Genomic DNA, 230,686 nt, shown 5'->3' with positions numbered 1-230,686 from the left:
TGGAGTTGAAGGCTGATGCAGGCGGCTGTTGGTGTATTCAGAGAATGTTGGGGGGTCAAAAGACCACCCGTTAAAGCGGTGCAGGAGCGAGCCAAAAGCCTGGGGTATCGCTATGCACAGCTCTATTTTATTGCCGGTAACTGGTGGCTGTCATTGGCTATGGCCGCCTGTGCTGACGCGGTATTGGGTATTTCCGCAAAAGTGCGGCCGCAGGCGCAATGTTGGATCCTGGTAAAACACGGCAATGGGCCCTTGCTGATTATTTGGCAGCAGGGGCGGCTGCACCGAGTGTGCCAACAATCGCTGACCGATTGTGTTGCAGAATGTAATTCGGCTGGTGCCAGTGTCGAGGAGCAGCAATATTTACAACATGGCTGGGTAGAGCCGTTACCGGAACCATGGGCGGACGCAGTTGACGTTGATTACGATCGCAGCCAGCGGTTGGTCGCACTTGAGTCACTGCCTCAATTGGCGTTATACCGAAAGCCGCGTCGGCGATGGCAATGGCTGGTGGTTCTGGCATTGCTGCTAACGGCAGCTGCCGGCGGCTGGTGGATGTTGGCGCCAGTGGACACTGAACACAGCAAGGCTCAGCTTGAAGCGGTCAATGCCGGCGCTAAAGGTGGACGACAGCGGTTGCCGTTGGCGGCGGTTTTTGAACGGGTCGAACCCCTGGCAATGCGGCGCTGGCAGGGAGCCTGGCAATTACAGTCAGTGGAATTAAAGGGTACGCACTTAACCACGCGTTACCATGGCTATGCGCCGTTAGCGCTCTACTCAATGCAACAGACTGACGTTATTAATAGCGGGCCGAATCAGCAACAGCCGATCACGCGCAGCCAGGTGCAGGATATATCGACGGTGCAGCAACCGTCAGCAGACCAGCTTAGTCCCTGGCGGTCCGATGCGTTATTACGAGCGTTACTGACCGAAAACCGGCCCGGCCTAAAAATTCAAAGACTGGGTAGTCAGTGGCAATTTAACTGGCAACACTGGTCTTTGCCGCAGCTGCGTGAGTTGAGCCAGCGCTTAGCGGCGGTGCCACTACATTTACAAAAGCTTTCCCTGATACCGTCTGAACAAGGCTGGAATGGCAATTTAACGTTAACTAACCCACCTAAGGTGATGCCATGAAAAACTATCCTATTAAGCGACTACTTTTGCTGCTATCTATGGGGTTGCCGTTATTAAGTGCAGCGCAGCAAGTACAGCCGCAAACAACAGCATCGGTGGATACGTCCAGGCGCGATGATAATGCCGCCGTAGCCGCATTGAACCAGCACCACCAGCAGACACAGTTGCAAATTCAGCAACAACGCCTCGACAACGAACTGATGCGCTTGCGCCTGGCGTATGCCGATATGAACGCAGAATTACGTCAACTGGACAGCACTCCTGCTAACACTACTGCGACAACAGCATCGCAGCCGGAAGCTGGTACATCGTTGCAAATTATCAGTCAGGTTAATTTTTCGCATATGCGGTTGCAGTGGTTAGGCGGGGAACAGCCGCAATGGCGACTACAAAAAACCAATAAGGATTCGCCTAATGACTGAACCGTTGATGGATAGCCAGGCGTTGCAGGGCTGCGTGATCCCGTCACCGATTCTGCAATATTGTCTGGAAGTGACTGAACGTTGGCGTCAGCGCGGTGATTCGGATTTAGCCATTTTAGCGACCGAATCAGGTATGTTGGTTTGCTCTCCTGCGGTTGCTCACCGGGGTAACACCGAAATGAATAACGTGCGACAGCTGTTGCAGGAGCGTATCGAGAACGCAGTGGTTGTGGCTTACTCGAGCGCCGCCAATATCCGGCTGTTGCTAACCGAGGCCGACCGCGCCAATGGTGCTGGTAAGGGCGCCGACAATGCGCTGGTTAATGACGTTACGCGTGCTCAGCAAACCCTGACCGACCTGGTCAGCGAGGCACTGACTATGGGAGCCAGTGATATTCATCTGCGTTTTACCCACGTGCAGGCGTGGATAAAATTTCGCGTAAAAGGGCGTCTGGTAGGCACCCAGTGCCGCAGTCGCGAGGCCATGCTGGAGTCTATTGCCGCTGCGCTTAATACCTACAGTGACGACTACCGCGAAGTGTTTAACGAGCAACGCAGCGATAGTGCCAGTATCGAGTTACAGCTACCGGCGACTACCGAGCGCTCGGCGCAACAAGTCCGTTTACGATTGCAGAAGTCACCACTTAATCATGGTTTTTCGGTAACCTTGCGGTTACTTCCGGAGCTGCCGCAACAGGCCTTAAACCTGCAAGACTTATCGATGCCGGTTGATGTTCGGGCGGGCATTGACGAACTGTTAAAGCAACGGCATGGGCTGATTTTGATTGTTGGCGCTACCGGACAGGGTAAAACGACCACACTGGCAGCAATCAATCGACTGTTTGGCGAGGCGAAGAAGATTATATCGCTGGAGGATCCCATAGAGATTGTGCAGGACAATGTTGAGCAGCGTTGGGTCGATGGTCAGCATGACAGTTTTGCTGAGCATATAAAAATAGCGCTGCGTGAAGATCCCGATGTCATTTCGATTAGCGAAATTCGCGATACAGCAACCGCCAAAGCGGCGGTGATGGCGGCACTGACTGGTCATGTGGTTACGGCAACCCTGCATGCGCATGATTGCATCGGCGCGATCCAACGCCTGGCTAATCTTGGGGTTAGTGTGAATGAGCTAATAGCCGGCGGCGTATTGCAGGGCATTATCGCGCAACATTTGGTGCATCGACAGGATGACAGTGTACTGATCGCAGAATACGTGCTGATAGATTATCCGGCGCGACGCTATCTTCGACGCGAGGATTACAGTGGCTGGCGTGAACATTTACAGCAACAAGGCTGGCAGTCAATGGCTGACCGCTGGCGCGCTCAACATCCTGCACTAGCCAGCCTGCACGAACCGAATCAAGTTTACCAGTACAGTGCGCAGGGTCCTTGTGCCGGTTAATCAGTTGCGACGGCTCAGCTGGTCTAAAAATCGCCAGTGGCAATGGGTCGAAGATTATTGCCACTGGCTTGATGACGGCTGTAGCCCGTTACAGGCAGCGGAAGCCATGCGGTTAAGTGCAACACACTACAACTTGGTTCCGGAACAGCAGATGGCGCAACGTTTGGCCGACTGCCTGCGTGCCGGATTACCGATGACTGATGCCTTAAAAGGCTGGTTACATCCGGGGTTACTGGATGTATTCACGCTGGGGCAGCAACAAGATTGCTTAACTGAATTGCTGCAGCAGTTCAGAACCTTTGAGCGCAGACGCTACCGGCTGGTCATGAGTTTGTGGAAGCAGCGCGTTTACCCGCTGTTTGTGCTGTTACTGGTATTAATCGCTACGGCAGTGGCCGGGCAGGCTTACTTCCCGCGACTGCTGGCATACAGTCCCGCCGCGGTTGAGCATTGGAGTGTTAATGCGGTGAGCTTGCTGTCGTCGCTATTGGTTAACTGGGGCGCTTTATGGCTACTGTCAGGGGTTGCTCTCGGGCTTGTTTACCGTTGGCTGGGCCAGCACTGGACCGGGCGCTGGCGGTTACGGCTGGAACGACTGGGTATGTTTGGGTATACGCGGGCAATGGGAGCCGTCTGGGTAACGCAGATGCTGGCGCTGTTGTTACGTCATCGCTTGAGCTTACAGGATGGCCTGCGACAACTGGAGCCGCTGGCAAATACCTACGTCCGCCGTCATTTGCAGACCATGAGCCAGCATTTAGCGCGTGGCGAAAGGCAGCTGGCTGAGGTGATGGGCACGGGGCTATTGCCCAAACAACTGTTGTTTCGGTTACACAACAGCAGTCAGCTGGGGCAGGCCGTAGACGGTTTGTGGCGCACCGCGCTGCGCAGTGACAAAGCGATACGTGCTGAAATTATGAGCCGGCAACGGTTACTACTGGGCTTGGTGTACCTGGCTATTGTCGGATTATTGATGCTACTGATACAGGCTGCAGGGCAAATTATGCAGCAGTTACTGATGGCCTGACGGTGAGGCTAAATAAGGGTCGCAGGAAACGTTTTAATCGTTATTTTTATCAACATGGAGAGTTAACAATGACCGGACGTACAACACTACCGCGGGTAAGCGGATTCACCTTTATCGAAGTACTGGCAGTATTGAGTATTATTGCCATTGCTACGCTGGGCACATTGGTATTACGCGATTGGGCGGTATCCAACTCGCGGATATCGGAAGCCAAAAGCATGATTACGACGCTGCAGTCGGGGGCACAAATGTGGCGCCCGAATACCGGTGTTTTTACCGGGATTAGCATTAGTGAGTTAAGTGCTATTGGTGCAGTGCCGGAAACCTGGGGTGACGGAGTGGAGAAGAATCCCTGGGGGGGGGATGTCAGTGTAAGTGCCGATGTTGGAGATTTAACACGGTATACGGTGACTTTTTCTGGGGTCACATCTTCGACCGAGGGTGAGCGTATGGTAAAGGAATACACAGATCTTGCGGTGGTTGCGAGTTATATGACTGATACCCTAACAATCACCTTCCAGGGCTAACATGCCCCGCGGGATGACCTTAATAAGTAGTGTTGCGGCGCTAGCAGTTGCCGCAACGCTGAGCCTGGTGTGGATTAACTTATGGCAGCAGCAACAGCAATTGCAGCGGATGCAGCAATGGCAGCACGCGTTGTTGCAACTAAAACAGGCGCAGCGAGCATTTTTTAAACAGCAACAACGGTTTGCGCTGAATCAGGATGAACTACTCAGCGCCGGTTTGCTGCCGCATCGACTAAGTTTTCCGGAAACAGCAGAGTGGCGTTTTCAGCCCCAGCAACACGTGTTGCTCATGCAAACCGAGGTGGCTTTAGCGGCACCGCGGTTACTGCTGGGTGATGCGGGTAGTCCGCCGGCTTATAATTGGCAACCGCCGACGTTAACCGTCAAGGTGATAGGTTATGTTAACTAATAGACCGCAGAGCAGCCGCAAACGGCAACAGGCTCAGGCGGTGACCGAATTCATCATCGCCTGGCCGATTATTTTGCTGGCGATTTGCTTTGTGGTTCAACTTTTTTGGTTATGGTGGGCGCAGCAAACATTACACACGGCGACCCAATACGCCGCGCGCACCGGTGCCATTAATCACGGTAGTCAGCAAAAAATGCGTATGACCCTGATTGGTGCTATGGCCGGGATCAAGCCGCAGCTAAACCACGAGCAACCGTTAGTGGCGTCGCTGGCAGCGGTTGCCGAGCAAACATTACATTATAGTTTGTATGGCAGTATCAAAGTACGTCAGCCGACGGACGAGCAGTTTAAGCAATTCTCGCAACGGCGCTGGAACGTCGAACAACAGCAATGGGTGACCGAAATCCCGGTAGACCACTATGCAGCCCGTAAAGCAAAACAAAATAACGATGAGTGGGCTGCTGCCAGGCGCTTGGTTATCGAAACTCAGTGGTGCGAAAATTTAAAAATTCCGCTGGCGGCGGAGTTTCTCGGCCTAATCGCAAAACGGCGGGGAGAGTGCCTGTTGGGGAATAGTGCGGGTCAGCCGCAGTGGCCACTCAACAGTAGTGCAGAACACGAAATGTTAAGTGGCTACCGTAAGTAACTCGATTAATCGTGGTATTCGACGCAGGCTTGCAGGGTGTTTTCGATTAACGACGCGACGGTCATAGGGCCAACGCCACCGGGTACCGGTGTTATCCAGCCAGCGCGTTCGGCAGCGGCTGCATATTCAACATCGCCGGTCAGGCGGCCATCCGGCAGACGATTCATGCCCACATCGATGACAATTGCACTCGGCTTGATCCATTCCCCCGGAACAAATTCAGTTTTACCCACAGCAACCACGACAATATCAGCGCGGCGCACATGCTTCTCAAGATCGTTGGTAAAACGGTGGCAGACTGTGGTGGTAGCACCGGCCAGCAGTAACTCCAGACTCATCGGGCGGCCGACGATATTAGAAGCGCCAACAACCACCGCATTAAGGCCGTGTAAGTCGACTTTGGTGCTTTCCAATAAGGTGATCACACCTTTGGGCGTGCAGGGGCGCAAGGCCGGTATGCGTTGCGCCAGGCGGCCGATGTTATACGGATGAAAGCCATCGACGTCTTTATCCGGGCGGATGCGTTCCAGAATGGGCGTTGGATCAAGGCCGGCCGGCAGCGGTAATTGCAACAAGATACCGTCGACCGCATCATCTTCGTTAAGCTGGTCGATTAACGCTTCTAATTCAGCCTGTGACGTAGTCTCCGGCTTATTAAAGTCAAATGACTTTATCCCAACTTGCTGGCAGGCGCGGCGTTTGTTGCCGACGTAAACTTCCGAAGCCGGGTCGCTGCCGACCAACACTACAGCTAGTCCCGGCGCCCGCAGGCCACTGTTAACCCGTTCTGTTATTTGTGACTTAACTTGTTCTCTGACAGTTGCGGCAATGGCTTTACCATCGATGATTTGTGCGGGCATGTTGTTGTGATTCCCCAATCGCTGTGCGTGAATGTGTTTCTGTACGTTACTTATGGCGCTATAGTTTACGAGTTTTAGCCGAGCTTGTCACTGTAACACGGCGTACCCAAAACGGTTTATTATGATAGCAACCGCAGTGACTATTGTGGTAAAAATAGACAGCTTGTTGCAAAAGTAGGCAGTTAGCGATACATTCGCAAAAAGTGTTTGACGATAGTGACCTCAACAGGTAATATTCGCCCCCGTTGTCGGCCACCAAGGCCGTCACAGCTTTATCGTAAGTTCGGCGAGTAGCGCAGTTTGGTAGCGCACTTGGTTTGGGTCCAAGGGGTCGCTGGTTCGAATCCAGTCTCGCCGACCATTCGTTAAAGCAGGCGGTAGCAGGAATGTTCGATTGCGCCCGTAGCTCAGCTGGATAGAGCAACGGCCTTCTAAGCCGTCGGTCGCAGGTTCGAATCCTGCCGGGTGCGCCAGAACGCGCCAAGAAGAAATCACTCAGTGGTGGGTGTAGCTCAGTTGGTAGAGCCCCGGATTGTGATTCCGGTTGTCGTGGGTTCAAGTCCCATCATCCACCCCACTTCTTTTATCTCCAGCGTATAATAAGGTCATCGGCGAGTAGCGCAGTTTGGTAGCGCACTTGGTTTGGGTCCAAGGGGTCGCTGGTTCGAATCCAGTCTCGCCGACCATTTATTACAATTCTGATCAAATCTTCTATTGGTTGCGTAATTTCGCAGTAGGACTATCCTTTATAACAGGATCAGCGACAATACTACGCGTGAGCAAAACGGAGGTTTAGTCATGGCAGATTTTGAAACCTGTATGCGCAATCCCGCAGGCGCCTTTGGACAGCCCGAGGACGTCGTTAACCGCAGCGATTTCAGTAAAGAGCAAAAGCTGAAAATTCTACAGCAGTGGCGTTACGACGAATACGAAACGGAAGTGGCAGACCAGGAAAATATGGGTGCTGACAAGCCTGACCGATTAGGCGAAATCAATAACTTAATTCTGCAGTTAGAAGAGTAATCTGAACACCCACGTGCGCATCTGCGCACGTTCTCTACGTTTTTTCCTAATACCCTCTCGACTCCGACCGGTTAGCCCGCTATAATGCTGCGTCATTTTTAAAGGTCAACGCCGTTGTTGCGCCCGGCACCTAAATGATAAATAAAGGCTTTATGGGCAAACAACATTCATTGATTGAAACCGAGGTAATGAAGCAATGCAGGTTTCTGTAGAGACAACTCAAGGTTTAGAACGTCGCGTGACAATTTCGGTCCCGGCGGACACTATTGACAACGAAGTCAAACGTTTACTGAAAGAAGAATATCGTCACCGTCGCGTTAACGGGTTCCGTAAAGGTAAAATCCCGCCGCACGTGCTGCAGAAGCTATTTGGCCGTGAAGCACGCTCGCGCGCCGCTTCTGGCGTTATGCAAAGCAAGTTCTATGAAGCGGTAATGCAGGAAAAAATTAACCCTGCTGGCGCTCCGGCGATTGAACCTAAAGTGAATGAACCCGGCAAAGATCTTGAATTTACTGCAACTTTTGAAGTTTACCCAGAAGTTGAAGTTAAGAACTTAGATAAAGTTGCCATCGAAAAGCCTGCTGTCGAAGTGACAGAAGAAGACGTTGATAACATGCTGGAAACCCTGCGTAAGCAACATGCGGGCTGGAAAGAAGTTAAGCGTAAATCGAAAAAAGGCGACCGCGTTACCATGAACTTTGTCGGCTCAATTGACGGCGAAGAGTTCGAAGGCGGAAAAGCCGAAGACTTCCAGCTGGAGCTTGGCGAAGGCCGCATGATCCCTGGTTTTGAAGACCAAATCAAAGGCATTAAAGCGGGCGAAGAGAAGACTATCGAAGTCACCTTCCCGGAAGACTATCACGCTGAAAACCTTAAAGGTAAAGAAGCGCAGTTCGTGGTTACCGCGAGCAAAGTTGAAGAGCGTGAATTGCCTGAGCTGAACGATGAGTTTGTTGCTTTGTTCGGCGTTAAAGAAGGCGGTGTTGACGCACTTAAAGACGAAGTGCGTAAGAACATGGAACGCGAGTTAAACAATGCTCTGAAAGGCAAGATCAAAGATCAAGTCCTGAAAGGAATTGTTGAACAGAATGAAGTCGAATTGCCAAAAGCAATGATCGATCAGGAAATTGACGCGTTGCGTAAGCAAGCAGCTCAACGTTTTGGTGGTAATGCTGAACAAATGCCTGATTTACCGGCAGAGTTGTTCGAAGAACAAGCCAAAGAGCGCGTTAAAGTCGGTTTATTATTAGGTGAAGTTATTCGTCAAAACGAGATGAAGCCTGATGATGAAAAAGTCGACACCATCATTGCTAACGCAGCTTCAGCTTATGAAGATCCGGAAGAAGTTGTGGCTTACTACAAGTCAAACAACGATATGATGCAGCAAGTGCGCAATCTGGCTCTGGAAGAACAAGCCATTGATTACGTACTGGAGCAGGCTAAGGTCACTGAAAAGAAAGCCAGCTTCGACGACATCATGAACCCGAAGCAGTAATTAGCTGACGTCGTCCTTGACGGACGCCGTCTGTGCTTGGTTTAATGGCTCGTATGACCTCATACGAGCCATTTTTATTTCAGGAGCATTAAATTAATGTCGAGTGATATTCAGGATCCGATGGCACAGCTTGTCCCAATGGTGGTAGAACAAACTGCTAAGGGCGAGCGTTCATATGATATATATTCACGTTTGCTTAAAGAGCGCGTGATTTTTTGTTGTGGCCAGGTGGAAGACCACATGGCTAATCTTATCGTTGCTCAGTTATTATTTTTAGAGTCGGATAACCCGGATAAAGACATTTATCTGTACATTAACTCGCCGGGTGGCGTGGTAACTGCCGGCATGGCCATTTACGACACCATGCGCTTTATTAAACCGGACGTGAGTACCGTTTGTATGGGGCAAGCAGCCAGTATGGGTGCATTCTTGTTAGCCGGTGGTGCTCAGGGTAAGCGTTATTGTTTGCCTAATTCGCGGGTAATGATCCACCAGCCGCTGGGTGGTTTCCAGGGGCAAGCGTCTGATTTCGAGATTCACGCTAAACAGATTTTGGATCTTAAAGAGCGTTTAAACCGTATGCTAGCAGAGAACACCGGTCAGGATTATGACAAAGTCGCACAGGACACTGACCGCGATTACTTTATGGCAGCAGAAGAAGCGGTTAACTACGGGTTAGTCGACGGTATTCTGAATCAGCGTGGCGAAGAGCAGTAGGAGAACAGCATGACTGATAAAACCGAAGGTGAAGGCGAAAAGCCGTTGTACTGCACCTTTTGCGGTAAAAGTCAGCACGAGGTTAAAAAGCTGATTGCAGGTCCATCTGTATTTATTTGTGATGAGTGCGTGGATCTGTGTAATGACATCTTAAAAGAAGAAATTCAGGATATAGCACCGGCGGCGGCCGAAGAGAAACTGCCGGTTCCGAAAGAGATCCGTGGCAACCTGGATGATTATGTTATTGGTCAGGATCGCGCTAAGCGCGTGCTGTCGGTAGCGGTATACAACCACTACAAACGACTGCGCAATAGTGGTAAGGGTAAAGATCAGATTGAACTTGGCAAAAGTAATATTTTGCTGATTGGTCCAACAGGCTCGGGTAAGACGTTTCTGGCAGAGACTATGGCGCGCTACCTGGATGTGCCATTTACTATGGCCGACGCGACGACTCTGACTGAAGCCGGTTATGTTGGTGAAGACGTCGAAAACATTATTCAGAAGCTGCTGCAAAAATGTGACTACGACGTTGAAAAAGCCGAGCGCGGTATTGTTTATATCGACGAAATCGACAAGATTTCGCGCAAGTCAGATAACCCGTCCATTACCCGTGACGTCAGCGGTGAGGGCGTACAGCAGGCGCTGTTAAAACTGATTGAAGGTACGGTAGCGTCAGTGCCACCGCAGGGTGGTCGCAAGCATCCTCAACAGGAGTTTTTGCAGGTTGATACCTCGAAAATTCTGTTTATTTGTGGTGGTGCATTTGCGGGGCTTAGTAAAGTTATTGAGCAACGCCTGGCAACCGGTACCGGCATTGGCTTTGGTGCCGAAGTTAAAAGTAAAGACCGTGCTGAAGAAGGTAAAGTTATTGCACAGGTGGAGCCGGAAGATCTGGTCAAGTATGGCTTAATTCCTGAGTTTATCGGACGTCTGCCGGTTGTGGCGACACTGGATGAGCTGGATGAAGATGCCTTAGTGCAGATTTTGAAAGAGCCGAAAAATGCCTTAACTAAGCAATACTCTGCATTATTCGAAATGGAAGACGTAGAGCTTGAGTTCCGTGACGATGCCCTGCATGCGATAGCGAAAAAAGCGATGTCTCGTCGTACCGGCGCGCGCGGCCTGCGTTCTATCGTTGAAGACGTGTTACTTGGCACCATGTACGATTTACCGTCTATCGAGGGCGTTGCCAAAGTTGTTGTCGATGAATCGGTGATTGCCGGTGAGTCGGATCCTATTTTGATTTATGCAAATCAAAACAAGGAAAAACAAGCTTCTGGTGAATAAAAGGCGACTTTTAGCCCAAAAAGTGTGCAAAAAAGGGCCGTTTGGCCCTTTTTTTCTGTCAGACATTGAACTTTGCCGAGCAGACCGCATATAACAGTTATAACTAAGGTCGGGAGAAATTAATGAGCGAAGAACGTACAGAACAATTATCAATGCCTGTTCTGCCGTTACGAGACGTAGTGGTGTACCCGCATATGGTTATTCCACTCTTTGTTGGCCGCGAAAAATCTATCCGTTGCCTGGAAGCGGCAATGGATGCGGACAAAAAAGTGTTTTTGGCAGCACAGAAAGATGCGTCTGTCGACGAACCGACAGAAGACGATATTTATCGCGTGGGAACGGTAGCCACCTTGCTGCAATTGCTGAAACTGCCCGACGGTACAGTTAAAGTGCTGGTCGAGGGACAACAGCGTGCGCAACTGGATGAGTTGCAGGATGACGACGATTACTTTAAAGCCAGCATCCATTACCTGGCCTCGGAAGAATTGCCGGAAAAAGAACAGGAAGTGATGTTGCGCTCGGCGATGAATCAATTTGAAGGCTACGTAAAGCTGAATAAGAAGATTCCGCCTGAAGTACTGACCTCGTTGTCGGGCATCGATGACTGTGACCGCCTGGCTGACACTATGGCAGCGCATATGCCGTTAAAACTGGCGGATAAACAGCACGTGCTGGAAATTACCGATGTGCGCGAGCGTATCGAATACCTGATGGCGCTAATGGAAGGCGAAATCGATATTCTGCAGGTCGAAAAGCGCATTCGCAGCCGGGTTAAAAAGCAGATGGAAAAAAGCCAGCGCGAGTACTATCTGAACGAGCAGATGAAGGCTATTCAGAAAGAACTTGGTGAGGGCGAAGATGGCGTCGATGAGTTCGAGCAACTACAGAAAAAGATTGATGATGCGCAGATGCCGGCGGAAGCCCGCAAAAAAGTCGAAGCGGAGCTGTCTAAACTTAAGATGATGTCGCCGATGTCTGCAGAAGCGACCGTTGTGCGTGGTTACATCGATTGGATGGTATCCATTCCGTGGAAGAAAAAATCGCGTATTAAGAAAGATCTGGCCAATGCAGAACAAATTCTTGATGCCGACCATTATGGGCTGGAAAAAGTTAAAGAGCGCATTATTGAGTATCTTGCGGTGCAGCAACGTACCAGCAAGGTTAAAGGCGCTATTCTGTGCTTAGTTGGCCCGCCGGGCGTGGGTAAAACGTCGCTGGGTCAATCAATTGCCAAAGCAACCGGACGTAAGTACGTTCGCATGGCGTTAGGCGGCGTACGTGACGAAGCCGAAATACGTGGTCACCGCCGTACGTATATTGGTTCAATGCCGGGTAAACTGATTCAGAAGATGTCGAAAGTCGGGGTACGCAACCCGCTATTCCTGCTGGACGAAATCGATAAGATGTCTGCTGATATGCGTGGCGATCCGGCATCGGCGTTGCTCGAAGTGCTGGATCCGGAACAAAATATCAACTTTAACGATCATTACCTGGAAGTTGATTACGATTTGTCTGACGTGATGTTTGTGGCAACCTCGAATAGTATGAATATTCCGGCGCCATTGCTGGACCGGATGGAAGTGATTCGTTTATCAGGTTATACCGAAGACGAAAAACTGAATATCGCTAAACGCCACTTGCTACCGAAGCAAATCGAACGTAATGGTCTGAAAGCTAAAGAAATTACGGTTAATGACTCTGCCATTATTGGCATTATTCGTTATTACACCCGCGAAGCCGGTGTGCGTAATTTAGAGCGTGAATTATCGCGTCTGTGCCGTAAAGCGGTTAAAACCATCTTATTGGATAAGTCGATTAAACATGTCGAGATCTCAGATGACAACCTCAGTGACTTCCTGGGTGTGCAACGGTTTGACTACGGTAAAGCCGAGGAAGAAAACCAAATCGGCCAGGTTACTGGTTTAGCATGGACCGAGGTAGGCGGCGACCTGCTGACCATTGAGGCGACCAATGTTGCCGGTAAGGGTAAAATCACCTCGACCGGTTCACTGGGCGATGTTATGCAAGAGTCGATTCAAACCGCATTGACGGTGGTTCGTAGCCGTGCGGATAAGCTGGGTATTGCCGATGACTTCCACGAGAAACGTGATATTCACGTGCACGTGCCTGAGGGCGCAACACCCAAAGATGGGCCCAGCGCCGGTATTGCAATGGTCACTGCATTAGTTTCGTCATTGACCAAAATCCCGGTTCGTTCAGAAGTTGCGATGACCGGCGAGATTACGCTGCGTGGCGAGGTGTTAGCTATCGGCGGCCTGAAAGAGAAGCTGCTGGCAGCCCATCGCGGTGGTATCAAGCACGTGTTGATTCCCAAAGACAATGAGCGTGACTTAAAAGAGATTGCTGATAACGTTAAGCAAGATCTTAAAATTCAGCCTGTGCAGTGGATTGACGAGGTGCTGGCAGTAGCGCTGGAAAAAAATCCGATGGCTTAATAGTACAAAAGTCGTATAGCGTTTTGTATCGAAAACGGCAGAATGCGGTCTATGGCATAGAAATACGCCTACAGGCCGCATTTTTTCGTTAAAAATGTGGAAAAAAGGGTTTTCAAACGTAACGACTGTGGTAGCCTAAGTGTGAAAGCTTGCTATGGCACAAGTGGTAGCCGGGCAGCTGGACAGGAAAAGTTCGGTAACAATGGTGTTGAACATTCAAACTAAGCTTGATATAACAACTTCGGCCCATTTAAAAAATCCGAATGGAACCACGGAAATTTGATAATAACAATCGAAGGGGATGATACTGTGAATAAGTCTCAGCTAATTGACAAAATCGCGGCAGGTGCAGATATCTCTAAAGCTGCTGCTGGTCGTGCTCTGGACTCGATGACTGATGCAGTAACCGAAGCTCTGAAAAAAGGCGACCAAGTAGCATTGGTTGGTTTTGGTACATTCAGCGTACGTGAGCGTTCTGCGCGCACGGGTCGTAACCCACAAACGGGTGAAACTATTCAAATCGCTGCTGCAAAAGTACCTTCTTTCAAAGCCGGTAAAGCACTGAAAGACGCAGTAAATTAATTGAGGCGCTAACGCGCTTTTTTTATAAAAGATTTTGAGTAAATAATAACCCGGAGTTTAGAAGCTCCGGGTTATTTTTTTGTCGAAAGGGTGAGTTTTAGTGCGTTTTCGCTATAATGTGCCGTCGATAATTAAACCACGAAGGAAGTTCTGATTATGTTAGAGCGGATACGAGAAGGATCGCAGAGTTTTGCTGCGAAAGCCGTTCTGGTGCTGATTATTTTAACCTTTGCGTTAGCAGGGGTGGGTAGCTATGTAACCGGCGGTGCTGATACCACGGTGGCCGAAGTAAACGGCGCTGAAATAACACAAACGGAATATGACCGGGCATACGAGAATGAGCGTAGCCGATTGCAGCAACAATTTGGCGACATGTTCGATGCCATCAGTTCTGATCCTGGCTATATGCAGACTGTGCGCGCCAATGTCATGAATCAGTTAATTGAGCAGCAACTATTAGTTCAGTACGCTCAAAATAACGGCATGCGCATTTCTTCTGCCCAGGTAAAACAAGAAATTCGCGATATCCCGGCGTTTCGTACCGCCGGTCAATTCGACAATGACGTGTACCTGATGGCATTGCGTAATGCCGGCTACACACCGGAAAGCTTTGCCACTCTAATGCAAAGCGATCTATTACGTAGTCAGCTTTTACAGGCGCTGGCGGGTAGCGAATTTGCACTCGATTCTGAAGTGTTGGCGCTACTGCGTTTACAGCAACAAACGCGTTCAGGCGGTTATTTAGTTGCCCGTAATGCCGACTATGTCGATCAGGTTGAGTTGAGTGAACAGGAAATCACTCAATATTACGAAGATAACAGTCAGGCTTTTCAGGCGCCGGAGCGCATCCAGGTGGCTTATGTCGAACTATCTAAAGCTGATTTGATGGCTGATATCGATATTGCCGAGTCAGAAGTGCGCGAATTTTACGATAACCGCATTGACCAGTATCGTACCGAAGAAGAGCGCCGTATTTCACACATCCTGGTTGAACACTCAACCGATAATGCTGAGCAAAAAGCAGAACAGGCGCTGGCAGCACTGGAGCAGGGCGGTGACTTTGGCGATGTTGCGATGGAGTACTCTGATGACACCTTCTCAGCAGAAGTTGGTGGTGACCTGGAGTGGATTGAACGTGGCATGATGGACGAAGATTTCGATGCGGCGGCGTTTGCATTGGAAGAAGTCGGAGATATCACGGGTATCGTCGAGACCAGTTTTGGTTATCACATTATCAAGTTAACGGATTTGCGACCGGGCTCAGTGACTCCGTTTGAAGAGGTAAGGGGCGAGGTTCGTCAGCAACTGGTTGAGCAACAGTTAGAAGACCGTTACTTCCAGTTACAACAGGACTTAGCTGAAATCAGTTTTGAGCAACCTGACACACTGGAGCCGGCAGCGGAAGCTATTGGCGAGACCGTGCGTACCACCGACTTGTTTGCCCGAGAGCGCGCTCCAACGCCACTGAGTGATGATGTTATTCTGAATAATATCTTTTCTGAGCAATTGATCGATGAGCGCTTAAATAGCGATATCATCGAGACCTCGGACGATCGTTCGTTAGTCGTTCGTGTAGTTGACCACCAGCCGCAGCAGATTCGTCCGTTGGCAGATGTGCGGGCGCAAATTGAACGTCAGTTACGTACCGAAAAGGCGCAGCAGATGGCACTGGAACAAGCACAACAGTGGCAACAGCAGTGGTCTGAGGGTAGTAGCGAGTTAGACGATCAAGTGGTTTGGTTTGACAGCATCGGTATGAGTTCGCAAGAACACCCTCGTGGTGTGCTGCAGAACGTTTTCCGGATGGCACCTAAAGCCGGTGAAGAGCCTGCGATGCAGGCAGTCGAGTTGCCAAATGGTGATGCGGCAGTTATTGCACTGACCAATGTTACTGAAGGTAATGCAGAGTTGGGTGAGCAATCTCAGCAAGTACGTGAACAGCTGAGCAACCGCCAGGCACAAATCATGCTACAGGCGTTCATTGATACGCTGAAGCAGGACGCTGATATTATCCGTATAGATAATTAGGCGAAAACAGCCTCAATAGCTACAAACGCCCCGGCTTTCGCCGGGGTTTTTTTTGGGGCACAGCGCCCCGTCAGTGCGTTCATCCGCAGGTGATGGGGGGCTCAGGCCCGTCCGTGCGGTCATCCTTAGGCGATGGGTGGCTCAGCCCCGCCCGTGCGTTCATCCTCAGGCGACGGGTGGCTCAGCCCCGCCGTTACGCTCCCTGCGGTCGCTAAACCGGCGGGTACTTACGATCTTCCATGGCTTCGTTGCAACGACAGAGCCATTTCATTTTTATCGTTTAACGGTTGAATTCTTTTTAGGGATTTACGCAAAATAGCATTCAATGCGATGAGGCTCGCTCGGCTGTTTAATCATGGCAGATCGTGTGTAACCGCCGGTTTAGCGACCGAAGGGAGCGCACCGGCGGTGCAGAACCACCCGCCGCCTGAGGTGTGCGCACCGGCGGGGCAGAACCACCCGCCGCCTGCGGGTTTGCGCACCGGCGGGGCAGAACCATCCGCCGCCTGGGGGTTGCGCACCGGCGGGGCAGAACCACCCGCCGCCTGGGGGTTCCTTTCGAAACCACGGAGCTATTAATACAACGAGGGCAGCTCGTCGCGTCGATGTTTAGGTTCTTTTTCCAACGCTCTTCGCAAGCTTTGATACAAGGTCTTGCCGCCTGTCCATTTGGGCTTGCTGGCACTGAATAATGATTGCTGCAGTTGGTTCAGTTGTTGTTTTAGCTCGTCGTCAACTTGATTACCCTGTGCGATCCAGCGTGCCAAATCACCCAGTGCGACCAGGCGTTTATTAAAGCGCTGCTGTGCCCACTTGCGCAGGAATTCATCTGCTTTACGGGCGTGGTTGTCGGCACAGGCTTTCTGGAAGTTACGCCATTGCTGATTGTCGGTTAGCGGTTTCTCTGTACTACGGCGGTTTGGCACCTCCGTTGGTTGACGCTTTTTGCGGCGCCAGAACCACGCCAGGTTGCCCAGCAGTGATATAACCAATAATGCCGCCAGTACGCTAATAACACGCTGACCAGCGGACTCTGTGAGCGTGTCTTTTTGATTCTGCGCTGAGCCGGCCTGATCATCTTTAGCAGGAGTCTCAGTTTTCGGCTCTGGCTCTGCCTGCGAGTCTGTATCACTCAGCTTGTTAACAACCCCATTAACCGTCAGGTTGACAGCGTCGGTACGGGCAATATCACGTTGACCCCGCTTGGTATTAAACCATGGGATCTCAAGTGCAGGTAATTGCAGACTGCCCGGTTCATTGGGAACCACTGCATAACTCATGGTTTTTTGGGCAATGGTTACGCCGTTGCGGACAAATTGGTCTGTTTTTTCGTTGTCTGGATAAACCCTTACAGAATCGGGGAATTGCGGTTGAATTGCCGGCAATTGCTCGGGCTTCACACCAACAGCAGTTAATTGGTAACTCAGCGTAATGGGTTCACCTACATCGATGCTGGATTTTTCCGGCGTCAGTGATTGCGAAATAGTGACTAATTCACTAGGCAACCAATGGCCCTGCCAGTTTGCCGGTACCGGCTTGACCTGTACCGAAACCGTTTTACCGATAGTACTTACCGGCTGTGTATTGGAGAAGGATGAGAAAATAGAGCGCTGTCCTTCGGCATAGACCTCACCATCGAACCGTGCGCCCTCAATGTCAAACTCCCCCGACTTGTTGGGGGTTATCTGGTAGGTTCGTTGATAAACCTTATAACGCCGTCCATTGAGCATTTTCGTGGACTCTTCGTCAGAACCTATCTGACGAATGTCAGCATGCTCCATTTTCGGCGGCATCAAGTTACCTTTATTTAAATCTGCCGCCAGATAAAGCCGCACAATATAGGTAAATGGTTGTTGCAGGAATACCGACTGACTGTCTAGGGTGCTTTCGATAAAGGCGATTTTATCCGAGCGGGAACTGGTGTCACTCCCTGCAGGTAGCACCTCCACAGTGATTGGTTGCGATTGTGCGCCATCCATCATAATCGCCGGAATGGTGTAGTCACCTTGTTGTCTGGCAATTAGCACGGTGGTAAAGCGCGTTAATTTACTCAGGTCACCATTGACGATAGATGTTTGTCGGCTGACTGAGGTACGACCGACGATAAAATCACTGAGTAATTGCTGTGGCTGAAAGGCTGAACTGTCGACATCATCATTAAAGGTTACCGTCAGCACAAAAGATTCATCGACGATAACCGGATTTTTGTCGACCGAGGCTTCGATAGTAGTGACCTGAGCGTAGGCCGGTGTAGCACATAAAGTACCAAACAGGGTACTGACACTAAGCAGTATAAAGCCGGTTAGTTGCTTTATCGACCTTACCATTTTTGTTTTACTCCCTCGGGTTGTGATGCCCGCCGTTGATTCCGTCGTTGGCTTTCCAGTAACATTTTATTGCGCAGCAGAATACTCGGGTCGTCCGGAATACGGTTCATCCATTGCTCCAGTTGCTGCGCGCGTTCAGGGTCAATATCGTCAGCAAATTGAGTCTGGCTATTACGTTGTTGCTGTTGCGGGCTAGGATCTTGTTGACCGTCTTGTTGCGCCTGTTGCTCGCGATTTTGTGGCTGTTGTTGCTGCGGTTTTTGTTCGGCTTCGCCTTCTTGCTTGCCGTCGTCTGACTGATCTTGTTGTTGGCTTTGCTGCGATTCGCCTTGTTGACCCTGATTATTGCCGGCATCGTTATTTTGGTTTTGGTTATCCTGATTCTGGCCCTGTTGCTGGCGGCTGTCGTCTTGCTCCTGCTCGCCATCCTGCTGGTCGTTTTCGCCCTGTTGTTGCTGCTGTTGCTCCTGTAAAAGCTCGTCCATTAATGCTGAATTTTGTTCGGCTTCGGTCCAGTTTGGTTTTTTATCCAAAGCGGTTTGATAGGCTTCTTTAGCGGCTTCAAACTGTTGCTGTTGTGCCAGCGCATTACCGCGGTTATACCAACCCTCGGCGCTGTCGAGTTGGGCAAAACTGTCCGCGGCGGCGCTATAATCACCAGCGCGGTATTGCGCTACGCCGCGGCGTAGTGGGTCTCGACTAAGTTCAGCCGCTGCCTGATAATCCTCTTGCATTAACAGTTGCTGCGCCTGCTGCGATTGATTAAGCCACCAGGACGGCGCACTTTTTTGCTCTTGCGCTATAACCTGAGTTGACGTCATGGACAGCAACGGTAACAGAGCCAGCGCCAACCATGTGCCTAAACTGCCGCCGCGACGCCAGCTAAACAGCATAATGGGTATCAGTAGCAATGCCAAAAAAGGGCCGTTGTCGCGCCACTGGTCACCTTGTTGCTGTTGGTCTCCGTCCTTGCCTTCCCGAGTCAACGGCGGTTGCTGAACAAATTGGGCAATATCGCTATTGTCGGCACGCACGGTTTCATAAATCCCGCCCGTTAAACGTGCTAAATCGCTTAAACGTGACGGTACTAATTTGGCGATTACCGTTTGTCCAAAGCGGTCTTTAAGCAGGTTGCCGTCGCTGTCGCGGATTGGCGCGCCTTGCTCGGTGCCAACGCCAAGTATCGAGACCCGGTGTGACTGTTGACGCAGGTATTGAGTCAAGGCATTGAGTTCACTGGTTGCTATGCCGTCAGTTAGCCAGTAGATGTCACCTTCGGCATAGCCGGCATTGCGTAGCAATTCGTCGGCTAACTTAAGCGCACGTAACGGCTCGCTACCTGAGCGCGGCATAATCTCCGGCGACAATGACGGAATTAAGTTTAGTAGGTTGTTATTATCCGCAGTCAGCGGGCTGATAATATACGCGTCGTCGGCATAAGCAATGAGACCGGTATCGCCATCCAGTCCGGACTTGACCAAATCCATGGCTTTGAAACGCAGCTGGGTTAAGCGGCTGGGTTGAATATCGGAGGCAAGTACAGAGGGCGACATGTCCATAATGACGACTTGTCCGGTCTCCAGCTGGTAAACGGGTTGTGGTAAACGTTCCCAGGTTGGCCCAGCCAGCGCGACCGAGCTAATCAGCCAAAATAGGCCCAGACGGTGGGCCGACCAGGGTGTTTGTTTGCCTCCTGAAGCAACTAACACCTGTGCCAAATGATTAGGCAGCCATTGATGCCAACCCGATTGTGTTTTTTGTATCACCAATAACCGCCAATAGAAAGCGGCCAGTGGCAACAGTGCCAATAACCACCAGGGGCGTAAAAAATGAAAGTCAGCCACGGCGAAGCCTCCATGGACGGTGATGCAACAACGCAATAACAATCATAACCAGTAATGCTGCGGCCAGAGGCCAGAAAAATAATGCCTGCCGCGGTCGCAACTGCTGTGGTGAGCCGGCAATTGGCTCTAACTCATCAAGCAGCTGATAAATTTGCTCAAGTTCTTCGGTGCTGCGGGCGCGAAAATAGCGGCCGCCGGTGGTTTCGGCAATCCGCTGCATTAGCGGCACATCCAGATCGCGACTTGGGTTAACCCGACGTTGGCCAAAAAAGCTGTCGACCACGACTTCTTCGGCACCCACGGCTATGGGATAAATACGCACGTCAAAAGCGTCGGCTAATTCTAATGCTTGATCCGGGGTTAGATTACCGGCGGTGTTCTGGCCGTCAGTTAATAAAACCAGCACCCGGTTGGTCTCTTCTTTACTTCGAAAGCGCTTTACCGATAAAGCGATAGCATCACCGATAGCGGTGCGCTCGCCCACCAATCCCAGTACCGATTCCTGCAACATTTGCCGAACTGTCTCACGGTCGTAGGTCATGGGGGTTTGCAAAAACGCCGTATCGGCAAAAAAGATAAGTCCTAGTCGGTCCCCCTCGCGGCGGCTGATAAAGTCGCCCAACACCGATTTAACCATAGTCAGCCGGTCGACGTTATCGCCGTCTAACTGCATATCGGCAATTTCCATGCTGCCGGATAAATCGACAGCCAGCATGATCTCACGGCCTTCGGAGCGCACCGGTAAAGGCTCTCCCAGCCATTGCGGCCTGGCGGCGGCTGCCAGCACTAACAGCCAACATAACGACAGCAATATCCACATCCATGGTTTAGTGCGCATACTGTGTTGCGCATTAGCCAGGCCGTTCAGCGAGGGTATGCGAATAGCCGATAATGCCGGTGAACCCGCCGGTAATAAATAGCGGATCAACCAGGGCAGGGGTAACAAAATAAATAACCATGGCCAGGCAAACTCAAACATGTTCACCTCGGTGTTGTTTTTTTGTCTGCGAGCGCGCCTGGCTGCGAACCTGCTTAATCCATTGCATCGCCACGTTCTTGTAGGCGTTGATAAGTTCATGATTGGCTGGCTGGTAAAGCAATTGATCGTGTTGTGTGACTAACTCCGCCGGCGCATCAATAAAAGTCAGCCAATCTTTACCATTAAGTTTGGCGATAGTTTGGCGGGGGAAGTAGACCAGAGCTACCCGCTTGCATAACAACGTAATATCACTGGCTGACGGACGTTGTAGCTGTTGTAATTTAGCTAACGCGATGCGTTGTGGCTTTCGTGCCCGATGTTGACGCCACAACCACCACAATACAACAGCGACAACGACCAGTATAACCATGCCAATGGCAACAACAGGCCAGGCCGGCGGCCACCAACTGGCCGCGCCGGGCTCGACGATATCGTTGAGTTGTTGTAAAGATGCCTGTTGCATGAATCGACTACCTATATCCTGTAACTGTTAACGCAGAGATTGCCATTGTTGCTCAAGTGCCTCGGCACTACTGACATAGGTCAGCGCTAAACCATACTGTTCGAATTGCTGTTGTTGATGTTGCTGACGTTGTTTAGCGTTATCGTGATAACGTTGCCGCTGGCGTGAGTCGGCCAAATTGATTTGTGCTTGCTGAAGGCCGTCAAATACCGCTAATGGCTGACTGGAATAGCCCGCCGGCAATTCACACTCCATCGGATCATACAGGCAGAAACAACGCACCGAATTACGTCGGTTAAGACGCGCTAACAGCTCAAGTAGTTCCTCATCAATGTAGCGAAAATCGCTAATGATATTGATTAAACTGCCGGGCTTGACCAGCTGCTGTAAGCGCCGCAAGGAGTCCGCTAACGGTGCTTCATGCGGACGCTGTTGCTGTTGCCAACGGCGGTAACTGTCTTTATGAATGTCGACAGCACTGTGTAATAAGTGCAAAACACCCGCCTGGCGGGCTGCCGGTTTGTGTTCGCGGTGCATCCAGCCATTGCTGATGATACCGCCAACCCGGTCACCACGCTGTTGTGCCTGCCATGCCAGAGCAGCGAGTAAATGACAGCTCTGCACGGATTTAAACAGCAGCTGACTGCCAAATAATTGGGTAAGCGCCAGGTCGGCAACTAAAAATACGGGGCGTTCTTTTTCTTCCCGATAAAGCTTGGTGTGTGGTTTGCCCGTGCGTGCCGTTACCCGCCAGTCGATCGAGCGAATATCATCACCAGCCTGATAGTGACGGACTTCGTCAAACTCCATACCCCGGCCGCGAGTTTTACTCAGCAACGGGCCACTTTGGCTTACCGCCGGCAGGTGGCGACGATGCTTGGCGAAAGCCGGCAGCTTTGTACGGTAATACATAAGTTCCTGTATACCCGGCTGCAAACCATCACTGTGGAGTTTATCCAGCCAAAACCGAGACTGATCAAGCGACAACATAGTTAGGGTGCCGGCACCAATGTCACGATCTTATCGATCACTTGGTCCGGTGTTACGCCATCGGCTTCGGCCTGGTAACTAATAATAATACGATGCCGCAAACAGTTGTGCACGACACTATTGATATCGTCCGGCGTAACAAAGTCACGGCCATCCAGCCAGGCACTGGCGCGAGCACAACGTTCCAGCGCAATGGTGGCCCGTGGGCTTGCCCCATAGGCTATCCAACGTGCCAATTCGCTATCGTAATTGGCCGGCTGACGCGTCGCTATTACCAGTTGCACCAGGTAGTTTTCTACGGCGTCATCCAGGTAAATTTGCATCACCTGCTGACGGGCAGTGAACAGTTGTGCCTGGGTTAACGGCGTTGGCATCGCTTCTTCACCTTCAATCACCTCGCCACGCGTTAACCGGAGAATTTTTTGCTCGGTTTCCGCGTCAGGATAGTCGAGCTTCAGGTGCATTAAAAAGCGGTCTAACTGTGCTTCTGGTAAGGGATAGGTTCCCTCTTGCTCCAGCGGGTTTTGTGTCGCCAATACCATGAATAAGTCAGGTAACGGGTAACTGCGTTGGCCAACGGTGATTTGCCGCTCGGCCATAGCCTCGAGTAATGCTGACTGCACTTTTGCCGGCGCCCGGTTAATTTCATCCGCCAGGATCAAATTATGGAATAACGGCCCCTGCTGAAATTCAAAGGTCCCATTTTCGGGGCGATAGATATCGGTACCGGTTAAATCGGCGGGTAATAAGTCCGGCGTAAACTGTACGCGGTGGAAGTCGCCTTCGATACCTTTAGCCAGCGCTTGTACCGCGCGAGTCTTTGCCAAACCAGGCGGGCCCTCGACCAATAAGTGGCCATCCGCCAGCACGGCGAGCAGCAAATTACAGGTAAACTCGGGCTGACCCAATACCTGACGGTCGAGAAACTCATGTAATGCGTTAAATTGTGAGGCGGCCATGGGACTCCTGCTTACTGTTTGTACCCTCTACTTGTGCTATTTTTGGGGTAGTCATTAAATTTTTAAAGTCATAGATAGTAACACTTTAAACAAAACGATGGTTTTAATCTGCAGGATAAACCGCTAGAATTTGTAACAAAATCTATTGTGGTCAGACCAGTATTGGCTTGGCCTTAATCATATTGGAGAAAAGCTATGGCAGCAACACAAGCGTTGCGTACCCCAAATGGGGATAGAATCGCGATCGTCGCAGGGTTGCGAACCCCGTTTGCACGGCAGGCGACCGATTACCACGGCGTGCCGGCGGTCGATTTGGGCAAAATGGTGGTGCAGGAATTAATTAACCGCACAGGCATTGACGCGGCATTAGTAGAGCAGTTGGTATTTGGGCAGGTTGTACAAATGCCGGAAGCGCCAAATATTGCCCGCGAAATCGTTTTGGGAACCCAGTTGCCGGTTGATGTTGATGCCTACAGCGTGAGCCGCGCCTGTGCGACCAGCTTTCAAACCACGGTTAACGTATTAGAAACCATGCTGGCCGGTAACATTACCGTGGGTATTGCCGGTGGTGCCGATTCTTCCTCGGTGCTGCCCATTGGCGTCAGCAAAAAGCTGGGACGGGCGTTAGTGGATCTGAATAAAGCCAAAAGCCTGGGGCAACGACTGAGTATTTTACGCCGCTTAGGGTTAAAAGACTTGTTGCCGGTGCCGCCTGCGGTAGCCGAATACAGCACCGGCCTGAGTATGGGGCAAACGGCTGAGCAAATGGCTAAATCCCATCATATTTCGCGCGAAGCGCAGGACCAGCTGACCGTAGATTCGCATCAAAAGGCGCATCAGGCATGGGAAGCCGGCTGGTTAGATGCTGAAGTGATGACCGCTTATCCTGAGCCCTATAAAAAGCATATTAGCCGCGATAACAACGTGCGCGGCGATAGCCAAATCGACAAACTGGCGAAATTAAAGCCGGTTTTTGATCGCAAGCATGGCACGGTAACTGCGGCTAATAGTACGCCGCTGACTGACGGCGCATCAGCGGTTATGTTGATGACCGAAAGCCGCGCCAAAGAATTGGGCTATGAGCCGTTAGGTTACATCCGTAGTTATGCCTTTAGTGCGATTGGTGTCGAACAAGACATGCTGATGGGACCCTCCTACGCTACGCCGATTGCGCTTGACCGTGCCGGCATGAAGTTGGCGGATCTGGATTTGATCGATATGCACGAAGCCTTTGCTGCGCAAACCCTGACTAACATGAAAATGTTTGCCAGCAAGACGTTTGCACAACAGAACCTGAATCGTAGCGAAGCCATTGGCGAAATTGATCCGGCTAAATTTAACGTCTTGGGCGGCTCGATTGCTTATGGCCATCCGTTTGCCGCAACGGGTGCGCGAATGATTACACAGATGCTACACGAACTACGCCGTCGAGGCGGTGGTACCGCACTGACAACGGCTTGTGCTGCCGGTGGCCTGGGTGCTGCAATGATTTTGGAGAGTGAATAATGAGCGAACAGAATGCATTCTCATTAGAAATTAGAGATAACGGCGTTGCGGTCATCACCATTGATGTACCGGGTGAGTCCATGAACACCCTAAAAGACACCTTTGCTGATGAAGTAGGCCGGTTGATGAACCAGCTGGAAAGCAACAGTGATGTTAAGGGTGTGGTGTTTATCAGCGGTAAACCGGGCTCGTTTATTGCCGGCGCGGATATTAACATGATCAATGATTGTGACACGGCTGCCGATGCCGAGAGTTTGGCGCGCAAAGGGCAGGCCATGTTTGATCGTATTGAACAGCTGAAGGTTCCGGTGGTAGCCGCGATTAACGGTGCCTGCCTGGGCGGTGGACTCGAGTTAGCAATGGCTTGTCACGTGCGTGTGGCTACTGACAACAGTAAAACCCAACTGGGTTTGCCCGAGGTACAGCTGGGGCTGCTACCGGGCTCTGGTGGTACTCAGCGTTTGCCACAGTTAGTTGGTGTGCAGCAGGGTATTACGATGATGTTAACCGGCAAGCAATTGCGTGCGAAACAGGCGCAAAAAGCCGGTTTGGTTGACGAGGTCGTGCCTGAGTCGATTTTGCTGGACGCGGCGATTAAGCATGCGTTAAAAGCAAAACCGAAAGCGAAAAAAGCGCAGCTGAAGGGTATTAGTAAAGTATTGGAAGCTACCTCCTACGGCCGCAATATTATTTACAAAAAAGCGTCTGAACAGGCACAGAAAAAAGCCCAGGGTAATTATCCGGCCATCGATAAAATTATCGATTCGGTGCGTGCAGGCGTAGAAAAAGGCCGCGAAGCCGGTCTGGATAAAGAGGCCCGCAGCTTTGGTGAGCTGGCTATGACGCGTGAATCCTTCCAGTTGCGTCAGATCTTTTTTGCCACTACCGAAATGAAAAAAGAAACCGGCGCTGACGGTGTTAAGCCCGCAGATATTCATCGTGTCGGTGTACTCGGCGGCGGCTTAATGGGCGGTGGTATTGCCTATGTAACTGCTGCAAAAGCCGGCTTGCCGGCACGCATCAAAGATATCTCGCATGAGGGCATCACCCATGCGCTGCATTACAGCTATGAACGTTTAAACAAAAAGGTTAAACGCCGTCATATGCGTCGCGCCGAGATGGAACACACCATGTTGTCGCTTAGCGGAACACTGGACTACTCTGGCTTTGAGCGTGTTGATGTTGTTATTGAAGCGGTATTCGAAGATCTTGATCTTAAGCAGAAAATGGTTGCTGATATTGAGCAAAACGCAAAACCAGAGACCATTTTTGCCACCAACACCAGTTCGTTGCCGATTACGCAGATTGCTGCCAAGGCGCAACGACCAGAGAACGTGATTGGTCTGCATTACTTCTCGCCGGTCGACAAAATGCCGCTGGCGGAAATTATCACTCACGAAGGCACGTCAAACGAGACCATAGCGACAACCGTTGCCTTAGCCAAAAAGCAGGGTAAGACGCCGATTGTGGTAAAAGATGGCGCTGGCTTTTTCGTCAACCGAATTTTAGCGCCATATATGAACGAAGCGGCGCGGTTGGTGTTAGCGGGTGAGCCGATTGAGCATGTCGATAAAGCGCTGCTTAAATTTGGCTTCCCGGTTGGCCCGGTGACGCTGCTTGACGAGGTTGGTATCGATGTTGGTGCTAAAGTAGCCGCGATCTTACGTAAAGAGTTAGGCGAACGGTTCGAGCCGCCGGCAGCGTTTGATAAGTTAATTGACGACGACCGTAAAGGTAAGAAAAACCAGAAAGGCTTTTATCAATACGGTAAAGGCGTTAAAGGTAAGCCGGTCGATAAGTCGGTGTATAGTTTGCTGAATATTGAGCCGCAACAGAAGCTGGAACGCGAAGAAATTGCCGAGCTGTGTGTGTTGCCGATGCTTAACGAGGCAGCTTATTGCTTACAGGAAGGCATTATCCGCAGTCCACGCGATGGTGATATTGGTTCGGTGTTTGGCATTGGTTTTCCGCCATTCAGGGGCGGCCCATTCCGATACATGGACGAAATGGGCATTGGTGCACTAGTGGCTAAGTTAGAGAAGCTGGCTGAGCAACGGGGCGACCGCTATAAGCCCGCGCCATTGTTGGTCGAAATGGCTGAACAGCAACGCCGCTTTTATTAAAGCGTCGTTGCCGTTTGGTGTTGTTCGATGTAGCGGATGAAATCATCCGCTTGCATCGGCTCAGAAAAGTAAAATCCCTGAATAAACTCACACCGCAGCGTCTTAAGAATTTCGAGCTGTGTTTTACTCTCAACCCCTTCCGCAACGACTTTCAAACCAAGGTTATGCGCCATCGCTACGATAGACGCGACCATGTTTCGGTCTTTGTCATCGGTGCTAATGTCGTCAACGAATGCCTTATCAATTTTAAGCGTGTGTAACGGAAAACGTTTTAAATAAGCGAGCGATGAATAGCCGGTTCCAAAGTCGTCCAGCGCTAACTGAACGCCCATGTCGGCGAGATTTTCAAGCATGGTGATGGCGCGCTCAGGGTCGCTCATGACCATACCCTCGGTAATTTCAAACTCGATATGACGCGGATGCATCTGTTCATCAGCTAGAATAGACTCAACCTGAAATGCCAGGCTTGAGGTTAAAAACTGGCGTGCAGATAAATTGATGGCGACATGACGCGGTGAACCCGGAAGTTTTAAAAATTCTTTCATATCCCGGCAGGCACGGCGCAGTACTTGCTCACTTAACGGCACAATTAAGCCGGTTTCTTCTGCCAGCGGAATAAAGTCAGCAGGACTCATGATAGTTCCGTCCTCGCGGCGAATACGTGCCAGTGCTTCAATACCGGCTATGTGCTGACTCACCACTTCTATCTTGGGTTGATAAAACACTTCGACCCGGTTGTCACGAATGGCGCTGCGCAATTCATGCTCTATATGTAGCCGGCGAATCGCGTTTTCGTTCATTGACTGACTGAAAAACTGGTAGCAACTACCACCACGTTGTTTGGCATGGTACATGGCAGTGTCAGCCTTTTGCAGAAGCTCCTGAGAGGTACTGGCGTCATGCGGGTAGAACACAATACCGATAGAGCTGCCGATAACCACTTCGTGCTGCTGAATTTCGTATGGCTGCGCTATCTCGTTGTTTATTTGCGAGGCCAGCAGGCTGATGGTGTTGATATCCGTACTGTCCTCAACTAACAAGCCAAATTCATCGCCGCCGAGTCGGTATAATGTATCCTGGCGCCGGCCAATGTCGGTAAGTCGCTCCGCCACCCGACACAACAGCTCATCACCGACCTCATGCCCAATAGAGTCATTGATCTTTTTAAAGTCATCGAGATCAAATACCAGTAGGGCATGGGGGATCTTTTTGCGAACCAAATTGGAGTGGCTGACCTGGAAATAAGAGCGGTTAGGTAAACCGGTTAAACTGTCAGTATTGGATAACCGGCGCAGCTCGTTTTCGGTGTCACGACGCTCGGTGATGTCAGAAAAGCTGGCTACAATTAACTCGATTTCGCCGTTTTCGTTATTAACGGTATCCAGTGTCAGTTCCATTAAAAATTCACTGCCGTCAGCGCGAATATCTGATAATTCGCCACGCCAGCTGCCTTCTTTAAAAACACTGCGTTTTATTTGATCGGTGAATTCCTGGTCGTAAGCAGCAAGAACAAACGGCTGGTCGAGTGCTTGCTCGCGTTGATAGCCGGTTATGCTCTCGTAGGCTTTGTTGACCTCACGCTTACGGAAAAAGCGATCAAAGATACAGATACCATCGGATATATTGGTGAGTGACAGCGCTAACATATTTAAACGTTCTTCACTGTTAATCATGCCACTAATATCAGTCAGTGCGCCCTGAATACGGATTGGTATACCGGTCTCAGTGGTCTCAGAAACCTGTCCGCGATCCATAACCCAAAGCCATTTATCATTATTTTTAATACGATAACTGGTCTCAAAGTGCGTTTCCGCTCCGTTTACTAAGGGGTTGATACATTGTTGCACGCGCTCGAGGTCATTGGGATGGATATTGGTGTTGCTAATAAAACCGTTGCGGATGCCGTCCACCGGGAAGTCAGGGCAATCTGACCAAATGTTATAGCGGGTCAGTTCGTGATCCTGAATCTGCCAGTCCCAGAATTGATCGCCGGAACATTGAACAGCCTGGGAGAGCGACTGATTAAGCTGTTGTTGCTGACGCTGATGTTGATGCAGCCGCCGGAGCCAGGCGACGCCTAAAAATGCCAGAGCGATAGATAGCAGAATATAGCCGGCGATCGCCCAGGTCGACTGCCACCACGGGCCTTCAATTACAAATTGCTGTTGATACTTGGGTCCCCACTTAGCGCCGTTTGTTGACGCCTGGATGTGTAATTCGTAAGTATCAGCAGGTAGTCGCTCAAAAGTAATAGGCTGCAACGGACGAGTGGTATATTGCCATTCGTCCATGATGTCGAATAGTCGGTAGCGATACTGAACTTGTTTAGGGTCAGGGGCTAACGGACCGACAAAGTCGACGTGGAGTGTTTGTTGACGTTGCTCGCTGCTTACAAACAATGGCCGTAAATCAGTTAAGTTTGCGCTTTGCTCTAACGGCAGTTGCTTGACGAGATTAAAGAATTCGTCAATAGCCACGGCGTTGTGCTCGTCGGCAACCCAAATTAAGTCATCATTAAGTGCTAGCCTCAGGTTTTCCTGAGCAAAGAAGCTGCGGTTGCTTGGCGGAGATCGCCAGCGCTTTTCACCGATATCAAAAATTAACAGGCCTTGCTTTTGATCAACTAAAAATAACTGCTCGGCAAATAATTCGATTTGCACGACGTTATGTTGAGGCGATGCGGGTAGTGGATAAACTTCTACCATTCGTTGTAGTTGAGGGTCGTACTTTACCAGTCCGACTTCGCTAGTCAGCCAGAAAAAACCATCGTAGTCTTTAAGCACGGTAGTATAGTGTTTTAACGTTTCGGGTAGCGCCAGGCCCGCTAATTCATTGGTTAAACCGACATCCATTAAGATATCAAAATTTAGTGCTGAGCGCCGCATAGAGAATTGATACAAACCGCCATTTTCAGCACCGACCCATAACCGTTTGAGGTGATCTACCGTAAATGCATTAACCAGCAGTAAGGGAGGCAGCGATAGTTCGTGTTGATCACTTAAATAGGCCGGTTTACTGCTACTGGTTTCGAGAATTTTGATACCGCTAGCGGTACCGAGCAGTAAATGACCGCTGTCTACATAGGCGACTCTGTTAATTGCCGTGCTACTATTTAAGTCGGTTTGGTTATCCAGTGTCTGCTGTAGTCGATAGTCGCTGTCGAGTAAAAGCAGACCGTGATCATGAGCGAGCCAAATTTCATCACCGCGCTGCAATATGTGGTTGAAACCAACCGCGGGTAGCTTTTCGGTAATCGGGTTTTGCTGAGTGATTTTAAAGACATCAAAACTTTGGCCGTCCCAGACATAGATGCTGCCATCAGCCTCGGCTAGCCAAATCCAGCGCTCGCCCATGTGAATATTGACAATAGCGCTCAGCGGATCGCCGTTATACGACAGTGTCAGCGGCGTAGCATCTTGTTTAGTTGCGCGCCACAGGCGTTGTTCGGCCAACAACAGTAAGTCATTACTAGGGCTGGCGACAATACGCGAAACCTGTGGCGGCAGGATGCCGTCTTTAGGGGTAAAGTCAGGATGTCGATAAAAGCGATTCTGCTGGTAGTCAAAGTAAGCGACGCCTTTAGCCGTTGCCACCCAAAGCTGATGGTCATTAAACCAAAGGTCAATTATATGGTTGCTGGGCAGATGGAACGGTTGCCGACCCGCCTTGTAATGTTCGAATAAGACGCCGTCAAACCGTTGCAGGCCATTGCGTGTGGCAATCCATAAAAAACCATGATTATCCTGCAGCAGGTCGGTGACTGTGTGACTGGTCATGCCCTCGCTAATCGCCCAGTGCTGAGCCTGCGCCAAAGACGCAGGAGGCGAAGCAGCAGCCGTTGATTGGCTAAACAGTAATAACGACAAAAGAACGCCCAACGCAAAGGCGTATCTGTACATAAATGTCACGGTAATTCAGACGTCCTGATGGGGCTGTTGCTACAGCTCTTGTTATTTGTTAACTAAACGTTAAGCTAACCAAAACAAGCAGTGATGTAAAGTAATTCTACCTGCCAATGGCGCGGGTTTGAAGCTGTAAACTGGCGGGTTGCTCAAACAATAATCGGTTGACGTAGCTAAGCCATTCGTCGAGTTGCCAATTAGCTAACGCGGCGCGTAATTGTTTTGCTCGATCAAAGCGTGTGTCGCCCAACTGAATGGCCCCCCACAAACGTTGGCTTCGTACCCGCAAACTGCGGTCATCAACGGCGAGTTGTTGCTCAAGTACCGACTTCGTGTGTGACCACTCTTTTAAGCTAAGCGTATTGAGTTTATCAGCTGCTGCCCGGGTTACGTCCAGGATATGTGTTTGAAGGTCACTTGGCTGCGTGGAAGGGGATTGTACAAATATAATAATCCCCGGAATGCGTTGTAAACCAAAGTACTGGCTACCTGCCATATAACCGAGTTGCCGCTGGGTGCGCAGCTGATCGAAGACAAATTGATGAATTAATTGCTGTAGTAGCATCATCGCGACTTGGTCAGATGGGCTATCGGATGGCCCCTGAAAATAACACAATGCTGCATGGTCATCATGTTCGGTTGGCACCGTGATTATCTGTGAAGGTGCCGCCTCAATAAGCCGTTTAATCTGCTGGCGTTGTGGTTTAACAGAAACTGACTTAAGTGGCGTATTAGCATGAATTAAGGTGTGTAGTTGGTCAGCATGCTGTCGTTGCCAGTCACCATGAATAAACGCACTAATATGTAACGAGTCAAAGAGCGTGCTGACTGTGCGGGCAAAATGGGTATAGCTTAACGGGCTGCAAGCCGCAGCCATATCGCTTAAACGAAATAGTCCTTGCTGCAATGCCAGGTTAAGTTCGGAGAACAACATGTTTAACGGTTGATGCTGGTGTGCAGAGCGCCAGTTATTGATCAGCTGCTGGCTGACTGCTTGCCAGCGTTGACGTTCAAAACGAACACTCCAGGCCTGCCGCATCAGATAACTTAACAGCGGTAATTGGCCAGCAGATAAACCAGTGGTATGTATAGTAATGCCGGTTTGCGTTGGATAAATATTGAAATGTAACCCAGCCACTTCGGCATCGTATAAATCTTCGTTCAGTGCATCAATCATCAGCTCAGCCCAGATCCGTGAACAACCAAAATTTTCTGCTGATGCGGTGACTGCAGGCGCTTGCAAATTAAGGTAAATATGTCCTTTAGGTACTCTAAAGTCAGGATCCTGAAGGTGCCACAAGTCCAACGCTTCGTTGCTGACCAGCGCGGTCGGAAGCTTTTTGTCTGCGACCTCCAGCGGATAAGGTTGCGAATGGTCACTAATAAAACGGTTTCGTCCCGGTAACTGAGCCGAAAAATCGGCCGGCTGCTGATTAAGTTGTGTTAACTCATCGTTCTTGAGCGGCCTTATCGAGAACGGTGTTTGATAGAGGGCGGTTTCCTGATCGGTGTTAGCATCACTACTCACCAGCGTGATACGGGCGCGCTCAGGACGCATCAAGTTTAACAATTCGGTCGCGCGGATGTTATTAAGGCAGTCCATGCGGTAGTCGCCGTAAACGGTATCCGCTACCGGGTAATGATGAGCATTGATTGCTAACTGCGAGACCAGCTCGCCAACCGGCGTGGCCTCTTGATAGTTAAAGCTTAACTCGCTGTTAACGCGACGTTCAGCATAACGCCAGTCTTCGATGCCATGCTGTTGGATAAGATTCAGGTAGCTGAATACCCACTGCGCGACGCTTATCAGGTTCTGTTCGCCAGTTTCGGTTAGCTGAATATTGATATTGAAATCTTTAAAATTACTACCGCTAATACCGCCACCGGCAGACAGACTGTTGATATACCCCTTTTTGCGCAGGCAGGCATATAAGCTGTTGGGGCCTTCGTAACCGAGGAGGTGGGCGATAAAACTGGTTGTTTTATGCGCATAATCATCATCAATAGCCGGTAGCGGCAGCGTGATAATTAAGCGTCGTGCGGGTTTAACCGGTTTTACTTGTAACTTTACCCCCAGCTGCTCCGGCAGGTAAAGCGGCACTTCGACAACTTTGCGTTGTGATGGCCGGTTATCACCACAACCAGCGATATCGTTAAAGTGCTTATCTGCCAGCTCCGCTAATGCGTCCAGCGACTGTGGCCCGGCGATTACTAAACTGGCGTTGTCGGCCGTATAATATTGGTTAAAAAAGTGTCGCAGCTTATCGGCGAGGGTGCCGTTGTCGTCATCTTTCAGCGTCGTCAGGTTGCCGACTGAAAATTTACAGAATGGATGCTCCGGATTGGAAGTTGTTTTGTGTACCTGGTACAGCCGCCGTAACTCGTCTTGTTGTTTTAACCGAAACTCTGACTCGATCGACTGTAACTCTTTATCAATCCACTCTTGAGCGAACAGCGGTTGTTTGAACATTGCCGAAAAATAATCCAACGCGCGCTCGAGCGCGTGAGCCTGGCAGTCAAAGTAATAATTGGCATACTCGGTGCCGGTCCAGGCATTTTGCTGGCCGCCATAGGCATTTAAAAAGTCGCTAAATGCCGACGGCGAAGGATATTTTTCGTTGCCTAAAAACAGCAGATGTTCAAGGAAGTGGGCGAGACCCTGCGTATGCACGGGATCGTCAAAATGACCCGCATTAACGGCAAATGCAGCAGCGGCCTTGTGACTGTCCGGTGCGTGAACCAGCACAGCCCGCAGGCCATTGTTGAGCGTTATAGCGCGGTAGTCCCTTTTGTCCCTGGGACTGCGGACAATATGGACGACCTCGTCAACAGTTGATGAGCTCGCCATTGACGGTTTCCTTATGAATCGAGTGGCGTATCAAAATCGCTGGGCTTTTCAAAATCACCCGTCATATCCACTAGTAAACCTGCATTAAAATCAAGAATCAATTCCTTTCGGAAAACTTTACCACTATTCGGATTCATCTCGTATAAGTAAACCCAACGGTCATTATCGAAAGCGTTTTGAGCAACGGGACGACCTAATACGAACGCGACTTGCTCCTGCGTCATACCGACGCGGAGTTTTTCGACGTCACGTTGTTCAAGGTAGTTTCCCTGCGGCAGATCGATACGATAAACCATCTCGTTTAATGTTGAACAGCTTGCCACACCCAGTACGATGGCGGCGACGGCAGAGAGTTTTATCACGGTGTCTTTCATTAACAACCTTTAATTTGTTGAATTTATTTTATCGGGTTGCGTATGCAATACGCTCTGACAATGATGATAAACAATCGGTGCGCTGGTTACCAGCGCTCTGTGCTTTATCTTGTCAGGCACTATTAGCTCGCAAGCAACTCTTTAGCATTTGCCTTGGTCAAATCGGTGACCTTATCGCCGCCCAGTAACCGCGCAAGTTCAACAACTCGTTCGTCATTGTTTAATGCCCGCACGTCGGTTTGTGTTTCTTTACCGTCTGTGTGCTTGGCAACCTGCAACTGCTGATGGGCTTTGGCAGCGACTTGGGGCAGGTGAGTGACACAAATAATTTGGCACTGTCCGCCCAGTTCGCGCAACATTGAACCGACAACAGCAGCGGTCGGTCCGCTAACGCCAACATCGACTTCATCAAACATCATTGTCGGTACCGTTTGTTGAGTTGCGCTCATCACCTGTATGGCAAGACTGATACGGGAAAGTTCACCGCCCGACGCAACCTTACTGATAGGCTGCAATGGCTGTCCCGGGTTGGCAGAAACCAAAAACTGTACCTGGTCAGTACCTTTAGCCGTCGCGGGCGCCTGGTTATCGTGGTCCACGCTAATTTCGAAGCGGCCGTGAGGCATATTAAGTTGCTGCATGGCAGACGTAATTTTGTCACTCAGCTGGTTGGCGGCCCGCTGGCGGCTATCAAACAGCTTTTTAGCCTGCTCACGGTAGGCCTGCCGAAGCGTTTGACGTTGTTCGGCCAACTGTTCACTGGCCTCATCGGTGGCGATCAGTGTCTGCAACTCACTTTTAAGCTGTTGATGTAAGGGGTACAGTTCGGCGGCGCTGCATTGGTGCTTTTTAGCCAACTTAAGCGCTTGCGTCATGCGCTGTTCAATGGTTTCGAGCTCTGCGCTATCGATGTGCATCTGATCCTGATAGTGGCGCAATTCCAGCGCTGCTTCCTCGATGTGCACCATAGCCTGCTTTAGCAGCTCGTTGATAGAACCCAGCTGTGGATCCATATCAACAGCTTCCTGCAAACGTTGGGCAGCACTTTGCACCAGTCCGTTAGCATTGTTGTGCTCGCCTTCGTACAAGGCATTTAACGCAAACAGGCTGGCTTCATCCAGACTGCGGTGATTAGATAAGCGTTTATGATCCGCCTCAAGCTGCTCAAACTCGCCTTCGGCCAGGGCAAACTCGTCCAGTTCACCCACTTGATATTCAAGCAGTTGCCGCTGTGCTTCGCGATCAGCTTTGGCTTGTTGTTGTTGGCGGTATTGTTTTTCGGTATCTGCCCATTGCCGGTAGTGAGCTTTAGTTGCTTCCAGTAAATGGTTGTGGCGGGCAAACTGGTCAAGTAAATGCAGCTGGTGTTCGTCGCGAGTTAGTAATTGATGCTCGTGCTGCCCATGTATATTAACTAACAGGGGCGCCAACGATTTTTGTTGCGCCAATGGCACCGGCGAGCCATTAATCCATGCCTTGGAACGTCCATCTTTATTGATAATGCGCCGCAGCACGCACTCGTCTTCGGCATCGAGATCCTGCTCTGCTAACCAACGTGCCGCTGGACTATCCTTAGCGACTGCAAAACACGCAGTAATTTCCGCTTTATCGCAGCCCGGTCTGACCAGGCTGGCGTCAGCCCGGCTGCCTAAGCACAGGCTAAGCGCGTCGAGGGCGATTGATTTACCGGCACCGGTTTCGCCGGTAATTGCGGTCATTCCATTGCGAAACTCGATATCAAGTGATTTAACAATCGCAAAGTGACGAATATGTAGCTCGGTTAGCATGCCATTCCTCCACAAAACACTGTGTATCTGTACAGTTTATACAGTAGTTATACAGTAGTTGTGCAAAAATGCAACGTCAGCGCTAAAAAATCTTCGGGCGCAGATTAAAACAGGCGGCTACCCCAGCCCAGTTTATTACGCAATACGTGATAGTAGTTGTGGTCGACCGGATGAATCAGCGTCAGTGTTTTCCTGTGTTTGCTTATCACAATATCATCGCCCGGATGTACAGCCATACGCACATGACCATCACAGCTAATTTGTAGCAAGTCATTATCATAAGCTGCCCGCAAGCGAACTTCTGAGTTGGCGTCAATGACGATAGGACGGCTACTGAGTGTATGTGGAAACATCGGTACCAGCGTAATCGCGTCGAGGTTAGGGTGCAGGATTGGACCGCCGCCTGATAATGAATAAGCGGTGGAGCCGGTTGGTGTGGCTACAATCAATCCATCGGAGCGTTGGCTGAAAACGAAGTGGTCATCGACATAGACTTCAAACTCGATCATATGCGCGACTTTATCGGAATGCAGAACCACTTCGTTTATGGCTGAGCCTTGTCCCGCTACGGCGCCATTACTGACCACCTCGGTATTGAGCAAAAAGCGTTCCTCGATAGAGTAATCACCATCCAGAACCGCCAGCAGGGGAGTCATTACTTCATCCGGATCTAAGTCGGTTAAAAAGCCTAAATTACCACGGTTAACGCCGATTACGCCGACGTCATGTTCACACAATGCGCGCGCGGCCCCCAACATATTGCCGTCACCGCCAACAACCACAGCTAAATCGGCCCAGTCACCGATTTCACTTAGTGACAGTGTCTGCGGACCATAGCCGTCGCCTATTTGGTCTGCGCAACGTTGTTCTACCGCAACATCATAGCCGCGATGGGTCAGTGCATTAATGATGGTTTCCAGCGTTTGGCGTGCGCCGCGATCATCAATCTTGCCCAGTAGTCCGACCTTTTTGAATGGTGCTTTAGCCATTACCGATTTAATTCCGACTGTGTAGCTCTAATTATTAGCGTTACGCTACGTTGCTTTAAATTTTTAATCAAGCGTAAAAAGGCCTTGAATCCGTGATCATTAATCCCCATTTCTGTTGGCGTTGGTTAACCTATTTTGATGAGTTGAATTAAGAGAGAAGTCATTATGGCGGATAAAAAAGCACAAGCGAATGCAGAGCAGTATCAGCAGCAAGCCGAGCAAGCGGCTAAGCAACAGGCGGCGGACGAACAGGCGCATGCTGAAGCAGAGCAGACTGTGAGTGATGAAGGCCAGCCCGAAACTCAAAAACAAACCGCTGCAGCGGCCGATAGTGAGCTGGAGCGGATTGCCGAATTAGAATTGGCGTTGAGCAAAGCAGAAGCCAAAGCTAACGAACAAAAAGAATCGGTACTGCGCATTCAGGCAGAAATGGAAAACGTGCGCCGACGTGCCAGCCAGGACGTGGAAAAAGCGCATAAGTTTGCATTGGAGAAGTTTGCCAATGAACTGCTAACCAGCGTCGATAACTTAGAACGCGCAATGCAAGCAGCTGAGGGCAGTGAAACCGTTGACCAGAGCTTTTTAGAAGGTATTGAGCTGACTTATAAAAGCCTAACTAGCACCTTGGAGAAATTTGGTGTTAAACCCGTGGGTCAGGAAGGCGAAGTATTTAATCCGGATCAGCATCAGGCTATGTCGATGCAGGAATCGCCGGAACATGACAACAACACCATTATTGCGGTGATGCAAAAGGGCTACATGCTGAATGAGCGTTTACTGCGTCCGGCCATGGTTATGGTGGCCCGCAACGGTAATACGAATAAAGTCGATACCGATGCATAGCCGATTAAAAAAATTGTCACTGAGACATTGAAATTCTCGAAAGAGACCTTACTTAAAGAATAACGAAATACGTTTCCTGAATTTGAAGTTGGAGAAAGATTATGGGCAAGACTATTGGTATTGACTTAGGTACAACCAACTCTTGTGTGGCTGTACTGGATGGCGGTAAAGCGCGTGTTATTGAAAACGGCGAAGGCGACCGCACCACACCGTCAATTGTGGCATTTACCGATGACGGCGAAATTTTGGTAGGTTCACCGGCTAAACGCCAGGCAGTAACCAATCCGAACAAAACTCTGTTCGCGATTAAGCGCTTAATTGGTCGTCGTTTTCAGGACGAAGAAGTGCAGCGCGACATCGGCATCATGCCGTACAAAATTGTCAAAGCTGACAATGGCGATGCTTGGGTAGAAGTGGATGGCGACAAAAAAGCGCCACCGCAAATCTCTGCCGAAGTATTGAAGAAAATGAAGAAAACCGCGGAAGAATTCTTAGGTGAAAAAGTCACTGACGCGGTTATCACCGTACCAGCTTACTTTAATGATGCGCAGCGTCAGGCAACCAAAGACGCCGGTAAAATCGCGGGCTTAGAAGTTAAACGTATCATTAACGAGCCGACTGCAGCAGCATTGGCCTATGGTATGGATAAAAAGTCAGGCGACAACGTTATTGCCGTATATGACTTAGGTGGTGGTACTTTCGATATCTCTATCATCGAGATTGATGAAGTTGAAGGCGAGCACACCTTTGAAGTACTGGCAACCAACGGTGATACCCACTTAGGTGGTGAAGACTTTGACAACCGTCTGATTAATTACCTGGTAGAGCAGTTCGAGAAAGATCAAGGCATTGACCTGCGTAAAGATCCGCTGGCGATGCAACGTCTTAAAGAAGCGGCTGAGAAAGCGAAGATCGAGTTGTCTTCGGCGCAACAAACCGAAGTTAACCTGCCTTACATCACGGCAGATAACACCGGTCCAAAACACTTAGCCATCAAAGTAACACGCGCTAAGCTGGAATCGCTGGTAGAAGACTTGATCAAGAAGTCACTGGAGCCGGTAAAACAAGCATTAGCAGATGCTGATCTATCGGTTAGCGATATCAACGACATCATCATGGTCGGTGGTCAGACTCGCATGCCTAAGGTGAGTGCTGCGGTTACTGACTTCTTCGGTAAAGAGCCACGCCGTGACGTGAACCCGGACGAAGCTGTTGCAGTGGGCGCTGCGGTTCAAGGTGGTGTGCTCTCCGGCGATGTTAAAGACGTATTGCTACTGGACGTGTGTCCGCTGTCACTGGGTATCGAAACCATGGGCGGTGTAATGACTAAGTTGATTGAGAAAAACACCACGATTCCTACCAAAGAGTCGCAAACGTTCTCAACAGCTGAAGACAATCAGTCTGCGGTAACGATTCACGTGATTCAGGGTGAGCGTAAACGTTCAGCTGATAACAAATCATTGGGTCAATTTAATTTAGAAGGTATTCGTCCGGCAGCCCGCGGTGTGCCGCAAATCGAAGTGACCTTCGACATTGATGCGGATGGTATCCTGCACGTATCGGCGAAAGACAAAGACACCGGTAAAGAGCAGAAGATCACCATTAAAGCGTCTTCAGGCTTAGATGAGTCAGAAGTCGAGAAAATGGTTAAAGACGCTGAAGCGCACGCTGAAGAAGACAAGAAGTTCGAAGAGATGGTACAGGCGCGTAACCAGGCTGACGGCTTAGTTCACGCTACCCGTAACCAGCTTAAAGAAGTCGGCGATGCCTTAGCTCAAGACGACAAAGATGCGATTGAGAAAGCCTGTGAAGAGTTAGAACAGGCAGCTAAAGATGGTGATAAAGAAGCTATCGAAAGCAAAACTCAAGCGCTGATGGAAGTTTCGCAAAAACTGATGGAAGCGGCGCAGCAGCAACAAGCTCAGCAAGGTGCTGAAGACGCTGCAGGTGGCGAACAGTCTTCCTCGAAAGCCGATGATGATGTTGTCGATGCTGAATTTGAAGAAGTCAAAGACGACGATAAGAAGTAAGCACAAAGGCAACTTCGCTTAATTAACACGGGTGTTGCCGCAAGGTAATACCCGTGTATTCGTATCAGAGTAGGACAGAAGACGTAACACTATGGCGACACAAGATTTTTATCAGATTCTTGAGGTCTCGAAAGATGCCAGCGAGCGGGACATCAAAAAAGCGTACAAACGCATGGCGATGAAGTACCACCCGGATCGCACTAAAGGCGATAAAGAGCTCGAGCTAAAGTTTAAAGAGATCAAACAGGCCTACGAGGTCTTGTCTGACCCGCAAAAGCGCCAGATGTATGACCAATATGGGCACGAAGCGTTCGAACAAGCGCGTCAGGGCGGTGGCCACGGTGCTGGCGGATTCGGCGGCGGTGGTGCTGATTTTGCTGATATCTTTGGCGATGTATTCGGTGATATTTTTGGCGGCGGCGGACGTCGCGGTCAGGCGCGTGCGCAACGCGGCGCAGATTTGCGTTACAACCTGGAAATGTCGCTGGAAGACGCAGTTCGCGGCAAAAACGTTGAACTGCAGATTCCAACCCTGGTTGAATGTGAAGACTGTGACGGCAGCGGTGCCAAAAAAGGCAGCAAACCAGAAACCTGTAGCCATTGTCACGGTGCCGGTCAAATTCAAATGCGCCAAGGGTTTTTCGCGGTGCAGCAGGCGTGTCCGCATTGTCGTGGTAAAGGTAAGATTATCAAGGATCCGTGCCGTAGTTGTCACGGTCAGGGCCGCGTTGAAAAAACCAAAACCCTTAACGTTAAAATTCCTGCCGGGGTTGATACCGGTGACCGTATTCGCCTGGCTAACGAAGGCGAAGCCGGAGAGCATGGTGCACCAGCGGGTGATTTATACGTGCAAGTGCATGTTCGCGAGCATCCTATTTTTGCCCGTGATGGCAATAACCTGTTCTGCGAAGTGCCGGTGAGCTTTACTAAAGCCGCGCTGGGTGGCGACATCGAAGTGCCGACTCTGGAAGGCAAGGTTAAACTGAAAGTGCCGAAAGAAACACAAACCGGAAAGCACTTCCGCTTGCGTGGCAAGGGCGTGAAATCGGTGCGTACGGGCGCGACAGGCGACTTAATTTGTAAGGTCGTTATCGAAACACCGGTTAACCTCTCGGCAAAACAGCGTGAGATGCTGGAAGAGCTGGAAAATTCGATGGGCGAGGGCGATGAAGCCGCTAAATTTCGTCCCAAAGAAAAAGGCTTTTTTGACGGCGTAAAACAATTTTTTGATGACTTACGTAGCTAAATTAGCTTTACTGTAAGGACTATCAAAAAAGGAGAACCACGTATGCGTTTAGCTACCGTTGCTGCTTCGTTATTGGCTACACTGGCGTTGGTCAGTTGTTCTAAGTCGCCTACCGGGCGCTCACAACTGATGCTGATGCCGGCACAACAGCTTGAGCAAATGGGAGATCAATCCTACCAGCAAATGAAGCAGGAGCTTACCGTAAGTTCCGACGCAGCGACTAACGCGTACGTGCGGTGTGTTAGCGACGCGCTGATTGCGACCTTGCCTGAACCCTATCGAAGTGCAGACTGGCAGGTGACGGTGTTCGAAAATGAAGCCGCTAATGCGTTCGCATTGCCCGGCCACAATATTGGCGTTTATACCGGCTTGCTGGACGTTGCCGAAAATCAACACCAGCTGGCCGCTGTCATTGGTCACGAAATTGGCCATGTGATTGCCGAACACAGCAATGAACGCGTATCGAGCAATATGATGGTGGGCTTAGGCTTGCAGGTTGGCGCTATTATTGCTGATACGCAGTTTGACAAGGAAAACGCAGCGTTATTAATGGCAGCGTTAGGGATAGGAGCGCAAGTTGGTATTTTACTGCCTTACTCGCGTACGCATGAGTCGGAGTCTGACCGGCTGGGACTGGATTACATGGCCGATGCTGGTTTTAAATTAGCTGAGGCCGCGCAGCTGTGGCGTAACATGTCAGCTAACAGCGGCGCTAACCCGCCGGAGTTTTTGTCGACTCACCCGGCACCGTCATCACGTATTGATGCGATCAACAATTACATTCCGCAATTAACCGTTGCGAGCTCAACACCCAATTGCCAGCGCTAAGCTAAGGCTGAAATAGTAGTCTGGCATACCATATATCCAAATCGTCTTTCGTAACGTATAAAGCCCCGTAAACTATTCTCTTTTTTAGACTAGCGGGGTTTTATGCTAAGAGCGTGGTTCGCGATTCCTTTTTGGCAGCGCGTGTTAGGTGCCTTTGTATTGGGTATGCTGATTGGCGCCGTCGCACCCGAGGTTGGTGTGTCTTTAAAGCCGCTTGGCGATTTGTTTATCCGCGCGATAAAAATGCTGGTGGCACCCCTAATATTCTGTGCCATAGTCAGTGCGATCACCGATCTCAATGATGGCCAGAAGCTCGGCCGACTGGGTGCAAAAACCATTGGCATGTTCATGCTGACCGCTGTTATCGCCAGTGCTATAGGTCTAACGTTGGCCACCCTCATCGATATGAGCCCGGCCACCACACTTACTGCGACCGAACAGACAGAAAAGCAAATACCATCGGTTAGTCAGGTGCTGCTAAACTTTGTACCGGACAACCCGTTTGCTGCGTTAACCGAAGGCAATGTCTTACAGATTGTGGTGTTTGCTGCTGTCGTTGGTATTGCCATTCAGCGCCTTAACACTAAAGCTGAACCGTTGCGCAAGACCATTAAAGCGGGTGCTGAAGTGATGTATGAAATCACGCGCATGGTATTGCAACTGACACCCATTGGTGTGCTGGGATTGATGTCCTGGGTCATTGGTGAATATGGATTTTCCAGTCTGTTACCGTTGGCGAAGTTTGTCGGTGTGATTTATCTGGCTGCTGCTATTCAGATTATTTTTGTGTACGGCAGCTTTGTGCGCTTTTTCGGTAAACTGAGCCCACGCGACTTTTTCAAATCGGTATTTGATGCGCAGGTGGTTGCTTTTACCACCTGTAGCTCGTTTGGCTCGTTGCCGGCAGCGCACCGCGCGGTTACCGAACGCTTGAAAGTATCTAAAGATTACGCTTCGTTTGTGTTGCCTTTGGGTGCCACCATTAACATGGATGGTTGCGGTGGTATTTACCCTGCAGTGGCTGCTATTTTTATCGCCAATTTGTATGGAATACCGCTGGAAGCGTTTGATTATGTGCTGATTATGATGACGGCAACGCTTGCCTCTGTGGGAACTGCCGGGGTTCCCGGTACTGCATTAGTGATGCTTACTGTTACACTTAACGTCGTGGGATTGCCGCTGGAGGGGATAGCGTTTATTGCTGCCATCGACCGCATTATCGATATGGTCCGTACCCTAACCAATGTTACCGGTGATATGATGGTGGCCCGGGTAGTCGCAAAAAGTGAAAACTTGTTAGTGGAAGACGAGTTGGTAGAGGAAAAAGCATGAAGGTAGGAATTATTGGCGCATCAGGGCGAATGGGGCAGGCGGTGGTTGGTCTGCTGGAGTATACGGATGCGGTATTAGCAGCCGCTGTTGTCAGCAAGCAAAGCCCGTGCAAAGGCGAATCCGTAGCCGGCGTCCGCTATCAGTCGCTTGATGAAGTAGTAGCGGCTGTGGACGTGCTCATCGATTTTAGCCTGCCGCAGGCGCTAACTGAAAACCTGCAATTTGCGCAGCGTACGCAAACGCCTATCGTGGTATGTACAACCGGCTTAAGTGCCCAGCAGCAACGTTTATTAACAGATGCAGCAAACGAGATCCCCGTGCTTTATGCGCGCAACACCAGTGTTGGCATTGCGTTACTGGAACAATTAGTGGCCTTAAGTGCTGCGGCAATGGCGGATGCCGACATCGAAATTCTTGAGGCACACCATAAATATAAAAAAGATGGCCCCTCCGGTACTGCACTGGCATTAGGCGAAGCTGCCGCACAAGGGCGACAACAGTCGTTTGACCAGCTTAATGCCGGTGTACGCGGCGATGGGGAACGGCAGCCGGATAGTATCGGTTTTGCGGTTATGCGCGCAGCTGATATTGTTGGCGAACACCAGGTGATGCTGGCGCAGCCCGGCGAGCGTATCGAGCTGACTCACCGAGTGAGTGATCGCAACATATTTGCCCGCGGTGCACTGAGTGCAGCAACGTGGCTGGCAGGCCGGGAAGCAGGATTTTATACCATGCAGGATACGCTCAACTTAAAACAGACGCTGGCGCGGCTACTCGACAGTCAATGAGCAGAGATAATAGCGCTGGACGAAATCTAAAAAAATTCGTACAATAAGCGCAATTTGCCTAACAAAAGTTTTTCGGCAAAGACTGCGCGGTTCAAGACCTTAAACGGGGAAGTCAACATTGTATTGATTCACCCGTTTTTTTATGTACGGAGGTTGCCCTTGAGTATTTTAGCGAGTCAATCCGCTAACCGAGCAATACTGGTTCTAGCTGATGGTACTATTTTTCGTGGTACCGCTATTGGAGCCGAAGGCTCCGCGGTCGGGGAAGTTGTCTTTAACACTGCCATGACCGGCTACCAGGAAATTCTCACCGACCCATCTTATACAGAACAACTCGTTACACTCACTTATCCCCACATCGGAAATACCGGCACCAACGACGAAGACGAAGAATCTGACAACGTTTGGGCAAAAGGCTTAATCATTCGTGATAACGCATTAAAAGCCAGTAATTTTCGTAAGCAAGAAACATTAAATGAATATCTTCGCCGTCATAACGTGGTGGGGATTGCTGATATCGATACCCGCAAGTTAACGCGTATTTTGCGCGAAAAAGGCGCACAAAACGGCTGCATTATGGCCGGTGAACTGGACGATGAGAAAGCATTGCAACTTGCTCAGCAGTTCCCGGGTTTGAAGGGCATGGATTTGGCTAAAGAAGTCTGCTGTAAAGAAATTCAGCCTTGGGTTGGCGGCAGCTGGAAGCTTGGCGAGGGGCACACCAAACCGTCTCAGTCTAAATATCATGTTGTGGCATACGACTATGGCGTTAAACACAACATTCTTCGTTTACTTGCTGACCGCGATTGCAAGATTACTCTGGTTCCGGCACAGACACCGGCCAGTGAGGTCATGGCAATGAATCCTGATGGTGTGTTTTTGTCCAACGGACCCGGCGATCCCGAACCTTGTGATTACGCGATTAAGGCGATTCAGGAGCTGTTAGATAACGATATTCCTATTTTTGGGATTTGTCTGGGTCACCAGTTACTGGGCCTTGCCAGTGGCGCCAAGTCAGTAAAAATGAAGTTGGGTCACCACGGCGCCAACCACCCGGTTCAGGATACCGCCACCAAACGGGTTATGATAACCAGTCAAAACCATGGTTTTGCATTAGACATCGACAGTTTACCAAGCAACCTTGAAGTAACGCACGTGTCGTTGTTTGACGGCACTTTGCAGGGCATGAAGCGTACCGATAAAGCCGCTTTTAGTTTTCAGGGACACCCTGAAGCGAGTCCGGGTCCGCACGATGCCGCTGAGTTATTTGACCAGTTTATTGACAGCATGCAAAAGCGAGTTCAGGCAACAGCCTGATTGGGTACAGGAAGAGGATAGAGCGAATTTATGCCAAAACGTACAGACATTAACAGCATCCTGATCCTTGGCGCAGGACCGATTGTTATCGGCCAGGCGTGTGAGTTTGATTACTCCGGTGCCCAAGCATGTAAAGCCCTGCGCGAAGAAGGGTACCGCGTGATCCTGGTTAACTCCAACCCGGCTACCATCATGACCGACCCGGAAATGGCCGATGCGACCTACATCGAGCCGATTCACTGGGAAGTCGTCGAAAAAATTATCGACCGCGAAAAACCAGACGCTATTTTACCGACCATGGGTGGGCAAACCGCACTTAACTGTGCGTTAGATCTTGACCGCCACGGGGTATTGGATAAGCACAACGTCGAGATGATTGGTGCTAATGCCGATGCTATCGACAAGGCCGAGAACCGCGACCGTTTTGACAAAGCCATGAAGGCTATTGGTTTAGAAACACCCAACGCAGAAATGGCGCACAGCATGGAAGAAGCCTTTGACGTGCTGAGCCGATTGGGCTTTCCGTGCATTATTCGTCCGTCATTTACCATGGGCGGAAGTGGCGGTGGTATCGCCTATAACCGCGAAGAATTTGAAGAAATCTGCCGCCGCGGGCTGGATTTGTCACCCACCAATGAGCTGTTGATCGACGAGTCATTGCTGGGCTGGAAAGAATATGAAATGGAAGTGGTGCGCGATAAAAGCGATAACTGCATTATCGTTTGTACCATCGAAAACTTTGATCCCATGGGCATTCACACCGGTGACTCTATTACCGTTGCGCCGGCACAAACACTGACTGACAAAGAGTTCCAGATTATGCGTGACGCCGCGATGGCGGTATTACGCGAAATCGGCGTCGAAACCGGTGGCTCTAATGTACAGTTTGGTGTTAACCCCGATACTGGCCGCATGGTGATTATCGAGATGAATCCGCGGGTTTCGCGTTCATCTGCATTAGCTTCAAAAGCGACTGGCTTTCCGATTGCCAAAGTGGCTGCCAAATTGGCGGTTGGCTATACCCTGGATGAATTAGAAAACGAAATCACTGGTGGTGTAACACCGGCGTCGTTTGAACCGGCGTTGGACTACGTGGTGACCAAAATACCGCGCTTTAACTTTGAGAAATTTGCTAACTGTAACGATCGCCTGACCACCCAAATGAAGTCGGTGGGTGAGGTTATGGCCATTGGTCGTAACTTCCAGGAATCGATGCAAAAAGCCTTGCGTGGTCTTGAGTTGGGCGCTAACGGCTTTGACCCGCTGGTGGACCCAAAAGCTGACGATGCCCGCGGTAAAGTCATTCGTGAATTGAAAGAGCCGGGCGCCGAGCGTATTTGGTATATTGCCGACGCGTTCCGTTTAGGCATGACAGTGCGCGAAGTATTCGAACTGACCCACATCGATGAATGGTATTTGATTCAGTTAGAAGAGTTGGTGTTGCTGGAGCGCGAAGTCGACGAGCTGGGACTAGCCGGTCTTACTGCAGAGGTCATGACAGCATTAAAACGCCGTGGCTTTTCTGACAAACGCATTGCAGACGTGTTGCATGTGAGTGAGTCTGAAGTACGTAAAAAGCGCTATCAGTTTGATATCCACCCCGTGTACAAGCGGGTAGATACCTGTGCTGCGGAATTTTCTTCAAGTACTGCCTACATGTACTCAAGTTATGACGAAGAATGCGAAGCCGACGTTAGCGACCGCGATAAAATCATGGTGATTGGCGGCGGACCTAACCGTATTGGTCAGGGTATAGAGTTCGATTATTGCTGTGTGCACGCGGCGCTGGCGATGCGGGAAGATGGTTACGAGACTATTATGGTCAACTGTAACCCGGAAACCGTGTCGACTGATTACGATACCTCCGATCGCTTGTACTTTGAGCCAATTACGCTGGAAGACGTGCTGGAAATTGTGCGCATCGAACAGCCTAAGGGTGTGATCGTACAATACGGCGGGCAGACGCCATTGAAGCTGGCACGTGAATTAGAAGCTAACGGCGTACCCATTATTGGCACGTCACCGGATGCCATCGATCGCTCTGAAGACCGTGAACGGTTTCAGGCTGCGGTTCGTCGCTTGAACTTAAAGCAGCCGGAGAACTCAACGGTTACCGGTATTTCGCAGGCATTAACCGAAGCTGAACGAATTGGTTACCCGCTGGTAGTGCGTCCTTCATACGTGCTGGGCGGCCGGGCGATGGAAATCGTATACGACGAGCAGGACCTTAATCGTTACCTGACCGAAGCGGTTAAAGTGTCCAACGAAGCTCCGGTGCTACTGGATCGTTTTCTGGACAATGCTATTGAAGTGGACGTTGATGCTATTTGTGACGGTGAAGACGTTCTAATTGGCGGTATCATGCAGCACATCGAGGAAGCGGGCGTTCACTCAGGTGACTCGGCCTGCTCGTTACCTCCGTATTCGTTAAGCGACATCATTCAGGCCCAGCTGCGCGAACAAATGCGCAAGCTAGCATTTGAATTGAATGTAAAAGGACTGATGAATGCGCAGTTTGCGGTTAAAGACGACGAGATTTATCTAATTGAGGTGAATCCGCGTGCCGCCCGTACGGTGCCGTTTGTGTCTAAAGCCACAGGTGTGCCGTTAGCTAAAGTGGCAGCACGGGTGATGGTGGGACAGTCGCTGAAGCAACAGGGCTACGTTAAAGAAATTATCCCTCCTTATTATTCAGTTAAAGAAGTGGTAATCCCGTTTGCCAAGTTCCAGGGCGTTGATCCCATTCGTGGTCCGGAGATGCGTTCTACCGGCGAGGTTATGGGGGTTGGCGAGAGCTTTGAAGAAGCGTATGCAAAAGCCAACCTGGCAGCCGGTGAAGAGTTAGCGCGTAAAGGCAAAGCGCTGATATCGGTTAAAGACAGCGACAAACGTCGGTTGATGGATCTGGCGCGAGGCTTGTTAGCGTTAGGCTTTAAATTAGAAGCCACCCGCGGTACTGCCAAAATGCTGGCCGAGGAAGGCATCGACTGCTCGGTGGTTAATAAACTGCAGGAAGGCCGTCCAAATATAGTTGATGCCATTAAAAATGGTGAGTACAGTTATATTATTAATACGGTTGAAGGGCGCCAGGCGATAGAAGACTCAGTCTATATTCGTCGCGAAGCGCTGTTGAATAAAGTGATTTACACCACCACATTGAATGCTGCGTTTGCCACGGTTAAAGCTAATACGGCCGATGATCGTGCGCGAGTAAGCTCAGTGCAGGAGTTACATAAAAGGGTAGAATTATTATGAACCAGATTCCAATGACGGAACGTGGTGCGCAGCAATTACGAGATGAATTGAAGCGTTTAAAAACGATCGACAGACCACGCATTGTCGAAGCCATTGCTGACGCACGTGAACACGGCGATCTTAAAGAAAATGCCGAGTATCATGCAGCGCGCGAGCAACAAGGATTTTGCGAAGGTCGAATCCAGGAAATCGAGTCGAAACTGTCTAATGCGCAGATTATCGACGTAACCAAAGTGCCGAATAACGGTAAAGTCATTTTTGGTTCGACAGTGACAGTTTACAACACCAAAACTGACGAAGAAGTCAGCTATAAAATCGTCGGAGACGATGAGGCTGATATCAAATCTAATTTGATTAGCGTTAACTCACCGATCGCCCGGGCACTTATCGGTAAAGAGGTGGATGATGTTGCAACAGTGACGACACCTAACGGCGAAGTTGAGTATGAAATAGTAGAAGTTAAATACATTTAACGACATACTTTACTTATTTGCTCAAAAAACCAGCGTTTAACGCTGGTTTTTTTATTTTTACAGCAATTTAAGTTGTTCTCGCCTTGTTTAATAAAATCCTATTTTGTATAAATAATCACTGAAAGCGCTGGGGCTGTCCCAGGCTAATGACCATGGAAGGGAATCCATATATGAAGCCCGTACGTTATCCGTACAGTGCGTCATCAGTGCCGCTGGGGGTCACTGAGTGCATGCACCGATTAAAATCTGTTATTAATGCCAGCACCATAAAAGAGGTTGTGCACTGGCTTGGCGTCGATTACCAACATTACAAAAATTGGAAACATCGCGGCATTATTCCATACAGCTTAATCGTGCCGAAACTGTTACAGGTAGGTTATTCAGTCGACTGGTTATTTGCGCCCGGGGTAAAGCTATTTTATCCGCCACCGTTGGTTAGTACGCCGATGCAATCGCCGATGGTAGAGGAAGAACAACAGCAGTACCGCTACTATATGAAAGCGATTAAAAAAATCGAACCGTTACTGGAACAAAATAATCTCAGTAATATAGAGCACAATCGACGTGAATTAGTTGGCGCGTACTTTCACGCATTTGAGGGATGGATGAGTTTAGATAGTTCGTTGTCCTATATTGCCAGAGCCACGGCGATAGAGCCGGTCGCCCGTGACCTGGCGATGCAGGGCTAGTTCAGCCGCGCGGCAGATGGATAACCGGTTCGTCTGCCTGCTTGTATATAATCAGTGTTTTACCAATTACCTGAATCTTTTCCGCGCCAGTTTCGGCTACAATAGTTGCCATAATTTGCTGGCGCAATTCACGCTCTTCTTCAGGCACCTTGATTTTAATTAGTTCGTGATCGTGCAGGGCTTGTTCTACTTCAGCCAGCACGCCTTCGGTCAGGCCATTGGCACCTAATAGAACCACCGGCTTAAGGCTGTGTGCTTTGCCTTTCAGGAACTGCTTTTGCTTATTGCTTAATGACATTAGATAATACCGTTACGTTTGACTTGAATTTTGACCATTGTAACGCCATCTAGGGTTAGCAAGCCAGAAAAAACAACGCAAAGCCACCATTGATGTGGCGAAAAAGTATGGGAATAAAGTATGGGGAAAAAGCGGAGTTCCAGCAGCCGTCGCTGGCTTGATGAACACTTTAAAGACCATTTTGTGCAAAAAGCGCAGAAGCAGGGGCTGCGCTCGCGCGCTGTATTTAAACTGGAAGAGATCCAGCAACGCGATCGTTTAATTAAAAAAGGCCAGACGGTAGTCGATCTGGGCGCTGCACCCGGCGGATGGTCACAATACGTTGCCGATTACTTTAATGGCGACGGCCAGATCATTGCCTGTGACATTTTACCGATGGACCCAATCGCCGGTGTCGATTTTCTACAAGGTGACTTTCGGGAAGAAGCCGTGTTAAATGCACTATTGACCCGAATCGGCGGTAAAAACGTAGATGTTGTATTGTCGGATATGGCGCCGAATATGAGTGGTAACGGCACTGTAGATCAGGCGCGCTCCATGTATCTGGTGGAGTTGGCACTGGACATGTGTCATCAGGTATTGAAACCTGGTGGTGCTTTTGCGGTCAAAGTGTTTCATGGGCAAGGCTTCGAATCTTTTTTAAAAGATGTTCGAGCGGCATTTAAACAGGTTAAAACCAGAAAACCTGACTCATCACGGTCACGTTCTCGTGAGGTTTACTTGGTAGCGACAGACTACAAACTATAGTACCCTGTCCAAAGACATATATTTTTTTTATTTTATTAGAGGTAATAGGCTTTGAGCGATATGGCAAAAAATCTCATCTTGTGGCTGGTAATAGCCGTTGTGCTGATGAGCGTTTTTCAGAGCTTCAGTCCGGGTGAAACCAAAGGTTCACAGATGGCCTACAGTGAATTTGTAAGCCAGGTGAACAATGGCAATATTCGCCGCGCAGACTTTGGCGAAGATGGGCGCACGATTAACGGTATGACTAATAATGGACAAACCTTTAAAACGGTTGTGCCAACCCAGTATGATCCAAAAATTTTAGATGACCTGCTGGCAAATAATGTACAGACTCAAGGTACGCCGCCAGAAGAGCCTAGTATTCTAACCTCTATCTTTATTTCCTGGTTCCCGATGCTGCTGTTGATTGGCGTATGGATTTTCTTCATGCGACAAATGCAAGGCGGCGGTGGACGTGGCGCCATGTCGTTTGGTAAGAGCAAAGCACGGCTGATGAACGAAGAACAGATGAAAACGACGTTCAAAGATGTTGCTGGTTGTGACGAAGCCAAAGAAGAAGTGGTGGAATTGGTTGATTATTTGAAAGACCCCTCTAAATTCCAGCGCCTGGGCGGTAAAATTCCTAAAGGGGTATTAATGGTGGGCCCACCGGGTACCGGTAAAACCTTGTTGGCAAAAGCCATCTCGGGTGAGGCGAAAGTTCCGTTCTTTAGTATTTCAGGTTCTGACTTCGTCGAAATGTTCGTCGGTGTCGGCGCGTCTCGTGTACGCGATATGTTTGAACAGGCTAAAAAATCAGCACCCTGCATCATCTTTATTGACGAAATCGATGCCGTCGGTCGTCAACGCGGCGCCGGTCTTGGTGGTGGTCACGATGAACGTGAACAGACCTTGAACCAGATGCTGGTCGAAATGGATGGCTTTGAAGGTAACGAAGGTATTATCGTTATCGCTGCAACTAACCGTCCTGACGTACTAGACCCGGCGTTACTACGTCCGGGACGTTTCGACCGTCAGGTTGTTGTTGGCCTGCCTGATGTTCGCGGGCGTGAGCAAATTCTAAAAGTTCACATGCGCAAAGTACCGTTGGGCGACGATGTTAAGCCTGAGTTGATCGCACGTGGTACTCCAGGATTCTCTGGTGCCGATTTGGCTAACCTGGTTAACGAAGCAGCCCTGTTCGCTGCACGCGGTAACAAGCGTACCGTCAGCATGGAAGAATTCGATAAAGCCAAAGATAAGATCATGATGGGCGCAGAACGTCGCTCGATGGTGATGACCGATGACGAAAAAGCGATGACCGCTTATCACGAAGCCGGCCACGCAATCGTAGGACGGTTAGTACCAGAGCATGATCCGGTTTATAAAGTATCGATCATCCCACGCGGCCGTGCCTTAGGTGTGACCATGTACCTGCCGGAACAGGATCGGGTTAGTCACAGCAAGCAACAGTTGGAAAGCATGATATCCAGCTTGTTTGGTGGCCGTCTGGCAGAGCAAATTATCTATGGTTCTGACAAAGTCACGACCGGAGCGTCAAATGACATCGAGCGAGCAACCGAAATCGCCCGTAAGATGGTGACGCAATGGGGCTTGTCGGACAAAATGGGTCCATTGCTGTACGCCGAGGACGAGAACGAGGTGTTCTTAGGTCGCTCAGTAACACAGCATAAGCACATGTCCGACGACACGGCACGTGCAATTGACGAAGAAATTAAGTCAGTTATCGATTCGAACTATCAACGCGCGAAGAAGATCCTGGAAGAAAACGAGGATATCTTACATTCGATGAAAGACGCGTTGATGAAGTACGAAACCATCGATGCCGATCAAATCGACGATCTGATGAACCGTCGCGATGTGCGCAAGCCGAAAGGCTGGGACGACTCCCGCGACGACGGTGGTGACACCGGCGGTGGTTCAGCAAAAGCTGAAAACACCGAAGAGCGCCCCGAGCGCCCCATCAACGTCGAAAAGCCAGGTGACGCCACGTCATAACCTGGCCCATAATAAAAACCCGCCGCCGGCGGGTTTTTTGTGTTTAGTGAGTAGGCAACTTAACGGTTCATTTGAAACGCGGTTGCTGGTTGCGGAGGGAGTCAGCGGCAGGGGAATGGCAAAAGGTAATTGAGCCCCCCCTGAGGCAAGGGTGTCTGGCGCCATGGATGGCGCCAGACAAGCCCTACAGGGACGTACTTGCGGGCGTCCCTTGACTTAGGGGGGGCAATTGCCTGCCATTTCTCTGCCGCTGACTCCCTCCGCAACCAACAAAGCGCTTTGTTTCGATGAACCATTAAGTTGCTAAGTTATAATTTGTAAGAATTCTTGTGGCGGTGTGTGACAGCAACTGGCATGGGTGAGCGTCGTGGTCGGCTTCAGGGGGTGTTGGAGGCCATGGATGGCCGGAAACAAGCGTACACGGATGTACTTGCAGCGTCCCCCTGAAGCCGACCACGACGATCGCCCAAAAGCCAGTTGCTGTCACACACCGCCTTAAGACTGAATCTTATATGGGAGCTCCGATGAACAAACAAACACTGCCGTTGCGGGTGATGGGGATTTTGAATGTGACGCCGGATTCGTTCAGTGACGGGGGCCGGCATCAGTCGGTGGATAAAGCGGTGGATCATGCGGCGCGGATGCTGGACGAGGGGGCTGATATTCTTGATATTGGCGGGGAGTCTACGCGGCCGGGTTCGGAGGCTGTGGCGACGGAGGAGGAGCTGCAGCGGGTGGTGCCGGTGCTGGAGGCGATTAAACAGCGCTTTGATGTTTACGTATCGGTGGATACGACCAAGCCTGAGGTGATGCGCGCTGCTATTGGTGCAGGGGCAGATATGATCAATGATGTGCTGGCTTTGCAGGCGGATGGGGCGCTTGCGGCGGTGGCTGACAGCAATGTTGAGGTTTGTGTTATGCATATGCAGGGTGAACCCCGTACTATGCAGCATGAGCCGCGTTATGACGATGTCGTGTGTGACGTTAAAGCCTTTTTACAGCGTCGTGTAGCCGCGTGTGAGGCAGCCGGGATTGCTCGCGACCGCATTTGGCTGGATCCGGGTTTTGGCTTTGGCAAATCAATGCGTCACAACTATCAACTATTACAGCGGATGCAGGCGTTCCACGAACTGCAATTGCCGTTGCTGGTCGGCATGTCGCGTAAATCCATGATCGGTCATGTCACCGGAAGAGACGTTAGTGAGCGATTACCGGGCAGTTTGGCTGCGGCAACTATTGCAGCGCTCAAAGGAGCCCGTATAATTCGGGTCCATGATGTTAAGGAAACCGTTGATGCGATGCGTGTTGTCGCAGCAACGCTGGAAGGAGAATATTTGTGAGTGAAAGGAAATACTTCGGTACTGATGGTGTGCGCGGACGTGTCGGTGAGTATCCGATTACCCCTGAATTTGCGGTAAAGCTGGGCTGGGCTGCGGGCCGGGTATTGGCTGCTAAGGGCACGCGTAAGGTACTGGTGGGTAAGGACACCCGGGTTTCGGGTTACATGCTGGAATCGGCGCTGGAAGCTGGTTTGGCTGCAGCGGGTGTTAACGTCGACTTTTTAGGGCCGATGCCGACACCGGGTATTGCTTACCTGACGCGAACTTTTCGCGCTGCAGCTGGTATCGTCATCAGTGCATCGCATAATCCATATTATGACAACGGTATTAAATTCTTCGCCGACAATGGTCATAAATTACCTGATGCAACGGAACTCGAAATAGAACGTTTACTTGACCAGCCGATGGATTGTGTCGGCTCGGAACAATTGGGGCGTGCTAACCGTATCGCCGATGCGGCGGGTCGTTATATTGAGTTTTGTAAGGGCGTGTTCCCGTCAGAGCTATCGTTACAGGGGCTGCATATTGTGGTTGACTGTGCTCATGGCGCGACTTATCACATCGCCCCCAATGTGTTGCGCGAGTTGGGCGCTCAGGTCACCGAAATTGGCACCCAGCCAAATGGTTTAAACATCAACAAAGATTGCGGTGCAACGCATCTTGATGCGCTTAAAGAGACTGTCGTTAAGGTAAAAGCCGATTGCGGGCTGGCACTGGATGGCGACGGTGACCGGATCATGATGGTGACGGAAAAAGGCCGCGTTATCGATGGTGATGAGATCCTTTATATTCTGGCGGTTACTGCGCAGCATCAGGGGCAGTTGCAAGGCGGTCTGGTGGGCACGTTGATGACTAACTTTGCGTTAGAGAAAGAGTGCGAACGCCGCAATATTCCGTTCGTGCGGGCAAAAGTTGGCGACCGTTACGTGATTGAAGAATTGGTTAAGCGTGATTGGTATATTGGCGGTGAAAACTCGGGCCATGTTATTAATCGGCAATATCACACCACCGGCGATGGCATTATCGCCGGGCTGCAGGTGTTGGCGGCAATGCAGTTTGAAGGCAAGTCGTTGCATGAATTAAGCAAAGACTTTCATAAACTACCGCAGGTTTTGGTTAACGTGCGTTTTAGTCCGGGCGAAAAACCGTTGCAATCAGAGGCAGTAAAAGCGGTCGTGGCTGAGGTCGAAAATGCGTTGGCCGGCAAGGGGCGGGTATTGTTACGTAAGTCAGGCACTGAACCCTTGATTCGCGTTATGGTGGAAGGCGAGGACGAAAAAGTTGTCCGAACCTTTGCACAACAAATCGCCAACGAGGTCGAAGCGGCTACAAATTAAACACTTAGGCGGGAGAGCAGAAATTGGCGCTTGTAACTGCGTCGGCGTTCAGCTACTATTCCCGCCGCTTTAATGATGGGAGTTGACATGGCCAATGCATCCTTAGTCATCGGTAACTGGAAAATGAACGGTAGCCAGGCGCTAACGCGTTCAATGGCAGATGCGCTGCGTGCAGCGGTGCCTTCATGCGGTGATACCAAGGTTGTTGTTTGTCCTCCATATACATTGTTGGCAGAGCTCACGCGTCATTGTTACTACGATGGCATTGCTGTGGGTGCGCAAAACGTCAATGCGAACGAAAATGGTGCGCACACCGGTGAAGTCTCGCTAACGATGTTAAAAGAATTAGCCGTGGAATATGTCATTGTCGGTCACTCAGAGCGTCGTGCTATGTACGGTGACGACAACAGTGCTGTAGCCGCCAAGGTTACTGCTGTGACGCAGGCAAAGCTAAATGCTGTGTTATGTGTCGGTGAAGACAAACAGCAGTATGATGCCGGTAATACCTGGCAGGTCGTCGAGCAACAGTTGCAGGCGGCATGCGCTGAGCTTACGCCGGAGCAGGCCGCTAAGTTGGTGGTTGCCTATGAACCGATTTGGGCGATAGGTACGGGTGAGACTGCGACGCCGGCTCAGGCAGAAGAAGTTCACGCAAATATTCGTCAGTGGCTGGTAAAACGTTTTGCAGCCATTGGCGAAAAAATAGAAATACTTTACGGCGGCTCAGTAAAAGCGGATAATGCCGCCGAATTATTCGCGCAACAACACATTGATGGTGGTTTGATCGGTGGGGCGAGCTTAAAAGAAGAGCAGTTCGTGGCCATTGTTCAAGCAGCACAAGGGTAAGTTATTATGTATGAAGTGTTACTTGTCGCCTTTTTAGTGGTGGCTATTGTCCTAATTGGATTTATCATGATCCAACAAGGTAAAGGCGCTGATATGGGCGCTTCGTTTGGTGCGGGTGCATCTAATACCGTGTTCGGTTCCGGAGGTTCTGGTAACTTTTTGACTCGTACAACGGCAGCACTGGCTGTGGTGTTCTTTATTCTGAGTTTGGTGTTGGGTAATTTATCGACCGATAGCTCGGACAGTGGCGAAGATTTTTCTGACTTGTCAGTACCGGCAGAAGAACAGATGCAGACTCCGACTGAAGAAGACTCTGGTTCGGACGTACCGCCAACTAACTAAGTTAGTGGCAGAAATTAATGCGGATGTGGTGGAATTGGTAGACACGCTATCTTGAGGGGGTAGTGCTTTCGGGCGTGCGGGTTCAAGTCCCGCCATCCGCACCAAATTAAGTGCTTTAGCACTTGAAAATGCGAAGAAAATCCCTATAATATGTCACAAGTTTCGGACGCGGGGTGGAGCAGTCTGGTAGCTCGTCGGGCTCATAACCCGAAGGTCGTAGGTTCAAATCCTGCCCCCGCAACCAATTTTGGCAGCAGCGTTAGCAAATGGCGACGCTTTTGTTAAAATGACTGACAAAGGGTCCAGTGTTTTAAAAGCCCCGCAGCAGCTCGGGGCTTTTTGCTATGTGGCCTAAGCTATCTGCGGATAGCCACAACACTGGGCGCTTGCGCCCTTTTTTTGTTTCAGGAGGCAGTTTGGCAAGTTTACAAGAACGGTTAACCGACATGATCCGTCCGGCGGTAGAAGCGTTGGACTTTGAGTTATGGGGTGTTGAGTTCGTCCGTGCAGGCAAGTTTTCGACGTTGCGGGTTTATATTGATAGCCCTAATGGCATTAACGTAGATGACTGCGGTGATGTGAGTTATCAGGTGAGTTCACTGTTGGACGTTGAAGATCCAATTACCACCGAATATAACCTGGAAGTTTCGTCGCCGGGTATGGAAAGACCGTTTTTTTATGCTGAACAGTTACCGCCATACATTGGCGAGACCCTGGCTGTTGAATTGAATGTGGCGCAGCAGAATAAACGCAAATTTAAAGCGCAATTGGATGCCGTCGAAGGCGACCAGTTGACGTTGACAGTAGATAACGAAACGCTTCAGGTGAGCATGCGCGATGTAAAGAAAGCTCACTTGGTTCCAACATTTGATTAAAGGATTGCGGTGGCGAGGCAGCACTCATGAGTAAAGAAATACTGTTAGTCGCAGAGGCGGTATCAAACGAGAAAGCAGTACCGCGCGAGAAAATTTTTGAAGCGTTGGAGTCGGCTCTTGCGCATGCAACTAAGAAAAAATACGACGGCGACATTGACGTCCGTATTGATATTGACCGTCAAACCGGTGAATTCGACACCTATCGTCGTTGGTTAATTGTAGAAGATAGTGATGAAGGGTTGGAGCATCCATACCGCGAAATCAGTCTGTCAGCAGCGCAGTACGAAGACCCGTCGCTTAACGCGGGTGATTACGTTGAAGAGCAAATAGAATCGATACAGTTTGACCGTATTACTACACAAACGGCCAAGCAGGTCATCGTGCAGAAAGTTCGCGAAGCTGAACGTGCACAGGTTGTCGATGAATATCGCGACCAGGTTGGCGAAATGGTTAGTGGTATTGTTAAACGCGCTAATCGCGAGCATGTCATTTTGGACTTGGGTAATAACGCAGAAGCGATCATTTACCGTGACGAAATGTTGCCGCGTGAATCTGTGCGGCCCGGCGACCGTGTACGTGGATTATTGTATGATGTACGTCCGGAAGCTCGTGGGGCACAGTTATTCGTTAGCCGCACGCATCCAGAATTTCTGTTAGAGCTGTTCCGCATCGAAGTGCCGGAAATTGGCGAAGAAATGATTGAACTTAAGGGTGCAGCACGTGACCCCGGCTCACGCGCTAAAATCGCAGTTAAAAGTAACGACCGTCGGATTGACCCTGTTGGCGCTTGCGTTGGTATGCGTGGTGCACGGGTTCAGGCAGTATCGGGCGAATTAGGCGGCGAGCGCGTCGACATCGTGCTATGGGACGATAATCCGGCGCAATTCGTGATTAACGCCATGGCGCCGGCCGAAGTTGCATCGATTGTCGTGGACGAAGATGCACACACCATGGATATCGCCGTAGCGGCCGATAACCTGGCTCAGGCGATTGGTAAAAGTGGTCAAAACGTGCGTTTAGCCAGTCAGCTGAGTGGATGGACGCTTAACGTAATGACCGAAGACGAGTTCAATGAAAAGAACGAAGCCGAAGCGCAACGTTTATTGGACTTGTTCATGAATAACCTTGATATCGATGAAGACTTTGCCGCTGTATTAGTGGACGAAGGATTCTCGTCGATGGAAGAAGTTGCCTATGTTCCGGTAGCTGAGTTCCTCGAAATCGAAGGTATGGACGAAGATATTGTGGAAGAGTTGCGTGGCCGTGCGCGGGCGTACTTAACCACTAAAGCGCTGGCTAACGAGGAGTCACTCGAGTCAGCTGAACCGGATGAATCATTATTGAACTTAGAAGGTATGGATCGCCACTTAGCTTATGTATTAGCGAGTAAAGGCGTAGCCACGCTGGAAGACCTGGCCGAACAGGGTATTGATGATTTGGCCGATATAGAAGAGCTGGATGAACAGCAAGCTGGCGAATTGATCATGAAAGCCCGCAATATTTGCTGGTTCAGCGAAGAACAGTAACGATCAGCGGAGGTACAACAGACTATGGAAGAAGTAACGCTCGATAAGCTGGCCAAAGATGTCGGTACAACAGTTGATCGTCTGATTCAGCAATTTGCTGAAGCGGGCATGAAAAAGCAACCCGGTGACGGTGTCACTGAAGACGAAAAACAAAAACTGCTTGCACATTTGAATAAACAGCATGGCGGTGGCGGTAGTGCCGGCCCCAGCAAGATGACACTTAAACGCAAAACCAAAAGCACACTGAGTGTTGGCGGTGGCGGCAGTAAATCTGTGCAAGTCGAAGTACGCAAAAAGCGCACTTATGTCAAACGCTCAGCGGCTGAAGAGGCTCAGCGTCAGGAAGAAGAGCGTCTGCAGGCGGAGCGCGAAGCTGAAGAAGCGAAACGTCGCGAAGAGCAGCAGAAGCTTGAAGAAGAGCAGCGCAAAGTAGCAGAAGCTAAGGCGAAGGAAGAGCGCGAGAAGGCTGAAAAGGAAAAATCTGAGAAAGAAAAGGCGCGTAAAGAGAAAGAAAAAGCGCGCCAGAAAGCGGAAGCTGAAAAGCGTGCGGCGATGACGCCGGAAGAACGCGAAGCGGCTGACAAAGCCAAAGCTGAAGCCGAAAAACTTAAACGTCAGCAGGAAGAAGAAGCGCGTAAGAAAGCCGAGAAAGAAGCTGAAAAGCAGGCCGAAGAAGCGCGCAAACTGGCAGAAGAAAATGCCAAACGCTGGGAAGAAGAAGAGAAAAAACGTAAAGAGCAAGAGAAAGAAGACGTGCACTTTACAACCTCTTCAACGGCTCAGGAAGCTGAAGATGCGCAAGATTTTGACGAAGAGCGTAAAAGCCGTCGTCGCAGTAAGAAAAGCCGTCGCAAGGAAGAAGAAGCGGACGAGCGCACACCGCGTCGTGAGAAACGTCGCAAAGGCGGTCGCCGGCCTTCTACGCTGCAGCAAGGCTTTAATAAGCCAGCACAGCCGGTGGAACGTGAAGTTAAAATTGGCGAGACCATCACCGTAGGTGAATTAGCTAACCGCATGGCTGTTAAAGCCAGCGAGCTGATTAAAACCATGATGAAGATGGGTGAAATGGTCACCATCAACCAGATCCTTGACCAGGAAACTGCCTCGCTGGTGGTCGAAGAATTGGGTCACAAAGCGGTTGTGGTTAAAGATAACGCGCTGGAAGAAGAGGTGCTGTCTGATCGTCACGAAGGTGGCGAAGAAGAGCCTCGCGCACCGGTTGTTACTGTTATGGGTCACGTTGACCACGGTAAAACCTCATTGCTTGATTACATTCGTAAAGCGAAAGTGGCGTCAGGCGAAGCCGGTGGTATTACCCAGCATATCGGTGCTTACCACGTCGAAACCGATCAAGGTATGGTGACCTTCCTGGATACGCCGGGACACGCCGCCTTTACCTCGATGCGTGCACGTGGTGCAGGCGCCACCGACGTCGTTATTCTGGTTGTCGCTGCTGACGATGGTGTTATGCCGCAAACCAAAGAAGCGGTACAGCACGCAAAAGCTGCCGGGGTTCCGTTGATTGTTGCTATCAACAAGATGGATAAAGAAGAAGCGGATCCGGATCGGGTTAAAAATGAGTTGTCACAACTTGATGTTATCCCAGAAGACTGGGGTGGCGATGTGATGTTCATTCCTGTTTCTGCGCATTCCGGAATGGGTATTGATGAACTGCTGGAAGGCATCTTGTTGCAGTCAGAAGTACTTGATCTGAAAGCGGAAAAAACCGGCATGGCATCGGGTGTTGTGGTTGAATCCCGACTCGACCGTGGCCGCGGACCGGTAGCAACGGTATTGGTACAACGTGGCTTGCTGAAGCAAGGTGACGTTGTTCTTTGTGGCTTGGAATACGGTAAAATTCGCGCGATGCGTGACGAAATCGGTAAAGAAATTAAAGAAGCAGGGCCGTCTATTCCGGTCGAGATCCTTGGTCTGTCCGGTGTACCACAAGCCGGTGACGAAGCTACGGTTGTTAAAGACGAGCGTAAAGCGCGCGAAGTAGCTAACTACCGTCAGGGTAAATACCGCGAAGTGAAGCTGGCTAAACAGCAAAAAGCGAAGCTGGAAAACATGTTCGCAAACATGGCTGAAGGCGACGTTTCTGAGCTTAATATCGTGTTGAAGTCTGACGTACAGGGCTCTCTGGAAGCGATCTCAGATGCTTTGGTTAAGCTGTCGACCGACGAAGTCAAAGTTAACATTATTGGCTCCGGCGTTGGTGGTATCACCGAAACTGATGTGTCGCTGGCCAGCGCGTCAAACGCTATCGTCGTTGGTTTTAACGTTCGTGCCGAAGCTGCAGCTAAAAAACTGGTTGAACAGGAAAGCGTGGACTTACGCTACTACAGCGTTATCTATGACCTGATTGACGAAGTTAAAGCGGCAATGACCGGTATGTTGCAGCCTGAATTCAAGCAACAGATTATTGGTCTGGCAGAAGTTCGTGACGTCTTTAAGTCGCCAAAACTGGGTGCCATCGCAGGTTGTATGGTTACCGAGGGTATTGTTAAGCGTTCTGCACCGATTCGTGTATTGCGTGACAACGTGGTGATTTACGAAGGCGAGCTGGAATCATTGCGTCGCTTTAAAGATGACGTACAGGAAGTTCGCAACGGTATGGAATGTGGTATCGGTGTTAAGAACTACAATGACGTTAAAGAAGGCGACCAGATCGAAGTATTCGAAACCATTCAGGTTGAGCGTACGTTATAAGATCGGCGCCAGAGTATAAGAGACCATAGGAAATTTATGCCGCAAGATTTTAGTCGTACCGAACGCGTAAGACACCAGCTACAGCGCGAGATAGCGGTTATCCTGCAACGCGAGGTCAAAGATCCTCGCGTTAGTATGGTGACCGTATCGGATGTTGAGGTGTCGCGCGATCTTGCTTACGCCAAGGTCTTCGTCACGTTTTTTAACGATGACGATAGTGAAGTAAAGCAGGCTATTAAAATCCTTAACGACGCATCGGGCTTTATTCGTTCGCTGTTAGGTAAACGAATTAAAGCGCGGGTTGTTCCGGAGTTAAAGTTTCATCACGATACTTCGTTAAATGAGGGTATCCGTATGAGTCGATTAGTGGACGAAGCGCGTAAACGCGACCGTAACGATTCGTCAGAGGATTAGTTTAATGGCTAAGGCAAAACCCCGTAAAGGCCGTCCGGTCAGCGGTGTGGTGTTATTAGATAAAGCGAAGGGCATGAGTTCAAACCATGCCCTTCAACGTGTAAAACGCCTGTATAACGCACAAAAGGCGGGCCATACCGGCGCTCTGGATCCACTTGCTACCGGTTTACTACCGGTTTGTTTAGGCGAAGCAACCAAGTTTTCTCAATACCTGCTGGATGCGGACAAAGCTTACCGGGTTCAGGCTCAACTTGGTGTGCGCACGTCTACCAGTGATGCTGAAGGCGAGGTGGTAGAAACGCATCCGGTTGCAGTTACTGCTGACGATGTAAACGCCATACTGCCTGGTTTTATTGGTGAACAAGAGCAAACGCCGTCGATTTATTCGGCCTTAAAATACGAAGGGCGACCGCTTTATTATTACGCCCGCAAAGGCATTGATGTGCCGCGTAAAACGCGGTCAATTACCATCCATAAAATTGACTTTACTGGGCTGCAAGGCGATTTACTTGAGCTACAGGTTAGTTGCTCTAAAGGCACCTATATTCGTACGTTAATTGATGATTTGGGGCAGCGGCTAGGCTGTGGTGCTCACGTGACTTTGTTGCACCGAAATGGCGTAGCAGATTTAGATGCAAACGAGATGGTAACAGTCGAGCAGTTGGAATCACTGGATGGCGAAGCGCAGCTAGATGCCTTGTTTAAGCCGGTAGATTGTTTGCTATCAGCCTTGCCTCAACAAAGCATTACTCAGGCACAAGCACGTGACTTACTGCATGGCCAGCCGGTGGCTAACAACACCGAGTTGACTAGCGAGGGCGAAGAGTGTCGTATGGTGGCGAAACATAGCTCGGGTAAGGATGCCTTTATCGGCGTCGGTGCATTGCGTAAAGACAATCAGTTCTGGCCTAAACGGGTATTGGCATTGGATTTTTGTGATTTTACCCTGGCTGATTTGGTTTAATCATTGATTTTGTAGGTTAGCGCTATATAATACGCGCTCGGCTTGCCGCTGAATTAGTGATCGGAGGCAAGGTTATTTTTTAATTAGGAGTACACTATGTCACTAACTGTAGAACAGAAAGCAGAAATTCTGAAAGAATTTGGTCGCGGCGAAAACGACACCGGTTCACCGGAAGTGCAAATCGCGCTGCTGACTAAGAACCTGGCAGAATTGCAGAATCACTTTAAAGCGCACAAAAAAGACCATCACTCACGTCGTGGTTTGTTGCGTATGGTTAGCCAACGTCGTAAATTGTTGGACTACCTGAAAAAGAAAGATCAATCGCGTTACCTGGCGGTTGTAGAAAAGCTAGGCATCCGTCGCTAAGACATGCGTTGAGCAGATTTCGTAAAAAAGGGCCGTCAGGCCCTTTTTTATTGTCTTTTTTTCGCCCAATTTACGGCTTTTTTTAAGCAAAGGGTCTTAATTTTGTCATTGATGCCTTATACTATGGCGCGAGTAAAAAAAGAGAGAAGACGAGTACCAATCCGGGTGCTCACATTCAGTAAGGTAAAGGAAAGCAAATCGTGAATCCGATAACTAAACAATTTCAATACGGTCAGCACACTGTCACTTTAGAAACCGGCGTTATTGCACGTCAGGCGACAGCCGCTGTAATGGCAAGCATGGACGACACCACAGTGTTGGTGACCGTGGTAGCAAAAAAAGACGCGAAAGAGGGACAAAGCTTTTTCCCGCTAACCGTTAACTACCAGGAAAAAACTTACGCCGCAGGTAAAATTCCGGGTGGCTTCTTTAAACGCGAAGGCCGCCCCAGCGAGAACGAAACATTAACCTCGCGCTTGATCGACCGCCCAATCCGCCCACTGTTCCCTGAAGGCTTCATGAACGAAGTCCAGGTTGTAGCTACCGTGGTTTCGGTAAATCCTGAAGTAAACCCTGACATCGTTGCGTTGATTGGTACATCAGCTGCATTAGCTATTTCAGGCGTTCCTTTTGCCGGACCTATTGGTGCCGCACGCGTTGGTGTGGTTGATAACGAATATGTCTTAAACCCGACCATGACCGAACTGGCTAGCTCACAGCTTGACTTAGTAGTTGCAGGTACTGAGCAAGCCGTATTAATGGTTGAGTCAGAAGCGGAACTGCTGTCTGAAGACCAAATGTTGGGTGCTGTTGTATACGGTCACGAACAAATGCAAACCGTAGTCGGTGCCATTAATGAATTTGCGGCTGAAGCCGGCAAAGAGAAGTGGGATTGGCAGGCACCTGCCAAAGACGAGTCTTTACAAAATAAAGTCCGTGAACTGGCAGAGCAGGGCATTGGCGAAGCATACCGCATCACTGATAAAGCCGAGCGTAAGGGCAAGCTTGATGAAGTAAAACAAGCGATGACTGAAAAGCTGGTAGCGGAAGACGAAAACGTTGACCTGGAAGCTGCTGGCGAAATTTTCCATGATTTGGAAAGTGATGTTGTTCGTAGTCGTATCATTGCTGGTGAAAAGCGTATCGACGGGCGTGACCCGGACATGGTTCGTGCTATCAGTGTTGCTACCGGCGTATTGCCGCGCACTCACGGTTCTGCTTTGTTTACCCGTGGTGAAACTCAGGCGTTAGTCGCTGCAACATTAGGTACTGAACGTGATGCACAGATGATTGACGAGCTGACCGGTACTAACACCAGTCGCTTTATGCTGCATTATAACTTCCCTCCGTACTGTGTTGGTGAAACCGGTATGGTTGGCGCACCTAAGCGTCGTGAAATTGGTCACGGGCGTTTGGCAAAACGTGGTATCCAGGCAGTTATGCCAAGCCACGAAGAATTCCCGTATACCATTCGCGTGGTATCTGAAATTACCGAATCTAATGGTTCAAGCTCAATGGCATCTGTATGTGGATCGTCGTTAGCATTGATGGATGCGGGTGTACCGATTAAGTCATCGGTTGCCGGTATCGCTATGGGTCTGGTAAAAGAAGGCGACAAGCACGTTGTCTTGTCTGATATTCTGGGTGATGAAGATCACTTAGGTGATATGGACTTTAAAGTTGCGGGTAACACCGATGGTATTACTGCACTGCAGATGGATATCAAAATCGACGGCATTACCCGTGAAATCATGGAAAGTGCGCTGGCACAGGCAAAAGCGGCTCGCTTACATATCCTGAAAGTGATGGATGAAGCTATCGGTAGCCACCGTGAAGAGCTTTCAAGCTACGCGCCTCGCTTCAGCACCATCAAAATTGATCAGGACAAGATCAAAGACGTTATCGGTAAAGGCGGTGCGGTGATTCGCGAACTGACTGAATCAACCAACACCAATATCGAAATTGGTGACGACGGTACTATCAAGATTGCTGCCAGTGACCAGGCTGATGCTGATGCTGCGATTGAGAAAATCAAGCAGCTGACGGCAAACGTCGAAGTCGGCAAAATTTACCAGGGTAAAGTTGCTCGCATCGTCGATTTCGGTGCCTTTGTAACGGTATTACCGGGTAAAGATGGTTTGGTACATATTTCTCAGATCGCTGAAGAGCGTGTTAACGACGTAAATGAGTACTTGAAAGTCGGTGATATTGTGCCGGTTAAAGTACTGGAAATCGACCGTCAGGGTCGCGTGCGTCTTAGCATGAAAGAAGCAGCAGAGAAAAAAGAAGAACCTAAAGCGGAAGCTGAAAGCAACGAAGATGCTGACGGCAATAACGAATAATCGTTAATTTACGCTAACAAACCCCGCTGTGCGCTAGCTCAGCGGGGTTTTTTTATGTTGTAATAGAACCTCATTTAAATGAGGAATTAAATCACTATGCGCTTTCAGCATGCTTGGGTTGCCGGTATTCTGCTTTCGGGGTTACTTGGAGGCTGCGCCATGCAACCTGCAAATGATAATGTTGCGATGACCCATCTGGTTATTGCTGAACCTGAGCGTGCAGAGTTTCGCTACGAAATTGAACTGGCAAAATTGAATCAGGTGTTGCAGCAAGATCTAGACGCCGAACAATTGGGCATGGCGTATTATCGTCGCGGTGCGTTATACGATGCCTTAGGCCTGCGCACACTGGCGCGAATGGACTTTACCCGCGCTATTGATTACCAGCCCCGGTTAGCCGATGCGTACAACTTTTTGGGCATCCAGTACACCGAATTACAGGAATTCGATTATGCCTATGAAGCCCTGGACTCGGCAATTGAACTGGAGCCACAGCATCCCTACGCTTATCTTAATCGCGGCATTGCCGAATATTATGACCGCCGATTAAAATTTTCTGTCGACGATTTACAACAACATCTTGCACTTGATCCCAGCGATCCGTATCGCGTGCTATGGCTGTTTTTAGCTCAGCACAGAACGCAGCCGCAGCAGGCTAAGACGACATTACGCGAAAATGCCGAAGCTATTGCTGCCGACGACTGGGCTAACGATTTGGTCGCTTTGTACCTGGGAGACATGTCTGAGCGACACTTTCTGTCGCGTATGACTGACAATTTACGCGCCAACGAAACACTGACCGAACGCCTGTGCGAAGCCTATTTTTATCTGGGCAAACAGCAACAAATAAAAGGCAACTGGGCCAGAGCCATGAACTACTTTAAATTGGCGCTGACGACCAATGTATATGAATTTGTCGAACATCGGTATGCCCGTATCGAACTTGAGCGGAGCCGGGAGCAGCTCGCCAGCCAATGATAAGGTTACTGTTGGCGGCGCTTCTGGTGCTGACTTTAACTGGATCGGCGCGGCCGACAGAGTCGCAGCAACGCTGGTATGAAGCTTTCGCCGGGCAACCAGAAGCACAAAACCAGCTAGCCCGGAGCTTTTGGCTGCAACACCAAAAAAGTAATGCTTTGTACTGGTGGCAACGCGCAGCCAAAGCGGGTTCTGGAAGCGCTGTTAATAGGCTGCTTGAGTATTTCCCGGGCAATCGCCAACAATGGCTAAAACTTGGCGTAGAACAAGGCAGTACGTTAGCTATTAAGCAGTTGGCACGTTATCAACTGACTGATGCTCAGGTTAACTGGCAGGACTGGCAAAGGCGTTGGTGGCAAGCCGAATACAAAAGCGCACTGCAGCCGGAATTCGGTGACATTGCCGCACTGCAGGGGGAACCGACTGTTTGTACCGAGCAGGTCACTGTGACGGGAGCCAGCCATGCCGATAAAGCCCGCTACCTGGCTTTGTTACAACAGCTTAAGCAGCTGCCGTTGCCTACTTCACAATGGTGTTTTAACTGGCAAACGCAGCCGCAACTAAGCTGTCAGTCAGCGGACGGTATTGCCCGTGCCCAGTGTGACGTTGATACGACCGGGCGCACCATTATTCTTGCAGGGCAGGGTAAGGCGTCCTCGTCCACTAATCGCATAACATTAACGCAAAGTAGTCAGCGCAAGGTGCTGGCTCATGAGCTTGGCCATTGGCTGGGTCTGGCTGACGAGTATGCCATGTCACGCCCACTGGCTGAACGGTTTTGTCGCGGTGACTATAATTTTGACGCACGTAACCTGGTGATTACACGGCAGCAGATCATGTCTAAGGCTGAATTGAAATCGCTTTGGCAACGTCTGCCGTGGCGTGATGCGGTTAAGGATTGGCGTCAACTAGGGGTAAAGCGGGACAATGATAGCTGGCAGTTAGGTAGTCAGCAACAATCGGTGGGCTTGTATAAGGCAGCAACGTGTGACTATTTGCCCGGCTATTATGCCTGGAAACCGGTAGCCGAAATTACCGCGATGGAGCGTCACCAAAGCGATCATTGGCCGGCGCTTTATATCAAGCTAATAAATCAGAACTTGATGGCTAACTGAGCTAACATCAAGACCGGACACAACAACGCAAAAAACCACACTAACGAGCGTAATTTGTCGGCATTCAATAAGTAAAGCACGTGGTAAGCAACGCGCAATACGATAAAGGCTACCGCCAATTGCATACTGCGTTCAGTTACCGCGTCGGTAGCCAGCGTAGCTAAAACTGCCGCGGCAAATAACGGGAAAGCTTCGTAGGCGTTGTAATGACCGGCAACGGCGCGAGCGCCAATGCCGGTTAGTCGCTGTTGTTGTGCGCGAGGGTGCTTGTTGTCATAGCCGCGATCACGATTCTGAAAGTAAACCACAGGGGCTTTAGCCAGAATCGGCAACAGACCTGCTATCAACAAACACCACAGCAACACACTCATGGTTAGCTCACTTTTTCGCCAGCCGCCTGTAAATCGGCGTGATAAGACGAACGCACCAGCGGCCCGCTGGCGATATGGCTAAAGCCCATCTCAACACCGGCCTGGCGAAGCTCTTCAAACTCGTCCGGATGCACATAACGGTCAACCGGGATGTGATGACGGCTGGGTTGCAGATACTGGCCGATGGTCAGCATATCGCAGTCATGCGCGCGTAAATCACGCATTACCTCAAGAATTTCTTCTTTGGTTTCGCCCAGGCCAACCATTAAGCCTGACTTGGTTCGAACGTCAGGTCGTGCAGCTTTATAATTTTTCAGTAAGTCCAGTGACCACTGGTAATTAGCACCCGGGCGTGCAGCTTTATACAAACGGGGCACGGTTTCCAGGTTGTGATTGAATACATCGGGTGCTTCATCGCTAAGAATATCCAGTGCCACCTTCATCCGGCCGCGGAAGTCAGGTACCAATATCTCGACTTGAATACCATCACTGTAACGACGAATTTCGCGTACACAGTCGGCGAAGTGCTGTGCGCCGCCATCGCGTAAGTCATCACGGTCGACTGACGTGATAACAACATATTTTACTTTCATGTCGCGAATTGTCTTGCCGAGTTTTTCTGGTTCCTCGGGGTCCGGCGCCAGAGGGCGGCCGTGAGCAACATCACAGAAAGGGCAACGGCGTGTGCAGATATCGCCCAAAATCATAAAGCTGGCGGTACCATGGTTAAAACATTCCGGCAGGTTAGGGCACGAGGCTTCTTCGCAAACCGAATGCAGACCATGACTACGCATGGCTTGTTTGATTTCATCAATACGCTGGGTATTGGATGGTAATTTAACTTTTAACCAGGACGGTTTACGCAACATTTTGTCGCGCTCTGTCGGCACGATTTGTACCGGTATCAGTGCCATCTTGTCGGCGTCACGCATTTTAACGCCGGGTTCTACTCTAACTGGCTTTGACATAATCTTCTGCGAGTCCTGTTTGAGTTTGAGTATTTCGGTAACCAATCTGCTTTATAAAGTGATTGATTACCACCTCGGATGCCTCTGTAAAATTTGCTGGCCCACCAAGTTCTCGGGTTTGCACCATTTTGATGCCGGTTAATCCGCACGGGTTTATGCGCGAGAAAGGCTCCATATCCATATCGACATTCAATGCCAGACCATGGAATGAACAACCTTTACGGATGCGTAAGCCCAGTGAACAAACCTTATCGCCATTAACGTAAACGCCCGGCGCATCGCGTCGTGCATTAGCGTCAATGCCGTAATCAGCTAATACGTCAATAATGGTATTTTCGATGTTATTGACCAACTGACGAACACCCATGGTAAGACGCCGGATATCTAATAAAAAATAAATAACCAGCTGTCCCGGGCCGTGGTAGGTTACTTGTCCGCCGCGGTCTACCTGTACCACCGGGATATCACCCGGGGCTAACACGTGTTCAGCTTTACCAGCCTGGCCTTGGGTAAACACGGGCTCATGCTCAACAATCCATAACTCATCGACCGTTTGAGCATCGCGCTGATCGGTGAATTGTTGCATGGCATGCCAGATCGGCTCGTAGGCCTGGCGACCCAGCTGGCGAATAATTAATTGGTCAGACATGCGCGTAGTATATCGTATTTGCAGGGGGCAGGGCTAGCGCCACGTTAGGCGCTAGGGTTATAAGACATAACGGACATCATCGATGTCGGCAAGTGAACGATACAGCACTTCGATGTGCTGTTGGCTTTCGACTTTTACCGAGACCGAAACGGAATGATAGTTACCCTTACTGCTGGGCTTTACTGACGGACTATAATCGCCCGGCGCGTGCTCCTGCAACACTTCCACAACCTGATCCGGCAATGTGGCTGTAGCAACCCCCATCACCTTAAAGGTAAAGTGGCAGGGGAAGTCAACTAATTCGTCAAAGCGTGTTTTTTGCATCGATTAGGACCTTACTCTTCTGAAAACTTACGTTTAACGTAATCCATTGCTTGCTTAAATAAACCGCCTTCTTCAACTGACTGCAACGTAACCAGCGGGAACGATGCAATGTCTTCACCGCCAAGTTGTAGGAATACAGTACCTACTTCTTCGCCGGCAGCTAATGGCGCTTCCAATTCCTGATTCAATTCAAAGTTAGCGTCTAGTTGCTCACGTTGCCCTTTAGGTAACGTAATTACCACGTCCTCGCTAATACCCAGTTCTACCTGGTCGGCGTCGCCGCCCCAGATACGGTGCGAAACAAAACTTTCACCTGCCTCGTAGGCAGTGACTGTTTCAAAGTAACGAAAGCCATAGTTTAATAGCTTTTTGCTTTCCACTTTACGTGCTTGCTCACTGCTGGTGCCCATGACCACAGAAATCAAGCGAGTGCCGTCTTCAACAGCCGAGGTGACCAGGCTATAGCCGGCTTCGTTAGTATGGCCTGTCTTAATACCATCGACATTTAAACTCCGATCCCACAACAGGGAGTTACGGTTATATTGTTTGATATTGTTATAAGTAAAAGACTTTTCGGCGTAAATTTCATATTCATCCGGAGTCTCTGTGATCAAGGCACTAGCCAGAGTTCCCATGTCGCGGGCGGATACATACTGGTCAGGATCCGGTAAGCCATGGCTGTTAGCAAACTGGCTATTGCTCATGCCCAGTTCTTGCGCGTAGGTGTTCATCAACGATGCAAACGCATCTTCGCTACCGGCAATGTGTTCTGCCATTGCAACGCAGGCATCATTGCCCGACGAGATGATAATGCCTTTGTTTAAGTCTGCCACCGAGACTTGCTTACCGACTTCGATAAACATTTTTGACGACTCAGGAAAATTTTTCGCCCAGGCGTTCTCGCTGATAGTGACCTGGTCTGAGGGACTAATACGACCCTCCAGAATTTCTTTACCGATAATATAGCTGGTCATCATTTTGGTCAGGCTTGCCGGAGGTAATGACTCATCTGCATTACCTTGCGCTAAAACTTTGCCGGTCGTGTGATCGATCAGGATATAGGCCTTAGCATTGACCGCCGGCGGATCAGGCACAAAAGATTGCGCGTGTGTTACCGTAGATACAGCAAAAATGACGGTCGAAACAAGAGCAGTTACTAATTTATGCATGGGCTTTATCATCTTTTATTATCGGTTAATTGCGTTAACGTAAACACTAAAATTTAAGCGCGGATTATATCACTTCTACCCAGCAGCGTCAGGCTAGCGTGGACTATTTTGCAGATTTTTAGCAGATTCAACTTTTACCCGAAATGCACGCGGGAAACCCTGTTGCCTTAGCTGCTGCAAATGTCGGTTGGCCTTTGCCTGCGGGTAGGGGCCGAGCATCAGTTTATATAGACCACCATTTTGCTCGGTAGTTGCATCACTGCGCCAGACCGTGGGAAGTTGCTGTGCTATTGTCTGCAGTTTGTCGGGGTTAGAGGAAGCCACTAATTGGATGTAAAATTCGGTTGCCTGCAACGGGGCTTTAAAGTCAATGGCTTCAACCTGAACACGGGCGGTACCCTGGTCGAGCATGTCAAGTTTGTAAGCTGCAGCAAAGGACAGATCGATGACGCGATTGGGGTGGAACGGGCCACGATCATTAACGCGCACGACAACGCTTTTATCGTTATCCAGGTTGGTAACCCGAACATAGCTCGGTAGTGGTAAATGCTTATGTGCAGCAGTCATGCTGTACATGTCGTAATATTCGCCGTTAGAGGTTAAGTGACCATGGAACTTGTTGCCGTACCAGGAAGCAATACCCTGTTCGACAAAACCTGCTGCACTATCCAGTACCTGGTAGCGCTGGCCCAGCACCTGGTAATCGGCGTTGCCTTGCGGGCTGGGTGGCTCTTGCACCGGTATGGCATCTTGTAGTTCTGCAGCCGATGGCAGTCGGGTAGGAGCACTGTCATGGCGTTGGCTGTAACGGCTTTGTGTTTGGCTGCAGCCCGCCAATACTAATGCGAGCAGGGCTACAGCTATTGGTAATACGACACGCATCGGTTAGTTTTCCGTAGCTGCCGAATTAGCCTGGCGTAATTGCTGACTAAACTGATAAGCAACCATTGCATACAAGGGGCTATGGTTATAACGCGTTATGGCATAAAAATTATCAAAACCGAGCCAGTATTCGTAACCGTCTTCGGTTTCAAACTGCAGTACTTTTACTGCCAATGTATCGCTATAGTCAGAAGCAATGCTAAATCCACGTTCCCTTAGCGCGCCTACCGTGGTATCCGGTTTCATACCGTCACTACTAACACTGGCCCAGTCTTGTTGTTGGTCTGGTTTATGTGCTATCGGTTCGCCAGCCTGCCAGCGATGTTCGGCAAAGTAATTGGCAACACTGCCGATAGCGTCGACCGGATTACTAATAATGTTACGCTTGTCATCATCGTCGAAATCAACGGCATAATGACGGTAGCTGGACGATATGAACTGGCCCAGACCCATCGCGCCGGCATAGGAGCCAAGTTGTTCTTTTACCTGCCATTGTTCGGCGTTTGCCAGGCGTAAATACTCGCTCAATTCGGAACGAAAGAATTTAGCCCGGGGCGGATAATGGAAAGCCAGCGTATACAATGAATCAAGTACCGGGTACTTGCCCAGATAGCTGCCGTAGAACGTTTCTATACCGATAATAGCGACGATAATTTCGGCCGGAACACCAAACTCTTGTTGTGCTCGTTGCAAGGTGTCGCTGTGCTCAGCCCAGAAGCGTTTACCCGCGTCCAGTCGTTTGTCAGTTAAAAAGATTGGGTAATATTGATACCAGGGTTTGGCTTCCCACGGACGTTGAATCGCGGCCAGCACGTCCTCGTTTTTTTCCGCCTGATTGAGCCATTCGCGGACTTGCTGTTCGCTAAATTCGTACTTTTCTACCTGTTCGTCGACAAAGGCATCGACTTGCTCCGTCGTCGCCGGCTCGTTTTGCATCGCCGCTACGTTTAAACTAATCAGTGCTAACCCGGCCAAGAATCGCATAATAAGCCCTTTTTAATTGTTGTTATCTATTGGTTTATTATTAATCGATGGTGTGTAGCAATTGACATTAAAATGCCAAAACCCGCTAAAATTGTGACCATCGATGTACCACCATAACTAATCAGTGGTAAAGGTACCCCGACTACCGGCAGTAATCCAGAGACCATACCAATATTTACAAACACATAAACGAAAAAGGTGAGGGTAAGCGCACCGCCCAACAGCTTGCTGAAAATATCCTGGGCTCGCAGCGAGATAATTAAGCCGCGTAAAATGACAAAGCCATACAGTGCCAATAGCAGTGTGACGCCGATTAAGCCAAACTCCTCGCTAAACACAGAAAAAATGAAATCGGTATGTCGCTCGGGCAAAAACTCCAGTTGTGACTGGGTTCCCTGCAGCCAGCCTTTGCCGTCAATACCGCCGGAACCAATGGCTATTTTTGACTGAATAATGTGGTAGCCAGAACCTAGCGGATCTCGCTCCGGGTTTAGGAATGTTAGTACCCGCTGGCGTTGGTAGTCATGCATCAGGTACATCCACAGGATGGGCGTAAATGCAGCGACTAATGCTACGGCAACCGTGATCAGGCGCCAACTTAAGCCAGCCAGAAAAATAACGAAAATACCGGCGCTGGCAACTAATAACGAGGTGCCCAGGTCGGGTTGTTTTGCAATTAACAATACGGGAATAAGGACTAGCGTCAGCGCGATAACCAGCCGCCCCAGGCGGATGGGGATGGCGCGACGATTAACGTACCAGGCTATCATCATGGGTACAGCAAGCTTCATTATTTCGGACGGCTGAATGGTGACAGGCCCAATATCCAGCCAGCGCTGTGCGCCTTTGCCAACCTCGCCAAAAAGTAAAACGGCGACTAATAAAAGTAGCCCAAAGCCGAATAAAATGGGTGAGAACCGTTCAAAAAAGCGCGGCGGGAACTGGGCTATAATAAATAACCCTACGAATGCCGCACTCACACGAATGGCCTGACGCCAAACCAGGGCTTCACTCTCGCCACTGGCACTATAGACGACAAACAGGCTGGTAACGGCCAATGCCAACAATCCCAATAACAATGGGCCGTCCAGGTGTAACTTCTTTAATATTGGGTTGCGTTGCCGCTCTTCAGTCGTCAGCATTGGCTAACCCCTGTTCTGTAACTTGCATGTAGCGTTGATACCAGCTGTCGAGCATCTCCCGCGCTGCAGGTGCTGCCACGCTGCCACCACCGCCAATGACGTTTTCTAATGCGACCGAGATAACCACTTGCGGGTCATCGGCCGGCGCATAGCCAACATACATGGCGTTATCGCGATACTTCTCAGCAATTTCTTCGGCCACGTACTCGGCATCTTCTGCCAGATTGACCACCTGTGCGGTACCTGTTTTGCCTGCTGACGTGTAGGGGGCGTCGGCGAAAGCGCGTCGTGCCGAGCCTTTAGCGCCCATATTAACATCTTCCATGCCTTGTTTAACGACCTGCCAGTGGCTCTCGTCTTTTAATACGATGGGTCGTTTGTACGCCGGCTCAGCAAGCGTTAGTCTGCCAATCGTGCCAAATCCGCGTAACAGGCGTGGCACCAGGTGTTCGCCCTGATTGGCCAGTGCTGCGGTGGCACTTACTAATTGCATCGGCGTTGCCGTCCAATAGCTTTGGCCAATCCCGACTGAAAGGGTTTCGCCGGCATACCAGGGCTGATTATAGCGTGCTCGCTTCCAGCCACGAGACGGCATTAGCGCGGGAATTTCCTCGTTAATATCAATACCTGTGGTTTCACCAAAGCCAAACTGTGTCATAAATCCGGAAATTTTATCGACCCCGAGTTTAAGTGCTAAATCATAGTAAAACGTATCGCAACTTTCTGCGATCGCAGTATTAATATTAACCCAGCCATGCCCCCAGGACAGCCAATCACGATAACGGCGATCAACGCCCTTTATTTCGAACCAGCCCGGATCCCAGATTCGACTGGTCGGGGTAATAACGCCTTCTTCTAATCCGAGTAAGCCTATATGCGGTTTGATTGTCGAAGCCGGCGGGTAACCGCCCTGAGTTGCACGATTAAGCAGGGGGCTATCTTTGGAGTTAAGTAACGATTGATAACGTTTAACGCTGATACCATTAACAAACCAGTTGGCGTCATAACTTGGCGTGCTTGCCATCGCTAAGATACCGCCTGTTTTAGCATCCATCAGGATGATTGACCCTCGTCGTTCGCCCAGTATTTCGGTTGCTTTACGCTGTAATTCAATATCAAGTTCCAGCACGATGTCCTGGCCCGGCACCGGTGCCTCGGTACTGAGCGTGCGCACCGCGCGTCCGCGGTTATTAACCTCAACTCGCTGATAACCGACTTCACCATGCAATTCACTTTCATAATATTTTTCGATACCGAGTTTGCCTATAGTACGGCTGGCTGCATAGTTTGCGAGTTCATCATTTTGCTTCAGTCGTTCAACATCGCGACGATTAATCTTGGCGACATAGCCGACCACATGGGTCAGAAGTTCTTTGTACGGATAGTGGCGAACCAGGCGGGCTTCGATACTGACACCCGGGAATTTATGTTGATGAGCGGCAAAGGTAGCAACCTGTTGCTCGTTGATATCATCCAGCAGCGTCACATTACTAAACCGTCGCTGCCCCCGCAGGTTGCGTTCAAACTGCGCTATATCGTCGTCGCTAATGGTCAGAATCTGTCGCAGTTCGGCAATGGTTGTATCAAGATCTTTAATTTCTTCGGGGATAATATCTAAGCTAAAAATCGGCAGGTTTTCTGCCAGCAGTACGCCGTTGCGATCATAAATTAACCCGCGGTTTGGCGCCAACGGCAGCAGCTTAATGCGGTTGTCGTTAGAGCGGGTTTGCAGTTCGGTATGTTCTTTAACTTGCAGATTGTAGAGGTTACCGATAAGTAAAATAAAAACCGCGGCAATAATACCGATAGCAACGAACACCCGCCTGGCAAATAGACTGGACTCGCTCTCGGTGTCTCGAATCGGCGTTCGGGTTCGCATCAGCTAACGCGGTCTCTGCTGTTATTCTCGGTGATAGGGGTGGTTGTTATTTAAGCTCCACGCCCGATAAAGGCTTTCTGCAACGATAACCCTGACAAGCGGGTGTGGCAGGGTGAGCGGGGATAACGACCAACGTTGTTCAGCAGCGGCTAAACACGTCGATGATAACCCTTCCGGCCCACCAACTAACAACGATACATCGCGACCATCCATTTGCCAACCCTCTAACTGCTGCGCAAGCTGGTGAGTCGTCCATGGTTTGCCGTGTACTTCCAGTGTCACGATGCGGTTTCCCTTAGGTACCGCATTCAACAAGGCCTCGCCTTCGAGCTCGGTAAGCCTGCGGGTATCGGCCTTCTTGCCGCGTTTGTGTGGGCTGATTTCGTGTAGGCTGAGTTTACATTCGTTTGGGAATCGGCGTTCGTACTCTTGATAGCCCTCGCTAACCCAGCCCGGCATTTTATTGCCCACTGCAAGTAGCTGTATTTGCACTTACTGGCTCCAGAGCTTTTCCAACTGGTAAAAGTCGCGTATAGACTCTTGCATCACGTGTAAAACGACGTCACCTAAGTCAACCAAAACCCATTCTGACTGCTCGCCACCCTCAATACCTAATGGCGGAATACCGGCATGTTTGGCTTCGGTTGCAACGTGCTCAGCAATACTACGGACGTGAGTTTTTGAGTTACCTGAACAGATAACCATAAAATCGGCAACATCGGTTTTGCCTTTTACATCTAACACGTCAATATCTCGTGCTTTCATATCATCAGCTTTATCTATAACGAACTGGCGCAATTGTTCAGCTTGCAATCTGGTATTCTCCATAAAATTAAACGGCGTTAGTTTAGCAGAATTACGTTAACGATACAGCTGTTGCTGCTCAATATACTCAGCAACGGCGGCCGGTACGGTATCGTGATGATTTTTTGTGTGCAAGCCGTTACGGATAGCCGTGGCCGAAATGTCGCGAAGCGGCGTATTAGCCAGGTAGATATAACCCTCAGACTGCTGATGCAAATGACCTGGCTGCTGACATTGGTGTTGCTTAATATAGTGACCTAAGGCTTCCGAGGCTTGTGCTAACTCATAGCCCGGGCGTGGCATTACCACCAGGTGCGCAAGATCTGTGAGTTGTTGCCACTGATACCAGCTATCCAACGACACCAGTGAATCCATGCCCATGACAAAAAGTAAAGTGTCCTGTGGGTACTGCTGTTTGAAATTTTGCAACGTTTTAACGGTGTAGGAGGGTTGCTGTGAGCGTAACTCAAAATCTTCGGCGACCAGTCGCTTATCTGTGTTACAGGCCAGTTTAACCATTTCCAGACGCTGTGCCGCGGTCGCGGCGGGTTGCGGCCGGTGGGGCGGAACTGAATTGGGCATTAGGTGTAGTGCGTCGATATTCAACTCATCGAGCAGTGCCAACGCGGTATCGATGTGGCCTTGATGAATGGGATCGAAAGTCCCGCCGAATAATGCTCGAATACTCATGCCATTGCCTGCAGCTGCTGCGGCAAATAGCCTTGGTGAGGGCCCACACAGATTAATGCCACACAATGAGTAAACAGGATATCAGCGTTTTCGCCTGAATCATTTTTTAGTGCTAACTCCAGTCGCTGCAATAACTGTTGTGCCTGTCGCAATGACTCCGCAGTTAATTGTTGGGCACGAGATTGATAGGCCTGTTGCTGCGAGCTCCAAATCATATTTTGACGGTAAATTGAATTGGCATCCAGTTGCTGCGTCAATGCTGTTTTTAACTGGCTCAACACCTGTACTTCGCGCTGCACCACCCACAATAACTGATGGCGGTCGACATCCTCGGCAAATAGGCGATGAAGCCGGTGGGCTGTCTCGGACCAGTCATTGCGTAATAATGAGTCTTGCAGTGCAAAGGCGTCAAAATGACTCACGTCACGCATTGCTTGTTTTACCGCATCGGCGTTCAGCGCTTGGTCGCTATGCATCAGCGCCCATTTTTGCAGTTCCTGATCGAGGCTGGGTAAATTGCCCTCAAACCATAACGCCAGCAATTCGGTAGCGTCGGCAGTTAGTTGTAATCCATGCTGCTGTGCCCGCTGGTGAATAAAGCGGGGCAGGCGGCTTTTATCGGGTGTCGGGGTGCGAACTAACCAACCTTGTTGGCTAAGCGCTTTAAACCAGCGGCTGTTATGTTGTTCTTTTTTCAGTTTATCACCGATCACAACCAGTAATTGTTCGGCAGGTGGTGATTTGGCGTAAGCCGTTAGTGCATCAGAGCCGTCCCGACCGGGTTTATTTTCCGGCAGAGTTAGCTCCAGCAGCGTAAACTGACTGAATAAACTCATAGACTGGCCGCTGTCATGCAGCTGTTGCCAGTCAAAATCAGGTTGCTGTTGCAGGCTCTGGCGTTCTAATTCGTCGCCAAATTGTTGCTTAAGGTGTTTTCGTAATAACGCCAGGGCATCCTGGCGTAGCAATAATTCTTCGCCAAATAACAACAACACGGGCGGCAGGGGATGTTGCTGCAGATGTTGCGTTAGTTGTTCGGCGAAGAGTTGTTTCATTAGTCGTCAGCAAACTCACTAATCATTTGACGCACCAGATGCCGCGCTGCGTCATCACGCATTTCGGCTACCAGCATTTCGCGTTCACGCGTTTTCGCCAGTGCGAAGTTTGGATCGTCCTGATAGTCGCGGGCAACCTCAATCGTATCCTCGATGATCAGTTCGCCATTTCTGATAACCTGATAATTAACCCGGTATAACAGCTCATACTCGGCAACCTGACCACTCTCGAACAAACTTAGTGTACGGCGTTCAAGTTGGTCTGAAAGCACCCGTAATTGTGCGACATCGGCTGCTGCCTGGTCGCTTAACTGGATACCCGCGGTAAGTAAGCGCTGACGCAGGCTGGCTTCCAGTTGTAGTGAACTGACCGACTGCAGTTGCATCTGCTGCAAGGTTGCCGGTAGCTGATAGTTATCGCGTAACTGAAAGCCACAGGCACTGAGCGTGATCATAACAATCACGCTCAGTAAGCTTTGACGCATGAGACGGAAGCTGGACATGAGTATTTAGCTCACCACAATATTGAAGATTTTGCCCGGTACGTAGATTTTCTTCCGCACCGTCTTGCCGTCGGTATACTTCTTCACCGCAGCATCACTAAACGCTTGTTCTTCAACTTGTTCGGCAGTAGCGTCAGCAGCGACTGTTAATTTAGCCCGTACTTTGCCGTTAACCTGCACTACGATCAGCTTTTCCTCTTCGACCAGCGCACTGTCATCAACCGCTGGCCAGGGGGCAAAGATTAAATCGTCCTGATGGCCTAATTCACGCCAAAGCTGCTCACAAATATGCGGGGTAATTGGCGCTAACATTTTAATCATCGCATCCAGTGCTTCGCCCATAACCTGACGGTCAGCATCACTTTCCAGCGGTGCTTTTTGCAGGTGATTAAGCAACTCCATTATGGCTGCAATGGCGGTATTAAAATGTTGCCGGCGACCCATGTCGTCAGACACTTTAGCGATGGTTTTGTGTAATTCGCGACGCCGATCTTTTTGTGCTTTGTTTAGCTCAGCGGCTTGCGCGTAGCCACCTGCCTGAATGAAGTCGTAAGTTAGTTTCCAAACCCGACGCAGGAACCGTTGTGACCCCTCAACGCCTGAATCTGACCATTCCAGTGTCATTTCCGGTGGTGCTGCGAACATCATGAACAAACGCACGGTATCAGCGCCATAGCGCTCGACCATGGTTTGTGGGTCAATGCCGTTGTTTTTAGACTTTGACATCTTGCTCATGCCGGCGATCTTTACGGGCTGACCGTCGTCTTTATGCGTGGCACCAACAACAGCGCCTTTGTCGTCTCGCGCTAACTCGACATCCAAGGGTGAAATCCATTGCTTACCGCCTTTCTCGTCTTCGCGATAGTAGCTATCGGCCAGCACCATGCCCTGACACAGTAACCGTTTAAAGGGTTCATCAGATTCAACCAGGCCAGTGTCGCGCAATAGCTTATGGAAGAAGCGCGCATACAACAAATGCAGAATGGCGTGCTCGATACCACCAATGTATTGATCGACCGGTAACCAGTAGTTGGCTTTTTCCGGATCCAGCATCGCTTGATCGTCTTGCGCACTGCAGTAGCGCGCGTAATACCAGGATGACTCCATAAAGGTATCAAAGGTGTCGGTCTCGTGTTCTGCCAGCTGGCCGTTGTAGCTTGTCTGGCGCCACTGCGGATCGGACTTAATCGGTGAGTTAACGCCATCCATAACCACGTCTTCCGGCAGTTTAACCGGTAACTGTTCTTCAGGCACGGGCACTGACTCGCCGTTTTCGAGGTTCAGCATGGGGATAGGGGTACCCCAATAGCGTTGACGCGAAACGCCCCAGTCACGCAGCCGATAATTAACCGTACGCTCACCGATACCGCGTTGCTCGATAACTTCGGCAATAGCATCAAATGCCTGCTGCGAGCTCATACCGTTGTATTGGTCAGAATTAATGACCGTACCTTTTTCGGTAATCGCACCAGCAGCTAAATCACCCTCGCCGCTGAAAGGCTCGATGACAGCAGTAATGGGTAACTCGTACTTGGTTGCAAATTCCCAGTCGCGCTGGTCATGTGCAGGTACTGCCATGACAGCGCCCGAACCGTAATCCATCAACACAAAATTAGCGACCCAAATAGGAATCTCTTTACCGGTTAATGGATGCACAGCCTTAAGGCCGGTATCCATACCGAGTTTTTCCATGGTTGCCAAATCAGCTTCAGCGACCTTGCTGTTCTTACAGCTTTCGATAAACTCAGCCAGTTGTGGATTTGTTTTTGCAGCTTCCAGCGCCAATGGATGCTGTGCTGCCAAGCCCATGTAGGTGACACCATATAAGGTGTCAGGACGGGTGGTGTAAACACTCAGTTTGTCGCTATGGTCAGCGACATCAAATTCAATTTGCAGACCTTCTGAGCGACCAATCCAATTGCGTTGCATGGCTTTGACTTGCTCTGGCCAGCCATCAAGTTGCTCCAGATCCTGCAGCAGCTCGTCAGCGTAATCAGTGATTTTAATAAACCACTGTGGAATTTCTTTTTGCTCGACGATGGCGCCACTACGCCAGCCGCGGCCATCGATAACCTGTTCGTTAGCTAATACGGTTTGATCAACAGGGTCCCAGTTAACGGTGGCGTTTTTCTTATACACAAGGCCCTTTTCGTAGAGCTTAGTAAAGAACCACTGCTCCCAACGGTAATAATCAGGCGAACAGGTCGCAACCTCACGATTCCAGTCATAACCAAAACCGAGACTTTTAAGCTGATCACGCATGTAATCAATATTTTGATAGGTCCATTTAGCCGGCGCTGTTTTGTTTTGAATAGCTGCGTTTTCTGCCGGTAGGCCAAAGGCATCCCAACCCATCGGCTGCAGGACATTTTTACCCTGCATACGTTGATGGCGGGAAATCACATCACCCAGCGTATAGTTGCGTACGTGACCCATGTGTAGTTTGCCACTTGGGTAGGGGAACATCGATAAGCAATAGAACTTTTCTTTATCGGGCTGTTCGCTGGCTTCAAATACCTTGTCTTGTTGCCACCGCTGCTGAATGGCCTGTTCAATCGCCGAAGGACTGTATTGTTCTTGCATAGTGTTGATTACATCCGGTTTGCAAAAATGAAGCGTTAGGTCGTTTAGCTAATCGCGTACCACATCACTAACATGATGATAATACCGGCCAGACCGAAGAAAATATTCTCAAAACGCTGACGTTGCACTGCCTGGCGATCGTCCGTGTCTGCCGGAATGAAAAACATAAGCCAACTGCTTAATCCTAAACCGCCCGCGGCGACTAACACTGCAAATAAGAGAGCATCGAAGATGTTTTCCATGATGTAAATTCCTGTGAAGATAAAGATCGCTGTTATTGTACTGATTTTTGTGGTGGCTGACCACGTCTGTTACTTGCGGCCTTGAGCCAGGGCAAAAGTCCCAGTGCTGCCAGCAGCCAGGTAAAAGTATGCCCGAAGCGGGCAAACCAGGTTTGACCGCTGACTTGAGGCACTTCCGCTGATACCGTGGTGGCGGTAAATTGTGGCGCATCGGCAATGATGCGGCCATGCTCGTCAGTAATAGCAGAAACGCCGTTGTTGGTTGCTCTTAATAGCGGGCGGCCCAGCTCTTTAGCCCGCATTTGGGCTATTTGCATGTGTTGCCAGGGGCCATGTGAGTCACCAAACCAAGTGTCGTTACTGACAGTTAATAAATAGTCGGTGTCAGCCTGAGTGTTCAGGCGGACCTGGTTACTAAAAGCAATTTCATAACAGATGGCGGTATTTAATTTATGATCGTTAGCAACCAAATTAGGTTGCTGTTCGCTGCCACGGGCAAAAGACGACATGGGGAGATTAAACAAGGGGGCCAGTGGCCGCAGTACGTCCTCAAAAGGCACAAACTCGCCAATAGGTAATAACTGGTGTTTACGGTAACGGTTGTCGTGGCCGTACTGGTAGTCACTATCCAGTTGTTGTTGCTCCTGGCCTAATACGATAACACTGTTGTAAAACGCGTCATTGTTCGCATCGTAATCGATAATACCGGTGATTAAACCGGCGCCATTGATACTTGCTGCCTGGTCAATATTATAAAGAATATCGTCGGCATAGGGTTCCAGCGCCGTAATCGCTGATTCAGGCCATATTACAATGTCATGCTGGTATTGCGGCCGCGTTAGGTCCAGATAGCGCAAAATATTGGGCCATTGCTGATCGGCCTGCCACTTCAGGGACTGTTGAATATTACCCTGAACCAGCAACACGGATGTCGTTTCCGGCGAGCGCTTCAGTGGCTGTAACATCGGCGTTAACCAACCTAACACAATGAACACGACCACCAATAATGCGTTTTGCGGGCGCGCCTGCTGTATGCCCGTAACAATCGCCAGTGCGATAAACCAAAGGGCGACGGTAATACCGGGTTGACCCACTGCCGGCGCTAAACCGCCGAGTAGTGCGTCGGTTTGTGTATAACCCAGTCCCAGCCAGGGAAAGCCGGTAAACAGCCAACCGCGTAATGTTTCTGCGACCAACCACAGCAGCGGCAGGCTAAACAGCCAGTAACCAGAGCGTAAACAAAGCTTGCGCCACAGTGCAAAGGTTGCGGCAGGGTAGAGCGCCAGGTAAGCGACTAATAGCGCCAACACAATAACGTTGACGGCGTCAGGCATGCCACCGTATTGATCGATGCTGACATAAATCCAGCTAAGGCCGGCACCAAACCAGCCAAAACCGAATGCAAAGCCACTATTAAACGCTTGTCTGGGTGTTAATGAGCCGATCAAGTAGACGACTAACGGTAAGATCCAAAATGGCAGAATCGCGACAGAATAGGGTGCGTAGGCAAAGCATAACAGCCCGCCCAGCACCAGCAGAATAATTTGCCTAAGCCACGCAATCTGTTTAATGCGTGTCAGCACGGACGCAATCACTCAGCAGCATCCTCGTCCTGTTGGGTGGTTTCTGGAATGCTGACCTGCAATTGTTGAATACGGCGCTTATCGGCACTGGTAATACGGAATACAAAACCTTCCAGTGTGATTTCTTCGCCTGCTTGCGGTAAGTGACCAAAACCGTGGGCTACTAAACCGCCGACGGTATCGTTTTCGTCATCGCTAAAATCACTACCAAAGTAATCGTTGAAGTCTTCGATGGTGGTTAGTGCTTTTATCGAATAACGGCTGGCGCTTAGGCGCTTAATGTTAGCTTTTTCGTCTTCGTTGTGGTCGGTTTCATCTTCAATCTCGCCGACGATTTCTTCGAGGATGTCTTCGATGGTGACCAGACCCGATACGCCGCCGTATTCGTCCACCACAATTGCCATGTGATAACGGTTAGAACGAAAATCTTTGAGCAATACGTCGACCCGCTTACTTTCAGGTACGATCACAGCCGGACGCATCACGTTTGATAACGAGAATTCGTCATCGGTAAAGTTAAAGCCATAACTCAGCAGATCCTTTGCCAACAAAATACCCTCTACATGGTCTTTGTTATCGGTAACAACCGGGTAGCGGCTATGTTGTGATTCGATGACGATGGGCAGGAAATCCTCAACACCTTGATTTATGTCGATGGTCACCATTTGTGAGCGGGGGATCATGATGTCGCGAACTTTAAGCTCGGCTACGTCTAAGACACCCTCAATCATCTCCTTGGTATCGTTATCGATCAGGTCGCGTTCCTCTGCATCCTGAATTAAATCGACAAGTTCTTCTCTGCTTTTCGGCTCCCCGGTGAAGACTTGCAGCAATCGTGCTGCCCAGGACTTCTGTGAAGAGCCGTTGGCTGAGTGGGGGTTGTCGTCGCTCATTAAGCGTTGTGCTCCGTGTTAGTTGATACTTGGTATGGATCAGCGATGTTGAGCGCAGCTAAAATCTCGCGTTCCAGCTGTTCCATCTGCTCGGCTTCATCGTCTTCGATATGGTCATACCCCAGCAAGTGAAGCGTACCGTGTATCACCATATGCGTCCAGTGATCAATCAGGGCTTTATGCTGCTGTTCAGCTTCTTCTTTTACCACGTCCGCGCAAACCACCAGATCGCCCAATAGGGGGATCGGTAATTCTACCGGTGCAGAAAAAGGAAAGGATAAGACATTGGTCGCATAATCGCGGCCACGAAACTCGTTATTAAGCTGTTGACCTTCTGTCTTATCGACTACACGTATCGTCAGCTCGGCATCAGCGAATTTGTGTGGCGTGTCGGCGGCAGCATGCGTGAGTGCAGCGCCAACCCAGCTCTGTAGTTGTTGGTGGCTGGGTAAACCGATGTCGTTGTCGGTATTGATTTGGTAATCAATCGCGATCGGCATGGGACTTCTTACTGTCAAAATCGTCGTAGGCTTCGACAATACGCTGCACCACCGGGTGGCGAACCACATCACCAGCCTGGAAGAAGGTAAAGCTTATAGCTTCGACTTTGCTTAATACTTCGATGGCATGGCGCAGTCCGGAACGTTGTCCACGCGGTAAATCAATCTGGGTGATATCGCCAGTGATAACCGCACGCGAATTAAAGCCAATACGGGTCAGGAACATCTTCATTTGTTCCATGGTGGTATTTTGACTTTCGTCCAGAATAATAAACGCATCATTGAGCGTGCGCCCGCGCATGTAGGCCAGCGGTGCCACTTCAATAACGTTACGCTCAATCAGCTTTTCGACTTTTTCAAAACCCAGCATTTCGAACAATGCGTCATAGAGCGGGCGCAAGTAAGGGTCGACTTTTTGTGCCAGATCGCCCGGCAGGAAGCCGAGCTTCTCACCTGCTTCAACAGCCGGGCGCGTAAGCAAAATACGGCGGACTTCCTGACGTTCCAGCGCATCAACGGCGCAGGCGACTGCCAGATAGGTTTTACCGGTACCGGCAGGACCAATACCAAAGTTTACATCGTGCGCCAAAATAGCCCGTACATAGCCGGCCTGGCTATGATTGCGAGGTTTAATTAAACCGCGCTTGGTTTTGATGTGGGTCATTTTTTCGGCTGCAGGGTCAGAGCTATCCTGCTCCAGTACCTTCGCCTGCTGGATTGCTAAGTGCACCTGCTGTGGTTCAATGGTACCTGCCTGGCCCTTAACGGTGGCGGTTTCGACATATAGGTCGCGCAGAATATTTTGCACCGCGGCGACCGTGTCTCCGGGCCCGATAAGGCGAAAGTTATGGCCTCGGTGGGTAATTTCGACGCCCAGTCGGCGCTCAATGTGTTTGAGGTTTTCGTCAAACGGACCGCACAGATCCGAAAGCCGACGCAAATCGGTCGGCTCGATATCAAATTCTAAAGTTTCAGTTTGTGGACTCAATCCAATCCTCGTTATGTTGTTAAACAGGCGTAACCCGGCCAACACCCAGTTCGTCGGGTTCGTTAGCTCGGCCACGCTGTAAAATAGTTTCCGGCGCGGTATCAACACGCAGACCCATGTCTGCCTCTTCGCGCAGCAATTCGCCGCGTAGGGAATTAGGCAGCACCTCGGTGATGTTGACATCAACGAACTGACCGATCATATGGGGCTGACCAACAAAGTTTACAACCCGGTTGTTCTCAGTACGTCCAGACAACTCCATCGGGTTTTTCTTCGACGGGCCGGTAACCAGAATACGTTGCTCGGTATTCAACATACGACGCGCATGTGCCATCGATTGCTGGTTAAGGCGCTGCTGTAATAATTGCAGGCGTTGCTTTTTGGTTGCCTCGCTGACATCGTCAGGCAAGTCCGCGGCCGGTGTACCCGGACGCGCGCTGTAGATAAAGCTAAAGCTCATGTCAAAATCAATGGCCTGGATTAAATCCATAGTCGCTTCAAAATCGGCGTCGCTTTCACCCGGGAAGCCAATAATAAAGTCCGACGACATGGCAATGTCAGGACGGGCTTTTTTCAGCGCACGGATTTTTGATTTATATTCCAGCGCCGTATGGCCGCGTTTCATCATCGTTAATACACGGTCAGAACCACTCTGCACCGGCAGGTGCAAATGGCTGACTAATTCCGGGATAGTTTTATAAGCTTCAACGATATCGTCGGTAAACTCGACCGGGTGCGAGGTGGTGTAGCGAATACGGTCAATGCCATCAATGGCTGCGACCATATGCAGCAACTCGGCAAACCGACACACACTGCCGTCAAAGTTTTCGCCGCGGTAGGCGTTAACATTTTGACCCAGTAAGTTGACTTCGCGCACGCCTTGCTCGGCTAATTGTGCGATTTCATAAATGACGTCGTCGACCGGACGGCTGACTTCTTCGCCACGGGTATAGGGCACAACACAGAACGAGCAGTATTTTGAGCAACCTTCCATAATTGAAACGAAGGCGCTGGCACCATCTGCTTTGGGCTCGGGTAAGCGGTCAAATTTTTCGATTTCCGGGAACGAGATATCGATCATGGGCTGATGACTATCACCCACCTGTTTAATCATTTCCGGCAAACGATGCAGCGTTTGCGGGCCAAACACCACGTCGACAAAAGGAGCACGGGCGCGAATGGCATCGCCTTCCTGTGACGCAACACAGCCACCCACACCGATCAGCAGATCCGGATTATCTTTTTTCAGGTTCTTCCAACGCCCCAGCTGATGAAAGACCTTTTCCTGTGCCTTCTCACGAATGGAGCAGGTATTTAACAGGATGAGGTCAGCGTTCTCGGCTTCCTCGGTAAGTTCGTAGCCGTGAGTTGCGTTAAGCAGATCCGCCATTTTAGCTGAATCATACTCGTTCATTTGGCAACCCCAGGTTTTTACATACAGTTTCTTACTCATGGTCTCTCAATGCTTGCTGCGAACGTTTGTACTAAAAAGGGCGCGTATTTTACCGCGCTTAAGGGGGTAAAGCCAACAGCTTATGGTTAATTTTTACGCCGGCTGCGAATGGCAAAATAGCCGGCCGTCATAATGATTAATGTTCCCCACAACATATGCCAGTAAACCGCTTCGTCAAAGAACCAATAGCCTAAAATAGCGGCGAATATCACGGAACTATAGGTAAAAACACCAATTTTTGCCGCGGGTGCAATAGAAAAAGCCTTAGTCATGGCCAGCTGACCATAGACCGCCAGGCTGCCCATTAGCGCTAACCCCCACCAATTATCAGCCGGAATCGGTTGCCACAACCAAATAAGGGGAATCGCCGATGCCACGGTGGCAAAGCCGGAAAAATAAAACACAATTTTACTGGTTGATTCGGTGCTGGACATGCGTTTGATGACGGTTTTTGTGAACGCAGCCAGGGCGGCAGCAATAAATGCGACACCCACCACTGGCGAAATATCGCTACCCAGTGGATCAAGGAAAATAAACACGCCGACGAAACCCAGCGCAATCGCCAGCCAGGTTTGTCGGGCCACGTATTCGTTTAACCACAACCAACCAATGACAGGAATTAAAAACGGCGACAACAGCAGCACCAGCGTGGCTTGCGCCAACGGGATAGTGGCAATGGCGTAAAAAAACAAATACATCGCGCTGATACCGGCTACACCACGGATCAGATGTAGTTTAAGCCGCCGGGTTTTGAGGGCGCCGGCACCTCTGCGCCAAAGCCAGGGAGCAAGTACCAGAAAAGCTAGCACATTGCGGAAAAACACCAGTTGTTCAAAGTTCTGGCTTGCCGAAAGGTGTTTAACCAGCGCACTAACGCCGGCAAAACTGGCTTCTGCCGATAGCAGTAATAGTGATGCCCAAACGACGGCATGAGGAGATGTATCACTTAATCGGTTGCCCATTACTCGCTCTAACGCTGGTATGATATGACTATGATAACGGAAATTGCATGTAAATTGTGGTATTTGTAACGCGATAGCAGGCAAGAGCATGGCAAGTTATGGAGTCGGACATGAAGCAGTATGTGATTAACGGTGGTGGCATGGTTGGTGCGGCGGCGGCATTGGCGCTGGCAGAGCAGGGTCATCAGGTAACCCTGGTTGATCTGCAACCCCCGGGTGCTGCACGGCCCGCCTGGGATTTACGCATCTCCTCGGTTAATCAGCATCACTGGTTGTGGTTAAACAGCCTGGGTCTTGAGCAAACCATAGATACTCAAAAAGTGATGCCTTATACGGATTTGTCGGTTACCACCCAGTCCGGCGATACGCTACGCTTTGGTGCTACTGACGTTAACCTGCCGCAACTGGGCGTTATGGTCGAGAACAATACGCTGCAGCGGGCACTGTGGGAATTACTATCCGAACATCCGCGAGTTAGCCTAAAAGTCCCCGAACGTATTACAGAATTCGATCTTGCTCAGCAACGGTTGGTTTTAGCAAGTGGCGAAGCCTGTGATTATGATGTTTTGATTGGCGCCGACGGTGCCAACTCGCAGGTTGCTCAGGCGATTAATATCAGTTATCGCGGTTGGGATTACGGCCAACGCTGTTTGCTGGCAAATGTACGATTGTCGCAGCCGCAGGCGGCTGCAACCTGGGAAGTGTTCAGGCCGCAGGGACCGTTTGCGTTATTACCATTAACCGACCAACAAGCCTGTTTAATTGATTATCGCAGCAGCGCCGAGATTAACTGCATCAGCCGCGATGAAAACACCCTGGTTAAAGCCTTGCATCACACCTTTGCTGATCGTATTGGTGCGTTTGAGCTGTTGTCTCATGCGAGCTTTCCGTTGCAGCGCAAACACGCGCTTAATTATAGCGACGGTCAGTCGGTGATATTGATGGGAGATGCGGCACACACCATTCACCCGTTAGCGGGGCAGGGCGTGAATCTGGGTTTTGCAGATATTCGCAGTTGGCTTAACTGTAATGACGATATGGCGGCTTATGAACAGGCGCGTAAAACAGAGAATCAGCGCATGATGCGGGCTATGGATATGATTAACTGGGGCTTTCGATCACAGAACCCATTACTGAAATTGGGGTTACGGGCGGCTTTTAAAGGCTTTGATGTACTGGGATTAAAGCAACAGGTTATAGCGCGGGCGATGCAGACATAAATTACAGGCATAAAAAAACCACCATTGAGGTGGTTTATTTAATCTGCGTGGGCACCATGATTTAATCATCGAGCATTTAATCAATGGTGCGGAGGGAGGGACTTGAACCCTCACGTCCTTTCGGACACTAGCACCTGAAGCTAGCGCGTCTACCAATTCCGCCACCACCGCAGACTGGGAAAGTGTGGCTGGGGCACCAGGGATCGAACCTGGGAATCGCGGGATCAAAACCCGCTGCCTTACCGCTTGGCTATGCCCCATCCAACTTTGGACCGACTCACCACTGTAACAGCGAACAACTGATGGCTGGGGCACCAGGGATCGAACCTGGGAATCGCGGGATCAAAACCCGCTGCCTTACCGCTTGGCTATGCCCCAATTGTCAGTTGAAAAGAGAGATTGGTGCGGACGGAGAGACTTGAACTCTCACGCCGTGAGGCACTGGAACCTAAATCCAGCGTGTCTACCAATTCCACCACGTCCGCACAACAAGTGACTGTTAAGTTTGGTGGCTACGGCGAGATTCGAACTTGCGACCCCAGCATTATGAGTGCTGTGCTCTAACCAGCTGAGCTACGTAGCCACTACCTAACTTTTTATTGCGCATCTCTCTGTGAGTGCGGCGCGTATTATGCAAATCGCTTCGCTTACCGTCAACCTCTTTTTAAGAAAAAAACACGCTTTTGAGCTTAACTGGTCAAAAAACGGCAAAAACGCTGAATAATCACACGCTTTTGCTCGGCACCGAGGCTTACCAGGGTAATTCTTCACCATTGCTGTGGTAAAAATGTCCGGTTTTTTCCAGCGTCAATTCGGCAATACGTTTAATTAAACGTCCAGCTGCCTCTTCGGCAGTGATATCGCCTCGATTTCCAACCATGTCGGTTTGTACGTAGCCCGGATGCAACAATACCACCGCAATGCCCTGGTCTTTTAAGTCCAGCGCCAGTGACTTACCGGCAGCGTTGAGTGCGGCTTTAGACATACGGTAGCCATAACGACTGCCGGAGCCATTATCAGCAATTGACCCCATGCGGCTGGTAATCAAGCCGACTTTACTGCCGTCGGATAAATTATCCAGCAATGCATCAGTCACCCGTAGTGGCGCGATGGCGTTGACTTCGTACTGCGCGCGCAGACTGCCGCCATCAATATCGCCAAGCTGATCATTGTTAAGCAGTCCGGCATTGTTAATAAGGATATCAATTGGCTTGCTGCCTATGGATTCTTTCATGCGCAGCAGGTCTGACTCCTTGGTCACGTCAATGCCCTCAATAATATCAACGTCCAGTGCGGTGAGTTGTTTGGAGTTATTGCGACAGACCGCGGTGACTTTATAGCCGGCTTTGCTGTATTGCTTCGCAAATTGAAAGCCGATACCGCGATTAGCCCCTGTAATAACGACGTGTTTCATTTTATACCTCAGTTTGCTGCGGTGGCGGTTAATCGCTGATGCCACCTTCGGTTAATTTTTTAGGATCTAACAAGTGTTGCAACTTATCGCGCCCCAAATCAGTCATTTCATCGGCCACGTCTATAATGGCGCGCCCCTCTTGATAGGCTCTTTTGGCAATTTCTGCGGCTTTATTGTAACCAATCACCGGGTTTAGTGCGGTTACCAGAATTGGGTTTTTAGCCAGCGCTTCGTTCAACCGATCATGGTTAACTTCAAAGTCTTTAATCGCCTTGTCAGCAAGGCTGAGGCAACTGTTACTGAGTAATTCGATGGATTGTAATAGGTTATAAGCAATCACCGGTAACATCACGTTAAGCTGGAAGTTGCCCTGTTGCGCCGCGGTGGTTATGGTTGTGTGGTTGCCATTAACTTGCGCCGCCACCATAGCAATTGCCTCGGGAATGACCGGATTGACCTTGCCCGGCATGATGCTACTGCCCGGCTGCAGTGCTGTTAACTGAATTTCGCCCAAGCCCGCCAACGGTCCGCTGTTCATCCAACGCAGATCGTTGCTGATTTTGAGCAGGGTGGTTGCGAGCGTGTTGAGTTGCCCGTGCAACTGTAAATTTAATTCCTGGCCGGCAATGCCGGTAAATGGATTGGGCGAGGCTTTAAAATCACTACCACAATCATTTGACAATGCGCGGGCGAAGGCATCGGCAAATGCTTTCGGTGCGTTAATACCAGTACCGATGGCGGTACCGCCTTGTGGCAGGACCTTGCTGTGTTGCAGTAACTGCGGCAATTGGCCGGCGCTTTGATCCAGCTGCCCGGCCCAGGCATCAAGCTCCTGCGCCATAGTCATTGGCATGGCATCCATCAAATGTGTACGACCGGTTTTAACCACGTCACGTAACGCTATCGCTTTGTTGCGGGTAACATCGATAAGGTGCTTGAGCGCCGGCTGCAGTTGTTGTTCAATCATCAGCACGCTGGCTATCTGCAGCGCCGTCGGAATAACATCATTGCTGGACTGGCTTTGATTAACATGGTCGTTAGGATGAACCTCTACGCCTTGTTGTTGGCAGAGATTAGCTATGACCTCGTTAACATTCATATTAGAGCTGGTGCCCGAACCTGTCTGGAATACATCCACGGGGAACTGCTGCTGGTGTTGGCCATAAATTATTTGCTCCGCGGCGGCGCGGATCGCGTCCCGTTGTTGTGCGGTTAAACCGGCGACCTCGGCATTAGCCGTGGCCGCTGCTGCTTTTACCCGGGCGATGGCTTTGATCATGGGCAATGGCAGAGTCAGGCCACTGATCGTAAAGTTATTAACAGCGCGTTGGGTTTGCGCCGCGTACAGCGCATCAGCAGGTACTTGTATCTCGCCCATGCTGTCTTGCTCGGTGCGATATCCGTTACTCATACCAAAACTCCTTCTTTTATCAGCGTTGCTGTAGTTATAGCAGTGGTTATAACAGATTACGCGAAGTCGATTGCCAAGATCACATCATGGTTGCAGAAATGGCGACATCAAGTAATCTAGAATTATTAATCAATAAATTGGATAGTTCTGTGAAGTTAATTTTAACCATTATTGCTACGCTGTTGTTGCCGTTTGCATTGCAAGCTCAGGCACAAACAACAATTAAGTTACGCGACAGCGCCGGTAACGAACTACCCAATGCTGTGGTTTGGGCTGCTGACGATGCCGTAAAAGCGGGGGCGCGGATGACCCCGCAGCAGGTTAATATTGACCAGGTTAACCGTCAGTTTACGCCGTTTATGACGGTTATTCGCAAAGGCAGCGAAGTAACCTTCCCTAATAGTGACAATATTCGCCATCACGTTTATTCATTTTCTGAGCCTAAACCGTTCGAAATTAAGTTATATGCCAATGAAGAGCGACCGACTTTGGCTTTCGAACAAGCCGGTTTAGTCACGCTGGGATGCAATATTCATGATCAAATGATAGCGCATATCGTTATCACCGAACGCGAATCGGCGTGGATAAGTAACGCAGCCGGCGTCGTTGAGCTGCCGTTAGTGGCCGCCAACGGATCGGTAGCAGTCACCATTTGGCACCCCTGGATGGGCACTGACCTGGCTACTGCAAGAACTATCAAAATCGAACCTGGCACCAGCAACATGTTAACCCTTGAAGTGACGCCGCCGCAGCGCGAAGAAAAACCGAAATCTCGCCTGCAACAACGGTTTAATCGCACAGGTTCGCTATGATCCGCACTTTCAGGACACGCTTACTGATTATTTTATTATTGTTGGTCGCAGGCGCTCTGACGATATCCCTGGCGGCCATGGGCGTAGCGGTAAAGGAGCAGGTCGAGCGCTCGGTGAGTCAGGAGCTGGTGGTCAGTGATCGGGTGTTTAGGGAGCTACTGGATAACCGCAGCCAATTGTTAAAACAGGCAGCGGAAGTACTGACTGATGACTTTGGCTTTAAGCGTGCAGTGGCTACCGGCGACCGTGAGACGATAGTTTCTGCACTGGTTAATCATGGTGACCGTATTGGCACAGAGTTAATGGTATTACGGGGTCCCGACGGCGCTGAAATTGCTGCAACTCACAGTTTGCCAGCGTCCACAAATACAATCGACTCGGCTAATGCGGGCCAGCAATTAGCGTTGGTTGGAGGCGAGTTGTTTCAATTAATTACGGTGCCGGTACGGGCGCCACAACTGATTGCCTATGCGACCCTGGGGTTTACTATCGACTCATCGCTGGCTACTGAATTGCAGAGCTTGGCCAACGCCGATATTAGCCTTTGGCAAGAATCTAATAGCAGTGTGTTGGCATCAAGTCTGTCGGCTCGCGAACAGCAGGCTTTAAGTCAGTTATTAAAGAACGGCGAAGACCTGTCAACATGGCTCGAAACACAATCGCTGGTGGGTAAAGAGGCATTACTCAGCACCGATTCGGATGAACAGGTTCACGTATTGCTGTCGGCATCGATAGAAAAAGCCCTGCAGGAGTTTAATCAACTGCAATGGCATATTGCCGTCATCGCATTAATTGCGATGTTACTGGCTGGGGTCGTGGCGATATTGATGTCGCGCAGTGTCTCGCGACCGCTGGAGCGATTGATTAAGGCAGCACAACAATTACAACGCGGTGATTATGGTCAACTGCGTTTAGAGCAGCGTGATGATGAATTTGGTCAATTGGCGGTGACCTTTGATTCGATGCGCACCGCGATATCCGAACGTGAGCAAAGAATCTCGTTTCAGGCCATGCACGATCAATTAACAGGCTTGCCCAATCGCCGTTATTTTGCTGATTACCTGGGTCAATGGTTAAAGCAACAACGTAGCGGCACCTTACTACTGGTAAATATTTATCAATTCAGAACGTTGAATGACAGCCTCGGGCAAAAAGTTGGCGACCAGGTGTTAGCGCAAATTGCTCAGCGCTTATCAGAACAAAGTGGCATCGAGTTCGTAGCCCGTGTCGGGGGGGATGAATTTGCCTTGTTATATTCCCCGTTATTGACTGAGGACAGTAGTCAGGTCAATGAATTGTCCCGTCAGTTGGCGGCGCCGGTAAAAGTTGGTGAAAGTGATTATCCGATCGCATTTAATTGCGCAGCGGTCGTTTTTCCGGAGCACGGAGACGGCTTCGATACGTTGCTGCGGCGGGCGCAAGTGGCTGTCCAGCGGGCGAAGTCGGAGCACGCGTTTGTCAGCTTTTACCGACATGGAATGGATGAACAACATCTGCGTCAGTTAACTATCCTCGAGCAGTTACAGCAGGCCTGTGACGGCAATGAATTAAAGCTTCTGCTGCAGCCAAAAATTGACTGCCAAACAGGCAAAACAATCGGCGCAGAAGCACTGTTGCGCTGGCATAGTCAGGTGCTCGGCTTTGTTGGACCCGATGAGTTTATTCCGTTGGCAGAGCAGTCCGGACTCATAAAGCAGCTGACCCGCTGGGTGTGTGAAACAGCGGTCGAGATCATACAGTCGTTAACGCTGCGGGATGGTGCGTTCAGCCTAAGTGTCAATCTGTCTGCAGTGGATTTGCTTAGCGATGAGATATTGCGATTATTTGATGATCTCAAACAGCTACAAAGCGACATTCATCAGTACTTAATCCTTGAGGTCACCGAAAGTGCGATTGTAACCGACCCGGAGGCCGCAATTAGTCGTTTAAACTGGCTAAGAGAGCGGGGCTTTAGGGTGTCCATTGATGATTACGGAACTGGCTACTCGTCGCTGGCACAGATGCGCAACCTGCCGGTAAACGAGTTGAAGATTGATCGTGCCTTTGTGCAACCGTTAGCGAACAGTGTAGTTGATCAGTCGATTGTGCGTTCGACTATTCAGCTTGCCCATGAACTTAATCTATCAGTCGTTGCAGAGGGCGTCGAAGACGAGTCCAGCTGGCGGCTTCTGCAACAACAAGGCTGCGATGTACTGCAGGGATTTTATTTTAGCAAGCCGATAGCCGTGGCTGAATTTAAACAGCGATTAGAGGATGAAGCGAATGAAAACTAAGTTGTCGGTAGCCGCCTGTGCGTGCGCCATGGCGGTGGCACTGACCAGCAGTGTGCATGCCAAGACGCCGGGCTCTAAGCTTTTGGCAACCGGTGGTGCATCGACCATCGAGGGCGCCGGAGGCGGGGGAATTGTTCCCTGGGCTACACTGAGTTCGTACGCTGATACCGGCGAGTGGGGCGCTACGGTTAATCTAAGCGAAGTTAGTGTTGACGATTTTCGTTTAAGTGTTAAGGGAATAAGTGCCTCCTGGAACAATCGCATCGAAGTATCTTACGCGCGCCAGACCTTTGATTTATCCACCATTGGCGGTGAGCTGGAGCAAAATATTGTTGGTGCCAAGGTACGTGTTGTCGGCGACCTTGTTTACGGTGATTTGCCCCAGATCAGTGTCGGCGCGCAACATAAGAGTAATCAGAGCTTCGCGCTGCCGAGCGCCGTCGGCGCTTTAGATGATAGTGATACAGACTGGTACGTGAGCGCGGCCAAGGCCTGGTTAGATGGCCCGTTTCACCGCACCTGGGTGGCCAATGTGACAGCGCGCAATACCCGCGCAAACCAACTTGGATTACTGGGTTTTGGCGGCGATGATGAGGCTGACTCGACGTGGGTAGCTGAAGCGTCTGTGGCAATGTTTATTAATCGCTACTGGGCTGTCGGTGCAGAGTACCGGCAAAAGCCTGATAACCTGACATTTGCTGAGGAACAAGACTGGCGTGATATTTTTGTCGCTTATTTTCCTTCTAAGCGTGTGTCGTTGGTTGGCGCCTATACCGATCTTGGCAGCATTGCCGGACTTGATAATCAAAGCGGCTGGTACCTGTCAGTGCAGGCCGCATTTTAAGGAATGATGATGAAAACGTTATTATTTTCGTTGTTACTGTTAACCGCGCCGCTGGCGGCGGGACAAAGCGTTTATCAACAACTCGGTGAAAAAGAGGGGATATCGGCAATAGTCGAAGAGATGCTCTACCGCGTGGGCGGCGATGAGCGGATTGTGCACCATTTTGATGGCGTCGATATTGTCCACGTCCACGAGCAAATCACCCTGCAAGTTTGTGACGTGGTTGGTGGCCCCTGTGAGTACAAAGGGGAAACAATGCAGGTTTCGCACGAAGGCATGGGCGTGACGCACGCGGACTTCAATGCATTGGTGGAACACCTGATTGCAGCGATGGAGAAACACGAGGTACCGGTTGCTGCACAAAATCAATTGTTAGCGGCTCTGGCACCCATGTACGAAGATATCGTGCAAGAATAAGCAACCAGTAAAAGCAAAAAAGCTGCTCTGGTGATTAGCCATGAGCAGCTTTTGTTTGCGGTTGGGGTTTATACGTTAAAACGGAAGTGAATCACATCACCGTCTTTAACGATATATTCCTTGCCTTCTAAACGCCACTTACCGGCATCTTTGGCACCCTGTTCGCCGTTGTGGGTAACAAAATCGTCATAACCAACAATCTCGGCACGGATAAAACCTTTTTCGAAGTCAGTATGGATGCGACCCGCTGCCTGCGGTGCCGTTGAACCCACTTTAACGGTCCAGGCTCTGACTTCCTTAGGTCCTGCGGTAAAATACGTTTGCAGGTTAAGTAGTTCATAACCAGCGCGGATTACGCGGTTTAAACCCGGTTCGTCCTGACCAATCTCAGATAAAAACTCTTCTTTATCGGCATCGTCGAGTTCCGCAATTTCAGATTCTATCGCTGCGCAAACCGCTACCACTACTGCGTTTTCCTTACTTGCGATATCGCGAACTTTATCCAGATACGGGTTGTTTTCAAAACCGTCTTCGTTAACGTTAGCGATATACATGGTCGGCTTTAACGTCAGCAGGTTATATGAACGGATGGTGGCCAGGTCGTCTTTGCTTAAATCGACCGAGCGTGCCATTTCGCCTTCATCAAGTGCCGGCTTTAATTTTTCCAGTACCGCGATTTCGGCTTTTGCCTGCGCATCGCCGCCTTTGGCTTTTTTACCTAAACGGTGGAGTGATTTCTCTACCGAATCCAAGTCCGCCAGTGCTAACTCGGTATTAATGGTATCGATATCATCAGCCGGGTTTACGCCACCGGCAACATGCACGATGTTATCGTCTTCGAAGCAGCGTACCACGTGGCCAATTGCATCGGTTTCGCGGATGTTAGCCAAAAACTGGTTGCCCAGCCCTTCACCCTGGGAGGCGCCTTTTACCAGACCAGCGATGTCGACAAACTCCATCGTTGTTGGCAGCACCCGCTGAGGGTTAACAATTTCGGCGAGCTTATCTAAGCGTGGATCGGGTACCGGTACCACCCCGGTGTTGGGCTCGATGGTACAAAACGGGAAGTTAGCGGCTTCGATGCCGGCTTTGGTTAGTGCGTTAAAAAGCGTTGATTTACCAACATTGGGTAAGCCAACAATACCACAGCGAAATCCCATGATGAGTTAACCTTTGTGTTGTGGACGGTAGCTGTGTAAGCGTTGTAGCGCTTCGGTCCAGCCCTGTTCCATTAATGTATCAATACTACGACTGGCTTCGTCAATGCAGTCGTCGATTAGTTGTTGCTCGGCGGCAGGGGCCTTACCCAATACAAAACCGGTTACCTTAGACTTGTGTCCCGGATGTCCGATACCAATACGCAAGCGCATAAAGTCCTGCGAGCCGATTTGCGCGATAATGTCTTTGATACCGTTATGCCCGCCGGCACCGCCACTTTTTTTATATTTAGCAACGCCGGGTGGCAGGTCAAGTTCATCGTACGCCACCAGAATTTCGTCGGCAGGGATCTTATAAAAGTTGGCAATATGTGCGACGGAAAAACCACTACGGTTCATGAAGTTCTGTGGCAACATAATACGCATGTCATCGGCGCCACGTTGATAGCGACCGATTAACGCTTTTGACTTGGTATCTGCAGATAAGGTAATGCCGTGTCGGCGACAAAAGTCTTCAACTAACCAAAAACCCGCATTGTGGCGGGTTTTTTCGTATTCGGGGCCTGGATTCCCCAGGCCCACAAGTAGCTTTATAGAGGTTCCCATGACAGGACGTGACTTACTCTTTGTCAGCGTCGTCTTTGCTGTTTTCAGCAGGAACTTCGTCTGGTGCTACGGTCTCTGACTCGTCTACTTCTTTCTCTACACGTGGTGCAGTGATAGAAACGACTGCCTGGTCGTGGTCTTCGCCTTTAGTAAGCTCAACCAGTTCAACACCGTTAGGAAGGTTCAGGTCGGTCAAGTGAATGGTGTCACCGATGCTCAAATCAGCAATGTCGACTTCCAGGTATTCTGGCAAGTCTTTCGGCAATACCAACACTTCTACGTCGTTTACGTGATGGACAATAACACCGCCTTCTTCTTTAACGCCTTTTGCAGTCGTTTCATTCAAGAAGTGCAATGGAATGTTGGTATGCAACTTGTGACCTTTCTCGACACGTTGGAAGTCAAGGTGAGTCAACTTAGGCTTGTAAGGGTGGCGTTGCATGTCTTTTAAGATGCACTGCTCTTTTTTACCGTCGATATCCAGCGTCAGGATGTGCGAGTAAAAACCTTCGTAGTCAGCCAGGTTGTTGACTTTGTTGTGATCCATTTCGATTGCTACCGGGTCACCTTTACCGCCGTAAATGATGCCTGGTACTTTGTCTGCGCGACGTAGGCGGCGGCTCGCACCTTTCCCCTGGTCCGCGCGGACACTTGCTTTAATTGTGTAGTCTACTGTAGCCATAATGATGGGCTCTCTTATCTAATAAGTGATTGTTTTGTCTACATTCGCGACCAAATGTAGACCCAAATAATCAGATACCGGCGTGCAGCCGGTATCTGAAGGCGCGCAATAGTACCACCGGGGCGCTACTATTGCAATATTCAGGCGGGTAGGATCAGCTAAATTAGTAATCAAACATAGCCGAAATAGATTCTTCGTTACTGACCCGGCGTAGTGCTTCAGAGAGCATACCTGATAACGTCAGCTGCGTGACTTTACCCGTCGCTTTCATCTCTTCACTTAGCGGAATACTGTCGGTAACGATAAATTCATCGATGCATGATTCGGTAATGTTCTTAACCGCAGAACCTGAGAACACCGGATGTGTTGCATAAGCAAATACGCGCTTAGCGCCATGTTGCTTAAGCGCTTCAGCCGCTTTACACAAGGTGCCGCCGGTGTCGATCATGTCGTCAACGATAATGCAGTCACGGCCTTTGACATCACCGATGATGTGCATGACCTGCGAGACGTTAGCCGACGGTCGACGCTTATCAATAATGGCCAGATCAGTATCATCCATTAACTTGGCGAAGGCACGGGCCCGCACTACACCACCGATGTCAGGTGATACCACGGCAGGGTTCTCAAAGTTTTGTTGGCGCATGTGTTCAAGCAATACCGGTGTGCCAAAGACGTTATCGACAGGGACATCAAAAAAGCCCTGAATTTGTTCAGCATGCAAGTCGACCGTTAATACCCGGTCCACGCCCACACTGGATAAAAAGTCGGCGACGACTTTGGCGGTGATAGGCACACGGGCAGAACGCACGCGGCGATCCTGACGAGCATAACCGAAGTATGGCATAACGGCAGTGATACGCCCGGCGGAGGCACGGCGCAGGGCGTCAACCATGACGATAAGCTCCATTAAGTTATCGTTGGTTGGGGCACAGGTAGACTGCAATAAAAAAACGTCCGAGCCACGGACGTTTTCATTAATAGAGACACTGATTTCACCGTCGCTAAAGCGGCCGACGGAGGCTTCGCCCAGCTTAATATACAAGCGATCGGCGATTTTCTGGGCGAGTTCTGGCGTGGCGTTACCAGCAAAGAGTTTCATGTCAGGCACAACAAACCTCGACTAAGTTTGGGTTAATGTCCGGATAAGCGATGAACGGTTCTGGCCTTGCGCGACAAAACTGTGCAGTTCACTGAACTGCTGTTGTGCGCTCGCTGCAGCATCATATGTATCAAAGCGTGCAAATAAGCACGCGCCGCTGCCAGTGAGCCGAGTCGGGGCGTATTGTAGCAATCGGTCACGTAGTTTGGCAACTTCGGGATACCGATCACAGACCACGGGTTCGAATACGTTGGTGGTGTTGTCAAACTGCCATTCGTTTGCAGTGATAGGCGGACAGTCACGTTGTAATTGGGGATCGGCAAATAGTTCCGGCGTGGCAATGGCAACGTTTGGCTTAACCACAAGATACCAGGGGGTTGCGGGTTCGACATCACTAAATTGCTCGCCAATACCCTCGGCAAATGCTGCATGCCCGTGAATAAAAATCGGTACATCGGCGCCTAATTTTAAGCCCAGCTCGAGCAGCTGCTGTTGCGATAAAGGCGCTCCCCATAGCTTATTAAGCCCCACCAGCGTTGTCGCTGCGTCAGATGAGCCGCCGCCTAAGCCAGCGCCCTGCGGCAGGCGTTTATGCAGCACGATATCAGCGCCGCGCACAGGCAGTTGTGCCCGTTTAATGGCGCTTTGCAGTTGCTGTGCTGCCCGTAATACCAGGTTTTGTTGCGCGCTGATATGGCTGGTTGAATCGGTTAGCGTCAGCTGGTCGTCTGTGCGTGGGGCAAATATCAGGGTATCGCCGTAATCAACAAACTGAAAAACCGTTTGTAAATTATGGTAGCCGTCGTCGCGTCGACCGACAATGTGCAAAAATAAGTTGAGTTTGGCTGGTGCCGGAAGCTCCAACTGGGTCATAGCGTGTTTGCATCCTGGGTAACGGGTTGAGCTGTTAATGACGGGGTTAGTTGCCACTCGTTCATTTGTATTTTAATCAACAGTTGCGCCGATTGCAGTTGAATTTGTTGTGGCAGTGGGTCAGCAGCGTCGCCATAAAACCACTGAATAGACCAGCGCTCAGCGTTAGCTCTCGTTACACTGGCCGCGGCCAGACGTCCGCCGCTGATAAACTGACGCTGGTTTAAGGTCGGCGTGACCTTGCCTAATACCCATTGACTCAGTTCATCGAGTGGCAAGCGGGCGCCGAGCACGCGGTGCAGGAGTTGTTCGGCATTATCGCCCTGATAGCGTTCGCCTTCCAATGTTAACTCGGCGTGCTCAGGGAGCATCGTTAAGGTCGCCAGTTGTCCTTTAAGTGGGTGTGAAAAGCGCAGCTGTTGCCGCGTATCGGGCTGTCGCTGCCAGCGCCAGTCAAGGTACAAACCATCGCGTTCATTGGTTTGGCGTTGAATAATCGCCAGTCGCGCCGATAGCTGCCATCGGAAAATTGAATCTAAACGTTGTTGATGCGCATCGACCAGGGTTTGGTCGGTGTTTTTTAATACCGGCTGTTGGTTCGGCGTGGAGATAGAACAACCAACCAGAACCAGCGTTAATAGTGCAACAGAGAGCCGTTTGAGGAGCATAACGGCTGGGTTAAACAGGCTGTCCATTCGATTAAATCCCTTCACCAACAACGCCTTTAGCCAGTAAAATTGACAACAGTTGAACAGAAAGCCGACGTACTTTCAATAATTAAGGCTTTCACGTACAATCTGCCCACTAACCCATTGACCACGTTGAGACAACGAGTTTCTGCAGCGGATGACCATTTCAGCCCTCGGTATAAATCACAAAACAGCACCGGTAGATCTGCGCGAACGCGTCGCCTTTTCGACCGAACAGCTGGATACAGCGCTTCAGGCAATTCGACAGCTTCAGGGCGTTGACGAGGCTGTTATTGTGTCAACCTGTAATCGCACCGAAATATATTGTCAGGGCAAGGTGTCAGGCGATTTACTGCTGGGCTGGCTATCGGGTTTTCATGGCTTAGCGCCGGATGCCCTGCAACAACATCATTATGTCTACCAGGATCGGCAGGCCATAAGCCACTTAATGTCGGTTGCCAGCGGCCTGGATTCGCTGGTGCTGGGCGAGCCGCAAATTCTGGGACAGGTTAAACAGGCCTATCAGTTAGCTAAACGGCAAACCGCCGTCGGCGGCATTCTGGAGCGTTTGTTTCAACAGACTTTTCGAGTCGCAAAGACGGTGCGTAACGAAACTGAAGTTGGCCAAAACGCTGTATCAGTAGCCTACGCCGCGGTGAGTCTGGCGAAACATATATTTGCTAAACTTAACCAGTCCAGGGTATTGCTTATTGGCGCTGGTGATACCTCTGAGCTGGTTGCGCAACATCTGCAACAACAGGGAGTGGCCGACATTACCGTGGCCAACCGAACCTTGCAGCGGGCAGCAGAGCTGGCGCAAAAAATAGGTGGCAAAGCGCATAGCCTGGCTGAGTTAGGCGAGCTACTGCCACAAGCTGACATCGTCGTTAGTTCTACTGCCAGCACCTTGCCTATTGTCGGTAAAGGCAGCATCGAAAGCGCGCTAAAAAAGCGACGCCACCGGCCCATGCTGTTAATCGACCTGGCGGTGCCAAGAGACATTGAAGAACAGGTTAATGAATTAGACGACGCTTACCTTTATACAGTTGATGATTTGCAAAATATCATCAGCGAGAATATTAAAAACCGAGAGCAGGCGGCGCGACAGGCGCAGGTCATAATCCAGCAGCAAAGTGAAGAATTTGGTGACTGGTTAAAATCGTTAAATAGTGTTGGGCTAATCCGCGACTATCGCGGTCAAACACAGCAAATAGCTCAGCAGCAGTTACAAAAAGCGCAGCAGTTATTGGCGCAGGGTAAGCCAGCCGAAGATGTTTTACAGTTGCTGGCGCACCGGTTGACGCAACAATTAACGCATCAGCCAACCCAATTAATTAAGGCAGCGGGTGAACATAATGATCAAAATTCACTGGCGCTATTGCAACAGTTATTAACCCGTGAAAATGGCGGTGTTAACGAGAATAACAACGAGGAATAACGACAGTTCATGAATCCATCGATTGAACGAAAATTAGAAGGCCTGTTAGAACGTTATCAGGAAGTGCAGGCGTTATTGGGTGAAGCCGATATTATCGCTGATCAAAATCGATTTCGGGCGCTTTCTAAGGAATATTCGCAGTTAGAGGAAGTGGTCGACAATTTTGAACGTTTCCGACAAGCACAGGCGGACTTAGATGCAGCGCACGAAATGGCCAACGATGATGATGCCGATATGCGCGAAATGGCAGCTGACGAAATAAAAGCGGGTGAACACGCGGTTGAAGAGCTGGAGCAGCAGCTACAAGTCTTGCTGCTGCCAAAAGACCCCAATGATGACCGTGCTTGTTATTTGGAAATTCGTGCAGGTGCAGGTGGTGACGAAGCAGCCATATTTGCCGGTGATCTGTTCCGTATGTACAGCCGCTATGCCGAAGCTAACGGCTGGAAAGTCAGTGTAGTATCGGCCAGCGATGGCGAGCATGGCGGCTATAAAGAAGTTATCGCCCACATGAGCGGTGATGGCGTTTATGGCAAAATGAAATTTGAATCAGGTGGACACCGGGTACAACGTGTGCCGGAAACTGAGTCGCAGGGGCGGGTGCATACCTCGGCCTGCACCGTGGCGGTGTTGCCGGAAATTCCTGAAGCCGAGGCGATTGAGATCAATCCGGCGGATCTGCGCGTTGATACCTTCCGTGCGTCGGGTGCCGGCGGACAGCACGTTAACCGTACCGACTCTGCGATCCGGCTTACCCACTTACCAACGGGCGTAGTGGTCGAGTGTCAGGAAGAGCGTTCGCAGCATAAAAACCGTGCTAAAGCGATGTCGGTATTGCAATCACGCTTGCAACAGCGGGAAGACGAAAAACGCCAGCAGGAAGAGGCCAGCACGCGCCGCAACTTGGTCGGTAGTGGTGATCGTTCTGAGCGTATTCGTACCTATAACTATCCGCAAAGCCGGGTTACTGATCACCGTATTAATCTGACGCTGTATCGGTTAGACGAGGTGTTGGCGGGTAGTCTGTCACTTATTCTGGATCCGATTATTACTGAGCACCAGGCGGATCAATTAGCCGCGTTGGCGCAGGAACAACAGTAACTTAATGCAACCAACAATTGCCGAAGCCCAGGCCTGGTGCCGACAGCAGCTAATTGATGCAGACAGTCCGGCAGTTGATAGCCGGGCGCTGTTATGTCACGTACTGCAACAGTCGGCCGCTTATTTAATGACCTGGCCGGAACAGCAATTGTCGGTTAGCCAGTGGCAGCAGTTACAACAGCTGACCGATAAACGTCGTCAGGGGCATCCGGTTGCGCACCTTACCGGACAACGGGAGTTTTGGTCGCTATCGTTAACTGTTAACAACAGTACGCTGATTCCGCGGCCTGATACCGAAACGTTAGTGGCCACAGCGCTGGAGCTGTCACTACCTTCACAGGCGCGGGTGCTGGATTTAGGCACCGGAACCGGTGCCATCGCACTGGCGCTTAAGTCAGAACGTCCTCAGTGGCAGATTAGTGCGCTGGATGCGTCGGCCGACGCGGTCGCATTGGCTCGGCATAACGCGCAGCGGTTGGCGCTGGATATCGAGGTGCAACAAAGTCACTGGTTTGCAGATATCGACGCCGCTGAATTTGATTTAATTGTTGCTAATCCGCCTTATATCGATGCCAATGATCCACACTTAAGCCAGGGCGACGTCAGGTTTGAACCGCGCTCAGCGCTGGTGGCAGCGCAGCAAGGATTAGCTGATATAGCGACGATTGCCGGCCAGGCTGGTAACTGGCTAACGCCCGCTGGGTGGTTGTTGTTTGAGCATGGCTGGCAACAAGCTGACTCGGTCGTTGAGCTACTGCGCCAAAACGGTTATAAACATGTTAACCGCTGGACAGATTATGGTAGTGTAGAACGAGTAACAGGCGGCCAGAAGGCAGGTTAAAGAGGGATTATTATGAGCAATCAGTTTATGTTTGCAGATGAACCGGGTCAGCAGGCTCCAAGTATTCCGACGGAAAATTGGAAGATTCTTATTGTTGATGATGAGCCTGAAGTGCATGCCGTAACAAAACTTGCCTTAAGTGACTTTAATTTTCTGGGCCGCGGACTGGAATTTCATAGTGCCTTTTCTGGTAAAGAAGCCTATGAGCTGATAGAGCAACACCCGGATGCCGCTATCCTGCTGCTGGATGTGGTGATGGAGACCGATGATGCGGGTTTAAAAGTAGCACGCTACATACGCGAACAGGCGCAGAATCACTATACCCGAATTATTTTACGAACCGGCCAGCCGGGTCAGGCGCCCGAACGCACGGTTATCGTTAATTACGACATTAATGATTATAAGTCTAAAACCGAATTAACGGCGCAAAAGCTATTCACTGCGGTGATGTCATCGTTGCGGTCGTACCGCGATATCATGTCGATTGATCAAAGCCGCCATGGGCTGGAAAAAATTATTGCTGCTTCATCTAACTTGTATGCGTTGCAACCGATGAATAGCTTTGTCGACGGCTTGGTGCAACAGTTGAGCTGGGTTATTGGCGGGGCACGCCAAACCTTGTATGCAACCGCCGATAGTCAGGGTAGAAGCTATCAGGTGGTAGCCGCTTATGGCGAGGATTCGGGGGTTGCCGTGGGGCAAACATTGCGCTCCGTATTGCCGGCCGAAGCGTTGTCAGAGCTTGACGATGTTATTGCTAACCACGGTAGCTACTACGGTGACGACTTTGTCTTGCTTTACTGTCGCAGTCATTGTCGCCCACATGGCTCGGTGTTGTTTATTGGTGGTATTTCGCGGCAGTTGACTGATGATGACCACCATGTGCTGCAACTATTCTCGGAAAACGTGCAGCTGGCGCAGGATAACGTTGTCTGTTTGGAAGATTCGGATCAGTTTCTTGCGCGTCTGGGGGACCAGTTAATGGAGCTGCGAAGCGCGGCATTCGAGCCCGAGTCTCTGCCGCCGGCTGCAGCGCTAGCGTATCGTGTGGCCCAGCTAGTTAGCCCGGCGAATGAAGCTAAAAATACCGCGTTAGCCTGGTTCCTTTACGAACCGGCGGGGCCGCTGTTGCAATGTGCGCCAGATTCCGTTGCTGCTAACGAAACCACCTGCCAACAAAGAGTGTCACGCTCGCTGCGTGCGCTGGCACATGGCCAGCATGTGGCAACTCAGGTTGCCCACCGGGCATTGATCGAACGGCTGGAACGTTGGGATGGCATGGGGTTACCTGAGGGTAAGCAGGGTGTAGCCATTGGTACCAGCACGCAGGTATTGTTAATTACCGAACAGTTACTGGAGTGGCAGGCACAACAGTTATCAGAAGACGATATCAAAGTTCGTCTGGAGGCAGAAAAAGGGCGTTATTATTCGCCGGAATTTCTTGATGCGGTCGTACCGCAGCTCAAACAACTAAGCTAAAAGGAGCACGCTGTGTACGTTGCATTTAAACATCTACACGTTTTATTTGTCGTTATCTCGGTCATATTTTTTATCACTCGCTTTGTCTGGAAGCAGCTAGAATCGGGCATGCTACAAAAAAAGTGGGTGAAAATAGTACCGCATATCAACGACACCTTATTATTGCTCAGTGCGATCGCTATGCTGGTTATCAGTCAGCGCGCGCCGATTGCAGACCCCTGGGTAACCGAAAAAGTACTGGGTGTTATTGGCTATATTGTGTTTGGTTTGGTGGCGCTAAAAGGTAGCAGCCGAGCTGTTAGCTGGTTTGGTTTTGTGGTTGCCTGTGTCTGGCTGGCTGCGCTATTTCATGTTGCCTTTGGCAAAATGCCGTTGGTGCTGGGCTAATTATTGTTCATGGTGACTATGCAGTATTCGTTTCTTCAACAATGTGACAAAGAAGTTGTTCCGACCATTGAATTGGTTTGGGAGATCAGCCGCCAGCTCGAGTTGGGCCGCGGCTGTGATTTGGCCGATTTTCGCCACCAACTGGATGAGTTCTCCGGGTTTGTTAATGCCGCCGACCGGCATCAGAAAATGGCTCAGTTAAATGATTTTTTCTATCGCCAGTTGGGTTACAGCGATGCCCCGGAAAGCTGGGTAAAGTCCCACCGGATTAGTGTTGACCAGGTGGCGGCTTTTCGAACCGGGGTGCCGTTGGTACTGGCAATGCTGCTGCGCGAATGCGCCGCACACGCAGGTATCGAACTGCAAGTCGTTGATTTTCCTGGTTATCCGATGCTCAAACTGACCGAAGATGACCGTACCGATTTTATCGACCCACAAAACGGTCAGTTCGTTCGCTATCAGGAAGTCATGGAGCGCTTTGAAGATGTCATGGAAGGCGATGCAGAATTCTGCTGGGAGTGGGCCGAACCAACGCCGCAGAAAGCCTTAATCGAAGCCTATTTGACTGAATTAAAACACTGTTTAATGGCTGAAGCCCGCTTCGAAAAAGCGCTGCGCTGTGTGCAGATGTTATTGACGTTGCAACCCGATGACCCTTACGAGATCCGGGACCGGGGCTATCTTTACGAAGAGTTAGGCTGCCAGCACGTGGCCGTCGACGACTACCAGTATTTTGTTGACCAATGTCCGGATGACCCTAGTGCCGAGATAATTAAGCTACAACTGGAAAGTTACTCAGGGCCTCAGGACGTATTTCACTAATGCCAGTGCAGGCAAAAATTATAATAAGGAGATAAGTAATGCTAGCTGCCGCGCCGGTCGCCGCTGAAACAACGGCATTAATCACCAACGATGGTGTTATAACGGGCTTATTGCTTGCGATTTTAGGGCTGGTCTTCTACACCCAATCGAGCCAGCACCCCGCGTTACAAAAATTCTATAAATTTGTTCCAGCGTTGTTGCTTTGTTACTTCCTGCCTTCCTTGCTTAATACCTTTAATATAGTTGACGGTAATGCCACGGCGGTAACCGATATTACCATGGACTATCTGTTGCCTGCCTGCATGGTATTGCTGACTCTGAGCCTGGATTTAAAAGCCGTGGTTGGGTTGGGCTCAAAAGCCTTGATACTGTTTTTAACCGGCACCCTGGGTATTGTAATTGGTGGGCCAATCGCTTTGTTGGCGGTGTCTGCTGTATTTCCAGAAATGCTCGGAGGGGCAGGCCCTGACGCCGTTTGGCGCGGCATGACCACTATCGCCGGTAGCTGGATTGGTGGCGGTGCAAACCAGGCCGCGATGAAGGAAGTTTACGAAGTCGGCGGAGAAATCTTCTCGGCCATGGTGACGGTCGATATTATTGTTGCGAACCTGTGGATGGCCGTGCTGTTGTATATGGCTGCTAATTCAAAGCAAATTGATGCGCGTACCGGAGCCGACACATCAGCAATTGATGCGATAAAAGAAAAGGTCGAAGCGTATCAGGCGCAACATGTTCGCAATCCGAGTTTACGTGACTTGATGTTGATTCTTGCTGTTGGTTTCGGCGTGGCCGGTTTAGCGCATTTATTGGCTGATGCAATTGCACCAGCGATTGGCACCCACTTACCTTATTTGCGCAAGTTTAGTCTTGATAGTCTATTTTTCTGGGTGATTGTATTAGCAACCGCAGGCGGTATCGCGTTGTCGTTTACCCGCGCTCGCACGCTTGAGGCCGCGGGTGCTTCTAAGATCGGCTCAGTCTTTGTTTACATCCTGGTGGCCAGTATTGGTTTGCATATGGACGTAACGGCCATAGTTGATGCGCCCAAATATTTTCTAATTGGCGCGATATGGATGCTTATTCATGCGGGACTGATGCTGTTTGTGGCTAAATTATTAAAAGCGCCGGTGTTTTATATGGCGGTAGGTAGCCAGGCTAACGTCGGCGGGGCTGCTTCAGCGCCTGTGGTGGCCTCGGCATTTCATCCATCGCTGGCGCCGGTCGGTGTTTTACTGGCAGTAATGGGCTACGCTTTGGGTACATATATGGCTTATCTGGCCGGCCAGATACTCCGCGTTGTCGGTAGTTAACAAGGAATGAAAACGCTATGATTGCTTCGCTTAAACTTAATACGATTGATATTGCTAACGATAAACCATTCGTGTTGTTCGGCGGCATGAATGTTCTGGAGTCTCGCGACCTGGCGTTGCGGATTACCGAGCACTATGTGACGGTTACCGAAAAGTTAGCTATTCCGTATGTGTTCAAAGCTTCATTTGATAAAGCCAATCGCTCGTCTGTTCATTCCTATCGCGGCCCGGGGATGGAAGAAGGGTTAAGAATATTTGAGGAAATTAAACAGCAGTTTAATGTCCCGTTAATTACCGATATTCACGAACCTCATCAGGCCAAACCTGTCGCCGAGGTGGTTGACGTTTTGCAGTTACCGGCCTTTCTGGCACGGCAAACGGATCTGGTTGTGGCATTAGCAGAAACCGGCAACCTCATTAACGTTAAAAAGCCGCAATTTCTGGCACCAGCTGAGATGCAGCACATCATTACTAAATTCCGCGAAGCCGGCAACGAGAATGTCATGTTGTGCGAGCGGGGATCGTGCTTTGGCTACAACAACCTGGTGGTTGATATGTTAGGCATGGACGAAATGAAGCAACAAGCTCCGGTCATATTTGACGCCACTCACGCATTGCAGCGGCCCGGCGGCCGTTCGGATTCTGCCGACGGGCGTCGGGCGCAAGCCGCACAGTTGGCACGCTCGGGCATGGCGCTGGGTATTGCGGGCTTGTTTATTGAAGCACACCCTGATCCTAATAATGCAAAATGTGATGGGCCTTGCGCGTTACCGTTACAGGCACTGCAACCGTACCTTGAACAAATGAAGGCGGTTGATGATTTGGTCAAACAATTTGCACCGCTGGACACCTCAGCGTAAAACCTTAACTGCACATAAAAAGTAACTACCATGATGCAACAGGCGGCAGTCGTTCAGGATAATCGTCTAAAACCGCAACAGGCGGCGAAACTTTTATCCAAAGCTATCGGAGCGCTTATTGCGCTTCTGTCGGTGGCTTTGTTAGCGCCTTTTGTATTGGCAGCAGTCAATAGTGAAAAGGACCAGTGGACTTATCTGACACTGGCTGTAATTGGCATAATAACGGGGCTGGTGCTGTTTTCGCAAAAAACCGGCGAGGCAAAATTACGTGCGCGGCAGGTATTTTTGCTGACCACCTTATGCTGGGTTTCTGCAAGCCTGTTTGCCACCCTTCCGTTTGTTTTTGCGCAACCGTATTTGGGATTCACCGACGCCTGGTTTGAAGCCATGTCCGCCATTACCACTACGGGTGCAACTGTTATCGTTGGCTTGGATGAGTTGCCAAAATCAGTGTTGTTGTGGCGTGGCATGCTGCAATGGCTTGGTGGTATCGGTATTATCGTTATGGCGATGGCTATTTTACCGTTTTTGCAAGTGGGTGGCATGCGCTTATTCCAGGCCGAATCATCGGATATGTCGGGTAAATTTTTACCGCGATCCAGTCTGATGGTCATGGCCATCGGCAAAGTCTATCTGTTACTGACGGCGCTGGTAATATTGCTTTATGCGTTAGGCGGAATGCAGACCTTCGATGCCTTTGTACATGGTATGACAACTATCGGCACGGCCGGATTTTCCAACTATGATGCTTCGTTTGGACACTTTGCCGATAGTCCTTTTTTAATTGTGGTCGGTACTATTTTTATGGTCGCCGGTGCATTGCCTTTTGTGCTCTATATCCGCGCTATGAAAAAGGACATCGAGCCAATTATGAAAGACACCCAGGTACGTGCCTTTCTGATTTTTTTATTACTCACTATCGTTATCATAGCCCTGATCCAAGTGGGCAAAGGGCGTGAGTGGGGCGATGCCTTTTTGCATACCGCATTTAACGTCGTATCGGTTGTTACCACTACCGGGTATGCTACCGAGGACTACGGCCAGTGGGGCAACTGGTCGATAATGATTTTCTTTTACCTGATGTTTGTCGGTGGCTGTACCGGCTCGACTGCCGGCGGCATGAAGATTTTTCGTTTCCAGTTATCGCAGTTGTTATTGCGGCGACAATTTAGTCAGTTGATCCACCCTAACTTGGTGCAAGTACAAACTTATCAGGATCGACGGGTTAATGATTCGTTACTTGGCTCTATGGTAGCGTTTTGTTTTACCTACTTTTTGCTGGTTGCTGCCATCGCGTTAGGACTGTCGCTTTTTAATCTCGACTTTATGACATCAATTTCGGGTGCAGCCTCTGCGGTGAGTAACGTGGGCCCTGCGCTTGGCGATATCATCGGCCCTAGTGGAAATTTTTCCAGTCTACCTGACGGGGCTAAGTTTCTGCTGATATTTGCCATGTTAGCCGGGCGCTTAGAAATCATGACGGTATTGATTTTGTTCCATCGTCATTACTGGCGTCATTAATCGGCCACCCGCCTTAACGGCACGCGAAGGAGTAGTGGAATGGACGGATGGTTAGCGGCGCTTACCGTAAGTGCGCTTAGTGGGGGTATGACTGCTGTCGGGGCAGCGCCAGTACTGATTGGCTGGCGTCCGAGTGAACGCAATACCAATGCGTTACTCGGTTTTGCGGCAGGCGTGATGCTGGCAGCGTCATTTTTCTCGTTGATTGTGCCGGCACTAGAGATTGCTGAGCAACAATTCGGAAGCGGATTGATTCCGCCAACAATTGCCGTTTTCGGTATCATCATTGGTGCACTACTTATCGCATTGATTGACCGTATGGTTCCGCATGAGCACTTTGTAAAAGGAGCAGAGGGACCGTCGGGTATTCGGCTTAACCGGTTGTGGCTGTTCATTATTGCCATCACTATCCATAACATTCCTGAAGGCTTATCGGTCGGCATTACTGCCGCCGGCGGCGATTACGACGCCACCGTTGCTATCGCTTCCGGTATCGGTTTACAAAACGTCCCGGAAGGGCTGGCGGTGGCACTTGCGTTACTGGCGATCGGCTACAGCCGTTTGCACACCTTTGTTGTAGCAGGTTTAACCGGTGCAGTAGAGCCCTTAGGCGGATTATTGGGCGGCTGGTTTGTCGGTATCGCTGATTGGTTTTTACCCTGGGGATTGCTGGTTTCCGCCGGAGCGATGATCTTTGTCATCAGTCATGAAATTATTCCCGAGACCCATCGTGAAGGTCATCATTCCCGTGCCAGCATTGGCCTAATGTTGGGCCTTGTGCTGATGTTATTCCTGGATGTGTGGCTGGGGTAGCAAGCTACCACTAAATAGTTTCAGCGAACACTTGATCGCTGAAACGAAGTGAATTAAATTAAACGCATGTTTAAAATATGCGTTTATAATTATGTCTGAATCGGCAGTACGCCCTAAAAAATCAAAAGTTTCTACGCAAAAAAAGATACTGGATGCAGCTGAAACCCTGTTTGCACGAGAAGGCTTCGAGCAAACGTCGTTGCGTCAAATTACCCAGGAGGCGGATGTTAACCTTGCCTCTGTCAATTATCACTTTGGCTCAAAAAAAGCACTGATTCAAGCCGTTGTGGCGCGTTACATGAATGTTTTTATGCCCGCGCTGGAGACCGAGCTAAAACGGCTTGATGACAAACCCGAAATCGACAGTCTGGCAGTATTCGCCAGCTTCAAGGCTCCCCTAATCAGTTTAGATCAGGTGCATAAGCGTGGTACTGAACACTTTTTAAGGCTATTGGGGTTTGCCTATTCAGAAACCCAGGGACATTTGCGACGTTACACGCAAACGGCCTTTGGCGACGTGTTGCAACACCTGCTAGCCCTGTTACATCGGGCTAATCCGAAACTAACTGAACAAGATATGTTCTGGCGCTTACATTTTGTCCTTGGTGCCACGGTCTTTGCCCAGGTATCCGGGCAGGCGTTGATTGAAATCGCGCAAGCAGAGTTTGACGAGCGTGCGGATATTCAAACTGTGATAGAGCACCTGATTACGTTTATTGCCGGTGGTTTAGATAGTCAGTTAGACGGTTAAGCAAAGCCTTACTGTTTAAACTACACTTTATTGATGAATGGTTAGCTGGAGAAAACCATGGAAATTATCATTTTACTGATTGTGTTATTAGTGATTGTGCTGGCGGTGGCTGAAATACGCCGCAGCCTTATCACCAAGCCGGTGTTTGCGTTGTTCAAGCGTATTTTACCGCCGTTGTCTGATACTGAACGCGAAGCCATGGAAGCCGGCGATGTCTGGTGGGATGGTGAGTTGTTTAGCGGACGGCCGGACTGGCAAAAACTATTAGATATGCCGGAGCCTAAGCTGACGGAAGATGAGCAGGCGTTCGTCGATAATCAGCTGGCGACACTGTTGGCGATGCTGGATGATTTTAAGATTGTGCAACAGGACCGTGATTTACCTAAGCAGGTATGGGACTATCTGCGTAAAGAACGCTTCTTTGCGATGATTATTGGCAAAGAATTCGGCGGACTTGATTTTTCTCCAGCGGCGAACTCCTATATTGTTTCGCGCATTGCGACCCGGTCTATTAGTGCAGCTGTTACGGTAATGGTGCCTAATTCGCTGGGTCCGGGCGAGTTGTTAACCCATTATGGTACGAAGCAGCAGCAGGATTACTGGTTGCCACGACTGGCAGATGGAACAGATATACCGTGTTTTGCATTGACTGGGCCGGAAGCGGGTTCGGACGCCGGGGCTATTCCTGACGAAGGCATTATATGCAAAGGTACGCTGGATGGTGAAGAAGTTGTCGGTATTCGCCTGAACTGGTCAAAGCGCTACATCACCCTGGCGCCGGCAGCGACGGTATTGGGTCTGGCTTTTAAACTCTACGATCCTGAAGGGTTGTTAGGCGATAAAAAAGAAATCGGTATTACCTGTGCGTTAATACCGACCGATCACGATGGTGTCGAAATTGGTGATCGTCACTTCCCGCTCAACCAGTCTTTTTTAAACGGTACTACGTACGGTAATGACGTTTTCATTCCACTGGACTGGATTATTGGCGGTACAGATTACGCCGGTAAAGGCTGGCGCATGTTGGTTGAATGTTTGTCAGCGGGCCGCGGTATTTCGTTACCGGCACTGGCGGCGGCATCAGGCCATGTGACCCAACGTATGACGGGTGCCTATGCCTACGTTCGTCAGCAATTCGGTTTACCGATTGGTGTGTTTGAAGGCGTGCAGGAAGCCATGGGTAAAATTGGCGGCACCAACTATACGCTGGAATCGATGCGCCGCTTAACGGTGAGTGCGTTGTGCCAGGGTAAGAGTCCATCGGTCGTTACTGCGATGACCAAATACCACATGACCGAGATGGGTCGTGAGGTGATGGAACACGCGATGGATATTCACGCGGGTAAAGGGATTCAGTTAGGTCCGCACAATTACCTGGGTCATAGTTACATGGCGACGCCGGTCTCGATTACGGTCGAGGGCGCTAACATTTTAACCCGTAATTTGATGATCTTCGGTCAGGGCGCGACCCGCTGTCATCCGTATGTATTAGAAGAAATGAAAGCGGCTGCTAATCCGGATGAAGAGCAGGGTATGCGTGACTTTGACCGACTGCTTGTTAAGCACATTAAATTTGCGGTCAGTAATGTATTCGGTAGTCTGTGGATGGGCTTGAGCGGCTCACGCTTTAACGAAACTCCGGTGAGCGGTGAGACGGCGCGTTACTATCAACATTTAACACGCATGAGCCGCGGTCTGGCAATGGCATCCGATATTTCGATGTTGATGCTGGGCGGTGACCTGAAACGCAAAGAGATGATTTCTGCCCGCCTGGGTGATGTATTAAGTCACCTGTACATGGCGTCAGCGGTACTTAAACGCTTCGAAGAAGAGGGTCGTCAGGCAGCTGATTTGCCTTACGTGCATTATGCCGTGCAACATCACTTGCATAAAATTGGTCAGGCATTTGATGGCTTTTTCCGTAACTTCCCGAACCGTCCGGTTGCCTGGGCTATGCGCGTATTAGTGTTCCCGTTAGGTAATCACTTTAGCCAGCCGGCAGATGAACTGTTGCAGGACATTAGCTCGGACATGATGAAGCCGGGTGTTACCCGCGACCGCCACACTTTCCTGTGCTACTGGAAAGAAGAAGAGAGCGATCCGACCGGGCACATGGAAATGGCATTTCTATCCATGCTTAAACTCAAGGACGTCTACAAAACACTGCGTAAGGCTCAAAAGCGCGGCGAGTTGTCTGCTAACCTGAATGGTCAGGAACTGGCTGATGCTGCGCTAGAAAAAGGGTTGGTTGATAAAGATACAGCCGAGGAGTTGGCACGTACCGAACGATTGCGCCTGACGGCTATAGGTGTTGATAGTTTTGCGCCCGGTATTATCGAGCACAACCAGTTTTACACCACTAAAGGCGAGTTAAGAAAAGCCGCAGTCCGCGATTAACACGGCCCACGGTTGCTTCGCAACTAATAGCGCGCCCTTTGCAGGTTATTGCAAAGAGGCGCGCTTTTGTTTGAGGTTATAAAATACCGGCGTTTGCGGAGTAAAACCTGCGCCTTCGGCAAGCTCATTAGACGCACTCGTGGTTGGGCATTGGCCATTTTCAAGGTAGCTCAACGCAGCGCCGGTTAGGGGATCGTCGCTACTACCCCAGTCGGCAACGATACGATCGGTAACCCGACAGGTAGGCGCAATACCATCAAAGTAGCGGCCTTCACCTGCCGAGTTCACGGTTTCGAAATTGATAGCGAAAGTCACCTTATCGCAGAGTTGCTCAGGCACCTGACCAACGGGTTTACCACAGGTACGGTTGCCAATCACGGTAACGTCGACATGAGGTTTTAGCGAGTTAATAATCAGTTCCGACGATGAACAACTAGCACCTGTAGTCAGCACAGTGACACTGTCCAGATCCAGCTGTTCGACGCCATCGACAAGGCCAAAGGGCACGGCTTCATTCTGGTTACTGTTTTGTTCATTAAAGCGGTATTCGACAAAGGTTTTGCCCTGCACATTAGTCCCCGCTGTTTGCGTAGCCGCCTGATTCGCGTAGCGAATTAAACCGCCGCCGTTGTAACGAACGTCTATAACCAATTCTTCGACATTGGCACTGGCAAATTGGTCAAAGGCTTCATTTAAGTCAGCACCGGTACGATTAATAAAACTATCCAGCGTAAAGTAGCCGATCGCGCGCTGATCCAGCGACCAGACCTGAGCGCCCATCACCGTATTAGTTTCAACCGTATCTTTACTGATTGACGCAGTCATCTCCTCGCCCGATGGCTTGCGCCAGGTAATCTCTCGCGTAACACCAACTTCGGGTTCGCCTAGTGCGTCGTTATAACTGCCGTTGCTTAACAATTCGCTGGTGGGCACTCCATCAATGGCGATTATCGAATCGGCGCGGCGCATACCGGCCTCCCAGGCCGGTGAATCTCGATAAACTAAACGTAGTTTAATTTCTGATGCACTAACCTGTTGCTGAGAAAAACCAAAGCCGGCATATTCAGCTGTCACAAACAGCGATTCGTATTCTTCTTCGGTTAAGATATAACTGTAGCTATCCTCAGGAACCCTGAGTTCCTCTAATAATTCATAGACATCATCGAAGGCTTCCGGATCAACCTGCTCCGGTAGCTGACTCGCCCAAAAGTAGTCATCTTTCATGTAGTCGAAAAAGCGTTGGTTCTGGTCAGCAACGGAACAGGTGGCATAATCTGAATTATCGCTGCCTCCCGTGTTAGGGCTATTACCGTCGGAAGAACCGCCACAGGCGCTTAAACTCATCGCTATGGCAACGCTAATTATGGACTTGTTAATGGTCATACTTCACCCGGTTGTTAATTTGTTGTGAACAGGTATTAGAGTAAAGCATCAGAAAAAACTTCAACAGTTCTTTGTAGCAATTTACACTCTCTGGCAAACTAGCCGCAGATGTATTTTTAAAGGAACCACTATGGCGCAGGTCATGATCGACATTGCCGGCACAGAGCTAACTACACAGGACCGTGAATTACTGGCTCATCCGGATGTTAATGGGTTAATTCTATTCACCCGCAATTATGTTTCTATCTCACAACTTGAAGCTCTCTGTGCAGATGCCCGTGAGGCAGCCGGCAAGCCGTTAATGATTGCGGTTGATCACGAAGGCGGGCGAGTACAACGGTTTCGTCAGGGGTTTAGTGCAATCCCGGCTATGGGCCGTATAGCGCAAGTGTATACAGACACTGATCAGCGAGCCACGGCAGCGCGTGAGTTAGGCTGGCTGATGGCCGCAGAAGTGCAGGCAGTAGGCATTGATATTAGCTTTGCACCGGTATTAGATATTAATGATGTCAGCGAAGTGATTGGTGATCGGGCATTTTCCAACAATGCCGCCGGGGTAACCTCCATCGCCGCTGAGTTTATCGCCGGCATGCACGAAGCTGGTATGGCCGCCACCGGCAAACATTTCCCGGGTCACGGCTCCGTAGTTGCCGACTCTCACATTGCGATACCGGTTGATGACCGTGATAAGCAGACGATTTTTGACGTCGACATTCCGCCATTTCGTGAATTATCAAAGAAGTTACAAGGTATTATGCCTGCGCACGTGGTTTACTCTGCGGTCGATGAAATGCCGGCCGGATTTTCGAACTATTGGCTACAAACCGTATTACGGGAGCAGTTAGGATTTGATGGAATGATCTTCAGCGATGATCTTTCCATGCACGGAGCAACAGTTGTCGGCGATATGAAAGCGCGTAGCGATGCAGCGTTTAACGCAGGCTGTGACATGGTCCTGGTCTGCAACGACCGTGCCGGTGCGAATGCACTGTTAGCGCAATCCTTACCTGATACATCCGGCGAGAGCCGGCAACGCTTTGAGCGGATGTTAATGAGTAAGCCAGTATTAACGCTACAGGAATTGCAAAAGACTGAACGCTGGCAGCAAGTACAGCGATTTCTGGACTAGGCAAGAGCAAAGCAATGGGGCAACTCCAGACAGCGCGCGGGCTGGCTTGGAACGAAGGTTAATTCGAATTGCTTTTGTCAGGTCACGAGGGGGAGTGTGCCAGGAACCGCTCCAAGCACGTCCGTGTGGCTTGTTTCCGGGCATCCATGCCCTCCAACATTCCTGTCACACTCCCCCTCGCAACCTAACACGCAATTCGAATTACCCTTCGTTCCAGCTCTTCCGCGCACTGTCTGGATTGCCGCGTTGCTTGGTCGAGTTATTCGTAGCTTAAGGGATCGCTTTGTTCGTTGGCAGCAAAAGCTTCCAGGCGTTCGATACAGGCACCGCATTTACCGCAGGCCTTGTCACGACCGTTGTAGCAGGTCCAGGTATTGCTGTAGTCCAGACCCATTTTTAGGCCATCGGCCAGTATGGCGTTTTTATCGACGTCCAGGTAGGGCGCGACCACTTCAACGGGGTCATAGTTCGCCAGCTTGCTGACCACATTCATTTGCCGAACAAATTCGGGGCGGCAATCGGGATAGATCGCATGGTCACCGGAATGCGCACCATAATATACGGCCTGGGCATTTTCGGAGACTGCGTAGCCTATTGCCAGTGATAATAGAATCATATTGCGGTTGGGAACGACCGTTGACTTCATCGATTCTTGTTCGTAATGACCTTCCGGAATATCGATGTCATCGGTTAGTGAACTACCCGCAAGCAAGCTATTAATTGCGGTAATATCGACGATTTTATGCGGTATTTCGAGGCTTTTGCAAACATTGGCAGCGACGTCGAGTTCCTTTACGTGGCGTTGCCCGTAGTTAAATGATAACGCGCTGACATCGTGCCCTTGTTGCAGGGCTTTGTTCAGCACAGTGAATGAATCCATGCCACCAGAATAAATTACTACGACTTTTTGCGACATTTGCAGCCTCTCAGTTATAATTGCTCAGCCATCCATTTTAACGAAAGCTATGACTTACCGCATTAACGAAATTTTTGAAACACTTCAGGGCGAGGGAACCTTTACCGGTGTACCATCGATTTTTATTCGCTTGCAAGGTTGTCCGGTGGGGTGCCCCTGGTGTGACACACAACATACCTGGGAAACACGTGCCGAGGACGAGGTCAGCGTGGCAACCATGATGGCTAAAACCGACGCTACCTCGCAATGGGCAGCAATGAGTGCGAGTGATATCCTTGCCGAGATTCGCAAACAGGGATATCAGGCCAAACACGTAGTGATAACCGGTGGCGAGCCGGCGATGTTTGATTTGTTGCCTTTAGCTAATGCGCTGGAAGCTCAGGGCCTGCAGCTGCAGATCGAAACCAGTGGTACGTTTGAGCTGAAGGTGACCGAAGGTACCTGGGTAACGGTATCGCCTAAGTTAGATATGCCCGGCGGCTATTTAGTGCGCGCTGATGCTATGGCACGAGCGAATGAAATCAAACATCCCATTGCTATGCAAAAACATATCGACGCATTAGATGCGTTATTAGCGCATAATCCGGTGCGTGAAGACGTACAAATTTGCCTGCAGCCTATCAGCCAGCGGCCCCGTGCGACGGAGTTGGCAATGCAAACCTGTATTGCACGCAACTGGCGCTTATCGGTGCAGCTGCACAAATATCTTAATATCGAGTAAGCACTTAACAACAACTCACTTCACCTAAAAATTCGCGGCCTATACTAAGCGCTTTCTAACGCGCCAACAGGAGGCCGCTATGCAATCTATCCCAAAACAAACCACTGTAAACCTTGTTTCGCTGCGCCGCATTGCCGGTCAGGGAATGACAGAATACATCATCATTGTTGCCTTAATCGCCGTGGCCGCCATTGGCGTTTATTCGTTATTCGGTGAGTCGATTCGTAATCAGGTGGCTGGTATGGCGATGGAGATCACCGGCCAGTCCGCAAGCGAAGCGCTTAATGAGGGCAGTACTGCGGCTCGAAGTGCAGAGACGTTAGGAACAAAAGACGTTAGTTTGGGTAATTACGATGAAGTAACCCGCAACAAAGATAGTAACTAGTGACTACTTTATGGTTGCGACGGCAATACGGCCAAACCCTGGTTATGGTTGCCGTTGCTGTTTTTCTGATGGCGTTGATGTTGATGGCAACAACGCGTATGGGAGAACATGCCAGACGCCAGTATTACTTGCAGTCGGTTGCGGATAACACCGCCCACAGTACCGCGGTACTCATGGCTCGGCAGCTTAATTTATCCGCGGTTCTGAACCGCGCACTTATCGGTAACCAGGTCGCGATGGCACAGTGGGTGGGTCTGGCAAGCTGGCTGGCAATGATTGAACAGGCAGTGTTTAACATGAGCATAGTCGCGGGCGTTGTACCGGTTCTTAACGTGGTCATGCGAGCAATTGCAAAAGTAATGAATACGCTGCAACGAACTTTTGACAAAACAGTGAAAGTTTTATTGGGTTTTCACGCCGGTATGATTAAGGCGATGTCGATAGCACAGGTGGCGCTGGAAAAGGCGATGACTGTTGATAGTTTGGTATCGATAAAAGACGTTGTCGAGGCCCATGATGAAGAGCTTGACTGGGAGGCTTTTCAAGGTGGCGGCATTGCGCCTTTTCCCACCACCTGGCTAATGAAAACTGAGTTACACAGCACCCGAAACCGAAACGACTCGAACTTTTTTAAACGTTTAGTCATGGAGAGTCGCGACCCTTTTACCAAGGGACGGAGATACATGTGGGGCGATATAGGAGTAATGGGTATTCGCAAAGAGGGAGGCCATGAACTCCAAACTCTCGCCAACGGTAGCTGGAACTGGAATGCGGTTGATTCAGTGGCTACTGTTTTAAAAGTACCCAGTGGTTTGGGCTTAAAATGGATTCCGGTGACACCCATCGGTTGGGGCGCGCGGGCAGCTTACCGCAAGTATTATGGCAGTACATCAGGTCGTCACGCCTACAACGAAGCGTTTTATCAAAATGGATTCGTAACCAGGATGGGCTGGGCGGCAATGCATTCTTATAACGTTTTGGCCCCGGCGTTTCATTACTTAACGCTGCGCGACAATAATAATCTGGGCGCGAACGCGGTGGTGGTCAGCATTATGGACAAGGGGAGCGGTCAATTTGCCAATGCGCGTGCTGAGGTACACTTTTCCCGGCCGCTGGATATTTTTCCGCGCTCAGATAACAACGGTGAGAAAGCCAACCTCTTTAACGCGCTTTGGGAAGCACGCTTAGTTCCACTGACGACTGTTGATAAAGTTTCCATTGCCGTTAAGCAGGAGCTCCGAGATGGCTAAGGGGCAGGTTTTAGTGGAAGCGCTAATTGGTTTGTCATTGTTGCTTGTTGTACTGCTGGCCTGGCAGCAGACGGTGGAACCTTCAGCAACCGCTAATCAACAAGCATTGACTGCAGCACGTGATGCAATCTGGGGGCGGCAGTTAGATACCGAAAGAGCGCGGGTTTCGGACGATTATTTTGGCGCAAAGGCAACCGGGAAATTACTCAGCGAAGCCGGGAAGTTAATCAAACTTGATTTTGAAACCAACAATCTTCGCCACACTAAGGACAGAGAAGAAGACGCTAAACATGCCGACTATCGTATGGTCCGGTTAACCGACACCTGGTCGCCCGAGAGTGAAGAACGGCTGGCGGGACGCCCACGCAGTCTGGTCTTTAATACCTTGCTGGCTAATGGCTTAGTCCGCACCTTACAAGATGGACTGGGTTATCTTCCGCTTGCTAAGGAAATACGTTCAAAATCACTTATTTTTGGGCATATTGATACGGATGTCGTACCCGAGGATAAACTCGTAAAAGTGCCTTATCGTTAACAAGGAGTCGTTAATGGATTTGCCCAATGGACTGGATCAGTGGCAATGGCAGCAGATACCCATACAGGTGTTAGGCCAGCAAACTGCTTATCAGCTGACTCAACCTGAACAACCTGACTGGCAGCAACTTAATCGGTGGTACCCGGACTGTACTGATGCCAGGCTGAACAATTACTGGGTATGCGTTATTGGCGATACGACCTGGAGTTTTTTTGAGTTTGAGCAGCAGCGTTGGGTGCTGATGCCGGTGGTTATACCCAAGGTTAGCCGCGAATCAGCTCTACCCCTGGGGCTGGATATACTGAGTCAGTCGCAGAGTAATGGTTATCGCATAACCGTTTATTTCAGTAACAAGCCATACAACCTATTACAACGACAATTACGCTTTCGGTTAGCGCAACTTATAGCGCGGGTAGAGACCCTCGAGCAAGAAGATGATCTCTGGATCCTCGAGGGCGAACATGGCCGGTTAGTGTTTAGCCGTCATGAAAACTGGACCTTTGTGACGTTAATGCAATGAAGCGTCAGGGCGGTCAGGCAACGGTCGAATGGTTAATTATCAGTGTTACCGCACTGAGTATTCTATGGTTCGCGGAACAACAATGGCAGTTGATGGAACAACTGCGCGAATGGGGTGAGGCGATGATTGAACACTACCATTTTATCTTTAACTACTTAGCACTATTGCCAGGGAGCGGTGTGTGAAGACCAAATTTAAATGGATAATTATCCTGGTCATCAGTTTGGTGATGACTGCTATCACATTGTTGTTTCTGCAAAAGTACTTATCAGAAGAGACCGAACGCCGGTTAGCCGAAGCAGAACCGGAAGGCATTAAAATTGTCGTTTTTGCGCGGGCTCTGGCGGCTGATACGACCGTGTCTGCTGAGGTACTGGCATTACGCGAATTTCCTGAACACTTGATAAGCCAACAGTGGCTTCAGCAACACCAGCTCGCACCGTTTATCGGGCAGAGCCTGCGTTATGCAGTTGACGCGGGTGAACCCCTGACCCAGGCGATGTTAATCAACACGCAGTTTAACGGTTTGAGTCGGCAGTTGCCCGAGGGCTTTTATGCAGTAACGCTAACCGCCAGTGAGGTGACACTGCACAATGGCTTACTGGCGGTTGGTGATTCTGTAGATGTTATCTTCAAAGAAACAACGATGTCAGGTGAAGCCAAACAACATAGCTTTAGTGCTGTTGAAGTATTTAGCTTAGGTGGTAATGGCGGATCGGGCAATTATGCCGCAAATAATATTACCCTGCTGATCCCTGCCAGTGATATTGCGGATTTCACCCGCTATCAAAAAGATGAATATGCGCTATGGGTACGACCCAGCGAGATGGCGGAAGATACCGAACACTGGCGACCCACGTTACCCGCATCAAGAATACTGCAGTGGCAGGGAGGGCAATAACATGCGCAGTTTCTATATCGCCTGGCTGCTGGTTATAACTGTTCTGGCCCCATCCGTTGCCCTCGCGCAACAACAAATTAAGTTGTTGGCTGAGCAATCGACTCTGGTCGACGTGGCTGCAAATACGCAAATCATGGTCGGTGACAACAGCAAAGTCGCAGCGCGGTTGGTGACGCCGACTCAATTATTGTTAAAAGCACTGCAGCCGGGGTATACCGATGTCTGGCTAATTAATAATTCGCCGCAGCGCTTATTGGTAACAGTCGAGCAGCCTATCGACAAAAAACTTTTGCTGGAGCTGGATGGGCTAAAAGCTGCGGATAAACAGTTGGCAACAGTCATTACCGATAACTTTGTGGTAGCAACAGGAGAGGTTGAAGAACTTACCCGGCAACGACTGCAATTAATGGCTGAGGAATACCCACAATTGTTAGAACAGTCGCAGAGCAAACCCAGTGACAGCCCGATGCTCAGGTTGCGGGTAAAAATTCTTGAGATAAAACAACAGCAATTAAAAGAGCTCGGAATTGAATGGCAAAGTGCGACCGCAGGACCGGCCGCCTCAACGGCAATACAGGGGACTTTTTCCTGGTCGGCACAGATGGCTTCGACGCTCAACTTGCTGCAAACACAGGGGCACGCAAAGCTGCTTGCCAGCCCGACATTGTCAGCACAAAGCGGTGAAAGCGCGACATTTTTGGCCGGAGGGGAAATTCCGATTCCGCAGGTATTGGCGCAGGGTATGCAGGACGTCACGTTCAGATCGTATGGCGTTAAGCTGAACATTGCTCCGGAAATTACCGCCACGGGTAAGATCAAAACCCAGTTGAGTGCCGAAGTGAGTAATCTTGACCCTGCCGTCAGCGTTAATGGTGTACCTGGCATTTTGACGCGGCGTACAGATTCGGTATTTCTCGCGGATGACAACGATACCCTGGTTCTATCCGGTCTAATGAGTCATGAACATAGTCGCAGCGAAGGGCAAACGCCGGCCTTAGGTGATTTGCCGGTTATCGGTCAATTGTTTAAATCCAGCGAGTTACGTGAACAGCAAACGGAACTTGTCATCATGGTGACGGCAGAGCGTCTGGCTTCGGCACAGCAGCGTTTACAGGAGAAAAGCCAACGGCTCGAACAACAAACAAGCTGGCTAAGCGAAGCAGGGTGTGTGGGCTTACAGGAGGTAACCTATGAATGAGATGAAACAGCAGTTACAACAGCAGTTGCGAATGCATTTGGATCAGCGCAACGCCGGTGTGGATGACCTAACCGATGATGCGTTACGCGTGCACGCCACGACCTATCTTAAAGGACAGCTCGGCAATAACGATGAGCATCACTATTTGATTCGCGAGGTCGTTGATGAAGCGATTGGTCTGGGTCCGTTGGAGCCGTTGCTAATGGATAGCGATATTTCTGAGATCATGGTTAATCGTTACGATCGGATTTTTATTGAAAAATCGGGTCAATTGCAAAACGCCGGCATTCAGTTTAGTAGTGAACAGGCGTTGCGCCGCGCTATAGACCGTATTGTACTGCCGCTGGGGCGGCATGTGGATGACGCGTCACCTATGGTTGATGCGCGCTTAAAAGACGGCTCGCGAGTTAACGCGGTCATTACGCCGCTGGCGCTAAAAGGTAGCTGTGTCACCATCCGTAAATTTTCGGCTAAACCCTTAACGCTGGATGATCTCATTAATTCCGGTTCACTAAGCGAGAAAGCAGCGAGATTTTTAACCCTGGCGGTTGAGTGTCGGCAAAATATTATTGTATCCGGCGGCACGGGAACCGGTAAAACAACCTTGCTTAATACGCTTTCCAGTCGCATCCCTAGTGGCGAACGAGTAATTACCATAGAAGATGCTGCGGAATTGCAACTAACTCACGAAAACCTAATTAGTCTGGAGGCGCGCCCGAAGAACCAAGAGGGGCAGGGGGCAGTTGGTATTCGCGAGTTGGTTATTAATGCCCTGCGGATGCGCCCGGATCGATTGGTGGTTGGCGAATGTCGGGGCGCCGAAGCGCTGGATATGCTGCAAGCGATGAACACCGGTCATGCCGGCTCGCTCAGCACTGTGCATGCAAACACCGCGCGCGACGCGTTGCGGCGGCTGGAGGTTATGGTATTAATGGGTGGAATTGAGTTACCGGTGGTTGCCATCCGTCAGCAGGTTGCCAGTGCGGTCGATATTATCGTACAGATAGCGCGTTTATCTGATGGCAAACGTGTGGTCATGAGTATAAACGAAGTGACCGGCTTAGATGGTGACACCCTTCAGGTGGCTTCGTTATTTGAGCGCAGTCGAAAGGGTGAGGCTCTGACCAGTTGCCAGACACTCTGCCAGTTTGCTCAACAACAAACTGACGAGGTACAGGCTCAGTTACTCGACTGCTTGGTTAACTGACGTGATATTGCAGCTGCTGGTTGCCTTTTGCCTGTTGTTAAGCACGGTTTTTTGGTGTTCGTTGCTGATTCAATTTAACAGGCAGCGCATAAAAAAACTGGAAGGCACGCTGGAATCCAATACCCAACGTTCTTTGCAAGAGTTCTTCCTGTTTTTGCCGGCTACTATTTTAGTGCGCTTGTATCTATCCCTTTGCGTTATGGCGCCTCTGATGGGGTGGCTATTGGGAGACTGGTTGAGTGCGCTGAGCTGTTTTGTGGTGGTGCTAATTGCCCCACCTGTTGCCTTTAAATGGTTACTAAAGCGTCGCTATCGGGCATTACAAAAGCAGTTGCCACCAATGTTAGTGACGTTAAGTAATCAACTTCGCAGCGGTATTAGTATGGCTAACGGCATCAATGGCTTAAAAGGCGAAATTCCTGCGCCACTGGGGCAAGAGGTTAACGAAGTTCTGCGTCAGGTAAAACTTGGCCAGGACTTAGAGCAGGCGCTGTTGGGGTGGCAGCAGCGAGTGCCCATTTTTTCGGTAAAGATGGTGGTGCAGTCTTTAATTCTGGGCTTTCGCAGCGGCGGTCAGCAATCTGAGCTGCTGATGCGCTTAGCAGAAAACTTGCAAAAGCAAGAGCATATCAGAGAACGACAGGCGACCCTGTCATCGCAGGCAAAGATGCAAGCGAGAGTACTGGTGTTAATGCCGATCGCACTATTCTTTTTGCTACGCAGTATGAAGCCGGATCACATCGCTATGCTTACCGGAACCTTAGTTGGGCAACTGATGTTGGTGGCAGCCGGTGTATTGATGATCATCGGTGGCTGGATGATGAAAAAAATCCTCAATACGGATGACTTCTGATGTTAGTTATTGTTTTTCCATTGGTCTTTATATGCCTGCTGTTACTCACTTATTTATTGTGGAAACTATGGATTTGGCTGGCGCTGGTGCCAAAGCTGGATCGTTTAAGCGAAGCGGTATGGCGTAGGTTACCGACAAAACTGATGACAAAATTGAGTCGCTTGTTTGATAGCGAGGGGCACCGATCGAATCTGCATCGAACCATGAGTTTGTGGGTGGTTGCGTTGCTGGGTTGCGCTGTGCTGAGTGTTACTACTGGTCAGGTGCTGTGGGTTTTTGGCTGTTTACTGGGGTTGCTGTTGCAGGTGAGCAGAAACCAGAACCGATTTAAGCTAAAGCAACAGGCAATCGTTAAGGAACTCCCCGATTTTTGTGACCTTTTAGCGATGATGATTGCAGCGGGCATCCCTTTGATTCCGGCAATGGCGCGTGTATCAAGCGCTTGCGAAGGGGGACGTCTGGCCAGCGAAATAGCCCGTGCTAATGCGCAGCTACGTCAGGGCGTACCATTTAACGAAGCATTGCAACGGCTGGCAGACCGTTATCGACTGGCATTACTGAACGAGTGGACAGGGCTGTTAATTCAGGGACATCAGCAGGGCAGTAGCCTGGTCACCACGTTAAGGTTTCACTCGTTGCAAATGCGACAGCAGTTGCTTAACGAGGCAGAAAAGCGCGCACAGGAAGCTCCCGTTAAATTGCTGTTTCCGTTAATGACCTGCTTTTTTCCAGTGAATTTTTTAGTGATCTTAGGCCCTATCGTATTGCAGCTTAGTGAAGGTGGACTGTAATCATGTCACAAATTATCCTGTTACCTCATGTCTACCTGATGACTACCTTTCGACAGCGCTTATGGGGATTGATTAATGAGCCTGAACCGGCAGCGTCTCAGGGCTATTGGTTTCCGCGCTGCCGCAGTATCCATACCTTTGGAATGAAGGCGCCAATCGATGTTATTGGACTTGATGCAGAGCATCGTATCAGGCAAGTGGAAAGGCACGTATGTCCAAACCAGGTTCGGTATTTTTCTGGGTGCGAGAGTATTCTGGAATTGACCTCTTTTAGCCCCTGGCCGTTTCAGTGCTGGCGGGGTAAACCTTTAACTTTTATTCGGCAGGGAGCGCCAACAAATGACTCGGACTCAAAAATTCAACTACCTGACTTTGCTATTGCCATTGCTACTGATTGTTGGTTGTCAGGCGACGGTTCAGCAGTATCAACAGCAACAACAGACCTATCAGGCAGCTAAAGACTGGTATCTGAGCGGTGATTTGCTGGCTGCGGAGCAGCAACTGAATCAGCTGCATTCACGCCAGCTACACAGCTTACAAAGCTGGCGACTCATGGGTAACATCCAGTTCCGTCAACAACGCCTTGATGCGGCAGAAAACGCTTATCGACAGGCACTGTCGCTGGCACCCAACGATAAATTTAGTTGGCATAACCTGACCTTGGTTAAGTTAAGGCAAACCACCAACACGTTGATGCAGGCGCGCAGTGAACTAGGGCAATTAGATCGAACTAACGATGAGCTGTTGCGTAACCTGCTGCGCCTGCAGCGAGTGCAGCTGCAATAAATGACGAGGATGTCACGACAACGCGGGTTTGTGCTGGTCAGTTTAACCTTATTCAGTTTGCTTTTAGCTGCTCAATGGCTGCACATTGCGATGCAGCAACGTCAGCTACAGTGGCTGGCACTAATGAACTTTACTGACGGAATTGTCGACCGCCGAAATTTAATACGATCGTTGGCTATGCAACTGGAGCGAATGCCGAATGTACAGGAACTAGAGTTGAGCCAGCAAGCTAGCGGTATTGTGTGGTCTTTTGCTATTGACGATACAACCGCCGATTCGCTGCGTTGGCGGTTGTTTATACCCCGCCGATCTTGGGCAGAGAGAATAGTGGGACGCAGTGGCGGCGAGATAGACGGTAGTTTTTGGGTTAGTACCGAAACCTCGCCGATAACCTAGCGTACGGAATGTTTCATGATGCGCGACTTTTGCCGCTGCCAATCGCGTTCTTTTATCGTGTCACGCTTGTCATGTGACTTTTTACCTTTGGCCAGCCAACACTCGATTTTTACCCAGGGGCCTCGCCAATACATCGCTGTTGCAACGATCGAATAGCCTTCACGCTCAGCAGCGCCGATGAGTTTATCGAGCTCTTTGCGCTTTAATAATAGCTTGCGGCTACGATCAGGCTCGCAATAAACATGGCTTGATGCCTGATTCAACGGTTGAATTTCGGCCCCCAGCAAATAAGCTTCGCCATCTTTGATAATGACGTAGCTATCGCGAATGTTAGCTTTGCCGGCGCGGATACTTTTGACTTCCCATCCTTGTAAACTCACTCCCGCCTCAAACTTTTCTTCAAGAAAATATTCGTGGCGCGCTTTTTTGTTTAACGCGATGGTGCCGCTGGATTGTTGTGGTTTATTTTTACTCATGGGCGCTATTATACTCATGATTCGCTAAAAGAAAATTGCTTTCAGGACTAGAAAGGCTGACAGATTGCGTTATTATTGCGCAAACCGAATTTGGCAGTAGGAAAATCATGCCCAGAATCGAGAAAAGCGCGTTGGTTTCGTACAGTGCGCAACAAATGTTTGATTTAGTCAATGATATAGAATCTTATCCGCAATTTGTCCCCGGTTGCGTTGCGTCACGTGTTAGAGAACAGGGTGACGACTACAAAGTCGCGACGTTGGATATCAGCAAGGCGGGGATTCGTAAGAGCTTTACTACCCGTAATCAGCTGCTGCCGCCTGAGCGCATTGATATGCAGTTGGTCGACGGGCCGTTTAAACAGCTCGGTGGGGGCTGGACGTTTGTGCCATTAGCTGATGACGCCTGCAAGATTCAGTTCGAGCTGGACTTTGAGTTCTCGAGTCGGTTGCTGGGCATGGCATTTGGTAAGATTTTTAGTGAAATAACTGGACGTATGGTTGATGCGTTTGTGCAACGCGCTAAACAGGTGTATAGCTAATGCTGACGGTAGAAGTCGCCTACGCGACACCGGATAAACAGTTAATTCTGACGGTGCAGGTGGCTGCAGGTACCACCGTTGAGCAATGTATTGAGCAGTCCGGAATTAAATCACATTTTGCTGATATCGACTTAACGCAGCAAAAGGTCGGTATCTGGAATAAGGCAAGTAAACTTGATGCGACACCGCGCGACGGCGATCGTATCGAGATTTACCGCCCCTTAATTGCCGACCCTAAGGCAGTCAGGAAACGTCGTGCTGAACGAGCCAAAGAAGAAGGTCGTGCGGACAAAGTGACCGGCGGCAGACCCGACGCCAAACGTCGGCAACGAAGTAAGGAGTAGTCATGCGGTTATACATCATGCGTCATGGTCATGCCGTGTTACCGTTATCAGCCAGTGCCGACAGTGATCGCAGACTGACACCCGAGGGTGAGCAGGAAGTAGCAACGACGTCGCAATGGCTGGCAGAACAGGCCGGCGAATTAGACGCTTGCCTTATCAGCCCTTACATCCGCGCCCAGCAAACCGGCACTGTTGCCATGGGCCGCATCAAAACCCGACAACGTAATAATCTGCATGAATTAACGCCTGACTCAGAGCCGAGCCTGGCGTTAGCGGCTATTGCAGCCGAAATCGAAGCCAATGATTACCAGCAGGTGCTGGTAGTTTCTCATATGCCATTAGTGAGCTACCTGGTACACGAGATCGACCGTAACAAGCAGCCGCCAATTTTCCCGACAGCGGCTATCGCTGTGATGGAGTTTGATCCTCATACCCAACGCGGGCAGTTTGAGCAATTAATGGTTGCTGAGCGTTGTGCCGGTTAAATCTGACGGCGGCTAGTCGTCACGTTGGAGCAAAACGATAATTGCAGCATCTCCGCCCCATTCTTTGGGCGCCTGATGGAAAGCCCGCAAACGTGGATATTGTATTAGCCAATGCGGAACCTGGTGCTTCAATTTACCACTACCATGGCCATGCATAATGCAGCAGCATTCGATTAGCTGTTGCTCGCAGGCTTTAAGCATGGCCGCGAGCTCCTGCTTGGCCGCTGCAAGCGTTAAACCGTGCAAGTCTAGCAACATGTCGGGAGCATAGTCACCACGACGCAGTTGTTTAAGTAGGTAGTGTGATTCGCCTTCAGCAATGTACTTAACCGTGCCGTCTTCTATATAGCCCTTAAATTCATCCGAAAAAAAGTCGCTGGCCGCGCGGCTGGTTTGCGCCTCAGGATGAGCTTTGGCCTGCTGTTGCTTGCGCTTAACCTTGTCCTTTGCCGGCAGCGGCTCGATGGTGTCATTGGCAAGTGTCTGAGTACCCTTTACGGCGTCACGGAATAGTGCACTATCTTCCGCCTCGATAGCCGCGTTGTTCATTTTATTGGATGATTTAAACCTGCTCATGGTAGATGATTCTATGGCCTTTTTCAGTTACCCTAATATGCTAACACATAAACCCACTGAACAAGTTAATCGTGGAGACAGCGTTGAGCCCATCAACTATTGAAAACGCCTTGCAGGATCTGCACAGCATCGACGATTTATTACGCTGGAGTGTCAGCCAGATGCTGTCACAACAGCTCTTCTTTGGTCATGGTAATGCCAATGCTGTGGAAGAAGCGCGCGCATTACTCGGTCACGTCACGCAGCTTACACCAGACGAGTTACTCGATGCCCGCCACTGCCGTTTGACCCGCGACGAAAAGGCCGCCTATCTGGCGCTGCTGAAACAACGTATTGAACAGCGTAAACCAGCTGCTTACCTAACTCATCAAGCCTGGTTTGCGGGTCTGCCATTTTACGTTGACGAACGGGTATTGGTGCCTCGCTCGCCCATCGCCGAATTGATCGAAACAGGTTTTCAACCCTGGTTGCAACATCAGCCTCAGCGTATTCTGGATTTGTGCACCGGTAGTGGCTGCATTGCCATCGCTTGCGCCTATGCCTTCCCGGAAGCGCAAATTGATGCCGCTGATTTGTCGGCCGATGCGCTCGCGGTAGCCGAACAGAATATCGAACAACACGGCTTGCAACAGCAAGTCGTGCCGTTGCAATCTGACTTGTTCAACAACTTAACCGGTGAACGCTACGACTTGATAGTAACCAATCCGCCCTACGTGGATGCAGACGATATGGCTGACCTTCCCGACGAATACCGGCATGAACCGGAGTTAGGTTTGGCAGCGGGTAATGATGGTCTGGAGCTGGTCGATAAGATGTTGTTGCAGGCCGCTGATTATCTGACCGACAACGGTTTGTTAATCTGCGAGGTGGGCAACTCAATGCCGGCGTTGAATGATAAATATCCTGACACCGGTTTTGTCTGGGTAGAGTTCGAACGCGGTGGTGATGGTGTTTTTGTTTTGTCACGCCAACAGTTAGTCGAGCATCGGAGTCGTTATGGCAGGTAGTAGCTGGGGTGAATTGTTTCGGGTCAGTACCTTTGGCGAAAGTCATGGCGCTGCGCTGGGGGCTGTGGTTGATGGCTGTCCGCCGGGGCTGGCATTAACCGAAGCCGATATACAACAAGCGCTGGATCGCAGAAAACCCGGCTCAAACCGCTATACCACCGCTCGCCGCGAAGCCGACCAGGTGGAAATTTTATCCGGGGTATTTGAAGGCAAAACTACCGGCACACCGATAGGGTTATTAATTCGCAATACTGACCAACGAAGCCAGGATTACTCTAATATCAAAGACTCATTTCGTCCGGGCCATGCCGATTATACCTATCAGCACAAGTACGGTGTGAGAGACTATCGCGGCGGCGGACGGTCATCGGCGCGCGAGACCGCGATGCGGGTGGCTGCCGGCGCCATTGCGGCGAAGTTACTGAGTCAGTTAGGCGTTACCATCCGTGCCGGGCTGGTGCAAATGGGTACCGTTACCGCACAGCAGCTGGACTGGAACGAAGTGCATAATAACGATTTCTTCAGCCCGTGTAAGTTAGCAGTAGAACATTACGACCAATTAATACGCCAGCTCCGCAAAGAAGGGGACTCGATTGGTGCCAGGATTCACCTGCAGGCAACAGGGTTACCGCCGGGCTGGGGTGAGCCGGTGTTTGATCGGCTCGACGCGGATCTGGCTAAAGCCCTGATGAGCATTAACGCCGCCAAAGCGGTATCGATAGGGGATGGTTTTGATGTTGTTAATCAGCGTGGCAGTGAACATCGCGACGAAATGACGCCTGACGGTTTCCGCTCTAATCATGCCGGTGGTGTGTTAGGTGGTATCAGCACCGGACAGGCGCTAACCGCGGACGTTGCGTTTAAACCTACGTCAAGCATTAGTGTTTCCGGTGATACCATCAATCGCCACGGCGAAGCTGAAGCGATCGTTACTAAAGGCCGCCATGACCCTTGCGTAGGTATCCGGGCAGTGCCTATTGTGGAAGCGATGACCGCGTTAGTGTTGGTTGACCATTGGCTACGCCAGCGCGCACAGAATGCCGACGTGAGCCCGAATACACCCAATATTATGGCACCATAGGTTGCTGCGTCAGGGTAGTAATGATGACTAAACAGCATCACTATCAGCAGTTAATTGATGTTTTTAATCAGTGCTTCGAAAACACCGAAAACACAATTTTAGTCGCCGGCGAAGACGAACCCTATTATTGCCCTGCAGGTCAGCAGCATGCTCATCACCGGGTTGTTTTTGCGCATGGTTTTTATGCTTCTGCGCTGCATGAAATTAGTCACTGGTGCATAGCCGGGCGGGTGCGGCGACAGATTTTTGATTATGGTTATTGGTACGAACCCGACGGCCGCGATGAGAGGCAGCAGCAGGCATTTGAACAGGTAGAGCGCAAGCCGCAGGCGCTGGAATGGTTGTTTTCGTTATGTGCGGGCACGAATTTTCAGGTCAGCGTTGATAATTTATCGGGAATTGAAGTAGACCGTGCGGCCTTTACAGCGGCTGTAAAAGATCAACTTTTGCGTTTTTACCGTACTAAAATACCGACACGTGCGGAAGTTTTCGCAAAAGCACTCTGTCACTACTACAACAGACCATGGCCTACATTGGACAAGGTTGAGCAACTATCCACGCAAGTTTAGTTACAAGGAGAGACACTATGTTACGTCGTAGTTTAATGGTACTGATGATGTTCGGTTTAGCCAGCTGTGCCACCATCGAGGGGGCGGGTGAAGATATTGAGTCTGCAGGTGAAGCGATTCAGGAAGAAGCCGAGGAAAATAACGAATAATGTCAAAAAGCCGTTTAGTTGTCGGTTTAATCATTAACCCATTTGCTGGCCTTGGGGGCGCTGTAGCTCTCAAGGGCAGTGATGGCAAAGAAACCCGCGAAAGAGCATTGGCACTGGGTGCAGAGCCCAGAGCTCAGCAGCGCGTGCAGCAGGCGTTAACGCTGTTAAAACCCTATGCTGATCAGATCCAGTTCGTTACCTGTGCAGGAGCCATGGGCGCGGATACGTTAGCGCAACTGGGCTTTGATTTTAGTATTGCTTACACCCCAAACGGCGATGAATCGAGCGCTGAGGATACTCAGCAGGCTGTTGATGCACTGCAACAACAGGCTATCGATCTGTTGTTGTTTGCCGGCGGCGATGGCACCGCGAGAGACGTTTTTAAAGCGATAGATGAGCAGCAGCTGGTGCTGGGTATACCCGCCGGCGTTAAAATCCACTCCGGTGTTTATGCGGTTAGCCCCAAAGCCGCCGGGCGTGTAGTCGAGCGCGTCATAAACGGTCAGTTATCGAGTTTAAAACATGCCGATGTCATGGATATCGACGAGGAGTTGTTCCGCCGGGGCAAGGTTAAAGCACGACGCTTTGGCGAGATGTTGATACCCGCAGAACTCGAGTATGTGCAAGCGGTAAAAATGGGGGGCGTTGAGAGTGACGAATTGGTACTGGCTGATATTGCTGCCGAAATTATTGAGCGCACCGATGATCACTACCTGGTAATGGGCTCCGGCTCCACGGTGGCAGCAATAATGGAAGACATGGGACTCGATAATACCCTGTTAGGGGTGGATTGGGTGCATAACGAAACTGTGCTGGCTAATGATCTCACTGAAAACGAACTGTTTGAAAAAGTGTCAGCTCAGGCGCCGGGAACAATAAAACTAGTGATCACGGTTATTGGTGGACAGGGGCATATTCTGGGGCGTGGTAATCAACAGCTGAGTGCGCGTATTTTGCGTCACATTGGCCGTGAAAATGTCTGGCTGGTCGCCACCAAAGCCAAGCTGGAAGCATTAAAGGGCAGACCCTTATTAATAGATTCCGGTGATGAACAACTAGACCAGGAATGGTCAGGCTTAATTGCTGTTATCACCGGCTATCACGATGAAGTGCTGGTGCGTTTGCAGAGTATTGACTAACCAGTCTGTTTAAAACTGAGACTTGGGTAAGTGTACAACCAGTCCGTCGAGTGCATCAGTCATTTCTATTTGGCAGCTCAGGCGGCTGTTGTCTTTTGGCTCCATCGCCATATCAAGCATGTCTTCTTCCTGCTCAGATGCAGGTTCTAGCTTGTCCATCCATTTTTCGTCAACATAGCAGTGACAGGTAGCGCAGGACAAAACCCCGCCGCATTCGCCCACGATCCCGTCAATAAAGTTGTCGACGGCAGTTTCCATTACGTTACTACCCACTTCAGCTTCTGCTTCAAATTGATTGCCATCAGCATCGATAAAATAAACAGTCGGCATAATGCTCTCTTTCGTTCAAAGTTTGGGCTCGATAGGATAGAATACGCCGCTTCTTATGACAACGCCATTTTATGGGAATCGTTCATGAAGCAATCGGATCCGTCAAATAACCTACTCGAGCGGCTGTTCAAAATTAACGCGCAGGGTAGTTCTGTTAAGTCCGAGGTTATTGGGGGTATCACGACCTTCTTAACCATGGCCTACATTATTTTTGTGAACCCGTCGATTTTAAGTGAAACCGGTATGGACTATGGTGCCGTGTTTGTGGCCACCTGTCTGGCGGCGGCTATAGGTTGCCTGATCATGGGACTATGGGCTAACTATCCAGTCGCATTGGCGCCGGGTATGGGGTTAAACGCCTTTTTTACCTACACGGTGGTGTTTGGCATGGGCTATACCTGGCAAACGGCTCTGGGAGCGGTGTTTTTCTCCGGTATTATCTTCTTTCTGTTATCGGCGTTTCGCGTCAGGGAGTGGATTATAAAATCTATTCCAACCACGCTGCGACTAGCAATTGCGGCCGGTATCGGTGCGTTTCTTGCGCTAATTGGTCTAAAAAACGCCAACATAATTGTAGCCAGCGACGCAACCATGGTGGCGTTGGGAGATTTGGGCGATACCTCGGTACTGCTGGCTGCGGCCGGCTTCTTTCTGATTATTGGTTTGGTTGCGCGGCAGATCCAGGGCGCAGCCTTGATTAGCATCTTGCTAATATCGGCCATTGCGTTGATGTTGGGACTGGTCGACTATGAGGGCATTGTCTCGATGCCACCATCGCTGGCCCCAACCTTTATGCAAATGGATATTGCTGCGGCTTTCGATTTAGGCATGTTGTCAGTTATTTTTGCGTTCCTGTTTGTCGACTTGTTTGATACCTCAGGGACCTTGCTGGCGGTGGCGCAACGCGCCGGGATCGCCAAAGCTGATGGCCATATGCCGCGCCTGGAGAAAGCGTTAATGGCAGACAGTACCGCGACGGTAGCCGGCTCGGTGATGGGGACATCGACGACAACTAGTTATATCGAGTCTGCAGCCGGTGTTGCATCAGGCGGTAAAACCGGATTGGCAGCGGTAACTGTTGGTATTTTATTTTTGCTGGCGATGTTTTTTGCGCCTTTAGCGGGCATGATACCGCCCTATGCAACAGCCGGTGCGATCATTTATGTCGCGGTATTGATGTTGTTTACCCTTAAAGACGTGCAGTGGGAAGATATTACCGAAGCTGCGCCGGTAGCGGTTGTGTTATTGATGACACCGTTAACCTATTCTATCGCCGATGGTATCGCATTAGGTTTTATTAGTTACGTCGTGGTAAAATTCTTAGCTGGCCGCTACCGGGAACTTAACCCCAGTGTGGTGGTTTTAGGCTTACTGTTTATCGCTAAATTCATTTGGTTAGGATAAGAATATTATGGGATGGCACTCAAATAGAGAATTTTTCGTTTCCTGGGAAGAACTGCATCGCGCCACCAAAGAGCTGGCACATCGCCAGTTACCGGCAGAGCAGTACAAGGGCGTTATTGCAGTTAGCCGCGGCGGCCTGGTTCCGGGTGCTATCATCGCACGGGAATTAAACTTACGTACGGTTGATTGTGTCTCGGTAAGTTCTTATGACCATAATGAACAACGCGATGACCTGAACGTATTAAAAGACGTGACCGCAACCAACGACGGTGAAGGTTTTCTGGTTGTTGATGACCTGGTCGATACCGGTAATACATTAAAGTTTTTACGTCAACGGTTGCCTAAAGCCAAGTTCATTACAGTCTATGCAAAGCCCGCGGGTATTGACTTAGTTGATGACTATGTTGCTGACTTAGAACAAGACACCTGGATTCATTTTCCGTGGGACATGCACTTGCACTATGTTGAGCCACTTGCCGGGCAAGAGAGTTAAGCCGAAAGATTTTGATAAAAAAACGGAGCCATCAGGCTCCGTTTTTATTTGCGCATTATTTTCGCATTGTTAGGCTAAATTACGCGAGTTGTTGTTGCAGATGAGAAACAACGTCATCAATGCTTAATTTAACCTTGTCACCGCCTTTGCGTGACTGATACTCAACCATCCCTTCATCCAGGTTACGTTCGCCAATAACGATTTGATGAGGGATACCCACCAGCTCCATATCGGTAAACATAACGCCGGGACGCTCTTTACGGTCATCGAATAACACATCGATACCAGCGTCTTGCAAGGCTGCGTATAGCTTCTCGGTCGTTTCCTGAACACGAGCTGACTTGTGCATATTCATGGGGATCAACACGGCCTGGAATGGCGCCAAATTATCCGGCCACTGAATACCACGGTCATCATGGTGTTGCTCAATTGCCGCCGCCACGATACGCGATACGCCAATACCGTAACAGCCCATGGTGAGAGTTTCGTGTTTGCCGGTTTCTGACAATACACCAACCTTCATCGCGTCACTGTATTTTTTACCGAGCTGGAATATATGACCGACTTCGATACCGCGGGCAATTTTAAGCTGACCCTGACCACAGGGGCTGGGGTCGCCCTCAACCACGTTACGCAGATCGGCAACTTCGCTCAACGACGCATCGCGTTGCCAGTTAACACCGGTTAACCAGACACCGTTTTCGCCGGCGCCACAGGCGAAATCAGCCAGGTTTGCCGCCGAGTGGTCAGCTATAACAAGGCCGTCAAATTGGGTTGGCCCGGTAAATACACTGTGCACACCAGTTAGCTTATGGTTGTCGAGCAAATTAATTGGGCTGGCCACTGCCGGGTGCTTTTCGGCTTTAATGGTATTGAGTTCGTGATCGGCACGAACAACTAACAACACATACTCTGCTTCGACGTTATCGCTGGCTTGTGCGACAACGCATTTTACCGCCTGTTGAGCATCCACTGACAAAGGTTGCAACAATGCCGCAAGATCATCACCTTTTACATCGTGACGCTGCAGCTCCATAGTCGGCGCAGCGCGTTCAGTTGTCGGCGCTAACGCCTCCGCCATTTCGACATTGGCAGCGTAATCCGATTGGTCTGAAAACGCGATAGCATCTTCGCCGGAGCTGGCTAATACGTGAAACTCGTGCGATGAGTGACCACCGATAGAACCGGTGTCTGCGATAACAGGTCGGTAATCCAGTCCCAGCCGCTCAAAAATACGACAATAAGCCTGATACATTTGATCGTAAGCTTGTTGTAACGATTCTTGCGTTAAATGAAACGAGTAGGCATCCTTCATCACAAACTCCCGCGCGCGCATCACGCCAAAGCGGGGTCTAATTTCGTCACGGAACTTGGTTTGTATTTGGAATAGAGTCAATGGTAGCTGTTTATAGCTGCTGATTTCTTTGCGCACCAGTTCACTGATTATTTCTTCGTGTGTTGGCCCCAGCAAAAAGTCGCGTTGGTGGCGATCTTTCAGACGCAGCAATTCCGGACCGTAGTCTTCCCAGCGACCTGATTCCTGCCATAAGTCTGCCGGCTGTACCATCGGCATCAGAATTTCCAGCGCATTAACGGCTTCCATTTCTTCGCGTACGACTTTCTCTACTTTACGCAGCACGCGTAAACCACTGGGCGTCCAGGTATATAAACCCGATGCCACTTTACGGATCATGCCCGCACGAAGCATCAATTGATGGCTGATGATCTCCGCATCAGACGGGGTTTCCTTTAGGGTAGACAGTAAATATTGGCTGCTGCGCATGATGTCTTAGTCTCGTTTTATTTAACCCGAAAAAATTAGGCCGAAGTTTAACAGTGTCTGCCGCTTGTCAAAAGTCTTTTTGCTGACGTATTTCGGTTATTGTCAGGCATTGGCCGGTAACGTACCAGTTAAGTTCAAGATCATACAGCTGACTGACGTAATGTCGCTCAGGTTGTTTGCTGGCATGGTAAGCAGGGCGGGGGTCCTGGCGAAGAACCTCAATGATAACCTGGCGCAGGTTTTGATAGTGTTCAGACTTTGCCGCATTGCTGGTTAGCTCATCAATAAAGGCTTCTGCTATTGCACTAAAACAGACCTCAAGCTGGTTGGGTTCATCGCCGGCAAACGCACTACTTGCTTCGGGTATCGCGTCGACGTAAGGAACATAAGGCTTGATGTCCACGATGGGAGTTTGGTCGAGCAGATCAGCACCTGATACAACCAACTTTACTTGCGGTTTAACGACAACATCGACAAGTTTTACTACCGACATACCCAGGTTATTCGGCCGAAAGGGCGACCGCGTCGCAAATACGCCCAACTGCTTGTTGCCGCCCAAACGGGGTGGCCGAACACGTTCACGCCATTGGTGGCTGCGGTGCTGGTTAAACTCAAATATTAGCCACAAGTGAGAGTACTGTTGTATGCCCTCGATACTGGCAGCATGGTCAAAGTCACCGACAAACGACACGGTGCTGATAACAGAGGGCGCTAATCCCGGTTGTCTGGGAATACTAAACTTGTCGGTAAAGGGTGATGTTATTAACGCTATAGGTTGCACAATATTGTCCATTAACGGATTAAAGTAAAATTTCGCTTTTTTCGCTAGATAATGATGTTATTCACCATGCTCATGCTGTCGTGGGTGGTCGATTTAATCATAACCCACTGAAAAATATAAATAAATTAAATTGGCACACAGATTGCTCCAACTATTTTGAATGTCATGGCGACTGACTTAATAACACGCACTGACTAACTTAATCAATTTGTTGGATAAAAGAACAAAAAGGAATCTGTAGCATGTTTAAGCAAAAAGTATGGCCGATAGCAATTGGATTAATTGGTTTGGTAACACTGAGTTCGGCGGCTTGCGCCAAAGAAGAAGTGGTATCGCAGCATCAATTTACGGTATCGCAAACCACCGAAATAAGCATTGATAACTCGGTCGGCGAAATCGAGTTTATACGCGGTGAAACCGATCAAATGGTAATTGAACTGACTATCAAGGAAACTGACGACGGCTTCTTTTACGGTGGTGGGGATGTTTACGCGGTCGACCTTGTCAGTGACTGGTCTGGTGAACAACTGCGTCTGTCAATTGAGCCTGACGAAGATGTGCAGGCGCACTGGCGCATAACCATGCCTAAAGTTGCGGAAATCAGCGTTGATATGGGTGTGGGCGAAATAAGCGGTGAAATTTATACCACACACAGTAGTTTTGACCTGGGTGTTGGTGAGATCAATCTTGATGTTTATGGTGAAGACATTGCCCGGATAAGTATTGATGCAGGGATTGGTGATAGCAAAATTACCGGCTTCAGTCAGGGCAAAAACGAAACCACTCGCGCGATGGTCAGTTCAGAGTCTGATGCGCATGGTAATGGCCAGTATCGATTAACTGCCGACGTTGGGGTTGGCGAAGCGCGTTTAAACGTCAAAGGCCTTAAGTAATCAACAATTAGCGCGCAGTTGTACCCGCTTTGGCAAAACAGCTGACCTGAGTGTAGCAACGCGAGTCAGCTGTTTTCGGTAATTGGTAGCATTGCAGTTGCAGTACACTGTCAGCACCGAAGCGAGCAGCATCTTCCCGCAAAAACTGCAATGCTTGTTGTTTAGATGCCGCGGGTTGGTCTAAACGTGTCTGACAGCTATCGCCGGTAACCACACTCAATATGCGATAATTGGATGGCACCGAGCCTTCAATAACATCAATGTCATCGGGGTCAGTAACGGCAGGGGAGTTGTTACCCCCCGCGACCGGTTTACCGACGTCAAACGGACTTTGCCAGGATATGTCAGCACAACCGACAGTAAATACCGAAAGCACAGCAGTTAGCATGATTATTTTTAGTTTTTTTGTCATTGCTTTTGCTACCTAATGCCATCCCAATTTCACTAAATTAAGCCTTAGCGTATCAGAAAGTCGCTTAATGGACGACCGTTATCCACCGCTTTTTGCAGGGCTTTGGGCATGCGGCCCTGGCCAGTCCAGGTTTTACGATCACCATTTTCGTCGGTAAATTCGTATTTTGGTGGTTTGGGGGCGCGTTTGCGGCTGGCTTTTGCGATTGGCTTACCACCAATTTCGTCTTCCAGAATGTCAGAAATATCAATGCCGGCTTCCTGCATCGTGCGTTTCAGTTCAGCAATTTTCTCGCGTTTTTGCTGACGCTCACGTTCAAGTTCTTCGGCCTCTGCTTCGCGTTTATTAACGACATTATTCAGTTTGTGTTGAACTTCTTTTAATTCGTCAATTGATAAGTCTTTTAATGCCGCATTTAAGCGACGTTCGTGATTAATAATTCGAATAAAGTCACTCATGTATTTTAGTCCTTAAACTATCGGTTTTATTATGAAACTAACAGGCGTTTATATTATAGGCTATTAAATAAAAAAACGAGCCGCAGCTCGTTTTTAAATGGTATAAACAGTTGTAATACAAAAGCACAATTACATATTAGGGTAGGTGGGGCCACCACCACCTTCGGGAACAACCCAATTAATATTCTGCGACGGGTCTTTAATATCACAGGTTTTGCAGTGAATGCAGTTTTGTGCATTTATTTTAAATACTTCTTTGCCATCTTCTTCTACAACTTCGTAAACACCAGCAGGGCAATAGCGTTGTGCAGGCTCAGCGAACTCGGGCAGATTGACCGTTAATGGAATATCTGCATCTTTTAACTGTAGATGACAAGGTTGATCTTCGGCATGATTAGTATTCGATAAAAATACCGATGACAGTCGATCAAAGGTTAATTTATTATCCGGTTTAGGATATTCAATAGGTTGGTGCTGAGCCGATTTTTCTGTGCATTTATAATCTGGTGTCCATTCTTTAAATTTGAACGGTAGTTTGCCGCCAAAATAATTTTGGTCCAACATATTATAAGCGCCGCCAAGCGTTGTACCCAGCTTATGAATAGCACCACCGAAATTACGTGAGCGATACAATTCATCAAATGCCCAGGATTGCTCAAATGCCTGGGTAAAATCGGTTAACTCGGTATGTTGCTGTTCGCTCTGCAATGCATTAAAGATTGATTCTGCGGCAATCATGCCGGACTTCATTGCGGTGTGATTACCTTTAATCTTAGCAAAATTCAGGGTGCCGGCATTACAGCCCACCATCAAGCCACCGGGGAATGTCATTTTAGGTAGCGAGTAATAGCCGCCTTTAGCAATTGCGCGGGCGCCATAACTGACACGTTTACCGTTCTCCAATACAGCTTTTATTGCCGGATGTGTTTTATAGCGTTGAAACTCCTGGAATGGGTTCAGGTACGGATTTTTGTAATTAAGGTCGATGATCAAACCTACATAAACCTGGCCATCTTCAGCGTGGTATAAATAACCACCGCCAGAACCGTTATCGTTTAATGGCCAACCCGCGCTGTGAACCACTTTACCCGGCTCATGAACATCGGCAGGTACGTCCCAGATCTCTTTAAAGCCAAGACCATAATGTTGCGGTGTACTGTCTTTATCCAGCTGGAACTGATTAATGAGTTGCTTACCTAAGTGGCCACGGCAGCCTTCTGCAAAAACGGTATACTTTGCCCGTAATTCCATACCCGGCATATAACCGTCTTTTTCACTGCCATCGGCGCCAACGCCCATGTCACCGGTTTGAATACCAGCGACACTACCGTCCTCATTGTAAAGCACTTCGCTGGCAGCAAAGCCGGGGAATATTTCTACGCCCAATTGCTCCGCCTGCTCCGCCAGCCAACGGCATATGTTGCCCATACTGACAATATAATTGCCCTTATTATGGAACGTTTTAGGCACTGCAAAGCCCGGTAACTGAGACGCGCTTTGGTGGTCTTTCAGCAATAAAATCTCATCGCCGGTCACGGCAGTATTGAGTGGTGCTCCGCGCTCTTTCCAGTCGGGAAAAAGTTCATTCATTGCACGCGGCTCGAATACGGCGCCGGATAATATATGGGCACCGATGTCAGCGCCTTTTTCGACCACACAAATCATTAGTTCTTGATCATTGTCTTTTGCCAGCTGACCTAAGCGGCATGCTGTGGCAAGACCTGACGGACCAGCGCCAACAATAACAACATCAAAATCCATGCTTTCACGTTCCACGTTTACCTCCCCTCCACTAAGCGATCTGAATTGGGATCAGCCCGTGATAATTTTCGAGTAATTCGGTGATTTTTTCTGCCGGTAATGGGCGACTAAACAAATAACCCTGCCCAACGCCGCACTCGCGACTCATTAAAAAGTCGACTTGCTCAGAGGTTTCGATACCCTCAGCAACTAATTGAATATTTAAGTTTCTGGCTAAATTAATAATCGTTTGAACGATCACAGCATCATCTTCATTATCTGGCAGGTCGTTAATAAATGAGCGGTCAATTTTTAACGAGGTTACCGGAAAGTTTTTTAAATAAGATAATGATGAATAACCCACACCAAAGTCATCGATAGCCAAACTCATACCATTGTCACGTACCGCGTGCATAAAGTTGGTATGCGATTGAATGTTTTCGATAAAGACTTGTTCCGTTAATTCTAATTCAATTTTATCAGCCGGAACTTGCGCGCCGTGCACGGTACTCATAATGTCATCAACTAAGTGCGGAAGATGTAGCTGTTTGCCGGAAATATTAATCGCCATGGTGAGGTCTTCAAAGCCCGCTTTATGCCAATGATGTAATTGATTACAGGCTTCTTTTAAGACAAATTCTGATAATGGAATAATAAGTCCGGTATCTTCGGCTATCGGAATAAATTGATCAGGGCCGATCACGGTACCGTCTTCCTGAACCCATCTGACTAAGGCTTCTAAACCAACAATACGGTGGCTCAGTAATTCCACTTTGGGCTGGTAATAAACAACTAAAGACTCGTTTTCTACCGCATAACGAAGTTGTTTAACCAGCTCCAGCTTTTTCGCTAAATCACGGTGCACTGCTTTATTATATAAGTGATAGGTATTACGACCGTTGTCCTTGGCTTGATAAAGTGCGGTGTCGGCATTACGAATTAAGTATTCGGCATTAAAATCTGCATCATTGGCAAAGGCAATACCGATGGACGCGCTGATAAATAATTCGTAATCATCAACAAAAAAGTGCGAATCAAGCGCTTTAAGTAACTGTTGTGTCAGGTCAATAACCTGCTGGCGATTGTCGGGTTTTAAAATAGCCAGCAGAAATTCATCGCCGCCGGAACGAGCCAGCCGGGAGTTTTTCGGCGCCAACTTACTAATACGGCGCGCGACCCGGCGTAATAGCTCGTCACCAACGGTATGGCCTAAGGCATCGTTAACTTCTTTAAACCGATCCAGGTCGATAAAAAGAATGGCGCTGTTGGCGCTGAGTTCAGTATTTTTTAATTGCTCATTAAGAATACGCATCAAAGCGTTACGGTTAATCAGATTAGTCAGTGCATCGTGCTCGGCCAGGTAAGCCATTTGTTTTTCGATGCGCTCACGTTCATCAATTTCGGTGTAAAGCTCAATATTTGCATCGGCCAGCTGTTGTGCTTTATAGCGACTTTGCGCGAGAATAAAAATCACGAAGGTGAGCATTGCAGTAATCAATAAACCGGCAAGCAGGATGGCGATAGAAACACCACCGCGAAGCTGCGCCAGTTTATTCGACGTGAGCCAGATATTGAGTTGCCACGAGTTCCCGAGTATTTGTAGCTGCCGTGTTTCCGTCCAGCTTTCGCGCAGGCTCATGTCACCGGCAAACTGATAGAGGGTTTTGCCCTGGTGGTTCAGTGACAACTGAAAACCCTCACTGATATTGCCGCGGATTACGTTATTGAGTAGATCCTGCATACTGATGATAAGGCCGAGAAACCCCTGTTTATCGTCGTTTTCTATGCGCGCAAACATGGCAACATCACTGCTTAAGCGGCCTAAGTTACCGGCACTTCCAACCATGGCATGACGGTTACCGGAAGACATCTGCAGGCGTTCAACTAAATCTGAGTCTTTAAACACCGTCCCTAACAGTTGGGGTTGGCGACTTGGCGGGAAAAAGCGTTGAATCTGCAGGGTTGGGGACAACCACGCAAGGCCCTGTACGCTTTGATAATAAAGCGTGATTAGTTCAGCGTCACGTTGCCAACTTTGCTCCAGTGAAGGTTGGTTTTGTTCCCATTCACGTGCCAATAACTCAGTTGCAAATAAGTGCGCCGTCATATTTTGACGTATTTCGCGCTGTAGATTGAATGCCTCTGTTTGCAGTGCATCCCGGGCGGCTTCATTTTCGCTTTGGCGCAGATAGCCGAACGCTGCAAGTGACACAATAATGCCAGCGCAGGCGGTCAGTAGAACTTGTTTAGCCCCTGGAAATAACGTCATAACGGCCTTTTAAAACTACGATTTATTATTACTCTTGCTGCAGCTCCGGGCGATCGCGAAATTCGTTTAACGCTTCCGGGTTTGCAAGAGCGTCCGTATTGTTAACGGTTTCACCATGGATCACCTGACGAACCGCTAATTCAACAATCTTACCACTGATTGTGCGGGGGATGTCACGCACTTGTAAAATAATAGCGGGAACGTGGCGCGGTGTCGCGTTTGCCCGGATGGTTTTCTTTATTTGCTGACGTAAGTCATCATCTAAAGTGATGCCATCACGCAACTTAACGAATAACACAACGCGTTCGTCATCGTCTATCTGTTGGCCGACAGCAATACTTTCCAGCACCGCATCTATCTTCTCTACCTGGCGGTAAATTTCCGCCGTACCAATACGCACGCCACCCGGGTTTAGCACCGCATCAGAGCGGCCGTAAATAATCACACCATCATGGTCGGTAAGTTCGGCAAAGTCACCGTGAGCCCAGGTATTTTTAAAGCGCGCGAAGTAGGCATTAAAGTACCGCTGGCCGTCGTCGTCATTCCAAAATCCAACCGGCATGCAGGGGAATGAGTTTTCACACACCAATTCACCTTTTTTGCCGCGGATGGCCTCGCCATTCTCGTTATAAATCGCAACCGCAAGTCCCAGTCCGCGGCATTGTAATTCGCCACGGTAAACGGGCAGGATAGGGCAGCCCAGTGCAAAACAAGAGACGATATCGGTACCGCCGGAAATCGATGATAAACAGAGGTCGGTTTTGATATCGCGGTACACGTAATCGAAACTTTCCGGCGGTAGTACCGAGCCGGTGGTTAATATTGCACGGAGTTTATCTAATTGGTGTGATTCACGCGGTTTTACGCCGGCTTTTTCCAGTGCCGCCAAATACTTAGCGCTGGTGCCAAACACAGTAATACCTTCCTGCTCGGCAACGTCCCATAAAAATTCGGGCTCTGGTGCAAAGGGTGAACCGTCAAACAGTACCAGGGTGGCGCCGTGTGCCAGCCCGCTGACTAACCAGTTCCACATCATCCAGCCACAGGTGGTGAAGTAAAATAGGGTATCTTCGGCACGCAAATCGGTGTGCAGACCGTGTTCTTTTAAATGCTGTAACAAGGTACCGCCAGCGCCGTGCACAATACACTTTGGAACCCCGGTGGTGCCTGACGAGAACATGATATACAGGGGGTGATTAAAGTCGGTGGTAACAAACTCAATGTTGCGGGCGTCATTATCAATAAACGCATCGTAGCCCACCACAGTGTCACCGGCGAGGGTGTCGGATTGATCACTGAAATTAACAACGACCACGCACTCAACAGTATCTAGCTGACTGACGATATCCGCGACTTTGTCTTTGATATTAAGATTTTTGCCGTTGTAAAAATAACCATCAACCGTCAGCAGTACTTTTGGCTCGATCTGACCAAAACGGTCCAGCACCCCCTGCACACCAAAGTCGGGTGAACATGACGACCAGATAGCGCCAAGACTAGTGGTAGCTAACATGGCAACGATAGTTTCGATGCAGTTTGGCATCATCGCGGCAACGCGATCGCCTTTGCTAACCCCTTGTTGCTTAAGCCCCTCGGCAAATTGAGCCACCTGTTGGTAAAGCTCACTGTAGGTCAGTTGCTGACGGGCGCCATTTTCACCGCGAAACACCAGTGCAACTTTGTCATCACGATGACGTAACATGTTTTCAGCAAAGTTAAGGCTTGCTTGCGGGAACCATTTAGCGCCCGGCAACTTATCTTTATTCTTCACCACGGTGGCGCCTTTATCGCCGATAACCTGAAAATAATCCCAAATCATCGACCAAAAGGTTTCGTTGTCGTCCAGCGACCATTGATATAAATCGTGGTAGTTGGCTAACGTCTGTTGGTGATCGGCATTAACTTGCTGTAAAAAGTGCGTCATATTGGCGTCAGCGATGGTATCTGCTGACGGCTGCCAAAGTTGTTCTGTTGTCATTATTTACTTCCCTTGCTTTGCCAGTTCGGCTAGTGCGACCTGAGAGCGTGGACCATGGCTTAAATGTTGGCAAATGGCATCGCCGGCGGCAATGAGTTTTTGTAAATTGACCCCTGTTTCGATGCCCATACCGTGCAACATGTAAACCACGTCTTCGGTGGCAACGTTACCACTGGCACCTTTTGCATAGGGGCATCCCCCTAAGCCGGCGACTGCGCTGTCGATGGTTGCAACGCCAAGCGGCAGGCAAGCGGTAATATTAGCCAACGCCTGACCATAGGTATTATGAAAGTGTAACGCCAGGTGTTCCATCGGTACTTCGGCAGCCACCGCTTCCAGCATGGCCCGAGCCTGCCAGGGCGTGCCGACACCAATGGTATCGCCCAGTGAAACTTCATAACAGCCCATGTCATAAAGTGTTTTGGCGACACGTACAACATCGGTTAGAGGAACCTGACCCTGGTAAGGGCACCCCAGTACACACGAAACATAGCCACGTACGCGGATACCTTTTGCCTGAGCCGCGCTTATTACCGGCTCAAAACGTGTCAGTGACTCATCGATGCTGCAATTGATGTTTTTTTGGCTGAACGCCTCAGAAGCGGCACCAAATACCGCAACTTCGTCGGTATTGACCGCCATGGCGTTTTCAAAACCTTTCAGGTTAGGCGTTAAGCCAGCATAAGTGACGTTATTGTCGCGGTCGATAGCTTGCATAACCTCGGCACTGTCTGCCATTTGCGGAATCCATTTCGGACTGACAAAACTGGCCGCTTCGATATAACCTAACCCGGCCGCTGTTAATTGGTTAACCAAATCAATTTTGGCCTGGGTCGGCACGGCTTTCTCGTTTTGCAAGCCGTCGCGTGGACCCACTTCAACAATTTTAACGTGTTTGGGTAGGGCGTTAGTTGGCGTTGCCATCAGGCCTCCTCAGTCATAGCAATGAGCTCGTCACCATCACTGACGAGATCGCCGGCAGCATAGAATACATCAGTGACTTCACCTGCGTGGCCGGCGCGAATGGTGTATTCCATCTTCATCGCTTCCATAATCACCAGTGGTTGATCTTTCTCGACGCTATCACCTTTACTTACCAGCACCTCCATAATGGTGCCATTCATGGGTGCGACTAAACCACCATGGGCGGCTTCATCAACCAGCGTATCGGTAACTTTATGGCGGTGCAGGGTAACCGGGCCTTGCTCAGTAAATACAGTCAACTCCTGGTCATCAGCGCAGACAAAGCGTTGGTAACGGCGGCCGTTACACACGACCGTCATTTGGTCATCGTTGATGCTAACCTGCCATTGCAAGTCGCTATCTGCAGCTTCGGTTACAAATACCGCATCGCGTTGTTCAATGGTGATGCTGTGCAACTGGTCTTGATACTGCAGTTCAACCGTGTGCAAGTCGGCATCATTCATGCGTAAGGCATTGGCTTGATGCCAGGGACTATCGGTAGCAAAGTACGCGGTAGCAGAGTACGCCTGCTGGCGACTGACAATATCGTAGAGTACCGCTTCGGTGGCAACCTGATTAACATCGATATCAAGCTGCGGCATCAAGCTCTGCTCATGCTGCTGAATAAACTCGGTAGTCAAGTTCATTTGCATAAATTCAGGGTGGCTGGCTAAGCGATGCAGAAAATCAATATTGGTGGTTAAACCGGTTAACCGGTACTGCCGCAGCGCACGCTGTAATTTCAGCAATGCACGATCACGATCAGTATCCCAGACAATCAACTTGGCAATCATCGGGTCATAAAACGAGGAGATCTCATCACCTTCGGTAATACCTGTGTCTATACGTACGCCGGGTTCTCCCTCGGGCGTGCGCAAATGCCGGATGGTACCGGTACAGGGTAGAAAGTCATTATCCGGATCTTCGGCATAAATACGCGCCTCAAAGGCATGGCCATTAACCTGAATGTCGTTTTGCGCCAGTGGTAACGGTTGTCCTGAGGCAACCAGTAACTGCCATTCCACCAAGTCCTGCCCGGTAATCATTTCGGTAACCGGATGTTCAACCTGCAAGCGTGTGTTCATCTCCATAAAGAAGAACTCACCGCTTTGGTCATATAAAAACTCGACCGTGCCCGCACCAACGTAGTCGATCGCCTGCGCTGCTTTGATCGCAGCTTCGCCCATGGCCTGGCGGGTGCGTTCGGTTAATGCCGGTGCCGGTGCTTCTTCCAGAACTTTTTGGTGACGACGCTGCACTGAACAGTCACGCTCAGCTAAGTAAACCGCGTTACCGTGTTCATCGCAGAAGACCTGAATTTCGACATGGCGGGGATTACGAATAAAGCGTTCGAATAACACCTTATCGTTGCCGAAAGACGATTTAGCTTCGCGTTTGGCCGAAGCGAGTGCTTGGTCAAACTCTGCTAAGCTCTCGACTACGCGCATGCCCTTACCACCGCCGCCATAAGCCGCTTTTAGCAATAACGGGAAACCCACTTCTTCAGCTTTTGCTTTTAAGGTTTCTGCGTCTTGCTCGCTGCCATGGTACCCCGGCACCAGCGGTACGCCGGCTTCCTGCATAATCGCCTTGGCGGCACTTTTAGAACCCATAGAAGCGATTGAGGCGACTGGCGGGCCGACAAAAATAATGTTTTGTTGCTGGCATAAGTCAGCAAAGTCTTCGTTTTCTGACAAAAAACCATAACCCGGATGGATCGCTTCAGCACCCGTTTGTTTGGCGGCAGCAATGATCTTATCGCCGCGCAGATAGCTTTCACTGCTGGCAGCAGGGCCAATATTGATGGCTTCATCCGCAAGCTTTACGTGACGCGCATGGCTGTCGGCATCAGAGTAAACTGCAATGGTGCGGATACCCATTTTTTTAGCCGTGGCGATAATACGACACGCAATTTCACCACGGTTGGCAATTAATAACGAGGTAATCATACCGTTTCCTAATTAGCTGTCGTTGCGCCAGGCGGCGGGGCGTTTTTCTAAAAATGCACTCAAGCCTTCCTGACCTTCATCCGAAACCCGAATTTTTGCAATGGCTTCGATGGTGTGTTTTCGTACCGAGGCTTCAACAGGGCGTGAGCCCACATTAGCGATAAGTGACTTGCAGGCATCCAGCGCCTGCGGGCTATTATTAAGCAGCGCGTCCAGCCACTCGGCTAATGCCGGTTCAAAGTCATCGACAATGCGGTGTACCAGTCCCAGTGCCAGCGCCTGCTCGGCAAAGAAACGTTCAGCCGTCAGCATATAACGGCGTGATTGCCGTTCGCCAATGGCTTTAACCACATACGGACTGATGACTGCCGGAATTAAACCGATTTTGACTTCGCTTAAGCAAAAACTGGTTTTAGGTTGTGCCAGCACCATATCGCAACACGCTGCTAAGCCAACCGCGCCACCAAATGCGGCTCCCTGAACCAGGGCAATGGTCGGTTTAGACAATTCATCTAACCGTTGCATGAGTAAGCTTAATTCGCCGGCATCATCAATATTTTGCTGGTAATCTTTGTCAGCCATGGAGCGCATCCAGTTAAGGTCAGCGCCGGCAGAAAAGTTTTTGCCTGCAGATTGCAGTACCAGAACACGCACCGCGTCATCGTTTTCCGCACTATTTAATGCCTCGATAAGTTCCGCGATCATGACATCGTCAAACGCATTATGTACGTCGGGACGGTTAAGGCTTAATCGCGCAACGCCCCGGGCGTCAACCTGATAACTTGTATATTGGCTCATCAATCGGGCTCCGATTACATGCGGAAGACGCCGAAGCGGCTGTCTTCGATCGGTGCATTTAACGACGCGGCAATACTAAGGCCTAGAACGTCTCGCGTCTGCGCAGGGTCAATAATGCCATCATCCCATAAGCGTGCCGACGCATAATAGGGGTGCCCCTGCTGTTCGTACTGGTCGACAATCGGTTGCTTGAGCTTTTGCTCTTGCTCGTCACTCATCGACTCGCCTTTGCGGGCCAGGTTATCTTTGGTTACCTGCGCCATGACACCGGCAGCTTGCTCACCACCCATAACCGAGATACGTGCGTTTGGCCACATAAACATCATGGTTGGGTCATAAGCACGGCCACACATACCGTAGTTGCCGGCGCCATAGCTACCACCGATTAACACGGTAAACTTGGGCACCTGTGCACAAGAAACGGCCATGACCATCTTAGCACCGTGCTTGGCAATGCCCTCGGCTTCATACTTTTTCCCGACCATAAAGCCGGTAATATTCTGTAAAAACACCAGCGGAATTTTGCGCTGCGCGCACAGCTCGATAAAGTGAGCGCCTTTTTGCGCGCTTTCCGAGAATAAAATGCCATTGTTAGCAACAATACCTACCGGATAACCATGAATGCGGGCAAACCCGGTTACCAACGTATTACCATAGTTGGCTTTGAATTCGTCAAAGTCAGAATCGTCAACGACACGGGCTATTACCTCGTGGACGTCATAGGGTTTGCGCAGATCAGTACCGACAATGCCGTACAACTCTTTGCTGTCGTAGCGCGGCGGCTTAACTTCGCGGCGATCAAGTTCGGTTGGTTTGGGACGGTTCAAGCGAGCGACTGAGCGACGTGCCAATGCCAGCGCATGTTCGTCGTTATGCGCAAAATGATCGGCCACGCCCGAGATACGGGTGTGTACATCGGCGCCGCCGAGTTCTTCGGCAGAAACTTCTTCACCGGTTGCCGCTTTAACCAGTGGCGGACCTGCGAGGAAGATAGTGCCTTGTTCTTTTACAATCACACTTTCATCAGCCATCGCGGGAACATAGGCGCCGCCGGCAGTACATAAGCCCATGACCACCGCAATTTGCGGAATACTCTTGGCTGACATGTTGGCCTGATTAAAGAAAATACGGCCGAAATGTTCTTTATCGGGGAATACTTCGTCCTGACGCGGCAGGTTAGCACCACCCGAATCGACTAAATAGATGCAGGGCAAGTGACAGCGCTCGGCAATTTCCTGAGCGCGAAGATGCTTCTTAACCGTTAGCGGATAATAAGTCCCGCCTTTAACCGTGGCATCATTAGCAACGATCATGCACTCGACACCCTCGACCATGCCAATGCCGGCAACGACGCCAGCTGACGGAACATAATCATCGTAGCAGTCCCAGGCAGCGAATTGGCCAATTTCTAAAAACGGCGAGCCCGCATCAAGCAACTTGTTGATACGGTCACGGGGCAGTAACTTACCCCGTGACAGGTGGCGTTCCTGATATTTGGGGCCACCACCTTGTTTGATTTGCGCGACTTTTTGTTGCAGGTCATCGACCACGCCTTGCATGGCCGTGTGATTGGTTTTGAACTGCTCGTCGCGGGTATTAACTTTACTGGTTAAAATCGCCACGGTTGCTCCTTATTTGGATTCGCTGAATAGCTCGCGACCAATCAGCATGCGACGGATTTCGGATGTACCGGCACCAATTTCATAGAGTTTTGCATCACGCAGCAGGCGCCCGGTTGGATACTCGTTAATGTAACCATTACCACCCAGCAGCTGAATGGCATCCAGCGCTAACTGGGTTGCTAATTCGGCTGAGTACAGAATAGCGCCGGCGGCATCTTTACGCGTGGTTTCGCCGCGGTCACATGACTGTGCAACGGCATAAACGTAAGCGCGCGCGGCATTGGTGCGGGTATACATGTCCGCCACCTTGCCTTGCACTAGCTGGAACTCGCCAATCGCTTTACCAAATTGTGTACGGTCATGTACATACGGCACCACGGTATCCAGACAGGCTTGCATGATACCTAACGGACCTGCCGCAAGTACGGCACGTTCATAATCCAGACCGCTCATAAGAACTTCGACACCGCCATTATATTCACCAAGGATATTCTCAGCCGGTACTTCAGCATCTTCGAATACCAATTCACAGGTGTTAGAACCGCGCATACCTAATTTATCCAGTTTCTGCGCTTGCGAGAAGCCGGGGGTACCTTTTTCTACGATAAATGCGGTGATACCGCGTGAATTTTTCTCCGGGTCGGTTTTTGCGTAAATAACAAAAACGTCAGCATCCGGGCCATTGGTAATCCACATTTTGTTGCCGTTCAAGACGAACTTGTCGCCTTTTTTCTCGGCTTTAAGCTTCATGCTGACAACGTCAGAGCCGGCGTTTGGCTCACTCATTGCCAACGCACCGACGTGTTCACCGGTACAGAGTTTAGGTAAGTATTTTTGTTTTTGCTGGTCGTTGCCGTTACGGGCAATTTGGTTTACACACAAGTTAGAGTGTGCACCATAGCTTAAACCAACCGATGCCGATGCGCGGCTGATTTCTTCCATCGCGATAACGTGTTCCAGGTAACCCATACCTGAACCACCGTATTGTTCATCGACCGTTAGCCCTAACAGCCCCATGTCACCCAATTTGCGCCACAAATCGCCGGGGAACTCATTTTTTTCGTCGATTTCCGCTGCGCGCGGCGCTATTTCGGCACGTGCAAAGGCATTAACCTGCTCACGCAGCATATCGGCGGTTTCACCCAGACCAAAATTGAAGGTGGTGTACTGACTGATCATAAAGACTCCTGAAATTAAACTTCTTTTACCGACGGTTTGATGTTTTCCAGTTCATCCTGACAGCGTTGTTCCAGGCCGGTCAGTTCCGTCAGCAATACGTTGATATCTTCCATTTGCTGTCGCAGAGAGTGTTTTTTCTCTGCGATAAGTTCCAAAACTTTTTGCAGTTGAGCGGCCGAACTATTGTCGGCGTCGTAAAGCTCGAATAAGCGTCGCGTCTCGGCTAATGAAAAGCCCAGTCGTTTACCGCGCAATACCAGCTTTAAACGCACTCTGTCTTTGTTGGTATAGATGCGATGCTGCCCCTGCCGTTTGGGCGAGAGCAAGCCTTCGTCTTCGTAAAAGCGAATGCTGCGGGTGGTAATGTCAAATTGTTTTGCCAATTCGCCGATCGTATAAGTTATTTTATTGCTCATCAGACTTGCTTTTTGGATGTCCTAAGATCTAAGCTTAGAGGAAGTTTACGTTAACGTAAAGTGCAAATCAGCCGTATTTGGAGGAACAATGTCGAGCGACGCTATTGTCATCGTGGCCGCTAACCGCACGCCGATGGGCGGTTTTCAGGGCAGTTTAAGTGAAGTTAGTGCGCCCAACCTGGGTGCTACCGCTATTAAAGCCGCATTGAACAACAGCGGGTTGTCAGCCGAAGATGTTTCGGAAGTCATTATGGGTAATGTACTGCCCGCAGGTTTGGGTCAGGCACCCGCGCGCCAGGCAATGCTTTACGCGGGTCTGCCGCGCTCGACAGGCGCTACCACCATTAATAAAGTGTGTGGCTCTGGTCTTAAGGCAGCGATGCTCGCGCACGACCTAATTAAAGCGGGTTCGGCAGATGTTGTCGTTGCCGGAGGCATGGAAAGTATGTCTAACGCGCCGTACATGTTGCCAAAAGGGCGCAGCGGCTATCGTATGGGTCATGGCCAGGTGCTGGACCATATGATGCTTGATGGGCTGGAAGATGCCTACGAGCATCAGGCAATGGGCTGTTATGCGCAAACCACCGCCGATGACTACGGTCTTAACCGTGAAGCAATGGATGATTTTGCCATTAACTCCTTGACCAAGGCTCAAAAAGCCATCAAAGACGGTCTGTTTAACGGCGAAATCACACCGGTGACATATAGCACCCGCAAAGGTGATGTGACGGTAGACACCGACGAGCAACCGGGCAAAGCGCGGATGGACAAAATTCCTCAACTTAGACCTGCGTTTAAAAAGGACGGTACCATTACCGCGGCTAATTCGAGTTCCATTTCTGACGGTGCTGCGGCATTAATATTGATGCGCGAAAGCGAGGCGAAAGCCAAAGGTCTGACTCCATTGGCTCGCGTAATGGGTCATGCTACGCACTCGCAGGCGCCGGCAGAATTTACCGTTGCGCCGATTGGCGCGATGAACAGTCTGCTCAGCAAGCTGGACTGGCACAAAGACGACGTTGATTTATGGGAAATTAACGAAGCCTTTGCCATGGTCACGATGTTGGCGATTAACGAGATGAAACTGGATGCCAGTAAAGTTAACGTCCACGGTGGCGCCTGTGCGTTGGGCCACCCTATCGGTGCCAGTGGCGCACGTTTACTGGTAACACTGCTACATGCGCTTAAGCAAACCGGTCAAAAGCGCGGTATTACCTCGCTGTGTATTGGTGGTGGCGAAGCCGTGGCGCTCGCGGTCGAGATGCTTTAAGCGGCACGTAGCTGATTAACTCGTCCGGCGAGCCAGACGGCAAAAATAATGACAGTACCACCGATTAGCAGGCGACTGTAATCGGTGGTTTGTTGCCAAAATAGCACGTTGACGAGTATGCCCGCCGGGATTAGGGCGTTATTCATGGTAGCAAGTTGGCCGGTATTAACCTGTTTGCTGGCAATGTTCCAGCCCAGGTAACCCAGCCCGGAGGCGACAACGCCAAGCCATAGCAGGATGCCCCATTGCAGGGTAGACGAAGGCATTAGTTGGGCGTTGCCAAATAACGCAAAACCGATGGCAGCAACCACAGTGGCGCCAAAGAAAAACGCCGCAAATTGTTGTGTTTGGGCAAGTGCCGGGCCCGTTGGTAAACGTTTATAAGCAACCTGGCCTAAAGCAAAGCAGGCGTTGGCTGCCTGAATTAATAAAAAGCCGGTGACAAAATCGTCCGACAATGGTTGATAACGAATAACGGCTGCGCCGATAACGGAAATCGCAGCGGCCAGCCACCAAAGCAACGGCAGGTGGCGGCGATTTAAAATGAGTTCGTCGATGAGTGTGATGTAAAGCGGGGTGAAGATAGTGAACAACAACACCTCGGTGACGCTCAAATAGATAAACGCGTGGTACAAAAACAGGTACATGGTGCCAATTTGTATTGCGCCGATAGCGGCTAGCTTGGCCAGTTGTGCGGGCTGTGAGCGTAAACTGCGCCAGCGGAAAAACGGCAAAATGGTGAGCAGTGCCAGTGCCATACGCACCAGAACAACAAAATAGCCGTCAACCTGGCCGGCCAGATAGACGCCAATCAAAGAAAAACTGGCGGCCCAGAGTAGAGTGATCAGTATGAGAAGAGTCATGCGTGGCTCACGAAATTAAATTTAAATCGTCCGACGACGTGTCAATGGGCGATAAGATAACACAACAAGAAGGTGAATTATGTCTAAGAAAGTGCCTCTGTATATCGACGGTGAATTTGTCGCGTCGAAGTCTGAACAGTGGATTCCGGTAACGAACCCGGCAACTCAGGAAGTTATTGCTGAAGCACCTTGCGCAACACAAAGCGAGATGGAAGCAGCGGTTGCCAGTGCCCGTGAAGCCTTCAAAACCTGGAAGGAAGTTGCGGTATCTGAGCGAGCGCGGGTAATGATGCGTTATCAGGCACTGTTAAAAGAGCACCATGACGAAATTGCCGAAATCCTGGCGCAGGAAACAGGCAAAACCTTTGAAGATGCTAAGGGTGATGTATGGCGCGGTATCGAAGTCGTTGAGCACGCGGCTAACATCCCTTCGCTGATGATGGGCGAGACGGTTGAAAACGTCGCGCGTTCTATTGATTCATACAGCTACACACAACCGCTGGGCATTTGCGCCGGTATTACGCCGTTTAACTTCCCGGCGATGATCCCGTTGTGGATGTTCCCGGTCGCGATTGCGGCAGGTAATACCTTTATTCTTAAGCCGTCTGAGCAAGACCCGTTAACGCCAACCCGGCTGGTTGAGTTATTTGAACAAGCAGGAGCGCCTAAAGGCGTGCTGCAAGTCTTGCATGGTGGTAAAGATCAGGTTGACTTTATTCTCGACCATCCGGAAATTCGCGCACTGTCATTTGTCGGTTCGGTCCCGGTTGCTGAGTATATTTATCGTCGCGGCACCGAAAATGGCAAACGCGTACAGGCCTTTGCCGGCGCTAAAAATCACTGTGTCATTATGCCGGATGCGAACAAACAGCAAGTAATTAATAACCTGGTGGGCTCGTCTGTAGGCGCTGCCGGTCAACGTTGCATGGCGATTTCGGTTGCGGTCTTTGTGGGCGCAGCGAAAGAATGGATCCCGGAAGTTGCAGAAGCGATTGCGAAGGTTCGCCCGGGCGCCTGGAACGATGAAAACGCGGCCTATGGTCCGGTAATTAGTCCACAAGCCAAAGAGCGTATCGAAAAAATCATTACCGAAGGCGAACAGGAAGGCGCCAAGCTACTGGTTGATGGGCGTAACTACGAAGTTGAAGGCTTACCTAAGGGTAACTGGGTTGGACCGACCGTATTCTCGGGTGTGACTCCGGATATGAATATTTACAAGACCGAAGTATTCGGCCCGGTACTGAGCATTACCGAAGTTGATACGCTGGAAGACGCACTGGAGATGGTTAATAACAATCCATACGGTAACGGTACTTCGATCTTTACCGCAAGCGGCGCGGCTGCGCGCAAATATCAGCACGAAGTCGAAGTGGGTCAGGTGGGTATCAACATTCCGATTCCGGTGCCACTGCCGTTCTTCTCGTTTACGGGCTGGAAGCGTTCATTCTTTGGCGATTTGCATGCTTACGGTAAACAAGCTGTGCGTTTTTACACCGAGACTAAAACAGTTACCGCGCGCTGGTTCGAAAGCGATATCGAAGCCACTGGTCCAAACATGTCGATCCACCTGAAGTAAACGGGGTATTGCGATGAATTTTGAGTTAACCGAAGACCAACAAGCCTTTGTCGATACGGCAAAGGCATTTGCCGATAAAGAGCTGGCGCCCTATGCAGCGCAGTGGGACGAGGAGTCTCACTTTCCCATAGAGGTGTTTAAAAAAGCCGGCGAAATGGGCTTTATGGGTATGTACACCCCGGAAGACGCCGGTGGTTTTGGCATGAGCCGACTGGATGCGGCGCTGATATTTGAACAGCTGGCCGGTGGGTGCACCGCGACCACGGCGATGATGACCATTCATAACATGGTCAGCTGGATGATTGGCTCGTTTGGCCAGCCAGAGGTTGTCGAGCAGTGGGTACCGGAACTGGTAACAGGCGAAAAACTCGGTTCTTATTGTTTGACCGAGCCGGGTTCAGGCTCTGATGCTGCCAGCCTGCGAACCAGTGCCAAAAAAGACGGCGACGAGTACGTCATCAACGGCTCTAAAATGTTTATCTCCGGCGCCGGCTCAACCGATGTGTTAGTGGTGATGGCACGTACCGGTGAAGACGGCCCCAAAGGTATTTCAGCGTTTGTGGTACCAGCTGATGCTGAGGGTATCAGCTACGGCAAAAAGGAAGCGAAAATGGGCTGGAACGCCCAGCCAACACGTTTGGTCACTTTCGAAGATGTCCGTATTCCGGCAAAAAACTTGTTGGGCAGCGAAGGTGAAGGCTTTAAATTTGCCATGATGGGACTGGACGGTGGACGTATTAACATTGCCGTTTGTTCTGTTGGTACGGCGCAGGCGGCATTAAACACCGCTAAAGCGTACATGCAGGAACGCACCCAATTTGGTAAACCGCTGGCGGCATTTCAGGCGCTGCAGTTTAAGTTAGCCGACATGGCGACTGAACTGGTGGCTGCACGTCAAATGGTGCGTCTGGCAGCATCAAAAGTTGATAACAATGATGCCGATAAAACCACCTACTGTGCGATGGCCAAACAGTTTGCTACCGATGTTGGCTTTAAGGTGTGTAACGAAGCACTGCAATTGCACGGCGGCTACGGTTACATCAAAGAATATCCGTTAGAACGCCATGTGCGTGACGTGCGCGTACATCAAATTCTCGAGGGCACTAACGAGGTGATGCGTCTAATCATTGGACGTCGTTTATTAGCCGACATCGACCGCGAAATTTTGTAAGGAGTTTCCATGCAAGACGTGGTATTGATCGAAGAAATCAACGCCGGTGAGAAAGTCATCGGCGTTGCCACATTAAATGCCGAAAAGTCACTTAATGCGCTGAGCCTGGCAATGGCCGAGAAATTGTTGCCCCAGTTAAAACAATGGGCTGACGATGATCGTGTCGCCTGTGTTTGGTTACAGGGCGCCGGCGAAAAAGCGTTCTGTGCCGGTGGTGACATCGTCGCGATGTATAAAGCCATGCAGGCCGAGCCGGGTAAGTTAGTCAGCGAAGTTGAGAACTTTTTTACCCAGGAATATCAACTGGATTATGCCATCCAAACCTTCCCTAAACCGCTAATTTGTTGGGCCGACGGGATTGTTATGGGCGGTGGTATGGGGCTGATGAATGGTGCCAGCCACCGCGTGGTTACCGATCGCTCTTTACTGGCGATGCCGGAAGTGACCATTGGTTTGTATCCGGACGTTGGAGCGACTTACTTTCTTAACCGCATGCCGCAGGGTTGTGGGTTATTTTTAGGTATGACCGGCGCCACCATGAATGCCAACGACGCGCTGTTTTTAAACCTTGCCGACCATTATCTGGGGCACAGCCATAAGCAAGCATTGCTGGAAAACCTGCAACAATTGCCGTGGGGTGACACAGGAGCCTTGAATAAACAAAAGGTAACCGACCTGCTCAACCAGATGGCCGCTGATGATGCGACGGACATGCCGGCCCCGCAGGTTGAACCAATGCATGCGCACATTAAGTCGCTGACTGCGGCTAACGACGTAACCGAGGTGGTCGCAGCAATTACAGCGGACACCACCGACGATAAATGGTTGAGCCGTGCGCGCAAAAATTTGGCCAATGGCTGTCCAATGACAGCTCACATTGTCTGGAATCAGTTACAACAGGGGCGTGACTTGTCTTTACCGGATTGCTTCCGGTTAGAGTTGACCTTGTCATGTAACTGCGCTGTTCGGGGCGATTTTGCCGAGGGTATCCGGGCGCTGTTAATCGACAAAGACAAGAACCCACAGTGGCAACATGCATCAGTCGCTGACGTTGATGCAGAGGATGTTGATGCCTTTTTTATGCCGCCCTGGGGCGATCGCACACATCCGTTGGCTAAGCTCGAACACGTGCTTGAATCTGAGTAAAGCAACAGTTTAAAAAAGGAGTGCCGAACATGGCAACCGTAGCGTTTATTGGATTAGGTAATATGGGTGGGCCGATGGCGGCCAACCTGGCAAAAGCTGGACATCAGGTTAATGCCTTTGATTTGTCTGAAGCAGCCCTAAAAGCAGTGGAAGAAGCTGGCGCAAAAGCATTTAACAGTGCGAAGGACGCAATTAACGGCGTTGAGTTCGTGGTGTCGATGTTACCGGCTGACCATCACGTAGAAGGTGTTTACCTTGGTGATGATGGCTTGGTTAATTATTTAACCAAAGACCAGTTGGTGATTGATTGCAGTACTATCTCGTCAGAAGCTGCCATGTTTGTTGGCGGTGAGCTGGAAAAAGCCGGCATTGCCTTTATCGATGCACCGGTTTCCGGCGGTGTCGGTGGTGCTAAGGCCGGTACCCTGACGTTCATTTGTGGCGGCACCGAAAGCAATGTTGACCGTGCTCGTGTGGTGCTGAACGACATGGGTAAAAACGTATTCCGGGCCGGCGATGTTGGTGCCGGACAGATTGCTAAGATCTGTAACAACATGCTGTTATCCGTACTCATGGTAGGGACCTCAGAAGCCCTGCAGTTGGGTAAAGCCAATGGTCTGGATCCAAAAGTTTTGTCAGAAATTATGCTACAAAGCTCGGGACGTAACTGGACGCTGGAAGTTTATAATCCTTGTCCCGGTGTCATGGAGAACGTGCCATCGAGTAATGACTACCAGGGCGGTTTCCTGGTTGACTTGATGGCCAAGGATCTTGGCTTAGCGCAGCAAACTGCGCTAAAAGTCGGTGCTGCAACGCCGATGGGCGCGTTAACGCGTAACCTTTACCATAGCTGGTCACAGCAGGGTCATGGCCGCCAGGACTTTTCCAGTATTTTCAATTACGTTCAGCCAGCGCCAAAAAAGTAGTCAACAGGGGATTTATCTATGCAAGTTAAAAACAGTGTGATCGTCATCACCGGTGGAGCACAGGGGCTTGGCCTTGCCATGGCGGAAGACTTTGCTAAGCAGGGCGCCAAGCTCGCTCTTATCGACATTAACGGTGACGTATTAGGTGATGCGCAGGAACAATGCGAAAAGCTCGGCGCCGCTAAAGTTGTTGGTTACGAAGTTGATATTACCGACGAGGAGTCAGTAGAAACGGTATTTGAGCAAATTCAGCAGGAATTTGATGGTATCGATGTACTGGTTAACAACGCCGGCTTGCTTCGCGATGGTCTGTTAATTAAATTTAAAGACGGCGAATTGAAGCAAAAAATGCCATTGCAGCAGTTCCAGTCAGTGCTGGATGTCAACTTAACCGGTACCTTCTTGTGTGGTCGTGAAGCAGCTGCACAAATGGTAAAAGCCGGCAAAAAAGGCGTCATCATTAACATTTCCAGCGTTGCTCGTGCCGGTAATATCGGCCAGACCAACTATGCCGCAACTAAAGCCGGTGTGGTAGCGATGACAGTAACCTGGGCGCGTGAACTCGGCCGTTATGGCATTCGTTGTGGCGCCATTGCACCGGGCTTTATCGAAACACCGATGACCGCCCAGATGAAACCCGAAGCGGTTGAAAGAGCGTTATCTATGGTGCCGCTAAAACGTTGGGGTCAACCTAACGAAATTGCTCACAGCGCGCGTTATATTATCGAAAACGACTTCTTTAGTGGTCGTGTGGTCGAAATCGACGGCGGTGTGCGCTTGTAAGCACAATTTGTGTAAGCGATGCCATTAAAAGGCGTCTCTGTTATAGTGTCCGCATTCACTAGTGGCACCATGATAGAGGCGCTTTTTTTATGCACATGCGGTTAAAAACGATGAGGATAATAACTAACCATGCGTAAGTTACCGCCATTAAACGCGCTAAAATCGTTTGAAGTCGCTGCCCGCCATTTAAGCTTTACTAAAGCGGCGGAAGAACTGTTTGTGACTCAGGCGGCTGTCAGTCATCAGGTCAAAGCGCTGGAGGATTTTTTACAGCTCAAACTTTTTATCCGCCGAAACCGCTCGTTATTGTTGACCGAAGAAGGGCAGGCCTATTACCTGCAGTTACGGGATATTTTTGAGCAATTAGTACAGGCGACCGATAAGCTCCGCCTAGTCTCTGAGCGCGGCGCCCTGACTGTTTCGGTACCGCCCAGCTTTGCCATCTTATGGTTTGTACCGCGACTCAGTAGTTTCCGCGAAGAACACCCTGATATGGATATCCGTATTAAGGCAGTTGACGAAATCACCGGCTCACTGACTGATGACGTCGACGTTGCTATTTACTACGGCGATGGGCGCTGGCCACATGTTAAAAGTTACCGCTTACACAAAGAATATTTGTGGCCCGTTTGCTCGCCGCTGTTGATAGAACGTGCAGGTATTGAGCAGCCCGAAGACCTCCTTAAACAGCCCTTGTTGCATGACGAAACCCGTAATGCCTGGAAAGACTGGTTCGAAATGGTCGGTATTGATCAGTACCGCGGTGATAATGGTCCGGTTTTCAGTCACTCGAGCCTGGCTTTGCAGGCCGCAGTGCACGGGCAGGGGATTGCACTGGCAAATAACGTTTTGGCTAAACCTGAGATAGACAGTGGCCATTTAGTGCGAGTTTTTCCGCAAGCCCTGCAGCGTAATAAAGCCTTTTATTTGGTATGTCGTGACAATCAGGCAGAAGTGGGTAAAATCGCGACCTTTCGGCAGTGGATATTGGACTTAGTAGAAAAAGAAGAGCAAGCGTTTAGCGAATGAGTTTAAGTCAGCAGGTACACTACCAGCAGCAAAATTCAGCTGGTCGGGAACGGATCGTTTTTTTGCATGGCTCCGGCGGCGGGCCCGATACCGCATTTATGAATTACTTTGCGGATAACTGCGTTGCCGCAGGTTACGAAGTGGTGCGCCCGGACTTCCCTTACTGGCAAAACGTTCGCGAAACAGGCAAACCACGCCCGCCAAATAAAATGCCGGTATTGGTCGATGCAATTGCCGAGCTGCTTAACACCTTGCAGCAAGACAATAAGCCGCTGGTGTTGATGGGGAAATCGTTAGGCAGTCGGGTTATGTTACGCTTGGCCGAGCAGTATAAACCGCACGCATTGGTGGCACTGGGCTTTCCTTTTAACCCGCCCTCAAAGCCGGAAAATTCGCGGCTTGAGGAACTATCTATGGCGCAGGCTCCGGGGCTAATTTTGCAAGGTACGCGTGACCCCTTTAGTAAAGCGTTGCGGCAACAACCCGTTAATTTACCGGCAAACTGGCAGCTGCAGTGGTTGGAAGGCGCCGACCATGGCTTTGCAGCCACTAAAGCAAAATCGGCCCAGACACCGCTTATTTGGCAACAAGCAGCCGATGCCATACGAGGATTTATTGCATGAGCCAATTATTTTTGATTATTGCTGCGTTGTTAGGCGCGACAGGCGTTATGCTGGGCGCATTTGCCGCCCACGGGCTTCGCGGCAAACTACCCGAGAACTTATTTAATGCGTTTGAAACGGGCGTAACCTATCAATTTTACCATGCGCTGGCCCTTATCGCGCTGGCATTATGGTTAAAACAAACCAGCTCCCCGTGGCTAGTTGCCAGCGGTTACCTGTGGCTGGCCGGGGTGGTATTATTTAGCGGCAGCCTTTATGCATTAGCACTGACCGGTATTAAATGGTTTGGCCCCATAACCCCTATCGGTGGGGTGTTGTTTATTTTAGGTTGGCTCGCATTGCTAGTCGGCGCAGTAAAATTAGGAGCAGTGAGTTAAATGAGTGGCATTATTTTATTGTGTCGGGCTGGTTTTGAAGGCGACTGTGCGGCAGAAATACAGGATAAAGCAACCGAGCTGGGTATTTACGGCTATTGTCAGACCCAGCCTGATCAGGCTTACGTAACCTATCACTGTCAAGCCGAAGAAGCTGATCACATTGCTCGCAAACTGGCATTAAAAGAGCTGGTATTTGCCCGCGAAATGTTTGTACTGTTGAGCGCAATCAAACTTGCCGGCGTCGACGATCGCGCCAGTGCGGTATTAGAGGCGTTGTTACCACACCAGGAAAGCTTTGCCCTGGCCGGCGATTTACGGGTCGAAACACCGGACACCAACGAAGCCAATCAACTCTCTAAGTTTTGTCGAAAATTCTCGGTACCGCTACGCCAAACGCTGCGCAAAGCCGAATTGCTAAGTAACAAGCCACTGGCTAAACGGCCCTTACTGCACGTGATGTTTGTTAACTCGGCACACGCATTAACGGGTTATTCATACAGTTATAATCAAACCCCACATGTTGGTGGTATCCTGCGCTTAAAAATGCCCAAAGACGGGCCGAGTCGTTCAACCCTAAAACTCGATGAAGCATTTCAGGTATTCGTCCCCGAACACGAACGCGACAAACGCATTCAAGCCGGTATGAAAGCCGTGGACTTAGGCGCCGCTCCCGGCGGCTGGACTTATCAATTAGTGCGCCGTGACATGATGGTTCAAGCCGTTGATAATGGCCCCATGGCGGATGCGTTAATGGAAACAGGCCAAGTCCAGCATATCAGGGAAGACGGTTTTAAATTCAGACCCAAACGCAAAAATGTGCACTGGTTAGTCTGCGATATGGTGGAAAAACCCGCACGAGTTGGCGAGCTAATGACAAGCTGGTTACTGGAAGGCGATTGTCAGGAAGCAATTTTTAACCTGAAACTTCCCATGCGCCAACGCTACGCCGCGGTTAAAGAGTACCTGGCACAAATTACCGAGCAACTACAAACGCACGGAACTAAACCCTTCGAGATTCAGGCGAAGCATTTGTACCACGACCGCGAAGAAATCACGGTTCACTTACGTTGGTTGCCTAAATCCTAGCAACATCGGATAGTCTGCGTTACGGCGCTGGTGCGTGGGGAACCGTGAAGGTCTTAGCGATGCAGGCGGTGGTTACTAAGCGAGGGACGCCGTAAACCCATCCCTGGGGGCTTGTCTGCAGCCATCCCTGGCTGCAGACACCCTCGCTTAGCAACCCACCGCCTACATCACTCGACCTTCACGGTTCCCCACGCAACTGTTAGCGCCATACCGCAAACTAACCGATGCGTCGTCGTTAACGGATTTACAGGCGCTCAATAACCGCGTCAGTAAAGTCGGTGGTACCGTGACTGCCGCCCAGGTCGCGCGTGGTGCGGTCACCGGATTCGATCACGTCAGCTAGTGCTTTGACAATTTTGTCGGCTTGCTCTGACATACCCAGGTATTCCAGCATTTGTACTGATGCCAGGATGACGGAGCTTGGGTTGGCCAGGTTTTTGCCGGCGATGTCCGGGGCTGAACCGTGAACGGCTTCGAAGATCGCACAGTCTTTGCCGATATTTGCGCCCGGAGCCATGCCTAAACCGCCAACTAAGCCTGCGCACAAGTCAGACACAATATCGCCGAACAAGTTAGTGGTGACGATAACGTCGAAGTCTTCCGGGTTCATGACCAGACGCATGCAGGCGGCGTCGACGATCATTTCGGCTGACTCGATATCCGGATATTCTTCGGCAATTTCGCGTGCGACTTTCAGGAACAGGCCGGAGGTTGATTTAAGAATGTTGGCCTTGTGTACTGCGGTGACTTTTTTACGGCCTTCGCGTTGGGCTAGTTCGTAAGCAAAACGGACAATGCGCTCAGCACCCTGGCGGGTGATTTTACTCATTGCTTCGGCTTCTGAGCCGTCTTCTGATACTTTCTGCCCTAATCCTGAGTACATGCCCTCGGTATTTTCGCGAACGGTAATAATATCGATATTGTCGTAGCGCGCTTGCGTACCTTTAAAGGATTTGACCGGACGCAGGTTGGCATACAAACCAAACTGCTTGCGCAGGCTCACGTTAATCGAGGTAAAACCTTCACCCACCGGTGTGGTTAGGGGACCTTTAAGGGTAATGCCATTGCGTTTTATCGCGTCGAGGGTGTTTTGTGGCAATAGTTCACCGGTTTTTTCTAACGCGGTCAGGCCGGCGTCAACAAATTCGTAATCGAAGTCACAGCCGACTTTGGTCAGAATTTTAATCGCTGAATCGACGATGTCCGGACCGATGCCGTCGCCGGGAATAACGGTAATTTTTGTACTCATAATGGTTCCTATATCCGTGTTACTGCATTACAACAGCGGGAGGTTTTTTTACGGCCTTTTTCTGCGGCAAAGTCTAGCACTGAAGGCTGTTGCAGACCAGTTAACTACTATCACTGAAATTGATTATAACTATATTTTTGATAAATAAGTTAATGAGACGCAGATAACTCGGTCAACGGGCAATAAGGCAAACTTTTAGCGGTGGCTTCCGCCAACGCGCGATCGACTGAGCTGCTATCCAGTTTTAGCCGCGTCATGGCAGCCGAGAACTGTTGTTTGGTCTGGTTGCTAAAAGCGGCATTTGGATGGAATACCCGCAACACCAGTAGATTGCAGATTCCCATTAAGGCAACCAGCGGATGGTTACTGTTGCCATCTACCAACATGTGTAGTTGTTTTTCTAATTGCCAGCGGGCGATGAGCTGACGCGCCAGACGCTGCTCGCCAACGGTGGTTTTAGTGTTATCGCTCAGGCCAAGCCAACTGTGTTTAGTTAAACTATTTATTTGCTTTACGTCGGGCCAGTGTGAGGCTCGCAGCAGGCTGGGTTCACGAAATAAATCGGCGGCGGTAAGCAACGTCAGCAGTGGTGCCGGTGTTGGCAGCGGTGTTTTACTTGCGCGACTGAGTGCCGACAGAAGCTCAGTCAGTAAATTGAGCCGCTGCATTAATGACTGCTGCAGAGGTACCCGCTGTTGCAAAAACTGCTGTTGCAGGGATGCCGTTGCTAATACGACTGAGGCTTTGGTGCCGCCCAACCATAAGTACAAATGTTTAAGGTCCATGCGCCAGGGGTCATTAGCCTGAAGATTTTCCTGAGCTGCAGCCAGCCGAATACTCTCTGCCAGCAGCGGGCGTTGCTGAATGTGCCGGATAACGGGCGCCAGGGCGCCGCTACCGCTAGTATAACGTTTTATCGCCGATAGCAGCGGTTTCGGGGCTTTAAAGCTAACACTCGGAAGGTTCTGGTTCAGGGCACGGATATAGTCGAGTTGTTTCAGTATGTCATTATTTGGCTTGATGTCTGCCAACTGCCAGTTTTGGCATTCATTCGCGGTGATGCGCGTTAGCTTTTGGCGTTGCGCATCAAAGGTAAGCCAGCCGTCTGCTTCAGTTGTAAGCAAATAGCGTTGCTGTCCACTGGTGGTATTTTCCAGCAGCGCGCCTGTAGCCATTGTCGGCGGGCTGTTTAATTGCCTGGCGAACAACCAATAGCGGAAGCGATATGGACCGGTTAACAGTTCACTGATCCCTTCAACGTCAGCATCCAGTCGGGCATCAGCCAGGCACAATACCCACTGACAAAAATAATAACTATCGCTGGTACTGTTTACTTGCTGAGATTTAAATGCAGCGCACCATAGCGGCTGTTTTAAGCCAAGATCCTGCCATTTAGACAATGAGTCGTTTAGCGCGCGACAAATCACAGCAGCTGCCAGCACCCGTCGGGAGTGGGTATGAAGCTGTAATTGAATGGCTAGTTTCATGGCATCGACGGCGGCAACTATTGCGCGGGCACTGCTTTTATCTAGCTGATAATCGGGCAGGTGATGCACCAATAGCTCTGGATAGCGATGGCGGCTATATTCGCTATCCAGTTGTTGTACCCATTGATAAATCGTAGCCGGCGTTGCTGATTGGAACGCTGATACTGCGCTTTCAATCAGTGCCTGTGAACGACTCATTGCAGTTCCTGATAGTCCTGATAGGCGTCATTTCCCCAACCCACTAATTCGTTATCACGGAATAGCAGTGGGGTGCATTCATCCTTGGTGGTAATGCCGTCTGAGGTAACGTGATGCGTGCGGTAAAACAAAACCTGATGAGCACCGTTTGAGGTCTCTTTAGCTTCGTTAATATCCGGTGACCCCAGCATGCGAATAACATCGTCTTTACTCATACCAAACTCGAGTTGACCGATTTGCTTAGCATTGTAGGTTTCGCGCTCTTGCCACTTCATATCAGCGGGGTCAGCCTGGTAAAAAAACAGTACCAGGCCCACCACCGCAAGATAAGCGAAAATGCCGCCTGCAATGAGTAATACGATTTTACGCATGTGATCAGGCCTTAGTTACTCGGTGACAACTTTATAACACGGGTGATAAACCGAGCCGGGTAACTTCATTCGGCCTTGCTCAACAAAGGCACGCAGTAATTCGTCCAGACGTTTCATCATTGAGCGCTCGCCATTGATGGTAAACACACCGTGTTTACGGATCTGGCGAATACCTTCGTCTTTAACATTACCCGCGACAATCGCTGAAAACGCGCGGCGCAAATCGGCAGCAAGACGTTCTTTGGGCTGGTCGGGGTGTAAATTCAATGACGCAACGTTCTCATGTGTCGGTGCAAACGGACGCTGAAATTCTTCGTCAATTTTAAGCGTCCAGTTAAAGTAATAGGCATCACCTGAGTCACGACGATATTGCTTAACAGCAGCCATACCCGCGTGCATGTGCTGAGCGACTGCAGCAGGGTCGTCAATGATAATGCGGTACAGATCTTTGGCTTCGTCACCGATAGTGGCGCCAATAAACTCATCCAGTGCATCAAAGTAAGCACGTGATGATTCAGGACCGGTTAAAATGACCGGCAGGCTTTGGCGCTTGTTATCAGGATGCATCAAAATACCCAACAGATAGAGCAGTTCTTCTGCGGTACCTGCGCCACCCGGGAAAATTACAATGCCGTGTGCTGAGCGCACAAAGGCTTCCAGTCGCTTTTCGATATCCGGCAAAATAACTAATTCGTTAACGATCGGGTTCGGTGGCTCGGCCGCGATGATGCCCGGCTCAGTCAGTCCCAAATAGCGACCATCGCTGATACGTTGTTTCGCATGCCCGATGGTGGCGCCTTTCATAGGGCCTTTCATGGCACCGGGGCCACAACCAGTACAAATGTTCAGTCCACGCAAGCCCAGATGGTAACCCACTTGCTTGGTGTATTTGTATTCCATCTCGTTAATGGAATGACCACCCCAGCAAACAACCATGCTCGGTTCTTGCATCGGTTTGAGGGTGCGAGCGTTGCGCAGAATGTCAAACACCACGTGCGTTAAGGTCGCGCTGTCTGCGGCCTGCAGTTCTGCTTCTGAGTAGCGTTCACCCGTAAAGAGGATATCGCGCAATACCGATTCAAGTAATTCACGAATACCGGCAATAACTTCACCGTCAACAAACGCCTCTTCGGGGGGCTCAATCAGTTCAAGTTTAATGCCCCGTTCTTTACGGATGATATTAACCTGAAAATCTTTGTAGGCATCGTATATATCAGCACTGCTGTCGGTATGGCTGCCGGCGTTCAATACCGCCAGGCAACAATTACGGAATAACTTATATAATTGACTATTAGAAGATTCTTTTAATCGTTCGATTTCGAGTTGTGATAGCAGGGACATGCTGCCCTGCGGAGAAATGCTTGCTCTCATGCTTATGACTTACTCCTGTTTAACCAGGGCGCAGTCGCAACGTCTGTTATTTACGCTGTTAGAATTTGATCCCGACCGCGCCGCTTGGCTTCATATAGTGCCTTATCGGCTGCTTCAAAAACAGTCACTACCGTGTCACTGCTTTGCAAAAATTGTGCAACGCCTATGGATACCGTGATGCGTATATCGTCGTTTTTAAATTTAAACGGGATATGACTAATTTTCTCACGGGCTGCTTCCAGTCGTTGTACTGCGTCCTTTAGTTGTGTCTGCGGGAAAATAATAACAAACTCTTCGCCGCCATAACGACAGACAAAGTCAGATGATTTAACTGACTTGCGCAACATGCTGGCGAGCACCTGTAGTGTTTTATCGCCGGCTATGTGGCCAAAATTATCATTAATGCGTTTAAAGTGGTCAATATCCGCGACCGCGATACACAGGGGTTCTTTATAGCGCGTCCAGCGTTCAAATTCCACCTCCAATCGTTCTTCGAATGCTGCGCGGTTGGGGAGTTTTGTTAACGCATCTTGTAAACTTTTGAACTTTTGCTCGGCCAGCTGGCGTTTATATTGCTCAATTTGGCGCTCCAGATGTTTCATGCGTCCGACGGCTTTTTCGTACTGTTGCTCAAAATTTCTGCGCTCATCCTGCTCCAGGCTGAACTTTTGCTGCAGCGCCTGATTAATGGAACGCATGTGTTCACTGACTTGTGTTTTTAATTCAGCCAGTTGTGTAGCCGACTGGACCGAGTCATTCAACAGCTTCATATTGGATTGCAGCTGTTGATTGAGTTCACCTGATTTAACGTCGAACTCGCCGCGCATCTCAAGCGTGTTTTGTAACGCCCCCTGAACCAGCCCCAGCGTTTGATTCAGCTCTAACAGAAAGCTTTGGGCCGATTGTCGTTCATCGTTAATGGTTTTAAAAATCTGTTTGATTAATTGCAGCGTGAGCTCAGTAAACTGTGCCGTGGTCAGCGGCTTGGCCAGTTGCACCTTAATTCGTTGGACTAATTGACCCGTTGCGCCATCAAATTCTACCTGCGCGAGTAATTCAAGCAGGGCTTTGGTGGGGGGCTTTTGCTCGTCGTCTGAGGCATAGCCGACAATTTCTGCGGCGGACTCTGTAAACAGGTTAAGTAACCCAAGCAAAATAGGGATGTAATGACTGACCGCTATACTCGGCGAGTCCATCTGCTCTTCCAGCTTGGCTAATTCCGTTCGTAATGACTTTGGAAGCTTTTGTTGGCGCAGATAATCTAAGGTTTCGTTTGCCTGCTGATTGGTTTGCTTGAGCTGGCGTTGAACCGTCACCGTATGGCGCTGAATAATTTGGTGTGCATCTTCTATAGCAGATTCTAACTCAGCCATACCGGCGTTGCGTTGTAGTAGCCCCCGCAATTTAACCAGCTTGTTGTCTAACTCGTGGTCCTGGCCTGAGCAGGCGTGTGTCAGCTTAACGATTAAGTCTGACAGCACCTGATAGTCATGATTGTAGGTGTCTTCCAGTTGTTTCCGCGACTGCACGCTCTGCTGCAGACGCTTACTTAACTGATCGATTTTTTCTTCATTCGTATAGGAGTTATTCAAAGTCAGGCCTTACTTTTTTGACTGAGCAGTACAACAGATAACAATGCCTAGTATACGTTATTTGGCACAGTTTAGGCCATGACAGAACGATGAAATGTCACTAACCTATTGATTTAAGGCATTAGTCTTATCCAACGCCGACAGATTAAAATTTATGTTAGCCTTAAACTCACCTTGTCACAGCTATATAAAAAATACTAGAGGATTCATAACGGTGTTAAAACAAACGCTTATTGCCAGTGCCATTTTAACGGCATTGCCTGCTACTGCCGCTGACGTTGATTACTTTATCGACCTGACAGAGCCTACCCATCACACCGGTGACGTTCGCATTAACTTCCCGGCTACCGACAAAGCTTACTTAGATGTCAAAATGCCAGCCTGGCGCACCGGCTATTATCGGATTTTAAATTTAGCCAATGGCGTACGCGACTTTCGTGTGCAAACTGACGATGGCGACACGCTAAACTGGCATAAGGTTGACAAAAGTACCTGGCGGATCGAACTGCCTGAATCGGCTCGTGACGATGAAATTGTAGTTGATTACCAAATTTATGCCGATTTGCTGGGCCGTCGCGCACGTCATATCGACGACTCACATGCGTATTTAGATGCATCAGCCGTATTTATGTATGCGGATGAGTATCGCCAGCAGCCGGTATCGGTCGAATTAGACGTACTCGATAACTGGCGCAGCGTCTCGGGTATGGACAGCACCGATGAACATCGTTTTGTTGCCGATAACTGGGATATCTTAGTGGATAGCCCCATCGAGACAGGGATTAACGACCTGTATAAATTCGAAGTCGATGGTCGTGATTACGAGCTGGTTATTTGGGGCGAAGGAAACCTTGACCACGAACAAACGGTGGAAGATTTAAAAGCATTGGTAACCACCGGCCCTGAAATTTGGGAGGGTTACCCCTACGAGCGCTATGTATTTATGGTGCACCTGACAACCGGAGCCGGCGGCGCCACCGAACATCGTAACTCCACCATTATTCAGCGTCCGCGTTATCGCTACGGCGATCGCGATGACTATCTGTCATTTATGTCGACCGCATCGCACGAATTTGTGCACACCTGGAACGTAAAAGCCTATCGCCCAAGTCCGTTGGTGCCGTATGACTACCAAAAAGAGAATTACACCGATCTGTTTTGGCTGGCAGAAGGCTCGACTAGCTATTTTCAGGATCATTTGTTGTTAGCGGCTGACATCATGGAACCGGACGAGTACTTTGAGCGTCTGGCAACGGATGTTGAACGCCATTACCGCAAGCCGGGCAACGAGGTGATGTCGGTTGCTGAGGCGTCTTTTGAAGCCTGGAGTGATCAATACGGTGATCGCGCGCAGAACTTCTCGGTTAATATTTATTCGGAAGGCGCCATGGTTTCCTGGTTGCTTGATATGGCATTGATAGAAGCCACTGACGGCGAAGTCAGCTACCGTGACGTACACAACGAGCTTTATCAGCGCTTCGACGCTGACGAGGTTGGCTTTACCGCCGACGACGTACTGCAAATTCTGAACGATTTGACCGGTAATTCATGGCAATCCTGGTGGCAAGAGAACATTGAGCAACCCATTGGCGATTTGCCTTTTGCCGATATGTTGCAAACAGTCGGGCTTGAACTGACATTTGCTTCGGCCGATGAGCAACAGGCATGGGTTGGCTGGAGCGGTAATGCTGCGGCTGCGGGTATCGAGTTAACTCGTGTCGAGCGTAATAGCCCGGCCTGGGATGCAGGTTTTACCCCCGGCGATGTCATCGTTGCATATGACGGCTTCCGCGCTGCCGGTGGTCGTTTCGACGAAGCATTAGCAGAGTACGAAATCGGTAGCGAAGTTGAAGTTACCTATTTCCGCCGGGATGAATTACACACGGCTACGCTGGTGATTGGTGAAGAACAACATACCGGCGCAAAAATCACGCCGGTAGCTGAACCATCTGCGAAGCAACAGGCGCGCTTTTTGCAATGGTTGGGCATTGCTCACCCTAACGCATAACGGGCTAGTGATTACCTAGTTATTGACGCGCCAGTCGCCCGACGGCTGGCGCCTTTTCAAAGTTTGAACGGAATGGGTTAATATCCAGTCCTCCCCGCCGCGTATAACGCGCATAAACGCTGAGCTTTTCAAAGCCGAGTCGAGTTAAGTCCTGAAAAATACGCTCTACACATTGTTCGTGGAATTCGTTGTGGCGCCTGAAGCTAATCAGATAGCGCAGCAAAGAGGCGGTATCTAACCCGGGGCCAACTCCATGTATGTAGACTGAACCCCAATCGGGCTGATTGGTGATGAGGCAGTTGGACTTGAGTAAATGGCTTTTAAAGTGTTGTTCAGTCGGGTCGTTACCCGTTATCTGCAGTAGTCCGGGATCGTAATCATAAGCCGTAATGGTAATGTCTTGCTCATCGATCAGATCACCGGGTAAATCATCGATAGTGGCGTGAGTAACGGCTGAAATGGGTTTTAACTCCACCGCCACCGGGGCACCGGCACATTGACTTAAATCTTCCCGCATCAGTTTTTCAACCTGCTGCCAGTCAGCAAACCGCGATTCGTTAAAACTATTTAAATAAAGCTTGAACGATTTAGATTCGACCAGGTTCGGACTGTTAGCGGGAACTGTAAAATAACCAACGGCAACTTGCGGCAACCCGTTGTTATTTAACCAGGACAACTCGTAGCCGGTCCAAAAATCATCGCCCACGAAGGGCAGGTTGTTGTCATTAATACCGATGGGTTGTCGATTAAGCGCGCGCGGTACGGCTCGCAACTGTGCCGCATCGTAGGCGCTCGGATAGTCGGTTGACTGACCTAAATTCAAGTGTTGTAACGGGTTATCGTTTGGCATTTACTGACTCCACACATACAATGCGCGTAGTTTAAAGCTATTTATAGGTGAGTACCAGATGAGCACGGCCCTGGATCGATTAATCGAGCGTTACGTCAGCGACGTCAGCCCGTTACATGCGGAGTATGTGAGCGAATGGCAAAGCCCCATTTATGTAAATGTAATAGACGATGACGTGGTTGAGTGGCAACCGGTCAAACAGCAACCGCCATTGGATTTCTCACCATTAGAAGCTGCGCTCGAACTGACCTTTCACGAACACGTAAAACGTTTTTATGGGCGCTGGTTCAGTGGCGATTTGGCCGTTTCAGTAACGCATAATGATGAACAGCATGGTGTATCGTTATTGCAGGCACAGGGACCGGAAGATGCCGAACGGCTGCTGCAGAATATTACCGGTCATATCTTGATGAAGCGCAAACTAAAGCAGCCGGAAACGGTATTTATTGGCCTGGCTGATGAGGCCGACGACCTTTTATTGTCGATTGATAACGCCACTGGAGTCATTGGACTGGAATGGATTGGTAAGCCACAACACGAAGTACTTTATGCGGAACTGGATGACTTTTTAGCGGCCTGTACACCAGTAAATTTGGCTAAATAATTGCGAATTTCGCTATAACTTAGCCAGCTTATTTTTGCGATATTTTAATAATTGTTTTAAAAACAACAGGTTACAAGTTGGAACGCGCTTTGCAAAAGCGGTGTGAATAAAAACGTTAACTGTTGTTAAAAAGGAAAGAAAAAAATGAAAAAACTACCTTTACTGGGATCATTGGTTGCTGCTTCGTTGTTGTTGCAAGGCTGCGTTATCGTCACGGAATCGGACTGGGAAAAGGGTAATGCGCAGTACGAAGGACAACAAGATGAGCGCGATAACCGCAGTAAAATAGCGTCATTGCCAATGGAATTATCAGTTACAGAAACAAAACAACGTATGGGAACACCGGACTTCAGCGACCGCTGGCAGCACGAGGGTGAAGCCTATCAAGTCTTGTATTACAGAACTCACCGCACGCACGCAGATGGCATGACGACACGTGATGAGTGTACACCGATCGTTTTCATCGATGATAAATTGACGGGAACCGGCGAATTGGCACTCGACAAGGTCAAAAAATCTCGCTAGCTTGAGGGTTAAATAACTAAAAAATACAAGAGAGTACGAATGACAGACGTTGCTGAGCAAAATATCACAGGTGAACTTGTTTACTTGGTTGCAGAAGACTTTAAAGCTGCTGCGTCACTCTTGTATCAAACCTATCATGATGACGAACTATTCAAACGAATATTTCGGGCAGAAAAGCCTGATTATGATAAACGTTTGCGTGCCGCTATCCGTGAAGATTTGACCTCTTTTTGGGAAAGCGGTCAGCCAATCGTGGGTATTAAGGACGGCGACACCTTGTTGGGTGTCGCCTGCCTAACCCGCCCGGGGGCCAGTTTTGGTCCTGATCGTTTTTGGCACTGGCGCATCTCGATGCTAATGACAGCTGGTTTTTTAAGTACCCGGCAGGTGCTGGAAAAAGAACGGCGTATTCAGCAGGCGATGCCTGATGTTCGTTACCATATGCTGGCGTTCATTGCGGTATCGCCGCAATATCAACACCATGGGTTAGGTCAGTTGTTAGTTAAAGCGGCAGATACGTTATTACATGAGGACAATGAATCGCAGGGTATCGGTGTTTACGTTACACGCGAGGACTATCGCGAGTTTTTTGTTAAACGCGGCTATCAGCCGTTAGCAAAAATAGAAGTTGCCGAACTGCCCGGCGAAATTCTTTTTCACTCGCGAGACTGACACCGCGCTAACTGCTAATGCATCGGTGTACTGTCGGGCATCCTGAAAGGTGGCAATTCAACGCCAATTAATTGCTGGTTATGCAATTCCAGGTCACCTTCGTAGCGGGTTTCGCCATCACTGCTAAATCCCATTTTAAAAATAGCCCGCCAACCCGGCTGGCGGCCCTTGAATGACCAGCGAGTTGTATCGCGGCGAACATCTAATAACTGCAACCCTTGCTGCTTACAATAATAGGCAGCATGGCGGTAGGCACTCTCTGACTGCTGCCGGTGTTGCCAAAATATCCAGCCCAGCAAGAGTAACCCCAGTAGGATAATTACATCGAGTAGCGTCATAGATTAACTCTGCACGTTTTGTTTTAAGCGATTTAACGCTTGCAAACTGTCATCGCTTAACTGACCTTGTGCTAACAAACTCAGCACCAGCGGCCGCAATTGCGGCAGGCTGATAACATCCTGGAACAACGCATCAAACAATACGGTATCCAGCAACGCGATCTGGTGAATATACTGCGCTAGCGTATCGTGTTCGGCCAATGCCGGCCACAACCGTGCCGACATAATGGTCAATAAATCCGCATCCGCCTTTGGCACAAGCTGTCGCACGAGTTTCTTAACGCTGCCATGCTCGGCGCAGGAAGCAAGCGCACGCAGGGCATCGCGTTTGACGGCTGGATCGGTTGATTGCTCATCATCCATCATCGCCACCAGCGCATCCCGTAATCTCGCCGGCACATCCTGATGCTCAAGTGCAGCTGCCAGCTGGTTTCGTACAGGTGCGGGGTATTGGTCAAAGCATTCGGCAATAGTTGCGGTTAATTGTGGCAGTTGCTGTAATCGTGCTGCGCAATCATGCAGTCCCTGCATGCCAATATTTTTCCAGTCATTTTGTTGTCCGCTAAGAAAAGCCTCCGCATCGTCAAAGTAAATACTGGGGGCTGCCCGCCGGTTGACGGCGATGCGTGCATGTAGTGCCGCGCGTTGTGTCTCAGTCGGGGTAAACAGGTAGGGGTTCTGTTTTAATTGCTCTTCCTGCTCATTAGTTAAGCTGCCGGTAATTTCATGACCCAAGGCACTCACAACAAACTCCAGATAATGGTCTCTTGCGCCGACGCTCAGTAGCCCGCGTTCGTCCAGCGGTAACTGAATAAACCACAAATAATCATTCTCCGGTTGTTGGCGATGCTTAAATAAAACGGCAAGTTGCGCTTGCTTCCTTATCGGATACGGATAGGGTTGCTGCTGGCGCTCTATACTGTCAAAGGCCTCCGGGTCGAGCTCACGCAGACAACGCCCCATATCATAGACCTGATAATCTGCCTGGCCAGCCTGCAAAAATTCGCCGATCGTACTGATTGATTGCGTCACAACAACTCCAAAAACTTGAATTTTATGTAGGTTTAACTCACTATTGCGCTCATTATATCGGTTTTGTAGAACAATGTGGTAACGGAGTCTCCGATGGAGCAGTATCAACGGGCAGCTCGTTTGCTGGACAGAATAGAACGAGAACTTAACGGTTTGGGGTTATGGCAGTCGCATCAGCCTCCCGTGCAGGCGCTGGAAAGCCAGCAACCCTTCGCCACGGATACCCTGGAGTTTCATCAGTGGCTACAATTTGTGCTTATCCCCAGAATGTGGGCGCTGATTGATGGCCAACAGCCGCTCCCCTCATCAATTGCAGTAAGCCCGATGGCGGCGCATACGTTCCGTAACGAGCTTGAGCAACACGAGCAACTGATTGAGCTGATACGTGAGTTCGATGTGCTGCTCAGTGGTACCGACCCGTTGCAGGATGACGTTTAGTGTCGGAATCGTTATTACCCATAATTTACCAAGACCAACATCTTGTCGTTATTGATAAACCCTCAGGCTTGTTAGTTCACCGCAGCCGTTTGGCGAGCGACGCCAAAGTTTTTGCCATGCAGTTGCTACGCGATCAACTCGGCCAACACGTGTATCCGCTGCATCGTTTAGATCGGCCAACCTCAGGCCTGCTGGTGTTCGCATTAGATAGCGATACCGCACGCTTAGTTAACGAGCAATGGGCCGAACGCAGTGTCGAGAAAACTTACCATGCGGTAGTTCGGGGCTATGTTGATGATGGCGGCATTATTGATTATCCACTAAAAGAAGAGCTGGATAAGATTGCTGACAAAGATGCCCGCGGCGATAAGGAAGCACAGCAGGCGGTGACCGAGTATCGATGTCTGAAACGAATCGAATTACTCTTTAAGGTTAGCAAAAAACACGATACCAGCCGCTATTCGTTAGTCGAACTCAAGCCAAAAACCGGCCGCAAACACCAATTAAGGCGCCATATGTCGCACATTCGGCATCCGATTATTGGTGACAGCCGCCATGGGGAAGGGCGGCATAATCGTTTTTTCCGTGATCAGTTTGGTTGTGACCGGTTGTTGTTAGCAGCAACTCAGATTCGTTTTCAACATCCACACAGCAAAGAGATACTGGATCTGTCCATCGATATCCCCGATGAACTACTGCGGGCGTTTGCCTATGTCAGTTAAATGGATTTTTCTGCTAATCACACTACTTTTAAGCGCTTGTTCCAGCGCCCCCAGCATTTATCTTAATGAACGTTATCTGACCGAAACAGATATTAAACCTGTCCGGACGATGCTTTCAGAACAAGGCTTTAGCGTAGAAGTGGTGGATATCCCATTTCCGAACAATGTAAACGCCTCAACACTAATGTATAGCCCGCTTTTGTCAGCTGAAAAAACGCTGGATACCGTGTTAAAAACACTCGAGCAAGAGGGGTATTCATCGGTTACCGTTATTCCCTTAAAACAGGGCAATCATTTATATAAACAAAATAGTGTTGGATTGTATTTATTGCCTCCCGGAATTAAGTCTTTGGCGGCATCGGACCAAAACTATGCTCACCAGTACCATAGTGAAAGCTGTCCCAGCGAGCCCTCGCTGACGTTGAAAAGAGACAAGACATTTATATACGAAAGTAAAGATAATCAACTAGTCGGGCGTTGGGAAGTTCCGGATATGCCGTATCTGCGGTTATATAGTAAGCAGCCTTACATCAATTTTTATTATCGTATTTCGAATGAAACCCGTTCTGATAAGTTAGGCGACGTTGATATCGTTACCTTAACCCCCATGAGCGATAGCTCTGATATCGCGGCTTGCCGAATGGTTTATGGCGTAAGGCGTTGAGTTAGCCTGCCCGGGTTGGGCGGCAATACTCTAACGCGTGGCACTTGCAGCGCAATCTTTCTATTCTTAGGGCCAACGGCCATAAAACACCCCACCAGCAAGCATGCCTATAGGTTGCAATATTGTTATAAAGGAGTAGTTTAACTAGTGGATAATTAGTCAAACCAGGGAATGGAGCGAAATGAAACTCTCAAACGTCCTATCAACCGTTAACCAATTTGAAAAGTCTAAATTCATTAACTTTCTTGACCGCATATGCACGGAAGCAAGTTCGCACGATAAACAAGTAGCAAAGCAGTTCAAAAATATTGATGGTGAAATAAAAAACGCCTCCAGCGGCGAAGTTACTCAGCTATATAAGCTTGCTCTGCCATTATTCCAAAAAGAAGTGAAGTCTCAATTAGCTCTCAGCGGCGCACAAGCGGCTCTTTTGGTCAATATTCTAAGCCGCGATGGAAACTGTGTCGCTCGAGTGTCGTGGATAGAACAACTATACGAAAAAGAGTGGAAGCAAATTGACGCTCAGGCGAAGAGCCTTAAATCACTATTCGACGAAGTTCAACAAACAGAAGTTTATGATGAGCCGAAGCGCTTAGGTATTTATTATGCTTGTTTGTATGAAGCTCTCCATAATGACGAGCGCTCAAATCGGGAAGCCAAAATTACTGATGAAGAGCGCGGAATACTGAACGTGCTTGCTCATAAACTTGATGTTACCGCTGATAACCGAGTTGCCATTGAGCATCTAATTGACCCTATCCCTAAAACAGGTGTTTCGGACTGTTTAAATCAGCTCCGTGAAATAGGAATTGTCTTTGTTTCTAAAAAACATCAAACGGTTTATGTCCCTGACGAAATTGTTGCATTGCTGCATCGTATTCAGTCAAAAGAACTGGCAGATAAGCATCTTTTGAGAATCCTACGTACATTCTCTGATGCTGAGCTCTCGAATGTATTAAAAAGTCACGATAAGCGAATCCGCGGCGTTAGCCGCGATGAGAAAATTGAAACAGTTTTTAAAATGGGTTTATCGGTCACTCAGATACTTAGCGATGACATGCATAGTGAACAATCCAGCGTCAATGAGAAGAAAGATCGTCTGAAGTCACTGATTGATGATTTGCAACTTTCAGTCGACAAGCTCGGGACAACTCTGGACGAGCGTTGCGGACTGATTATTGGTGCTCTTAACGCATCTGCAGACCATGAGTTTAATATCTTATCTGCGACAGGGTACAAATCACTGTTCACGACATTAACTCAGCACATGCCTGAATTACCAAAAATGTTGGAAGCAGAGTTTGAGCTAGAGCCCAATCACGATATCGATATTGAAAAGTTACGCGCACTGGCGATAACGCCTTACGACATTCTTTTTATGCTCTCTAATGAGCAAGTGAAGAGCTTAAAATCAGATATGGGTATCACGCGTCGCGGGGACCCTCGACAGGTCATTCTTGAGAGTTTCGCTGATGCTACCGACAAGCTCGTCGAAAATTATGAAGCGCTGGCAAAACGAGATTTGGCCGCCTTGAAACAGAAGGGCATTGAAATAGCGGAAGCAGATATTGGCGTTAAATTTGAAGAAGTCACCAAGGCAATATTCGAAGAGTTGGGTCTTACCGTAGACGAAGATCTGCGGCGTGACATCAATACGGCAAAAGATAAAGCTGACATTCTGATCTCCTTAAGTGAAGACGATATCATTATCGGTGAGGCCAAAACCTCTAAGAAGGGAGACTTTGCGAAGTATTCTACAACCTCGCGACAAGTTAAAGCATATGTTACGCGCTGCGAGGCGACAGGTAAGCGCGTCGCACAAGTGCTGATTATTGCTCCTAGCTTCTCCAACGATTTTGTTGAATCTGCAGAAATGGATACTGAAGTGAATATTTCACTACTTGAGGCTGCGGGTTTGAAGAAAATATTGGAAGCATATAAATCGCGCAGGAACCCAAAGTTTTCGGCGAAGCTATTTACAAAGGGTGGTTTATTGAAAGCGGACTTAATTGCTAAAAATATTTAGTAAATATGAATGGCCGCTTTGAGCGAAGACCGGGCAGTGGCAAGTACTAACTTAGTAAGGTAGGCTTGCCCCACTAGGTATAACTATTAACCTATGGTGTACTAGTTCAACTGAGGAAGTTTCAAATGGATATTAGAGCGACTGTCTGGGGACAAATCCTCTTTGTTTTGGCAGTAATAGTCATATTTTTCACAATAAGATTTGCCCGGAAAAAAGCGAACAACCTCCCTTTAGTAGGCTTTTATGCAATCCTGCTCAACTTCTTATTTCCACCGGGTGGCTGGATTTACTGCGGCTACTGGTACTTCAAGTAGCTCTAATTTACCTCGTTAGTCGAGGTAAGCTCCGAAGGCTCAGGCCCTTTAGCAAGAGTTCGTCACCGTCTGCAAAGAGCGAATAGCAGCCGTTGACCTAATACTTTTGTGAAATGACCTTTCCCCCTCTGACCTTCCCCCTCAACTAACACCATCTTATCGATGAAGTTTCAGTTTTATTGACAGGCCCATTATTAGAACCACTCTAACGTTGAGGAAATTAAACTTAATACTGCGGTTGCTTAAAACAGGTTTTTTTTGGACAACTCGGTTGACAACACCGCGATTAAAATCACCCTAATTATAAGTTCGGACTAGCTACTTGGCGACAAAATTGGACTTGAGTAGAATGTGGGAGTAAAAAGAGCTATTAGCTTCGATTGTAGCTAGTAATCTTATGCGGAGGGAACCGATGATGACTGATGTAAATACAGAAAATTTAATCACCAATAATATTAAGTTAGAAATAGACGTCACACCTACGTTTTCACTTGCTGCTCAGCAAAACGCTTACCCTATACTAAAGTCAATTCGCATAAGCTACCCAAAATGTGAGGAACAAGAGCAGAAGCCACTTCACTCACTTCGACTTCACTTGGCTGGAATAATGGGCTGGTTGGAGGAAGAGGCATGGCATATAGATCGATTGGAACCGGGGCAGTCGATTAATCTAAAGATAAAAGAGCTTCGTTTCCCCTTCGATAAGCTGTTCAGTATTACGGAAGAAATCACTCATGAGTTGAGGTTTAAGCTACTCAATGAAGAAGAGGAAGCTTTAACCGTTTATCAGACAACTCTAAGCGTATTACCTGCGAGTTACTGGGGCGGAGAAGAGCGGCAACCTACCTTACTTGCGGCCTTTGTAAAGCCAAATGGCGTTTACGTAGAATCGCTTGTTAGAAAGGTAGCTCTTACTCTTGAGAAAGCTGGTCATGGGCGAGCGGTAGACGGATATCAGTCAAACACACGTGAGAAGCCTTATTTGATGTTGGCCGCGCTCTGGAATGTAATTTTTCAGGAAAAGCTTGCTTATGTGAGCCCACCGAAAGGCTTTGCTAAAAGCGGGCAACGGGTGCGACTTGCGGCCGATATCAGCCACTCGAGAATGGCAGCGTGTCTGGACTCATCATTGCTCTTTGCGAGTTGTATTGAAGCAATGGGTCTCAACCCCGTAATTGCTATAACTAAAGAACATGCGTTTGCTGGCGCATGGCTGATTGATGAAAAATTACCGATTTTAACTAACGATGATCCTCAGGATGTTCGTAAACGAGTTGATAACAGGGATTTGGTTTTATTCGAAACGACGTTAGTAACTAATGATTCACCTGTTACTTTTGAGCAGTCTAGAGATCATGCCAGAACCTTGTTGGCTGAAGAATTAGAGTCAGAGTTTGTTATGGTTATTGATATCGCTCAGGCAAGAGCGCAATCAATAAAACCACTCTCCACGGTAGAAGAAAAGAAAATAGAAAAAACATCTGAGGAAGAAACAGCGGACCTCGATCTACCAGTGATTCCTCCATTGCCTCCGGTAAGAAAAGACGAGCAGGTAATCGAAGATACGCCTGAAACTCGAATAGATACATGGTCTCGTAAGCTACTGGATCTGACCAAAAAGAATCGTCTGCTTAACTTTAATGACAGAGCTGTTGCGATCAAGCTCTACTGCCCGGATATAGCGGCGATGGAAGACATGTTGGCAGACGGCACAAAATTCAAATTCCAATCTGCACAGGAAAGTCCTTATTTCGATCCGAGCCGTGACAGTGAAATGTTTCGGTTACAAACCGGATCGGACGTCCATCGAGAGTACGCCCTCAACCAGCTTAAAAGTAAAGTGCTTATCGCAAACCAGCCGACGAAAAAGCTGGAGAAGAACTCAGTAGAGTTGTTTCGAAAAGCAAAGAATGATCTTGAAGAGGGTGGCTCTAATACATTATTTCTTGCGCTCGGGTTTTTAAAGTGGAAAGAGAACCCGGACGATGCTAGAAGCTACAAAGCGCCATTGTTGCTAGTACCGGTAAAGTTAACAAGACGAAGCGCTAGGGCACCAGTTTATGTTGAGCAACTTCAAGAGGAAGAGCCTACCTTTAACCTTACTCTTATTGAGTTTCTTCAGTCAGAGCATGATATCAATCTGAGTGACCTTAAGGACGGACTCCCTGAGGACGACAGCGGTGTAGACGTTACTCACATCTGGCAAAGGGTTAGGGATGCCGTAAAAGAGCAAGCAGGCTTTGAGTTAGTTGAAGAGTTAGTGCTTGGGTCGTTTTCATTTGCAAAATATCTTATGTGGAAAGATCTAAGGGATCGCTTGGATGATTTGAAGGAAAACCCCTTCGTTAAACATTTGGTCGATAATCCGCGAGACCCGTATCCGCAAGAAAGCACGTTTATTGAACGAGACGAAATAGATCAAAAACTCGATCCGGCAACGGTTTATACACCGCTCAATTGCGACAGTTCACAGTTAGTGGCCGTAGATGCTTCCGCACGTTCTCAAGACTTTGTCCTAGAGGGACCTCCGGGCACCGGTAAGTCTGAAACAATAGCGAATATTATAGCGCATAATATAGGTCTCGGCCGGAAGGTTCTTTTTGTTGCGGAAAAAATGGCAGCACTCAATGTGGTTTATCGACGACTAGAAAAAGTTGGTTTAGATCACTTATGTCTGGAACTGCACAGTAATAAGGCAAACAAGAGAGCTGTACTCGATCAATTAAACAAAGCATGGCAAAAACGTAAGGGTCTTAATCCGAAAGAGTGGGAAACAAATGTTGCAGAGCTGAGAAAGAAGAAAGAACAGTTAAATAGTTATGTTCGAGCATTACATGCCAAGTCAAAATTTGGTTTGACGGCGAGAGATGCTATTTCTGCTATCGCTTTAAATCGAGAATCGTTGAAAGTGACAGTGAATTGGCAGTCAGATATTGATGCTGCGCCAATTTCGTCAGAAAAAGATTTAAACAACGCAAGGGAATTTATTGAACAACTGGCTTTAGCATTTTCCGATGTAAAAGAAGTAAATATACAAGCATTTGTTCTCGTAACAGCGACAGAATGGTCTAATGTCTGGCAGTCACGACTGCTGGGCGCAATTGATAGCTGGCAAAAAAGCCAAAAAGAAGTTGAAAAGCCATTATCAGTCCTGCTTCCATATTTTTCTTTGGATAAAACGTCAATAACTCTTGATAACCTCAAGCTACTTGAAGGTTTGCATGACCTTGCTGTTACTGCAGTTAAACATGATATCTCATATGCCATTGATAGTGGGGCAAAAGAACGTATCGAAGTTATCCGTGAAATAGCAAAGCTTAAAGTTAAGTTTGATGCTGCTTTAGATGAGATATCGCATGGCCTTACGAGTGAAAACGTCTCCAAAGTACCGGTGGAAAATTGGCGTAAGCTTGCTGAGGAGGCCAAAACCGGTTGGTTTAAGTCATTCCTCAGAAGAAGAAAAATTAACAGTGAGGCTCGGGCGCTTGGATTATCGAAGTTAGATAATTTGTCGATTATCGAAAAAATTGGTAAGTGCCAACAGTTACAGTTAGATATTGAAACTAAGTTGAAAGACATTGAAAGCTATTCGATCTGGCTTGGCTGGAATACACAACCTGAAAACCTCGAAAAAATCGCAGAGGTTGGTGAAAACGTCAGGGCTTGGATTTCGGCTCTTGTTAACCTTGCTGATGAGCCAACTGAAGTCCTGATTCCTCTGAAGAAATGGTTTGTGGAGGGTAGAGAGTTTTTAGAAGAGTCAAAAGTCTACGCAATATCTGAGGCCTATAAAAAGGCGCTGAGAAAGCTTTTAGATGATACATCTGAACTCCATGAAATGGGTTTAAACATAGCGTCAAATAGTGAGCTATCGTGGGTAGATCAGAGTTTAAGCCAGATACGTACTCACGCTTCAAAACTGAAAAGCTGGTGCGAATGGCAATCTGCCAAAAGCAAAGTAGCAACACTCAACCTGGAATCGTTTAGCCAAGCGTTGGAGGCTGGTAGTGTGAGCCATGAAGAGTTGGCCGAACAATTTAGAGTCGCTTTTTGTCAATGGCTTGCTCCGTTGCTGATTGATGCGAAAGACGAACTTCGGCAATTCAAAGCATCATCTCACGAACAGACGATTGAAGCTTTCATAGAAGTCGATGAGCGAGTGGCAAAAATTACGAGCGAATACATAGTTGCGCTGGTATCAGAATCGAAACCTGTTCAAGGCGAAAAGGATAATCCCAAACAATTTGGAGTTCTTTCAAAAGAACTACAGAAAAAGACGAGACACATTCCTATACGGTCGCTAATCGGTCAATTGGGTCATTCGTTATTAGATCTCTGCCCATGTCTTATGATGTCGCCACTATCGGTAGCACAGTTCCTACCATCCGATTTTAGAGGTTTCGACTTAGTTGTTTTTGACGAGGCCTCTCAGATGACAACTTGGGACTCCGTGGGAGCGATTGCACGCGGTAAAAACGTCATCATTGTTGGTGATCCAAAGCAAATGCCACCAACTAACTTCTTCTCGGCAGGCGGCAATTCAGATGATCCTGATGAAGAAGATCTTGAATCGATACTAGACCAAGCGCTTGCTGCCAGATTGCCACTGAAGCGTCTTATGGGACACTATCGGAGCCGCCACGAAACACTTATTGCATTCTCGAACAGTAAGTACTACGAAAATTCACTCGTTACTTACCCATCTTCAGAAACAAAAGAATCTGCGGTATCACTTCATCGTGTTGATGGTATTTATGCGAAAGGTGCAGGAAGGAATAACCCTATTGAAGCGAAAGCAGTAGTTGATGAAATTGTCAGACGACTACTTGATAAGAATGAGTCTAAAAAATCAATTGGTGTCGTGACACTCAATACTGATCAGCAGCGGACTATTGAAGATCTTTTAGATGACGCAAGGCGGCAGAATGCTGCAATCGAAAAGCACTTTCAGGACGGTATTGATAAAGAACCGGTATTTGTTAAGAACTTAGAATCGGTTCAGGGCGATGAGCGCGACGTCATTATGCTCAGCTTAGCTTACGGCCCAACGGAACCCGGCGCTAAAACAATGAGTATGAACTTCGGCCCCCTCAATAAGAGTGGCGGAGAACGTCGTCTGAATGTTGCTATAACTCGAGCAACAACTGAGATAGTTGTTTTCAGTAGCTTTGATTCGTCAATGATTGACTTAAGTCGAACGAATTCTGTAGCTGTAGAACACTTAAAACACTTCTTAGAATTCGCCGAAAAAGGGCCGATTGCGTTGGCTGAAATTGCGTCAGCTGATCACGGAGTAGATCAGTTCGACAGTGATTTTGAAGAAGCCGTTGCTCAAGAACTGCGAGCAAAAGGTTGGAAAATTCAAACGCAAGTTGGAGTGAGCAAATTTAGGGTTGACTTAGGGGTATTGCATCCAGATAAACCCGGAAAATTCATTGCTGGCGTTGAGTGCGATGGAGCGACATATCATGGGTCCCCAGCGGCGCGTGACAGAGATAGGGTAAGGCAAATAATTCTCGAAAGCCTTGGCTGGAATATCGTGCGACTATGGTCAACCGACTATTTCGTAGATCCGCAGTCTGCCATCGAGAAAGTTGATTCGAAGCTAAGAGAAATTCTCGAAACTGAAATGAAACAGGATTCTGTCATTGAGCTAGAACCAGAACCAGAGCCTGAGACAAGTACTTTGGCCAAGTGTGCCACGCTTAACTCTGAAGCTGAAAGCCACGACTCGGAGGAGTTCGGCGACGATGAACAGTCAGAAGAACAACGCCTGAATTCGTCAGACTATTTCAAACCTGAATACTCCGATACGTTGCGTCAGCTTGCGAAAGGAGTGCTGAGCGAGCGCCCTGGGATTACGCTACATTCTCTAGCTCTCGAATTAGCAAATTTGCATGGCTTAGCGAAAACCAGCAAGAAACAAATCGACTACCTTAGAACACTGGTAGAGCATTTTGCTGGAATAAAAGAGAATGATGGCTACTATCCGACCCTTTGGAGTTCACCGGAAGAAGTGACTTATCTAATTGAATGGCGTGGTCTCGATCCATTTGGATACGAGCGAAGCTGGAATGAACTGGCATATGAGGAAGCACTTGGATTAGCTAAGTTTGCTCAAGTAAAAGATCCAGCATCACCCGTGGACGTCATGTTTGATGAGCTGAATATCAAGAGACGGCACGAAACAACAATTGCTAAATTTAATGAGTGGCTAGAACAGGCTAACGAAATTAGCCAGTAACCGATAAGAAGGAGTCATTATAGACTCCTTTTTTATTTAAATATGGTCAAAAACAGAACCTTTACGTGTGTAATCCCCCCAGAAAATCGGAGGAGTTATTAGTAGAAAATTCCGCTAAACTAAAGCAAAGGAGTTTTTTATGCGTAAGTCACGATACACAGACAGTCACAACCGGCAGATTTATTTTCTTTGTCTGAAATATGGACATAATCAATATAAATGATAAAAAATAAAGCCATCCGCCCACAAAAATATAAAAGAAGCTTGAAAAAAGTAAGTCATCCCAAATAACAAGTAATCGGCTAAAGCTCTCTTTTTCATAAAAACCTGATAAAGGTGCGGGAAACTTGTAGGTCAAAATCAGGAGAAGATTACCGACTAAGTAACCCAGAACCATAAAACTCAATGAGCGAAACGGTTTCATTAATCACACCAGGTTTAATTCTTAATTATAATCAAAAGCATAAAGCAATGCCGACTGTGATGCGTGGCACTTACACGGAGAGTGCCACGCATCAATTAGTACTTATTGATTACTCAGCGCTACGCAGCAGCGCGTTGATACCGACTTTAGCGCGGGTTTTTGCGTCGACGCGTTTAACGATAATAGCTGCATACAAACTGTGTGACTTGTCGGCAGAGGGTAATGAGCCAGGCACTACGACAGCACCTGCAGGTACACGACCATAAAGTATCTTGTCGTTTTCGCGGTCATAAATACGCGTGCTTTGGCCGATGTAGACGCCCATTGATATTACCGCGCCTTCTTCAACGATCACGCCTTCGACGATTTCCGAGCGGGCACCGATAAAGCAGTTATCTTCGATAATGGTTGGGTTAGCCTGCAGTGGCTCCAATACACCACCGATGCCAACGCCGCCCGACAAATGCACGTTTTTACCGATTTGTGCGCATGAGCCAACCGTGGCCCAGGTATCTACCATAGAACCGTCGCCGACGTAGGCTCCGATATTCACGTAAGAGGGCATTACCACTACGTTACGGCCAATAAACGCACCTTTACGGACCATTGCGGGTGGCACTACGCGCATGCCTTCGGCACGAAAACGTGCGGCATCGTAATCGGCAAACTTAGCCGGTACCTTGTCCCAAAAACGCGTTTCGCCGCCTTCCATCAGGTAGTTATCGTTTAAACGAAACGACAATAACACCGCTTTTTTAAGCCACTGATGCACAACCCACTCACCTGAAAGCTTTTCTGCAACACGCAGTTCACCACGGTCGATTTTATCGATGATATAACGTACGGCTTCGCGCAAATCATCATCGTCTGACTGCGGCGTTATCTGGTCGCGGTTTTCGAAAGCATCAGTAATTTTTTGTTTATAATAGTCGATTGGCATTGTCGCTCCTAATAGTCTAATTCTTCGATAATCTGTTGTTTAAGTGCTTCTTTTTGTATCTCTGATAAGGCTTCGTTATCACTTGAAGACACAATAAATAAATCTTCAGCCTGTTCACCGATGGTGGTTATTTTTGCCGCCAGTACACTGACATCTAGGCGCTGTAAGATGGCCGCCAGTTTAGCGACTAACCCGGGTCGGTCAAGCGTGGTCAACTCAAAAGTCGTGCGGCGTTGATGTTTGCTGGATAAAAACTTAACCCGTGTTTTTACTTCAAAGTTTTTCATTCGCCGAGACAACGGGCGGTGTGTTTTTGGTATCGCTAAGCGATGATGCAACACGTCCAGCAGGTGTTGTTTTACCTCCTCGATGCGCGCTGCACTGGTCAGCGGCTTGCCGTCGCGCTGCAACAGCACAAAAGTATCCATAACAAAGCCATCGCGGGTTGCCAGAATTTGCGCATCAAGAATACTGAGTTGCTGCGCATCCAGCACGCCGGCGACCGAGGCAAATAAATTTTGTTGCTCTTGATGGTATATAAACAACTCGGTGGTTCCGTAATTGTTTTCATCGCCGATAAGAATTAACGGCAACTGCTCCGGTGCAAGGCTTAAAATATGCTGTGAATGCCAGCTGATTTGTTCAGGGGTATGGCGAAAAAAGTAATCAGCGGTAAAGCGCCCCCACAGCGCATTAATCGATTTTTCGTCAAAACCGGCACTGAGCAGCAGCGCCATGGCGTTAGCCTTATTCTGCTGGATCTTTTTACGCACATCCAGTGTCGGTGTACTGCTATTTTGAGACAGCAGGTAGTGGGTGGCATTGTAAAGCTCTTCCAGCAAGGTCGCTTTCCAGTTATTCCATAACGACTGATTGGTGGCCCGAATATCTGCAACCGTCAAACAATACAAAAAGTCCAACCGCTCTTTAGTTTGTACCTTGTTGGCAAACTCCTGTACTACCTCAGGATCATGGATATCTCGTTTTTGCGCTGTAACCGACATGGTTAAATGCTGCTCGACTAGCCAGGCAACCAGCTCTGCGTCGTCATCGCTGTAACCGTGCTGATGGCAAAAGTTGCGCGCATCCATTGCACCTAATTCGGAATGGTCACCACCGCGCCCCTTGGCAATATCATGAAAAACGCCGGCTAAGTAGAGGCAATAGCGGCGCTCCATAGCTGCCACTAACGATTCGCACAACGGGAATTTACCGGCAAAGTCGGGATCGCTAAAGCGGTATAAGTTGCGCACCAATCTATAGGTGTGTTCATCCACTGTGTAGGCATGAAACAAATCAAACTGCATTTGTCCGACAATTTGCTGCCATTGGGGTAAATAGCTCGCCATAACACTATGATGATGCATCAGCGAAAATGCGCGGCCGCAGCCCTGGGGATGTTCTATCAAACGGCAAAATAGCTGCCGACATTCGGCATCGTAACTTAACGGCTCGGTTAAATTGGCACGTGCATTACGAAGCAGTCGAATGGTGTGCGATTGAATACCCTTGATGTAAGGGTGCTGAGCGATCAGTAAAAAGGCTTTGATCAGGTTTTTGTTATCATTAAATACATCGTCATGGCGCGCGGTCAGCAGCTGTCCGGTAATGGCAAAGTCGTCATCAAGGTCGGACGAATCCAGCAAGTCCTGCGCGCCCAGAATCGCTTGCTGAAAAAACTGTAACAGCATTTGGTTAAGTTCACTGACCCGCAGAACCACTTTAAAATAGTCCTTCATCATCAGCTCAACCGACTGCTTGCCTTCGGTGCCATAACCCAGACGCACGGCGACGCCCGGTTGAAAATCAAATAGCAGCCGATCTTCGCGCTTGCCTACCTCCAGGTGCAGTGCAAAACGAATACGCCACAGCCAATTCATGCAGTCCCGTAACTCAACAAACTCGTCGGCTGTCATATACCCATACTCAACCAGACTCTCGTCGGAGTGGGTTTGAAAGTGACGTTTGGCAATCCAGCCGATCGTTTGAATGTCACGCAGGCCACCGGGGCTGGATTTTATATTGGGCTCAAGATTATAAGAGGTGCCGTGATACTGCTGATGTCGCTGTTCTTGCTCAGCCAGTTTTGCCTGATAAAAGTCACGACTGGACCAGGGAAAGTCACTGACCAACTGTTGCTGAAAGCGTTGGTAAATAGACTCGTCACCACACAAATAACGGGCTTCTATGAGGTTGGTGGCAATGGTGATGTCATTGGCTGCTTGCGCAAAGCAGTCATTGACGCTGCGCACCGCGTGGCCGATATCCAAATGCAGATCCCACAAAAACGTCAGAAACTCGGTCAGTTTACCTGCGGCTGTAGCCGACTGCGTGTCATCCAGAATCAATAAATCAATATCGGAACCGGGGTGCAACGTTTGTCGGCCGTACCCGCCTACCGCGATTAGCGCGACGGTTTCTTTATTCAGTTCAAACTGCTGCCATAAACGTTGCAATAACTGATCAAAAAAAGTCGAGCGGTGATGTACTAACTCATCGATGTCGGCGGTAATAAACTGTTGCTCGGCCCATTGCCGGTAACGCTCTAATAGTTGTTGGTAAGTATCCCGGTCCGGTGCCTCAGCCACTGCCGGCCACTGACTGTAAAAGTCTTCCTGAGCGAGTTGTTCTGAAGCAACCGGTTGTATCATGAGTTATCCTTTATGCTGTTTTAGCCGTGACTAATAACACGCGGTAATTCCTGTTCTTCTTCGGCACGCAGCGTTAATACTTCGACACCATCGTCTGTCACCAATAGGGTATGCTCCCATTGGGCACTCAGACTGCGGTCTTTAGTTAGTACAGTCCAGCCGTCCTTCATTAGCTTGGTATGGCGCTTACCGGCATTAACCATAGGTTCGATGGTAAAACACATGCCTGCTTTGAGTTCTTCGCCGGTACCTGCTTTACCGTAATGTACTATTTGCGGGTCTTCGTGAAAGACTGCGCCAATACCATGGCCACAATATTCTCGTACGATTGAATAGCCGTGGCTTTCGGCGTGCTGCTGGATAACTTCGGCAAAATCACCCAAGCGAATGCCGGGTTTGACCATTTTAATGGCTTTATAAAGTGACTCCTGGGTAACGCGATTTAAGCGTTCGGCTAAAATTGACGGTTTGCCCACCACAAACATCTTAGAGGTATCGCCATGGTAGCCGTCGAGCTTGACCGTTACGTCGATATTCATGATATCGCCATCTTTCAACTTTTTTGGCCCCGGAATGCCGTGACAAACACAATGGTTTACCGATGTACAAATGGACTTAGGAAAGCCGTGATAATTGAGCGGAGCAGGGTAGGCGCCGTGGTCGGTGATGTATTTGTGGCAAATATCATCCAACTCTTCTGTGGTAACGCCCGGTTTAACATAGTCGCCAATCATCTCTAACACGCTGGCAGCTAAACGCCCGGCGGCACGCATCTTCTCAATTTCTTCAGGGGTTTTAATCGATATATCCATTCGTACGGCTCTCTCTTTATCGAAATTGCAGTCGTTATAATAAAGCCATAGTTTACCAGCCGCGCGGTATTTTCGCTATCCTGTTTATGTTGTGTTCGTACGCTGCTTATGGTATAAATTGCGCGCCTTTTTTGAAGGCTGTCAAAAGACATTTATTAATTAACTTAAACCACACATATACCGGCACGTAATACGGGGTGCTCTGCAAGCCAACAGGTTTCAGGGTCGTGTTATGGGGTATATGGAGGCTTAACCCCTACAAAAGGAAAAGATTATGGCAAACGTGTCAATGCGTGACATGCTTAAAGCAGGTGTCCACTTCGGTCACCAAACCCGTTTCTGGAACCCAAAAATGAAGCCGTTCATTTTTGGCGCTCGCAACAAGATTCATATCATCAACTTAGAAAAAACTGTGCCTATGTTCAACGATGCGTTGAGCTACTTACAGCACGTTGCTTCTAACAAAGGTAAAATCCTGTTTGTTGGTACTAAGCGTGCCGCAGCTGAGCCAGTTAAAGAAGCGGCTCTTGCTTGTAACCAGTACTTTGTAAACCATCGCTGGTTAGGCGGTATGTTGACCAACTGGAAAACAGTTCGTCAATCAATCAAGCGCCTGAAAGACCTTGAAACGATGAGCCAGGACGGTACCTTCGAAAAGCTGACCAAGAAAGAAGCGCTGGTTAACACCCGCGAAATGGAAAAGTTAGAGAAGAGCCTTGGCGGTATCAAAAACATGGGCGGTTTGCCTGACGTATTGTTCGTTATCGACGCTGATCACGAGCACATTGCGGTTAAAGAAGCGAACAACCTGGGTATCCCAGTCGTTTCTGTTGTTGATACCAACTCTGATCCAGACAATATCGACTACATCATTCCAGGTAACGACGACGCAATTCGTGCGGTACAGTTATACTTGAACGCTGCTGCTTCTGCTGTAAAAGAAGCGGGTTCTGCGCAAGGTGACGTTAAAGACGCTGACGAATTTGTTGAAGCAACTGAAGAATAATCGAGGATAAAACCATGGCAATTACTGCAGCTCTGGTAAAAGAACTGCGCGAGCGCACTGGCGCTGGCATGATGGACTGCAAAAAAGCATTGCAGGAAGTCGACGGTGATATGGAAGCGGCGATTGAACTGATGCGTAAAAGCGGTCAGGCGAAAGCAGCTAAAAAAGCGGGCCGTACCGCAGCTGAAGGCGTTATCTTAGTAAAATCTGAAGGTAACCAGGCAACGTTGGTTGAGCTTAACTGCGAAACTGACTTCGTTGCACGTGACGACAGCTTCTTAGCTTTTGGTGACAAAGTCATCAACGCGGCATTTGCGAGCAAAGAAAACGACGTTGAAAAACTTCGTGAAACTGACATCGGTGGCCAAACCGTTGAAAAAACTCGTGAAGACTTAGTTGCTAAAATCGGTGAGAACATGGCAGTACGTCGTGTAACAACACTTGAAGATGGCGACTTGGTAGCAACTTATACTCACGGTGCTCGCATCGGTGTTGCAGTTGCATTGACCGGTGGTAGCGAAGATCTGGCTCGCGATATCTGCATGCACGTAGCAGCAAGCAGCCCGCAATTCGTTAAGCCTGAAGATGTTAACGCTGAAGTGGTTGAGAAAGAACGCGCAATCCAGGTTGATATCGCTATGCAAAGCGGTAAGCCAAAAGAGATTGCTGAGAAAATGGTTGAAGGCCGTATGCGTAAGTTTACTGGCGAAATCAGCCTGACTGGTCAGCCGTTCGTTAAAGATCCTTCAATGACCGTTGGTGAATTGTTGAAGAAAGAAGGCGCAGACGTAGTTACATTTGTGCGCTTCGAAGTGGGTGAAGGTATTGAGCGTAAAGAAGAAGATTTTGCTTCTGAAGTTCAAGCTCAAGTGGCGGCAGCGAGCAAAGGTTAATTCTTTGTGGCTGGGTCGCAACCCTAAGTGATGAACAAAACCGCGTCTTGATGGTTCAGGACGCGGTTTTTTTTAAGTAAATGTGAAACCATTAACAAACAGCTATAGCGAGGCGATGATGAGCACCCACCCGAAACCCAGTTATCGACGTATTTTGTTAAAACTCAGTGGCGAAGCGCTAATGGGCGATGAGCCGTTTGGTATTGATGCCAAAGTGCTGGATCGTATGGCACAAGAGATAAAAGAACTCGTTGAACTTGGTGTTCAGGTTGGCTTAGTCATTGGTGGCGGTAATTTATTCCGTGGTGAGGGACTGGCAAAGGCAGGTATGAACCGCGTTGTTGGTGACCACATGGGTATGCTGGCTACGGTAATGAACGGGCTGGCGATGCGTGACGCACTGCATCGAGCTTTTGTGAATGCACGCTTGATGTCGGCCATCGAATTGACGGGTGTTTGTGATAGTTATAACTGGGCAGAAGCCATTAGTTTATTAAAGTCAGGACGTGTGGTTATTTTTTCTGCTGGTACCGGTAATCCGTTCTTTACCACAGATTCAGCGGCCTGCTTACGCGGTATCGAGATCGAAGCGGAAGTGGTGTTAAAAGGCACCAAGGTTGATGGAGTATATTCGGCTGATCCGGTTAATAATCCGGATGCAAAACTCTATAGCCACATCAACTATGATGACGTCCTGCAACAACAGCTCAAAGTGATGGATTTAGCGGCATTTACGTTAGCACGTGACCATGGTTTACCGATTCGCGTGTTTAACATGAATAAACCCGGTGCACTACGGTCAGTGATTCTTGGTGAAGAAGAAGGTACACTGATCAGTAAAGACGCGGGTAACGATTAAAATTCGTAACAGAATTAAAGAAAGGATAGCAACGTGATAAATGAAATTATTAAAGACGCTGAAGAGCGCATGCAAAAAAGCGTTGATTCGCTGCGCGGACAAATGTCAAAAGTACGCACAGGGCGAGCCCATCCCAGCATTCTTGATAGTGTCATGGTGAATTATTATGGGGTTGATACGCCGCTTAAGCAGCTGGCCAATATCACTACAGAAGATTCTCGCACACTGGCACTGACGGTATTTGATAAGTCATCTACACAAGCGGTAGAAAAGGCGATTATGACTTCAGATCTGGGTTTGAACCCGGCATCTGCAGGCACAGTTATTCGTATTCCTCTGCCTCCGTTAACTGAAGAACGCCGTCGCGACTTAGTAAAAATTGTGCGTAACGAAGCCGAGCAGGGCCGTGTTGCCGTGCGTAATATTCGCCGCGATGCCAACAGCGACGTTAAAGAGTTATTAAAAGAAAAAGAAATAACCGAAGACGAAGAACGCGCTGCTGAGGAACAAATCCAAAAGATCACTGACAAATATGTTAAGCAGATCGACGAAGCGCTTAAGGCAAAAGAACAAGACCTCATGGAAGTGTAGGGAATAAGCGTATTCATTTGGTGTTAAACGCCGTGTAAGATATTCTCGCGCGGCGTTTTTATTATTTATGGCAGAAGCATGACAACACTCCCATCGCTACAGCAATTAGTACCAAAGCACGTAGCAATTATCATGGACGGTAATGGCCGGTGGGCGAAACAGCGTGGAAAATTACGTACGTTTGGCCACAAAGCCGGTGCTGAAGCCGTGCGGCGCGCTGTGGCGTTTGCTCGCCGCAATGGTATTCAGTCATTGACGCTATTTGCGTTTAGTAGCGAGAATTGGCAGCGGCCGGAAAAAGAAGTGTCGGTGTTGATGGACTTGTTTATGACAGTGCTTAAACGCGAAGTTAAAAAGCTGCACGAAAACAATATAAAGCTGACAATTATTGGCGACACAACACGGTTCTCTGAACGGTTGCAACGACAAATAAGGACGGCGGAAGAAAAAACTGCAGCGAATACCGCACTGACATTAAATATTGCAGCTAATTACGGCGGTCAATGGGATATTGCCAATGCAGCTAAAGCGCTGGCGCAGAAAGTTGAAGACAAACAGTTACGCAGCAGTGATATATCGACTGAACTATTTGCTCAACAGTTACAATTAGCAGAGCAACCGTCACCAGATTTGTTGATTCGGACAGGGGGCGAGTGCCGCATTAGTAATTTTATTTTGTGGCAGGCGGCATATGCCGAGTTGTATTTTACGCCTGTATTGTGGCCAGATTTTGATGATCAGACTTTTTCGCAGGCTATTGCCGAGTTTGCGAAACGCGAGCGGCGCTTTGGTTTAACAAGTGAACAGCTTGACAGTGTCATGCAAACCCTGGAAACCCGGGTAGAGGAATAATTTTTGTTAAAACAACGAATACTCACAGCATTGCTGTTAATACCTGTCGCATTATATGCGGTTTTTCTATTGCCACTTTGGGGCTTTTCACTATTTATTCAGGCGGTCATTATGCTGGGCGCCTGGGAATGGTCACCGTTGATGGGCGTTACCAAAAAGTCCGGCCGCATTGCTTACACCGTAGCTGTAGGGGTCATTATTGGTGGCCTGAGCTTGTTAGTTCCCTACCAACATTTATGGACCGATGGCAGTCTTGACCCCCTCATTTATTACACTATTTTGGTAGGCGGTATCTGGTGGGTTTGTGCTTTAGCCCTTATCGTGAATTATCCTTCCAGCCGGCGATTATGGTCGCGAACTCGTTCTATAGTCGGGCTATTTGGATTGCTCATTTTTGTTCCTACCTGGGCCGCTCTGGTCACTGTCAGATCAATCAATATTGACGTGCAGCCGTATTTTGGCGGTTGGGTGGTGCTATTTATCCTGTTATTGGTTTGGGCTGCAGATGTTGGCGCATACTTTGCGGGGGTGCGCTATGGTCGCAATAAAATGATGCCGGCAGTGAGTCCGGGTAAAACCATGGAAGGCTTGTGCGGTGGAATCAGTTTGGCCTTTGTGGTGATGATGGTAGTTTCGCACTGGACCAAAATACCAGCTGATCAGTTTACCGGATATTACCTAACCGGATTATTTACTGTTGTTGCTTCTGTATTTGGTGATTTAAACGAAAGTATGTTTAAGCGTGCGGCAGGGGTTAAGGATAGTGGTTCGATTTTGCCCGGCCACGGCGGAATTTTAGATCGCATAGATAGTCTTACAGCTGCAGTACCTATATTTACGCTTGCTTATCTGGAGTTTCTGCATTAACCCATGCGCAGTATAACGGTTTTAGGGGCCACGGGCTCGATAGGTCAAAATACGCTGGACGTGATTCGCCGTCATCGTGAGTCATTCTCTGTGTTCGCGTTAACGGCGATGAACCAATATCAACAACTGGCGCAGTTGTGTCACGAGTTTAAGCCGCAGTATGCGGTAATCGGTAATGCTGAGCATGCAAAAGCATTAAGTCAGTTGTTGGCAGGATCAGGCACCGAGGTGCTAGTTGGCTCTGAACAGTTGGCAGAGGTTAGCTCGGCCGCATCGGTTGATATCGTGATGGCAGCAATCGTGGGCGCCGCGGGATTAAAGCCAACGTTAGCGGCCATCGACAGTGGTAAAACCGTGTTGCTGGCGAACAAGGAAGCGTTGGTTGTCAGTGGCGAACTTTTTATTCAGCATGCAGCCCGCAGCGGGGCAACGATTTTACCCGTCGACAGCGAGCATAATGCAATATTCCAGTGCTTACCTGAGCCACAGCAACAGCAAGTAGGGAAAATGGATTTGGGTGCTGCCGGCATTGATCATATTTTGCTTACGGGTTCCGGCGGACCGTTTCGGGACACTCCTTTGGCAGAGCTGGCTGCGCAGTCACCGGAAGCCGCCTGTAATCACCCTAACTGGTCAATGGGACGAAAAATTTCGGTCGATTCGGCAACTATGCTGAATAAAGGTCTGGAATACATCGAAGCCCGCTGGTTGTTTAATTGCACTAAAGAACAGTTGCAAATAGTCATTCATCCGCAGAGTGTTATTCACTCGATGGTGCAGTACGTAGACGGTTCGGTCATCGCGCAGTTAGGTGAGCCGGATATGAGAACGCCCATCGCGCATACGCTCGGCTTTCCTGATCGCATTAAAAGTGGCGTTAAAGGTCTTAACTTTGCCGAACTGGGCGCGCTGACCTTTAAGCAGCCTGATAGCGAACGCTATCCTTGCCTGCAATTAGCGATAGACTGTTGCTGGCAAGGGCAAAGTGCCACCACGGTACTTAATGCCGCTAACGAAGTGGCAGTGGATGCTTTTTTAAACGGTCATATTGGTTTTACTCAGATTGCAGAAACTTGCGATTGGACATTACAACACCAAACGCTTGCTGTTTGCGACAGTATCGAGGCATTAATGGATTTAGACACACTGGCGCGAGAACTTACCAATCAACGTGTTAAGCAGGTGAGCCATGCTTGATTTTATTTGGTATGCCGCTGCTTTTGCCGTAACCCTTGGCATTTTGGTTGCCTTTCATGAGTTTGGGCACTTTTGGGTTGCCCGCCGTTGCGGTGTAAAAGTATTAACCTATTCAGTGGGCTTTGGTCGTGCTATTTGGTCGCGTACGGCAAAAGACGGAACACTATATCAAGTTGGCATCATCCCGCTTGGTGGTTATGTGCGCATGCTGGATGAGCGGGTCGACGAGGTAAAGCCGGAAGACAGGGCAGTGTCGTTTAACGCGCAGTCAGTTTATAAGCGTTTTGCGATTGTTGCTGCCGGTCCCATTGCCAATTTTATTTTGGCAGTAGCGGTACTGTGGCTAATGTTTGGTATTGGTGTGCCGACGGTAAAACCCGTTATTGGCGATGTCGCCGCCGGTTCCATTGCTGAGCAGGCTAACTTACAGCGCGGTCAGGAAATCGTGCGGGTGGGCAACGTCGAGGCTTATGACTGGCAACAGGTTCAGTTAGGCTTAATGTCGGCAATTGGTAATGAACGTGTCGATCTGGTGGTCAGCACAGCGGATGGCCAGCAACGCTTGAAGACACTTGATATCGCAGATTGGCAATTTGATCCGGAACAAGATTCGACCTTTGGCAGTTTAGGCATTTCTGTTTATCAACCGGCTGTTTATACCGAGTTGGCACAAGTGATGGAGCAATCACCTGCTGCTGAAGCTGGCTTGCAGGCAGGCGATACCATCATCCGCGCCGACGGCATAGCCATTGATAGTTGGCAGCAATTAACGGATATTATCGCCTCATCGCCCGGAAAGGTATTGAACTTACTGATACTGCGCAATAGCGAAGAACAACAAATTTCTGTGACGGTCGGGGAACGTGAACAGGGTTCCGATGTCATAGGTTACCTTGGCATCGTGCCGACGACAGAGCCATTGCCTGAGGATTATGTATTTAATCATCAATATGGTATTGTCGGCGGCTTAATAAAAGGCGCTGAACAGACCTGGAGTCTGATGGTTGTTAGCGTCCAGATGATAGGAAAATTATTAACCGGCGATGTATCGGTTAAAAACTTAGCAGGACCGCTAAGTATCGCGGAAGGAGCTGGCGTGAGTGCCGGTAATGGCTTTGTCTATTTTCTTAGCTTCCTGGCGCTCTTAAGTGTTAATTTAGGTATCATCAACTTGTTGCCCCTGCCGGTTTTAGACGGCGGTCATTTGGCCTTTTTTGTGGTCGAATGGGCACGAGGAAAGCCCATTTCGGAAAAAGTGCAGGATATTTGCTATCGGATTGGCGCCGCACTTGTTTTTGCCTTAATGGTGCTGGCGATAAGCAATGATATCGTTCGATACGCGTTCTGATTTAGAATCAACAATAAGTAGCTATTTATAATGACGTTTAAAAAGCTGTTAGTGAGTGCCTTAGTAGCAGCGGCGGTATCGCCGGTGCATGCACAAGAAGAATTTGTCGTTGAAGATATAGAAGTCAAAGGGTTACAACGGGTAGCGCTTGGTGCTGCGTTGACTTACATTCCAGTGCGTGTTGGTGATGATGTCAGCGAGATGCAGATCCGCAGTGCCATCAAATCACTGTACTCATCTACCCACTTTGATTACATCGAAGTTAAACGCGACGGTAATACCTTAGTATTTCAGGTCAGCGAACGCCCGACCATTGCTGAGATAACTTTTGACGGCAACAAAGACATTAAAGACGAGCAGCTTGAACAAAGTTTGCAAGACAACAACATTGTTGTCGGCGAGCCGCTTGATCGTACTACCATCTCAGGCATCGAAAAGGGCCTGGAAGACTTCTTCCATAGCGTCGGCAAATACAACGCTCAGGTCACTATAGAAGTGGTCGAGCTGCCTCGTAACCGGGTCGAACTGTTGATGAACTTCGATGAAGGCGATGCGGCTGAGATTGCGCAAATCAATATTGTCGGTAATAACGCGTTTCCCGACGAGATGCTACTCGATGCCTTTGAATTAAAGGACGATCTGCCCTGGTGGAACGTTATTGGCGAGAAGCGCTATCAGAAAGAACAGCTTAGTGGCGACCTGGAGACACTTGAGTCATTTTATCGTGACCGCGGTTACTTGCAGTTTAGCGTGCAGTCAGTGCAGGTCTCGATGACTCCCGACCGGGAAGGCATTTACATTACCATGAACGTCGATGAAGGCGAAAAATACCGTGTTAGCGGTACCGACGTGATGGGTGATCTAAAAGGCCATGACGAACTGGTTGAACGCATTGCCACCATCGAGGAAGGCACGCTGTATAATGCCGCTCAGGTTACCTATATCGAGGATATGATCTCGCGTTTTTATGGCCGCTTTGGTTATGCGTACCCGGAGGTACGTGCGATACCTGAGCGTAACGATGCCGATAAGACTGTTAAGTTAACCTTCTCGATAGAACCGGGTAACCGCGTTTATGTTCGCCGTATAAATTTTGAAGGTAACAGCCTGACCCAGGATCGTGTTTTACGCCGCGAGATGCGTCAGCTCGAAGGCGCATGGCTATCTGATGACAAGGTTGAACAGGGCAAAATCCGCCTGGAGCGACTGGGCTTTTTTGAGACCGTCGACAGCTCTACACAAAAAGTAGACGGCCGCGACGATCAGGTCGACATTACTTATAAAGTTAAAGAGCAACCATCGGGCTCTTTTAATGCTGGTATTGGCTATGGTGACTACTCTGGCTTACAACTTAATGCCGGTATTCAGCAAAATAACTTTTTAGGGACGGGTAACCGTGCCGGAATTAACGTCTCGACTAGCCGTTTTAATAAGAACTTTAGTGTTTCTTATGCCGACCCGTACTTTACCATCAATGGCGTTAGCCTCTCCGGCCAGCTTTATATGAGTGAGTTTGATGCGGGTCAGGCGGAAAACTTGATTCGTTATAACCAGAAAACCTATGGTGTTTCATCCAATATCGGCTTCCCGGTTGACGAAATCAACAGCTTTAACTTCGGTGTTGGCTACAAGCAGCAGGAAGTAAGTAATGTTGATGGCTATGAGCAGATCCGTAAGTTTTACTCGGCATTTCTTGATCGCGAGAACCCTGACGAAGGTGTAGCTTTCGATATCTATGAATTTAATGCCGGCTGGCAGCGTATAACGCTTAACCGCGGTACGTTCCCGACATCGGGTTCATCGCAGCGTGCTTCAGTTGAAGTGTCGGCGCCTTTCAGTGATATTCAGTACTTTAAAGCTAATTACGACTTTAAATATTATCTGCCATTATCTGATGACCAGCAGTGGTCACTGCTTACACGTTTTAATATCGCTTATGGTAATGGTTATGGCGAAGACGACGTCGGTAATGAGTTCCTGTTACCGTTCTGGGAATCTTTCCGTGTCGGCGGACAGGGCGATTTACGTGGTTTTGAACCTAACACCGTTGGTCCTAGAGCTATTTATAGTTTCGCTGACCAGGTATCGGGACCGCCGGACTGGACCGGATTGCCAGGGGGCTACCCTGAAGGTGTTGGTGCCGAAAGCGTGCAGGTTAGCCGTTACGCCGTGGGTGGCAATGCTAAGGTCGTGGGTGGTATCGAGTTAATTGTACCAACACCATTTATCGACGAGGGGATGCGAAACAGCGTTCGCACCAGCGTATTTGTTGATGTGGGAACAGTGTGGGATACTGAATTTGATTATGACCAATATAAAGATCTGGAGTTAATTGGTAACAGCCAAGAGCTATCAGACTACAGCGATCCGGGTGACTTCCGTGTTTCGGCTGGTGTGTCAGTGCAGTGGATCTCGCCGATGGGACCATTGACCTTCTCGTTGGGTCGCGCATTGAAAGAAGTTGAAGGCGATGAAACACAGGTATTCTCGTTCAATATTGGTACTACATTCTGATAAACTATAATTAATCGTGAACAGCGAACAACATTATTTGAGGAGTTAACTTTGAAAACATTAATCAAAACAACCGCTGTGGCCGTTGCTCTATCAACCGCATTATTTGCTGGTGCTGCAGAAGCGCAACAGAAAATTGGCGTAGTCGATATGATGTCAATTTTCCAACAACTGCCTCAGCGTGAGCAAATCTCACAAGATCTGCAGGCCGAGTTTGAAGATCGTTTTGAAGAAATGCGTCAGCTGGAACAGAAAGTTCAGGAGCTTCGCCAGAAGCAAGAGCGTGATGCAGCGATTATGTCTAACCAAGAGAAAACTCAACTAAACCGTGAGTTAGAGCAGTTGATCTCAGAAGCACAACTTAAGCAAAAAGCACTGCAGGAAGACACTCGTCGCCGCCAGCAGGAAGAACGCAATGAGTTGTTGGGTCAGGTACAGCAAGCGATTAATGCTGTTGCTCAGGACGAAGGTTATGACTTAGTACTGGAAAGCAACGCAGTTGCCTTCATGAAAGCAGATAACGATCTGTCTGACGAGGTAGTTACACAGATGTCATCAGGTAATTAATGGATGGCTGAGTATACCCTGCAGCAGTTAGCAGATCATGTTGGTGGTAAGGTTCGCGGCGACGCGAACCTTACTATTACCGGGGTGGGTACGTTGCAGTCAGCACACGCTCATCAAGTGGCCTTTTTGGCAAACAGTCGTTATAAAAACCAACTCGCAGAGTCTGAAGCGGGCGCTATTTTGTTGTCTCCTAAAGACGATGAAGGGAGTGGTATCAGCCATGCAATCGTGGTCGATAATCCATACGCGGCGTTTGCCAAAGTGGCACAACTACTAGATACAACCCCGGCCCCGGCCGAGGGTATTGCCGCTTCTGCGAAGGTTAGCGAGCGTGCAATAATTGGTGACAACGTCTCATTAGGCGAGTATGTAGTGATTGAGGCGGGCGCAACTATTGGCGCTAACGTCAGTATCGGCGCGCATACTCACATTGGTGCCGATGTCGTTATTGGCGACAATACCAAAGTCTGGTCGGGTGTACACATTTATCATCAGTGCCAAATTGGTGCCGATTGTAATATTCACTCAGGTGCCATCATCGGCGCTGATGGGTTTGGTTGGGCACCAGAAAACGGTAAGTGGCTTAAGATTCCGCAGATTGGCCGGGTTATTATCGGCGATCGGGTCGAAATTGGCGCATCAACGACGGTTGATCGAGGTGCGTTGGACGACACCATTATCAGCAACGGTTGTATTATCGATAATCAGTGCCAAATTGCACATAACGTGTTTATCGATGAAGACACTGCCATAGCCGGATGCACCGTGTTAGCCGGTAGTTGCCGGATTGGTAAGCGCTGTATGATCGGTGGAGCTTCGGCGATTAACGGCCATATTAGTGTTTGTGACGACGTGCAGATCATGGGCTTTGCAATGGTGATAAAAGCCATTACGGAACCCGGTGTTTACGCCTCAGGTATCCCTGCAGCCGGCCATCGTGAATGGCGCCGCAACGGTGCGCGTTTCCGTCAGTTAGATGATCTGTTTAAACGCGTCAAAACGCTGGAACAGCAACAAAATGACAACGAATAACCAGGAGATGATGTGAAAGCCACGGAGTCTGGATTCGATATACAAGGTGTGTTGGACTTATTGCCACACCGTTATCCTTTTTTATTGATCGATCGCGTTATCGAATGTGATTGTGAGCATGCCATTCATGCGATAAAGAATGTTAGCTTTAATGAACCCATGTTTAATGGGCATTTTCCCGGTAAACCCATTTTTCCGGGCGTATTGCTGTTAGAAGGTTTAGCTCAGGCGGCAGGGTTACTGGGCTTTAAAATTACTCAGCAGAAATCTGACGCTAATGACTTGTACTTGTTTGCGGGCATCGATAATGCGCGTTTTAAGCGCCAGGTAGTTCCCGGCGATACGTTGCATTTTCATGTGACGTTCGAAAAAGAGCGCCGTGGTATCTGGAAGTTTTCCGGGCGCGCTGAAGTCGACGGCGAGCTGGCTGCATGCGCTGATATCATTTGTGCGAGAAGGGAAGTCTAGTGATCCACGAAACGGCAATCATTGATAGCGGTGCATCGCTTGGCAAAAATGTCCGTGTAGGTCCCTATTCAATCATTGGACCCGATGTCACCATCGGCGATAATTGTGATATCCGCTCGCACGTTGTTATTAAAGGGCCGACGACTATTGGTCAGGACAATACCATTTACCAGTTTGCGTCGGTTGGAGAAGATTGCCAGGACAAAAAATATGCTGGCGAGCCGACTCGACTTGAAATTGGCGATCGTAACGTAATCCGTGAATCCTGCACTATCCATCGGGGTACCGTACAAGATCAAAGCCTGACCAAGATTGGTTCAGATAACTTATTGATGGCGTATGTGCACGTTGCTCATGACTGCATTATCGGTGATCACAATATTTTGGCAAATCAGGTGACGCTGGCAGGGCATGTCCATGTTGGCGATCAGGTTATACTTGGTGGTATGACCGGTGTTCATCAATTTTGTCACATCGGCTCGCATAGCTTTTGTGCGGTAAACTCGATAGTTGTGCAGGACATTCCGCCGTTTGTTATGGCGCAGGGGCATAACGCCCGGCCGCGCACGATTAACAGTGAAGGGTTAAAGCGACGTGGGTTTTCGCCCGAGCAGATCCAGAATATTCGCCGCGCTTATAAATTGTTGTACCGTAATAACTTGACGGTCGACGAAGCACTTGCGCGGATCGCTGAATTAAATGAGCCATCGTTAGATGAGTTTTGTCAGTTTGTTCAGCATAGCCAACGCGGCATTATTCGGCCGTAACTCGCCTCACATCCCATTATGACGTCAAACAAGTCGCTCACGATAGCTATTGTCGCCGGAGAACATTCCGGCGATTTGCTCGGCGCCGGTTTAATGCGCGCTATTAAATCTCAATCAAGTGTGCCTGTTCGTTTTGTCGGTGTCGGCGGGCCGCTTATGGCAGAGCAGGGCTTAGCCAGCTTCTTTCCAATGGATGACCTGGCAGTAATGGGCATTGCCGAGGTACTTGCTCATTTACCCAAGCTATTGCGCCACCGTAAAAATCTTGTCAACTATCTGGTAGAGCAAAAACCGGACGTTATGATTGGTATAGATGCGCCTGACTTTAACTTAACGGTTGAACGACGCCTAAAACAAAAGGGCATTGCGACCGTCCATTACGTCAGTCCATCGGTTTGGGCATGGCGCAAAGGACGCATTAAAGGCATTAAGAAATCAGTCGACCACATGTTGTGCTTGTTGCCTTTCGAAAAGCAGTTTTATGACCAGCATCAATTGCCGGCTACCTTTGTTGGCCACCCATTAGCCGATCAGATCCCGATGCAATGGTCGCGTAAATCGGCAAGGGACGAACTAAATATTCAATTTGAGTCGCCGATGTTAGCGCTACTTCCCGGTAGCCGTAAGGGCGAGATCGAGCGCATGGGGCCTTTATTTCTGGCTGTTGCGGCGCGCTTGCATCAACAACATGCGAACCTGCAATTTATTGCGCCGATGATCAGCGACGCCCGTGCTGAGCAGTTGGGGGAAATGCATCAACAGCTTGCCGCCGATCTGCCGTTGACGATAACGGTGGGCAACAGTCGCGATACCATGGCTGCGGCTGATTATTTGTTGCTGACTTCGGGCACCGTTGCTCTGGAAGCAATGCTAATTAAGCGGCCGATGGTAGTGGCCTACCGTTTTAGCGCGGTCACGTACTGGTTAATAAAGCGACTTTTTCACGCGCCGTTTTTCTCGTTACCTAATTTATTGGCTGGCAAAAAGTTAGTGCCGGAGTTGGCACAGGACGAGGCTACAGAAGAGGTCTTAACCGAGCAATTGCAGGCATTGATGCAATCCAGTAATGAGTCGTTGATTAGTACGTTTACTGATTTACATCGGCAGTTAAAAGTAAATGCCAGCGACATTGCTGCAGACGCTATCCTATCGTTAATTAATTCGAAAAATTAGAACCAAAAAGCCTAAATTTACCGCTAATAATACTAAAAAATAGACGCTAAACTGTAGCTATCAAAAATGCAGGAGGTGTTATGGGATTATTAGTCGATGGTCAGTGGCACGATAAGTGGTACGACACCGAAAAACATGGTGGACGCTTCGTGCGGAGCGAATCTCAGTTTCGTGATCAGATTACTGCCGATGGCCGGTTTAAGCCCGAGTCCGGACGTTATCATTTATATGTTTCTTACGCTTGTCCCTGGGCTCACCGAGCGCTCATTTTTCGTCAGTTAAAAGGGTTACAACAGCACATCGATGTTTCTGTCGTACACCCACTAATGTTAGAAAATGGCTGGGAATTTGCGGATAAACCGTTACACGACGCACTTTACGACAGCGACTTCATGTATCAGCTCTACCTTAAGGCGGATCCGAATTACTCGGGGCGTGTAACCGTTCCGGTGTTGTGGGATAAACAAGAGCAAACCATTGTTAATAACGAGTCGGCAGAGATTATTCGCATTTTTAACAGTGCCTTTAATGATTTGACCGGAAATTACGACGACTACTATCCCGAGTCACTTCAGCAGCAGATTGATTCGTTTAACGAGTGGGTGTATCACGATATCAATAACGGCGTTTATAAGTGTGGTTTTGCAACTCAGCAAGACGCTTACGAAGAGGCTTATGAAGCCTTGTTTACCGCGCTTGACCGGGTTGAGGACATTTTGTCGAAGCAGACGTTTCTTACCGGCGATCAGCTGACCGAAGCAGACTGGCGGCTGTTTACCACGTTAGTACGCTTTGATGCAGTCTACTTTGGTCATTTTAAGACCAACCGCCGGCGGATTGTCGATTACCCCGGCACCTGGCGCTTTGTGCGACAGTTGTACCAGCATCCGGGAGTTGCCGAGACAGTGGTGATGGACCACATTAAACGGCACTATTATGGTAGCCACAAAACTATCAACCCAACACAAGTCGTACCAGTTGGTCCGGATATTGATTTCATGCAGCCCGTTTAATGAGGTGTGTTATGTCAGATAAAAACAAGTCAGCGATAACAGGTCGTTTTCGGGGGATGCCGGCGCAAGACGGTGCCGGTGTTAAGCTAACGCGGGTGATCAATCAACCGGGTTTAAAGCATCAGGACCCGTTTTTGATGCTGGATGAGTTTCGCTCAGACAACCCGGATGATTATATCGCTGGTTTTCCGCCGCATCCGCACCGTGGTTTTTGCACACTGACCTATATGCTTGCCGGCCAGATGGAGCATAAAGATTCGGTTGGCAACACCGGTATCGTGGAAGCGGGCGGAGTGCAGTGGATGAAAGCGGCAAGGGGCATTATTCATGCTGAAATGCCAAAACAGCAAGAAGGCCTGATGTGGGGTTTTCAACTTTGGGTTAACCTGCCGGCAGCGGAAAAGCTGTCAGACCCTGACTGGCATGATTATCCTGCGGCGACGATACCTGAAATTAGCACGCCCGACAGCCGCATACGGGTAATTGCCGGCGATTATGCTGATAAAACAGGTCCGGTTAACGCGCCGGGTCGGGAGTTTTTAATGCTGGATGTGATATTAAAACCTGATGCGGAGGTCAGCTTACCATCACAGGGCCAGCAACAGCGTCTGGCCTATGTTTACAAGGGCTCGATCGACCTCAATGGCGAGCGCGTTGAGCGTGGTGAGTTATTACAACTTGATACCGAGGCAGCACTAACGTTGACGGCGCAAGATGAAGCCGGGGTAGTGTTGCTGGCAGCAAAACCCATTGGCGAGCCAATTGCTCAGTATGGTCCGTTTGTAATGAACTCGTCGGCTGAAATTGAACAGGCTATTAACGACTATCAACGCGGAACCCTGGCGGCCAACCAGAAATTAGCGTAGGCCGAGGTTGCTGGTTTGTTCCTGTAAATAGTTATAACGCTGTTTGTGACTGTCCGATAGCGGCAGTCCCTGCAGCGTTTTAAAACAATTGGCACATTCCCGCTTCAACACCTCCAGCTCGACTTTGCCGGTATTCTGACAATAACTTACTGCGGTTTGAATATAGTTCAGCGCTGCACCACTATTTAAAGGAGCCAGCTGTTGAGCCTCTTTAAACGTGGCCAATGCTTCTTTATATTTATGTTGTTCGTACAAACGAATACCGCGCTGGTGAATATCTCTGAAGGTGGCCTCGGTTTTTGCTGCCAGCTCACGCCGCTCTGACAACAGTTTGCGGGTGTAGGAATCGATAACGTCGTCGCCGTCAGCGGTGGCAGCTAATTCATTAGCTTTTTCAAATTCGCCGAGGTCGAGCAACACAATAATTACGTCGGCTAACAGCTCGGTTGGCACCGGGTTGTTGTTAGATAAATCATCACCGACTGCCTTATTAAGCAACTGCTGTGCTTCACGCAAACGACCATTAAAGGCATCGATTCGTGAGACCAGGACTGACTCGAGTGTTTCAAACGACAGCTCGGAATACACCACATTCTCGTCATATCGTGACCGTTGCAGCTCCATGGTTGCCTCGGTTTGATATTTTGCGACTTTTTGTCGTGTTTCGGCATGCTCGGCCGCATCTAATATCGCACGGAGATAATTACACAGGTGTTGAACGTTTCTGAAGACCGACGTACGTGCTATCTGTAACACGTTATTCATTGCTTGTTTGGCAATCTCAAAGTCGCCGTTATCACGCGCAATGTTAGCTAGCTGCGTCTGGCGATTTATCGAGAACGGTGCCATATTAATCGATTGCCGCGCGCTGCTAAGCGCTTCTTCATTATCTTCTAATAACAAATAGCATTGTGTTTTTATGTCTTGAGCTTCGATTGCATTAGGCAATTTCTTTAACACAGCTTCGGCAATCTGCAGGGCATCTTCGGGACGCTTTTGCGACAGCCGGACTTCCGCCAGCTTAAGCTGAACCCACGGTTGTTTGCCTTCTGCCATCACCTGTTTAATCGCGGCTTCGGCCTGCTCCAGTCGTCTGGTTTTATTAAATAGTTCAATTTGCAGCTTTTGACAGTAGCCCGAGTAGCGGCTTTGTGAATCAATATGGCGCTGACAGGCATTAATACAGGCATCGTAGTCCTGCTGATACAGTGAACGGAAAACATCTTTAAGCCACATTCTGCGCTTGTAGGCACGCACTAAGCGCGAGCGCAGTACGCGATGCGAGAATGGCTTTGTCAGGTAATCATCGGGTTGGTGTTCGAGGGCACTCAGCACCATGGGGCGGGTATTATCACCGGTGATAATAAAAAATATAGTGTCTTCTTTTAAAACACCGCGGTGCTTAAGCTCTTCCAGTACCTGACGGCCATTTTTACCGCGGCCAAGGTTGTAGTCCACCAACATAACGTCGAATGGCCGCCGCACATAGGCAGCGATACCCGCCTCGCCGGTACGTTTAGCTTCAACTTCCTTGGCGCCAAGGTTCAGTAGTAATCCCTTTAACATCACCTGAAAAGCTTTCTGATCTTCTATAATCAAGACGCGCTTATCGGCGAGTTCGACAGACTCACTCATGATGTCTTATTGTTATCCTTTTAACTCACTGACCATGTTAGGTTAATCGCTATTGCGTCGCTTTACTACGGTACTTATCGACTTTTTGCTTAAAAAGCTGAGGGATTTTTTATGTTAGCAGCCCAGATAAAAGATGGACAGATTGAATGGCAGACCGATGCCGACGTACAACCGCAACAATTAGCTGCGGATGAGGTGCAAATTCGTATCGCGTTTGCCGGCGTTAATCGTGCCGATCTTATGCAAGTAGCCGGCGCCTATCCGCCGCCTGCCGGGGCATCATCGGTGCCGGGATTAGAGTGTTCGGGAATTGTGACCGCAGTAGGCAGCGATGTAACGAAGTTAAACATTGGTGATCGGGTCGCGGCTTTGTTGGCCGCCGGTGGCTATGCCGAGTCGGTAATTGTTAGCCAGCACCAGGTATTAACATTGCCGCTAAGCTGGAGTCTGGCGCAAGGTGCTGCCTGGCTGGAGACCTTTGCTACTGCTTATTTAAATGTCTTTATGCTGGCTCAACTAAGCACGACCGATGTGGTGTTTGCGCACGCGGGTGCCAGCGGTGTTGGTAGTGCGCTGATACAGTTATGCCGAGAGCAAGGCAATCCTATTTATGTTACCGCGAGTGGTGACGATAAGTGTGCTTTTTGCGAAACACTTGGCGCCACCAAAGCGATAAATCGGCAGCAACAGGATTACGTTGAGATCCTCAAAGTACATGGCGGGGTCGATGTTATTCTCAACCCTGTTGCAGGTGATTCGATTGCACGGGATCAAAAAATTCTTAACCAGGACGGCCGCATTATATTGATTGGCTTGATGGGCGGCCGCGAAGGCTCCGTCGATTTTGGTCGCATGTTAATGAAGCGACAGCAGCTAATGGGGTCAACGCTAAGGGCCTTGCCCAGTGCTCGAAAAGGGGAAATCTTGACTGCAATGTGGCAGCAGTTTGCAGAAGCATTCAGTGCTGGCCGGGTCAGGCCAATACTTGATAAACAGTTTGATGCGCGCGAAATCAATGATGCGCTAGCCTATTTAAAAGGCAATAACAGTCAGGGCAAAGTCGTTGTGAAAATAGCTGAATTGGAGGATAGCCAGAACTGACCTAAAAGAAAGCGTGGTGGAGGGGGCAGGATTCGAACCTGCGAAGGCTGAGCCGTCAGATTTACAGTCTGATCCCTTTGGCCACTCGGGAACCCCTCCACACGAGGCGCGTATCATAGCAGTCTGATTGGTTGTGTAAAGGGCTAAAAAGAAAAACTTAAACAATTGCTGTCGTTGCCGATAACCCGGTTAAGGTTCTTGGGTTAGCGGAATTATGCCAGTAAACACGTCAGCAGCACACACAGTTGAATCCAGCGCACAGGCCTTTTTTGACCACCGGGCCAGTGCGGCTATGGCAGAGGGGCATGGTGCCGAGTTTGCATTGTGGTTAGCTGCTATGGGCGAGCAACCGATAAACGATGACGCGCCCGAATCCATTAACTGGACCAGGGAAATCGGTGCTGCCCGGGCTCGACCATTAGGCTATGATCAAGCAATAGTAGTAGCCTCCGGGGTTTACAATCAGGCAAACCAACTGAGTGATTTTAAATTACAGGATGCTGTACACCCGCAGCCGCTTATTGCCAATAGCGATCCGCAACGCTTACCACTGGAACTCATCGCAAACCTCGACTGGCAAACGCTACAACGACGCAAACGCAAGCAGCAACCCGAGGCGTTGCCTAAGCGCCGCCGCGATCCGGCCCAGCTTTATGATGTATTGCAGCAACTGGGGATAGAACCCAATCAACAGCTGATGTAAGCTTAGTCATATTAACTAACTATCGATAAGTTGTTGTATTGGCATGAGCCAGGTTCACCCGCAAGATGACGATAAGATAGATGCGTTTGTGGAACACCTATGGTTACATCAAGGGGTGAGTCAGAACACTCAGGCATCCTACCGCAGCGATTTAAGACGTTATTGCGATTATCTCGGGCAATGCAAACTACGGTTGCTGGACACCACAACCGAGGTGCTGCAGGATTATTTACTATGGCGCCGGAGCCAGGGGCTGTCGCCGCGGAGTACCTCACGTTTTTTAAGCGCAATAAAAAAGTTCTGCCAGTTTGCGGTTAAGCAAAGCTGGCTCAGTAACGATCCAAGCGCAAAATTAAAACGCCCGAAACTTCCCCAGTCAATTCCTCATTCATTAAGCGAGCAGGATGTCGAATCGCTATTGAATGCGCCTGATACCGACAGCGAATTGGGTTTACGCGACCGCACCATGTTAGAAGTACTTTATGCCAGCGGACTGCGTGTGACCGAGTTGATTCGTTTGCAGTTGCAGCAGGTATCACTGCAGCAGGGCCTGGTACGTATTATTGGTAAAGGTGATAAAGAGCGACTGGTGCCGCTAGGTGAAGAAGCACTGGACTGGTTGCAACGCTACTTAAAACATGGGCGTCCGGCGCTTTCAGGTAAGTCCAGCCCATGGATTTTTATTACGCAACGCGGTACCTTACTGACGCGCCAGGCGTTCTGGTACCGTATAAAACATTATGCTCAGCTTGCGGGGATACAGGCTCATCTGTCGCCGCATACGCTGCGCCATGCTTTTGCAACGCATTTACTGAACCACGGAGCTGATCTTCGCGTGTTACAAATGCTGCTGGGGCACAGTGATTTATCCACCACACAAATTTATACTCAGGTAGCGCGGGAGCGGTTGCAGAGCCTGCACTCACAGCATCATCCGCGCGGTTAATTACGAGCAGGCAGTTACGAGGACACTATGAAACGAATTTTTTTTGCAGCACTGGGGATTAGCAGCTTATTAGGCTTAAGTTTGTCAGCGTCTGCTCAGCAGCCAGATACCAGTCGCCTGGAAGCGCTCGGTATTCAGGTCGCCGGTATTGCCGAAACCTCCATTGATGGGCTCTATGAAATTACCTCTAATCAAGGCATTTTTTATGTTTCTGAAGATGGTACCCGGCTTATCGCTGGTAATCTTTTTGACGTAACACAAACGCCACCGAACAACCTAACCGAATCCGCCATGGCGAACTTACGTAAGGCTGAAATCGAGAAAATTGAAGACGAGATGGTGGTCTATCCGTCATCTAAAGAGCAATATGCGATTACTGTGTTTACCGATACGACCTGCGGTTATTGCCAACGTATGCACGAAAACTTAGGACAATACCTCGATAAGGGGATCACGGTTCGTTATTTGGCTTTTCCCCGCGGTGGTTTAAATAGCAAAGGCGGGCAGCAGTTGCAGGCGGTGTGGTGTGCAGAAAAACCAAAGCAAGCACTAACGGCCTTTAAAAATGGTGACTCGGTTAACAGCCCGAGCTGTGATAACCCGGTAGAAAAACACTATCGTATGGGGCAGGCATTTGGTGTTACCGGTACCCCCGCTATTGTTCTGCCTGACGGGCGTATGTTGCCGGGACTGCGTACTGCCGACGCATTGCTTGAAGCCATGCAGAATTAATCAGCGCGATGACTGATTTTGTAATTAGGCGGCACGCGCGCGTAGATGAAAGTCATTTACCTGAAACTCTGCCGCCATTAATCCGTCAAATCTATGCCCGGCGCGGAGTCGAGAGTGCTGAGCAGTTGCAGTTGTCGGCTAAAGGTTTGTTGCACTTTGACAGCCTGCAAGGTGTCGACAAGGCGATTGATATTCTGGTGCAATCGCAGCATCGGCATATCACTATCTGTGGTGACTTTGATGCCGATGGCGCCACCAGCACGGCGTTATTGGTTACCGCACTAACTGAGCTTGGCTTTACCCGGGTCAATTACCGTGTACCAAACCGAATGACCGAGGGTTATGGTTTGTCGGTTGCCATGGTTGAACAATTAGCAGCACGCGGCACTGAGATCATTATAACGGTCGATAATGGTATTGCCGCCAACGAGGCTGCCGAGCGAGCTCAGCAGCTAGGGTTGCAGGTAATTATTACTGATCACCATTTGGCGCCGGCAACCTTGCCGCCAGCCGATGCCATCGTTAACCCTAACCAGCCCGGCTGTAACTTTGCCAGTAAAAATTTAGCCGGCGTCGGCGTTGCCTTTTATCTGATGTTGGCTTTGCGCGCACGCTTTCGGGAGCTGGGCACAGAGCAATTACCGAGTTTGGCTAACTGGTTAGATTTAGTTGCTTTGGGCACGGTGGCTGACGTGGTACCGCTGGATTACAATAACCGGATCATGGTACAGCAGGGGTTAGCGAGAATTCGGCATGGGGTTTGTCGCCCCGGTATTGCCGCGTTGTTAGAGGTGGCCGGGCGCGATAGAGCGCAGCTACAGGCGGCAGATTTGGGCTTTGCGTTAGCCCCACGAATTAATGCCGCGGGCCGACTGGATGATATCAGCCTTGGCATCGAGTGTTTACTGGCTGACGGCGAGCGAGCTGCTGAGCTCGCGCAACAACTTGACCAGTTAAACCGCGAACGCCGGTCTATCGAGGCAGGGATGCGTGAGCACGCCGAGCAAATTGTCAGTCAGTTACAGTTTGATAATCAGGGCCAGGTGCCGGATCTGCTTACCTTATACGAACCTGACTGGCACGCTGGTGTTATCGGTATCGTAGCGGGCCGGTTAAAGGATAACGTGAATCGTCCGGTGGTCGTATTTGCCAGTGAAGACGAAGAAACGTTAAAAGGCTCCGCGCGTTCGGTTAAAGGCTTGCACATCCGCGATCTACTGGAACGCATAGACACAGTAGAACCTGGTATAATTACACGTTTTGGCGGCCACGCAATGGCAGCTGGCTTAACCTTACCAAAGCACAAATTAAGTGAGTTTACCCGTGTCGCCCAGGCAATCGCCAGTGACTGGCTTACCGAAGAGCAAAAAGAAGCGGTCTATTGGTCTGATGGTGAGCTAAACGACGACCAGTTAAGTTTAGATAGCGTATTACAATTGCAGCAAGCCGGTCCCTGGGGGCAAGGGTTCCCGGAGCCGTTATTTGACGGTCAGTTTTATGTGGTGTCGCAACGCATCGTAGGCTCACAACATCTAAAATTAGTGTTGCGTAGCCCTGCTGGGGGCGTGCTTGATGCCATCGCTTTTAACGTTGATACACAAGTGTGGCCTAATGAGAGCATTAGCCACGTTGAAATTCTATACAAGCCGCAATTAAATCACTTTAGAGGTCGTACAAACGTGCAGTTGCTGGTAGAGCAAATTCGCCAAGTGCGATAAACTGTGCGCTTTCAAAATTTCTGTAGACAAAATCGGGTGATCATGTTCGAAACTAACGCGACTTATAATCAGATTAAAGACATGCGTGAGCGCAGTGAAGCGCTTAGGGGGTATCTTTGACTACGATACCAGGAAAGAACGCTTAGAAGAAGTTACGCGCGAGTTAGAGCAGCCGGAAGTATGGGATGATCCCCCCAAAGCACAAGCGCTGGGTAAAGAGCGCGCCGCGCTCGAACAAGTGATAGAGACTTTAGATACCCTCACACAGGGTCTTGATGATGTCGAAGGCCTGGTTGAGTTGGCGGTTGAAGCCGAAGACGAAGATACGTTTAATGAAGCTGAGGCGGAACTTGCCGAACTGTTAAAAGCGTTGGAAAAGCTTGAATTCAGGCGGATGTTTTCGCGCGATAATGACGATTCCGATTGCTATGTCGATATTCAGTCTGGCTCGGGCGGCACCGAAGCGCAGGACTGGGCGAATATGTTGTTACGCATGTATCTGCGCTGGGCAGAGGCGCACGGTTTTACTACCGAAATAACCGAGTTGTCAGAAGGTGAGGTTGCCGGTATTAAATCAGCCACCGTGCGGATCGCCGGTGAATACGCCTATGGTTGGCTGCGCACGGAAACCGGTGTGCACCGGTTAGTGCGAAAATCACCGTTTGATTCAGGCAATCGTCGCCATACGTCGTTTGCATCGGTATTCGTTTATCCCGAAGTTGACGACGATATCGAAATAGAAATTAATCCGGCGGACCTGCGCATTGATACCTATCGTGCCTCAGGTGCAGGCGGACAGCACGTTAACCGTACCGACTCGGCAGTGCGGATCACGCACGAACCGTCAGGTATTGTGGTGCAGTGTCAGAGTGACCGTTCACAGCATAAAAACCGTGACTCGGCAATGAAGCAGCTAAAAGCGAAATTGTTCGAAATGGAGCTGCAGAAGCAAAATGAAGACAAGCAGGCACTGGAAGATACCAAGTCGGATATTGGCTGGGGCAGTCAAATCCGTTCCTATGTGCTGGATGATGCGCGCATTAAAGATCTGCGCACCGGCGTAGAAAATCGAAATACCCAAGTGGTGCTTGACGGCGCCCTGGATCCATTTATTGAAGCCAGTTTAAAAAGTGGCTTATAAGCGACCGAATAGAGGAAGACAGTATGACAGATAAATCGCAATCACCCGACGTCGACGTAAACGAGCAAATCGCACAGCGAAAAGCGAAACTGACGGCGCTCCGTGATAAGGGCATTGCGTTTCCTAATGATTTTCGTCGCGACTCGCTAGCTAACGATTTACAAGCCGAATACGGCGAGGCAACAAAAGAAGAACTGGAAGCTCAGGGTGTTCGGGTAAAAGTTGCCGGACGCATGATGACCCGTCGTATTATGGGTAAGGCAAGTTTTGCCACGATCCAGGATATGAGTGGTCGTATTCAGTTATATGTTGCGCGGGATAACCTGCCTGAAGGCTACTACAACAGCGAATTTAAAAAATGGGACCTGGGTGACATCGTCGGTGCCAGCGGTACACTGTTTAAAACCAATACCGGTGAGTTGAGTGTGCAGGTGGATGACGTGCGGTTATTGACCAAAGCACTACGACCGTTACCCGATAAGTTCCATGGTCTGGCCGATCAGGAAACACGCTATCGTCAACGCTACCTTGATTTGATTACTAACGAAGCGTCGCGCAATACCTTTGTGGTGCGTTCAAAAGTTATCGAATACATTCGTCGCTTTTTGACGGAGCGTGAGTTTTTAGAAGTTGAAACGCCGATGATGCAAACCATCCCCGGCGGCGCTTCTGCGCGTCCGTTTAGCACCCATCATAATGCGCTGGATATGGAATTATTCCTGCGGATCGCACCGGAACTGTATTTAAAACGTTTGGTTGTGGGTGGCTTCGAGAAGGTATTCGAAATTAACCGTAATTTCCGTAACGAAGGTTTATCGACTCGTCATAACCCTGAGTTCACCATGCTGGAGTTCTACTGGGGCTATGCGGACTATCATGATTTGATGGATATCACCGAGCAAATGCTGCGCGGTATCGCCGAGTCTGTGCTGGGCACCACCACCTTCACCAGCCAGGGCGTTGATTACGATTTCGGTAAGCCGTTTGAGCGCATGACGGTACTGGAAGCAATTCTTAAGTACATGCCGGAGCTAACCTCGGAGCAATTACAGAGCCGTGAGTCGGCGGTACAAATTGCCGAAGAGGCGGGTATTGAGGTACAGCCGGGCTGGGGCTTGGGTAAAATTCAAATAGAAATTTTCGAAGAAGTGGCCGAACATAAGTTAATTCAGCCAACGTTTATCACGGCATACCCGGCCGAAGTATCACCGCTGGCACGCCGTAACGATGACGACCCGTTCGTTACCGATCGTTTTGAGTTCTTTGCCGGCGGCCGCGAACTGGCAAACGGTTTCTCGGAGCTTAATGATGCCGAAGATCAGGCTCAGCGTTTCCGTGATCAAGTAGAAGCTAAAGAAGCGGGCGATGACGAAGCGATGTTCTACGACGAAGATTACGTTACGGCGCTGGAGCATGGTATGCCACCAACTGCGGGCGAGGGCATTGGTATTGACCGTTTGGTGATGCTATTAACCGATTCACCATCGATTCGCGACGTGCTGTTGTTCCCGCACATGCGTCCGAAGGCTGACTAAATAAACTTGCTTTAAGGCGCAGCGTGATTGGGGCTTTGGTTTCTGTTGCTGCGTGCAGGGTTTAGGGTAGGCTCGCCAAAGGGTGTTGGAGGCCATGGATGGCCGGAAACAAGCGTACATGGATGTACTTGCAGCGTCCCTTTGGCGAGCCTACCCTGAACACTGCAAAACGCAGCGGCAGAGACCAAAGCCCCCTACATCCAGCCACGCCCTCTATGCCAACGCCGCCAACACGACAAGCCCAAAACAGCTGATCAAACCTATTACCGAAACCCATTTCGGAATAAAGCGCTGTTCATTGCTTACCTTCAGGGCCGCGATGTTGGTAATGCCGTAGTAAACCAATACGGTGAAAGCGCTGAGTGTCCAGGCCGATTCTATACCGCCTAATAGCGCAATAATCGCCATTATTGCGAAGGTTAACCAAGTAGCGGCCGGGGCAGATTGATTATCCTGGCTCAACTTCGCCAGCGCGTTTGGTAGGTCTTTGCGGCGACCCATGGCCAGGATGACACGCGAAACGCCCAGTACCAGGTTGAGTACCACGCCACTCATGGCTACAACACCGCCAATGACGACTAGCCAACGCCAGCTTGGGTCGCTAATAAGATTGGCAATGTTGAAGTTACTTTGCTCGAACGATGCGATACCGCCGAGGTGTAAAATCGCCAGCCCAACGGCGATATAAATGGCGCTGAATACGGCCAGGGTTAGGACTACGGCTTTAGGGATGTTGCGGCGTGGTTCTGTAATTTCTTCACCCATGGTGGCGATGCGGCCGTAACCGGTAAAGGCGACAAACATGAGTGCGGCGGCGTGGAATAACGATAATGAATCGGCTGATACTGTTGCTGAGTTTGTGGTTTTTTGTGCACTAAACGCTGCGATTATAAAGGCAGTCAGACCTGCCAGACTTATCAGCACCAGAACAATATTAAGCCAATTGGTGCGACGTACGCCGGATAAAACAAAGATCGTTAATAGTAGTAACAGTCCAACCGCTATGAGATTAACGCTCCATGCGCTAAGACCCATTGTCACGCTGATATACCATGCTACCGCCAAAGCTGCGGTGGCGGCTGATGCGCTCTTGGCAATAATGAATAGCCAGCCTGCTTTACATTCTGGTGCTGTTTACTTTGGAAAATTCGAAAAAAAACTGGCAAAAAGGCTGATAATCGTTCAAATTTATGTATAGTTGAACACTCACTCAGCAGGACAAGGCCAATATGCATCATATCGAATTTACTACACCATTAGGTCATATGGTGGCCATTGCTGATGATCGTCATTTGACCGGGTTGTATTATCGCGACCAAAAGAATTTACCGGATTTATCAACGTCGAATAAAGCGACCGATCATCCGGTGCTGTTACAGACACGAGAACAGCTGGAACAATACTTTGCCGGAAAACGGCAGCGGTTTAGCTTGCCATTGCGCGTGCAGTCGACGGAATTTCAGTCCGAGGTTTTACAGCAATTGCAAAAAGTCGAGCCTGGAAGAACGTTATCTTACAAAGAAATTGCGGAAAAGATTGGTAAACCCAAAAGCGTGCGGGCAGTTGCTAATGCGATTGCGAGAAACCCTCTGATTATTGTTATTCCGTGTCATCGGGTGATTGGTATTAAAGGCGAGCTGCGCGGTTTTGCTGCGGGTATTGAGCGCAAAAAAGCGTTGCTTGAGCAAGAAGGGTGCAAAGTCGTTTAAGCACAAAAAAATACCGCCATCCGGCGGTATTTTTATAACTAACAGCAACTTATCAATTAATGATCTTCGCCATCAGCGTGCACATGACCGTGCTCTAACTCTTGTTCAGTCGCATCGCGAACTTCGACTACTTCAACGTCAAAGTTAAGGTCAACGCCGGCTAATGGGTGGTTACCATCAACAGTCACTTCGTCATCGTTAACTTCTACGATAACAACAGACTGATCGCCTTGATCGGTGCTGGCGCGGAATTGCATGCCAGGCTGAACTTCGTTCTCACCGAACAAGTTACGCGGTACGGTTTGGATTAAACCGTCGTGACGGTCGCCATAAGCTTCGTCAGGCTTAACTTCTGCGGTGAACTGGTCACCCACGTTTTTGCCTTCTAATGCGTTTTCCAAACCTGGAATCAGCATGCCACGGCCGTGGATGAAAGTCAGAGGATTGCCTTCCTTAGATTGGTCTAAAGTCTGGCCTTCTGCAGTCTTTACTGTGTAGTTGATAGCCACAACTTTGTTAGGGGCAATTGCTTCGCTCATAAATAGTTAACCTAATTGATACGGCAGTGAGTGTATTTCCAGAAGACTATCGTCGTCACCTTTAACCCGAATCGGCGTATCTTGCTCGATATCGCTTGGCAATACCGCCAGCAGGTCAAATGATTGTGGAGAACGGTTCACTGCCATAATGACCGTTCCTGCACGACGCCAGTTATCGCCAACTTTACGCTCCAATTCTGTTGCAGGCTTCACCTCAGCGGCTTTGCCTGACAAACGGAATAACGCACGTTTCTGCTTGCCCAGGTATTTCATCCGGGCAATTGTCTCCTGGCCGATATAACATCCCTTGTTAAAGCTGACTCCGTCCAGTGCCTGAATATTTAACATCTGCGGCACAAATTGCTGACTATTTTCCGCTGTCAGCTGTGGACGAACTCGTTCAATCTCCAATGCATCCCAGTAACTCTGCGGATACTCCGTAGAAATCGTTGTTTGGCTTACAACCAACGCTTGTTTGGGTTGCTCGCCAAGCATTATTACGTATGTATTTTCATTAACATCAGGTAGGGCAATCGATTCACCAAAATGACCACTAATATGCCATTGATCAGTGACGTCGGTTATCTCGACCTGATTGAATACACCGTACTTTTTAAATTGCGCTAATGAACCGCTAATGGCGCTTTTATTCATGATCAATAAAAAGCCTTGCGCGGAACGAACCAACCAGAACACGCTAAACGCTTTGCCGGTGGGGTCGCAATGCGCACCATATAAAAACGGCTGCTCGCTGAGGCGATTAAGATCGCAGGTTAACTGACCCTGCAAAAAACTCTCAGCATCTGCACCAATGAGCTCAATGATACCATAATCATCCAGAGTTGCCGAAATCGCATCGGGCTGTTGTTGGGTAAAAAGCGTATCTAAAGCAATCACGGGCGCTCCTTATTTAACGACTTCATGCTAATATTAGGGCACGAAATTATTTTTCAAGGCGAAATGTGGAGTTGTCATGCTGCCATTCAAACAATCTGAAGATGCATTAAAAGATAAGCGCCGATTAAAGTGGGCTTGTCGCCGCGGTATGCTCGAGTTAGATGTACTTTTTGAACCCTTTGTAGAGCAAGCTTACGATGAGCTTAGCGAGGATGACAAAGCTATCTTTCGACGCTTGGTTACCTGTGACGATCCCGATTTGTTTGCTTGGTTTATGGGACATAAGGAATGTCCGGATGCGGAGCTAACGAAAATGATCGACTTTATGTTGTCACGGGTCAAAGTTTAGCGTTGTTACGCATTCGCCTGCAAAAACCGCAACGTTTACTGTCTGTATCTGAAGATGGTCACTTGTGGCAAATAAATGACGACACTTATCAGTTATTAGCCCCACCGATTATCCTGTGGCGTTTTGGACTGGTAGTACCGTTAGTTAATGCCGGCGAACGGCAGTGGTTTTGGTTGTGGTGGTTTCAATTATCTGCAGCGCAACTGGCGCAGTTGCGCTGCTTATCGTTAGTTGCCGGGCAGATATCCGCGCGGCGTTAGCCGGGTAGGCTTAGCTTCTGGCAGTAAGTCGGGATAGTCCAGCGTATAGTGTAATCCACGACTTTCCTTGCGTGCCATCGCACTGTGCACAATAAGTTCAGCCACTTGCACAAGGTTACGTAACTCCAACAGGTTATTGCTTACCCTGAAGTTGGCGTAATAATCATGGATTTCCTGTTGTAACAACTGAATGCGGTGTAAAGCGCGCTCCAGTCGTTTTGTGGTTCGCACAATTCCGACATAGTCCCACATAAAGAGTCTTAATTCGTGCCAGTTGTGCTGAATAACGACCTCTTCGTCAGAGTTGCTGACCTTGCTTTCATCCCAGGCGGGTAAAGTGGCCAGAGGAGCCTCGCCGGCCGGTTTAGCTAGAATGTGTTTGGCTGCAGCACGGGCAAATACCAGACATTCCAATAATGAATTGCTGGCCATACGGTTAGCGCCATGCAAGCCGGTGTATGCGACTTCACCAACCGCGTATAAACCCGGCACGTCAGTCTCGGCATCCAGCGTTGTGGTAACACCACCACAGGTATAATGTGCGGCGGGTACAACAGGCATGGGCTGTTCGCTAATATCAATACCCAGCGACAGACACTTATCAAAAATGGTCGGAAAGTGCTGCTGCAAAAAATCTCTGGATTGATGGGAAATATCCAGATACATGCAATCGGCGCCCAAACGTTTCATTTCGTAGTCAATAGCGCGGGCCACGACATCACGTGGTGCTAGTTCGGCCAATTCATGAAACTCATCCATAAAGCGCGAGCCGTCGGGGCGACGCAATACTGCGCCTTCACCTCGTAATGCTTCGGTTAATAAAAAACTATGCGCGTTTGGGTGGTATAAACAAGTCGGGTGAAACTGATTAAATTCCATGTTGGTGACACTGCAGCCGGCACGCCAGGCCATTGCAATACCATCACCGCTGGCCACATCAGGGTTGCTGGTATATTGGTAAACCTTACTGGCACCGCCGGTTGCCAACACAACAAAGCGTGCCGAGGCTGTTTCGACGCGTTCACGGGCGCGGTTCCACAAATAAGCGCCATAACAGCCATGTTCTTTATGCAAGCGCTTACCGGTGATTAAGTCGACCGCATTAAAACGCTCCAGCACCTTAATATTGGGGTGTTGCAGAACTTTTTGCTGTAAAGTTGTTTGCACTGCGCGCCCGGTTGCATCCGCCGCATGCAAAATACGGCGATGGCTGTGTCCGCCTTCGCGATTTAAATGGTACTCTGGCTTGCTATCATCGGTGTTGACACGATCGAAGCCCACACCAGCGTCAATTAGCCATTGCAGGGCATCGCGGGCATTGCGTGTGGTAAACTCTACGGCATGACGTTCGCATAAACCGCCGCCGGCGTTGAGCGTGTCTTCGACGTGGCTTTCGATACTATCGTTTTCGTCAAACACAGCGGCAATGCCGCCCTGAGCATAATAAGTAGAGCCTTCGGTTAACGGACCTTTACTGACGACGATAACGCTAACATGGTCAGCTAGTTGTAATGCGGTGGTTAAACCGGCGGCACCTGACCCAATGATCAAGACATCTGATTGATAATTTGCTGCAGGTTCCATAAAGTACTCATTAAGAATTTTGAATGATTTTACGCATTTGCATAATTATTTGCGAACTTTTTACTAAACGGTCTGTCACAGTTTGTAACAACTACAGCGGGCCGTCAGTTCACGCAGTTCCTTGGCTAGGGAGAACAGGCTCGGATGAGCGAGAAACTTACAGACCAACAATTGGTCGAAAGGGTACAACAAGGAGATAACCGCGCGTTTGACTTGCTGGTAAAAAAGTATCAGCACAAAGTGATGAGCTTGATCTCACGCTATGTCAAACAGCAGGGTGACGTGGCTGATGTAGCACAAGAAGCTTTCATCAAAGCGTACCGCGCGCTCCCTAAGTTTAGGGGAGATAGTGCATTTTATACTTGGTTGTATCGTATTGCGGTCAACACCGCTAAAAATTATTTGGTTGCGCAGGGGCGTAAACCGCCTGCATCTGATGTTGATGCTGAAGACGCCGAGTACTTTGAAGGTGCAGGGGCGCTAAAAGATTCCGCAACACCGGAACGACAGTTGCTAACCGACGAAATTCAGACAGTCGTGTTAAAAGCGATAGAAGAATTGCCTGATGATTTACGGCGAGCAATAACGTTACGGGAAATTGACGGTTTAGGTTACGAAGAAATTGCGATAGAAATGGATTGCCCGATCGGTACAGTTCGCTCTCGGATTTTCAGAGCGCGGGAAGCCATTGATAATCAGTTAAGACCGTTGTTAGAACGGTGATTTACAGAGGGTAAACTATGTCTCAGGACAATCGGTCAACAGACGCTAAGTTGGTAGACGAAACAGAAGCAACATCAGCGTTTTTTGATGAAGAATCAGCTGAGCAGCAATCGATCGACGCTTGGTTAGCCGATGAAGAAACGGCACAGCGTTGGCATCGCTACAGCATTATTAGTAGCGTCATGAAAAGCGATGTGACAGTTTCGATGGATATCAGTGAACGAGTCAGTGCTGCTGTCGCGGCAGAGGGGCGACACAATAATGTTGTGTCTGTTGCAGCTGCCAGCCGGTCAAAAGCAGCGCGTAAGGCGGCCAGCCGTTGGTATCAGCCTGTCGCAAAAGTTGCAGTTGCAGCCGGAGTTGCTGTGGTCGCTGTAATGACGGTGCAGTCGGTACAATCGCCCGATACCGTGCCGGCAGCGCAGGAACCAGGTTTTATTACCAATCCTCTTGGTGGGCGTCAACCGGTTAGTTATTCGCCGTCAGTAAATTCGGCATCTGCTGGTGCACAAGAACAACAGGACGTGCAGCTAAGACGTCAGGCGCAATCATACCTGATTGATCATCAGCAACAGATTTTATTATTACAAAATGCATCGGAAACTGGCGCGGAAAAAGTCGACAAGGGCGCTAACGATGGTGCAGAGTCAACGCAGCAACACTAGCTTTTAATGAAGAGGGTAAGCGCGTGATAAAAGTAGTCCTCGCCGCACTTGTCACCTGTATTGCTCTCACGGCTCTGCCGGCAGGCGCTCAGGTGGCACCCACTGGCCAACAAGCTGCCACACAAGAAAGCGCCGCACAAGAAACCGAAAATAGCGACGGCCAGCGCTGGTTTAACTTGATGTCGAAAGCCCTCAACGAGTTAAACTTCGAAGCCTCTTTTGTTCACGTACAAGGCGACAGGATAGAACCTTATCGCTGGGTTCATGGAATCGATAAACAAGGCCGTCAGTACGAATGGTTAATGCAAATGAACGGCCCGGGTTTTAGGGCGTTACGTATCGATAACGTGGTTTCACATTTTCATCCTGCGTCGACTAGTTACTCATTGCGCTCGCGTTCCATCTCCACCATGATCCCTACAGCTTTCAATCAATCGTTTGAGCAAATATCCGATAACTACCGTGCTGTAGCGGTTGGCGGTGCCCGCATACTGGATCGCAAAGCCCAGCATATTCGCCTTATTAGCAAAGATAACCAGCGCTATGGTTTGTCACTTTGGCTGGACCGTGACAATGGTATGCCGCTTAAAATGCTGATGGTTAACCATGACGGCGAAGTACTGGAGCAATTGCAACTGACCAGTTTGACGTTACGAGACGTAGCCGCCGATACCATTGCAGAATTAAGTCGGGTGGATCGGCCGCCGATGTTAGAAGAATTACAATCCCAACAGTCACCGCTGCTAAAACAACAGCCGCGTTGGGCGCCCGCCGGATTTAATTTGCTTAAAGCACAACATCACCGCTTAGTTCTGGAAGGCACTCCGGTTGATCATTATTTATTTTCTGATGGCCTGGCAGAGTATTCTGTCTATTTATCAGACCAGACGGTAAGTTCGTCAGGTAAAGCTATTTCAGTAACCGGGCCACATACATTGCATAGTCAACCTGCAGGGCAGTTAATGGTTACGGTAGTGGGTCAAATCCCGTTAGCTGTCGCCAAACAGGTCGCATCTAGCGTACAATAATGGCATGAAAGAAATAGCTGAAGTCGTTGCTATAGATGGGCAACGCATTACCCTCTCAACACAATTAAAAACGGCTTGTTCAGGCTGTACGCACAACACGACCTGTGGTGCGGGCATCCTGAGCAAGGTGTTTGCGGATCGTAATGCGCGTTTTACCGTCGAAAGTGATTTGCCCGTTAACTTGGGTGATCGTGTTGAAGTGGTCATGGACGAGAGTGATTTTACCCGATATGCGCTGTTGCTTTACGGATTGCCGATTGTCGGGTTGTTACTGATAGCGGCGTTACTGACTCACTTCAGTCCGCTTACTGAGGGGATTGTCATTCTGCTGGCCTTTAGTGGTTTTGGTGCCATCTTTGTGGGATTAAAGCATTGGTTTAGGCAACGTGATGTTAAGGTTCAGCAACTTATCCAAATTAATGTCGCCGCAGCGTAAAAGGCATGGTTAGCGCGTTAAAACATTTGTGCTTTGCGGCAACATCGGTATGATCGACGCTATTTATGACGCTTGCTCAGCAAGCACATGCAGAATCTTAAGTTTTAGAGGTGTCATCAATGCCGCAAAGGGCGTTTAATCAAAAGAATATTCGTAACTTTTCTATTATTGCGCATATCGACCACGGTAAGTCGACGCTCTCCGACCGACTCATCCAGCATTGTGGTGGATTGACTGACCGCGAAATGGCTGAACAGGTTCTTGACTCAATGGATCTTGAGCGTGAACGTGGCATTACCATTAAAGCGCAAAGTGTAACACTGTATTACACCGCAAAAGACGGCGAGACCTACCAACTTAACTTTATCGATACGCCCGGGCATGTCGATTTCTCCTATGAAGTGTCGCGTTCGCTGGCAGGCTGTGAAGGTGCGTTGCTAGTGGTGGACGCTGCACAGGGTGTCGAAGCACAAACACTTGCTAATTGTTACACCGCCATTGATATGGATTTGGAAGTTGTTCCGATCCTTAATAAAATCGACTTACCGCAGGCGGATGCCATGGGTGTTGCGCAGGAAATCGAAGATATCGTAGGTATTGAAGCGGTTGATGCGGTGCAATGTTCAGCCAAAACCGGTATCGGCATTGAGGAAGTGTTGGAACGTATCGTTCGGCAGATTCCGCCGCCGCAGGGCGAAGTCGAAAAACCACTACAGGCACTTATTATTGATTCGTGGTTTGATAATTACCAGGGTGTTGTATCCCTGGTTCGGGTTAAAAACGGAACCCTGAGAGCCGGCGATAAAATGACCGTTATGTCGACCGGACAAACCCACTTAATAGATAAAGTCGGCTATTTTGACCCTAAACCGCACGAGACCGGAATCTTGCACACCGGCGAAGTGGGCTACGTGATTGCCGGCATCAAGGATATTCTTGGTGCGCCGGTGGGCGATACGCTGACCAATAGTAAGAACCCGGCGAAAGAGCCGGTACCAGGGTTTAAAAAAGTAAAACCACAAGTCTATGCAGGCATGTTCCCTATCAGTGCAGATGACTATGAGGGTTTCAGAGATGCCTTGGGTAAATTATCACTCAATGATGCCTCGTTATTTTACGAACCAGAAAACTCAGCAGCACTGGGTTTTGGTTTCCGCTGTGGCTTCCTTGGCATGTTGCACATGGAAATCATCCAGGAACGGCTGGAGCGTGAATATGATATTGACCTGATCACGACCGCGCCTACGGTAGTTTATGAAGTAGAAACCACCAAAGGTGAGATGGTAAAAGTTGATAACCCGGTTAACTTACCGGCGGTCAACGATATCGAAACAATTTACGAGCCCGTGGTAGAAGCGAACATTCTGGTGCCGCAAGAGTTCCTCGGCAACGTAATTACTTTGTGCGTAGACAAGCGGGGCGTACAAACCGCGATGAACTACCACGGTAAACAGGTGTCAGTTACCTATGAGTTGCCGATGGCAGAAGTGGTCATGGACTTTTTTGACCGTTTAAAATCTACCAGTCGTGGCTACGCATCGCTGGATTATCAGTTTAAGAAGTTCCAGGCGGCCGATATGGTTCGCGTTGATATTTTGATTAACGGTGATCGCGTTGATGCGTTGGCGATGATTACCCACCGCGAACATGCTGAAAGCCGCGGTCGTCTGCTGGTTGATAAGATGAAAGAATTGATTCCGCGGCAAATGTTCGATATCGCGATTCAGGCAACCATTGGTAATCACGTTATCGCGCGCTCAACAGTTAAACAGTTGCGGAAGAACGTAACCGCTAAGTGTTACGGCGGTGACATAAGCCGTAAAAAGAAACTGTTACAGAAACAGAAAGAAGGTAAGAAACGCATGAAGAATCTGGGCAATGTCGAGGTTCCTCAGGAGGCTTTTCTGGCAGTGTTAAAAGTCGGAAAGTAATGGCCGTCACGATAAAACGGATAAGTAAGAGATAACAACAGGATTGGGCAATGGCCAATTATTTTTCGATTTTATTAACGCTGGTTACCTTAATAGCCGGGCTATTGTGGCTATTTGATGCATTGGTGCTAAAGCCAAAGCGCAAACAGGGTGAACCTCAAAATACGGTCACTGAGTTTGGGCAGTCGGTATTTCCGGTATTGGCAGCGGTGTTGGTTTTACGATCTTTTTTGTACGAACCTTTCCAAATACCTTCAGGCTCGATGATGCCGACCTTGCTAAAAGGCGACTTCATTCTGGTAGAGAAGTTTGCTTACGGCGTCAAAGACCCGGTATTTCGCAAGCAAATTGTCGAAACCGGCAAACCCGAACGTGGCGATATTGCGGTGTTTAAATATCCGCTGGAGCCGAACGTCGACTATATTAAACGTATAGTGGGGCTACCGGGTGATCGCATTGTTTACCGCGATAAACAACTTTTCATCCAACCACAATGCGGTAATGCCAGTGAATGTCCGCCGTTGGATGTTAAGCGTAACGCTGTAGACACCGAACAAACCTATTTTTCTGGTGGCGGCTCGTTAAATGTCTATCAGGAAACCCTGGGCGATATTAAGCACAGGATTTTACTGGACCCCCGTGTGCGCTCACGAGTGCCGCTATTTTACGAGCAGCCGGGTACTGACTCCGGCGAATTTATTGTTCCCGAAGGGCACTATTTCGCCATGGGCGACAACCGCGATAACTCGCAGGACAGTCGTTACTGGGGATTCGTACCAGAAGAGTATCTGGTCGGCCGTGCGTTTTTTGTGTGGATGAGTTTTGAAATGGATCGCAGCCCGGATAGCGTGCTGCCACAATGGGTACCGACCGGAGTGCGTTTTGAACGATTGGGGAGTATAGAGTGAGTTTACCAAAACCACCGCTCGAACAACTCGAAAATGTTATAGGTTATCAGTTTGAACAGCGAGAGCTGTTAAAGCAGGCGCTGACCCACCGCAGCGCCCACGCCAACCACAACGAAAGGCTTGAGTTTTTAGGCGACTCAATACTCGGTGTAGTGATTGCCGAAGCCTTATTCCAACGTTTCCCAAACGTTGCGGAAGGGGATTTAAGCCGAATGCGTGCCGCCATCGTTTGTGGCCGCTCGTTGGCAAAACTGGGTCGTAAGAAAGAGGTTGGCGATTACCTTTGGCTTGGCCAGGGTGAATTAAAAAGCGGTGGCTATCGACGTGAGTCGATTTTAGCCGATGCGATGGAAGCTATTATTGGCGCGGTTTACCTTGATAGCGACATGGCTACTGTAAAAACAATGGTATTACAGTGGTTTACCGAACAATTAGAAACCATCAAGCCCGGCGCTAATCAGAAAGACCCTAAGACACGTCTGCAGGAGTGGCTTCAGGCGCGGCAACGTCCGTTACCTGAATATGATGTGGTTGCAACGCAAGGCCAGGCGCATAACCAACAGTTTACGGTGACTTGCCTGGTTGAGGGGCTTGATAAGCCCTTAAAAGGTAGTGGAACCAGTCGCCGCAAGGCCGAACAGGCGGCAGCGACTGCCGCACTAGAGAAATTACAGGAGTCATCATGAATCTTGACGATATGATCAAACAGTCACTGGGCGATGATGGCTTAATTGACGAGAATAAACACAGTGGCTTTGTCGCTATAGTTGGCCGACCTAACGTGGGTAAATCGACCTTACTGAATTATTTGTTAGGACAAAAAATCAGTATTACGTCTAACAAGCCACAGACCACGCGCCATAAAATCTTAGGTGTTGATACCGACGGTGATTGCCAGGCAGTTTATGTCGATACACCGGGTATGCACGTAGAAGAAAAACGTGCGATTAATAAAGTGATGAACCAGACTGCTGCGGCTGCCATTAATGACGT

215 protein-coding genes, 12 tRNA genes and 1 pseudogene (2 of these 228 only partly in view) are annotated in these 230,686 nt (G+C 49.4%); 144 read left to right on the top strand and 84 right to left on the bottom strand.

What is annotated here, in order from left to right:
• The 8 genes from KZ771_RS06855 to KZ771_RS06820 form a co-directional block, all read left to right on the top strand.
• Positions 1-16, top strand: the end of a protein-coding gene (locus KZ771_RS06855) for a hypothetical protein (protein ID WP_290654745.1). It extends 1,487 nt beyond the left edge of the window; 16 of the gene's 1,503 nt are visible here — the last part of the coding sequence; the start codon falls outside the window, past its left edge; the stop codon is at positions 14-16.
• A complete protein-coding gene (locus KZ771_RS06850; RefSeq protein ID WP_290654744.1) occupies positions 16-1,134 on the top strand; it encodes a hypothetical protein in 1,119 nt (372 codons plus the stop codon). The genes KZ771_RS06855 and KZ771_RS06850 overlap by 1 nt, the downstream gene beginning before the upstream one ends.
• Complete coding sequence (locus KZ771_RS06845; RefSeq protein WP_290654743.1) at positions 1,131-1,556, top strand: hypothetical protein; 426 nt, start codon at positions 1,131-1,133, stop codon at positions 1,554-1,556. Before KZ771_RS06850 ends, KZ771_RS06845 begins: the two co-directional genes overlap by 4 nt.
• Positions 1,549-2,961 (top strand): ATPase, T2SS/T4P/T4SS family, encoded by a 1,413-nt coding sequence (locus tag KZ771_RS06840; protein ID WP_290654742.1) that lies wholly within the window; start codon positions 1,549-1,551, stop codon positions 2,959-2,961. The genes KZ771_RS06845 and KZ771_RS06840 overlap by 8 nt, the downstream gene beginning before the upstream one ends.
• A complete protein-coding gene (locus KZ771_RS06835) occupies positions 2,951-3,988 on the top strand; it encodes a hypothetical protein (RefSeq protein WP_290654741.1) in 1,038 nt (345 codons plus the stop codon). Before KZ771_RS06840 ends, KZ771_RS06835 begins: the two co-directional genes overlap by 11 nt.
• Positions 3,989-4,056: 68 nt before the next feature.
• Positions 4,057-4,515 (top strand): type II secretion system protein, encoded by a 459-nt coding sequence (locus KZ771_RS06830; RefSeq protein ID WP_133539072.1) that lies wholly within the window; start codon positions 4,057-4,059, stop codon positions 4,513-4,515.
• A gap of 1 nt (position 4,516) precedes the next feature.
• A complete protein-coding gene (locus KZ771_RS06825; protein ID WP_290654740.1) occupies positions 4,517-4,924 on the top strand; it encodes a hypothetical protein in 408 nt (135 codons plus the stop codon).
• Positions 4,914-5,570 carry a TadE family protein gene (locus tag KZ771_RS06820; protein WP_290654739.1) on the top strand — a complete coding sequence of 219 codons (657 nt, stop codon included), beginning with the start codon at positions 4,914-4,916 and terminating at the stop codon, positions 5,568-5,570. The genes KZ771_RS06825 and KZ771_RS06820 overlap by 11 nt, the downstream gene beginning before the upstream one ends.
• Positions 5,571-5,575: 5 nt before the next feature.
• Here KZ771_RS06820 and folD read toward each other — a convergent pair whose 3' ends face one another.
• Complete coding sequence (gene folD, locus KZ771_RS06815) at positions 5,576-6,430, bottom strand: bifunctional methylenetetrahydrofolate dehydrogenase/methenyltetrahydrofolate cyclohydrolase FolD (protein ID WP_290654738.1); 855 nt, start codon at positions 6,428-6,430, stop codon at positions 5,576-5,578.
• Between the two features lie 284 nt (positions 6,431-6,714).
• On the opposite strand from folD, the gene KZ771_RS06810 reads away from it, so the two are divergent.
• From KZ771_RS06810 to KZ771_RS06760, 11 genes are all read left to right on the top strand, one after another.
• Positions 6,715-6,791 (top strand) — tRNA-Pro (locus KZ771_RS06810).
• 35 nt (positions 6,792-6,826) lie between these two features.
• A tRNA-Arg gene (locus KZ771_RS06805) sits at positions 6,827-6,903 on the top strand.
• Positions 6,904-6,931: 28 nt separating this feature from the next.
• A tRNA-His gene (locus KZ771_RS06800) sits at positions 6,932-7,007 on the top strand.
• A gap of 32 nt (positions 7,008-7,039) precedes the next feature.
• Positions 7,040-7,116 (top strand) — tRNA-Pro (locus KZ771_RS06795).
• 112 nt (positions 7,117-7,228) lie between these two features.
• Entirely contained in the window at positions 7,229-7,453 is a 225-nt protein-coding gene (locus KZ771_RS06790) for a hypothetical protein (protein WP_290573251.1), read from the top strand.
• Between the two features lie 196 nt (positions 7,454-7,649).
• On the top strand, positions 7,650-8,948 hold the full coding sequence (gene tig / locus KZ771_RS06785) for a trigger factor (RefSeq protein WP_133539077.1): 1,299 nt from the start codon (positions 7,650-7,652) through the stop codon (positions 8,946-8,948).
• A gap of 96 nt (positions 8,949-9,044) precedes the next feature.
• Positions 9,045-9,665, top strand: coding sequence for an ATP-dependent Clp endopeptidase proteolytic subunit ClpP (gene clpP, locus KZ771_RS06780; protein WP_133539078.1), 621 nt, complete (start codon positions 9,045-9,047; stop codon positions 9,663-9,665).
• Positions 9,666-9,674: 9 nt separating this feature from the next.
• On the top strand, positions 9,675-10,952 hold the full coding sequence (gene clpX / locus KZ771_RS06775) for an ATP-dependent protease ATP-binding subunit ClpX (protein ID WP_133539079.1): 1,278 nt from the start codon (positions 9,675-9,677) through the stop codon (positions 10,950-10,952).
• Positions 10,953-11,074: 122 nt separating this feature from the next.
• The gene (gene lon / locus KZ771_RS06770; RefSeq protein ID WP_133539080.1) at positions 11,075-13,408 is read left to right on the top strand and encodes an endopeptidase La; all 2,334 of its coding nucleotides are present in this window, start codon (positions 11,075-11,077) and stop codon (positions 13,406-13,408) included.
• A gap of 285 nt (positions 13,409-13,693) precedes the next feature.
• Positions 13,694-13,990: a nucleoid-associated protein HU-beta gene (hupB, locus tag KZ771_RS06765; RefSeq protein WP_279513219.1), complete on the top strand. Its 297-nt coding sequence runs from the start codon at positions 13,694-13,696 to the stop codon at positions 13,988-13,990.
• A gap of 156 nt (positions 13,991-14,146) precedes the next feature.
• A complete protein-coding gene (locus tag KZ771_RS06760) occupies positions 14,147-16,018 on the top strand; it encodes a SurA N-terminal domain-containing protein (protein ID WP_290654737.1) in 1,872 nt (623 codons plus the stop codon).
• A 575-nt stretch (positions 16,019-16,593) separates the two neighbouring features.
• Here the strand turns inward: KZ771_RS06760 and KZ771_RS06755 are convergent.
• From KZ771_RS06755 to KZ771_RS06730, 6 genes are read right to left on the bottom strand one after another with little or no spacing between them, the layout of a single operon-like run.
• Positions 16,594-18,345 (bottom strand): BatD family protein, encoded by a 1,752-nt coding sequence (locus KZ771_RS06755; protein WP_290654736.1) that lies wholly within the window; start codon positions 18,343-18,345, stop codon positions 16,594-16,596.
• On the bottom strand, positions 18,339-20,189 hold the full coding sequence (locus KZ771_RS06750) for a VWA domain-containing protein (RefSeq protein ID WP_290654735.1): 1,851 nt from the start codon (positions 20,187-20,189) through the stop codon (positions 18,339-18,341). Before KZ771_RS06750 ends, KZ771_RS06755 begins: the two co-directional genes overlap by 7 nt.
• Positions 20,182-21,168: a VWA domain-containing protein gene (locus KZ771_RS06745; RefSeq protein ID WP_290654734.1), complete on the bottom strand. Its 987-nt coding sequence runs from the start codon at positions 21,166-21,168 to the stop codon at positions 20,182-20,184. The genes KZ771_RS06750 and KZ771_RS06745 overlap by 8 nt, the downstream gene beginning before the upstream one ends.
• Complete coding sequence (locus tag KZ771_RS06740) at positions 21,161-21,631, bottom strand: DUF4381 domain-containing protein (RefSeq protein WP_290654733.1); 471 nt, start codon at positions 21,629-21,631, stop codon at positions 21,161-21,163. Before KZ771_RS06740 ends, KZ771_RS06745 begins: the two co-directional genes overlap by 8 nt.
• 27 nt (positions 21,632-21,658) lie before the next feature.
• On the bottom strand, positions 21,659-22,621 hold the full coding sequence (locus KZ771_RS06735) for a DUF58 domain-containing protein (protein WP_290654732.1): 963 nt from the start codon (positions 22,619-22,621) through the stop codon (positions 21,659-21,661).
• 2 nt (positions 22,622-22,623) lie between these two features.
• A complete protein-coding gene (locus tag KZ771_RS06730) occupies positions 22,624-23,580 on the bottom strand; it encodes a MoxR family ATPase (RefSeq protein WP_290654731.1) in 957 nt (318 codons plus the stop codon).
• A gap of 195 nt (positions 23,581-23,775) precedes the next feature.
• Between KZ771_RS06730 and fadI the strand changes: the two genes are divergently transcribed.
• Both fadI and fadJ read left to right on the top strand, forming a co-directional pair.
• Positions 23,776-25,086 carry an acetyl-CoA C-acyltransferase FadI gene (fadI, locus tag KZ771_RS06725; RefSeq protein WP_290654730.1) on the top strand — a complete coding sequence of 437 codons (1,311 nt, stop codon included), beginning with the start codon at positions 23,776-23,778 and terminating at the stop codon, positions 25,084-25,086.
• Positions 25,086-27,209 carry a fatty acid oxidation complex subunit alpha FadJ gene (gene fadJ / locus KZ771_RS06720; RefSeq protein WP_133539090.1) on the top strand — a complete coding sequence of 708 codons (2,124 nt, stop codon included), beginning with the start codon at positions 25,086-25,088 and terminating at the stop codon, positions 27,207-27,209. Before fadI ends, fadJ begins: the two co-directional genes overlap by 1 nt.
• On the opposite strand, the gene KZ771_RS06715 is transcribed toward fadJ, so the two are convergent.
• From KZ771_RS06715 to nadK, 5 genes are all read right to left on the bottom strand, one after another.
• On the bottom strand, positions 27,206-31,108 hold the full coding sequence (locus KZ771_RS06715) for an EAL domain-containing protein (protein ID WP_290654729.1): 3,903 nt from the start codon (positions 31,106-31,108) through the stop codon (positions 27,206-27,208). The two genes, fadJ and KZ771_RS06715, sit on opposite strands and share 4 nt — an antisense overlap.
• Before the next feature lie 106 nt (positions 31,109-31,214).
• Positions 31,215-33,959: an insulinase family protein gene (locus KZ771_RS06710; RefSeq protein ID WP_290654728.1), complete on the bottom strand. Its 2,745-nt coding sequence runs from the start codon at positions 33,957-33,959 to the stop codon at positions 31,215-31,217.
• Between the two features lie 11 nt (positions 33,960-33,970).
• Entirely contained in the window at positions 33,971-34,333 is a 363-nt protein-coding gene (gene bamE / locus KZ771_RS06705) for an outer membrane protein assembly factor BamE (RefSeq protein ID WP_133539093.1), read from the bottom strand.
• Between the two features lie 122 nt (positions 34,334-34,455).
• The gene (gene recN, locus KZ771_RS06700) at positions 34,456-36,120 is read right to left on the bottom strand and encodes a DNA repair protein RecN (protein ID WP_290654727.1); all 1,665 of its coding nucleotides are present in this window, start codon (positions 36,118-36,120) and stop codon (positions 34,456-34,458) included.
• Between the two features lie 104 nt (positions 36,121-36,224).
• The gene (gene nadK, locus KZ771_RS06695; protein WP_290570421.1) at positions 36,225-37,109 is read right to left on the bottom strand and encodes an NAD(+) kinase; all 885 of its coding nucleotides are present in this window, start codon (positions 37,107-37,109) and stop codon (positions 36,225-36,227) included.
• Between the two features lie 165 nt (positions 37,110-37,274).
• Between nadK and grpE the strand changes: the two genes are divergently transcribed.
• From grpE to KZ771_RS06645, 10 genes are all read left to right on the top strand, one after another.
• Positions 37,275-37,952 (top strand): nucleotide exchange factor GrpE, encoded by a 678-nt coding sequence (gene grpE, locus KZ771_RS06690; protein WP_290654726.1) that lies wholly within the window; start codon positions 37,275-37,277, stop codon positions 37,950-37,952.
• Between the two features lie 101 nt (positions 37,953-38,053).
• Complete coding sequence (gene dnaK, locus KZ771_RS06685; protein ID WP_133539097.1) at positions 38,054-39,982, top strand: molecular chaperone DnaK; 1,929 nt, start codon at positions 38,054-38,056, stop codon at positions 39,980-39,982.
• Positions 39,983-40,073: 91 nt separating this feature from the next.
• Positions 40,074-41,228: a molecular chaperone DnaJ gene (gene dnaJ / locus KZ771_RS06680; protein ID WP_133539098.1), complete on the top strand. Its 1,155-nt coding sequence runs from the start codon at positions 40,074-40,076 to the stop codon at positions 41,226-41,228.
• Positions 41,229-41,270: 42 nt separating this feature from the next.
• Positions 41,271-42,056, top strand: a complete 786-nt coding sequence (locus KZ771_RS06675) for a M48 family metallopeptidase (RefSeq protein ID WP_290570415.1) — start codon at positions 41,271-41,273, stop codon at positions 42,054-42,056.
• A gap of 102 nt (positions 42,057-42,158) precedes the next feature.
• The gene (locus tag KZ771_RS06670; RefSeq protein ID WP_290654725.1) at positions 42,159-43,388 is read left to right on the top strand and encodes a dicarboxylate/amino acid:cation symporter; all 1,230 of its coding nucleotides are present in this window, start codon (positions 42,159-42,161) and stop codon (positions 43,386-43,388) included.
• Complete coding sequence (dapB, locus tag KZ771_RS06665; RefSeq protein ID WP_290654724.1) at positions 43,385-44,176, top strand: 4-hydroxy-tetrahydrodipicolinate reductase; 792 nt, start codon at positions 43,385-43,387, stop codon at positions 44,174-44,176. Before KZ771_RS06670 ends, dapB begins: the two co-directional genes overlap by 4 nt.
• A gap of 159 nt (positions 44,177-44,335) precedes the next feature.
• Positions 44,336-45,493, top strand: coding sequence for a glutamine-hydrolyzing carbamoyl-phosphate synthase small subunit (gene carA, locus KZ771_RS06660; protein ID WP_290570411.1), 1,158 nt, complete (start codon positions 44,336-44,338; stop codon positions 45,491-45,493).
• 30 nt (positions 45,494-45,523) lie between these two features.
• The gene (gene carB / locus KZ771_RS06655) at positions 45,524-48,748 is read left to right on the top strand and encodes a carbamoyl-phosphate synthase large subunit (protein WP_290654723.1); all 3,225 of its coding nucleotides are present in this window, start codon (positions 45,524-45,526) and stop codon (positions 48,746-48,748) included.
• Positions 48,745-49,221, top strand: coding sequence for a transcription elongation factor GreA (gene greA, locus KZ771_RS06650; RefSeq protein ID WP_133539104.1), 477 nt, complete (start codon positions 48,745-48,747; stop codon positions 49,219-49,221). Before carB ends, greA begins: the two co-directional genes overlap by 4 nt.
• A gap of 170 nt (positions 49,222-49,391) precedes the next feature.
• A complete protein-coding gene (locus tag KZ771_RS06645) occupies positions 49,392-49,910 on the top strand; it encodes a hypothetical protein (RefSeq protein ID WP_290654722.1) in 519 nt (172 codons plus the stop codon).
• A 1-nt stretch (position 49,911) separates the two neighbouring features.
• Here the strand turns inward: KZ771_RS06645 and yhbY are convergent, their stop codons facing one another.
• Positions 49,912-50,208, bottom strand: a complete 297-nt coding sequence (gene yhbY / locus KZ771_RS06640) for a ribosome assembly RNA-binding protein YhbY (RefSeq protein WP_133539106.1) — start codon at positions 50,206-50,208, stop codon at positions 49,912-49,914.
• Positions 50,209-50,328: 120 nt separating this feature from the next.
• Here yhbY and rlmE point away from each other — a divergent pair, with 120 nt between their 5' ends.
• The 17 genes from rlmE (at position 50,329) to KZ771_RS06555 (ending at position 68,110) form a co-directional block, all read left to right on the top strand.
• A complete protein-coding gene (gene rlmE, locus KZ771_RS06635; RefSeq protein WP_290654721.1) occupies positions 50,329-50,955 on the top strand; it encodes a 23S rRNA (uridine(2552)-2'-O)-methyltransferase RlmE in 627 nt (208 codons plus the stop codon).
• A gap of 51 nt (positions 50,956-51,006) precedes the next feature.
• On the top strand, positions 51,007-52,953 hold the full coding sequence (gene ftsH, locus KZ771_RS06630) for an ATP-dependent zinc metalloprotease FtsH (RefSeq protein WP_290654720.1): 1,947 nt from the start codon (positions 51,007-51,009) through the stop codon (positions 52,951-52,953).
• A 524-nt stretch (positions 52,954-53,477) separates the two neighbouring features.
• Complete coding sequence (gene folP, locus KZ771_RS06625) at positions 53,478-54,293, top strand: dihydropteroate synthase (protein WP_290654719.1); 816 nt, start codon at positions 53,478-53,480, stop codon at positions 54,291-54,293.
• Positions 54,290-55,630 carry a phosphoglucosamine mutase gene (gene glmM / locus KZ771_RS06620; protein ID WP_133539110.1) on the top strand — a complete coding sequence of 447 codons (1,341 nt, stop codon included), beginning with the start codon at positions 54,290-54,292 and terminating at the stop codon, positions 55,628-55,630. Before folP ends, glmM begins: the two co-directional genes overlap by 4 nt.
• 87 nt (positions 55,631-55,717) lie before the next feature.
• Positions 55,718-56,476, top strand: coding sequence for a triose-phosphate isomerase (gene tpiA, locus KZ771_RS06615; RefSeq protein ID WP_290654718.1), 759 nt, complete (start codon positions 55,718-55,720; stop codon positions 56,474-56,476).
• 6 nt (positions 56,477-56,482) lie between these two features.
• A complete protein-coding gene (gene secG / locus KZ771_RS06610) occupies positions 56,483-56,818 on the top strand; it encodes a preprotein translocase subunit SecG (protein WP_133539112.1) in 336 nt (111 codons plus the stop codon).
• A 19-nt stretch (positions 56,819-56,837) separates the two neighbouring features.
• Positions 56,838-56,922: transfer RNA gene (locus tag KZ771_RS06605), tRNA-Leu, on the top strand.
• A 63-nt stretch (positions 56,923-56,985) separates the two neighbouring features.
• Positions 56,986-57,062 (top strand) — tRNA-Met (locus tag KZ771_RS06600).
• A 172-nt stretch (positions 57,063-57,234) separates the two neighbouring features.
• Positions 57,235-57,693, top strand: coding sequence for a ribosome maturation factor RimP (gene rimP / locus KZ771_RS06595; RefSeq protein ID WP_133539113.1), 459 nt, complete (start codon positions 57,235-57,237; stop codon positions 57,691-57,693).
• Between the two features lie 26 nt (positions 57,694-57,719).
• On the top strand, positions 57,720-59,219 hold the full coding sequence (gene nusA, locus KZ771_RS06590) for a transcription termination factor NusA (protein ID WP_290654717.1): 1,500 nt from the start codon (positions 57,720-57,722) through the stop codon (positions 59,217-59,219).
• 24 nt (positions 59,220-59,243) lie between these two features.
• Positions 59,244-61,931 (top strand): translation initiation factor IF-2, encoded by a 2,688-nt coding sequence (infB, locus tag KZ771_RS06585; protein WP_290654716.1) that lies wholly within the window; start codon positions 59,244-59,246, stop codon positions 61,929-61,931.
• Between the two features lie 36 nt (positions 61,932-61,967).
• Positions 61,968-62,345 (top strand): 30S ribosome-binding factor RbfA, encoded by a 378-nt coding sequence (rbfA, locus tag KZ771_RS06580; protein WP_133539116.1) that lies wholly within the window; start codon positions 61,968-61,970, stop codon positions 62,343-62,345.
• 4 nt (positions 62,346-62,349) lie between these two features.
• Positions 62,350-63,309, top strand: a complete 960-nt coding sequence (gene truB, locus KZ771_RS06575; RefSeq protein WP_290654715.1) for a tRNA pseudouridine(55) synthase TruB — start codon at positions 62,350-62,352, stop codon at positions 63,307-63,309.
• Between the two features lie 96 nt (positions 63,310-63,405).
• Positions 63,406-63,675: a 30S ribosomal protein S15 gene (gene rpsO / locus KZ771_RS06570; RefSeq protein WP_290654714.1), complete on the top strand. Its 270-nt coding sequence runs from the start codon at positions 63,406-63,408 to the stop codon at positions 63,673-63,675.
• Between the two features lie 200 nt (positions 63,676-63,875).
• Positions 63,876-66,017, top strand: coding sequence for a polyribonucleotide nucleotidyltransferase (gene pnp, locus KZ771_RS06565; RefSeq protein ID WP_133539119.1), 2,142 nt, complete (start codon positions 63,876-63,878; stop codon positions 66,015-66,017).
• A gap of 96 nt (positions 66,018-66,113) precedes the next feature.
• Positions 66,114-66,995 carry a lipoprotein NlpI gene (gene nlpI, locus KZ771_RS06560; protein ID WP_290654713.1) on the top strand — a complete coding sequence of 294 codons (882 nt, stop codon included), beginning with the start codon at positions 66,114-66,116 and terminating at the stop codon, positions 66,993-66,995.
• The gene (locus KZ771_RS06555; RefSeq protein ID WP_290654712.1) at positions 66,992-68,110 is read left to right on the top strand and encodes a hypothetical protein; all 1,119 of its coding nucleotides are present in this window, start codon (positions 66,992-66,994) and stop codon (positions 68,108-68,110) included. The genes nlpI and KZ771_RS06555 overlap by 4 nt, the downstream gene beginning before the upstream one ends.
• On the opposite strand, the gene KZ771_RS06550 is transcribed toward KZ771_RS06555, so the two are convergent.
• The 22 genes from KZ771_RS06550 to KZ771_RS06445 all read right to left on the bottom strand — a co-directional run bounded on the left by KZ771_RS06550 (position 68,089) and on the right by KZ771_RS06445 (position 88,734).
• On the bottom strand, positions 68,089-68,481 hold the full coding sequence (locus KZ771_RS06550; protein WP_290654711.1) for an MAPEG family protein: 393 nt from the start codon (positions 68,479-68,481) through the stop codon (positions 68,089-68,091). The genes KZ771_RS06555 and KZ771_RS06550 overlap by 22 nt on opposite strands.
• Before the next feature lie 2 nt (positions 68,482-68,483).
• Complete coding sequence (lipA, locus tag KZ771_RS06545) at positions 68,484-69,449, bottom strand: lipoyl synthase (protein WP_290654710.1); 966 nt, start codon at positions 69,447-69,449, stop codon at positions 68,484-68,486.
• Positions 69,433-70,098, bottom strand: a complete 666-nt coding sequence (lipB, locus tag KZ771_RS06540) for a lipoyl(octanoyl) transferase LipB (RefSeq protein WP_133539124.1) — start codon at positions 70,096-70,098, stop codon at positions 69,433-69,435. Before lipB ends, lipA begins: the two co-directional genes overlap by 17 nt.
• Positions 70,099-70,155: 57 nt before the next feature.
• Positions 70,156-70,422: a DUF493 family protein YbeD gene (gene ybeD, locus KZ771_RS06535; protein WP_133539125.1), complete on the bottom strand. Its 267-nt coding sequence runs from the start codon at positions 70,420-70,422 to the stop codon at positions 70,156-70,158.
• Positions 70,423-70,433: 11 nt separating this feature from the next.
• A complete protein-coding gene (locus KZ771_RS06530) occupies positions 70,434-71,591 on the bottom strand; it encodes a D-alanyl-D-alanine carboxypeptidase family protein (protein ID WP_290654709.1) in 1,158 nt (385 codons plus the stop codon).
• A gap of 93 nt (positions 71,592-71,684) precedes the next feature.
• Positions 71,685-72,473 (bottom strand): septal ring lytic transglycosylase RlpA family protein, encoded by a 789-nt coding sequence (locus KZ771_RS06525; protein WP_290654708.1) that lies wholly within the window; start codon positions 72,471-72,473, stop codon positions 71,685-71,687.
• 3 nt (positions 72,474-72,476) lie between these two features.
• Entirely contained in the window at positions 72,477-73,457 is a 981-nt protein-coding gene (mltB, locus tag KZ771_RS06520; protein ID WP_290654707.1) for a lytic murein transglycosylase B, read from the bottom strand.
• 26 nt (positions 73,458-73,483) lie between these two features.
• Positions 73,484-74,599 carry a rod shape-determining protein RodA gene (gene rodA / locus KZ771_RS06515; RefSeq protein ID WP_133539128.1) on the bottom strand — a complete coding sequence of 372 codons (1,116 nt, stop codon included), beginning with the start codon at positions 74,597-74,599 and terminating at the stop codon, positions 73,484-73,486.
• A complete protein-coding gene (gene mrdA, locus KZ771_RS06510) occupies positions 74,586-76,478 on the bottom strand; it encodes a penicillin-binding protein 2 (RefSeq protein WP_133539129.1) in 1,893 nt (630 codons plus the stop codon). The genes rodA and mrdA overlap by 14 nt, the downstream gene beginning before the upstream one ends.
• Positions 76,479-76,499: 21 nt before the next feature.
• Complete coding sequence (gene rlmH, locus KZ771_RS06505) at positions 76,500-76,970, bottom strand: 23S rRNA (pseudouridine(1915)-N(3))-methyltransferase RlmH (RefSeq protein ID WP_133539130.1); 471 nt, start codon at positions 76,968-76,970, stop codon at positions 76,500-76,502.
• The gene (gene rsfS / locus KZ771_RS06500) at positions 76,971-77,291 is read right to left on the bottom strand and encodes a ribosome silencing factor (protein ID WP_133539131.1); all 321 of its coding nucleotides are present in this window, start codon (positions 77,289-77,291) and stop codon (positions 76,971-76,973) included.
• Positions 77,292-77,339: 48 nt separating this feature from the next.
• The gene (gene nadD, locus KZ771_RS06495) at positions 77,340-77,972 is read right to left on the bottom strand and encodes a nicotinate-nucleotide adenylyltransferase (protein WP_133539132.1); all 633 of its coding nucleotides are present in this window, start codon (positions 77,970-77,972) and stop codon (positions 77,340-77,342) included.
• A complete protein-coding gene (gene holA / locus KZ771_RS06490) occupies positions 77,969-79,027 on the bottom strand; it encodes a DNA polymerase III subunit delta (RefSeq protein WP_133539133.1) in 1,059 nt (352 codons plus the stop codon). The genes nadD and holA overlap by 4 nt, the downstream gene beginning before the upstream one ends.
• The gene (gene lptE, locus KZ771_RS06485) at positions 79,027-79,482 is read right to left on the bottom strand and encodes an LPS assembly lipoprotein LptE (RefSeq protein WP_290654706.1); all 456 of its coding nucleotides are present in this window, start codon (positions 79,480-79,482) and stop codon (positions 79,027-79,029) included. Before lptE ends, holA begins: the two co-directional genes overlap by 1 nt.
• A 54-nt stretch (positions 79,483-79,536) precedes the next feature.
• A complete protein-coding gene (gene leuS / locus KZ771_RS06480) occupies positions 79,537-82,113 on the bottom strand; it encodes a leucine--tRNA ligase (RefSeq protein ID WP_133539135.1) in 2,577 nt (858 codons plus the stop codon).
• 44 nt (positions 82,114-82,157) lie between these two features.
• Positions 82,158-82,355: a hypothetical protein gene (locus KZ771_RS06475; protein WP_133539136.1), complete on the bottom strand. Its 198-nt coding sequence runs from the start codon at positions 82,353-82,355 to the stop codon at positions 82,158-82,160.
• Positions 82,356-82,387: 32 nt separating this feature from the next.
• Entirely contained in the window at positions 82,388-83,950 is a 1,563-nt protein-coding gene (gene lnt / locus KZ771_RS06470) for an apolipoprotein N-acyltransferase (protein ID WP_290654705.1), read from the bottom strand.
• A complete protein-coding gene (gene corC, locus KZ771_RS06465; protein ID WP_133539137.1) occupies positions 83,947-84,831 on the bottom strand; it encodes a CNNM family magnesium/cobalt transport protein CorC in 885 nt (294 codons plus the stop codon). The genes lnt and corC overlap by 4 nt, the downstream gene beginning before the upstream one ends.
• The gene (gene ybeY / locus KZ771_RS06460) at positions 84,831-85,331 is read right to left on the bottom strand and encodes an rRNA maturation RNase YbeY (protein WP_133539138.1); all 501 of its coding nucleotides are present in this window, start codon (positions 85,329-85,331) and stop codon (positions 84,831-84,833) included. Before ybeY ends, corC begins: the two co-directional genes overlap by 1 nt.
• Entirely contained in the window at positions 85,315-86,319 is a 1,005-nt protein-coding gene (locus tag KZ771_RS06455) for a PhoH family protein (RefSeq protein WP_133539139.1), read from the bottom strand. Before KZ771_RS06455 ends, ybeY begins: the two co-directional genes overlap by 17 nt.
• A gap of 19 nt (positions 86,320-86,338) precedes the next feature.
• Positions 86,339-87,772, bottom strand: coding sequence for a tRNA (N6-isopentenyl adenosine(37)-C2)-methylthiotransferase MiaB (gene miaB / locus KZ771_RS06450; RefSeq protein ID WP_133539140.1), 1,434 nt, complete (start codon positions 87,770-87,772; stop codon positions 86,339-86,341).
• Positions 87,773-87,858: 86 nt separating this feature from the next.
• Entirely contained in the window at positions 87,859-88,734 is an 876-nt protein-coding gene (locus KZ771_RS06445) for a DMT family transporter (RefSeq protein WP_133539141.1), read from the bottom strand.
• A 110-nt stretch (positions 88,735-88,844) separates the two neighbouring features.
• Here KZ771_RS06445 and KZ771_RS06440 point away from each other — a divergent pair, with 110 nt between their 5' ends.
• Positions 88,845-89,954, top strand: coding sequence for an FAD-dependent monooxygenase (locus KZ771_RS06440; RefSeq protein ID WP_290654704.1), 1,110 nt, complete (start codon positions 88,845-88,847; stop codon positions 89,952-89,954).
• An 84-nt stretch (positions 89,955-90,038) separates the two neighbouring features.
• Here KZ771_RS06440 and KZ771_RS06435 read toward each other — a convergent pair.
• The 7 genes from KZ771_RS06435 to KZ771_RS06405 form a co-directional block, all read right to left on the bottom strand.
• Positions 90,039-90,125, bottom strand: a tRNA-Leu gene (locus tag KZ771_RS06435).
• 14 nt (positions 90,126-90,139) lie between these two features.
• A tRNA-Gln gene (locus KZ771_RS06430) sits at positions 90,140-90,214 on the bottom strand.
• A gap of 43 nt (positions 90,215-90,257) precedes the next feature.
• Positions 90,258-90,332 (bottom strand) — tRNA-Gln (locus tag KZ771_RS06425).
• Between the two features lie 22 nt (positions 90,333-90,354).
• Positions 90,355-90,439: transfer RNA gene (locus tag KZ771_RS06420), tRNA-Leu, on the bottom strand.
• Between the two features lie 21 nt (positions 90,440-90,460).
• Positions 90,461-90,537, bottom strand: a tRNA-Met gene (locus KZ771_RS06415).
• Between the two features lie 168 nt (positions 90,538-90,705).
• Entirely contained in the window at positions 90,706-91,368 is a 663-nt protein-coding gene (locus KZ771_RS06410; protein WP_290654703.1) for an SDR family oxidoreductase, read from the bottom strand.
• Positions 91,369-91,396: 28 nt separating this feature from the next.
• Positions 91,397-92,779, bottom strand: coding sequence for a class II fumarate hydratase (locus KZ771_RS06405; protein ID WP_290654702.1), 1,383 nt, complete (start codon positions 92,777-92,779; stop codon positions 91,397-91,399).
• A 149-nt stretch (positions 92,780-92,928) separates the two neighbouring features.
• On the opposite strand from KZ771_RS06405, the gene KZ771_RS06400 reads away from it, so the two are divergent.
• From KZ771_RS06400 to KZ771_RS06385, 4 genes are read left to right on the top strand one after another with little or no spacing between them, the layout of a single operon-like run.
• Positions 92,929-93,591 (top strand): methylamine utilization protein, encoded by a 663-nt coding sequence (locus KZ771_RS06400; protein WP_290654701.1) that lies wholly within the window; start codon positions 92,929-92,931, stop codon positions 93,589-93,591.
• A complete protein-coding gene (locus KZ771_RS06395) occupies positions 93,588-95,864 on the top strand; it encodes an EAL domain-containing protein (protein ID WP_290654700.1) in 2,277 nt (758 codons plus the stop codon). Before KZ771_RS06400 ends, KZ771_RS06395 begins: the two co-directional genes overlap by 4 nt.
• Positions 95,854-96,708 (top strand): DUF3034 family protein, encoded by an 855-nt coding sequence (locus KZ771_RS06390; RefSeq protein ID WP_365996661.1) that lies wholly within the window; start codon positions 95,854-95,856, stop codon positions 96,706-96,708. Before KZ771_RS06395 ends, KZ771_RS06390 begins: the two co-directional genes overlap by 11 nt.
• A gap of 9 nt (positions 96,709-96,717) precedes the next feature.
• On the top strand, positions 96,718-97,125 hold the full coding sequence (locus KZ771_RS06385) for a group 1 truncated hemoglobin (RefSeq protein WP_290654699.1): 408 nt from the start codon (positions 96,718-96,720) through the stop codon (positions 97,123-97,125).
• Between the two features lie 68 nt (positions 97,126-97,193).
• Here the strand turns inward: KZ771_RS06385 and ychF are convergent, their stop codons facing one another.
• The 6 genes from ychF to lolB form a co-directional block, all read right to left on the bottom strand.
• Positions 97,194-98,285 (bottom strand): redox-regulated ATPase YchF, encoded by a 1,092-nt coding sequence (ychF, locus tag KZ771_RS06380; RefSeq protein WP_133539149.1) that lies wholly within the window; start codon positions 98,283-98,285, stop codon positions 97,194-97,196.
• A gap of 6 nt (positions 98,286-98,291) precedes the next feature.
• Positions 98,292-98,888 (bottom strand): aminoacyl-tRNA hydrolase, encoded by a 597-nt coding sequence (gene pth / locus KZ771_RS06375; RefSeq protein ID WP_133539150.1) that lies wholly within the window; start codon positions 98,886-98,888, stop codon positions 98,292-98,294.
• A 13-nt stretch (positions 98,889-98,901) separates the two neighbouring features.
• Positions 98,902-99,570, bottom strand: a complete 669-nt coding sequence (locus tag KZ771_RS06370) for a 50S ribosomal protein L25/general stress protein Ctc (protein ID WP_133539151.1) — start codon at positions 99,568-99,570, stop codon at positions 98,902-98,904.
• A 163-nt stretch (positions 99,571-99,733) separates the two neighbouring features.
• Positions 99,734-100,681: a ribose-phosphate pyrophosphokinase gene (locus KZ771_RS06365; protein ID WP_290571357.1), complete on the bottom strand. Its 948-nt coding sequence runs from the start codon at positions 100,679-100,681 to the stop codon at positions 99,734-99,736.
• Positions 100,682-100,693: 12 nt separating this feature from the next.
• On the bottom strand, positions 100,694-101,545 hold the full coding sequence (gene ispE / locus KZ771_RS06360) for a 4-(cytidine 5'-diphospho)-2-C-methyl-D-erythritol kinase (RefSeq protein WP_290654698.1): 852 nt from the start codon (positions 101,543-101,545) through the stop codon (positions 100,694-100,696).
• Positions 101,542-102,240 (bottom strand): lipoprotein insertase outer membrane protein LolB, encoded by a 699-nt coding sequence (gene lolB / locus KZ771_RS06355; protein ID WP_290654697.1) that lies wholly within the window; start codon positions 102,238-102,240, stop codon positions 101,542-101,544. Before lolB ends, ispE begins: the two co-directional genes overlap by 4 nt.
• A gap of 151 nt (positions 102,241-102,391) precedes the next feature.
• Here lolB and hemA point away from each other — a divergent pair, with 151 nt between their 5' ends.
• The 12 genes from hemA (at position 102,392) to KZ771_RS06295 (ending at position 115,954) form a co-directional block, all read left to right on the top strand.
• A complete protein-coding gene (hemA, locus tag KZ771_RS06350; RefSeq protein WP_290571352.1) occupies positions 102,392-103,672 on the top strand; it encodes a glutamyl-tRNA reductase in 1,281 nt (426 codons plus the stop codon).
• A gap of 9 nt (positions 103,673-103,681) precedes the next feature.
• Positions 103,682-104,773 (top strand): peptide chain release factor 1, encoded by a 1,092-nt coding sequence (gene prfA / locus KZ771_RS06345; RefSeq protein ID WP_133539156.1) that lies wholly within the window; start codon positions 103,682-103,684, stop codon positions 104,771-104,773.
• A gap of 4 nt (positions 104,774-104,777) precedes the next feature.
• The gene (prmC, locus tag KZ771_RS06340) at positions 104,778-105,614 is read left to right on the top strand and encodes a peptide chain release factor N(5)-glutamine methyltransferase (protein ID WP_133539157.1); all 837 of its coding nucleotides are present in this window, start codon (positions 104,778-104,780) and stop codon (positions 105,612-105,614) included.
• Positions 105,615-105,626: 12 nt separating this feature from the next.
• Positions 105,627-107,093, top strand: coding sequence for a DUF3369 domain-containing protein (locus tag KZ771_RS06335; protein WP_133539158.1), 1,467 nt, complete (start codon positions 105,627-105,629; stop codon positions 107,091-107,093).
• 12 nt (positions 107,094-107,105) lie between these two features.
• Entirely contained in the window at positions 107,106-107,480 is a 375-nt protein-coding gene (locus KZ771_RS06330) for a SirB2 family protein (RefSeq protein ID WP_133539159.1), read from the top strand.
• Positions 107,481-107,498: 18 nt separating this feature from the next.
• Entirely contained in the window at positions 107,499-108,302 is an 804-nt protein-coding gene (locus KZ771_RS06325) for a tetratricopeptide repeat protein (protein ID WP_166635880.1), read from the top strand.
• A 38-nt stretch (positions 108,303-108,340) separates the two neighbouring features.
• On the top strand, positions 108,341-109,612 hold the full coding sequence (locus tag KZ771_RS06320) for a DUF819 family protein (RefSeq protein ID WP_133539161.1): 1,272 nt from the start codon (positions 108,341-108,343) through the stop codon (positions 109,610-109,612).
• A 17-nt stretch (positions 109,613-109,629) separates the two neighbouring features.
• Entirely contained in the window at positions 109,630-110,472 is an 843-nt protein-coding gene (kdsA, locus tag KZ771_RS06315) for a 3-deoxy-8-phosphooctulonate synthase (RefSeq protein WP_133539162.1), read from the top strand.
• A 30-nt stretch (positions 110,473-110,502) separates the two neighbouring features.
• On the top strand, positions 110,503-111,993 hold the full coding sequence (locus KZ771_RS06310; RefSeq protein WP_290654696.1) for a TrkH family potassium uptake protein: 1,491 nt from the start codon (positions 110,503-110,505) through the stop codon (positions 111,991-111,993).
• Positions 111,994-112,032: 39 nt separating this feature from the next.
• A complete protein-coding gene (locus KZ771_RS06305; protein WP_290654695.1) occupies positions 112,033-112,806 on the top strand; it encodes a ZIP family metal transporter in 774 nt (257 codons plus the stop codon).
• Positions 112,807-112,897: 91 nt separating this feature from the next.
• Complete coding sequence (locus KZ771_RS06300; protein ID WP_133539164.1) at positions 112,898-113,557, top strand: TetR/AcrR family transcriptional regulator; 660 nt, start codon at positions 112,898-112,900, stop codon at positions 113,555-113,557.
• 57 nt (positions 113,558-113,614) lie between these two features.
• Positions 113,615-115,954: an acyl-CoA dehydrogenase gene (locus KZ771_RS06295; RefSeq protein ID WP_290654694.1), complete on the top strand. Its 2,340-nt coding sequence runs from the start codon at positions 113,615-113,617 to the stop codon at positions 115,952-115,954.
• A 45-nt stretch (positions 115,955-115,999) separates the two neighbouring features.
• On the opposite strand, the gene KZ771_RS06290 is transcribed toward KZ771_RS06295, so the two are convergent.
• A complete protein-coding gene (locus KZ771_RS06290; protein ID WP_290654693.1) occupies positions 116,000-117,337 on the bottom strand; it encodes a S41 family peptidase in 1,338 nt (445 codons plus the stop codon).
• A gap of 130 nt (positions 117,338-117,467) precedes the next feature.
• On the opposite strand from KZ771_RS06290, the gene nagZ reads away from it, so the two are divergent.
• Positions 117,468-118,466, top strand: a complete 999-nt coding sequence (nagZ, locus tag KZ771_RS06285) for a beta-N-acetylhexosaminidase (RefSeq protein WP_290654692.1) — start codon at positions 117,468-117,470, stop codon at positions 118,464-118,466.
• 259 nt (positions 118,467-118,725) lie between these two features.
• Here nagZ and queC read toward each other — a convergent pair whose 3' ends face one another.
• A complete protein-coding gene (gene queC / locus KZ771_RS06280) occupies positions 118,726-119,382 on the bottom strand; it encodes a 7-cyano-7-deazaguanine synthase QueC (protein WP_290654691.1) in 657 nt (218 codons plus the stop codon).
• A gap of 49 nt (positions 119,383-119,431) precedes the next feature.
• On the opposite strand from queC, the gene queE reads away from it, so the two are divergent.
• The 14 genes from queE (at position 119,432) to KZ771_RS06215 (ending at position 128,925) form a co-directional block, all read left to right on the top strand.
• Positions 119,432-120,103 (top strand): 7-carboxy-7-deazaguanine synthase QueE, encoded by a 672-nt coding sequence (gene queE, locus KZ771_RS06275; protein WP_290654690.1) that lies wholly within the window; start codon positions 119,432-119,434, stop codon positions 120,101-120,103.
• A gap of 79 nt (positions 120,104-120,182) precedes the next feature.
• Complete coding sequence (locus KZ771_RS06270) at positions 120,183-120,488, top strand: pilus assembly protein (RefSeq protein ID WP_290654689.1); 306 nt, start codon at positions 120,183-120,185, stop codon at positions 120,486-120,488.
• On the top strand, positions 120,488-121,738 hold the full coding sequence (locus KZ771_RS06265; RefSeq protein ID WP_290654688.1) for a hypothetical protein: 1,251 nt from the start codon (positions 120,488-120,490) through the stop codon (positions 121,736-121,738). Before KZ771_RS06270 ends, KZ771_RS06265 begins: the two co-directional genes overlap by 1 nt.
• On the top strand, positions 121,731-122,273 hold the full coding sequence (locus KZ771_RS06260; protein ID WP_133539172.1) for a hypothetical protein: 543 nt from the start codon (positions 121,731-121,733) through the stop codon (positions 122,271-122,273). Before KZ771_RS06265 ends, KZ771_RS06260 begins: the two co-directional genes overlap by 8 nt.
• Before the next feature lie 13 nt (positions 122,274-122,286).
• Positions 122,287-122,793, top strand: a complete 507-nt coding sequence (locus tag KZ771_RS06255) for a hypothetical protein (RefSeq protein WP_133539173.1) — start codon at positions 122,287-122,289, stop codon at positions 122,791-122,793.
• A complete protein-coding gene (locus KZ771_RS06250; RefSeq protein ID WP_290654687.1) occupies positions 122,790-122,978 on the top strand; it encodes a hypothetical protein in 189 nt (62 codons plus the stop codon). Before KZ771_RS06255 ends, KZ771_RS06250 begins: the two co-directional genes overlap by 4 nt.
• Complete coding sequence (gene cpaB, locus KZ771_RS06245) at positions 122,975-123,694, top strand: Flp pilus assembly protein CpaB (protein WP_133539175.1); 720 nt, start codon at positions 122,975-122,977, stop codon at positions 123,692-123,694. Before KZ771_RS06250 ends, cpaB begins: the two co-directional genes overlap by 4 nt.
• Before the next feature lies 1 nt (position 123,695).
• Complete coding sequence (locus KZ771_RS06240; protein ID WP_290654686.1) at positions 123,696-124,892, top strand: pilus assembly protein CpaC; 1,197 nt, start codon at positions 123,696-123,698, stop codon at positions 124,890-124,892.
• Positions 124,885-126,099 carry a CpaF family protein gene (locus KZ771_RS06235; protein ID WP_290571306.1) on the top strand — a complete coding sequence of 405 codons (1,215 nt, stop codon included), beginning with the start codon at positions 124,885-124,887 and terminating at the stop codon, positions 126,097-126,099. The genes KZ771_RS06240 and KZ771_RS06235 overlap by 8 nt, the downstream gene beginning before the upstream one ends.
• 1 nt (position 126,100) lies before the next feature.
• A complete protein-coding gene (locus KZ771_RS06230; protein WP_290571304.1) occupies positions 126,101-126,952 on the top strand; it encodes a type II secretion system F family protein in 852 nt (283 codons plus the stop codon).
• Positions 126,952-127,743: a type II secretion system F family protein gene (locus KZ771_RS06225; RefSeq protein ID WP_290654685.1), complete on the top strand. Its 792-nt coding sequence runs from the start codon at positions 126,952-126,954 to the stop codon at positions 127,741-127,743. The genes KZ771_RS06230 and KZ771_RS06225 overlap by 1 nt, the downstream gene beginning before the upstream one ends.
• Before the next feature lie 2 nt (positions 127,744-127,745).
• Positions 127,746-128,201, top strand: a complete 456-nt coding sequence (locus tag KZ771_RS14320; RefSeq protein ID WP_365996649.1) for a DUF192 domain-containing protein — start codon at positions 127,746-127,748, stop codon at positions 128,199-128,201.
• On the top strand, positions 128,083-128,529 hold the full coding sequence (locus tag KZ771_RS06220) for a tetratricopeptide repeat protein (RefSeq protein ID WP_290654684.1): 447 nt from the start codon (positions 128,083-128,085) through the stop codon (positions 128,527-128,529). The genes KZ771_RS14320 and KZ771_RS06220 overlap by 119 nt, the downstream gene beginning before the upstream one ends.
• A complete protein-coding gene (locus KZ771_RS06215; RefSeq protein WP_290654683.1) occupies positions 128,530-128,925 on the top strand; it encodes a hypothetical protein in 396 nt (131 codons plus the stop codon). It begins immediately after the preceding gene.
• On the opposite strand, the gene smpB is transcribed toward KZ771_RS06215, so the two are convergent.
• Positions 128,922-129,401 carry an SsrA-binding protein SmpB gene (gene smpB, locus KZ771_RS06210; protein WP_133539183.1) on the bottom strand — a complete coding sequence of 160 codons (480 nt, stop codon included), beginning with the start codon at positions 129,399-129,401 and terminating at the stop codon, positions 128,922-128,924. The two genes, KZ771_RS06215 and smpB, sit on opposite strands and share 4 nt — an antisense overlap.
• A 107-nt stretch (positions 129,402-129,508) precedes the next feature.
• Here smpB and KZ771_RS06205 point away from each other — a divergent pair, with 107 nt between their 5' ends.
• Genes KZ771_RS06205 through sixA form a run of 3 tightly spaced genes read left to right on the top strand, consistent with a single transcriptional unit; the run spans position 129,509 to position 130,769 of the window.
• Positions 129,509-129,940, top strand: a complete 432-nt coding sequence (locus KZ771_RS06205; protein ID WP_133539184.1) for a type II toxin-antitoxin system RatA family toxin — start codon at positions 129,509-129,511, stop codon at positions 129,938-129,940.
• Positions 129,940-130,284 carry an RnfH family protein gene (locus KZ771_RS06200; RefSeq protein ID WP_290654682.1) on the top strand — a complete coding sequence of 115 codons (345 nt, stop codon included), beginning with the start codon at positions 129,940-129,942 and terminating at the stop codon, positions 130,282-130,284. The genes KZ771_RS06205 and KZ771_RS06200 overlap by 1 nt, the downstream gene beginning before the upstream one ends.
• A gap of 2 nt (positions 130,285-130,286) precedes the next feature.
• Positions 130,287-130,769, top strand: coding sequence for a phosphohistidine phosphatase SixA (sixA, locus tag KZ771_RS06195; protein ID WP_290654681.1), 483 nt, complete (start codon positions 130,287-130,289; stop codon positions 130,767-130,769).
• A gap of 12 nt (positions 130,770-130,781) precedes the next feature.
• Here sixA and smrB read toward each other — a convergent pair whose 3' ends face one another.
• Positions 130,782-131,345, bottom strand: a complete 564-nt coding sequence (gene smrB, locus KZ771_RS06190) for an endonuclease SmrB (RefSeq protein ID WP_290654680.1) — start codon at positions 131,343-131,345, stop codon at positions 130,782-130,784.
• Positions 131,346-131,428: 83 nt separating this feature from the next.
• Between smrB and prmB the strand changes: the two genes are divergently transcribed.
• Genes prmB through KZ771_RS06165 form a run of 5 tightly spaced genes read left to right on the top strand, consistent with a single transcriptional unit; the run spans position 131,429 to position 135,290 of the window.
• Positions 131,429-132,352: a 50S ribosomal protein L3 N(5)-glutamine methyltransferase gene (gene prmB, locus KZ771_RS06185; protein WP_290654679.1), complete on the top strand. Its 924-nt coding sequence runs from the start codon at positions 131,429-131,431 to the stop codon at positions 132,350-132,352.
• Positions 132,342-133,433, top strand: coding sequence for a chorismate synthase (gene aroC / locus KZ771_RS06180; protein ID WP_290571286.1), 1,092 nt, complete (start codon positions 132,342-132,344; stop codon positions 133,431-133,433). Before prmB ends, aroC begins: the two co-directional genes overlap by 11 nt.
• Before the next feature lie 20 nt (positions 133,434-133,453).
• Positions 133,454-134,002: an elongation factor P hydroxylase gene (locus tag KZ771_RS06175; protein WP_290654678.1), complete on the top strand. Its 549-nt coding sequence runs from the start codon at positions 133,454-133,456 to the stop codon at positions 134,000-134,002.
• 17 nt (positions 134,003-134,019) lie between these two features.
• The gene (locus KZ771_RS06170) at positions 134,020-134,151 is read left to right on the top strand and encodes an entericidin A/B family lipoprotein (protein WP_133539191.1); all 132 of its coding nucleotides are present in this window, start codon (positions 134,020-134,022) and stop codon (positions 134,149-134,151) included.
• Positions 134,151-135,290 carry an ATP-NAD kinase family protein gene (locus tag KZ771_RS06165; protein ID WP_290654677.1) on the top strand — a complete coding sequence of 380 codons (1,140 nt, stop codon included), beginning with the start codon at positions 134,151-134,153 and terminating at the stop codon, positions 135,288-135,290. Before KZ771_RS06170 ends, KZ771_RS06165 begins: the two co-directional genes overlap by 1 nt.
• 9 nt (positions 135,291-135,299) lie before the next feature.
• Here KZ771_RS06165 and KZ771_RS06160 read toward each other — a convergent pair whose 3' ends face one another.
• Positions 135,300-135,620, bottom strand: a complete 321-nt coding sequence (locus KZ771_RS06160; protein WP_290571279.1) for a 2Fe-2S iron-sulfur cluster-binding protein — start codon at positions 135,618-135,620, stop codon at positions 135,300-135,302.
• 84 nt (positions 135,621-135,704) lie between these two features.
• Between KZ771_RS06160 and KZ771_RS06155 the strand changes: the two genes are divergently transcribed.
• Both KZ771_RS06155 and gpt read left to right on the top strand, forming a co-directional pair.
• A complete protein-coding gene (locus KZ771_RS06155) occupies positions 135,705-137,024 on the top strand; it encodes an NCS2 family permease (protein ID WP_133539194.1) in 1,320 nt (439 codons plus the stop codon).
• 7 nt (positions 137,025-137,031) lie between these two features.
• Positions 137,032-137,517, top strand: coding sequence for a xanthine phosphoribosyltransferase (gene gpt / locus KZ771_RS06150; RefSeq protein WP_133539195.1), 486 nt, complete (start codon positions 137,032-137,034; stop codon positions 137,515-137,517).
• A 79-nt stretch (positions 137,518-137,596) separates the two neighbouring features.
• Here gpt and KZ771_RS06145 read toward each other — a convergent pair whose 3' ends face one another.
• Together KZ771_RS06145 and tsaA are read right to left on the bottom strand one after the other, a co-directional pair.
• The gene (locus tag KZ771_RS06145; protein WP_290654676.1) at positions 137,597-139,300 is read right to left on the bottom strand and encodes a proline--tRNA ligase; all 1,704 of its coding nucleotides are present in this window, start codon (positions 139,298-139,300) and stop codon (positions 137,597-137,599) included.
• 67 nt (positions 139,301-139,367) lie between these two features.
• Entirely contained in the window at positions 139,368-140,081 is a 714-nt protein-coding gene (gene tsaA / locus KZ771_RS06140; RefSeq protein ID WP_290571860.1) for a tRNA (N6-threonylcarbamoyladenosine(37)-N6)-methyltransferase TrmO, read from the bottom strand.
• 242 nt (positions 140,082-140,323) lie between these two features.
• On the opposite strand from tsaA, the gene KZ771_RS06135 reads away from it, so the two are divergent.
• Positions 140,324-140,974 (top strand): hypothetical protein, encoded by a 651-nt coding sequence (locus KZ771_RS06135; RefSeq protein ID WP_290571862.1) that lies wholly within the window; start codon positions 140,324-140,326, stop codon positions 140,972-140,974.
• 7 nt (positions 140,975-140,981) lie between these two features.
• Here KZ771_RS06135 and rcsF read toward each other — a convergent pair whose 3' ends face one another.
• The 11 genes from rcsF to KZ771_RS06080 all read right to left on the bottom strand — a co-directional run bounded on the left by rcsF (position 140,982) and on the right by KZ771_RS06080 (position 154,758).
• A complete protein-coding gene (rcsF, locus tag KZ771_RS06130; RefSeq protein ID WP_133540516.1) occupies positions 140,982-141,386 on the bottom strand; it encodes an Rcs stress response system protein RcsF in 405 nt (134 codons plus the stop codon).
• Positions 141,387-141,430: 44 nt separating this feature from the next.
• The gene (locus KZ771_RS06125; protein ID WP_133540517.1) at positions 141,431-141,844 is read right to left on the bottom strand and encodes an H-NS family nucleoid-associated regulatory protein; all 414 of its coding nucleotides are present in this window, start codon (positions 141,842-141,844) and stop codon (positions 141,431-141,433) included.
• A gap of 129 nt (positions 141,845-141,973) precedes the next feature.
• A complete protein-coding gene (locus tag KZ771_RS06120; RefSeq protein WP_290654675.1) occupies positions 141,974-143,620 on the bottom strand; it encodes an electron transfer flavoprotein-ubiquinone oxidoreductase in 1,647 nt (548 codons plus the stop codon).
• Between the two features lie 16 nt (positions 143,621-143,636).
• On the bottom strand, positions 143,637-145,853 hold the full coding sequence (locus tag KZ771_RS06115) for an EAL domain-containing protein (protein WP_290654674.1): 2,217 nt from the start codon (positions 145,851-145,853) through the stop codon (positions 143,637-143,639).
• 28 nt (positions 145,854-145,881) lie between these two features.
• On the bottom strand, positions 145,882-147,831 hold the full coding sequence (locus KZ771_RS06110) for an acetoacetate--CoA ligase (RefSeq protein WP_290654673.1): 1,950 nt from the start codon (positions 147,829-147,831) through the stop codon (positions 145,882-145,884).
• A 3-nt stretch (positions 147,832-147,834) separates the two neighbouring features.
• Positions 147,835-148,755 (bottom strand): hydroxymethylglutaryl-CoA lyase, encoded by a 921-nt coding sequence (locus KZ771_RS06105; protein ID WP_290654672.1) that lies wholly within the window; start codon positions 148,753-148,755, stop codon positions 147,835-147,837.
• Positions 148,755-150,743, bottom strand: coding sequence for an acetyl/propionyl/methylcrotonyl-CoA carboxylase subunit alpha (locus KZ771_RS06100; RefSeq protein WP_290654671.1), 1,989 nt, complete (start codon positions 150,741-150,743; stop codon positions 148,755-148,757). The genes KZ771_RS06105 and KZ771_RS06100 overlap by 1 nt, the downstream gene beginning before the upstream one ends.
• 12 nt (positions 150,744-150,755) lie before the next feature.
• Entirely contained in the window at positions 150,756-151,541 is a 786-nt protein-coding gene (locus tag KZ771_RS06095; RefSeq protein ID WP_290654670.1) for an enoyl-CoA hydratase-related protein, read from the bottom strand.
• Positions 151,542-151,555: 14 nt separating this feature from the next.
• Positions 151,556-153,163 carry a carboxyl transferase domain-containing protein gene (locus KZ771_RS06090; RefSeq protein ID WP_290654669.1) on the bottom strand — a complete coding sequence of 536 codons (1,608 nt, stop codon included), beginning with the start codon at positions 153,161-153,163 and terminating at the stop codon, positions 151,556-151,558.
• Positions 153,164-153,172: 9 nt separating this feature from the next.
• Positions 153,173-154,342: an isovaleryl-CoA dehydrogenase gene (locus KZ771_RS06085; protein WP_290571876.1), complete on the bottom strand. Its 1,170-nt coding sequence runs from the start codon at positions 154,340-154,342 to the stop codon at positions 153,173-153,175.
• Positions 154,343-154,356: 14 nt separating this feature from the next.
• Positions 154,357-154,758 carry a MerR family DNA-binding transcriptional regulator gene (locus KZ771_RS06080; RefSeq protein WP_133540526.1) on the bottom strand — a complete coding sequence of 134 codons (402 nt, stop codon included), beginning with the start codon at positions 154,756-154,758 and terminating at the stop codon, positions 154,357-154,359.
• Between the two features lie 88 nt (positions 154,759-154,846).
• Here KZ771_RS06080 and KZ771_RS06075 point away from each other — a divergent pair, with 88 nt between their 5' ends.
• Complete coding sequence (locus KZ771_RS06075) at positions 154,847-156,028, top strand: acetyl-CoA C-acyltransferase (RefSeq protein WP_133540527.1); 1,182 nt, start codon at positions 154,847-154,849, stop codon at positions 156,026-156,028.
• Here KZ771_RS06075 and KZ771_RS06070 read toward each other — a convergent pair.
• Positions 156,025-156,891 carry an EamA family transporter gene (locus KZ771_RS06070; RefSeq protein WP_290654668.1) on the bottom strand — a complete coding sequence of 289 codons (867 nt, stop codon included), beginning with the start codon at positions 156,889-156,891 and terminating at the stop codon, positions 156,025-156,027. The two genes, KZ771_RS06075 and KZ771_RS06070, sit on opposite strands and share 4 nt — an antisense overlap.
• A gap of 79 nt (positions 156,892-156,970) precedes the next feature.
• On the opposite strand from KZ771_RS06070, the gene KZ771_RS06065 reads away from it, so the two are divergent.
• The 9 genes from KZ771_RS06065 to rlmM all read left to right on the top strand — a co-directional run bounded on the left by KZ771_RS06065 (position 156,971) and on the right by rlmM (position 165,608).
• Complete coding sequence (locus KZ771_RS06065) at positions 156,971-158,467, top strand: CoA-acylating methylmalonate-semialdehyde dehydrogenase (protein ID WP_290571882.1); 1,497 nt, start codon at positions 156,971-156,973, stop codon at positions 158,465-158,467.
• 13 nt (positions 158,468-158,480) lie between these two features.
• Positions 158,481-159,638: an acyl-CoA dehydrogenase family protein gene (locus KZ771_RS06060; protein ID WP_290571884.1), complete on the top strand. Its 1,158-nt coding sequence runs from the start codon at positions 158,481-158,483 to the stop codon at positions 159,636-159,638.
• Positions 159,639-159,647: 9 nt separating this feature from the next.
• A complete protein-coding gene (locus KZ771_RS06055) occupies positions 159,648-160,784 on the top strand; it encodes an enoyl-CoA hydratase/isomerase family protein (RefSeq protein ID WP_133540531.1) in 1,137 nt (378 codons plus the stop codon).
• Between the two features lie 29 nt (positions 160,785-160,813).
• Positions 160,814-161,710, top strand: a complete 897-nt coding sequence (mmsB, locus tag KZ771_RS06050) for a 3-hydroxyisobutyrate dehydrogenase (RefSeq protein ID WP_133540532.1) — start codon at positions 160,814-160,816, stop codon at positions 161,708-161,710.
• Between the two features lie 18 nt (positions 161,711-161,728).
• The gene (locus tag KZ771_RS06045; RefSeq protein ID WP_133540533.1) at positions 161,729-162,493 is read left to right on the top strand and encodes an SDR family oxidoreductase; all 765 of its coding nucleotides are present in this window, start codon (positions 161,729-161,731) and stop codon (positions 162,491-162,493) included.
• 129 nt (positions 162,494-162,622) lie between these two features.
• Positions 162,623-163,522, top strand: coding sequence for a transcriptional regulator GcvA (locus tag KZ771_RS06040; protein ID WP_290654667.1), 900 nt, complete (start codon positions 162,623-162,625; stop codon positions 163,520-163,522).
• Positions 163,519-164,145, top strand: a complete 627-nt coding sequence (locus KZ771_RS06035; RefSeq protein ID WP_290654666.1) for an alpha/beta fold hydrolase — start codon at positions 163,519-163,521, stop codon at positions 164,143-164,145. The genes KZ771_RS06040 and KZ771_RS06035 overlap by 4 nt, the downstream gene beginning before the upstream one ends.
• A complete protein-coding gene (locus KZ771_RS06030) occupies positions 164,142-164,522 on the top strand; it encodes a DUF423 domain-containing protein (protein WP_290654665.1) in 381 nt (126 codons plus the stop codon). Before KZ771_RS06035 ends, KZ771_RS06030 begins: the two co-directional genes overlap by 4 nt.
• Complete coding sequence (rlmM, locus tag KZ771_RS06025; RefSeq protein WP_290654664.1) at positions 164,523-165,608, top strand: 23S rRNA (cytidine(2498)-2'-O)-methyltransferase RlmM; 1,086 nt, start codon at positions 164,523-164,525, stop codon at positions 165,606-165,608.
• A gap of 244 nt (positions 165,609-165,852) precedes the next feature.
• On the opposite strand, the gene KZ771_RS06020 is transcribed toward rlmM, so the two are convergent.
• The 5 genes from KZ771_RS06020 to KZ771_RS06000 form a co-directional block, all read right to left on the bottom strand.
• Positions 165,853-166,857, bottom strand: a complete 1,005-nt coding sequence (locus KZ771_RS06020; RefSeq protein ID WP_290654663.1) for an isocitrate dehydrogenase — start codon at positions 166,855-166,857, stop codon at positions 165,853-165,855.
• Between the two features lie 149 nt (positions 166,858-167,006).
• Positions 167,007-168,542, bottom strand: coding sequence for a hypothetical protein (locus tag KZ771_RS06015; RefSeq protein ID WP_290654662.1), 1,536 nt, complete (start codon positions 168,540-168,542; stop codon positions 167,007-167,009).
• On the bottom strand, positions 168,539-168,913 hold the full coding sequence (locus KZ771_RS06010) for a DUF3192 domain-containing protein (protein ID WP_133540540.1): 375 nt from the start codon (positions 168,911-168,913) through the stop codon (positions 168,539-168,541). The genes KZ771_RS06015 and KZ771_RS06010 overlap by 4 nt, the downstream gene beginning before the upstream one ends.
• A gap of 15 nt (positions 168,914-168,928) precedes the next feature.
• Positions 168,929-170,284 (bottom strand): nucleotide 5'-monophosphate nucleosidase PpnN, encoded by a 1,356-nt coding sequence (gene ppnN, locus KZ771_RS06005; RefSeq protein WP_290654661.1) that lies wholly within the window; start codon positions 170,282-170,284, stop codon positions 168,929-168,931.
• Between the two features lie 50 nt (positions 170,285-170,334).
• Complete coding sequence (locus KZ771_RS06000) at positions 170,335-171,876, bottom strand: GGDEF domain-containing protein (RefSeq protein WP_290654660.1); 1,542 nt, start codon at positions 171,874-171,876, stop codon at positions 170,335-170,337.
• A gap of 214 nt (positions 171,877-172,090) precedes the next feature.
• On the opposite strand from KZ771_RS06000, the gene KZ771_RS05995 reads away from it, so the two are divergent.
• Positions 172,091-173,884, top strand: coding sequence for a PDZ domain-containing protein (locus KZ771_RS05995; RefSeq protein ID WP_290654659.1), 1,794 nt, complete (start codon positions 172,091-172,093; stop codon positions 173,882-173,884).
• Between the two features lie 19 nt (positions 173,885-173,903).
• Here KZ771_RS05995 and queF read toward each other — a convergent pair whose 3' ends face one another.
• Complete coding sequence (queF, locus tag KZ771_RS05990; protein WP_290571910.1) at positions 173,904-174,734, bottom strand: NADPH-dependent 7-cyano-7-deazaguanine reductase QueF; 831 nt, start codon at positions 174,732-174,734, stop codon at positions 173,904-173,906.
• A 58-nt stretch (positions 174,735-174,792) separates the two neighbouring features.
• Between queF and KZ771_RS05985 the strand changes: the two genes are divergently transcribed.
• The 3 genes from KZ771_RS05985 to KZ771_RS05975 all read left to right on the top strand — a co-directional run bounded on the left by KZ771_RS05985 (position 174,793) and on the right by KZ771_RS05975 (position 176,535).
• Complete coding sequence (locus tag KZ771_RS05985) at positions 174,793-175,338, top strand: SecY-interacting protein Syd (RefSeq protein ID WP_290654658.1); 546 nt, start codon at positions 174,793-174,795, stop codon at positions 175,336-175,338.
• A gap of 144 nt (positions 175,339-175,482) precedes the next feature.
• Entirely contained in the window at positions 175,483-175,863 is a 381-nt protein-coding gene (locus KZ771_RS05980; RefSeq protein WP_290571918.1) for a DUF3192 domain-containing protein, read from the top strand.
• Between the two features lie 39 nt (positions 175,864-175,902).
• Complete coding sequence (locus KZ771_RS05975) at positions 175,903-176,535, top strand: GNAT family N-acetyltransferase (protein WP_290654657.1); 633 nt, start codon at positions 175,903-175,905, stop codon at positions 176,533-176,535.
• Between the two features lie 14 nt (positions 176,536-176,549).
• Here the strand turns inward: KZ771_RS05975 and KZ771_RS05970 are convergent, their stop codons facing one another.
• Both KZ771_RS05970 and KZ771_RS05965 read right to left on the bottom strand, forming a co-directional pair.
• Positions 176,550-176,873: a DUF3301 domain-containing protein gene (locus KZ771_RS05970; RefSeq protein WP_133540548.1), complete on the bottom strand. Its 324-nt coding sequence runs from the start codon at positions 176,871-176,873 to the stop codon at positions 176,550-176,552.
• A 3-nt stretch (positions 176,874-176,876) separates the two neighbouring features.
• Positions 176,877-177,905 carry a DUF3549 family protein gene (locus KZ771_RS05965; protein ID WP_290654656.1) on the bottom strand — a complete coding sequence of 343 codons (1,029 nt, stop codon included), beginning with the start codon at positions 177,903-177,905 and terminating at the stop codon, positions 176,877-176,879.
• A gap of 93 nt (positions 177,906-177,998) precedes the next feature.
• Between KZ771_RS05965 and KZ771_RS05960 the strand changes: the two genes are divergently transcribed.
• The 5 genes from KZ771_RS05960 (at position 177,999) to KZ771_RS05940 (ending at position 188,313) form a co-directional block, all read left to right on the top strand.
• A complete protein-coding gene (locus tag KZ771_RS05960; RefSeq protein WP_133540550.1) occupies positions 177,999-178,343 on the top strand; it encodes a YqcC family protein in 345 nt (114 codons plus the stop codon).
• A complete protein-coding gene (truC, locus tag KZ771_RS05955; RefSeq protein ID WP_290654655.1) occupies positions 178,343-179,065 on the top strand; it encodes a tRNA pseudouridine(65) synthase TruC in 723 nt (240 codons plus the stop codon). The genes KZ771_RS05960 and truC overlap by 1 nt, the downstream gene beginning before the upstream one ends.
• Positions 179,055-179,729, top strand: coding sequence for a hypothetical protein (locus KZ771_RS05950; RefSeq protein WP_133540552.1), 675 nt, complete (start codon positions 179,055-179,057; stop codon positions 179,727-179,729). Before truC ends, KZ771_RS05950 begins: the two co-directional genes overlap by 11 nt.
• A 181-nt stretch (positions 179,730-179,910) precedes the next feature.
• The gene (locus KZ771_RS05945) at positions 179,911-181,755 is read left to right on the top strand and encodes a hypothetical protein (RefSeq protein WP_290654654.1); all 1,845 of its coding nucleotides are present in this window, start codon (positions 179,911-179,913) and stop codon (positions 181,753-181,755) included.
• A gap of 726 nt (positions 181,756-182,481) precedes the next feature.
• Positions 182,482-188,313: a DUF4011 domain-containing protein gene (locus tag KZ771_RS05940; RefSeq protein WP_290654653.1), complete on the top strand. Its 5,832-nt coding sequence runs from the start codon at positions 182,482-182,484 to the stop codon at positions 188,311-188,313.
• Between the two features lie 533 nt (positions 188,314-188,846).
• On the opposite strand, the gene dapD is transcribed toward KZ771_RS05940, so the two are convergent.
• The 3 genes and pseudogenes from dapD to map form a co-directional block, all read right to left on the bottom strand.
• A complete protein-coding gene (gene dapD / locus KZ771_RS05935; RefSeq protein WP_243734425.1) occupies positions 188,847-189,671 on the bottom strand; it encodes a 2,3,4,5-tetrahydropyridine-2,6-dicarboxylate N-succinyltransferase in 825 nt (274 codons plus the stop codon).
• A 14-nt stretch (positions 189,672-189,685) separates the two neighbouring features.
• Complete coding sequence (gene glnD, locus KZ771_RS05930; protein ID WP_290654652.1) at positions 189,686-192,328, bottom strand: [protein-PII] uridylyltransferase; 2,643 nt, start codon at positions 192,326-192,328, stop codon at positions 189,686-189,688.
• A gap of 20 nt (positions 192,329-192,348) precedes the next feature.
• Positions 192,349-193,149 (bottom strand): annotated as a pseudogene (gene map, locus KZ771_RS05925) (type I methionyl aminopeptidase); the annotation flags it as partial.
• A gap of 265 nt (positions 193,150-193,414) precedes the next feature.
• On the opposite strand from map, the gene rpsB reads away from it, so the two are divergent.
• The 16 genes from rpsB (at position 193,415) to KZ771_RS05845 (ending at position 209,153) form a co-directional block, all read left to right on the top strand.
• The gene (gene rpsB / locus KZ771_RS05920) at positions 193,415-194,146 is read left to right on the top strand and encodes a 30S ribosomal protein S2 (RefSeq protein ID WP_133538152.1); all 732 of its coding nucleotides are present in this window, start codon (positions 193,415-193,417) and stop codon (positions 194,144-194,146) included.
• 14 nt (positions 194,147-194,160) lie between these two features.
• The gene (gene tsf, locus KZ771_RS05915) at positions 194,161-195,039 is read left to right on the top strand and encodes a translation elongation factor Ts (protein WP_133538153.1); all 879 of its coding nucleotides are present in this window, start codon (positions 194,161-194,163) and stop codon (positions 195,037-195,039) included.
• A gap of 118 nt (positions 195,040-195,157) precedes the next feature.
• A complete protein-coding gene (gene pyrH, locus KZ771_RS05910; protein WP_133538551.1) occupies positions 195,158-195,898 on the top strand; it encodes a UMP kinase in 741 nt (246 codons plus the stop codon).
• A 33-nt stretch (positions 195,899-195,931) separates the two neighbouring features.
• The gene (gene frr / locus KZ771_RS05905; protein ID WP_133538154.1) at positions 195,932-196,489 is read left to right on the top strand and encodes a ribosome recycling factor; all 558 of its coding nucleotides are present in this window, start codon (positions 195,932-195,934) and stop codon (positions 196,487-196,489) included.
• Between the two features lie 78 nt (positions 196,490-196,567).
• The gene (gene uppS, locus KZ771_RS05900) at positions 196,568-197,341 is read left to right on the top strand and encodes a polyprenyl diphosphate synthase (protein WP_290654651.1); all 774 of its coding nucleotides are present in this window, start codon (positions 196,568-196,570) and stop codon (positions 197,339-197,341) included.
• A 3-nt stretch (positions 197,342-197,344) separates the two neighbouring features.
• Positions 197,345-198,208, top strand: a complete 864-nt coding sequence (locus KZ771_RS05895; RefSeq protein ID WP_133538156.1) for a phosphatidate cytidylyltransferase — start codon at positions 197,345-197,347, stop codon at positions 198,206-198,208.
• A 3-nt stretch (positions 198,209-198,211) separates the two neighbouring features.
• Positions 198,212-199,405, top strand: coding sequence for a 1-deoxy-D-xylulose-5-phosphate reductoisomerase (gene ispC, locus KZ771_RS05890; protein ID WP_290654650.1), 1,194 nt, complete (start codon positions 198,212-198,214; stop codon positions 199,403-199,405).
• The gene (rseP, locus tag KZ771_RS05885) at positions 199,398-200,753 is read left to right on the top strand and encodes a sigma E protease regulator RseP (RefSeq protein WP_290654649.1); all 1,356 of its coding nucleotides are present in this window, start codon (positions 199,398-199,400) and stop codon (positions 200,751-200,753) included. Before ispC ends, rseP begins: the two co-directional genes overlap by 8 nt.
• Positions 200,754-200,783: 30 nt before the next feature.
• Positions 200,784-203,267 (top strand): outer membrane protein assembly factor BamA, encoded by a 2,484-nt coding sequence (bamA, locus tag KZ771_RS05880; protein WP_290569850.1) that lies wholly within the window; start codon positions 200,784-200,786, stop codon positions 203,265-203,267.
• A 51-nt stretch (positions 203,268-203,318) separates the two neighbouring features.
• Positions 203,319-203,834, top strand: coding sequence for an OmpH family outer membrane protein (locus KZ771_RS05875; RefSeq protein ID WP_290569851.1), 516 nt, complete (start codon positions 203,319-203,321; stop codon positions 203,832-203,834).
• A gap of 3 nt (positions 203,835-203,837) precedes the next feature.
• Positions 203,838-204,866 (top strand): UDP-3-O-(3-hydroxymyristoyl)glucosamine N-acyltransferase, encoded by a 1,029-nt coding sequence (gene lpxD / locus KZ771_RS05870; protein ID WP_290569852.1) that lies wholly within the window; start codon positions 203,838-203,840, stop codon positions 204,864-204,866.
• Between the two features lie 12 nt (positions 204,867-204,878).
• Entirely contained in the window at positions 204,879-205,334 is a 456-nt protein-coding gene (gene fabZ / locus KZ771_RS05865; protein WP_290654648.1) for a 3-hydroxyacyl-ACP dehydratase FabZ, read from the top strand.
• Positions 205,334-206,101 (top strand): acyl-ACP--UDP-N-acetylglucosamine O-acyltransferase, encoded by a 768-nt coding sequence (gene lpxA, locus KZ771_RS05860; RefSeq protein WP_133538163.1) that lies wholly within the window; start codon positions 205,334-205,336, stop codon positions 206,099-206,101. The genes fabZ and lpxA overlap by 1 nt, the downstream gene beginning before the upstream one ends.
• 18 nt (positions 206,102-206,119) lie before the next feature.
• Positions 206,120-207,274: a lipid-A-disaccharide synthase gene (gene lpxB / locus KZ771_RS05855; RefSeq protein WP_290654647.1), complete on the top strand. Its 1,155-nt coding sequence runs from the start codon at positions 206,120-206,122 to the stop codon at positions 207,272-207,274.
• Between the two features lie 80 nt (positions 207,275-207,354).
• Entirely contained in the window at positions 207,355-208,287 is a 933-nt protein-coding gene (locus KZ771_RS05850; RefSeq protein ID WP_290654646.1) for a glutathione S-transferase family protein, read from the top strand.
• 11 nt (positions 208,288-208,298) lie between these two features.
• A complete protein-coding gene (locus KZ771_RS05845) occupies positions 208,299-209,153 on the top strand; it encodes a pirin family protein (protein ID WP_290654645.1) in 855 nt (284 codons plus the stop codon).
• Here the strand turns inward: KZ771_RS05845 and KZ771_RS05840 are convergent.
• Positions 209,145-210,788, bottom strand: coding sequence for a tetratricopeptide repeat-containing response regulator (locus tag KZ771_RS05840; protein WP_290654644.1), 1,644 nt, complete (start codon positions 210,786-210,788; stop codon positions 209,145-209,147). The genes KZ771_RS05845 and KZ771_RS05840 overlap by 9 nt on opposite strands.
• Before the next feature lie 111 nt (positions 210,789-210,899).
• Here KZ771_RS05840 and KZ771_RS05835 point away from each other — a divergent pair, with 111 nt between their 5' ends.
• Complete coding sequence (locus KZ771_RS05835) at positions 210,900-211,889, top strand: NAD(P)H-quinone oxidoreductase (RefSeq protein WP_290654643.1); 990 nt, start codon at positions 210,900-210,902, stop codon at positions 211,887-211,889.
• Between the two features lie 14 nt (positions 211,890-211,903).
• On the opposite strand, the gene KZ771_RS05830 is transcribed toward KZ771_RS05835, so the two are convergent.
• A tRNA-Tyr gene (locus KZ771_RS05830) sits at positions 211,904-211,988 on the bottom strand.
• Between the two features lie 115 nt (positions 211,989-212,103).
• On the opposite strand from KZ771_RS05830, the gene KZ771_RS05825 reads away from it, so the two are divergent.
• The 6 genes from KZ771_RS05825 to lysS all read left to right on the top strand — a co-directional run bounded on the left by KZ771_RS05825 (position 212,104) and on the right by lysS (position 218,664).
• The gene (locus KZ771_RS05825) at positions 212,104-212,592 is read left to right on the top strand and encodes a VC2046/SO_2500 family protein (RefSeq protein ID WP_290570378.1); all 489 of its coding nucleotides are present in this window, start codon (positions 212,104-212,106) and stop codon (positions 212,590-212,592) included.
• A 43-nt stretch (positions 212,593-212,635) separates the two neighbouring features.
• Positions 212,636-213,538, top strand: coding sequence for a site-specific tyrosine recombinase XerD (gene xerD, locus KZ771_RS05820; protein ID WP_133538170.1), 903 nt, complete (start codon positions 212,636-212,638; stop codon positions 213,536-213,538).
• 27 nt (positions 213,539-213,565) lie between these two features.
• Positions 213,566-214,270, top strand: a complete 705-nt coding sequence (gene dsbC, locus KZ771_RS05815; protein WP_290570375.1) for a bifunctional protein-disulfide isomerase/oxidoreductase DsbC — start codon at positions 213,566-213,568, stop codon at positions 214,268-214,270.
• A gap of 8 nt (positions 214,271-214,278) precedes the next feature.
• Entirely contained in the window at positions 214,279-215,988 is a 1,710-nt protein-coding gene (gene recJ / locus KZ771_RS05810; protein WP_290654642.1) for a single-stranded-DNA-specific exonuclease RecJ, read from the top strand.
• A 42-nt stretch (positions 215,989-216,030) separates the two neighbouring features.
• Positions 216,031-217,129, top strand: a protein-coding gene (gene prfB, locus KZ771_RS05805; protein WP_133538173.1) for a peptide chain release factor 2 whose coding sequence is annotated in 2 segments (ribosomal slippage) — positions 216,031-216,105 and positions 216,107-217,129 — 1,098 coding nt in all. Because the reading frame shifts where the segments join, the coding sequence is not laid out codon by codon here.
• Positions 217,130-217,152: 23 nt separating this feature from the next.
• The gene (lysS, locus tag KZ771_RS05800) at positions 217,153-218,664 is read left to right on the top strand and encodes a lysine--tRNA ligase (RefSeq protein WP_290570371.1); all 1,512 of its coding nucleotides are present in this window, start codon (positions 217,153-217,155) and stop codon (positions 218,662-218,664) included.
• Between the two features lie 213 nt (positions 218,665-218,877).
• Here lysS and KZ771_RS05795 read toward each other — a convergent pair whose 3' ends face one another.
• Positions 218,878-219,762 carry an amino acid permease gene (locus KZ771_RS05795; RefSeq protein ID WP_290654818.1) on the bottom strand — a complete coding sequence of 295 codons (885 nt, stop codon included), beginning with the start codon at positions 219,760-219,762 and terminating at the stop codon, positions 218,878-218,880.
• A gap of 131 nt (positions 219,763-219,893) precedes the next feature.
• On the opposite strand from KZ771_RS05795, the gene KZ771_RS05790 reads away from it, so the two are divergent.
• Positions 219,894-220,373: a methylated-DNA--[protein]-cysteine S-methyltransferase gene (locus tag KZ771_RS05790; RefSeq protein ID WP_133538176.1), complete on the top strand. Its 480-nt coding sequence runs from the start codon at positions 219,894-219,896 to the stop codon at positions 220,371-220,373.
• Between the two features lie 56 nt (positions 220,374-220,429).
• Here KZ771_RS05790 and KZ771_RS05785 read toward each other — a convergent pair whose 3' ends face one another.
• Both KZ771_RS05785 and KZ771_RS05780 read right to left on the bottom strand, forming a co-directional pair.
• Positions 220,430-220,912 carry a peptidylprolyl isomerase gene (locus KZ771_RS05785; RefSeq protein ID WP_133538177.1) on the bottom strand — a complete coding sequence of 161 codons (483 nt, stop codon included), beginning with the start codon at positions 220,910-220,912 and terminating at the stop codon, positions 220,430-220,432.
• 6 nt (positions 220,913-220,918) lie between these two features.
• The gene (locus tag KZ771_RS05780; protein ID WP_133538178.1) at positions 220,919-221,809 is read right to left on the bottom strand and encodes a folate-binding protein; all 891 of its coding nucleotides are present in this window, start codon (positions 221,807-221,809) and stop codon (positions 220,919-220,921) included.
• A 76-nt stretch (positions 221,810-221,885) separates the two neighbouring features.
• Here KZ771_RS05780 and KZ771_RS05775 point away from each other — a divergent pair, with 76 nt between their 5' ends.
• Together KZ771_RS05775 and KZ771_RS05770 are read left to right on the top strand one after the other, a co-directional pair.
• Positions 221,886-222,158: a succinate dehydrogenase assembly factor 2 gene (locus tag KZ771_RS05775; protein WP_290570365.1), complete on the top strand. Its 273-nt coding sequence runs from the start codon at positions 221,886-221,888 to the stop codon at positions 222,156-222,158.
• Between the two features lie 2 nt (positions 222,159-222,160).
• Positions 222,161-222,418 (top strand): hypothetical protein, encoded by a 258-nt coding sequence (locus KZ771_RS05770; RefSeq protein ID WP_133538180.1) that lies wholly within the window; start codon positions 222,161-222,163, stop codon positions 222,416-222,418.
• On the opposite strand, the gene nadB is transcribed toward KZ771_RS05770, so the two are convergent.
• Entirely contained in the window at positions 222,386-224,002 is a 1,617-nt protein-coding gene (nadB, locus tag KZ771_RS05765; RefSeq protein WP_290654641.1) for an L-aspartate oxidase, read from the bottom strand. The genes KZ771_RS05770 and nadB overlap by 33 nt on opposite strands.
• Before the next feature lie 144 nt (positions 224,003-224,146).
• Between nadB and rpoE the strand changes: the two genes are divergently transcribed.
• The 8 genes from rpoE to era all read left to right on the top strand — a co-directional run.
• Complete coding sequence (gene rpoE / locus KZ771_RS05760; RefSeq protein WP_133538182.1) at positions 224,147-224,725, top strand: RNA polymerase sigma factor RpoE; 579 nt, start codon at positions 224,147-224,149, stop codon at positions 224,723-224,725.
• Positions 224,726-224,742: 17 nt separating this feature from the next.
• Positions 224,743-225,390: an RseA family anti-sigma factor gene (locus tag KZ771_RS05755; protein WP_290570358.1), complete on the top strand. Its 648-nt coding sequence runs from the start codon at positions 224,743-224,745 to the stop codon at positions 225,388-225,390.
• Between the two features lie 23 nt (positions 225,391-225,413).
• Positions 225,414-226,418 carry a MucB/RseB C-terminal domain-containing protein gene (locus tag KZ771_RS05750; RefSeq protein WP_290654640.1) on the top strand — a complete coding sequence of 335 codons (1,005 nt, stop codon included), beginning with the start codon at positions 225,414-225,416 and terminating at the stop codon, positions 226,416-226,418.
• A 4-nt stretch (positions 226,419-226,422) separates the two neighbouring features.
• Positions 226,423-226,854, top strand: coding sequence for a SoxR reducing system RseC family protein (locus KZ771_RS05745; protein ID WP_290570354.1), 432 nt, complete (start codon positions 226,423-226,425; stop codon positions 226,852-226,854).
• A 119-nt stretch (positions 226,855-226,973) separates the two neighbouring features.
• A complete protein-coding gene (gene lepA, locus KZ771_RS05740; RefSeq protein WP_290654639.1) occupies positions 226,974-228,785 on the top strand; it encodes a translation elongation factor 4 in 1,812 nt (603 codons plus the stop codon).
• Between the two features lie 50 nt (positions 228,786-228,835).
• Entirely contained in the window at positions 228,836-229,693 is an 858-nt protein-coding gene (lepB, locus tag KZ771_RS05735; RefSeq protein ID WP_290654638.1) for a signal peptidase I, read from the top strand.
• A complete protein-coding gene (gene rnc / locus KZ771_RS05730; RefSeq protein ID WP_133538188.1) occupies positions 229,690-230,379 on the top strand; it encodes a ribonuclease III in 690 nt (229 codons plus the stop codon). Before lepB ends, rnc begins: the two co-directional genes overlap by 4 nt.
• A protein-coding gene (gene era / locus KZ771_RS05725; protein ID WP_290654637.1) for a GTPase Era crosses the window boundary here: on the top strand, positions 230,376-230,686 show its 5' end (the start). 637 nt of this gene lie beyond the right edge of the window; only the first 311 of its 948 coding nucleotides appear in the window; its start codon is at positions 230,376-230,378; its stop codon lies off the right edge, out of view. Before rnc ends, era begins: the two co-directional genes overlap by 4 nt.

This window comes from Idiomarina sp. (genome assembly GCF_019431395.1).
Taxonomy (GTDB): Bacteria; Pseudomonadota; Gammaproteobacteria; order Enterobacterales; family Alteromonadaceae; genus Idiomarina.
Note: the sequence above shows the minus strand (reverse complement) of the source record. Positions and strands in the feature narration are given on the sequence as shown.

Coding starts and splice junctions, on each gene's coding strand:
- KZ771_RS06850 (WP_290654744.1), top strand. CDS start 16: ATGCAGGCGGCTGTTGGTGTATTCAGAGAATGTTGGGGGGTCAAAAGA.
- KZ771_RS06845 (WP_290654743.1), top strand. CDS start 1,131: ATGAAAAACTATCCTATTAAGCGACTACTTTTGCTGCTATCTATGGGG.
- KZ771_RS06840 (WP_290654742.1), top strand. CDS start 1,549: ATGACTGAACCGTTGATGGATAGCCAGGCGTTGCAGGGCTGCGTGATC.
- KZ771_RS06830 (WP_133539072.1), top strand. CDS start 4,057: ATGACCGGACGTACAACACTACCGCGGGTAAGCGGATTCACCTTTATC.
- KZ771_RS06825 (WP_290654740.1), top strand. CDS start 4,517: ATGCCCCGCGGGATGACCTTAATAAGTAGTGTTGCGGCGCTAGCAGTT.
- KZ771_RS06820 (WP_290654739.1), top strand. CDS start 4,914: ATGTTAACTAATAGACCGCAGAGCAGCCGCAAACGGCAACAGGCTCAG.
- folD (WP_290654738.1), bottom strand. CDS start 6,430: ATGCCCGCACAAATCATCGATGGTAAAGCCATTGCCGCAACTGTCAGA.
- KZ771_RS06790 (WP_290573251.1), top strand. CDS start 7,229: ATGGCAGATTTTGAAACCTGTATGCGCAATCCCGCAGGCGCCTTTGGA.
- tig (WP_133539077.1), top strand. CDS start 7,650: ATGCAGGTTTCTGTAGAGACAACTCAAGGTTTAGAACGTCGCGTGACA.
- clpP (WP_133539078.1), top strand. CDS start 9,045: ATGTCGAGTGATATTCAGGATCCGATGGCACAGCTTGTCCCAATGGTG.
- clpX (WP_133539079.1), top strand. CDS start 9,675: ATGACTGATAAAACCGAAGGTGAAGGCGAAAAGCCGTTGTACTGCACC.
- lon (WP_133539080.1), top strand. CDS start 11,075: ATGAGCGAAGAACGTACAGAACAATTATCAATGCCTGTTCTGCCGTTA.
- KZ771_RS06760 (WP_290654737.1), top strand. CDS start 14,147: ATGTTAGAGCGGATACGAGAAGGATCGCAGAGTTTTGCTGCGAAAGCC.
- KZ771_RS06755 (WP_290654736.1), bottom strand. CDS start 18,345: ATGGTAAGGTCGATAAAGCAACTAACCGGCTTTATACTGCTTAGTGTC.
- KZ771_RS06745 (WP_290654734.1), bottom strand. CDS start 21,168: ATGTTTGAGTTTGCCTGGCCATGGTTATTTATTTTGTTACCCCTGCCC.
- KZ771_RS06740 (WP_290654733.1), bottom strand. CDS start 21,631: ATGCAACAGGCATCTTTACAACAACTCAACGATATCGTCGAGCCCGGC.
- KZ771_RS06735 (WP_290654732.1), bottom strand. CDS start 22,621: ATGTTGTCGCTTGATCAGTCTCGGTTTTGGCTGGATAAACTCCACAGT.
- KZ771_RS06730 (WP_290654731.1), bottom strand. CDS start 23,580: ATGGCCGCCTCACAATTTAACGCATTACATGAGTTTCTCGACCGTCAG.
- fadI (WP_290654730.1), top strand. CDS start 23,776: ATGGCAGCAACACAAGCGTTGCGTACCCCAAATGGGGATAGAATCGCG.
- fadJ (WP_133539090.1), top strand. CDS start 25,086: ATGAGCGAACAGAATGCATTCTCATTAGAAATTAGAGATAACGGCGTT.
- KZ771_RS06715 (WP_290654729.1), bottom strand. CDS start 31,108: ATGTACAGATACGCCTTTGCGTTGGGCGTTCTTTTGTCGTTATTACTG.
- KZ771_RS06710 (WP_290654728.1), bottom strand. CDS start 33,959: ATGGCGAGCTCATCAACTGTTGACGAGGTCGTCCATATTGTCCGCAGT.
- bamE (WP_133539093.1), bottom strand. CDS start 34,333: ATGAAAGACACCGTGATAAAACTCTCTGCCGTCGCCGCCATCGTACTG.
- recN (WP_290654727.1), bottom strand. CDS start 36,120: ATGCTAACCGAGCTACATATTCGTCACTTTGCGATTGTTAAATCACTT.
- nadK (WP_290570421.1), bottom strand. CDS start 37,109: ATGGCTAAAGCACCATTCAAAAAGGTCGGACTACTGGGCAAGATTGAT.
- grpE (WP_290654726.1), top strand. CDS start 37,275: ATGGCGGATAAAAAAGCACAAGCGAATGCAGAGCAGTATCAGCAGCAA.
- dnaK (WP_133539097.1), top strand. CDS start 38,054: ATGGGCAAGACTATTGGTATTGACTTAGGTACAACCAACTCTTGTGTG.
- dnaJ (WP_133539098.1), top strand. CDS start 40,074: ATGGCGACACAAGATTTTTATCAGATTCTTGAGGTCTCGAAAGATGCC.
- KZ771_RS06675 (WP_290570415.1), top strand. CDS start 41,271: ATGCGTTTAGCTACCGTTGCTGCTTCGTTATTGGCTACACTGGCGTTG.
- KZ771_RS06670 (WP_290654725.1), top strand. CDS start 42,159: ATGCTAAGAGCGTGGTTCGCGATTCCTTTTTGGCAGCGCGTGTTAGGT.
- dapB (WP_290654724.1), top strand. CDS start 43,385: ATGAAGGTAGGAATTATTGGCGCATCAGGGCGAATGGGGCAGGCGGTG.
- carB (WP_290654723.1), top strand. CDS start 45,524: ATGCCAAAACGTACAGACATTAACAGCATCCTGATCCTTGGCGCAGGA.
- greA (WP_133539104.1), top strand. CDS start 48,745: ATGAACCAGATTCCAATGACGGAACGTGGTGCGCAGCAATTACGAGAT.
- KZ771_RS06645 (WP_290654722.1), top strand. CDS start 49,392: ATGAAGCCCGTACGTTATCCGTACAGTGCGTCATCAGTGCCGCTGGGG.
- yhbY (WP_133539106.1), bottom strand. CDS start 50,208: ATGTCATTAAGCAATAAGCAAAAGCAGTTCCTGAAAGGCAAAGCACAC.
- rlmE (WP_290654721.1), top strand. CDS start 50,329: ATGGGGAAAAAGCGGAGTTCCAGCAGCCGTCGCTGGCTTGATGAACAC.
- folP (WP_290654719.1), top strand. CDS start 53,478: ATGAACAAACAAACACTGCCGTTGCGGGTGATGGGGATTTTGAATGTG.
- tpiA (WP_290654718.1), top strand. CDS start 55,718: ATGGCCAATGCATCCTTAGTCATCGGTAACTGGAAAATGAACGGTAGC.
- secG (WP_133539112.1), top strand. CDS start 56,483: ATGTATGAAGTGTTACTTGTCGCCTTTTTAGTGGTGGCTATTGTCCTA.
- nusA (WP_290654717.1), top strand. CDS start 57,720: ATGAGTAAAGAAATACTGTTAGTCGCAGAGGCGGTATCAAACGAGAAA.
- infB (WP_290654716.1), top strand. CDS start 59,244: ATGGAAGAAGTAACGCTCGATAAGCTGGCCAAAGATGTCGGTACAACA.
- rbfA (WP_133539116.1), top strand. CDS start 61,968: ATGCCGCAAGATTTTAGTCGTACCGAACGCGTAAGACACCAGCTACAG.
- truB (WP_290654715.1), top strand. CDS start 62,350: ATGGCTAAGGCAAAACCCCGTAAAGGCCGTCCGGTCAGCGGTGTGGTG.
- rpsO (WP_290654714.1), top strand. CDS start 63,406: ATGTCACTAACTGTAGAACAGAAAGCAGAAATTCTGAAAGAATTTGGT.
- nlpI (WP_290654713.1), top strand. CDS start 66,114: ATGCGCTTTCAGCATGCTTGGGTTGCCGGTATTCTGCTTTCGGGGTTA.
- KZ771_RS06555 (WP_290654712.1), top strand. CDS start 66,992: ATGATAAGGTTACTGTTGGCGGCGCTTCTGGTGCTGACTTTAACTGGA.
- KZ771_RS06550 (WP_290654711.1), bottom strand. CDS start 68,481: ATGAGTGTGTTGCTGTGGTGTTTGTTGATAGCAGGTCTGTTGCCGATT.
- lipA (WP_290654710.1), bottom strand. CDS start 69,449: ATGTCAAAGCCAGTTAGAGTAGAACCCGGCGTTAAAATGCGTGACGCC.
- lipB (WP_133539124.1), bottom strand. CDS start 70,098: ATGTCTGACCAATTAATTATTCGCCAGCTGGGTCGCCAGGCCTACGAG.
- ybeD (WP_133539125.1), bottom strand. CDS start 70,422: ATGCAAAAAACACGCTTTGACGAATTAGTTGACTTCCCCTGCCACTTT.
- KZ771_RS06530 (WP_290654709.1), bottom strand. CDS start 71,591: ATGCATAAATTAGTAACTGCTCTTGTTTCGACCGTCATTTTTGCTGTA.
- KZ771_RS06525 (WP_290654708.1), bottom strand. CDS start 72,473: ATGCGTGTCGTATTACCAATAGCTGTAGCCCTGCTCGCATTAGTATTG.
- mltB (WP_290654707.1), bottom strand. CDS start 73,457: ATGCGATTCTTGGCCGGGTTAGCACTGATTAGTTTAAACGTAGCGGCG.
- rodA (WP_133539128.1), bottom strand. CDS start 74,599: ATGCTGACGACTGAAGAGCGGCAACGCAACCCAATATTAAAGAAGTTA.
- mrdA (WP_133539129.1), bottom strand. CDS start 76,478: ATGCGAACCCGAACGCCGATTCGAGACACCGAGAGCGAGTCCAGTCTA.
- nadD (WP_133539132.1), bottom strand. CDS start 77,972: ATGAGTATTCGAGCATTATTCGGCGGGACTTTCGATCCCATTCATCAA.
- holA (WP_133539133.1), bottom strand. CDS start 79,027: ATGAAACAACTCTTCGCCGAACAACTAACGCAACATCTGCAGCAACAT.
- lptE (WP_290654706.1), bottom strand. CDS start 79,482: ATGATCACGCTCAGTGCCTGTGGCTTTCAGTTACGCGATAACTATCAG.
- leuS (WP_133539135.1), bottom strand. CDS start 82,113: ATGCAAGAACAATACAGTCCTTCGGCGATTGAACAGGCCATTCAGCAG.
- KZ771_RS06475 (WP_133539136.1), bottom strand. CDS start 82,355: ATGGAAAACATCTTCGATGCTCTCTTATTTGCAGTGTTAGTCGCCGCG.
- corC (WP_133539137.1), bottom strand. CDS start 84,831: ATGAGCGACGACAACCCCCACTCAGCCAACGGCTCTTCACAGAAGTCC.
- ybeY (WP_133539138.1), bottom strand. CDS start 85,331: ATGCCGATCGCGATTGATTACCAAATCAATACCGACAACGACATCGGT.
- miaB (WP_133539140.1), bottom strand. CDS start 87,772: ATGAGTAAGAAACTGTATGTAAAAACCTGGGGTTGCCAAATGAACGAG.
- KZ771_RS06445 (WP_133539141.1), bottom strand. CDS start 88,734: ATGGGCAACCGATTAAGTGATACATCTCCTCATGCCGTCGTTTGGGCA.
- KZ771_RS06440 (WP_290654704.1), top strand. CDS start 88,845: ATGAAGCAGTATGTGATTAACGGTGGTGGCATGGTTGGTGCGGCGGCG.
- KZ771_RS06410 (WP_290654703.1), bottom strand. CDS start 91,368: ATGAAACACGTCGTTATTACAGGGGCTAATCGCGGTATCGGCTTTCAA.
- KZ771_RS06405 (WP_290654702.1), bottom strand. CDS start 92,779: ATGAGTAACGGATATCGCACCGAGCAAGACAGCATGGGCGAGATACAA.
- KZ771_RS06395 (WP_290654700.1), top strand. CDS start 93,588: ATGATCCGCACTTTCAGGACACGCTTACTGATTATTTTATTATTGTTG.
- KZ771_RS06390 (WP_365996661.1), top strand. CDS start 95,854: ATGAAAACTAAGTTGTCGGTAGCCGCCTGTGCGTGCGCCATGGCGGTG.
- KZ771_RS06385 (WP_290654699.1), top strand. CDS start 96,718: ATGAAAACGTTATTATTTTCGTTGTTACTGTTAACCGCGCCGCTGGCG.
- ychF (WP_133539149.1), bottom strand. CDS start 98,285: ATGGGATTTCGCTGTGGTATTGTTGGCTTACCCAATGTTGGTAAATCA.
- pth (WP_133539150.1), bottom strand. CDS start 98,888: ATGGGAACCTCTATAAAGCTACTTGTGGGCCTGGGGAATCCAGGCCCC.
- KZ771_RS06370 (WP_133539151.1), bottom strand. CDS start 99,570: ATGGCTACAGTAGACTACACAATTAAAGCAAGTGTCCGCGCGGACCAG.
- ispE (WP_290654698.1), bottom strand. CDS start 101,545: ATGACCCAGTTGGAGCTTCCGGCACCAGCCAAACTCAACTTATTTTTG.
- lolB (WP_290654697.1), bottom strand. CDS start 102,240: ATGGACAGCCTGTTTAACCCAGCCGTTATGCTCCTCAAACGGCTCTCT.
- hemA (WP_290571352.1), top strand. CDS start 102,392: ATGACCATTTCAGCCCTCGGTATAAATCACAAAACAGCACCGGTAGAT.
- prfA (WP_133539156.1), top strand. CDS start 103,682: ATGAATCCATCGATTGAACGAAAATTAGAAGGCCTGTTAGAACGTTAT.
- prmC (WP_133539157.1), top strand. CDS start 104,778: ATGCAACCAACAATTGCCGAAGCCCAGGCCTGGTGCCGACAGCAGCTA.
- KZ771_RS06335 (WP_133539158.1), top strand. CDS start 105,627: ATGAGCAATCAGTTTATGTTTGCAGATGAACCGGGTCAGCAGGCTCCA.
- KZ771_RS06325 (WP_166635880.1), top strand. CDS start 107,499: ATGCAGTATTCGTTTCTTCAACAATGTGACAAAGAAGTTGTTCCGACC.
- KZ771_RS06320 (WP_133539161.1), top strand. CDS start 108,341: ATGCTAGCTGCCGCGCCGGTCGCCGCTGAAACAACGGCATTAATCACC.
- kdsA (WP_133539162.1), top strand. CDS start 109,630: ATGATTGCTTCGCTTAAACTTAATACGATTGATATTGCTAACGATAAA.
- KZ771_RS06310 (WP_290654696.1), top strand. CDS start 110,503: ATGATGCAACAGGCGGCAGTCGTTCAGGATAATCGTCTAAAACCGCAA.
- KZ771_RS06305 (WP_290654695.1), top strand. CDS start 112,033: ATGGACGGATGGTTAGCGGCGCTTACCGTAAGTGCGCTTAGTGGGGGT.
- KZ771_RS06300 (WP_133539164.1), top strand. CDS start 112,898: ATGTCTGAATCGGCAGTACGCCCTAAAAAATCAAAAGTTTCTACGCAA.
- KZ771_RS06295 (WP_290654694.1), top strand. CDS start 113,615: ATGGAAATTATCATTTTACTGATTGTGTTATTAGTGATTGTGCTGGCG.
- KZ771_RS06290 (WP_290654693.1), bottom strand. CDS start 117,337: ATGACCATTAACAAGTCCATAATTAGCGTTGCCATAGCGATGAGTTTA.
- nagZ (WP_290654692.1), top strand. CDS start 117,468: ATGGCGCAGGTCATGATCGACATTGCCGGCACAGAGCTAACTACACAG.
- queC (WP_290654691.1), bottom strand. CDS start 119,382: ATGTCGCAAAAAGTCGTAGTAATTTATTCTGGTGGCATGGATTCATTC.
- queE (WP_290654690.1), top strand. CDS start 119,432: ATGACTTACCGCATTAACGAAATTTTTGAAACACTTCAGGGCGAGGGA.
- KZ771_RS06270 (WP_290654689.1), top strand. CDS start 120,183: ATGCAATCTATCCCAAAACAAACCACTGTAAACCTTGTTTCGCTGCGC.
- KZ771_RS06260 (WP_133539172.1), top strand. CDS start 121,731: ATGGCTAAGGGGCAGGTTTTAGTGGAAGCGCTAATTGGTTTGTCATTG.
- KZ771_RS06255 (WP_133539173.1), top strand. CDS start 122,287: ATGGATTTGCCCAATGGACTGGATCAGTGGCAATGGCAGCAGATACCC.
- KZ771_RS06250 (WP_290654687.1), top strand. CDS start 122,790: ATGAAGCGTCAGGGCGGTCAGGCAACGGTCGAATGGTTAATTATCAGT.
- KZ771_RS06240 (WP_290654686.1), top strand. CDS start 123,696: ATGCGCAGTTTCTATATCGCCTGGCTGCTGGTTATAACTGTTCTGGCC.
- KZ771_RS06235 (WP_290571306.1), top strand. CDS start 124,885: ATGAATGAGATGAAACAGCAGTTACAACAGCAGTTGCGAATGCATTTG.
- KZ771_RS06225 (WP_290654685.1), top strand. CDS start 126,952: ATGTTAGTTATTGTTTTTCCATTGGTCTTTATATGCCTGCTGTTACTC.
- KZ771_RS14320 (WP_365996649.1), top strand. CDS start 127,746: ATGTCACAAATTATCCTGTTACCTCATGTCTACCTGATGACTACCTTT.
- KZ771_RS06220 (WP_290654684.1), top strand. CDS start 128,083: ATGACTCGGACTCAAAAATTCAACTACCTGACTTTGCTATTGCCATTG.
- KZ771_RS06215 (WP_290654683.1), top strand. CDS start 128,530: ATGACGAGGATGTCACGACAACGCGGGTTTGTGCTGGTCAGTTTAACC.
- smpB (WP_133539183.1), bottom strand. CDS start 129,401: ATGAGTAAAAATAAACCACAACAATCCAGCGGCACCATCGCGTTAAAC.
- KZ771_RS06205 (WP_133539184.1), top strand. CDS start 129,509: ATGCCCAGAATCGAGAAAAGCGCGTTGGTTTCGTACAGTGCGCAACAA.
- KZ771_RS06200 (WP_290654682.1), top strand. CDS start 129,940: ATGCTGACGGTAGAAGTCGCCTACGCGACACCGGATAAACAGTTAATT.
- sixA (WP_290654681.1), top strand. CDS start 130,287: ATGCGGTTATACATCATGCGTCATGGTCATGCCGTGTTACCGTTATCA.
- smrB (WP_290654680.1), bottom strand. CDS start 131,345: ATGAGCAGGTTTAAATCATCCAATAAAATGAACAACGCGGCTATCGAG.
- aroC (WP_290571286.1), top strand. CDS start 132,342: ATGGCAGGTAGTAGCTGGGGTGAATTGTTTCGGGTCAGTACCTTTGGC.
- KZ771_RS06175 (WP_290654678.1), top strand. CDS start 133,454: ATGATGACTAAACAGCATCACTATCAGCAGTTAATTGATGTTTTTAAT.
- KZ771_RS06170 (WP_133539191.1), top strand. CDS start 134,020: ATGTTACGTCGTAGTTTAATGGTACTGATGATGTTCGGTTTAGCCAGC.
- KZ771_RS06165 (WP_290654677.1), top strand. CDS start 134,151: ATGTCAAAAAGCCGTTTAGTTGTCGGTTTAATCATTAACCCATTTGCT.
- KZ771_RS06160 (WP_290571279.1), bottom strand. CDS start 135,620: ATGCCGACTGTTTATTTTATCGATGCTGATGGCAATCAATTTGAAGCA.
- KZ771_RS06155 (WP_133539194.1), top strand. CDS start 135,705: ATGAAGCAATCGGATCCGTCAAATAACCTACTCGAGCGGCTGTTCAAA.
- gpt (WP_133539195.1), top strand. CDS start 137,032: ATGGGATGGCACTCAAATAGAGAATTTTTCGTTTCCTGGGAAGAACTG.
- KZ771_RS06145 (WP_290654676.1), bottom strand. CDS start 139,300: ATGCGCAGCAGCCAATATTTACTGTCTACCCTAAAGGAAACCCCGTCT.
- KZ771_RS06135 (WP_290571862.1), top strand. CDS start 140,324: ATGTTTAAGCAAAAAGTATGGCCGATAGCAATTGGATTAATTGGTTTG.
- rcsF (WP_133540516.1), bottom strand. CDS start 141,386: ATGACAAAAAAACTAAAAATAATCATGCTAACTGCTGTGCTTTCGGTA.
- KZ771_RS06125 (WP_133540517.1), bottom strand. CDS start 141,844: ATGAGTGACTTTATTCGAATTATTAATCACGAACGTCGCTTAAATGCG.
- KZ771_RS06115 (WP_290654674.1), bottom strand. CDS start 145,853: ATGACGTTATTTCCAGGGGCTAAACAAGTTCTACTGACCGCCTGCGCT.
- KZ771_RS06110 (WP_290654673.1), bottom strand. CDS start 147,831: ATGACAACAGAACAACTTTGGCAGCCGTCAGCAGATACCATCGCTGAC.
- KZ771_RS06105 (WP_290654672.1), bottom strand. CDS start 148,755: ATGGCAACGCCAACTAACGCCCTACCCAAACACGTTAAAATTGTTGAA.
- KZ771_RS06100 (WP_290654671.1), bottom strand. CDS start 150,743: ATGATTACCTCGTTATTAATTGCCAACCGTGGTGAAATTGCGTGTCGT.
- KZ771_RS06095 (WP_290654670.1), bottom strand. CDS start 151,541: ATGAGCCAATATACAAGTTATCAGGTTGACGCCCGGGGCGTTGCGCGA.
- KZ771_RS06085 (WP_290571876.1), bottom strand. CDS start 154,342: ATGATCAGTCAGTACACCACCTTCAATTTTGGTCTGGGTGAAACCGCC.
- KZ771_RS06080 (WP_133540526.1), bottom strand. CDS start 154,758: ATGAGCAATAAAATAACTTATACGATCGGCGAATTGGCAAAACAATTT.
- KZ771_RS06075 (WP_133540527.1), top strand. CDS start 154,847: ATGTCGAGCGACGCTATTGTCATCGTGGCCGCTAACCGCACGCCGATG.
- KZ771_RS06070 (WP_290654668.1), bottom strand. CDS start 156,891: ATGACTCTTCTCATACTGATCACTCTACTCTGGGCCGCCAGTTTTTCT.
- KZ771_RS06065 (WP_290571882.1), top strand. CDS start 156,971: ATGTCTAAGAAAGTGCCTCTGTATATCGACGGTGAATTTGTCGCGTCG.
- KZ771_RS06060 (WP_290571884.1), top strand. CDS start 158,481: ATGAATTTTGAGTTAACCGAAGACCAACAAGCCTTTGTCGATACGGCA.
- KZ771_RS06055 (WP_133540531.1), top strand. CDS start 159,648: ATGCAAGACGTGGTATTGATCGAAGAAATCAACGCCGGTGAGAAAGTC.
- mmsB (WP_133540532.1), top strand. CDS start 160,814: ATGGCAACCGTAGCGTTTATTGGATTAGGTAATATGGGTGGGCCGATG.
- KZ771_RS06045 (WP_133540533.1), top strand. CDS start 161,729: ATGCAAGTTAAAAACAGTGTGATCGTCATCACCGGTGGAGCACAGGGG.
- KZ771_RS06040 (WP_290654667.1), top strand. CDS start 162,623: ATGCGTAAGTTACCGCCATTAAACGCGCTAAAATCGTTTGAAGTCGCT.
- KZ771_RS06035 (WP_290654666.1), top strand. CDS start 163,519: ATGAGTTTAAGTCAGCAGGTACACTACCAGCAGCAAAATTCAGCTGGT.
- KZ771_RS06030 (WP_290654665.1), top strand. CDS start 164,142: ATGAGCCAATTATTTTTGATTATTGCTGCGTTGTTAGGCGCGACAGGC.
- rlmM (WP_290654664.1), top strand. CDS start 164,523: ATGAGTGGCATTATTTTATTGTGTCGGGCTGGTTTTGAAGGCGACTGT.
- KZ771_RS06020 (WP_290654663.1), bottom strand. CDS start 166,857: ATGAGTACAAAAATTACCGTTATTCCCGGCGACGGCATCGGTCCGGAC.
- KZ771_RS06015 (WP_290654662.1), bottom strand. CDS start 168,542: ATGAGTCGTTCACAGGCACTGATTGAAAGCGCAGTATCAGCGTTCCAA.
- KZ771_RS06010 (WP_133540540.1), bottom strand. CDS start 168,913: ATGCGTAAAATCGTATTACTCATTGCAGGCGGCATTTTCGCTTATCTT.
- ppnN (WP_290654661.1), bottom strand. CDS start 170,284: ATGAGAGCAAGCATTTCTCCGCAGGGCAGCATGTCCCTGCTATCACAA.
- queF (WP_290571910.1), bottom strand. CDS start 174,734: ATGCCAAACGATAACCCGTTACAACACTTGAATTTAGGTCAGTCAACC.
- KZ771_RS05985 (WP_290654658.1), top strand. CDS start 174,793: ATGAGCACGGCCCTGGATCGATTAATCGAGCGTTACGTCAGCGACGTC.
- KZ771_RS05980 (WP_290571918.1), top strand. CDS start 175,483: ATGAAAAAACTACCTTTACTGGGATCATTGGTTGCTGCTTCGTTGTTG.
- KZ771_RS05975 (WP_290654657.1), top strand. CDS start 175,903: ATGACAGACGTTGCTGAGCAAAATATCACAGGTGAACTTGTTTACTTG.
- KZ771_RS05970 (WP_133540548.1), bottom strand. CDS start 176,873: ATGACGCTACTCGATGTAATTATCCTACTGGGGTTACTCTTGCTGGGC.
- KZ771_RS05960 (WP_133540550.1), top strand. CDS start 177,999: ATGGAGCAGTATCAACGGGCAGCTCGTTTGCTGGACAGAATAGAACGA.
- KZ771_RS05950 (WP_133540552.1), top strand. CDS start 179,055: ATGTCAGTTAAATGGATTTTTCTGCTAATCACACTACTTTTAAGCGCT.
- KZ771_RS05945 (WP_290654654.1), top strand. CDS start 179,911: ATGAAACTCTCAAACGTCCTATCAACCGTTAACCAATTTGAAAAGTCT.
- KZ771_RS05940 (WP_290654653.1), top strand. CDS start 182,482: ATGATGACTGATGTAAATACAGAAAATTTAATCACCAATAATATTAAG.
- glnD (WP_290654652.1), bottom strand. CDS start 192,328: ATGATACAACCGGTTGCTTCAGAACAACTCGCTCAGGAAGACTTTTAC.
- rpsB (WP_133538152.1), top strand. CDS start 193,415: ATGGCAAACGTGTCAATGCGTGACATGCTTAAAGCAGGTGTCCACTTC.
- tsf (WP_133538153.1), top strand. CDS start 194,161: ATGGCAATTACTGCAGCTCTGGTAAAAGAACTGCGCGAGCGCACTGGC.
- pyrH (WP_133538551.1), top strand. CDS start 195,158: ATGAGCACCCACCCGAAACCCAGTTATCGACGTATTTTGTTAAAACTC.
- uppS (WP_290654651.1), top strand. CDS start 196,568: ATGACAACACTCCCATCGCTACAGCAATTAGTACCAAAGCACGTAGCA.
- ispC (WP_290654650.1), top strand. CDS start 198,212: ATGCGCAGTATAACGGTTTTAGGGGCCACGGGCTCGATAGGTCAAAAT.
- rseP (WP_290654649.1), top strand. CDS start 199,398: ATGCTTGATTTTATTTGGTATGCCGCTGCTTTTGCCGTAACCCTTGGC.
- bamA (WP_290569850.1), top strand. CDS start 200,784: ATGACGTTTAAAAAGCTGTTAGTGAGTGCCTTAGTAGCAGCGGCGGTA.
- lpxD (WP_290569852.1), top strand. CDS start 203,838: ATGGCTGAGTATACCCTGCAGCAGTTAGCAGATCATGTTGGTGGTAAG.
- lpxB (WP_290654647.1), top strand. CDS start 206,120: ATGACGTCAAACAAGTCGCTCACGATAGCTATTGTCGCCGGAGAACAT.
- KZ771_RS05850 (WP_290654646.1), top strand. CDS start 207,355: ATGGGATTATTAGTCGATGGTCAGTGGCACGATAAGTGGTACGACACC.
- KZ771_RS05845 (WP_290654645.1), top strand. CDS start 208,299: ATGTCAGATAAAAACAAGTCAGCGATAACAGGTCGTTTTCGGGGGATG.
- KZ771_RS05840 (WP_290654644.1), bottom strand. CDS start 210,788: ATGAGTGAGTCTGTCGAACTCGCCGATAAGCGCGTCTTGATTATAGAA.
- KZ771_RS05835 (WP_290654643.1), top strand. CDS start 210,900: ATGTTAGCAGCCCAGATAAAAGATGGACAGATTGAATGGCAGACCGAT.
- KZ771_RS05825 (WP_290570378.1), top strand. CDS start 212,104: ATGCCAGTAAACACGTCAGCAGCACACACAGTTGAATCCAGCGCACAG.
- xerD (WP_133538170.1), top strand. CDS start 212,636: ATGAGCCAGGTTCACCCGCAAGATGACGATAAGATAGATGCGTTTGTG.
- dsbC (WP_290570375.1), top strand. CDS start 213,566: ATGAAACGAATTTTTTTTGCAGCACTGGGGATTAGCAGCTTATTAGGC.
- recJ (WP_290654642.1), top strand. CDS start 214,279: ATGACTGATTTTGTAATTAGGCGGCACGCGCGCGTAGATGAAAGTCAT.
- lysS (WP_290570371.1), top strand. CDS start 217,153: ATGACAGATAAATCGCAATCACCCGACGTCGACGTAAACGAGCAAATC.
- KZ771_RS05790 (WP_133538176.1), top strand. CDS start 219,894: ATGCATCATATCGAATTTACTACACCATTAGGTCATATGGTGGCCATT.
- KZ771_RS05785 (WP_133538177.1), bottom strand. CDS start 220,912: ATGAGCGAAGCAATTGCCCCTAACAAAGTTGTGGCTATCAACTACACA.
- KZ771_RS05775 (WP_290570365.1), top strand. CDS start 221,886: ATGCTGCCATTCAAACAATCTGAAGATGCATTAAAAGATAAGCGCCGA.
- nadB (WP_290654641.1), bottom strand. CDS start 224,002: ATGGAACCTGCAGCAAATTATCAATCAGATGTCTTGATCATTGGGTCA.
- rpoE (WP_133538182.1), top strand. CDS start 224,147: ATGAGCGAGAAACTTACAGACCAACAATTGGTCGAAAGGGTACAACAA.
- KZ771_RS05755 (WP_290570358.1), top strand. CDS start 224,743: ATGTCTCAGGACAATCGGTCAACAGACGCTAAGTTGGTAGACGAAACA.
- KZ771_RS05745 (WP_290570354.1), top strand. CDS start 226,423: ATGAAAGAAATAGCTGAAGTCGTTGCTATAGATGGGCAACGCATTACC.
- lepA (WP_290654639.1), top strand. CDS start 226,974: ATGCCGCAAAGGGCGTTTAATCAAAAGAATATTCGTAACTTTTCTATT.
- lepB (WP_290654638.1), top strand. CDS start 228,836: ATGGCCAATTATTTTTCGATTTTATTAACGCTGGTTACCTTAATAGCC.